A 230,686-nucleotide genomic window follows, 5' to 3' on the forward strand; every position below is an offset into this window, starting at 1 on the left:
CCAGCGCCACCACCGACGAGAAGCTGACCCAACTGGGCACCGCGGTGGGAACCTGGAAATACATGGCGCCTGAACGGTTTTCCAACGACGAAGTCACCTACCGCGCCGACATCTATGCTTTGGCGTGCGTGCTGCACGAGTGCTTGACCGGGAGCCCGCCCTATCGCGCCGACAGCGCCAGCATGCTGGTCACCGCGCACATGATGGATCCCATCCCGCAGCCCAGCACCGTTCGCGCCGGCATCCCCAAGGCCTTCGACACGGTGATCGCGCGCGGCATGGCCAAACAGCCCGGGGACCGTTACGCCAGCGCGGGAGATCTGGCGCTGGCCGCCCACGAAGCGCTGAGTAACCCCGATCAGGATCACGCCGCCGACATCCTGCGCCGCAGCCAGGAAGCAACCCTGCCCGGCCCTCCCGACCCCGCCGCTCCCCCGACCATGCCGGCCACCGCGGCCGCTCCTCCCGCCCGGCCCGGCCCGGCGGCCACCCCGCCGCGGCCGGCGCCCACGCCGCAACAACCGCCCTACTACCCGGCCGCCGCAGCTCCGGCTGCCGGCTCGCCCCCTTCAGGCCCCTCGGCGGTCGCCGGGCCGCCCCGCGGCGTGGGGCCGTCCGGACCCGCGGGACCGTCCGGGCCGATACCCCGGCCCCCGGCGGCCGGCCAGCCCGGCTGGCAGCAGGCGAGCGGCCCCATCCCCGCGAGTCAGCCCACCCCCAGCCCGCCGTACTACCAGGGAGCCGGTTGGGGCGGAGCACCGCCGCCCGGCCAACCCGCCGGCCCATCGACCTGGAATCAGGGCCCGCAGGGTCCGGGACCGCGCGGCCGCAACCCATGGCCGATCGTGGCCGCCGTGGCCATCGTGCTGGTTCTCATCGTCGGTGGAATTGGTGTCTGGATGATCACCCAACCGCCCAAGCCCTCGCCGCCGCCCAAACCGATAGCCGAGGACCGGCTGAGTTCTCTGCTGCTGAGCCCCGCCGAAGTCAACTCCGTGATGGGGGCATCCAATATCCAACCAGGTAAACCCATCACCTCGATGGATGCGTCACCGGTGACGCTGTCGCTGCCGGAATGCCAAGGCGCCCTGTATACCAGCCAAGACCCGGTCTACTCGGGCACCGGATACACGGCTATCAGTGGCCTGGTGGCCTCGGAACCCGGCGACAACAACGACCACTGGGTCAACCAGGCCGTGGTGTCGTTTCCCTCGGCCGCCAAAGCCAGCTCGTTTGTGGAGACCACGGCGGGCAAGTGGAAGAACTGCGCCGGTAAGACGGTGACGGTGACGAACAAGTCCAAAACCTACCGATGGACGTTCGCCCAGGTTGTTGGTAGCCCGCCGCGGATCACCATGCTCGAAACCCAGGAAGGCGCCGAAGGCTGGGAGTGCCAGCGCGCGATGAGCGTGGCCAACAACGTGATCGTCGACATCAACTCGTGCGGCTACCACATCACCGACCAGGGCGGTGCACTCGCCGACAAGATCGTCGACAAGATCCACAAGGAAACCAAGTACTGAGCTTGGGGCGGTCAGCCCTGCAGATCAGGCCCCTGCGCGCGCAGATCATCGACCGCTGACATCGCGGTCCGCAGCTTGTCCAGCCACTGCTCGGTGTGCTCACCGACCAGCTTGACCGACCACGCGAGAGCATCGGCGCGGGACCGGGCGACGCCGGCGTCGACAAGTGTGTCCAACACCTGGCGTTCCGGCTGCTTCAGGCGCGTCATCACCGGAACCGCGATGTGGGTGAACAGGATTCGCTCCGTGCCGGCGTCGGAGACAACGTCGACGCCCCAGGACACCTTGCGCGCGTAGCGCTCCTGTGCCTCGTCGGCGATATTCATCCGTTCGGCCCGGGTCTCTTCGCGGAATCGCGAGGCTCGCCCTTCTGAATGTGCCTTGCCCTGCTCCGATCCGGAATCCTCGGGTGCCCCCAACGTGCCGATCACGGTGATCTCCTCCCGGTCGACAACGACGGCGGGGGCGCCCTCGAACCAGTCCTCCGGAAGCCGTCCAGCAAACCAATCGGCGGCATCGCTGGCGTCAGGTTGCTGGGCTTGCTGCCAGCCGCCGGAGCGCCCGTGCCGGCGCCCGTGCATGTGATGATGTGCTTTCATGATTACATGATTACATAGTTACAACTAAAAGCAATCGTTGTTCGCCGGCGGCGAACCGCCCAACGGCCCACGACCGCCTCGCAAATGTTGCAGCCAACAGCACAAAAACCGTTGCTATCAGCGGTTCATGGTTGTATTTTTGTTAGCGAAGCAGGCCCGGAACAGACCGAACTCAAGTGCCGGAGGATGGGGTGGAATCCGGCCGCGTAAGCGCCGCGTAAGACGGACCAAACGCCCCCGGGAGTCGCTCCGGGCCTGCCCATATGACGTCGAGTCAACCTCAGCCCACCGCTAACGGCCCTCTGTTGCGGTGTCGGCCGCAAGGTCCGCAAGGTTTCGCCGGACCCGGAACAGCTTGGTTTCGTTCTTGATTCCCTTCAGCCGCCGCGGCCCGGCAAATGACCACTCGAATCCAGCACCGGCGGCCGTGTCACGAACGGCGTCACACACCGAATCCGCGGCCAGCACCGTGCCGGGTCTCGCGACCCCGGTGATCCGGCTCGCCGCGTTCACCGGGCTGCCGAACCAGTCGCCGGCCCGGCTCACCGCCCGACCACACGCAACCCCGGCCCGCAGCCGAGGGAAGGCATCGTCGGTGTCGACGACCTCGACCAGATTCAGCACCGTGTCCAACAGCGGCGCCGGATCCGGACAGACCAGCATCACGGCGTCGCCGATCGTCTTGATGAACCGCACCGGCGGGGCGGTCAGTTCCCGAGCCAGATCGGCCAGCCGGCCGGCGAGCTGGCCCAACTCCTCGGCCGATACCACCTCACCCAGCTTGGTGAAGCCGACCAGGTCGGCGAAAGCGACGCTGACCTCACGTGCACCTGGCAACGGCTTGCCGGCCGCCCGCTCACCGGCGTTGACGGCTTCGGTCTCCATCATGTGCCGCAGCTGCATGAACAGCATCTCCTGGATCATCGGCCCCAGCAATGGCGCGATCTGACTCACCAGCGCCTTCGACCCCTTCGCGATGTCCAGTTCGGTGGCTCCCGGGTGCATGATCGCCTCCAACGCCGTGTAGCGCATGACTTCGGCCGCGCGGGAGAGGCCCTCGGCGAGCACGCGCACCACGAGCACGATCTGATCTGGGTTCAGCCCCAACTCAATGAACCTCTGCGTGTATGCGGCGGCTTCACCGTCTGCGCGCATGTAGACGACGGCGTCCGGGTCATCCACTCTGGCCAAGCCGACCGCACGCTGTACGCGCTGCAGCAGATCCAGGTCGATGCCATAGGTTTCGCTGATCTCGCGGGTGGACACGTAGGTGCCGTCATCGCCAATGACGTGGCGAGTGGCCAGCAGCAGCGGCGGGTTGGTCGTGCGGATCTCAGCTGCGGTGATGCCCTGGCTGAACAGCCAGTCGATCAGCTCGGCACGTTCCGCGCGGGCGGCGCCCTCAAGTCCTTCGAGTAGATCGTCGGTGTTCTCGCCGGCCGGCTCGGGTGCCCGGTCCACGCTGTCCTCCACGACGTCAACGTATAACGCCGCGACGCCACTGGACGCGCTAATGCCCGCCCCGCGGCGCGACACCGCCCCCCGGGCCGGCCGGCGGCGGTAGCATCCGATCATGCCGTTGTCCCCCGGCACCGTTTTTGCCGGATACACCATCGTGGGATTGCTCGGCTCCGGCGCAATGGGCGAGGTATACCTGGCGCAACACCCCCGATTGCCCCGCCGTGATGCGCTAAAGGTGCTACCCCCCGACGTATCCGCGGACACCGCGTTCCGCGAGCGATTCCAGCGCGAAGCGGATCTGGCCGCCACCCTGTTGCACCCTCACATCGTCGGAGTACACGGCCACGGCGAGTTCAACGGCCAGCTGTGGATCTCGATGGATTACATCGAGGGAACGGACGCCACCGCGCTGATCCGCAGCCAGTATCCGGCCGGCATGCCCGTCGCCGAGGTGGTCGCCGTCGTGACCGCCGTAGCCGAAGCACTCGATTACGCCCACCAGCAAGGCTTGCTGCACCGCGATGTCAAACCCGCCAACATCTTGCTCACCGAGCCGGACAACGCCGGGGATAGGCGGATCTTGCTAGCGGGCTTCAGGATCGCCGGCCAGCTTGGCGACACCAGCGCAATCACCGCACCAAACGTGACGGTAGACATGACCGCATACTGTGCGCCAGAACAGTTGGGGAGAGCTGACATCGACGGCCGTGCCGACCAGTATGCGTTGGCCGCCACAGCATTTCACCTTCTCACGGGGGCTCCTCCGTATCAGCATGCCGATTCGGCCGCGGTGATCAGCCAGCATCTGAGCGCACCGCTACCGACGTTGAGCGATCGGCGCCCCGAGCTCGCGCCATTGGATCCAGTGTTCGCCTCCGCCCTGGCCAAACATCCCAACGAACGCTATTGGCGATGCCGCGACTTCGCGCAAGCGCTATCTCGAGTCGCATCACCCCAGGGCGCGGCCGCGGCGGTTTCGCCGTTGGATCCCACCTTGCCCGCCGCCATCTCCGTGCCTCCCGAATACGCCGCCGCCACCCAAGCCGCCCCCGCACCGATGCCGTGGTACCCGACGGCACCGGCGCGGCCACGGCGCCAAGTCAGCACGATTGTGGTCCCTGTGGTTCTGGCCCTGCTGCTGGTATCTGCCGTCGCGTTCGCCGTCACCCAGGTGTTACGGCCGGACCCGCGGCAGACAACCGCGGCCCCGGCCGAGGCGCCCCAGTGGCAGCCCTACGTCGACCATGCCAAACAGTTCGCGATCTCCTTAACGAGCGTCAACCCGCAGACCATCGATGCCGACATCCAACGCATCCTGGACGGGTCGACCGGAGCATTTCACAGTGATTTTGCCGACAAGAGCGCCCAATTCAAGCAGTCAATAGTGGACGCGGGCTCGGCGACCCAAGGCAAGGCCACCGGCGCAGGCCTGGAGTCCATCAGCGGCACCACCGCCCACGTAGTTGTCTCGGTGACCTCGAACATCACCAAAAGTACCGGCGTACAACAAGAGCCACGGCAGTGGAGGTTGCGAATCCAGATCGAGAAGATCGACGACGCCTATCTGGCGTCGCGGGTGGAGTTCGTCACGTGACCCAGCATGGAGCACCGCGGGCCGCCTGGTGGGTGGTCGTCCTCGCGCTCACCGCCGCGACGATGATGGCCGCAGCACTGGGCGGCTGGCAGATGCTGGCCAAGAACCGGCAGTTGCCGCCCGTCGCCGGCCCAGCACTGGTCGCCGACCAACCCGCGGCCCGAGAAGCCGTCCTGAAGGTCGCCAAAACCAATGTGGCCAAGATCCTGACGTACACACCTCAGAACGTGGAAGAGGTCGCGAGCGCCGCCGAACGGCTGTTGACCGGCGAATTCCTGTCCTATTACCGGCAATTCACCGGCCAGACAGTGGTCCCCACGGCCCGGCGCGAGGGCATCAGCACCACTGCCACCGTGAGCGGCGCCGGAGTCGAGTCCCTGACCAGCCAGCGGGCCTCGATCTTGGCGTTCGTCGACCAATCCACCACCACTCGGGACCAACCGTCGCCGAAAAGGGCTACCAGCTCCGTTCGGGTCGGCCTGACCAAGGTGGAGGGCACCTGGCTGATCGACTCGTTCAAACCGACCTAACCGCACCCCGCTGTCACGACACCGGAGGTCGCCGACCAGCCCACGGTCGGGCGGCTTCGATCTGCGCGGACAACGACAGCAGTGTCGCCTCGTCGTAGGGCTTGCCCACCAGCTGTATCGAGATCGGCATGCCGTCGTCGTCGAAGTCCCACGGGACGACGGCGGCGGGCTGGCCGGTCAGATTCCAGACCTGCAGATACGGAACCCGCTGCGCTACCAGAAGCAGCGTCGACACCGCGCCCCGGCGCTGGTAGGCGCCGATTCGGGACGGACCGTTGGCAGTGCCGGGAGTGATGACGACGTCGACGTCGTCGAAAATCGACTGGATCCGTTTGTTCAGCGCGGCCTCGGCGGCTCGCAGGGCCGCCATCCGGCGGTCCGAGAAGAACGAACCCATCCGCGCGATGGCACGGGTGCGCGCTTCGAGACGATGCGGGTGGGCCAGCGCGTCCGCGTCGTCGCTGATACCGCGAAGGTAGCGGGGCAGGTAATTGGCGTAGAGGGCGGCCGGATAGTCGGGGTCGCGGTTGATCACCTCATGGCCCAGCTCACGCAACAACCCACCGGCCCGATACACGGCCGCCACCTCGGCCTGGCCGACCCGGACCGGAAGCGGCGTAGGAATCTTTGCGCTCAGGGCAATTCGCAGTCGGCCGGGCTCGCGCTGAGCAGCGTCGGCAAACTCGGCGTCGGGACCCGGCACCGTTGTCGTCGCGTCCAGCAGCAGCGCAGCGTCGAGCACCGAACGCGCTATCGGCCCGTTCACGCTCAATCCGTACCAGGCACCGTCGTGGGGCTCTAGCGAGATCCGATCCCGCTGGGTCTTCAAACCGAACACACCACACCAGGTCGACGGGATGCGGATTGATCCGCCGCCATCGGATCCGAAGGCCACCGGCGCCAGGCCCGCGGCGACCGCGGCGGCGCTGCCCCCGCTGCTTCCCCCAGGTGTGCGAGCGGGGTTCCACGGATTGCGGGTGGCCCCGAAGGTCAGCGACTCGGTGTAGGGCATCATCATCAGCTCGGGCACATTGGTCTTGCCGATGATGACCGCACCCGCTGCCCGCAACCGCCGCACCATTTCCGCGTCGGAGCCCGCCGGCGCGCCATGCCCACCGCTGCCGTAGGTCGTCACCTCACCGGCGACGTCGACGTCGTCTTTGACCGCGATCGGAACACCGAGCAGCGGAAGCCTTTCCCCGGCGTCGAGGCGCTGTTGGGCGACCTCGGCCTCCTCGCGCGCGGCGTCGTAGCGCACCACCCGATAGGCCCGCAGCTCGCTGTCGAGGCGTTCGATCCGTTCCAGGTAGACCTCGAGCAGCATGGGCGCGGTGACTTCACCGTCAGCGAGCATTCGGGCCTGGGCGGCCGCTCCAGCGAAGGCAAGATCGGACGGGTCCACTGCCGCAGCGTATCCCGCTGCACCAACCGGCGAATCGGCCATCCCCGACCGGCTCGGCGGGGCCAGCCCCGGCCCCCGCCACCGGAGCAGTACCGTGGCGACATGTCCTGCGTGTTCTGCGCGATCGCTGCCGGCGAAGCTCCGGCCATCCGGATCTACGAAGACGACAACTATCTGGCCATCCTGGACATTCGGCCGTTCACCCGCGGACACACCCTGGTGCTGCCCAAGAAACACACCGTGGATCTGACCGACACTCCGCCGGAAACCCTGGCTCAGATGGCCACCATCGGACAGCGGATCGCAAAGGCGGCCCGGGCCACCGAGCTGGCCGATGCAACCAATATCGGCATCAATGACGGCAGTGCGGCGTTCCAGACGGTGTTCCACATCCATCTGCACGTGCTACCGCGGCGCGACGGGGACAAGCTATCGGTCGCCAAGGGCCTACTGTTGCGCCGCGACAACGATCGGGAAGCCACCGGCCGAATCCTGCGCGACGCGCTGGCCCGCATCGAGGCCAGTCAGTAAGACTGGCCTCATGAGCAATCTCACGCCGTTCGAGCAATACGTGGGCATCCCCATCCTGCGTCTGCACGACACGATCTACCGCAAGACCAACGGCCGAATCGGCCATCGCATCCCGGGTGTGCCGCCCAGCCTGCTGCTGCACACCGTCGGCGCCAAGACCGGCCAGGCGCGCACCACGTCGCTGACGTATGCGCGTGACGGCGACTCGTATTTGATCGTCGCCTCCAACGGCGGTGACGAGCGCTATCCGGGCTGGTACCACAACCTGCGTAAGCGTCCCGATTGTGAAATCAACGTCGGCCCGAAACGAATCGCGGTGACCGCGCGGCGGGTCACCCCCGACGATGCGGACTACCAGCGGATGTGGCAGCTGGTCAACAAGAACAACGCCAACCGCTATGACAGCTACCAGCGGCGGACGTCACGGCCCATCCCCATCTTCGCGTTGACACCGGCGGCGTAGGGCTGCGGCTAGAACAGTTCCTTGGCCAGTAGCTCGCACGTCGCCACCCGCGCCGGTGCGGTGGCCGGGTCGGTGCCGCGATGCGCGGAGGCAACGGGGTGGACCATGACCTCATCAACACCGAACCGCTGCCCCAGAGCGCGCACCTGCTCGGCGGCCTCCTCGGGTGAGCCGACGACGGCCCGTTCGAGTCCGCTGTCCACGATGCGTTGCTGCTCGGGGGTCAACCTGGCGTCCTGGGCTTCTTCGACGAGCTGCACGGCCCCGAGCGGCTGGCCGGTGCGCAGCCGCGCCATCATGTGCAGATTGGGCATCATCAATGCGGTCGCTTCCTCGCGGGTATCGGCCACCGCGGCATTGACGGTCAGGAACGTCACCGGCCGGGCGGCCAGCGCACTGGGGACGAAGCGGGATCGGTACAGCTCGAGCGCCTCTTCGGTGCCCTTGCCGGAGAAGTGATGCGCGAACACGTAGGGCAGCCCCTTTGCCGCGGCCAGCCGCGCCGAATACATCGATGATCCCAATAACCACAGTCGCGGCTGGGTGAGCGCCGCCGGTGTGGCCTTGAGGATGTAGTCACCGGATTGCAGCGGTACGCGCACGCCCCGCGCACTCATCAGTGCGACCACATCGTCGAGGTAGTCGGGAAAACTCTCGATGTCGCGTTCCTGTTGCGCCGGTGAGCGGCCGCCTCGCAGAGCGTAGGACGTGACCGGGTCCGACCCGGGTGCGCGGCCGATGCCCAGATCGATACGACCGGGGGCGGCCGCCTCCAGCAGAGCGAACTGCTCGGCCACCGCCAGCGGCGCGTGGTTGGGCAGCATCACCCCGCCCGATCCCAGGCGCAGGTGCGTGGTCCGCGCGGCCAGGTAGGCGATCAGGACCGGCGGGCTGGTAGCGCCCACCGATGCCATGTTGTGGTGCTCAGCAACCCAGTAGCGCGTGAAGCCGAGGCGCTCGGCAGTCTGTGCCAGCGACACGGTGGCCGCCAGCGCATCCCGGGTCGACTGATCGGTGCGCACCGGGACGAGATCGAGAACGGAAAGACGCACGCTGCCCACAACGCCTACGGCAGCCCGAACCTTCCCACTGATCCGATCAGCCCTGCCGGTAGTCCTCGAGCTCCAACGAGTTGACGATGCGTTCGAACGCTTCCTCGGGTATCGGCTCTCCGCCGGGGATGTTGTCGGTGACCAGCCATTGATTGCGCTCGACGAAGCCGCTGAATTCGGCATGGTAGTTCGCGAAACCGCGCTGGTAGTCGTTTCCGGCGGCGGCCAGCTCACCGGCCAGGATGTAGGCGCCCAACACGGCGACACTGGTCCCTTGGCCCGACAGCGGCGAGCAGCAATAGGCGGCGTCGCCGACGAGCGCCACCCTGCCCTTCGACCAGCTATCCATGACGATCTGGGCCATTTCATCGAAGTAGAAGTCCGGTGCGCTGCGCATGTAGTGGAGCAGCTGCGCACGTACCCAGCCGTCCTCGATCATCCGCCGTTCCAACTCTGCGAATTGAGCCTCGGTATCGCGGTAGTCGATCTGCAGCTCGGTGTCCATGAAGCCCAGCGCCGCGCGAGCCTCGGAGTTGTCGCGGGCGCTGTAGACCCCGGCCATGGTGTTGTCGCCGTAGTGCCACTTCTGCCAGTAGTCCAATTCCAGGAAGTTGGGCACGGTGAAGATCGCCGCGTAGGTGCCCAGCCGCTTGATGAACTGCTCCTCCGGGCCGAAAACCTTGCGGCGCACATTCGAATGCAGACCGTCGGCTCCGATCAGGAAGTCGAAGGTGCGGGTACCGGACCGGACGAAGGTCACCTCGACGGCCGCGCCGTCATCCTGCAATGTGGCAATGCTGTCGTCGAAGATGAACTCGGTCGTCGATTGGATTGTGCCGTAGAGCAATTCGATGAGATCGTCCCGCAGCAGCTCGATGTTGGGGCTGTCGATGGGACCGCCGGTGGGGGTCGACTCGGTATCCTGGGAGAGCTCGTTTCCGTCCCGGTCGACCACCGAAGCTCCCCGGATGCCGGTCTTTCGCTCCCGGGCGGCGTCCAATATCCCCATCCGATCCAGCACAGTCAGCGCCGGGCCTCGGACGTCAATCGCTTGGCCGCCGGGCCGCAGCCCAGGGTGGCGCTCCACGATCGTGACCGAATAGCCTTGTTGTTCAAGCCAATATGCCGTCGTCAAGCCAGCCACGCTGGCTCCGGAAATCAGAACTTTTTGCACCCCGACCACTTTCTACCCAATCCCGCCAAGTTTCTTGGCATCGCGGAACACGTCATCGAGCATCGCCGGAGTCAACCTACCCGTGAACATGTTCTGTTGGCTCGGGTGGTAGCACCCGAGCAACTGCACACCCGACCCCAGCTCAGCCACGACACCGTGGCCGAAGCGGGGTCTGGGAGCACCCAGCGACCCAGGCAATCCCAGCGCGATCTTCCACGCAAATCCGCCCAGCGCAACGATCACGCGGACGTCGTCGGACACCAGCCGCCATTCGGCGTCGAGCCAGGGCGCGCAGGTCATTCGTTCGGCCGGCGTCGGGGCATTGGCCGGGGGTGCGCAGCGCACCGGTGCGACGATGCGGATCCGTTCGGCCCGCAAGCCGTCGGCGGCGTCGACGCTGGTCGGTTGGCTGACCAGGCCGGCGCGGTGCAACGCCGCGTACAGCTGGTCACCGGACCGGTCACCGGTGAACATCCGCCCGGTCCGGTTGGCGCCGTGAGCGGCAGGCGCCAGGCCCACGATCAACAGCCATGGCCGCTCCGATCCCCAGCCCGGCACCGGGCGTCCCCAATACGGTTGGTCGGCGAAGGCGCGCCGTTTGGCCACCGCGACCTCTTCACGCCAGGTCACCAGTCGTGGGCAGGCCCGGCACACACTTATCGCAGCGTCGAGTTCGGCGATCGAGCCCGCCCGGCCGGCCAGTTCGGCGACACGCGCCGCCTCGGCCGCGACCGGGGTCTGCGATGACGCCGGATCCCCCGGCCAGCCGGTGCCGGGACGAACCGGCGACCCGAACGGCTGGCCCGTCCTCGGATGGGTAAGCACACGATCATCCTGCATGGCGCCATCGGTCGCCGCGATAATTCGGTGGCTCCGATGGTGGATCGCCGCTAGATTCAGCCGCGATATCCATGAGAAACAGCAGCCGAGGCCCGGCATTCCTGATCCTTTTCGCCACCTTGGCGGCCTGCGCCGGCAATGGCATTTCGATAGTCGCGTTCCCGTGGCTGGTGCTCGAGCGCGAAGGCAGCGCGGGGCAGGCGTCCATCGTGGCCGGAGCGATCACCCTGCCGCTGCTGTTCTCCACGTTGGTCGCCGGCACCGCCGTCGATTACTTCGGACGCCGGCCGGTATCCATGGTTTCCGACGCCCTGTCCGGGTCGGCCGTGGCCATCGTTCCGTTGATCGCGTGGGCGTTTGGCGACGACGCGGTCAGCGTCGCGGTGCTGGCAGCGCTGGGCGCCTGCTCGGCCACCTTCGATCCGGCCGGGATCACCGCCCGGCAGTCGATGCTGCCCGAGGCCGCCGCCCGTGCGGGGTGGTCGCTGGATCGAATCAACAGCAGCTACGAGGCGATCCTCAACCTCGCGTTTGTCGTGGGCCCCGGGATCGGCGGCCTGATGATCGCCACCGTCGGCGGGATTACCACGATGTGGATCACCGCCGGGGCATTCGGGTTGTCCCTCCTCGCCATTGGCGCGTTGCGGCTCGAGGGAGCGGGCAGACCGCACCACGAGACACGACCCGACGGGCTGGTTTCCGGCGTCACGCAGGGACTGCGTTTTGTGTGGAACCTGCGGGTGTTGCGGGCGCTGGCGTTGATCGACCTCACCGTGACGGCGCTGTATCTGCCGATGGAAAGCGTGCTGTTCCCGACGTACTTCAGCGACCGCCAACAGCCCGCGCAGCTGGGTTCGGTCCTGGTGGCGCTGTCGCTGGGCAGCCTGGTCGGCGCGCTGGGCTACGGGATGCTGTCGAACTACGTGTCGCGGCGCACGATCATGCTGACCGCGGTGCTGACCCTGGGTGCCGCGACAACCGGCATCGCGCTGCTGCCCCCGTTACCGGTCATCCTGGTGTTGTGCGCACTGATCGGCGTGGTCTATGGCCCCATCCAACCGATCTACAACTACGTGATGCAGACCCGGGCGCCGCACTATCTCCGTGGCCGGGTGGTCGGCGTGATGACGTCGCTGGCTTATGCCGCCGGCCCGTTGGGCTTGCTGCTGGCGGGTCCGGTGGCGGACGCGGCCGGGCTGAAGGTGGCTTTCTTCGCCTTGGCACTGCCCATCGCCATCACCGGGCTGATGTGTATCCGACTGCCGTCGCTGCGCGAATTGGATCACGCGCCCACCCAGGACATCAGCGAGACATCGCTGCTGTAGCCGCGCTCGCTGACCCCGCGGGCCGCAGGCCCCGTAGGATCGGGCCGTGAGTGCCTCGTGAATGCGGATGTGCTGGCCAGCCTGATCGCCGGCTTGCCCGACGGCATGGTGGTCACCGATCCCAACGTCACCGAGGGCTACCGACAGGACCGTGCCCTTGACCCGTCGGCGGGCAAGCCGCTGGCCGTGGTCCGGCCACGATGCACCGAAGAAGTGCAGACCATCCTGCGGTGGGCCGGCGCGAACCGCGTTGCCGTGGTGACCCGCGGAGCCGGTTCCGGATTGTCGGGCGGGGCCACCGCCCTGGACGGCGGAATCGTGCTGTCCACCGAGAAGATGCGCGATATCACGATCGACCCGGTCACCCGCATCGCGGTCTGTCAGCCCGGCCTGTTCAACGCCGAGGTGAAGAAGGCCGCCGCCGAACACGGACTGTGGTATCCGCCGGATCCGTCGTCGTTCGAAATCTGCAGCATCGGGGGCAACATCGCCACCAATGCGGGCGGATTGTGCTGTGTGAAGTACGGCGTCACCACTGACTACGTGCTGGGCATGCAGGTCGTGCTCGCCGATGGCACCGCGGTGCGGTTGGGCGGTCCGCGGCTCAAGGATGTCGCCGGGCTGAGCCTGACAAAACTGTTCGTCGGCAGCGAGGGCACCCTGGGCGTCATCACGGAGGTGACGCTGCGCCTGCTTCCCGCGCAAAACGCGGCCGCCGTCGTGGTGGCCAGCTTCGCGTCGGTGGAATCCGCGGTGGACGCGGTGCTCGGTGTTTCCGCGCGGATTCGTCCCTCGATGCTCGAATTCATGGATTCGGTGGCGATCAACGCGGTGGAGGACACGCTGCGCATGGACCTGGATCGCGGTGCCGCGGCGATGCTGGTGGCCAGCTCCGACGAGCGCGGACAGGCCGGCCGCGACGATGCCGAACTGATGGCCGCGGTATTTGCCGAACATGGTGCAACAGAAGTGTTTTCCACCACCGACCCCGACGAGGGTGAGGCGTTCGTCGCGGCCCGCCGCTTCTGCATCCCGGCGGTAGAGGCCAAGGGATCCCTGTTGCTCGAAGATGTCGGCGTGCCGCTACCCAATCTGGGCAAGCTGGTCACCGGAATCGCCCGGATCGCGCAGGAGCGCGACCTGATGATCTCGGTGATCGCGCATGCGGGTGACGGCAATACGCACCCCTTGCTCGTCTACGACCCCTCCGACGCCGCCATGGCCGAGCGCGCACAGCTCGCCTACGGCGAAATCATGGATCTTGCCGTAGGCCTGGGCGGAACGATCACGGGCGAACACGGCGTGGGCCGGTTGAAGCGGCCGTGGCTGGAAGGCTATCTCGGGCCCGATGTGATGGACCTCAACCGCCGCATCAAACAGGCGTTGGACCCCCTGGACATCCTCAACCCCGGTAGCGGGATCTAGATCTCTGCGTTCTCCGCTCGGCGCTCGACGCGGTGCGGGCGCTCGACACGGGTGCGGCATCGAGTGTGCCGTCACGGCCTTGAGTGTGCGCTCAGGTCGGGAATCTCGGGCAGGTTGCGCCCGGACTGCACGGTGGAAGCCAAGGATGCACACCGGCTATGCGCAGGTGTTGACATCTATACAACTCTGTCGTACCAATAAGACATGTCAGTGGATGTGTCTCACCGCGCGCCTGTTGCGTTCCAGTTGGCCACCGCCGCAACCTGGCCGGATCCCTGGCCGATGTACCGGGCGCTGCGAGACCAGGATCCGGTGCACCACGTCATCCCGACCCACCAGCCCGACCAGGACTACTACGTGCTGTCGCGCCACGCCGACGTGTGGGCAGCGGCCCGCGACCACCAGACCTTCTCCTCGGCGCAGGGCTTGACCGTCAACTATGGCGATCTGGAAATGATTGGGCTGCAAGATAACCCGCCCATGGTCATGCAGGATCCACCAGCCCATACCGAGTTCCGGAAGTTGGTGTCACGCGGTTTCACCCCGCGCCAGGTCGAAGCGGTGGAGCCCAAGGTGCGCGATTTCGTCGTCGAGCGAATCGAGCGGCTGCGCGCCCAGGGGGGCGGCGACATCGTCACCGACCTGTTCAAGCCCTTGCCGTCGATGGTGGTCGCACACTATCTCGGGGTACCCGAACAGGACCGGGCACAGTTCGATGGGTGGACCCAGGCCATCGTCGCGGCCAACACCGCCGAGGGCGGCATCGCGGGCGCGTTGGCCACGGTCGGCGATGCGGTCGGGTCGATGATGGCCTACTTCACCTCGCTGATCGAGCGCCGCCGCGCCAAACCCGAGGACGACACGATTTCTCACCTGGTTGCCGCCGGAGTCGGCGCGGACGGCGACATCGCGGGCACGCTGTCGATCCTGGCGTTCACATTCACCATGGTCACCGGCGGCAATGACACCGTTACCGGAATGCTCGGCGGCTCCATGCCCCTGCTCCACCGGCGACCCGACCAACGCCGGCTTCTGACCGACAATCCAGAGCTCATCACCGATGCGGTCGAGGAACTGCTGCGGCTCACCTCGCCGGTGCAGGGCCTGGCCCGCACCGTCACCCACGACGTGACGATCGGGAATGTCACCATCCCCGCCGGTCGCCGAGCGCTGCTGCTCTACGGTTCGGCCAACCGGGATGAGCGCCAATACGGTCCTGATGCCGGCGAACTCGATGTACGGCGCTGCCCGCGCAACATCCTGACGTTCAGCCATGGCGCGCACCACTGCCTGGGCGCGGCCGCGGCCCGGATGCAGTCCCGGGTCGCGCTGACCGAACTATTGGCGCGCTGCCCGGACTTCGAGGTCGACGAGTCACGCATCGTGTGGTCCGGCGGCAGCTACGTCCGGCGCCCGCTGTCGCTGCCGTTTGAAGTGAGGTCTTGATGGGCCGAACCGACTGGCTGGCAGCGCACCGCAGCGAGGTCGCCGCCGACCGGATACTCGACGCCGCCGAGCGGCTCTATACCGAGCACGACCCGGCTTCGATCGGGATGAACGAAATCGCCAGGGCGGCAGGCTGTTCCCGGGCCACCCTGTATCGATACTTCGAGAGTCGTGAGGCGCTCAGAACCGCCTACGTGCACCGCGAGACGCTCCGGCTGGGGCACGAGATCATGCAGCAGATCGGCGACATCGATGATCCACGCGATCAGCTGATCACCAGCATCACCGCCACCTTGCGAATGGTCCGCCAGCGGCCGGCCCTGGCGGCGTGGTTCGCCTCCACCCGACCACCGATCGGCGGTGAGTTGGCCGGACAATCCGAGGTGATCGCGGGACTGGCCGCCGCATTCCTGCAGTCTTTGGGCCCCGAAGCCCCCGCCGCGGTGGAGCGCCGGGCTCGTTGGACCGTGCGGGTGATCGTCTCGCTGTTGATGTTCCCCGGCCAGGACGAAGCCGACGAGCGGGCGATGCTCGAGGAATTCGTCGCTCCGGTTGTAACACCGTTTCCCACCCGCCGCTAGGCCACAAACGCCCATGATCTGGGCATGCCCCCGGTGGCCGGCGTACGCCTGGGCCGTCCCGACGAGGGAATCGGGGACCGAGTTGTCCATCGGGTGACAGTCGGCCAAGTCTCTTGGGCGAGAACAGAGCCGCGCCGCCAGTGGCTGATCGGACTGATCCGCGAAGTGCACGTCGCCTTCCGTGGCACGTGTCGGTCCTGATGACCCAGGCTGGCATCTGCGGCCTGCCTGACCCGGTGCGCCTCAACGGCTGCAGGGATTGGCCACCGCCGATGATCTGGTCAACCGCAAGTTCCACCGGCTTCGGCCAAATGAGTTGTGGGTTAACGACATCACCCAACCCTGCACCTGAGAAGGAGGGCTGTCCTGCTGCGCAGTCCTCAACGCCTTCAGCTGCAACGAAACTCGACCTGTGGGATGGCTGGGAAGTGCCTGATAGCGGCGCTGGGCCGCTGGGAGTGAGGTTATCTTGCCGAAACGCCTGGGGGCGATGAGAACTTGATGGGAGACGGGCGATGGCGTATTTGACGGTATTCCCTGACATGTTGACGGGCGCGGCAGGTGATTTGGTCGATATCGGCTCACAACTGGCGGCGGCGAACACCGCGGCTATTGGCCCTACCACCACGGTGCTGGCTGCTGGTGCTGACGAGGTGTCAGCGGCGATCGCGGCGGTGTTTTCTGGTCATGGGCAGGCCTATCAGGTGCTGAGCGCCCAGGTCGCGGCGTTTCATCAGCGGTTCGTAGAGGCGTTGAACGCTGGAGCGCAGTCCTACGTCGGAGCCGAAGCGGCCAATGCCACGCCACTGCAGACCCTGGAGCAAGACGCACTGGGCATCATCAATGCACCGACTCAGGCTCTGGTGGGCCGCCCGCTCATTGGAAACGGCGCCAATGGCACCGCGGCGAACCCCAACGGCGGTGACGGTGGCCTGTTATATGGCAACGGCGGCAACGGGTTCACGCAGACCGGGAACAACAATGTCGCTGGCGGCAATGGCGGTAATGCCGGGCTGATCGGCAACGGCGGAGCCGGCGGTGGCGGCGGGACGGCCTTCGCTGGCGGCAATGGCGGTCACGGTGGCCTGCTGTACGGCAACGGCGGGGCCGGTGGGATCGGCGGGGACGGGACCGGCAACGGTTTCGGCAGTCTTAGTGGCGGCGGTAACGGCGGCAGTGGCGGCGGCGCTGGACTGTGGGGCGTCGGTGGCGCCGGTGGCAATGGCGGCGCCGGTGGAAGCCCCACAGTCCCCGGGCACGCCGGCGGCAACGGCGGCAACGGCGGCATCGGCGGCGCAGGCGGTGTGTTCGGCAACGGCGGAGCCGGCGGCAACGGCGGTATCGGAGGTACCGGAGGTACCGGAGGTACCGGCGGCAACGGCGGTATCGGCGGCAACGGCGCTGCTGGAGGCGAGGGAGGGTTGTGGGGGGACGGCGGCGTCGGCGGGAATGGTGCGATCGGCGGTAACAGTGGTGGCGGGTTCGGTGTCATGAACGACGGTGGCTCTGGCGGCCATGGCGGCGACGCCCGCCTGTTCGGGAACGGGGGCAACGGCGGGGCAGGCGCGGTCGGGGGTGCCGGCGGCAACGGCGCCGATGGCGGCATCGGCGGTCAGTTCTTTGGCAACGGCGGTGATGGTGGGGCCGGAGGCATTGGCACTGCGGGACTAGCCGGGTCCGGGGGTACGGGTGGCAACGCCGTGGGTCTGGTGGGCAACGGTGGGACCGGAGGGGCCGGAGGCCTTGGTCCCATCGGTGGGGCCGGCGGCAACGGCGGCGGCGGTGGCGTAATTGGCAACGGCGGCAACGGCGGTGCGGGTGGCGCGGCGAGCGCCACTGTGGGAACACCCGCGCCAGGCGTCGGCGGGAATGGCGGTGCAGCAGGGCTTTTCGGAGATGGCGGTAACGGCGGGGCCGGGGCTCCTGGCTTGTCTGGGCTCGGCGGAGCCGGCGGCAGGGGCGGATACCTGATTGGAAGCGGGGGTAACGGCGGTGCCGGTGCCGGTGGCGGGGATGGCGGCTACTTGTCCGGAAATGGCGGCAACGGCGGCGACGGCGTCATTGTTGGAAATGGATCAGCTGGCGGCGCGGGCGGCAACGCACTCGGGTTGTTTGGCCACGGTGGCGCAGGTGGAGCCGGTGGCCATGACGTCACCACCCAGGCGGGTTTGACCGGCGGGAATGGCGGAGTCGGCGGCAAGTTGATCGGGGACGGTGGTCTCGGCGGCGACGGCGGCATTGGTCTGGCCGGTACCGGAGGCAACGGCGGCAACGGTGGTGATGCTGTTGGTGTCATCGGCAACGGTGGGGTGGGCGGGGCCGGCGGAGTCGGTGCTTTCGGCAGCGGTGGCACTGGCGGCAACGGCGGCGCAGGCGGTGCAGTCGGTAACGGCGGTGCTGGTGGCGACGCCGGTAGCAGCGGTAACTTGAGTCCGGCTGGCGGCGGTAAGGGCGGCAACGCAAAACTGGTGGGCAACGGCGGTGATGGCGGAGCTGGCGTCTTTGGCGGGCTCGGCGGCGACGGCGGCACGGGTGGTCAGCTTTTCGGCAATATGGGCTTGAACGGACCCGCGTAGCCTGACAAGACACACCTACGGTCGTTCGTTGGCCGTTGCCCGTCCTTGTCGCATCAGCAGCGCTGGCGCTTGTTGGTCCGCCCGTTTTCCCGAGCTACCAGCCAGAGTTCAATGATCGTGATCATCTGCCTGCGGCCACACCGGTCGACGAAAGCTACGAAGCCGCCGCACGCCACTTCTCACCGAACCGGCTCAATCCCGACATTCTGACGGCCGCAACGATCCGCACCAACACCAGATCACGAAACATGCTGTCGCCCTTGGCTACTGACTCGAATTCCAGAGGCCGATCGCCCTCCCCCACCATGCGCTCGTCTGCGACGACGGGATCTGCAACGCGCCTGCCCCCAGAATGACCGGACACAGTCACCGGCACGGAACAGCCTGTCAACATATTTCGTCCAAATCGCTGACGAACTCACCTAGCGGCGATATCTTGTGACTGATCGGCCACCGTCAGGCGGCCGTCAGAAGTGCAATGTCGTCACGGAGGTGCAAGACGACATGTCAGCGGTATACCGGAAGCCGTTCCCGCTCAGCGCATCTCACATTGCATCTGCGCCCGGGAGCCGGATAGCCGACGATCAGGCAGCCGGAAAATGCGGCCACTCAATTGGGTCCGTACGGTAAGGATTAGCGATGACCTATCCCATGTTTCCTCCGGAAATCAATTCGGCGCTCATCGAGGCCGGCCCGGGATCGGCGCCAATGCTGGGAGCGGCGGCGGCGTGGTGCGGGTTAGCCAGCGAGTTGCGCGCGGCGGCGGAGTCCTTTGCATCGATCACGTCAGACCTGGCCAGCGGGGCATGGCAAGGCCCCGCTGCGACCGCGATGACACAGGCTGCCGCACCGTATGCCGCGTGGCTTTGCACCGCGGCCGCCCAGTCCGAGAGCGCTGCCAGTCAGGCGGGCGCGGTGGCGACGGCATTCGAGGCGGCCCGTACCGCCATAGTGTCCCCGGTCATCATCAACGCCAATCGCGCGCTAACCGCCCTGCTGGCCAATACGAACTTCTTCGGTTTGAACTTTCCCGCGATCGCGGCCGCCGAAGGTCTTTATGAGGAGATGTGGGCCCAGGATGTCGCGGTGATGAGCGGCTACCACGCCACCGTGTCGGAGATATGGTCACAGCTGTCGCAGTGGCCCCCGCTTCAGCAACTGCTGCGCCTGCTGCCCGGTTGCAAAGCGCCGTCTTCGTCGGGCGGTTCCCCGTCGCCGACACCGAACCCCAACCCTGATCCATCACCCACACCTGACCCGACGCCGACACCGACACCTGACCCGACCCCGACACCGACACCTGACCCGACACCGGCACCCACGCCCGAGCCGACCCCAGCGCCCGCACCCGAGCCCGCGCCTGAACCGACACCGGTCGAACCGGCGCCGGTGACGGTGCTACCCACGATGTAGTCGGCAGTGCTTGACGTTGCGCCCGTGATCCGCTGACCCACCAGACCCGCCACTTGATTTCGGGTGAGCTGGCCCGCCGTCGCGATGGGTCTACTCGGACCTGACCCGGGTAAAGCGGTGTAGCACCCAGGCCAGCGGGATCGTGATGACCATGGTGGCGATGAACAGGTTCAGCATGGAGCCGGTGTACACCCGGTACCGGACCACGTAGACCATCGCGAATTCCATCGTCACCAGGTGGACCAGGAAGATCTCATAGGAGATTTCACCGAGCCAGACCATCGGCCGGCTGGCAAGCAGTTGGGAATACCAGCCCTGATCCCCCAGGGCCAATGGCGCTACGGCCAGCGTGGCGATCACGGTATAGAAGCAGGCTTTGACCACGGCTTCGGTCAGCGCCGAGGGCGACGTGGTGGGGGCACCCGCGATCGGCGTGGCGACGATGAAATAGCAGATGGTGGCCAATGGTAGCGCCGCGAGTGCATAGCATTGCACCTTCATCGCCTGTAGGACCGTCAGCAACATGCCGCCCAAGAACCAGGCGAGATAGCTGGGCAACCACAGGCGAGCTCCGTCGGGAAACAACGAAACGGTGTGTATCAGCACCAGCCAGCCCGGGGTGATGGTGGCCATCGCGAGCAACGCACCGACCACCAACTTCGGCTGCCAGCGGCGTCGGCTGATCACCACCAGCAGCAGGTAGGCCAGGAACGGGAGCAATACGTAGAAGGAGGCCTCCACCGCCAGGCTCCACATTTGGGTCAATCCCTGATGCAGGTATGAACCCAGGTACCCGTCGGTGTAGATCTGGGTCAGCGTGAGGTTGCGCACCAACCCCATCCAGCTGTGTCCGGGGTTCGGTCCGGCGATGCGGTAGTGGTAGATCACGTAGGCGATCAGCACGACGACCACATAGGCAGGCATGATGCGGCGCACCCGGTGTGCCGTGTAGCGGCGCAATGAAGGCGGAGGAGCGCCGGTGACCGCGGAGTGCACCCACGGGCGGAACAGCAGGAAGCCGGATAGCACGAAGAAGATCGGCACGCCGATCTCCATCCGGGCCGACACCAGGCCCCAGTAGCCATGGGTGTACTTGCCGGTGGTGTAGGCCGCGTGGGTGGCGACCACCAGCAGTGCGGCGACCGCACGGATTCCGGTCAGCGACGCAACCCGATCCACGTGCGAGATCTGCTCAAGTCCGCCTTGGGCGTCGGTGGCTTCGGGCAGGGTCATCCGAGGCGTTTCCGCCGAGGTTTGCCACCATCGTTGCGGCGCGCCTTGTACGCCTTATCGGCGGGGCGGTCGGGGCGAAGGTTGATCAACACACCCGAAATCCTGGTTTGTTCGAGCTTTTTCAGTGTTTCGCGGGGCAGTTTGACCGGCAGCTCCACCAGCGAGAAATCCGGCCCGATAGTGATGTGGCCGAAGTCGCTGCGGTGCAATCCGCCCTCGTTGGCGATGGCGCCGACGATCGCGCCCGGACCGATTTTGTGCCGTTTGCCAACCGAGATGCGATACGTGCTGAAGGCGCCGCCGCTTCTGCGCCTCTCCGGACGTTCCTTGCGCTCATTGCGGGGATGGCGCTCGCGCTGATCTGGTGGCGGATCGGGCGCCAGCAGGAATTCCTCGCCGTCGCGCGACTGCAATGCCAGCGCCGCAGCGATGTCAGCCATCGGGACGTTGTGCTCGCGCTCGTAGTCCTCGACCAGCCTGCGGAACAACTCGATGCCCGTATTGCTCAGCGCATGGGTGATGGAATCGGCGAACTTCGCCACCCGCTGGGCGTTGACGTCTTCCACGGTGGGCAACTCGGCCTCGGTCAGTGTTTGCCGAGTGGCCTTTTCGATCAGTTTGAGCAGGTGTCGCTCCCGCGGGGAGACAAACAACAATGCCGCACCCGAACGCCCGGCCCGACCGGTGCGCCCAATTCGGTGCACGTAGGACTCGGTGTCGTGCGGGATGTCGTAGTTGAGCACATGCGATATCCGCTCGACGTCCAGCCCGCGCGCGGCCACGTCGGTGGCGACCAGGATGTCGATGCCGCCGTCGCGCAGCGCCGTGATGGTTCGCTCGCGCTGTCCCTGCGGAATATCGCCGTTGATGGCCGCCGCGGAAAACCCTCGTGCCCGCAGCTTCTCGGCAACCTCCTCGGTGGCCTGTTTGGTGCGGACAAACACGATCATCGCCTCAAACGGCTCGACCTCGAGCACCCGGGTAAGCGCATCCATCTTGCGCGGACCGGCCACCTGGATGTACCGCTGCGAAATATTTTCGGCGGTAGCGGTTTTCGCTTCGGATTTGACTTCCAGCGGATCGTGCAGATATCTAGTGGTGATTTTTCGGATTGCCGGCGGCATGGTCGCCGAGAACAATGCGACCTGCTTGTATTCCGGGGTTTCGGACAGGATGCGTTCAACGTCTTCGGCGAAGCCCATGGTGAGCATCTCGTCTGCCTCGTCGAGCACCAAGTAGTCCACCCGGGACAGATCAAGCGTTCGTCGTTCCAGGTGGTCGATGACCCGCCCGGGTGTCCCCACCACAACCTGCGCGCCGCGCCGCAGACCGGCCAGTTGTATGGCATACGACGATCCGCCATAAACCGGAAGCACGTTGAGGCGCGATAGATGGGCGCCGTACCGACTAAACGCCTCAGCCACCTGAAGGGCCAGCTCGCGGGTGGGGGCCAGCACGAGCGCCTGGGTTGCGGTGCTGGTGGTGTCGATTTTGGACAGAATCGGGATCGCGAACGCCGCCGTCTTGCCGGTGCCGGTCTGCGCCAGCCCCACCACGTCGGAACCCGCCATCAGCGCGGGGATGGTAGCGGCCTGAATCCCCGTCGGGGACTCGTAACCGACGTCGGCGATTGCTCGCATGACCGACGGATGAATCTGTAGGTCGGCGAAGGTGGCAGGGGGTACCGCAGGCAGGTTTTCGGGGTTGGCCATCAAGACATGGAGTTTAGTGGGGATCGCAAGCCCGGCGACGCCGGGCGCCGCGGGTCGCCACCAACAATTCCCGTGGGGATCGCAAGCCCGGCGACGCCGGGCGCCGCGGGTCGCCACCAACAATTCCCGTGGGGATCGCAAGCCCGGCGACGCCGGGCGCCGCGGGTCGCCACCAGAAGAGGGTGATCGCGCGGCCACGCCTGCCACACCTGAGGGCCCCGCGACGGTACGGTGCGCGGTGTGAAGTCGCTCCCGTGCCCAGTCGCGCCGCTTACCGGCGCGCTCGCATTGGTTGCCGCGACACTGACCGGTTGCGGCTCGGGAGACTCGATCGTCGCCAAGACCCCAGAAGCCAGAACCACCACCTCAGCCGTCAATTCCAACGAACCGAATGCGGCCGACCCACCCCCGGCGGCCGCCGAGCCCCCGAGCAGCCCCGCGCCGGCCGACCCCTGCGCCGTCAACCTCGCCTCGCCCACCATCGCAAAGGTTGTTTCCGAATTACCCCGCGATCCGCGCAGTGAGCAGCCCTGGAATCCCGAACCGCTGGCGGGCAACTACAACGAGTGTGCCCAGCTGTCGGCGGTAGTCATCAGGGCCAACACCAACGGCGATAATCCGACCACCAGAGCGGTGCTGTTCCACCAGGGCAAATTCATCCCGCAGGGCGTGCCCGATACCTACGGGTTCAACGGGATTGACACCTCGCAGTGCACCGGTGACACGGTTGCGTTGACGTACGCCACCGGCATCAGCGGGTTGGGCAGCGTCGTGAAGTTCCGATGGAATGGCAACGGCGTCGAGCTGATCAGCAATAAGACCGGGTAACCAAACCGGCCGCACCCCTGAGCGCTAAGCCGCCGAGGCCGATGCAGATCGGTCTCGACCGGCCCTCATTAGAGTGGCTGCTGTGTTCGTCGCCGACGACGTCGTCTTCTACAGCGCCTCGGATCTTGCTGCCGCCGCGCGGTGCGAATTCGCGTTCCTGCGCCATTTTGACTCGAAATTGGGCCGGGGTCCCGCCATCTCCGCCGAGGACGATCTGCTGGCGCGCACCACCGAGCTCGGGAATGAACATGAAAGACGCACACTCGACCGGCTGCGCGACCAGTTCGGTGAGATCGCGGTCATCGGCCATCCGGCATACACCCTGGCTGGGCTGACAGCCGCCGCTGAGGCCACCCAACGCGCCATCGCCGACCGCGCGCCCGTGGTGTATCAAGCCGCGATGTTCGACGGCCGCTTCGTCGGGTTTGCCGATTTCCTGATTCGCGACCGCGAACGCTATCGGATCACCGACACCAAGCTGGCGCGCTCACCCAAGGTCACCGCGCTGATGCAGCTGGGGGCCTACGCCGATGCCCTGACCGGCGCGGGTGTACCGGTGGCCCCGGAGGCCGACCTGGAACTTGGGGACGGCACGGTGGTGCATTTCCGGGTCAGCGATCTGATCCCGGTCTACCGGGCCCAGCGTGCCGAGCTGCAGCGGCTGCTCGACGAGCACTACGCCGCGGACACCGCGGTGTGCTGGGACGACCACGGTGTGCGGGCATGTTTCCGCTGTGAGCTCTGCATCAAGGAGCTGCGTCGTCGCGATGATCTGCTGCTGGTCGCGGGGATGCGGGTCAGCCAGCGAGAAAAGCTGCTGGACGCCGGCATCACCACAATCGGCGGGCTGGCAAGCCACACCGGTGCGGTGCCCGAACTCTCAGCGAACGCCCTAGCCAAACTTGCCGCGCAAGCCAAAGTGCAAGTGCGGCAACGCAATACCGGTACACCGCAGTATGAGATCAGCGACCCGCAGCCGTTGGCGCTGCTACCCGAACCAAATCCTGGCGATCTGTTCTTCGACTTTGAGGGCGATCCGCTGTGGACGGCGGACGGCCACGAGTGGGGCCTGGAGTACCTGTTCGGGGTGTTGCAAGCGGGAAAGAAGGGAGCCTTCCGCCCACTGTGGGCGCATGATCGCAGGGACGAACGCAAGGCGCTCACCGACTTTCTGGCTTTGGTGGCCAAACGTCGCAAGCGTCACCCCAACATGCACATCTATCACTACGCGCCGTATGAGAAGACGGCGCTGCTTCGGCTTGCCGGCCGCTACGGAGTCGGCGAGGACGCCATCGATGATCTGCTCCGAAACGGAGTGTTGGTTGACCTATACCCTGTGGTGCGCAAGTGCTTTCGGGTTGGCGCAGAGTCGGTCAGTTTGAAGGCGCTCGAGCCGCTGTACATGGGGGCACAGCTACGTTCCGGCGAGGTCACCACCGCCACTGACTCGATCACTTCCTACGCCCGCTACAGCCAACTGCGTGCCGACGGGCGGTTGGATGAGGCCGCGACCGTGCTCAAGGAGATCGAAGACTACAACCACTATGACTGCCGCTCCACCCGCGAATTGCGGGACTGGCTGCTGATCCGCGCTTGGGAGGCCGGAGTCACACCGATCGGGGTGCAACCCGTTCCTAGGCGGGACGCGATCGAAGACCACGACGAACTGGCGGCAACGTTGTCGGATTTCGCCGGCGACGCAGCGGCCGGCAACCGCACCGCCGAACAGACGGCGGTCGCACTGCTGGCTGCCGCCCGCGGCTATCACCGCCGGGAAGACAAGCCGTTCTGGTGGTCTCACTTCGACCGGCTGAACTATCCCATCGACGAATGGTCGGACAGCACAGACGTTTTCATTGTCGATCACGCCTCGGTCACCGTCACATGGCATACGCCTGCGCGAGCTCGCAAACCACAGCGACGAGTCCGATTGACCGGAGAGCTCGCACGTGGAGATCTCAAGACCAGCGTGTTTGCGCTCTACCAACCCCCGGCTCCGCCCAGCATGACCGCCGACCCCGACCTGCGAGCCGCAGGCCACGCCGAGATTGTGGAACTCGACGATCCGAGTCTGCCCACCGACGTGGTCATCCTTGAACGGACCGGCGCAGACGGCGCGACCTTTCAGCAGCTGCCGTTCGCACTGACCCCCGGGCCACCGGTACCGACCAGGGCGTTGCGCGATTCCATCGAAGCCACCGCCGCGGCCGCGGCCGCTGAGTTACCGCGGCTCCCCCGCACCGCGTTGATCGACGTGCTGCTGCGATGTCCGCCGCGCACCCGCAGCGCGGCGCCACTACCGCGTAGCGGCGATACGGTCGCCGACATCACCGCCGCGGTGCTGGACCTGGATTCGTCCTACCTGGCGGTGCACGGGCCGCCGGGCACCGGCAAAACCCACACCGCCGCGCGGGTGATCGGGCGACTGGTGCAAGAACATTGCTGGCGCGTGGGCGTGGTCGCGCAATCGCACGCCACCGTGGAAAACCTGCTGGACTGCGTGATTGATGCCGGGCTCGACCCGGCACGAATAGCCAAGAAGCGTTACGACCACGGCGCACCCCGCTGGCAGGAGATCGACGGCAACCACTACGCGGCCTTCATCGCCGACCACCCAGGATGCGTCGTCGGCGGTACGTCCTGGGATTTTGCCAACGGCAATCGGGTGCCTCCGGGCAGTCTGGATCTGCTGGTGGTGGATGAAGCCGGCCAGTTCTGCTTGGCCAATACCGTCGCCGTGGCACCGGCGGCGGCGAACTTGTTGCTGCTGGGAGACCCGCAGCAGCTACCGCAGGTCAGTCAGGGTAAACATCCCGAACCCGTCGATGTCTCAGCACTGGAATGGCTGGTTGACGGCCAGCGCACACTACCCGAGGAGCGGGGATACTTCCTGGATCGCTCGTTCCGCATGCATCCCGCGGTCTGCCATGCCGTCTCGATGCTGTCCTACGCGGGCAAGCTGCATTCCCACACCGAGCGCACCACCGCGCGTCGGCTCAGCGCAAGCCCGCCCGGCGTCCACGTGCTTGCCGTCGAGCACCAGGGCAATTCGATCGAGAGCGCCGAGGAAGCCGAGGCGATCCTGGCCCAGATCCAGCGCCTACTCGGCTCGCCCTGGACCGACGAACACGGCACCCGCCCCCTGGCCACCCGCGACCTGCTGGTGCTGGCACCGTACAACGCCCAGGTGGCCCTGATCCGGCAGCGACTGCTGTCCGCCGGCCTGAATGGGGTTCGGGTCGGCACCGTCGACAAGTTCCAGGGCGCGCAGGCCCCCGTCGTGTTCGTCTCGATGACGGCCTCATCTGTGGACGACGTTCCCCGCGGAATCTCGTTTCTGCTCAACAGGAATCGCCTCAACGTCGCCATCAGTCGGGCGCAGTATGCCGCGGTGATCGTGCGCTCCGAGCTGCTGACCCGGTATCTGCCCGGCACACCGGCCGGCCTGGTGGATTTGGGCGCATTTCTGGCGCTGACCGAACCGGGCTGAGAACGCGCTCAGGGCGACGAGTGCCCGGACCCGGCGGCGTCGTCCTGGTCGGGGGCCGGCAAGAAGTCGGCGACCGGACGAAATCGGCGCCTGCCATCGACCCGGGCGCCATTGTGTTCGATCGGGGCAGCGTGACCGTCGGCGGCATCGTCGCGCCACTTTTCGAACCTGGCCGAGTGTGGTTGTTGCCCGCGGCCGGCCACCGCTGGCCCATTCCCGCTCACCCCGCTGAGGGGACGTCGGATTTCGGTGTGCCGGTGTGTCCCGACGGCAGGCTCCGGCCGCAGGACGAACTCGACATAGTCGTCATAGTCGTCTTGCTCGCCAAAGTCGTCTTGCTCGCCAAAGTCGCCATAGTCGCCATAGCCGTAGTCGCCGCGGTCGACATGGTCGTCATCGACGTGGCTGGCCCGATCGTGCGCGCGCACCAGCGCCGTGCGCGAGCGGACCAGGAACAGGGCGGCAATGATGCCGAACACGGCGATGAATGCGGGCAGCAGCATCGATTGCGACATCGCCGCCGAGAACGGCGTGCGCACCACCTCAGGCAGTTGCAGCCCACCGTCGCCGCCGCTGAATCCGCGGTCTGCGTCGAACCCCGGCGGCATCTCGGCGGTGATCCGCCACGTCATGAACGCAGCCATGCTGGCGCTGCCCAGTACCGCCCCGAGCTGGCGGGTGGCGTTGTAGACACCCGAGCCCGCACCGGCCAGATGCGCCGGCAGATTGCGAGTCGCGGTGGCGGCCAACGGAGACCAGACGAACGCCATCCCGGCACCCATCGCGGCAAACGGCAGCACCAGCCGCCAGACTGGCGTTTCGGGCGCCATTTCGATCGAAAGCCAGGTCATCGAGATCGCCAGCGCGGAGAAACCGAATCCCAGCACGGGCAGCGGATGCGACCGATCCACCAGCATTCCGACCACCGGTGCGAGCACACCGCTGGCGAGCGCCACCGGAGCTATCAGCACCGCCGCCCGAGCCGGCGACAGCCCACACACCGACTGCGCATAAAACGTCAGCGGCAACATCGGCGCCGTCGTCGCGAATGCGGTGATCCCTACCCCGATGTTGCACAGGCTGAACTCCCAGTCCCGAAAGATCGCCAGCGAGATCAACGGCGCCCGATGGTTGAGCGCCTGCCAGTAGACGAACATCGCCATGAACCCCACACCGGCGACCAGCACCGCCCAGATCCACGGCGCCCAGTCCGCGGCCTGACCTTCCTGAAGCCCGAAAACCAGCAAGAACATGCCCGCCCCGGACAACCCGACTCCGATCAGATCGAAGCGCTGCGCGTGCACGGGCAGATCCGGGACCAGCAAATAGGCCACCACCAGGCCGGCCAGGCCGATGGGGATGTTGACGAAGAAAATCCACTCCCAGCCCAGACCGCTGACCAGGACCCCACCAATCAGCGGTCCGACCAGGCTGGCGACGCCGGCCGCGGCTCCCCACAGGCTCAGGGCGGCGCCGCGGCGGGTTGCCGGGAAGATGCGGGTGATGGTCGACAAGGTCTGCGGCGTCAGCAGCCCGGCACCGATGCCTTGCACCGTCCGAGCGGCGATCAGCATGGCGGCGGTGCCGGCCAGGCCACACCACATCGATGCGGCGGTGAACACCGACAAGCCGATCAGGTAGAGGTTCTTGGGACCGAACCGGTCGCCGAGCCGGCCCGCCACCAGCAACACCACCGCATAACCCAGCAGGTAGGAGCTGGTCACCCAGACGACGTCGGCATAGCCGATATGCAGCTCAGCCATGATGGTCGGGTTGGCGATCGAGACGATGGTCGAGTCCAACATGATCATGAAGAAGCCGATCATCATCGCCGACAGCGCGTTCCACGGGTTCCCCGAGTAGCCGTTGTCGAGCACTCGACTGGTCACCGCGGTCATGTACGCACCTCGTTTCGGCTCCTGACGGTTGGTCTGAGGTCGCCCAGGAGTCCAGCGTGCATTATTCCGGGTGCGCCAAGGGGCCGTTCGGTCACCCAGGGGCCGCCGAATCATTGCCGCGGGCGACTCTTGCCCGGTCCGTTACTTCAGTCGGTCTGCAATTCGCGCGCCGGGCGCTAGCCTGAAGGGAAGTCGTTCTCTAGAGAGGCAACATGAGCGCCCGACGAACAAGACAGTCCGAGCCGGCCGCGCAGCCGACCGGGATCATGGGCCGGCCCAAAGCGTCAACGCGGGCATTGGCGCAGGTCATCGAGCGGAGTTCGCACATACAGAGCCCGGCGGCGGAGGCATATGTGGCCCGACTGCGTCGCGCCCATCCGGCGGCCAGCCCGGCCGAGATTGTCAGCAAGATCGAGAAGCGGTTCCTGGCTGTGGTCACCGCCAGTGGAGCCGCCGTGGGCGCGGCAGCGACGTTGCCCGGGATCGGGACCCTGGCCGCGTTGTCTGCGGCCGCCGGAGAGACGGCGGTATTCCTCGAGGCCACCGCGCTGTTGGTACTCGCGCTGGCGTCGGTCTACGACATTCCGCTCGATCACCGGGAACGGCGGCGCGCGCTGGTCTTGGCGGTGCTGGTCGGCGACAACAGCAAGAATGCGGTGGCCGAGGTGATCGGGTCCGGCCGCACGAGCGGGGTCTGGGTATCGGAATCGATGGCCTCGCTGCCGCTGCCGGCCATATCGAAGTTGAACACGCGAATGTTCAAGTACTTCGTCAAGCGTTTCGCGCTCAAGCGTGGCGTGCTGTTGTTCGGCAAACTGCTGCCCGCCGGCATCGGGGCGATCATCGGCGCGATCGGCAATCGCTTGGTCGGCAGGAAGCTGGTCCGCAATGCCCGCTCGGCGTTCGGCGCCCCGCCGGCACGCTGGCCGGTGACCCTGCATGTACTGCCCAACGTTCGTGATGCCAGCTAGCGCTGCTTGACTGGTCTCTCTGGCGAATCGTCAGCAAAGCGTTAGCCTTTATGGGGCGAGACGTTCCGAACCGCCGGGGATGTGAAGCGCCCCGCCAATCCGGGGCTGGAAGAAGTCGCAGGCGTCGCGCGTTGGCGCTTGCAGGACGTTTAGAACAAGGAATTGAGGCGAACAGCGGCCGTGGCCAACATAAGTTCACCATTCGGACAAAACGAATGGCTGGTCGAGGAGATGTACCGCAAGTTCCGCGACGACCCTTCGTCGGTCGATCCAAGCTGGCACGAGTTCCTGGTTGACTACAACCCCGAGTCGACTCAGGAAGCGACGGAACCCACCGTGGAAAAGCCCGCCGTAGCCCCGGCGAAGCCCGCCGCCGCTCCGGCGAAGCCCGCGCCCGCACCGGCGCCCGCCAAACCCGCCGCCGGCCCGCCCGCGGCGGGTAACGGCTCGCCCGCCGCGGCACCCAGCGCCAAGCCAGCCGCGGCTCCAGCAAAGGCTCCCGCGCCGCCACCCGCCGAGGGCGACGAGATGCAGGTGCTGCGCGGCGCCGCCGCGGCGGTGGTGAAGAACATGTCCGCATCGCTGGACGTGCCGACCGCAACCAGCGTCCGCGCGGTGCCGGCCAAACTGTTGATTGACAACCGGATCGTCATCAACAACCAGCTCAAGCGCAATCGCGGCGGCAAGATCTCGTTCACGCACCTGCTGGGCTACGCCCTGGTGCAGGCGGTCAAAAAGTTCCCCAACATGAACCGGCATTACCTCGATGTCGACGGCAAGCCAAACGCGGTCACGCCGGCGCACACCAATCTGGGCCTGGCTATCGACCTGCAGGGCAAAGACGGCAAACGCGCGTTGGTGGTGGCCGGGATCAAGCGGTGCGAGACCATGCGGTTCGCGCAGTTCGTCACCGCCTACGAGGACATCGTGCGCCGGGCCCGCGACGGCAAACTGACCGCCGAAGACTTTTCCGGCGTGACGATTTCGCTGACCAACCCCGGAACCATCGGCACCGTGCATTCGGTGCCGCGGCTGATGGCCGGTCAGGGCGCCATCATCGGTGTCGGCGCCATGGAATACCCGGCCGAGTTCCAAGGGGCCAGCGAGGAGCGCATCGCCGAACTCGGTATCGGCAAGCTGATCACTTTGACCTCGACGTATGACCACCGCATCATCCAGGGTGCGGAATCCGGCGACTTCTTGCGCACCATCCACCAGATGCTGCTCGCCGACGAGTTCTGGGACGAGATCTTCCGCGAGTTGAGCATTCCCTACTTGCCGGTGCGCTGGCGCCCCGACAACCCGGACTCGATCGTCGACAAGAACGCCCGGATCATCGAGCTGATTGCCGCCTACCGCAACCGCGGTCACCTGATGGCCGACATCGATCCGCTTCGCCTGGACAAGACTCGCTTCCGCAGTCACCCCGACCTGGACGTGTGCACCCACGGGCTGACGCTGTGGGATCTGGACCGATCGTTCAAGGTCGGCGGCTGCTTTGCCGGACCGCAGAACATGAAGCTGCGCGACGTGTTGTCGATCCTGCGCGACGCCTACTGCCGTCATGTCGGCGTCGAGTACACACACATCCTCGAACCCGAACAGCAGCAGTGGCTGCAGCAGCGCGTCGAGGCCAAGCATGTCAAACCGACTGTGGCCCAACAGAAATACGTGCTGAGCAAGCTGAACGCCGCCGAGGCTTTCGAAACGTTCCTGCAGACCAAGTACGTGGGCCAGAAGCGTTTCTCACTCGAGGGCGCCGAGAGTGTCATCCCGATGATGGACGCCGCGATCGACCAGTGCGCCGAGTACGGCCTGGACGAAGTGGTCATCGGCATGCCGCACCGCGGCCGGCTCAACGTGCTGGCCAACATCGTCGGCAAGCCGTACTCGCAGATTTTCAGCGAGTTCGAGGGCAATCTGAACCCGTCGCAGGCGCACGGCTCCGGCGATGTGAAGTATCACCTCGGTGCCACTGGCGTCTATCTACAGATGTTCGGAGACAACGACATTCAGGTGTCGTTGACCGCCAACCCGTCACACCTGGAAGCCGTGGACCCGGTGCTCGAGGGTCTGGTCCGGGCCAAGCAGGACCTGCTCGAACATGGCGAGACCGACACCGAGAATCAACGCGCTTTCTCGGTGGTGCCGATGATGCTGCACGGCGACGCCGCCTTCGCCGGACAGGGAGTGGTCGCCGAGACACTGAACCTGGCGAATCTGCCTGGTTACCGTGTTGGCGGCACCATCCACATCATCGTCAACAACCAGATCGGCTTCACCACCGCGCCCGAGTACTCGCGGTCCACCGAATATTGCACCGACGTCGCCAAGACAATCGGGGCACCGATCTTCCACGTCAACGGCGATGACCCCGAGGCATGCGTGTGGGTGGCCCGGCTGGCGGTGGACTTCCGGCAGCGGTTCAACAAAGACGTCATCATCGACATGCTGTGCTACCGCCGGCGCGGACACAACGAGGGCGATGACCCGTCGATGACCAACCCGCGGATGTACGACGTCGTCGACACCAAACGCGGGGTCCGCAAGAGCTACACCGAAGCCCTGATCGGCCGTGGCGACATCTCGATCAAGGAAGCCGAGGACGCCCTGCGCGACTACCAGGGCCAGCTGGAGCAGGTGTTCAACGAGGTCCGCGAGCTCGAGAAGCACGGTGCCCAACCCAGCGAATCCGTCGAATCCGACCAGATGATTCCGGCGGGGCTGGCGACCGCGGTGGACAAATCGCTACTGGCCCGCATCGGCGACGCGTTCCTGGCCGTGCCGGACGGGTTCACTACCCATCCACGGGTCCAGCCGGTGCTGGAAAAGCGCCGGGAGATGGCCTACGAAGGCAAGATCGACTGGGCCTTCGCCGAATTGCTGGCGCTTGGTTCGCTGGTTGCCGAAGGCAAGCTGGTGCGGTTCTCCGGGCAGGACACCCGGCGCGGCACCTTCTCGCAGCGTCATTCGGTGATCATCGACCGCCACACCCGCGAGGAATTCACCCCCCTGCAGCTGCTGACCACGAACAAGGACGGCAGCCCGACCGGCGGCAAGTTCCTGGTCTATGACTCACCGCTGTCGGAGTACGCGGCGGTGGGCTTCGAGTACGGCTACACGGTGGGCAACCCCGACGCCGTCGTGCTGTGGGAAGCGCAGTTCGGCGACTTCGTCAACGGCGCGCAATCGATCATCGACGAGTTCATCAGCTCCGGCGAGGCCAAGTGGGGCCAGCTGTCCAACGTGGTGCTGCTGCTACCGCACGGGCACGAGGGGCAAGGCCCCGACCACACCTCCGGGCGCATCGAACGCTTCCTGCAGTTGTGGGCGGAGGGCTCGATGACCATCGCGATGCCGTCGACTCCGTCGAACTACTTCCACCTGCTGCGCAGGCATGCTCTCGACGGGATTCAGCGCCCGCTGATCGTCTTCACGCCCAAGTCGATGCTGCGCAACAAGGCCGCGGTCAGTGACATCAAGGACTTCACCGAGATCAAGTTCCGCTCGGTGCTCGAGGAACCCACCTACGAGGACGGCGTCGGCGACCGCAACTTGGTGAACCGGATCCTGCTGACCAGCGGCAAGATCTACTACGAGATGGTGGCCCGCAAGGCCAAGGACAAGCGTGAGGACGTGGCGATCGTGCGGGTCGAGCAACTCGCTCCACTGCCCAGGCGCCGGCTGCGCGAAACGCTGGACCGCTACCCCAACGCCAAGGAGTTCTTCTGGGTGCAGGAGGAGCCGGCCAACCAGGGGGCGTGGCCACGGTTCGGCCTGGAGCTGCCCGAGCTGCTGCCCGAAAAGCTGAGCGGCGTCAAGCGCATTTCCCGCCGGGCCATGTCGGCACCGTCATCAGGTTCGTCGAAGGTGCACGCCGTCGAACAGCAGGAGATCCTGGACACCGCGTTCGGCTGAGGACATGCCGCCCGCGACCTGCCCACCATGGGCTGGACGTGCTCCCGGCGTCAGGAGTCCGGCTAAGGGCCGGCTCCTGTTCTCACCCCTACTAACGAGGACCGCCGGTACCGGTTAACCTCGATCACAAGTGGGCTGACGCGAGGAAGGGTGTTCATGGAGGGCTTCGCCGGGAAAGTCGCCGTCGTTACCGGGGCGGGATCGGGTATCGGGCGGGCGCTCGCGATCGAGTTGGCCCGGTCCGGTGCCAAGCTAGCGATCAGCGACGTCGACACCGAAGGATTGGCGCAGACCGAGAAGCTGGTGACGGCGCTCGGCGCTGAGGTCAAGACCGATCGACTCGACGTGACCGAGCGTGAGGCATTCTTGGCCTACGCGGACGCGGTCAACGAGCACTTCGGCAAGGTCAACCAGATCTACAACAACGCCGGCATCGGCCACACCGGCGATGTCGAGGTCTGCGCGTTCAAGGACATCGATCGGGTGATGGACGTCGACTTCGGCGGCGTGCTCAACGGCACCAAGGCGTTCCTGCCCTATCTGATCGCCTCAGGAGACGGCCACGTCATCAACGTTTCGAGCGTGTTCGGGTTGTTCTCAGTTTCTGGACAGGCCGCCTACAACGCGGCCAAGTTCGCGGTGCGCGGCTTCACCGAGGCACTGCGCCAGGAGATGATCCTGGCCGGCCATCCGGTCGGGGTCACCACCGTGCACCCGGGCGGCATCAAGACAGCGATCGCCCGCAACGCCACCGCCGCCGAGGGACTGGATTCCGACGAACTGGCCAAGATGTTCGACAAGCGGGTGGCCCGCACCAGTCCGGAACGAGCCGCCAAGATAATCCTGGGGGCGGTCCGCAAGAACAAGGCCCGCGTGCTGGTCGGCCCGGACGCCAAAGCCCTGGACATCGTGGTGCGTCTGACCGGTTCTGGATATCAGCGGCTGTTCATGCCGGTGCTGGGCCGGCTGGTGCCGGCCTCGCACCGCTGAGGTCTGCGGGCCCCGCACTTAGGACGGCGAAACCGCTCAACGCCCCAGCGGATGCTCGCCCAGCCAACCGTCGGCCACCGCCTGCGGGTCCGCACCCCCGGCAACCTGGCGGCGCATGTCCACCAGCGCCGCGGTGTCCAGCACACCGCCCACCTCGTTGACCGCCAGCAGCTGACGTTCGTTGAGCGCGTTGCGCCGATACAGCGGCACCACGTTCTCGGCCCGGATCAGCGCGGGCTTGCCGTCGGCCAGCATGACCAGGCCGGCGGGAACAGCGGGGTTGGCGGTGCTGGTCCATGCGGCGGTCAGCCGTCCGTCGCGCAGCCGGGCGAACATCGCGGCACCGTCGGGAAATTCACCCGCCGCGGGCAGCCGGCACGGGCCCACCATCGCCGGGGTGGCGCCGCCGCCGACCTTCCCGACCACCAGCCCGTCGCAGTGGCGCGCCAGCACGGACAGTTCGCTGCCCCCCCACCTGTCGGCGGTGGCTTGGGTGATCATCAGTGCGGGTTTGTCTTCGGCGGCGGTGGCGTAGTCACCAGCGGTAATGCCTTCCGGCAGCGCCGAGACCATGGCCCGGTAGACCTCTTTGTCAGAAAGCGCCGTGGCGCTTGGCTGTAGCGCCCGCAAGACCTCACCGGTGAAGGCGGGGACCACGGTAAAGTCACCGGAGTCCAATTTCGCCATCGGGTCGGCGGCGGTTGCGGCCCGCGCCGGGAATCCGTATGACCGCAGGGCCGCGACGTAGATGTCGGCCAGCAGCGTCGACTCGGAGTCGGCCGTGGCTCCGACCACCAGCTCCGCAGCGCCGCGACGGTCGCCACCCCCACAACCGGCGACCACAAGCGCCGCCGTCAGCAGCAGCGCGGCCAGCCTGCCGATTTTCACACCCGGGCGCCTCAGACGTCGGAAGCGATCGCCACTGCGGCGGCGACGGCTTCCCCGACCCGGGGATCCAGCGGACTCGGAACGATCTTGTCGAGCGCGAGATCGTCACTGACAACCGAGAAGATCGCCTCGGCGGCGGCAACCATCATCCGTTGGGTGATCCGGCGCGCACCGGCATCGAGCGCGCCACGAAACACCCCGGGGAACGCCAGGACGTTGTTGATCTGGTTGGGGTAGTCGCTGCGGCCGGTAGCCACCACCGCCGCATACTTGGCGGCAATATCGGGATGTATCTCCGGGTCCGGGTTAGACAGCGCGAACACGATGCCGCCGGGAGCCATCGTGGCAATCAGTTCTTCGGGAATCAGGCCCCCCGACACCCCGAGGAACACATCGGCCCCGTCGAGCGCTTCGGCCATACCGCCGCTGAGGCCACGGGGGTTGCTGCGCCGGGCCAGGTCGAGTTTCACGCTGTTCATGTCGCCGCGCGAGGTGTGCAGAATGCCGCGCGAGTCGAGCACGGTGATGTCGAAAACCCCCATGGCAAGCAGCAGGTTGGTACACGCGACGCCGGCGGCTCCGGCGCCGGAAACCACCGCCCGCAGCGAGGTCATGTCGCGGCCAAGCAGCTTGCTGGCACCCATCAGCGCGGCCAGCACGACGATCGCAGTGCCGTGCTGGTCATCGTGCATGACGGGGCAATCCAGCGCCTCGATGACCCGGCGTTCGATCTCGAAGCAGCGCGGTGCGGAGATGTCCTCGAGGTTGACCGCGCCGAAAGTGGGCCGCAACCGCACCAGGGTTTCAACGATCTCGTCGGGATCCTTGGTGTCCAGCACGATCGGGATCGCGTTCAAGCCACCGTAGGCCTGGAACAGCGCGGCCTTACCTTCCATTACCGGCAGCGCTGCGGCCGGCCCGATGTCGCCGAGACCCAGGACCGCGCTGCCGTCGCTCACGACGGCAATCAGCCGGTTGGCCCAGGTGTAGCGGGCGGCCAGAGCCGGATCGGCGGCGATCGCCCGACTGACCTGCGCCACCCCCGGGGTGTAGGCGATCGACAATGCGCGCTGGGTGTCCAGCGGCGCCTTGAGCGCTACCGAAAGCTTGCCGTCTACGTGGGCCCGGAAGATCTCGTCGTTGTCGATGACAACCTGCGGGCTCAGTGAGGTTGGGCTACTCAGGGCTTTCGCTGGTTTCAGCGCTGAAGTCGCGGTATCTGGCACCGCCCTAGGGTACTGGCCGCATAGGCGAAACTATCCACTGGCCACGTTATGCCTGATCAGAGATCGATAGTCGGGAGAGCCGGCGCGCGGGGCCGAAACGGCAACACCGGCCACGTCGGGTGATGCCTACCCCGTCATGGCCGGTGCTGCGCGTTGAACTAGATCAGGCCGAGCTCGGTGACCGCCTTGCGCTCGTCGGCCAGTTCAGCGGTCGTCTTGTCGATGCGGCCGCGGGAGAATTCGTCGATCTCCAGGCCCTTGACGATGCTCCAGTTGCCGTCCTTGGTGGTGACCGGGAACGAGGAGATCAGGCCCTCGGGCACACCGTAGGAACCGTCGGAGAGGACAGCCATCGAGACCCAGTCGTCGGCGGGGGTGCCGAGCAACCAGGAACGGGCTGCGTCGACGGTCGCCGACGCGGCCGAAGCGGCCGAGGACGCGCCGCGCGCGTCGATGATCGCCGCACCACGCTTGGCGACGGTCGGGATGAAGTACTCCTCGATCCACGCCTGGTCATTGACCACCTCGGCCGCGTTCTTGCCCTTGACTTCGGCGTGGAAAAGGTCGGGGTACTGGGTGGCCGAGTGGTTGCCCCAGATGGTCATCTTCTTGATGTCGGTGACCGCGACACCGGTCTTGGCAGCCAGCTGCGAGATCGCGCGGTTGTGGTCCAGGCGGGTCAGCGCCGAGAACCGCTCCCGGGGGATGTCGGGGGCGTTGGTCATCGCGATCAGGGCGTTGGTGTTGGCCGGGTTACCGGTCACTCCCACGCGGATGTCGTCCGCGGCGACCTCATTGAGCGCCTTACCCTGAGCGGTGAAGATCGCGCCGTTGGCCTCGAGCAGGTCGCTGCGCTCCATGCCCGGACCGCGCGGACGCGCACCGACGAGCAGGGCCAGATTCGCACCGTCGAAAATCTTGTTCGCGTCCGAGCCGATCTCCACGCCGGACAGCAGCGGGAACGCACAGTCGTCAAGCTCCATCACGACGCCCTCGAGCGCCTTGAGCGCCGGCTCGATCTCGAGCAGGCGGAGCTCGATCGGACGATCCGGGCCCAGCAGCGAGCCGCTGGCCAGGCGGAACAACAGGCTGTAGCCGATCTGGCCGGCGGCACCGGTGACGGCAACCTTGAGGGGACTTGCGCTCACGTCGGGGTACTCCTTATGGAGAAGTCTGCATATTGGGGTTTGGGTTTCGGGTCGAAACTAGCGCACCCGCACCGACCCGAAGTATCCAGACCCATGCCGATACCTCCGGTCCCACGTTGACGTGCCGAAACGGCGTAGCATGGAGCACCGCCCGGTCAAACCTGCACTGCGATCGGAGGTGACATGTTCCAGGGATTTGACGCGCTGCCCGAATCGCTTAGGACCGTCGCACGACCTCGACCACAACAGACTGATGCCGAGCCCGCGCCGCGGGCCCAGACATTGGTCGACTGTGGCGTCTACGTCGAAGGTCGGCGAATACCCGGCAAGTATGAGTACGCCGATGCCTTGAACGAGGTGCGCGAGATCGAACTGGCGGGCCAGGACGCATTCGTCTGGATTGGGCTGCACGAGCCCGACGAGAAACAGATGCAAGACGTGGCCGATGTTTTCGGTTTGCACCCGCTGGCGGTCGAGGACGCCGTGCACGCCCACCAGCGGCCCAAGCTGGAACGCTATGACGAGACGCTGTTCCTGGTCTTGAAGACCGTGAACTACGTTCCGCACGAATCGGTGGTGCTGGCCCGCGAGATCGTCGAGACCGGCGAAATCATGATCTTCGTCGGGAAGGATTTTGTGATCACCGTGCGCCACGGTGAACACGGCGGCCTGTCGGAAGTGCGCAAACGAATGGACGCTGACCCAGAACATCTGAAGCTGGGGCCTTTCGTGGTGATGCACGCCATCGCCGACTACGTCGTCGACCACTACTTGTCGGTCACGTCTTTGATGGAAACCGACATCGACAGCATCGAGGTAGTGGCCTTCCAGCCGGGCCGCAAACTCGACGTAGAACCGATCTACCTACTAAAACGCGAAGTGGTGGAACTGCGCCGGTGCGTGCACCCGCTGTCGGTCGCCTTCGGGCGCATGCAGACCGACAACAAAGATCTGATCTCCAAAGAGGTCCGGCGGTATCTGCGCGACGTCGCCGACCACCAGACCGAGGCCGCCGAGCAAGTTTCCAGCTACGACGAGATGCTCAACTCGCTGGTGCAGGCCGCACTGGCGCGGGTCGGCATGCAGCAGAACATGGACATGCGCAAGATCTCGGCCTACGCGGGCATTATCGCGGTACCCACCATGATCGCCGGCATCTACGGGATGAACTTCCATTTCATGCCCGAGCTGGATGCATGGTGGGGCTACCCCGCGGTGATCGGCACCATGGCCATCATCTGTCTGATCCTCTACCGCAGCTTCCGGCACCGAAACTGGCTGTGAACGCTCAGTTGACCGACGAGTGAGCCACCGGCAGCTCAGCCGAATGCGGCGATGACCCGTGCGGCCGATGCCATAGTCGTTTGCGTTCGAGGATCGGCAGCACGCCCTCACCGAACCAGTAGGCCTCTTCCAGATGCGGATATCCGGACAAGATGAAGTGGCTGATTCCGAGCCGGGCGTACTCGATGATGCGTTCGGCGACCTCTTGGTGCGAGCCGACCAGGGCCGTCCCGGCTCCCCCACGCACCAATCCCACACCGGCCCACAGGTTGGGCGCGATCTCGAGTTGATCGAGGACGCCCCCATGTAGCTCGGCCATCCGTCGCTGTCCCTCGGACTCACTGCGCGCCAGATTGGCCTGCATCCGTTCGATGTCGGCGGGATCGATTCCGGCCAGCAGCCGGTCTGCCACTCGCCACGCCTCTTCGGCGGTATCTCGGGTGATCACATGGATGCGCAGTCCGTACGACAGCGCCCGACCATGGTCGGCGGCCAGACCCCGGATCCAATCGATCTTCTTGCCTACCGCGATGAGGGGCTCACCCCAGGTGAGATAGGTGTCGGCGTAGCGGGCCGCCACTGCCCCGGCGCTTTCCGACGAGCCGCCGAAGAACACGGGCGGCGGCGGGTCGGGCAGGCGTCCCAACTCAGCCTGGTGCACGTGGATGTGCTCGCCTTCGAAGGTAACCGGTTGACCGGAAGCCCAGAGTTGGCGAACCACGTGCAGGAACTCCCCGGTGCGGCGGTAGCGCTGTTGCTTGTCCAGGAAGTCGCCGTAAGCGCGCTGCTCGTGTGCCTCCCCGCCGGTGACGACATTGAGCAGCAGCCGTCCCCCCGACTGTTGCTGAAAGGTCGTGGCCATCTGCGCGGCCAAGGTCGGGCTGACCAGTCCGGGCCGCAGTGCTACCAGGAATTTCAACGTTTCGGTGGTCCCAACCAGCATCGCCGTGGTCAACCAGGCGTCCTCGCACCACAATCTGGCCGGCGTCAGGACCGCCTCGAAACCGTTGCTCTCCGCCGCGGCCGCAATCTGATTCAAATACCGCAGGGTCGCAGGCCGATTGCCCGACATCGGCAGACCGTGCCCGCCGGCGACCAGCCCGCGTGAATCGCCGTAGGTGGGCAGGAACCAATGAAATGACAGTGCCATGTACCTAGTTCTCCTAACTTCGATCGACCCATGCTGGCTTAGCCAGCCGGCGTCGTCACGATTTCAAATCTGTACGGATGCAATCCGAATGGGCGTCAGCGATGCCGCCGGCACGGGATATTCGGCACGGTTTGGCCGACCCGGCGCATCGGGTTGTCTGAGATGCCAAGCCCTGCGGCCGGTAACGCCGGCGCCGCGCCCGCGCCGACATCAGGGTGGATCACTTCGTCTGGCACGCCGGTTACCCGCATCTTTGCGCACAGGCAGGCATCGGCACGCCCGGTTGGAACGCCCGCGCCGCGACGGTCGCGTTCCTGGCGACCGCAACCCGGCGCCGGCGACGGACCTCGTAGGTGGCCAGAATGAGCACCAGGGTTACCCCGCTCATCAGGAACTGTGACCGGGTGGCCGACAGCGCCGCCATCGCCAGGATCACGCTGGCCATCAGGGCGATGGTGGCGTAACTCAACCACGGGAAAAGCCACATCTTCAGCCGCAACCCACCGGGGTCTTCACGTTCGGCGCGGCGGCGCAGGATCACCTGCGAGATCGCGATGATCAGGTAGACGAAAAGCGCTACCGCACCGTAGGAGTTGACCAAGAACTCGAATACCACATCGCCCCAGACGTAGGTCGCAACGACCGACGCATAGCCGACGGTGGTACCCAAGATGATCGCTCGCCGCGGCACGCCGCTGCGGGAAAGCTTGGTGAAAAACCGTGGTCCGTCACCGTGGATGGTCAGGGCGAACGCCATCCGCGAAGTGGTGTACAACGCCGAATTCAGGCAGGACAGGACCGCAGTCAGAACGATCGCGTTCATGACCGTGGTAACCCCGGGAATGCCGATGACCGCGAGCGCGGACGCATACGGGCTCACCCCAACGCTTTTGGTGTTCCACGGCACCACGGCGACTACGACCAATATGGACCCGACATAGAAGGCGATGATGCGCGCGACGATCGATTTCATCGCCCGCGAAACCGCGCGCTCCGGCTCGGCGGACTCCGCGGCGGCCACCGTGACGATCTCGGCACCGGTATAAAACGCGACGCACGGCACCACGGCGGCCAGCACCGCGCCCCAACCCAGTGGCGCGAAACCACCGAAGTCGACCAGCTTGCCCAATCCCGGTGTGGCAGAGGGCCATAATCCCATGGTCCATAACGAACCCAGACCCAGAAAGACAACTACCGCGATCACCTTGATGGACGAGAACCAATATTCGAATTCGCCAAAAGACCTGGCCGACACCAGATTCGTTGCGGTCAACGCCAACAGCAAGCCAAGGCTGAGCACCCATAGCGGAATCTGCGGCACCCACAGTTGCAGGATGCGCCCACCCGCGACGGTTTCCACCGCGACCACCACAACGAAGAAGTACCAATACATCCAGCCGGTCACGAAGCCCCCGCGCGGGCCTAACGCCTGGCGCGCATAGACGTAGAAGGACCCGACCACAGGCTGAGACGCCGCCATCTCGGCCAGCATCCGCATGATCAACATCGTGATCAGACCGGCGATGAGGAAGGAGATGACCGCCGCGGGTCCGGTGCCGGCAATCACCACCCCGCTTCCGACGAACAAGCCCGCTCCGATGACCCCACCCAGTGCTATCAAGCTCAGATGACGCTGGCGCAGGCCCTTGCCCAACGCGATCTCGTGCTCGGTATCCGCACCTGCCATGTTGCCTCCATCGGATCCCCTGCGCACGGAACGAATCCGCGCGGCCAGGTTTTGAGGAAAGCTGTCAAGATTGGCCGGGCTAGACAACCCATCGGCTCAGGTCGCGCGAAACTCCGCCACCGCCGGACCTGCCGGCCAGGCGCCCGGGTGCCGGCGTTTTGGCAGTTCAGCGCGGGTCAGGGCCCGTTGACCCGCGTCGGGCATCGCCCACCCCGCGGCAGCGTCCTGTGGCGGATCTAACTGCTGATCAGCGCCGAATTCCGGGTCCGCGCCCGGCAGGGTCAGCCAGGTTGGACGGCCTTGCGGTGCGGGTCCAGCACATCCACCCCATCGTTGCGCCACGCCTGGCGCATGGCCTCAGCGCCCTTGAGCCGCACCCAGGCCGCCTCGGTCGCGGTGATGGGCGTCGCGCAGAGAAACTGCACCGGGTCGCGCGGTTGCTGCTGCGGCAGATCCGGGATGTCGCTGCGGCCCAGCAAGACCGCGGTGAAAGCGACCCGCTCCGATGCGCGTGCCCACAACGGGGTGCCGAGATCGATCAACGCGTCCGCGACCAGCACCACGCCGTCGACCGCGGGGGTCGCAGCCAGTATCGCGATGCTGCGTGCCAGACCGCTGGCCGGCTCCGGATTGCGCAGGCTCAGCACAACTTCGGCGCGTGGTCCACGGTGAGGATCGGCGACCAGCTGGGTCGGATCGTTCATCGGGTGACGCGAACACCCTAGCGACACATAGTGGACCAATCCGCTCGCCGCGGAGCGGAACCGAAGTACCTCGACCGGATCAGCGCCCAGAAACGTCACACTCGCCGTGTCGGGCTCGGACTCGAAGTAGCCGTGCAGGTGAGTGCGCACCTGGTCCAGAATCTGGGTCACTGGACCGCCGCGATCGGGTTGGTCAGGTTGGCACCCGTGTCGGCATCGAAAACGGTGAGCCTGGTGGTGTCGAATGCCAACTCGATCGGCCTCCCCAAGGTCGCCCTGGACTCGGCAGAAACCCGTGCCACGAAACGATTTTCGATCACTTCCGACCCCCCCTCCAGGCCTGCCAGCTCGTCGAGCTGAGCCGAGTGCACATCACAACCCGCGGTCGAAAAGTACACGTACTTGTCCGAGCCCAGTGACTCCACCAAGTCCGTGCTGACCTCGAAAGTCAGCGCCCGAATACGTTGGTAGGCATCGATCAATGCGGCGTCTTGGATCTGCTCGGGCCGGATCCCGACGATGATGTTCGCGGGTCGAGGATGCTGGGCAATCACTTGCTGGACTTGCGGATCCAACGTCACCTCGCCAAATGGCAGGGTCAGCCCCGTCGGCGTCAGAACCGCTGGGAAGAAATTCATGGCCGGTGAGCCGATGAACCCGGCTACGAACAGATTGGCCGGCCGTTCGTACAGCTCTTGGGGAGTGCCGATCTGTTGTGCCGCGCCGGCGTGCATGACCACAACCCGATCGCCCAATGTCATGGCCTCGGTCTGATCATGGGTGACATAGACCGTGGTGGTGCCCAGCCGCTTCTGCAGCCGGGCGATCTCCCCACGCATCTGGACCCGCAACTTAGCATCCAGGTTCGACAGCGGTTCGTCCATCAGGAACGCCTTGGGATGGCGCACGATTGCCCTGCCCATGGCGACGCGCTGGCGCTGGCCGCCGGACAGCTGCGACGGTTTGCGATCGAGAAAGCTGGTCAGATCGAGGATCTTGGCCGTCTCTTCCACCTTCTGCGCAATCGCCGCCTTCTTCATCTTGGCCAGCGTGAGGGGAAAGGCGATGTTTTGTCGCACCGTCATATGCGGATACAGCGCATAAGACTGAAAAACCATGGCGATGTCGCGGTCCTTGGGCGCCTTCTCGTTGACCCGCTCGCCGCCGATCCGCAGTTCCCCCGAAGAGATATCCTCAAGGCCGGCAATCATGTTCAGCGTCGTGGTCTTACCGCAGCCGGAAGGTCCCACCAGGATCAGGAATTCTCCATCGGAGATGGTGATGTTGAGGTCTCTTACCGCCGTGTGGCCGTCGGGGTAGCTCTTGTTGACGTGCTCGAGCACTATCTCGGCCATTGCGCTACCCCTTCACAGCGCCAGAGGTCAACCCGGCGACAATCCGTCGTTGGAAGATCAGTACGAAGACGATAATCGGCACCGTGATCACCATCGCGCCCGCCGCGATCGATCCGGTCGGTTCCTCGAATTGAGAGCTACCGGCGAAATTGGCGATCGCAACCGGTGCGGTGATCGATGCTTTGGTCGCGGTCAGCGACAGCGCCAGCAGCAGATCGTTCCAGGCGAAGATGAACACCAGAATCGCGGCCGTCACCAGCCCGGGCGCGGCCAGCGGCACAATCACCTTACGAAACGCCTGATACGGTGTCGCCCCGTCCATTTGCGCCGCCTTCTCCAGGTCCCATGGAATCTCCCGGAAGAACGCCGACAGCGTGTAGATGGCCAGCGGCAGTGCGAAAGTGATGTAGGGCAGGATCAGTCCGGGCCAGGTGTCAAACAGCCCGATCCGGCGTTCGATGTTGAACAACGGGGTCACCAGCGAGATCGCCGGAAACATGGTGATCAGCAGTGTGACCCCGACGAGCAGTCGTTTGCCCGGAAAATCGAGCCGCGCGACGGCATAGGCCGCCATGGCACCGAGCAGCACCGCTATCACGGTGGTGGTCAATCCGATCCCGATCGAGTTGATCAGCGCCGAGCTGAACAGGTCTCCGCCGAAGACGCCGCGATAGTTGTCGAGGGTGACCGACGACGGAATCAGTCTGCCGTCCTTGACCGTTGATGTCGGCTTGAGCGACAGGCTCAAGATCCACAGCACCGGGAGCAGGGCGTAGACCACGACCATGGTGTCGATGACCACCCAGAACGTTCGCCGCCCGCTACCCGTCGTCACGGTCGCAGTCTCAGCGCGCATCGGTGACACCACCTGGCGCAGAATGGAATTGATGGGCGCCGAACAGCGTGATGAAGACAACCGCAATGAGAGTGACACAACCGAAGATCAACACGCTGATCGCCGAGCCGAGGCCCACATTGAATCCCTTGAACAGGTTGTCGTAGCCTAGAATCGATACCGACGCGGTGTCGTTGTCGCCCCCGGTCAGCACGTAGATGTTGTCGAAAATCCGGAAAGCGTCCAGGGTGCGGAACAACAGCGCCACCAGCACAGCCGGTTTGATGAGCGGCAGAATGATCTTGGTCAGTCGTCGCCAGGCGCCCGCACCGTCGACCTGCGCCGCCTGCAAAAGGTCTTCGGGAACCATGGCCAACCCGGCCAGAAGCAGCAGCGACATGAACGGCGTGGTCTTCCATACCTCGGCGATCACGACGATGCCCAGCGACGGAATCTGCTGGGTCAGTGGCGCACTCCCCTGCGGCAGCAAGTTCGCCAGATAGCCGGTGCCCGGCGTCCACGCGTAGTACCAGCTGTATGACGCGACCACCGTGACGATTCCGTAGGGAACCAGCACCGCCGTACGCACCAATCCTTTGGCCACCAGGCTGCGGTGCATCACCAGCGCCAGAGCCAGGCCCAGCACGAATTCGCACGCCACCGAGACCACCGTGATGGCGGCGGTCACCGCAAGAGCCGTCCACCAATAGCGGTCGACCAAGATGGTCTGGTAATTGCCCAAGCCGATGAACCGGGTTTCGTTCGGGGTGGCCAAGTTGTTGCGCTGCAGACTCAGCCACATCGCGTAGCCGATGGGATAGCCGATCACCAGCAGCATCAATATCGTCGCGGGCGCCACCAGGGCGAACGCCAGGCGCCGTTCCGCACGGCGTCCCCCGGAGCGCATCAAGGCGGTCACGGAAGCAGGCCCTTGCCGTCAATCGCCTGCTGGACCTGCGCGGCGAGCTTGTCGGCCGTCCGTTCCGGGTCGATCTCGGTGACCGGACTCAGTTCCGCCGACAACCGCAGCGACACGGCCTGATAGACCGGCGTCGCGGGCCGCACTGCGGCCTCGGTGAGCTGCTGACGAATGATCCGGTACATCGGATACTTCGCCTGAAACTGTGGATCGGCGTACAAAGACGTCCGCACCGCCGGCAGACCGCCTTCGATGGCGAGACGTTTCTGGCTCTGCGGGTCACGCAAGCACCTGACGGCCTCGAACGCCTCCGCTTTGTGGCGACTCGTGCTGGCCACCGCCAGGTTCAGCCCGCCGATGGTCACCCTGGCCGGCCGTCCCGGTAATACCGCGGGATAGGGCGCAAAGCCAAACACCTTCTGGCTGGCCAGATATGCGATGCGGAACTGCTCGTCGGTAGGCACAAACGTCCCGACGTCGTTGATGCTGCCGGCCAGTTCGGGAAGCCGGTCAAGCGGCAGGAATGGCACGCCCCCCTTCACCGCGTTCTCGAGCATCGAGGCGAACACATAGGGCCAGTTGAGCTCCAGGGCCGCCTTACCCTGTTCGAAAGCCAACCGGGCCGTTCCCGCCTCGGCGCGCGTGATGGACGGGTCGGCTCCGGGCGCCGTCGCCACCGATTTGAGGACCCGCAGGGCCGCAACGGTCGCGGCGCGATGCGCGGGGGTATCGGTCAGGGTGACCCGGGTGCCGTCGTCGGAAAGCACTTGGCCACCAACGCTGCTCAGCACGGTGTTGAACCAGACCATCAAACCCTCGCCCTGGTTGGCCTGCACCGCGATCCAGGTTGGCTGACCGGCCGCACGCAGCCGACCCGCTTCCGCCACCACCGCGTTCCAGGTCTCCGGCGGTTGAGCAACCAAATCTGCTCTATACCAAAGTAATTGGGTGTTGGTGGTGACCGGAGCCGCGTATAGCCGATGCTTCCAGGTGGCGGTCTTCAATGGCCCCGGCAAGGTATCGATCGTCGCGTCCGTCTCGGCGAGTCCCGCCGGGTCCTCCGACAGCGGCAGCGCCCACCCCGCTTCGGCGAACTCGGCGGTCCACATCACGTCCAAGCCCATCACGTCGAGGGTGCGGTCGTTTCCGGCCAGCCGCCGAGCGAGTTGCAGCCGCTGCTCATCGGGAGACCTGGGCAAGCCGACGTACGCGATGGTGTACCTGCCGGCGGCTCGTTCGCTACAGCGCTGCGCGACCGCGGCGAACGTGGTCGCATCGGCGGACGGCGTGTAGAAGCCGATCACCAGGCCACTGTTGCCGGACCGGCAGGCAGGCAGCGCCAACAGCGCCGATGCGATGGTCAGCGCCGCCAACACGGCCGTGCCCGGCGGCCACACCCGCCCGCGATGGCTGCGAGGTTGACCTGCGCGCATCCGGCGGGTGTCAGATTGCCAGGCGCGCCAGCAGATCTCGCGCCTTCTCAGCATTCTGCGGATCGCAGAGCACGTCATAGCGGCCGGCCACCAATTGCATGGTGGAGCTGAAGTCTCTGGTCCCGCGCGCCATTGCGTACGGAACCGCTGAGGTAATCAGGCCGAAGAACACCCCGGCAACCAAGCCGGTGACCAGAGCACCCCATGGGTTGGGACTGAAGAAACCGAGTACCAGGCCGATGAACAGACCCAGCCACGCTCCGCTGAGCACCCCACCGCCGAGCACCTTGGGCCAAGTCAGCCGACCGGTGACCCGCTCCACCTGCATGAGATCGACGCCGACGATCGTCACTTGGTGGACCGGGAAGTCCTGTTCAGACAGATAGTCGACCGCGCGTTGCGCCTCGGCATAGGTGGGATAGGACCCCACCGGCCAGCCCTTTGGCGGGGTGGGCAATCCAGGCACACCGCGCCGGCCCGCAGCGCCGGCGGGCGACGTTGAGCCGGGAACCTGTCCGGGCTGGAAGGGGCTAGTCATCGGTCCTCATTGGTCCTCATTGGTTCTTGTCGGTCCTTATCGGTCCGTATTAGTCCTCATTTTTGTATGCCTTGGCCATCGTTTCATCTTCGGGATGTCCGTGCACGCATCGCATGACCCCGAGCAACCGGTAAACCGCCTGGACCTGGCCCATCATGCCTGGATAGGGCCCCGGGCCGGCGGCGCGGGAGGTCGCTTGACGGACACAACCCACGGCGTACAGATAGGTTAGGTTGTCACCATGACAGCACCCGGCGGCTCCTTCGACGAGGGTGCCCACGACGGCGCTGCCTCACCCCCACCCGGTGAGCAGCCTTCCGAACAACCCTTTTCCCCACCGCCCGACGCCCCCTGGGCTGCCCCGGAAGCGGCATCACCAGCCGACGACTACCCAGCGCCGTCCTATCCGCCGCCCGCCTACCCGCCGGAGCCGGTCGGACCGGGCGGATATCCACCCGACTACGCGACCGGGTACCCACCCCCGCCCGGCTACCCACCGCCCGGGTACCCGCCCTACGGCGCGGCCGCGGGCGAGTACGGGGGCACGCCGTACCCTCCGCCCCCGCCGCCCCCCGCGCCCATGGCGGCACCTTACGGCGCGCCGCCACCTAACTACCCGCCGCCGTCCTACCCCGGCGGGTACTACCCGCCACCGGATCCGATGGCGGGTTATGGACCGGCGCTGCCCGGCATGAACACCATGGCGATCGTCGCGCTGGTGTCGTCGTTGGTCGGTGTGTTCTGCTGCATCGGCTCGGTCGTGGCGATCGTGGTCGGCACCATCGCAATCAACCAGATCAAGCAAACCCGCGAAGATGGCTACGGCCTGGCGGTGGCCGGCATCGTGATCGCGGTCGCGACGCTGTTGATCTACCTGGTAGTCGGAATCTTCAGCATTCCCTCTCACTAGCGGTTCATCGGCGCGATAGCGGTCAACTAGCGACACGTTCGCGGCAATCGGCAACCCGGCTCGGCACCCCGCCGAGGGGGGCTGCCTACGCTTTCCACCATGGGATCGGTCAACAGGGTGTACGTGGCACGGCTTTCACGAATGATGGTGCTGGGGCCATTCGGGGAAACCTTCGGGCGGGTCCGCGACGTCGTGATCAGCATCAGCATCGTGCGCCAGCAACCGCGAGTGCTGGGGTTGGTCGTCGATTTGGCCACCCGTCGCAGCATCTTCATACCGATGCTGCGGGTTGCCGCAATTGAGCCGAACGCGGTGACACTGAGCACCGCGAGCGTGTCGCTGCGCCACTTCGAGCAGCGGCCGGGCGAAGTGCTGGCGATTGGCCAGGTGCTTGACACGCCGGTGCGGGTGAACGACCCCGACCTGCCGGAGCTGGCCAACGCCGACATCGTGATCACCGACCTGGGGATCGAGCAAACCCGAACACGCGACTGGATGGTCACCAGAGTCGCCGTCCGCAGCCCGCGACGGCTGGGACGCCGCGGGCCGCTACACGTCGTCGACTGGCAAAACGTGCGCGGGCTGACTCCATCGGCCCTAGCGATGCCCGATCAGGACGTTGCTCAGCTGCTCGACCAGTTCGAGGGGCGGCGGGCGGTCGACGTCGCCGACGCCATCCGCGGGCTCCCGTCGAAGCGCCGCTACGAGGTGTTCAAGGCTCTCGACGACGAGCGGTTGGCCGACATCCTGCAGGAGCTGCCCGAGCTGGATCAGGCCGAGGTGCTCTCCCAGCTGGGTACCGAGCGCGCCGCGGATGTGCTCGAGGAGATGGATCCCGACGACGCCGCGGACCTGCTCGGTGTGCTGAATCCAACCGATGCCGAGGTCTTGCTGACTCGGATGGACCCCGACGACTCCGACTCGGTGCGCCGCCTGCTGCAGCACTCTCCCGACACCGCGGGTGGGCTGATGACCTCGAATCCGGTGGTGCTGACCCCAGACACCTCGGTTGCCGAGGCGCTGGCCCGGGTGCGTGATCCGGACCTGACCCCAGCGTTGTCATCCATGGTTTTCGTGGCGCGCCCGCCCACGGCGACGCCCACCGGCCACTATGTGGGCTACGTGCATCTGCAGCGACTACTTCGCGAACCACCGGCCGAGTTGGTCGGCGGAATCGTGGATACCGACCTACTGACCCTGACACCAGAGACCCCCTTGGCCGCCGTGACCCGCTACTTCGCCGCCTACAACCTGGTGTGCGGGCCTGTGGTCGACGACCAGAACCACCTGTTGGGAGCCGTCACCGTCGACGACCTGCTCGACCACTTGCTGCCCCATGACTGGCGGGTGGACGTCCAGCAGCTCGACCCCGCCGGCAGACCTGCCAGATCCGGAGGAGCCTTGTGAGCAAGACCCCAGCGGCACGACGGCTGTACACCCCTCGGACATCACGCGCCTTTGCACCGCGACTGGATCCCGAGGCGGTCGGGCGAACGACCGAGTCCATCGCACGCTTCTTCGGTACCGGGCGCTACCTGCTGGTGCAGACGCTGATCGTGGTGATCTGGATATCGCTGAACCTGTTCGCGGTCAAGCTGCGCTGGGATCCGTACCCTTTCATCCTGCTGAATCTGGCTTTCTCCACTCAGGCCTCCTATGCGGCACCGCTGATTCTGCTGGCCCAGAACCGGCAGGAGAACCGCGACCGTGTCCTGCTCGACGGTGATCGCCGCCGCGCCGCGCAGACCAAGGCCGACACCGAGTATCTGGCCCGCGAGCTGGCCGCCTTGCGCCTGGCCATCGGCGCGGTACCGACTCGGGACTATCTGCGCCACGAGCTGGACAGTCTGCGCGACCTGGTCGCGGAACTGCAGTCGGACCAACCCGATGCGGAAACCGACGGGACCGAGCGGCGGGCCAAGAAATCCCACTGAGATCCGAGTACCCCATTGCGCCACTCGCGTCACAGGAGTTATGTATGGTGATCTAGTTCACGAAGTTATCGATATGTAAGTTTCCCGACGCCATACATAAACATCGAGGACGGTCGAGGTGCGCATAGGGGGCCGCTGGGTTGCTCACCCGGCCGTCGCATCGGTGCGGCAACGAGCACTCCGTGCGAAAACGCCGGTATTCGGCATCGCCATGATCACCCCATTGGTATTCGCGGGCGCGGTCGGCGCCACGGCTCCCGCGTCATACGGGAAGACACCGGCCGTTCGGGCTGCCATCACGCCGGTGGCGGCGGTGGCACCGTCGCCCGCCATCGACCTGTCCGGCCCGAGCATCGTCGCCGTCGAGCGCCCTCCGACCAACTTCCACATCGCTGCGGGCACCACCGCGGCCCCACCGCCGGCGAGAGTCGTGAATGCCCCCGGAGCCCTGGGCATTCCCATCATGGCGCTGACCGCCTATCGCAATGCCGAGCAGAAAATGGCCACCGCCGCTCCGGCCTGTGGCATCAGCTGGAACCTGCTGGCCGGCATCGGCCGCATCGAATCGATGCACGCCAACGGCGGGGCCGTTGACGAACGCGGCACCGCGGTGAACCCGATCTATGGGCCCGCCCTGGATGGCACCCTGCCCGGCAACGAAGTGATCATCCAAAGCAAGGTCGGCAACCGGGTCACCTACGCCCGGGCAATGGGCCCAATGCAGTTCCTGCCCGGCACCTGGGCGCGCTACGCCTCCGACGGCGACAGCGACGGGGTGCCCGACCCACAAAACATCTTCGACTCCACGCTGGCCGCCGCCCGGTACCTGTGCAGCGGCGGGCTGAACCTACGGGATCCAGGTCAGGTCATGGCCGCGATCTTGCGGTACAACAACTCGATGCCCTACGCACAAAACGTGCTGGGCTGGGCCGCGGCGTACGCCACCGGCGTGCTGCCCGTCGACCTGCCGCCGATTACCGGGCCGCCCCCACCGATTGGCGACGCTCACCTGGAGCATCCGGAAGGCCTCGGCCCGAATTTGCCGTTGAACGCCAACGGCTTGGGGCCCGCCGACCCGCTCTCCCACATGCCGTTGATCGACTTTGCCCCGCCGCAGATGCCGGCGCCTCCCCCGCCGATGTTCCCGTGGATGCAGCCCACGCCGCAGCCGTTGGCGCCACAGCCCGGGTGCACCCTGATCTGCGTCACCAACCCGCCCGAGGCGGTCCCGCCACCCGCTCCGATGCCGTTCGGACTCATGCCGCCACCGCCTGCCCCCGCCGCGCCGCCACCGCCAGATCCACTGGCTCCACTGGGCGCTCCCCCGGTCGGCGGTCCGCCGGCGGCTCCCGCACCCGCACCGGCTGGCCCGCCGGTACCCGGTGGTCCGGCACCGGCCGGCCCGGCACCTGCACCCGCTGGCCCGGCACCGGCACCCGGCGCACCGGCGCCGGCTGGGCCTGCCCCCACCCCCACACCCAGCGGGCCGGCTCCCGGCGAACCGGTACTCACCCCGGTCCACTGACCACTTGGCTGGCCGCAGGGCCGTAGCCGCAGCCGCATAGACTCGGCAGTGATGTCCGGAACCCCAGATAACGCCGCCGATCAGTCCTCGACAACCCAAGCCATCCGGGCCGCACTGGCCAAGGTGGTTGATCCCGAGCTGCGCCGCCCCATCACCGAACTCGGAATGGTCAAGAGCGTCGAGGTCGCCCCCGACGGCGCGGTGCACGTCGAGATCTACCTCACCACCGGTGCGTGTCCGAAAAAGACCGAAATCAGCGAGCGCGTCACCCAAGCGGTGGCCGACGTGCCCGGTACCGGGGACGTGCGGGTCAGTCTGGATGTGATGAGCGACGAGCAGCGCACCGAGTTGCGCAAGCTGCTACGCGGGGACGCGCGCGAACCGGTCATCCCGTTCGCCCAACCCAGCTCATTGACGCGGGTATATGCGGTCGCCTCGGGCAAGGGCGGCGTGGGGAAGTCCACCGTCACCGTCAACCTGGCGGCCGCAATGGCCGCCCGCGGCCTGTCGGTGGGCGTCCTCGATGCCGATATCCACGGCCACTCCATTCCGCGGATGATGGGCACCACCGACCGGCCCACCCAGGTCGAGTCGATGATCCTGCCGCCCATCGCCCATGAGGTGCGGGTGATCTCGATCGCCCAGTTCACCCAGGAAAACACACCGGTGGTGTGGCGGGGACCGATGCTGCACCGGGCCCTGCAGCAGTTTCTGGCCGACGTGTACTGGGGCGACCTGGATGTGCTGCTGCTCGATCTGCCGCCCGGTACGGGCGATATCGCCATTTCGGTGGCTCAGCTGATCCCCAATGCTGAGATCCTGGTCATCACGACGCCGCAGCTGGCCGCTGCCGAGGTGGCCGAACGCGCCGGCAGCATCGCGCTACAAACCCGCCAGCGGATTGTCGGCGTGGTGGAGAACATGTCTGGGCTGACGCTGCCCGATGGCACCACGATGCACGTATTCGGTGAGGGCGGTGGCCGGCAAGTGGCAGAAAGGCTGACCCGCGCGGTCGGCGCCGACGTGCCGCTGCTCGGACAGATCCCGCTGGACCCGGCACTGGTGGACGCCGGGGATTCGGGAATGCCGATGGTGCTGCGCGCACCCGACTCCGCGGTGGGCAAGGAGCTGCTCAGCATCGCCGACAGCCTGGCCTCGCGACGCCGTGGGCTGACCGGTATGTCGCTGGGATTGGACCCGAAGCGGCGCTGAGCGCTCGCTTACGGTCTAGGTTGCGTCGGAATCAAACGGCGGGCGAACCGGCTCATCCGGCGCCTCCTGGGCGGATGCCACCGCATCCACGGCCGGAGTTGCAGACGCCGCCTTGTCGAAGTTCCCGGTGAAGATCGAGTCGTCGCCGTCGAGCAGGTGTTTGGTCAGCGCCGCACGCGGCGTCATCCCCCGCAGCTTCTGTAACTCGCCGAGCTGCCCGCGCAGATCATCGAACTCAGGCCCCATGTCGTCGCGGAGTTGGCTGGTGACCCCGCTGAGATAGTCACGCGCCTGACGCAACGCGCCCGAACTCCAGCGGATGGCGCCCGGGAGCCGTTCCGGCCCAAGCACGACCAGCCCGACCACGACGAGCACGAGCATTTCCCCCCAGCCGATGTTGGCGAACACTAGCTGGAATCGGGGTCGGGTTTGACGGTCAGCGTGACATGGCGACCATCGCGGACGACCTCCACCGGGGCGTCTTGCCCGATGGTCAGCTGACGCACGGCGACGACGAATTCATCGGAGTCGGCAACACTGCGGTTGCCGATCTTTACGATCACGTCGTTTTCCAGGATTCCGGCCTTCTGCGCGGGGCTTCCGGCCTTTACGTTGGCCACCTGCGCACCCGAGGCAATCGCGTTGCTCACCGAGCGCGTCGTGATCCCGATCGTCGGGTGCACGATCTTCCCGTCTTTGATCAGGGTTTCGGCGACGAACTTCATCTCATTGACCGGGATTGCGAAACCCAGCCCGCTGGCACTGTCCGACAGCGACTTGCCGGCGGTATTGATGCCGATCACCTGGGAGTCCATGTCGATCAGCGGACCGCCGGAGTTGCCGTGGTTGATCGAGGCATCGGTCTGGATGGCGTCGATGACCGTGTCGGTGTCGGAGCCCTCCCCCGACAGCGGGACCGGGCGATGCAGCGCACTGACAATGCCTTCGGTCACCGTGCTGCGCAAGCCCAGCGGCGCACCGACCGCCAGCACCTCATCGCCAACCCGGACCTTGTCGGAATTGCCGAGGCGGGCCACGGTCAGATTGTCGACGTTGTCGACCTTGAGTACCGCCAGGTCGGTCTTGGGGTCGCGGCCCACCAGGCTGGCCGGCACCTCCTTGCCGTCGTTGAACACCACGGTCGTCTTGAACTGGCTGGGGTTGTTGGCGGCCTCGGAGATCACGTGGTTGTTGGTGACGATGTAGCCACGCCCATCGACGATGACACCGGAACCCTGCATGCCCTCCTGGTCGCTCTTGGTCTCGATGGTTACCACCGAGTCGGCGACCGCGGCCGCCACCTTGGTGAACCGGCCCGCCGGCTCTTGGGCGTTGCCGTTGGTGGACAAGGTCACCTTCGACGTTGTGAACGCCTCGACGACTTCGGCCGTCTTGCGGCCGATGACACCGCCGAGCGCCCCGATCACCAGCGCGATCACGGCCAGCACAATCAGCGCCAGGTAGGAAACCTGGCCGCCGAACAACACGTCACGAACGCCGAGCTTGCCGGTTCGGCCCAGCGCGCCCTGCGGTAACGGCGCGGCTACCGCGGGGGTACCCAATGCTGCCGCAGCACCCGGATCGCGCCATGGGTCATCAGCCTCGTCCGCCTGGCCGCCGTCTTTCTCGGCATCCAAGGCGCCGGCGTCGATGGGGTGGCGCTGCAGCGAGTCGGCACCGCCGACGGGACGGCTGAAGGCCTCCTCCAATACCGGGTCCGCCGGTTGATCGTGGGGCTCGTACTCGGACTGGTCGCGATACCGCTGCGGGCGCACCCGCTCGGCCACAAACGATCCCTGGACCCCCGATGGACGCCCGAACGTTTGCCGCGCCGCGGAATCGACTGGTGGCCGGGAGATGGGACGGGGCGCCAGGCGGGGGCCGCCGTCTTGGCCACTGTTGTTGCCTTGGTCGGAGGTCACGTGATCCTCTTCTACATCCTCAATTGAGCGTTCGAGACGGGAGTCAACACGAGCCGTCCTATTGGCACGGCGTTGTCGGTGTCCACCCTAGTATCCATGGATCCCGGCTAGTCGGCATGAACCCGCACGCAGCAACTCCCGGGCCGTGCGTATCGGCGCGCAGCTGCCAAGCTAGCGCCGCTTCCGCTGATCACGGGCCTGGCGCTCGGCGAACGAGTCGGCGAGCCCGGTGGTGTCCTCGGGGGCGCCCTCCGACGGATGATGCGGAATCTCCGACAGCATTCCCAGCAGCGCGGTTGGGATGCGGATGGGATGGGAGTCACGCAGCGCCGCCCGCGCCCGGGTGTGGTCCTCTACCTCGGCCGCGCATTGCGGACACATCGACAAATGATGCGCGGCCCGCAGGTGTGCGTTCATCCGCAGCTCACCGTCGACAAACGCCGCAATCGCCTCGATGGACAGGTGCTCGGTAGAGCGGAAGCGACGAGGCGCACCTACCGGCGCATCGCTTTGAGAAGCGAACTGAGCAGGAAGCCAAGAGAACGCGCGCCGAAACACATGCCCCCGGTCGGCCATGACCAGCTCCTTCCCGCCATCGATATGTCGAATGTAGCGCGGTCCGGTGCCTGATAACCATTATCGGCCAGTAGAACCCCAGGATTTGGGATCAGTTGGCAACCATGCGGAAGCCAAACCGATGGTTCGACGCACGTTCGACGAGCTATCGGGCGGTACCGACAGGCCTCGGGCTCAGTTCGCTGTGTTCGGGATGCGCGGCGAGGTAGTCACGCAACGCCTGCCGTCCGCGGTGAATCCGGCTACGCACGGTGCCCAGCTTCACGCCCAGGGTGGCGCCGATTTCCTCGTAGGACAGACCTTCGATGTCACACAGGACGACCGCGGCGCGGAACTCCGGCGGCAGTGAATCGAGCGCCGCCTGCAAGTCGGGTCCCAGCCGTGAGTCGTGGTAGATCTGCTCGGGGTTGGGGTCGTCGGCAGGCACCCGGTCGTAGTCCTCGGGCAACGCTTCCATCCGGATGCGCGACCGGCGGCGGACCATGTCGAGAAAGAGGTTGGTAGTGATGCGGTGCAACCAGCCCTCGAAGGTGCCCGGCTGGTAGTTCTGGACGGACCGGAACACCCTGATGAACGTTTCCTGAGTGAGATCCTCAGCGTCCTGTTGATTGCCCGACAGGCGATAGGCCAGCCGGTACACCCGGTCGGCGTGCTGGCGCACCAACTCATCCCACGACGGCATCGCAGCCTTGTCACCGGTCGCATCGAATACCGCGGTGCCCAGCAACCCATCAGAGGTTTCGGCCCACTCGTCGTCGCGGACCAGTTGGGGGTGAGACATGGTCGTGGTGCTCAAGGTGGTGATGGTGTGTTCCTCCGGCTTTTCCCTGCCATCAGACATCGGCAGTTCGTCACCGGCGGCAACGCGCAGTTGCCATTCTGTATTCCCGAGCCCGCGTCCTCCACGTTCCATGCCGTTACCGTCGCGTACCGGCGTATGGGCGGCATATGAGCAAACTGAGGTTTAGCTGAGAAACCAATTCGTTACCTGCGTTATCCTGCAGTTATACACTCGTTATGAAGCTCGATTGCATCGTCAGCCTTGGGCGTGTCGGCTTGCGCGATGTCGCGACGCCACTCCTGGCAACGGGCGCGCCTGCCCGACTGCGTCGCCAATCCGACATACGCTGCGGGCATGCATGGCACCGATAGCAGCTCAGACGCCCCAGGCCAGCCGGCCCCGAGTCGAGCCGAATTGCTGTCTGCCCACGCTGAGGGATCGATCTCAGAAGACACGATCCTCAAGACCGCCCGGGACCGGGCTGTCGACATCGGCGTTGGGGCGGTAACACCCGCGGTCGGCGCGCTCTTGAGCATGCTGGCCAAGCTCAGTGGCGGCAAGGCGGTGGCGGAAGTAGGCACCGGCGCCGGTGTCAGCGGCTTGTGGTTGCTATCCGGCATGAGCGATGACGGGGTGTTGACCACGATCGACATCGAGCCCGAGCATCTGCGGGTCGCCAAGCAGGCGTTCACCGAAGCCGGTATCGGACCCTCGCGCACCCGGCTCATCAGTGGCCGCGCTCAAGAGGTGCTGACGCGACTCGCCGATGACTCTTATGACCTGGTGTTCGTTGACGCCGACCCGATCGATCAGCCCGACTATGTGGTCGAGGGTGTGCGGTTGCTGCGCTCCGGCGGGGTGATCGTGGTGCATCGGGCCGCTCTTGGCGGCCGGGCCGGCGATCCGGCCGCGCGCGACGCCGAGGTGACCGCGGTACGGGAGGCGGCACGCCTGATCGCCGAGGATGAACGGCTCACCCCGGCGCTGGTGCCGCTGGGTGACGGTGTGCTGGCCGCGGTCCGCGACTAGTTGAGGCGGGCTTGCGGTTCTCGCCGTGAGCGCGGCGATCGACGGTCGCACCGACTAGGACGTCACGAGCGGCCGAAGAAGCCCGACTGGTAGTCGCCCGCGTTGAATCCGCCCGAGTTGTAGTGGCCCGAATTGCCGAAGCCCGAGCTATTGCTGCCCTGGTTGCCCACGCCCGTGTTGTGGTCGCCCGAGTTGAAAAGACCGGTGTTGTAGTAGCCGGTGCTGGCCAAGCCCACGACGTGGTCCCCGGAGCTCAGCCAGCCGACGTGTAGGCCGCCGTCGCCGTAGTTGAAGAAGCCGGTGTCGGTGCCACCGGCGCTGGAATTGAAGAAGCCCACGTTGTATCCACCGCCGCCTGAGTTTCCGACACCGGAGCTGTACCCCCCGGCCGACGAGTTGATCAGGCCCGAGTTGTAGCTACCGGAGTTGAAGAAGCCGGAGTTTCCGGTTCCGGAGTTACCGAAGCCGGAATTACCGCTGTGGGTGCCTGTGCCGCCCACACCCGTGTTGACGTTGCCCGTGTTCCACAGACCGGTATTACTGTCGCCCGCATTGAAAAGTCCGGTGTTGGCGTAGCCGGCATTGAAGAAGCCAGTGTTGCCGGCCTGTCCGATGGTTCCGGCCCCAGTCACCGGGTTTGCGTCGTTGCCACCGACGTTGAAAGCGCCCGTGTTGCCGATACCCGCGTTGGCCCAACCCACGTTGGCGAAGCCCGCGTTGAACATGCCTACGTTGTGGTTGCCCGCGTTGAAAAAGCCGATGTCATGACCGAAGAGCGCGGAGGTGCCGCCGCCGGAGTTGAAGCCGCCCAGATTGCCGTTCCCCGAGTTCGCCAAGCCGAGGTTGGCGTTGCCCGCATTGAATAGGCCGTCGTTGACACTGCCCGCGTTCCACCAGCCGGTATTGGTGCTGCCGGTGTTGCCGATGCCGGTGTTGAGGCTGCCCGAGTTCACTGCGCCCCAGTTGGTGCTGCCCGTGTTGGCAAGGCCCCAGTTGTCAGAGCCCGAGTTGAAAAAGCCACTGTTACCGGCGCCCGAATTGAACAAGCCAGTGTTGCCGGCGCCGGAGTTCCAGCCCCCGAAACCGATTTGGTTGTCCCCGGTCAGCCCGATACCGATATTGCCGTCGCCCGTGTTCGCCAGGCCGATGTTGCCGTTGCCGGTGTTGCCGAGACCGATGTTGAAGCTGCCGTCGTTCCCGAACCCGAGATTCCAGCCGGCACCGTTGGCGTTGAACCCGCCGATACCGATCTGATTGTCGCCGGAAAGCCCGATACCGATGTTGTTGTTGCCGACGTTGCCGAGGCCAATGTTGTTGATACCGATGTTGCCAATGCCCCAGTTATGGCTGCCGATGTTGGCGGCACCCACGTTGGACGCAGACGGGTTCCCGGCCACGGCGGTGACCAGATTCCCGTTACCGAAGCCGATGTTGCCGCTGCCGAAGTTGCCCAGACCGATGTTGAACTGTCCGATGTTGCCGGCACCCACGTTGTAGGAGGACGCCCCTGGGTAGGACGAGCCGGGGACGCCCAGAGCCGCATTTCCGTTACCGGCGCCCACGTTTGAGTTGCCGTAGTTGCCGAAACCGATGTTGCCGATGCCCCCACTGGTGGAGCTGGGACCGCTGTTGCCGCCACCGAAGTTGTAGCTGCCGAAGTTGCCGCTACCGACGTTGAAGTTCCCGATGTTGCCGATGCCGAGATTGACACCCGACAGACCCGGCAGGTTTTGCAGCGCTGTTTGCCACGGCGCCAGCGCTGCCGCTGAGGCCGAAACCCCCGCGTGGTAGCCGGACATCGCAGCCACGTCCTGCGCCCACATCTGCTCGTACTGGGCTTCGACCGCCGCGATCGCCGGCGCATTGAAGCCGAACAGATTCGAGCGCACCAGCGACACGAACTGAGATCGGTTTTGTCCCACCGCGACTGGATGAATCATCGCCGCCCAGGCGGCCTCGAATGTCGACGCCACGGTCTTGGCCTGACCAGCCGCGGACTGGGCGCGGGCCGCCGCCACCGATAGCCAAGCCGAATACGGGGCCGCGGCGGCGGTCATCGCAGCTGCCGCCGGCCCCTGCCAGGATCCGCCGACGAGCCCCGATGTCACCGACCCAAAAGAGTCGGCGGCCGAACTCAGTTCCGCCGCCAGCCCATCCCAGGCGGCCGCGGCCTGCAGCATCGGGCCGGATCCCGCCCCGGCAAAGATTCGCGCCGAGTTGATCTCCGGCGGCAATATCGAAAAGTTCACCGCTCCCCCGAACTTCGTAGACCGGCCTTCGCCGATATTGGCGATATCAAGATCGGTAACGCGAGTTACCGTACCCCGCTCGGGGCGAGCTTTGGCCGCGTTTGATCAAAGTTCACCAGCCGCATTCGGGCTATTGCGACGCCGGCGATTTCCACCAGGTAGCCAGTCCTTGACGACGCCCTGAACGTACGTTTAGTGTGTTGAACATGCGTTCAGTCGACTTGACTGCGGCGGCGCGCATCAGGGATGCGGCGATCGAGCAGTTCGGTCAGCACGGCTTCGGTGTCAGCCTTCGCGCCATCGCCGAAGGCGCGGGAGTGAGCGCGGCGCTGGTCATCCACCACTTCGGCTCCAAGGAGGGCCTGCGCAAGGCCTGTGACAACTACGTCGCCGAAGAGATCCGCAGCGAGAAGTTGACGGCGATGCAGTCCAACGACCCGGCCACCTGGCTCGGCCAACTTGCCCAAGTCGAGTCATACGCACCGCTGATGGCCTACCTGGTACGCAGCATGCAGTCCGGCGGCGAGCTGGCCATGATGCTGTGGCAGCAGATGATCGACAACGCCGAGGAATACCTTGCGGAGGGTGTTCGAGCCGGCACCATCAAAGCCAGCCGCGACCCGAAAGCCAGGGCGAAGTTTCTGGCCATCACCGGGGCTGGGGGGTTTCTGCTGTATCTGCAAATGCACCAGACGCCAACCGATTTGCGTGCGGTATTGCGTGACTACGCGCGGGACATGCTGCTGCCATCGCTCGAGATCTATACCGAAGGCCTGATGGCCGACAGCACCATGTACGACGCCTTCCTCGCGCAGGACAACCAAGGAGAGTCTCATGGCCACTGACATCGGCTCGACACCCATCGAGATCCGGGGTCTAACCAAGAACTTCGGGTCGGTGCGCGCACTCGATGAACTGGACTTGACGGTGCGCGAGGGAGAGGTTCACGGCTTCTTGGGCCCGAACGGCGCCGGGAAGTCGACGACAATCCGCATCCTGCTGGGCCTGGTGAAGGCGGATAGCGGAAGTGTGCGCCTGTTGGGCGGCAATCCGTGGACCGACGCAGTCGAGCTGCATCGCCAGATCGCCTACGTGCCCGGTGATGTCACACTGTGGCCGTCGCTGACCGGCGGCGAGATCATTGATCTGCTCGCCCGGATGCGCGGAGGTATCGATCAAGATCGTCGTGCGGCGTTGATCGAGCGCTTCGGCCTGGACCCGCACAAGAAGTCCCGAACGTACTCGAAGGGCAACCGGCAGAAGGTTTCGCTGATCTCCGCCTTTTCCTCACGGGCCCGGCTGCTGCTGTTGGACGAACCCTCCAGCGGCTTGGACCCATTGATGGAAAACGTGTTTCAGCAGTGCGTCGACGAAGCGCGCGGCAGGGGGGTGACGGTGCTGCTGTCCAGCCACATCCTGGCCGAAACCGAGGCGCTGTGTGAGCGGATAACCATCATCCGGGCCGGAAGAACCGTGGAGAGCGGTTCGCTGGCCTCCATGCGCCACCTCAGCCGCACCTCGATCAAGGCTGAAATGATCGGCGATCCAGGAGATCTCACCAGGATCCAAGGAGTCGAAGACGTCACCGTCGACGGCAACACGCTGCATGTCCAGGTCGACAGCGAGAGCCTGGGCGAGCTGGTGCGGGTACTGGGCGAAGCCGGCGTACGCAGTCTCGTCAGCCAGCCACCGACTCTGGAAGAGCTGTTTCTGCGTCACTACAGCGTTGGCCCCGATGGCGAGGCCCAACACCGCAGCGGCACCGGAGTCGCAGCGCGATGAGCACCACGGTCCTGGATCGGCCAAGCCGGCCCGCACACCGCGGACCGCAACGCGCATCGGGGCTCGCCGGGACGCTCCGGCTATTGCGCCTGTACCTGCGCCGCGACCGAGTTGGGTTGCCGCTGTGGGTGATGCTGCTGTCGGTGCCGCTGGCCACGGTCTACGTCGGCAGTATTCAAGCGGTCTACCCCGACCAGGCGGCCCGCGCCGTCGCCGCGGCCGCCATCATGGCCAGCCCCGCCCAGCGCGCGCTCTACGGCCCCGTCTACAACGACAGCCTCGGTGCCGTCGGGGTCTGGAAAGCCGGGATGTTCCACACCCTCATCGCGGTGGCCGTCATCCTCACGATGATTCGTCACACCCGAGCCGACGAAGAAACCGGCCGTGCCGAACTGGTCGAGTCCACCGCGGTGGGCCGGTATGCGAATCTCACTGCCGCACTGCTGCTGTCGTTCGGCGCGTCGATCGCCACCGGTGCGATCGGCGCGGCGGGCCTACTCACCACCGACGTGCCCGCGGCCGGGTCACTGGCGTTCGGTGCCGCCCTGGCCGCCTCCGGGCTGGTCTTCACCTCCGTTGCCGCGGTTTGCGCACAGCTGTCGCCAAGTGCCCGGTCCTGCCGCAGTGCCGCGTTCGCCGTGCTGGGCACCGCATTCACCTTGCGGGCGATCGGTGATGCCGGTTCCGGCGCGCTGTCCTGGTTCTCCCCGCTGGGGTGGTCCCTGCTGGTCAGACCCTATGCAGGTGAGCGGTGGTGGGTGTTGCTGTTGCCCTTGGCGACAACGGCGGCGCTGACCGTGCTGGCCTATCGGCTGCGCGCCGGCCGCGACGTCGGCGCCGGGCTCATCGCCGAGCGCGCCGGCGCCGGAGCCGCCGCGCCCATGCTGAGCAACACGTTCGGGCTGGCCTGGCGGCTCGACCGCGGCGCACTGCTGCTGTGGACCATCGGGCTGTGCCTGTACGGCCTGGTGATGGGCAGCGTGGTGCACGGTATCGGCGATCAACTGGGCGACAACACCGCGGTGCGTGAGATCGTCACCCGGATGGGTGGCACCGCTGCGCTCGAGGAAGCCTTCGTCACGCTGGCCTTCACCCTCGTCGGCATGGTTGCCGCCGCATTTGCCATTTCGCTGACCCTGCGCTTGCATCAGGAAGAGACCGGCCAGCGCGCCGAGCCGCTGCTGGCCGGATCGGTTTCCCGGACTCGTTGGCTATCAAGCCATCTGGTGATGGCACTGGCCGGGTCGGCCGTGGCCACCGTGCTCTCCGGTTTGGTCGCCGGAATCGCCTATGGCATCGCGGCCGGGGATGTCGGAGCCAAACTAGCGACCGTTGTCGGCGCCGCTGCGGTACAGCTTCCCGCCGTGTGGCTGCTGGCGGCGGTAGCCGTTGGGCTATTCGGTCTGGCTCCACGATTCACGCCGGTCGTGTGGGGCGTGCTGATCGGATTCGTCGCACTGTACCTACTTGGTTCACTCGCGGGATTTCCACAGTGGCTGCTCGACCTGGAGCCGTTCGCCCACGTTCCACGAATCGGCAGTGATTTCACCGCCGTACCGCTGCTGTGGCTGCTGGCCATCGATATCACGCTGATCTTGCTGGGCGCCCTGGCTTTGCGGCGGCGCGATCTACGTTGCTGAACTAACGGCCGACCTGACTGGGAGCAAGATGAAAACCGTTGTTCGAGTGGCGCTGTCATCAATCGTCGGCCTGGTCGCGTTCGGCCTCATCGTGTTCATCCCGGCCGGCACATTCGACTATTGGCAGGCCTGGGTCTTCATGGCAGTCTTCGCCGTCGCGACGTTGGTACCCAGCATCTACCTGGGACGAACGAATCCCGCTGCGCTGCAACGACGTATGCACGCCGGACCTCGAGCGGAAAGTCGAGGTATCCAAAAGGTCATCATCACGGCGGCATTTGTTGCGCTGTTCGCGATGGTGGCGCTCAGCGCGCTCGACCATCGATTCGGCTGGTCGTCGGTCCCGACGGCGGTGTGCCTGATCGGCGACCTGCTGATCGCGACCGGGCTAGGGATCGCGATTCTGGTGGTCATCCAGAACGGCTATGCGGCGGCGACCATCACCGTCGAATCCGATCAAAAGGTGGTATCCACCGGCCTCTACAGCCTGGTGCGACACCCAATGTATGTCGGGAATGTGATCCTGATGCTGGGCATACCCCTGGCACTGGGTTCCTACTGGGGTCTGGTGATTGTCCCGCCGAGCGTGCTGGTTCTGGCCTTTCGCATCCTCGACGAGGAGAGCGCACTGGTTGACCAACTGGACGGGTATCGCGACTACATGCAACAGGTGCGGTATCGATTACTGCCGCGGGTGTGGTAGCGAACTGGGATCAGCGCCAGGAAAGCCGCTTGCCTGCCGACAGCGCCTAACGGGCACACCCCTCCCCCAGCACACAACGACGTTGACGAAGCACCCACCCACACCCGGCGCAGCGGATATGAGTCTGGCGGAATCACCAGACCACCGTTGCGGGTCGCGCTACGTTGTTGCTCGTAGCTGGTCCGTTGCGGACCGTTCGGTGGAGGTCAGCGATGTCGTACCTGGTGGCGGTGCCCGAGATGTTGGCCTCGGCGGCGTTGGATCTAGACAACATCGGTTCGACGATCACCGCGGCCAATGCGGCGGCAGCGGCGCCGACCACTGCGGTGCTGGCGGCCGGGGCCGACGAGATATCCGCGGCGGTCGCGGCGCTATTCACCGGGCACGCACAGGCCTACCAATGGCTGGGTGCCCAGGCCGGGGCTTTTCATTCCCAGTTCATCCAGGCCTTGACCGGATCGGGAAGCGCGTACGCGGGCGCCGAAGCGGCCAACGCCTCGCCATTGCAGACCGCGGCACAGGAGCTGCTCGCGGTGATCAATACGCCCACCCAGACGTTGTTAGGGCGCCCGCTGATCGGCAACGGCGCTGACGGGGCCCCCGGACAAGCCGGCGGGGATGGCGGGCTGCTCTTCGGCAACGGCGGCAACGGCGGCACCAGCACCACCGCCGGCGTCGCCGGCGGCGCCGGCGGGGCGGCAGGGTTGATCGGCAACGGCGGTGCCGGCGGTGGCGGCGGGGCCGGCGCCCTCGGCGGCAATGGCGGGGCCGGCGGCTGGCTCTTCGGCCAAGGTGGCGCCGGTGGCAATGGCGGCACCGCGACTCTGGCCGGAGGAGCCGGCGGGGCCGGCGGCGTCGGTGGCAGTGCGGGCCTCTGGGGAACCGGCGGGGCTGGCGGCAACGGCGGCTTTGGTGCGCTCAACCTGGCCGGCGACGGCGGGGCCGGCGCGGGTGGCGGTGACGGCGGTCGCGGTGGATGGCTGTATGGCAACGGCGGGGCCGGCGGAACCGGCGGAACCGGCGGGATCGGATTACAAGGTGCCAGCGGCGGCGACGGAGGGGCCGGCGGCGGCACCGGGCTATGGGGTACCGGCGGCGCCGGCGGCAACGGCGGCACCGGCGGCATCGGTCTGGATGGCGTTGCCGGCCACATCGGCGGTGGCAACGCCGGCAACGCAGGCAATGGCGGCACCGGCGGCAGCGGCGGGCTGCTGATCGGCAACGGCGGCGATGGTGGCCACGGCGGCACCGGCGGCGGCGGCGGTCGCGGCATCAACGGCGGCGACGGCGGCCACGGAGGCGATGGCGGCACCGGCGGCGCCGCCGGTAGCGCAGGGCTGCTGTCCGGAGACGGCGGTACCGGAGGACACGGCGGCGCCGGCTTCGGCGGGGGCAATGGCAGCGACAGCCCCCAAGGCGGCCAGGGCGGCAATGCCGGTGTCGCAGGTAATGGCGGCGCCGGGGGCAGTGCGGCGATGCTCTTTGGCAACGGAGGGGCTGGTGGCAACGGTGGCTCCGGCGGCGGCGGCGGCCACGGCGGCAACTCCACCGCTTCTGTGCCCGGCGGCATTGGCGGCGATGCCGGTGCCGGCGGCACCGGAGGTTCCGCCGGGAAGTCCGGGCTGTTGTTCGGCGCCGGCGGGGCCGGCGGGCAGGGTGGCAGTGGCGGCACCGGCGGAGACGGCGGTAACAACATCATCGGCGCCAACGTCGGCGGAGACGGCGGTGCGGGGGGCGCCGGCGGCCTGGGCGGCAACGGCACCGACGGTGGCTGGCTGTCCGGCAACGGCGGCGACGGCGGCGCAGGCGGGCAAGGCGGCGAAGGAGGGCACGGTGGTAGCCCCGGCGGGTTCGACGGCAAGTCAGGAGTCGGCGGCGACGGGGGCGACGGCGGCAACGCCCAAATCATCGGCAACGGTGGCAACGGTGGCAACGGTGGCAACGGCGGCAACGGCAGTACCGACGGCGAAGGCGGGCAAGGCGGCGCAGCAGGGCTGTTGTTCGGCCAACCCGGTTCTATGGGGACCTAGCCACCAGTTCCCTCGGCGAGCAGACACAAAATCGCCCATTTTCGCCCCGGCCAATGCGATGTTGTGTCTGCTCGCGGTGGTGAGCCGCCGGGCAGCGGGAACTTTGCCGGCACGCCGGAAGCCTGGGAATCGATGAAGTCCGCGTGAACCAGCGGCGGGTGGGACCAGGTCGGGATACGTTGTTTTCACCGTTTTCACCGTTTTCACCGAAGGTTCGACCACGACCCAGGGGGGCCGGTCAGCAATGTCGTTTTTGGTAACCGCGCCAGAGATTTTGGCGGCGGCAGCAACAGACTTGGACGGTATCGGCGCAGCGATCGGCGCGGCCAACGCCGCGGCTGCGGCTCCCACTACCGCGGTACTGGCCGCCGGCGCCGACGAGATATCCGCCGCGATGGCGTCGCTGTTCACCGCTCATGCGCAGGCCTATCAGGGTCTCAGCGTTCAGGTGGGGGCGTTTCATACCCAGTTCGTACAAGCGTTGACCGGCGCGGGGGGCGCCTACGCGGCCGCCGAGGCGGCGAACGTCTCGCCGTTGCAGGCGGCGGCGCAAGACATGCTGACGGCGATCCGTGCCCCCGCCCAGGCGTTGCTGGGGCGCCCGCTGATCGGCAACGGTGCCGACGGGGCCCCCGGACAAGCCGGCGGGGATGGCGGATTGCTCTACGGCAACGGCGGTAACGGCGGCACCAGCACCACCGCGGGCGTGGCCGGCGGCGCCGGCGGGTCCGCGGGACTGATCGGCAACGGCGGAGCCGGTGGCGGCGGCGGGGCCGGTGCCGTCGGCGGCAACGGCGGGGCCGGCGGGTGGCTCTTCGGCAATGGCGGGGCCGGTGGAGCCGGCGGCGCGACACCGGGCATCGGTGGGGGCGGTGGGGCAGGCGGGGCCGGTGGGATCGGCGGGGCCGCCGGATTGTTCGGCAACGGCGGGGCAGGCGGTGTCGGCGGCGACGGAGGACTCAACTACTACGGCGACGGAGGTGTGGCCGGGGCCGGCGGCAACGGAGGCCGCGGCGGGTGGCTGCACGGCGACGGCGGTGACGGTGGCGCCGGGGGTGACGGCGGACGGGGCCTGCCCGGCGGTGACGGAGGAAGCGGTGGCGCCGGGGGCGGCACCGGGCTATGGGGCTCCGGAGGCGCCGGCGGACAGGGCGGTACGGGCGGCACCGGCCTCAACGGCAACGCCCCCTTCGCCGACGGCCAGCATCCGGTGATTCTTGACGGCGGCCACGGCGGCACCGGTGGCAACGGCGGCGCCGCCGGCAACGGCGGGTTGCTGTTCGGCAACGGCGGCAACGGCGGGCTGGGCGGCATGGGCGGCGGCGGCGGCAACGGCCTCCCCTCGACAGGAGTCGGCGGAGATGGCGGCGACGGCGGCAACGGCGGCACCGCCGGCAATGGGGGCTGGCTGATTGGCAACGGCGGGACCGGAGGCCAGGGCGGAGCCGGTTTCGCCGGCGGGACGGGAGCCGACAATGTCTCGGCCGGAAGACCCGGCGGGGCCGGCGGCGCCGGCGGCATCGGTGCCGGTGGCGGCAACGCCGGGCTCATCGGCACTGGCGGCAGCGGCGGCAATGGCGGCATGGGCGGCCACGGTGGCGACAGCGGCTACGGCGACCAAACGGGCGGCCAAGGCGGAAATGGCGGCATGGGCGGAGCTGGCGGCGCCGCCGGCAACAGCGGTCTACTGCTTGGCAGCGGCAGCCGCGGCGGCGACGGCGGCACCGGCGGCAACGGCGGCGAAGGCCGCGGCGGATTCTCGGTGCCCCAGCACGGTGTCGGCGGGCAGGGCGGCACCGGCGGCAACGGCAGCGACGGCGGCTGGCTTTACGGAGACGGCGGGGCCGGCGGTGCTGGCGGCAACGGCGGTTTCGGTGGATCAGGCGTTCAGAACGGCGCCGGCGGCGACGCCGGCAGCGGTGGCGACTCCCGGTTGATCGGCGATGGCGGCGCCGCCGGCGCCGGCGGAACCGGCGCACCCCCCGGTGCCGACGGACACAGCGGCGCCGATGGGTTGTTGTCCGCGGCGCTGGGGGCCTGAGCCAGCAGATCCGCGTCGCGAGCAGACGCAAAATCGCCCTGTTGAGTTCGAAAAGGCGCGATTTTGTGTCTGCTCGCGCGGGAAAGGTGACCTAGATCCAGACGCCCTTGCCCACGGCCACCACGCCGCCGGCGCTGATCGCGAACCTTTCCCGGTCCTTGTCCAAGTCCACGCCGACCATCTCGCCGGGCCCGACGACGACGTTCTTGTCCAGGATTGCGTGCCGCACCACCGCGCCGCGGCCAACCCGCGCGCCCGGCATGATCACACTGCCCTCCACGATCGCGCCGTCCTCGACCACGACGTTGGACGACAACACCGAATTGCGTACCGAGGCGGCCGAAATGATGCTGCCCGCACCCACCACCGACTCCTGCGCAGAGCCGCCGTTGACGAACTTCGCGGGCGCCAGGTTCTCCGACTCACCGCGGATCGGCCAGCGCTTGTTGTACAGGTTGAACACCGGATGCACCGACACCAGGTCCATATGCGCGTCGTAGAAAGCGTCCAGGGTCCCGACGTCACGCCAATATGCCCGGTCGCGGTCGGTAGCGCCCGGTACTTCGTTGTTGGAAAAGTCGTAGACCGCCGCCATCCCGTCGGCGACCAGTCTCGGGATGATGTCCCCACCCATGTCGTGGTCGGAATGGTCGTCGTCGGCGTCGGCCCGAATCGCATCGATCAGCACCTTGGTAGTGAAGACATAATTGCCCATCGAGACGAACGTGCTGGTGGGGTCGTCGGGTGTGCCGGGCGGCTCCAGCGGCTTCTCCACGAAATCGCGGATGGTCCCCGCATCGTCAGCGTCGATACAGCCGAACGCGCTCGCATCAGCACGCGGCACCCGGATACCGGCCACCGTGACCCCGGCCCCGCTGTCGATGTGAAACCGAACCATCTGTTCGGGATCCATCCGGTAAACGTGATCGGCCCCGAAAACCACTATGTAGTCCGGATCTTCGTCGTAGATGAGATTGAGTGACTGGTAGATCGCGTCGGCGGAGCCGGTGTACCAGCGCGGACCGAGTCGCTGCTGGGCCGGAACCGGGGTGATGTATTCACCGGCCAAACCCGACAACCGCCAGTTCTGCGATATGTGCCGGTCCAGCGAGTGCGACTTGTATTGGGTGAGAACACAGATCCGCAAATACCGAGCATTGACCAGGTTGGAGAGCACGAAATCGATCAGTCGGTAGGCGCCGCCGAAGGGAACCGCGGGCTTGGCGCGGTCGGCAGTCAGCGGATAAAGCCGCTTGCCCTCACCGCCGGCCAAGACGATGCCAAGCACGTGTGGTGCTTCCCTCATGGCCTCAAACCTAACGGCACCCGCGAAGCGCTGCCAGCGGATCCCCGGCCTGTGCCCGTTCTGTCCGGCTGTCCGTCAGGCCAATTGACCACTTCGACGGGTCTGAATCCAGCCGATTAGGCGCATTTTGTCGCTCTTTCCCGCAAAGCCGCCGACCGCGGGTCGGCCCGAGGTGCGAGCGGTGCGGCCACCGCACTACGGTGCCGGGTATGCGGGTGGCGATGTTGACTCGGGAGTACCCACCGGAGGTCTATGGCGGAGCTGGGGTACATGTCACCGAGCTGGTGGCTCGATTACAGCGCCTGTGCACCGTCGACGTGCATTGCATGGGCGCACCCCGCCCCGACGCATCGGCCCATCAGCCCGATCCGCGGCTGGCGAACGCCAACCCGGCACTGGCCACATTGTCCGCGGATCTGGTGATGGCCAATGCCGCCGACGCAGCCAGCGTGGTGCACTCACATACCTGGTACACCGGTCTGGCAGGGCATCTGGCCGCCCTGCTCTACGGCATTCCGCACGTCTTGACCGCCCACTCGCTCGAACCGATGCGGCCCTGGAAAACCGAGCAGCTCGGCGGTGGCTATCAGATCTCGTCCTGGGTGGAAAAGACCGCCGTCCTGGCCGCCGACGCGGTAATCGCGGTCAGCTCCGGAATGCGTGATGACGTCCTGCGCCTGTACCCCGGGCTGGATCCAGGGATGGTGCATGTCGTCCGCAACGGCATCGACACCGAAGTGTGGTTTCCGGCCGGACCGGTTGGTACCGCTTCGGTGCTCGCCGAACTCGGGGTCGACCCGAACCGCCCCATTGTGGCGTTCGTCGGGCGGATCACCCGGCAAAAGGGCGTACCGCACTTGCTGGCAGCGGCACACCAGTTCAGCCCGGACGTCCAGTTGGTGCTGTGCGCGGGTGCTCCCGACACCCCGGAAATCGCCAATGAAGTGCAGTCCGCGGTGGCTCAACTGGCCAGCACTCGTAGCGGGGTGTTCTGGATCCGCGACATCCTGCCCGTGCAGAAGCTTCGCGAAATACTTTCGGCAGCAACAGTTTTTGTTTGCGCATCGATATACGAGCCATTGGGCATCGTGAACCTCGAAGCAATGGCCTGCGCGACCGCGGTGGTGGCCTCCGATGTCGGCGGCATCCCCGAGGTGGTCGCCGACGGAATCACCGGCTCGCTGGTGCATTACGCGGCCGACGACCCCGCCGGTTATCAATCCAGGCTGGCACAGGCGGTAAATGCACTGGTCGCGGACCCAGCCAAAGCCGAACGCTACGGCCAAGCCGGACGGCAGCGTTGTATCGAGGAATTCTCCTGGACACAGATTGCCGAGCAGACGCTGGATATCTATCGAAAAGTGTGCCGATAGGGCACACTTTTCGCGATCTGAGCTAGCTCGTCACACCCTTGAGCTCGTCACCCAGCGCCGCGGCTTCATCGGGTGTCAGCTCGACGACCAACCGGCCACCTCCCTCAAGTGGTACCCGCATCACGATGCCGCGCCCCTCTTTTGTTGCCTCCAGAGGACCGTCGCCGGTCCGGGGCTTCATCGCCGCCATCGAGTGCTCCCTCCAGATTCGAGCTGGCCTGCCGTGGCAGACCTGGCCGGCGCCGAGCATGCCCCATGAATGGATTTCCAGCCATACCCGACATTGAACTGCCAAATCACCCCCCCATTGTTCCCTATCCAGGTCACAAGGTGCACAAGACCCGACTTGTGGCGTCACCGGACTATCGGCGGGACCCAGCAACCACGGAGGTGATCGTCGACCATTCCGGTCGCCTGCATCAGTGCATATGCGGTGGTGGGGCCCACAAACCGGAACCCGCGGCGTTTCAACTCGCGCGCCATCGCTTTCGATTCGGCAGTGGCCGAGGGTATTTCAGCCAGTGTCGCGGGCCGCGGCCGCGCCGGGGGCGCGAACGACCACAACAGCTCCGACAGGTCTTGCTCCGATCCGAGGCCGATCACGGCGCGCGCGTTGGAAATGGTGGCCTCAATTTTTGCCCGGTTGCGCACAATCCCCTCGTCAGCAAGCAGCCGCTGCACGTCGGCGTCGGTGTAGCCGGCCACCTTCTCAATGTCGAATCCGCAGAACGCCCGCCGGAAATTCTCCCGCTTGCGCAAGATGATCAACCACGACAGGCCGCTCTGGAAGGCCTCCAGGCTCATCCGTTCAAACAGCGCGACCTGTCCATATAGCGGGCGTCCCCACTCCTGGTCGTGATAGTCGCGATAGGTCTGCGCGTCGGGTCCCGGACGAATCTCGGCCCAGTCACAGCGCCGCAGGCCATCGTTCACGTGGAATCGGCTCCATTCGAAACCGCGGGTTGGCTACCCGGCGCGTCGCTGTCTTCGGGCCCGGCCGGACTTTCGCTGGTCGACGAGGCGTGCACCGCGGCGAGCTGCCCGCGTAATTCCTCCAGCTCACGCCCCAATCGATCCAGCACCCAGTCGACCTCGCTGGTCTTGTAGCCGCGCAGCACCTGGGTGAACTTGACCGCGTCGACGTCGGCGCGAGTAACGCCATAGGCGGGCAGCACGGTCGAGGTCGTCGCCCTGGGCAGCGGCGGCAACTGCTCACCACGCCCGAACAGCAGGCTTGCCACGCCGAACAACACGACCGCCACCAAGACAAGTACCACCAGGTACAGCAACACCAACGCCACGCCGTCGATCTTGCCCTACCGGACCGACAGGTCAGCGTAGGCCGGGGCTCACCGAGGGCGAAGCACACTCATGGGGGGCCGGTCGGCCAGCGACACCGGCGAGGTGCATTCGGTGTAGCCGTCGCCCTCCGCGAAGAACTGGGTCAACCCGACCCCAGAATCGGGGATCCCGCACCGGGACAGCAGCGTGGCGATGACCTGGCGACTCATCACACCCAGCTCGGCCAGGGGCCGGTTACGGTGCGCCCGCACACCCAGGTTGACCTGCGCGATCGCGTCCAGCCCCAGCCGGTCGAAGGTGTCGACCAACAGGCCGATTTCCACCCCGTATCCCGGAGCGAAGGGCAGCGACGTCAACAGCTCGCGGCTGGCCGCATACTCACCGCTCAGCGGCTGCAATACACAGCCCAGCTCGGGTCGCAGCGCCGCCAACAGGGGCCGCGCCACCAGTTCGGTGACGCGCCCGCCGCCGGTAGCGCCCGCGGCGCCGCTAGCGTCACCGACACTGAGCGGGCGTCGGTAGAAGCTCTTGACCAGGTGGATCCCCTCGCCGGTGAGCAGCGGGCCGACCAGCCACGGCACGAACATCGGGTTGGGGTTGACCAGATCCGAGTCGATGAATACCACGATGTCGCCGCTGGTGGCCGCCAACGAGCGCCACAGCGCCTCGCCCTTGCCGGGCTGGGGCGGCACCTCCGGCAACGCCTGTTCGCGGCTCACCACTCGAGCCCCGGCGGCAATCGCTCGGATCTCGGTGTCGTCGGTAGAGCCGGAATCGAGCACGATCAGTTCGTCGACCAGGCCATCCACCAGCGGTGAGATGCTGTCGATCACCGATTGGATGGTTTCTTCCTCATCGAGAGCCGGCAGCACCACCGAGATCGAGCGCCCGGCCTTGGCCTCGACCAATTCGTCGATCTTCCAGCGCGGACGGTTCCAGCTGCGGTCGCATAACCAGGTGTCCCCCGGCCGGGCCGGGATGAGGACTCCCTCACTGGTGAGGTCCCCGGTGACCAGATCCGATGCGGTCATGCGAGTCCCCTCACCGTGCGTGTCGGCGGGCGGGTCCCCTGGATCGACGCCACCATTTCCAGGACCCGGCGGGTCGCTGCGACCTCATGCACCCGAAACATGCGCGCACCGGCGGCCGCCGCCAATGCGGTGGCCGCCAGCGTTCCCTCGAGCCGTTCGGTCAGATCCACGCCCAGAGTCTCTCCGACAAAGTCCTTGTTGCTCAAAGCCATGAGTACCGGCCACCCGGTCTTAACAAGATCGGCCACGTGCCGCAACAGCAGCAACCCGTGCCAGGTGTTCTTGCCGAAATCGTGAGCCGGGTCGATCAACACGCGGTCGCGGGCAACTCCGGCCGCAACCGCCCGCTCGGCGGCCGCTGTGACCTCGCGAATCACGTCGTCCACCACGCCGCGGGTAGTCGTACCGTAACTCACCCGGAAGGGACGCGTGCGTGGTCGCGCTCCCCCGGTGTGCGCGCATACCAGGCCCGCACCGAATTCGGCGGCCACCTCCACTATCGCGGGGTCCACCCCGGCCCAGGTGTCGTTGATCAGGTCCGCACCTGCCGCACATGCCCGCCGGGCCACCTCCGAGCGCCAGGTGTCGACGCTGATCACCTGCTCGGGGTAGGCGTCACGGAGCCACTCGACAAACGGCACCAACCGAGCGATCTCGGTGTCGGGGTCGACGTCCTGGCCGGGCCCGGCCTTGACACCTCCGACGTCGATGACGTCGGCGCCTTCGGCGACCGCTCGATGTACCGCGTCGCGAGCGGCCGCGTCAGAAAAGGTCGCGCCCTTGTCATAGAACGAGTCCGGGGTGCGGTTCACGATCGCCATGATCAGCGGGCGGTCCCCTGCCACCGGGCGGCCACACAGCGTTGCCTGCACGCCTACATAGTGCCTGGTGCACGAAGAGCCATCGAGCCTGCGTCCACGGCTAGCCGCGGTCTGGCCCGGCCTCGGCGCGCCGAATCACGCTAGCCCTGGGGCCGCTTACCTGCCGCTACCTCGTCGGGATACGCGTCGTAATAGGGCACATAGCCCTCGCTGCGGCCGGCCAATACGTACAGCGGGTCATCGACGTCGGCGCCGTAGGCCTGCTCGCGCAGCTCAACCTTGCGGCTCTTGAACGTCGTGGTGTGCGCCATCGCCTGCACCAGCCGCACGAACAGCGGCAGTGCGTAGGCGGGCAGCTGATCGTAGACGGCGCGGGCCAGGGACTGACCGTCGAACTCGGCGCCGTCGCGTAGCTTGACCGCAGCCATCCCGGCGCGACCTCCGGTGTTGGGCACCTCAACCCCGTAGACCGTGCACTCCTCGACGGAGGGGTCAGACGCCAGCGCCGCCTCCACCTGAGTGGTGGCCACGTTCTCGCCCTTCCAACGGAAGGTGTCACCCAGCCGGTCGACAAACGCCGCGTGCCCCATCCCCTGCGGGCTCATCACGTCACCGGTGTTGAACCAGCAGTCTCCCTTCCGGAAGGCATCACGGACCAGCTTTTTCTCACTGGCGGCCGGGTCGGTGTAGCCGTCGAACGGCTGCAGCCTGTTGACCCGGCTCAGTAACAGTCCCGGTTCACCGGCAGGCACCCGACGGACCCGACCGGACTCGTCGCGCAGCGGGGCGCCGGTGTCCGGGTCGTAGGCCACGTAGGCCAGCGGCATCGGCGAGATCCCGGTGCTTTTGGGCACGTTGAAGATGTTGATGAAGGCCGAGTTGCCCTCGCTGGCGGCATAGAACTCGCACACCCGGTCAATGTCGAACCGTTTGGTGAACTCACCCCAGATCTCGGGCCGCAACCCGTTGCCGGCGATCACCCGCACCTTGTGCTTGCGATCGGTCGGTTTGGTCGGCTGGTTGAGTAGGTAGCGGCAGACCTCGCCGATGTAGATGAAGGCGGTGGCGTTGCTGGCGATCACCTCGTCCCAGAAGCGCGACGCCGAGAACGACTTGCCCAGCGCCAACGTCGCCCCGGAATTGATCACCGAGGACACCGCCACCGTGAGTGCGTTGTTGTGATACAGCGGCAGACAGCTGTAAAGCGTGTCGGAGCTCTTCAGCCGTAGTCCCAGCCCACCGAAGACCGCCAGGGCCCGAAGCCACCGGTGGTGGGTCATCACACTGGCTTTGGGGAATCCGGTGGTGCCCGACGTGAAGATGTAAAACGCCGTGTCCTGAGCCTGCACGGCCGACGCCGACGCCGGGTTGTTGGCCGGGGCGGTCGCGGCGAAGCGCTCCAGGTCTTCGATGGTGACCACCTCACCGGCCGCGCCACCGCTTTCGCTGACGGCGCTGACCAGATCGGACTCCGCCACCAGCACCTTGGCATCGAGCAGTCCCAGACTGTGCGCCAGCACCTCGCCGCGCTGGTGGTAGTTGAGCATGCCGGCGATGGCGCCACACTTGACGACAGCCAGCATCGCCACCACCGTGTTGGGCGAGTTGCGCAGCATGATTCCCACGACGTCGCCGGGGCCGACGCCACGCGCGGCCAGCACCGCCGCATAGCGGTTGGCGGTCGCGTTGGCTTCGCCGTAGGTCATCTGCTGATCGCCGAACTTCAAGAAAACCCGGTCCCCGAAGCGAGCGGCCCGGTCCTGGAACACGGTGCCGATCGACGCCTTGGACTTGGGCCGGGGCAACAGGCCGGTCACCACCCCCCGCATGATCGACGGCGCGTCGATCAGTAGACCGGGCACCCGCGCAGCGACGTCGGTGAGCTTGACTCGCGTGCGGACATGACTTTGGCGATCGGACAACCTGATCCCTCGATTCGTTCTCAGAGTTCGGCGGCCAGCCTAATCGGGAGCGAATGGTCGTCAATAGGCCTCAGCCGGGTGCGCACGCCTGCAACGCGTCATCGAGGTTATCCACCACTATCAACCGCTCCATCGCTGTCCGCGAGACGTAGCCGGTATCGGCCAATTCGGACAGCCAGGCGCGCAGCCCATCGAAGTGGCCCCAGGGATCCAGCACGACGATGCTCTTGTCGTGCATGCCCAGGTATCCCTCGGTCCACACGTCCAACAGCTCGTCGAGGGTCCCGACGCCGCCCGGCAGGGTGATGAACGCGTTTGCGCGGTCCTCCATGACCTGCTTGCGCTCCCACATCGTTTCGGTGACGACCAACTCGTCGGCGTCATGGTCAGCCAACTCGCGATGCACCAGCATCTTGGGAATCACTCCGACCGTCCAGCCGCCGTGCGCCCGCGCCGCCGACGAGACCGCCCCCATCGCCGAAACGTGGCCCCCGCCCCACACCAACGTCCAGCCCCGGGCGGCGATCGCCGCACCGACGGCGGCGGCGAGCTCCAACAACTCAGGATGTGTCGGCGCGGCTGCACAGTACACCGCCACTGTCCAACGGCCGGGTTCGTCGCTTTTCGCGGTCACATACCGAAACGTAGACCAGCGCCCCCCACCCCGGACAACTTTGGGCCCTATCGCCACGCGCACCCTTGACGCCATAAACTCCGGGCAATGCCAATTCGATGGAACGTCCCCCAACACGCGGCAGCCTTGGAGCAGTTGGACGTTGCGTTGAGCGACCTGGCGCGCCCCGGCGCTGTCATCCTCGGACCTGACGGCGTCGGAAAATCCACCCTGGCGCGATTGGCCGCCGAGCACTTCGCCCAACGCCACCGGGCCACCGTCATCCGCTGGGTCACCGGAACCCCGACCGAACGCACGGTCCCGTTCGGCGCCTTCAGCCACTTGGTGGAGATCGCCGAGCTGGGCAAGCCGGCCGCGTTGTTGCGAGCGGCCCGAGCGTCGTTGGGCCGCAAGGTGCGCCAGGGCGAGCTCCTTCTCATCGTCGACGATGCCCACGATCTGGACATCCTGTCGGCCACGCTGGTGTACCAGCTGGCGCTGGCCGGCGCGGCCCGGATGATCGTCACCGCCCGCGCCGAGGCCGCGCCCGAAGCCATCGCGGCCCTGTGGACCGACAACCTGCTGGATCGGATCGATGTCGCACCGCCGGACGGCAAGACCAAGCAATCCGAGCCCGCCGACGTCGACGAGTTCATCGCCGAGCTGCCCGCGCCGGCCCGAGCGGTGCTCGACTATCTCACCGTCGAGGAGCCGTTGTCGCTGGCCGATCTCACCGTGCTGGCCGGAGAGGGGGCGGTGCAGCAGGCAGTGGAGTTGGGCGCGGCGGAAACCCGCGTGCGCGGAGAACCCGACGAGCCTGCGGTGGTCTACACGGCACATCCTTTGTTCGCCAAACGAGCTCGCGTCGCTTTGGGCGACGACGGTGCGCGACAACGCCGCACCGAATTGGTGACCCTGCTGTCTCAGCACCCCAACGAGCACCTCAGCGATCGGCTCCGGCTGGCGTCGCTGGCTTTGGACACCGACGCTTTGCAGCCGGTGGATGACGTCGTCGAGTCCGCCGAGCAGGCCTTACGGCTCGGCGATCTGACACTGGCCGAGCGGTTGGCCCAGGCCGCGCTGGATCGTTCGGGGGGACTTCAGGCCCGACTGGTGCTGGGCCAGGCGCTGGCCTGGCGTGGCCGCGGCCGAGAGGCCGGCCAGGTACTCACCGCCGTGGATCCCGGCCAGCTGAGCGAGGCGGAGCTGATGGCCTGGGCGGTGCCGCAGGCGGCGAATCAGTTCTGGATGCTCGGCGAGCCGGAGCGGGCCACCGCCTTCCTGCAGACCACGCGCAACCGAGTCACCGATCTGACCGCGCGCACCACCCTCGATGCGTTGACGGCAACCTTTGCCATGAACTCCGGAAACGTGCCGCGGGCCATCACGCTGGCCACCGAGGTGCTCGCCGAACCTTCGGCCGACGACACAGCGATCGCTTGGGCGGCCAGCGCCGCCGCATTGGCCTCGGCCCGGATGGGCCGCTTCGCCGACGTCCCGCAGCTGGCGCAACGAGCTTCGGAGGCCGAACATCCCGGTTTACTGCGGTTCACCGTGGGACTGGCCCAGATCACCACACTGCTGATGGCGGGCGAGGTGGCCCAGGCGCAGGAGCTGGCCCAGCGATTCACCGACTTCGCCGAGCTGCAACAACCGGGCCGCGCCATCGGCGAGGTGTTGCTCGCGCACGTGCTGATCGTCAAGGGGGAATTCGGCGCTGCGGCTGCGATGCTCGAGCCCGCCGCGGCCGAACTCGAACGCACCGGCTATTCCTGGGGCCCGCTGTCGCTGATGTTGTTGGCGACGGCCATCGCGCAGCAAGGCAACATCGCCGAGACAGCGAAAGCGTTGCGGCGAGCTGAAACTCGGCACGGAACGAAGTCTGCGTTGTTTGCCCCCGAGCTGAGCCTGGCCCGCGCCTGGGCCAAGGCGACCGTCCGGGACCAAGCCGGCGCCCTGTTCGATACTCGCGAGGCGGCAAGGGCAGCTGAGCGGGGCAAGCAGTCGGCGGTGGCGTTGTGCGTGTGGCATGACGCGGTCCGGCTTGGCGACACTCGCGCGCTAGCTCCGGTAACCAGGCTGGCCGCCGAGATCGATTGCAAGGTAGGCAATATCGTTGTTCGGCATGCCCGCGCGCTGGCCGACAACGACGCTGGGGCGCTGGCGTCGGTGGCCGATGAGTTGGCCGCGATCGGCATGCACGCCGCGGCGGCCGACGCCGCCGCGCAGGCCGAGCGTGCCGGCGGCCGATAGCGGCACGGTGGACGCGGCTTCGATGGGCTAGGTGCTCAGGTAGCGGCGCAACGTGTCCGCCACAGTGGTGATCGTGGCGACCGGCACTCGCTCGTCGCGGCAATGCGCCAGATTGGGGTCCCCGGGGCCGTAATTGACCGCGGGGATGCCCAGAGCCGCGAAGCGGGACACATCCGTCCAGCCGTATTTCGCTCGGACCTGCCCACCGGCAGCCTCAACCAGTGCTTTGGCGGCGGGTTGCGCCAGACCCGGCAGCGCGCCCGCCGCCGCGTCGGTCTGCTCGATCTGCACGTCGAGCCCGTCGAATACCTCACGCACGTGCTGCAGGGCGGCCGGAACCGACCGGTCGGGCGCAAAGCGATAGTTGACCGTTACCGAAGCCGCGTCCGGAATCACGTTGCCAGCCACGCCACCGTCCACGCGTACCGCCGACAAACCCTCTCGGTATGTGCAACCGTCGATGTCGACGCTGCGCGCCGGGTAGCGCGCCAACCGGTCCAGCACGGCACTGAGCTTGTGGATTGCGTTGTCCCCCAACCAAGAACGCGCCGAGTGCGCGCGGGTCCCGGTCGCGCTGATGACCACTCGTAACGTGCCCTGACAACCGGCTTCTATGTAGCCCGACGTGGGCTCTCCCAGGATGGCGACATCGGCGGACAGCCACTCCGGGAGCTCCCGCTCGATGCGCCCCAAACCGTTTGCCGCCGCCTCGATTTCTTCACAGTCGTAGAACACCAGCGTCAGGTCGTGCACCGGTTCGGCCACCGTGGCCGCCAGATGCAGAAACACCGCGTCACCGGACTTCATATCGGCCGCGCCACAGCCGTGCAGCTGCCCGTCGGCGCGACGGCTGGGCAAGTTGTCGGCCACCGGCACGGTGTCCAAATGTCCGGCCAGCAGCACCCGCGAGGGCCGGTTCAGCCGGGTCCGGGCAAGCACCGCGTTGCCGTTGCGGATGATCTCGAAGCCCGATGTCTGCGCGCGCAACGCCGCCTCTACCTCATCGGCGATGCGCGCCTCACCCCGAGATTCGCTGGGGATGTCGATCAGTGCAGCGGTCAGGTCGATCGGGTCCCCGCGCAAGTCCAGCACACACCAAGCCTAGTGGGTCCGCCGTCGCGCCGAGCAGACGCAGAGTCGCACGCGGCGGCCGCGCCGGCGTGCGACTCTGCGTCTGCTCGCGGGCGTCAGCGCATCTAGTAGCGTGTCGAGGCGTGACTGGAGCAGCAGGCATCGGACTGGCAACCCTGGCTTCCGACGGATCGGTCCTGGACACCTGGTTTCCCGCGCCGGAGTTGACCGAGTCAGGTACCAGCGCGACATCACGCCTGGCGTTGTCCGACATTCCCGCGGAGCTGGCCGCATTGGTAGGCCGCGACGACGATCGCGGCACCGAGGTGGTGGCGGTCCGGACCGTCATCGGCTCGCTAGACGATGTCGCCGCCGACGCGTACGACGCCTACCTTCGCCTGCACCTGTTGTCGCATCGTCTGGTGGCGCCGCACGGGCTGAACGCCGGCGGCTTGTTCGGCGTATTGACCAATGTCGTGTGGACTAATCGCGGACCATGCGCAATCGAAGGTTTCGAGGCAGTGCGGGCACGGTTGCGCCGCCACGGAGCGGTGACGGTCTACGGTGTCGACAAATTTCCCCGGATGGTCGACTACGTGATGCCCAGCGGCGTGCGCATCGCCGATGCCGACCGGGTGCGACTGGGCGCCCACCTGGCGCCGGGCACCACCGTGATGCATGAGGGTTTCGTCAACTACAACGCCGGAACCCTGGGCGCTTCCATGGTCGAGGGCCGAATCTCCGCGGGCGTGGTGGTCGGCGACGGCTCCGACATCGGCGGTGGGGCCTCGATCATGGGCACGCTCTCCGGTGGGGGGACCCAAATCATTTCCATGGGCAAGCGCTGCCTGCTCGGCGCCAACGCCGGGCTGGGCATCTCCCTGGGCGACGACTGCGTGGTGGAAGCCGGCTTGTACGTCACGGCCGGCACCAAGGTCACCACACCCGATGGCATCACCGTCAGGGCACGCGAACTGTCCGGCAGCAGCAACCTGCTGTTCCGCCGCAACTCGGTGACGGGCGCGGTCGAGGTGGTGGCCCGCGACGGTCAGGGCATCACACTCAACGAGGATCTGCACGCCAATTAGTGGGGCCGCATGGGCCGGTAGGCGCATGCCGTTGCGGTGCGCGGTTGCGCACCATCACCACAGGTCCGGCTCGCGATAGAGGTTGGCGGGATCGAATTCCACCGCCCCGCGGGCAGCTTCACCGACGGCGTCGAGGATCAGGTGCAACTGCTCGACTCCGTCGGCACCGACGCGCTGTTGGATCGCCCGGTCGAGTGCGGCAGCCGCACGCTGACGCGCGGCCAAGTACTCCATCGCCTTTGGCGTCAGCTCCACGACCTTCTCGCGCTGGTCCGTCGGCGACGGGGCGGTCTGCACGTAGCCGCGATCGCGCAGCTCGGCGACGAGCTTGCTGGCCGCCTGGCGGCTGACGCCGAACTGCCTGCCCATCTGCGATATCGTCATAGGTCCTGGCAGCGCATAGAGGGCGAACACATAGTTCATGGAGAAGCGCCGCCGCTCGAAACCCGCGGCCTCCATGTCGGTGTCAACCCGATGAACGTAGCTCCACCACGCAATCCGCAGCGCCTGGCCGAGCGGTGTTTGCGGCGACCGGTAGCCATTTCTGTCAGCCATGGTTGACAATCTAGCCGATTGGCTCTAGTCTTCAAATTGTCAACCATAGATGACAGTTAGGTGGTGAGGATTCCACAACCTGGCATGCAACGACCGGCTCTCCCGGCCACCCATGTCAACAAGCCCGAGTTCTTCAGCGTCGACAGCGCGAGCTTTGTTGGGGAAGCCCCTGCCACCCAGAAAGGAAAGTGAAATGTCAAAGATTCGCACCTTGTCGGCAGGTGTTCTGTGTGCAGTTGGCTTAGCGCTGGCGGGAGCCGTGGTGGCACCCGCAGTGGCGTTCGCGGACCCGGGCCCAGGCCCCGCTCCGCACCCGGGCCCAGCGGCCCCCGTCCACCCGGGGCCGGCCGCCGCGCCCCATCCAGGTCCGGGCGCCCCGGGAGACCCGATGCATCCGGAACCGGGAGTTCCGATGCATCCCGTCCCTCCCCCCACTCACCCGATCTACCACTACGGCGATGACATGACCCACCCGGTCTGGTCTGCCACGCACCCGGTCTGGGCGCTGGCCCCCTAATTGCCGCCTGCTCGGCATCGATGTTCTGCCCCGGTCACTGCTAGCCCCAGTGGCCGGGGCAGAACCTTTTGCCGCGACTGGCGGAGACGTTGGCGGGCTTGCTAATCAGCGTCAATTCCGATTCCGGACACCTCCCCCGCCGGTGAAATGACCCCGTACGGCATCATGACATTCCAACCTCCACTCGAACTGGCGCAGACCGACCATCATGGGGCGCTCGGATCCACCGAACTGCTTACCCTGCAGGCGAATTCATTGAAGTGGAGACCGGCGCCCGGCGGGCCCGCGATCCCGTGCTCCGCGCCAAGGTCCGGGTTGTGTTTAGCAACGGCCAGCACCCGCCGCGCCGCCGGGACGGGCGCGGCAACTAGGCGGCGGTCAGTGGGGCGCCGGCGGTCTCGGGGAGCAGATAGGTGCACAGCAGGCTGGCGGCCACCAGCGCGGTCATCATCAGGCCGACCGCGGAGCTGCCATAGCTGGCCAGCAGGGTACCGGCGATCAATGGCGGCGCGGCGCCCCCAACGATGCCCGCCACGTTGAGCGCCAGGGCCGTGCCGGTGTAGCGGTAGCGGGTAGCGAACAGTTCCGGGATAAGCGAGGCTGCAGGCCCAAATCCACTGGCGGCCGCGGCATACAGCCCCAGCAGCGCCACCGTGAACCCGACGGTATCGCCAGAGCCGATCAGCGGCATTACCAGCGGCGACCAGAATAGGCCCACTGCCCAGCCGACCAGCATGACGCGCCGGCGCCCGAAGCGATCGCACAGAATGGCCGACAGTGCGACAAAACCGATGCAGACCAGCCCGCCCAGCACACCGATCAGCAAGACGAGGTTTCGCGAATACCCCAGGTGCAGTTGCGCGTAGGAAGGCAGGAAGGTGCTGGCCAGATACAGGCACCCGAAGGCCGCCAGCATGGCGCCCGCGGCCAGCACTATCTCACGGCGTTGCCGGCACAACACCGCCGCCAGCGGTGCCCGCGCGGCGGCGGTTGATTCCTGATCATCGGCCTGCGCCATCGCAAGAGCGAATACCGGGGTCTCGTTGATCTCCAAGCGGACGTACAAGGCGAAGGCAATCAGTAGCGCGCTCAACAGAAAAGGGACACGCCAGCCCCACTGCAGAAACGCCGAACTGCTCTCTCCGATGGTGTAGTTCACCCCGAGAAAGGTCAGACCGCTCACCACAAGCGCAACACCGCCACCGAGCACAGTGAACATGCCGTAGTACCCGCGCTTGTGCGCTGGCGCGGACTCGATACTCAGCAGCGCCGAACCAGCCCATTCGCCGCCGACGGCAAAACCCTGGAGCAACCGTAAGGCGACCAGGATCAGCGGGGCGGACACCCCGATGGTTGCCGTGCTGGGCACCACCCCCACCGTCACCGTCGATAGGGCCATGATCAAAAGGGTGGCAACGAGAGTCTTCTTACGCCCCAGCCGGTCCCCAAAATGCCCGAAGACGGCCGCGCCGAGCGGCCGGGACAGAAACGCCGTGGCAAAAGTCCCCATCGATGCGATAGTCGCCAGAGCTGGACTGAGACCGGGGTAGAAGACCGCCGGAAAGACCAGCGCCGCAGCCGTGCCGTAAATGCAGAAGTCGTAGTACTCGACTGTTGAACCGACGACACAGGCGAGGGCGACCCGACTCATGGGTGTTGCTCCCGAGCTGGGGTCGCCGGTCCCGCCACCGGCCGTCGCGAGGCCAGCTGCATCCACAGTTGAGTACACAGCGACGACGATATGCCGCGACTAGGAGCTTAATCCGTTCTCACGCCGTGAGTTTGCTGCCAACATGCTGGACGGTATGCGCCCGCGCCACCAGCTCGCGCCGCAACTCGTCACGCATCCCGACCCGAAATACCCTACCCCCCTTGTTAATTAGCTGCGCTCACCAAGATTCGAATCCCGGTCGATCAGCGGGTGTGCTCGCACCCGATTCCGCGCCCGGGCGTCCGCCAACCGGCGGCTCGAGCCGCACCAAGCGCCACCCGCAAACTTCCCGACCCTCCGGAATTCCGTTGCCCCCTAGCCTGTTACGACTCGAATCCAAATGACGCGGGCGGGTCCGCCACCACACCGTCGGCGACACCCGACGCCGCATGATTCGCCGACCGACCAACCAACCTGTCAATCACAGTTGACAATGATGGAAAACGGTCTTACTCTCAGATTGTCAACCAGATATGACATTCATCGGGTTGGCGGTGACCTCAACACGGCGATGCAGCCATTGGGCCCGAGTTCTTCGGTGTCGACAACACGGGCTCCGTTGAGCCAAACACCCCAGCCCGGAAAGGAGTTGGAAATGTTGAGAATTCGCACCCTGTCGGCGGGTGTCCTGTGCGCCCTGGGCCTCTCTTTTGCAGGGGTACTGGTGGGACCGGCCATCGCCTCCGCTGCCCCCGGGAACCTGGGGCCGATACACCCCGGCGGAGGACAAATCCACCCCGGCGCGGGTCTCGTGCACCCGGGCGAGGGCCCGCTGCGTCCCGGCGAAGGCCCGCTGCGCCCGGGCGAAGGCCCGCTACGCCCTGGCGAAGGCCCGTGGCGACTGGGTGAAGGCCCCTGGCGCGAAGGCGAAGGACCCTGGCGCGAAGGCGAAGGCCAGTGGCGCGAGTTGTCGCCGCAGAACCACCCGATCTACCACTACGGCAATGACGTGACCCACCCCGTTTGGTCTGCCGCCCACCCGGTCTGGGCGCTTGCCCCCTAGTCCTTTGATCTAACTGGCACACGGCCCCCGACCATCGCTTAATGGCCGGGGGCAGACCCCGTTGGCCGGCCGGGTGACCATCCCGACGTAGGCCGCCGAGCCGGCAGGGCCGCAATGTTCGCCCGCAGCCGGCACATCACGAACCTGCCATCGGCACTATCCCGCGGCTGGAGGGCGTGGCATCACATAGGCCTTGGGCGTGACTCGCAGCACACCGCTAACGCCGTTGCCCCCGTTGCCGGCCAGCTGCCCAAATGGCATGCCGGGCAGCGGGGCCCCGTGAGCGCCCTCAACAGCACCGGTTACCGGCGAGATCGGCAACGCCCGGGCCGCCGGGACAACCGACTGGTTTGCTTCGGCCCATGCCTGCGGCACCTTCAGTCCGCCAACCGACAGCGCCTGGCCTGCGCCGCCCTGTGGCGCCCAACCCCCGATCCCCGCGGGACCTCCCCCGCCAACCATCGACACCGCGTTCCTAGCCGCGTGTTCGACCGCGGTTTCGGCAGCCTTGCTAGCCGAAGGAATGAAACCCTTGACGCTATCGCCCATGGTCTTGAAGATCGATGCGCCTGAGTTCGCCATCGACAAGTGGGTGTTTTCCATCCCCACGATGGTGCTGAGGTTCGACAAGGAAAAGCTCGAAGTAACGCTTTGAAGCAGCGACTTCGGTGCGGTCGCGGTCGACGCCCCTTGCGGAGCAGGCGCGGCGAGCTGTTGCAGGGCTTGGGGAACGTTGGACATCAGCTGGCCAGCCGCGGCGGAATCGATGGCCTGACCGACGGCGGCGGTCTGGTTGACGAGCCCACCAGCGTTGGCGACTTCCGGAGCCTCTTCAAACGGCGTCAGCGTCTCGGCTACCATCGCGGCCGAACCCGCGTAGCCATACATCGCGGCGGCGTCCTGGGCCCACATCTCGCCGTACTCAGCCTCGGTAGTCGCGATCGCCGGGGTGTTCTGGCCGAAGATATTGGTTGCAATCAGCGTGACCAATTGAAGGCGGTTTTCGAGGATCAACGCCGGGGGCACCGTGGCCGCGAACGCGGACTCGTAGGCCACCGCCGCTCCCCTGGCCTGGTTGGCCGCGAGTTCGGCCTGCGTGGCGGTGGCACCGAGCCACGCGACATATGGCGCGGCGGCGGCCCCCATCAAACTTGCCGACGCGCCCACCCACTGCCCGAACGCCAGCCCCCAGATCACCGATTGGCAGGAGGACGCGGCGCTGTACAGATCGACGGCCACGCTGTCCCACGCCTCAGCGGCGACCAGGATCGAGCCCGAACCCGCACCGGCGTACATCTTGGCGGAATTGATCTCCGGTGGTAGCGAACCGAAATCCATCAATGTCTGTCCCTCTCCTCGAATGTCGTCAGGTCAGGTCTATTGAGATGCCACGGCGTTGGCGGTTTCGGTGCTCACGTACGAGGCGGCACTGGTCGCCAACGTGGCCGCGAAATGCTCGTGAATCGCGGCCGCCTTCGCGCTCACCATCTGGTACATCGCCGCATGCGTCGCAAACTGCGTCGCAAGCAGTGCGGAAACCTCATCGGCGGCCGGCGGCAACACCCCGGTCATTGGAGCGGCGGCGGCGGCATTCCCGGCGCTCAATGCCGCTCCGATAGACCCCAGGGTGCCTGCCGCTGCAGCCAACGCTTCGGGTCGAGCCGTAACAGAAGACACGTGCATACCTCCTCGTGGAGCCGGGTGGTGGCCCGGCGGTACGGGTTATCGCTGAGCCGGCGTTGGCTCCCGTCCTCCGCCACTGGATGGGGGTTGGCGGCAACGAACTGACGACAATGCTTGCCAACTTGCGGCGCCCGGAATAGGTACATTCCCCCCGAACAGTGCGGACCGAAGGTGCACAATGCACCCGCCCGTCGGGCCGGAGGTGAATTGTTCTCAATTCACCGTTGCGCGCGGTGCAAATTGCACACAGCTATCGAGTGGAAGGTCACACCAGGGGTTGGGCCGGCGCAACGAGGTTGCGCACCACGCAGGGGTCTATCAGATCGACGAACAAGAATTCGGGGGTGTACCGGGCTGCCCCGTTGGCCACTAGCCCGCGGCGACGGCGGGGTCTACCAGCGCTCGCCAGGCGCCGCGATTGCAGCAACAGCCCAACCAGCAAAAGGAATTACGTCCCAGACGCCTAACTCAAACGCACCAACCCGACCAGGTTTCTATTTGTTCACCAATTGTTTCCATATCATTCACGTGGCAGTCGCTGAAGCTCATGGGTCCGTCCCCCGACCTAAAGCCGACCGGGGTGGCGACCCGCCCCGGCCAGTGAGACAGCTAACATCGAACCCTCTGCTGTGACCGCGCCCTCACCGACCTGAGCGCGCTTGGGACGCAACGCGTTAATTCCACTCGAACACTCGAGGACATGCACTGCGCCCCACCGCCGCCGTGACTAGGATCGGCACGTGCCCTGGCAACGACCCTCGTCCCGGATACGCGAACTTATCCGGGAGGGAGCCCGCAGGGCACTCAACGCCGGACCGGAATGGATCGAAGAACTGGACCGGGAAACGGTATCGGCCAACCCGACCATCGCCAACGATCCGGTGCTGGCAAAGGTGGTCAAACGAGCCAACCGCGCCAATCTGGTGCACTGGGCGGCGGCCAACGTGCGTCATCCCGGCGCACCGGTGCCGGCCAATCTCGGCGGGGAGCCGTTGCGTATGGCCCGCGATCTAGTGCGTCGCGGGCTGGAGACCCTGACGCTGGACATATATCGGATCGGCCAATACATCGCCTGGCGGCTCTGGATCAACATCGCTTTCGATCTCACTTCCGATCCGCAGGAACTGCGCGAGCTGCTCGACGTTTCCGCCAAGTCCGTCAATGAGTTCATCGAGGCCACGCTGGCCGGCATCGCCGCACAAGTGCAACTAGAACACGACGAGCTGACCCGCGGTAACCATGCCGACCGCCTGGAAGTGGTGGGTCACCTGCTAGAAGGCGCCCCAATCAGCCGCGAGCGCGCCGAGACACGGTTGGGCTACTCCCTTATTCGAGCCCACACCGCCGCCATCATCTGGAGCGACGACTTCGACGGCGACCACAGCAATCTGGATAGAGCTGCCGACGCGTTTTGTCACGCCGTGGGATCGTCGCAAGATCTGACCGTGGTCGCCAACGCGGCTACCCGTTGGGTGTGGTTGGCCGAGGCCACCAACCTCGACATCGATACGATCGAGCAGGCGGTGGACAACGCATCGGATGCCCGAATTGCCATCGGCACCAAGGCAAGTGGAATCGAGGGCTTTCGGCGCAGCCACCTCGAGGCGCTCACCACACAACGCACCCTGGCGCGACTGAAATCCGACCAACGGGTGGCCTTTTTCTCGGACGTCCAGATCGTCGCCCTGATCACCCAAAATCCGCAAGCCGCTGACGAATTCATCACGAGCACGCTCGGTGAACTGGAATCGGCGGCTCCCGAACTTCAGGCCACGTTGCTGATGTTCATCAACGAGCAATGCAACGCTTCCCGCGCCGCAAAGCGCCTCTACACCCACCGCAACACGCTATTGCGCAGAATTGAAGCCGCACAACGACTCTTGCCGCGACCGCTGGCCCATACCTCCGTCCACGTCGCTGTCGCTCTGGAAGCACTGCAGTGGCGTGGCGACAACATCGCCAAGCTCCCCACCCCCACCAGCCAAGACGACGAAGTGTCGGCCTAGGCTCAGCCCTCTGCCAACAGCTGCTTCTTGAGCACCTTGCCCAGCGCGTTGCGCGGCAACGACTCCACAATCCGCACCTCGCGTGGCCGTTTGTGGACCGAAAGCTGTTGCGCGACAAAATCGATCAATACGTCGGGATCGATGCGGTCCGAACCCACGATGTAGGCCACGATGCGCTGGCCCAAATCCTCGTCAGGCAATCCGACGACAGCTGCCTCTTGAACCTCCGGATGCCCCAGTAGCACCGTCTCGATCTCCCCGGCGCCGATACGGTAGCCACCAGACTTGATCAAATCAACCGACTCACGGCCGACGATGCGATGCATGCCACCGTCGTCAACGACCGCAACGTCGCCGGTGCGATACCAGCCGTCGGCATCGAATGCCTCAGCCGTGGCCTCCGGCCGATTCAGGTAGCCATCGAACAGTGTCGAGCCCCGAACCTGCAGCTTTCCAACGGTTTCCCCGTCATGCGGGACCGGTTTGCCGTGATCATCGACCAGCCGGGTCTGCACTCCGGCCAGCGGCAGGCCCACCCAGCCCGCGCGGCGCTCGCCGTCAGCCCGGGTAGACAGGGTGATCAGCGATTCCGAAGACCCATAGCGCTCGATAGGGCGGTGCCCGGCGAGGTGCACCAGCTGATCGAACACCGGGACAGGTAAGGCCGCGCTGCCAGAAACCAATAGCCGAGCCGGCCGCAGCGCCTCGGCGGCCGCCCGGTCCGCAGCCACCCGTGACCACACCGTGGGCACCCCGAAATACAGGGTTCCGCCTGCTTGCGCATATCCCGCCGCCGTCGGCTTTCCGGTGTGCACGAAGCGATTTCCAACTCGCAGCGATCCCAGCAAGCCGAGTACCAGACCGTGCACATGGTAGAGCGGCAAGCCATGCACCAAGACGTCTTCTGCATTCCATTGCCAGGCCTGGGCCAGCGCGTCCAAGTCGGCTGCAATCGCCCGCCGGCTCAGCTGCACGCCCTTGGGCAGCCCCGTGGTGCCCGAGGTGTAGATCACCATCGCAACCGAATCCGGCGGCGGCTCGGGGTAGCGGTGCCATGATCGTGCGTGCAGACGCACCGGTATCTGCGGCAGTCCGTCGGGCTCCGCGTCCTGGGCGGGCGCCGGGCCCAGCCAGGCCACGGCGCCGGAGTCGGTCAGCATGTGGCGGCGTTCGGCCACACCGACATCGGCCGGCACCGGGACCACGGGCACCCCGGCGATCAAGCATCCGGTGACCGCCAGCACCGTCGATACGGTGGGCGTTGCCAGTACGGCAACCCGATGCGCGCCAGCGATACGCTCCGCCACCGCCGTTGCGGCACCAAGCAGATCGCTGCGGCTGAGGTCGACGCCGTCGATACGAACCGCGTCGGCGATGTCGTCAGCCGATACGGCGGCGGGGTTCAGTGAGGCCAGCAGCACGTCAGCGAGGCTACCCGTGGCACCGGCCGCGGTCTCAACGCAGGCTAGCTCGCGGCGTGCAGAGTATGTGGTCGGGGAAACAGCGGCCGCAACACCGTCGGGGGCCGGAACGGGGCCCAGGTATCCACCGGCTGGGCCAACCGATCCGCGATGGCCCAGACCGCGGCCGGGTGATGACCGTAGCCGATGTGGCTGCTCAGCACGGCGATGTTTTCCGCGCGTTCCGACGGCGTGTCGAGGCAGGTCTGCCAGGCGACCATGCCGTCGTAGCGCGAATAGATCGCGGTGCTGGGCACCGGAAGCGGTTCGGCTTCGGCCGGCAACGGCAACTCGTGTCGCTCGGCGTGCAGGCGCTGGAAGATCCTGAAGTGCCGCGCGGCCCGAGATTGGGATTCGTCTTGCATCCGGAACGGGCTGCCAAGGGTGATCACCTGACGTACCGCCTCGGGGTGACGCCGCGCCAGGTTGCGCGCGAAGATCCCGCCCAGACTCCAACCGACCAGGCTGACGGGTGTGTTGTAACGGGTGTGCAGCGCCTCCAGGCGCGCGCTCATCCCGTCCACAACCTTGCTGGTTGGGCCGATGTTGAGGCCCAGCCGCCAGCCATACGCCCGGTAACCGAGGCGGCCCAGCAGCCACCGCAGTGTCCAGGTGGAGCCGTCACCGGCCAACAAGCCGGGCAACACCAAGACCGGGTGCCCGTCACCGACCGGCAACGCCTTCTGCAGTGGGAACAGCGAAACCAGCTGCCCGTACTCGGCCACCGCGCGGGGTATGTCGCTGAGATAGAGCCCCATTTTCGGGGCACCCGCGGAGACAACGTGGGGGGCGGCAGTGGGGAATTCCACAGCCTCAGCAGCCACAGACATCGATCAAGCCTCCTCATCCCAAATCTTCATTAGCGTAGCCAGGATTTCCTCGCCGCGCCCCAGCCCGGCGAGGTGACTTTCACCCGGTAAGTGGAACAGCTCTGCATTGGGCAGTCGCGAAACGACGTGCTCACCATGGGAGAACGGGATGATGTGATCGTGGTCACCGTGCCACCAACGGACCGGTACCGACACGTCCTCGAGCCGGAATCCCCAGTCGCGGGCGAAAACGATCACGTCGTTGAACGGTGCGGCCAGCTGTTTGCGGCTTCCGTTGAGCAGATCGTCAAGAAACATGGCCTTGAACTCCGGCCGGGCGAGTAGATGCCGGTCCGCTTGTGGCGACATCAGCCCATAGACATCCAGGGCCGGGGAAGCCACCGGGCGAGCCATCCGGATCAGCACGCTGGCGCTCAGCCGTAGCGGGCTCCCGCCGACTCTCAGTAGCGGCGCCACTCGTCGACCCAGGTCCATCAGGCCGCCACTGATCGCATCCGGTCCGCGGGTCGGCGCCACCCCGCCGAGCACCCCCGCTGCCACTACCCGGTCCGGCAGACCGGCAGCACAGGCCAGGGTGTAGGGGCCGCCCCCGGACAAGCCGACGACCGCCATTTTGTCGATCCCCAGCGTGTCGGCGATGGTCCGCAGGTCGTCGGCAAAGGCCGAGACGGTCCCGTACTGGTGGGGTGTGGACGAGCCGATGCCGGGACGATCGACGCCGATCAGGCGCACGTCGTGGTGTTCGGCGTAGACCCGCGCCTCGGTCGGTATCTGCCGGCGGGCGCCCGGAGTGCCGTGGAACCAGAACACCGCACGCCCTTGCGGCGCTCCGAACTCGGCAAATCCGATCTGACGGTCTTCGCCGACGGCGATGTTTCCCTCGAGCTTGGGTCGGGCGATAGCGACGGCCATGCCCAGCAGCATCGCATGCGATGACGCGCCGATGCACCTTTTTGGTAGGGGATGCAACGATTCGACAACGAATGCCTATCAAGCGCGCTGACGCTGAGCACCGAGCCCCCTTGTCCGAGCGTCACGCCAGCGTGGCGGTCGTTTCCCACGGCCACGCTGGCGTGACGCTGGCCGCCGCAGGTCAGCCAGGCATGCCGATGGCCTTGGGCTCCATGTACTGGTGCAGCCCGGCAATTCCGCCGCCCTCCCGCCCCAGGCCGCTCTGCTTGAAGCCGCCGAACGGCGCGTCACCAGGACCGAAGCCGTTGACCGCGATCTGGCCGGTCCGGATCCGGCGGGCGACCCTGACGGCGCGGTCAGCGTCGCCACCCCACACGGCGCCAGACAGGCCGTACTGCGAATTGTTGGCGATCGCCACGGCGTCGTCGTCGTCGCGGTAGCGCAGCACGCTCAACACCGGCCCGAAGACTTCGTTTTGGGCGATGTGGGCGTCTGGTGTGACGCCGGTAAGGATCGTCGGCTCGTAGTAGAAACCTGCCTCCGGCGTGGCCGGTCGCCTGCCACCGGCCGCCAGCGTGGCCCCATCCCGCAGCGCGCGGGCTACGTGGTCCTCGACCCGGCTGCGCTGAGCGGCGCTGATCAGCGGCCCCATCTGCACATCCGGATCGGCGGGATCACCCACCCGGACCGCACGGGCCAGCGCGACGAGCCGGTCAACGATCTCATCGTGCATCGCCTCGGGTAGCAGCAGCCGACTGTGCAAGATGCAGGCCTGCCCGGCATGCAACAAGCAGGATTCGAACAACATTCGCGCCAGGAGTTCGTCACTGCACTCAGCGTCGTCTAGGACAATGCTGGCCGACTTCCCGCCACACTCGAGCAAGACGCGTTTCATCGTGCCGGCCGCCGCGGCCATCACCTCGCGACCGACCGCCGAACTCCCGGTGAAACTGACCATGTCGATACGCGGGTCGACGGCCAGCACCTTGCTGGCCTCGATGCCGCCGGGCGTGACGACGTTGACCACCCCGGGTGGGATATCGGTGTGCTCGTGGATGATTCGGGCCAGCGCCAGGCCCGCGAGCGGCGTGAGCGGGGACGGTTTGAGCACGACGGTATTGCCGCCGGCCAGCGCCCGGCTCAATTTCATGACGTTGAGGCTGTGCGGGAAGTTCCAAGGCGTCAGGATCGACACGACACCGAGCGGCTCATGGCACAGCACCGCGGCGCCGGACGCTGACTGAATGGACTGATCGCCAAGTGTGCCCGCAAGATGACCCGCACGCCGGGCCGCGCTGGCCGAAGCGTCGATCTGCAACCGCCGCTCGTTGGCCGTGCAGCCCCATTCGACCTGAGACAGCGCAAAATACGCGTCGGCGTAGTCCTGCAGCGCGGCGCCCAACTGGGCAAGGCAATGGCCGCGCTCCTGGTGGGACATGGCCGGCCACGGGCCCGCGTCGAATGCGCGACGCGCGGCATCAACCGCATCGCCTACCTGGCTGACGCTCGCATCGGGTGCGGTCGCGATGACCATCCCCGTCGACGGTGACACGTCGTCGTAGCGGCCGTTTTCCGGTTCGACGCAACGCCCGTCGATATAAAGCTGATACGTATCGACCAGGGATTCCGGAAGTGCCCGCTCAGCCATCTGATTCCTAACCCGTAGGCGTCGGTCATATACGCACTTGGTGTACACCGCGGGCGTTCAGGCGTCAATGACCTCCCAGGATGAATCGCCACCAAATTCGATGATTTACAGATGCATTGACACGCCGCCGGGCCCGGGAGTAGACACGACTCGGCAGACATATTGCGCAGATGTGTCCGATCAGCGGCGATCAGGGAGGTGCCGGGTGGCGTGGGTACGGCGACCCGCCCGATGACCAGACGCCGTTCTGACGCGTCAACAAGTCAGGAGGACAACCGGGTGACTGACTCCGAAACCGAGTTTCTCTCCAAACTGCGCTCACTCGTCGGACAGCCGACAGGTGGAACGGGACGGCCCTCAGTGGCACCGGATCCGGTGAACCAGCCGATGATTCGGCACTGGGCGCATGCGCTCGACGACATGAATCCCGTCTACCTCGATCCGGAGTTCGCGGCCGCATCCAGGTTTGGCGGCATCGTTTCACCGCCGGTCATGTTGCAGACGTGGACAATGCCGGCACCGAAGCTGGAAGGGATTCGGGAGCGCGGCGGCGCCCCCGTTGAGATCAAGACCAACCCAACCGCGTTCCTCGACGAGGCCGGCTACACCAGTACGGTGGCGGTGAACTCGGAGTTCGAGATCGAGCGCTACCCACGCCTGGGCGACCTGATCAGCGCGACGACGGTGTATGAGGACGTCTCCGAGGAGAAGAAGACCGCACTGGGAACCGGCTTCTTCCTCACCTGGGTCACCACCTATGTCGACCAGCACGGGGAGGTGCTCGGGCGGCAGCGGTTCCGGGTGCTGCGATTCAGGCCTCAACGCTGATGGCCTCCCGACTGGCGCCGGCAATCAGCCCGGACACCGAGTTCTTCTGGCACGGGCTGCGCGAGCACAAACTGCTTATCCAACGCTGCGCCGAATGCGGGGAACTACGTCACCCGCCACGCCCCATGTGCCCCAAATGCCGCTGTCTGCACTGGGATACCGTCGAGTCTGGGGGCCGCGGCACCGTCTACAGCTTCGTGATGCCCCACCAACCGAGGTTTCCGTTCTTCGATTACCCCTACATCGTCGTGCTGGTCGAACTCGATGAGGGCGTCCGGCTGGTTTCGAACCTGTGTGGCATCGATCCGGCTGACGTCACGGTCGGGATGGCGGTCGAGGTGTTCTACCAAGACTTCGATGGGCCAGACGGAAGCTTTGTGCTGCATCAATTCCGGCCCGTCGCCCTTGACTCGGAGGCAGTTCGATGACCACTACCACCGGCCGCTACCAGACCCTTGGATGGAACGACATCGCCGTCGGCGACGCGGTGACTGCGTTGGAGATCCCGATCACCACAACGGTGATCGTCGCGGGGGCAATCGCGTCACGGGATTTCATGCCGGTACATCACGACCGCGACTACGCCAACAAGCAAGGCTCGCCGAATCTGTTCATGAACATCCTGACCACCAACGGGCTTTGCGTGCGTTTCCTCACCGACTGGGCCGGACCAGAAGCGATGGTCAAGAAACTGTCGATTCGCCTTGGCGTGCCCTGCTTTCCGGATGACCCGCTGCACTTCACCGGCAGCGTAACCGGCAAGTCGGCCGGTAAAGACGGGGAAAACTTCGTTGAAGTCACTTTCCAGGGCGCCAACAGCCTTGGCAATCACGTTTCCGGAACCGCGGTGCTCAGCCTCCTCGATGAGGCCCAGCCGTGACTGCCCCGCTGGCCGGTGCCGCCGCGATCGTGGGAATTGGCCAGACCGAGTTCTCCAAGGAGTCCGGGCGCAGCGAGTTGCAGCTGGCGTGCGAGGCGGTCAGCGCAGCCCTTGACGATGCCGGGGTGACACCCGGCGAGGTCGACGGCATGGTCACGTTCACGATGGACGCCAGCGACGAGATCGATGTCGCACGCAATGTGGGTATCGGTGACCTCAACTTCTTCAGCCGGGTACCGCACGGCGGCGGCGCCGCGGCCGGGACCGTGGCACACGCCGCGATGGCGGTGGCCACCGGGGTCGCCGAGGTGGTGGTGTGTTATCGCGCCTTCAACGAACGTTCCGGCATGCGGTTCGGGGGTAGCGGGCGCACCAGCACCGAAACCCCGCTCTTCATGGCCCATTACGCGCCCTTTGGACTGCTGACTCCCGCAGCATGGGTCGCGCTGCACGCACAGCGCTACATGTCGACTTATGGAGTCACCAACGAGGACTTCGGCCGGATCGCCGTCGTCGACCGTGCCCATGCGGCACGCAACCCCGACGCCTGGTTCTACCAGCGCCCGATCACGCTGGCCGACCATCAGAATTCACGCTGGATCATCGAACCCGTACTGCGCCTGCTGGACTGCTGCCAGGAAAGCGATGGCGGCGTCGCTCTGGTCGTGACGAGTACCGAGCGGGCGCGGGATCTGCGCCAGCCGGCGGCGGTCATCACCGCGGCCGCCCAGGGGGCGGCCGCCGAGGGCGAGATGATGACTAGCTACTACCGCGAGGACATCACCGGACTACCGGAGATGGGGGTGGTGGCCAAGCGTCTGTGGCGCGATTCGGGCCTCAAGCCTGCCGACATTCAAACCGCGTTCATCTACGACCATTTCACCCCGTTCGTATTCACCCAGCTCGAGGAACTCGGCTTCTGCGGACGCGGTGAGGCCAAGGAGTTCGCCACAGTGGAGAACCTGTCGCTGGGTGGGTTGCTGCCGATCAATACCAACGGCGGCCTGCTCGGCGAGGCCTACATCCATGGCATGAACGGCATAACCGAGGCGGTGCGTCAGGTGCGTGGCACTTCGTACAACCAGGTCGACCACGTCGAACACGTACTGGTCACCTCGGGAACCGGGGTACCGACCAGTGGACTGATTCTTGCCCCCGCCGGATGAGCTCGTGATGCCCCAGTCCGCCGCCCTGCCTCAGGCAACCGACACCCGCGAACTCATCATCGGGTCGGCGTATGTGTGCTTTCGCCGGCAGGGCTTTCAGAAGACCACGATTGTCGACATCGCCAGACTGGCGAACGTGTCTCGAAGCACCATCTACGAGTACTTCCGCGACAAGGCCGCCATCATGGAAGGCTGCGCCGAACGCGCTTCCGAACAGTTCTATCGCGAAATGTCCAAAGCGATGGACCGAGGTGGATCGCTGCAGGAAAAGCTCTGCCAAGCCGCCGTATTCGTGACTCAGTCCCGGCAGGCGATCGCTTCGGCCAAGTACTTCGACGAGGACGCGATCGGCCTGTTGCTGACCAAGGATTCCGCCGTGCTGCTGCGCGAATGCATCGACTTTTTCGCCCCTTACCTCGCCGCGGCCAAGCTCACCGGCGAGGTCCGTAAGGACCTCGACGTCCAAGCGGCCGCCGAATGGTTCGCGCGCATTTTGTTCTCGCTGTTCAGCACGCCATCACCGATACGCGACATGGATGACGCCCAGGCCGTCACCGAGTTCGTCCGCGCGCACGTGGTCGACGGATTCTCCGATAGCCGTTGGCGACCGGCCCGCGGCGTTTCGAAAGTACACTGACGGCTGCGAATACCCTCAGCTCGAGGTCATTGCACCAGTGCGCGCAGAAAGAAGCCGAGATTCGCCGGGCGTTCGGCCAGCCTGCGCATGAAGTAGCCGTACCACTGGGTACCAAACGGCACGTACACGCGCACCTGGCTACCGACGCCGACCAGTCGCCACTGTTCCTCGTCACGAATGCCGTACAACATTTGGTATTCGAAATCGTTTGCGCTGCGCCCTGACTCGTGGGCCATACCGGCAACAGTGGCAATGATCTCCGGGTCGTGCGACGCAACCATGGGATACCCGGAACCTGCCATCAGGACCTGCAGGCACCTCAGATAGGAGTCGGTGACCTCGACCCGGTCGCGGTATGCCACCGATTCGGGTTCGTCATAAGCGCCCTTGCACAAGCGGACCCGGGCCCCCACCGACGCGAGCTCCTGACAGTCGTCGAGCGTGCGCCTCAGGTAGGCCTGAACAACGGTACCCAGCCAAGCAAAGTCGACACGTAGGTCGCCGGCGATGGACAACGTCGACTCGGTGGTCGTGTGGTCTTCGGCATCCACGGTGACCCAGACACCGACCTGCTCGGCCCGCTCGCAGATGGTGCGGGCGTTGTCCAACGCGATCTTCTGCCCGTCGCGTTCCAGGGCCTGCCCCAGGGCCGAAAGCTTGACCGACACCTCCAACGGCCGCACTCCATCGCGCCCGGCATCGTTGCGCCGCCCCATCACGTCGAGCAAGTTCAGGTAGGCCCGAACCGTCTCGGCCGCGTCATCGACATCGGTGACGTTCTCGCCGAGATAGTCGATGCTGACGCAGCGTCCCGAATCACGCAGCGCACCAACAACATCAAGGACACTGTCGACGGTCTCACCGGGCACAAAACGGCGCACCACTCGACGGGTTACCGACGAGTGTTCCAGGGTGCGCCGCAACCGGTCGGCCCGGCTGGCCGCGAGCATGGCGGGGCGGACCGTGTGGACGAATAGGCGGGTCATCAGTCCGACTCCATGTGCGGGTAGGTGTGGTCGGTCGCCGGGACGAATGTCTCTTTGATGGTGCGTGTCGACGTCCAGCGCAACAGATTCTGAGGCGATCCAGCCTTGTCGTTGGTGCCCGAGCCGCGCGAGCCACCGAAGGGCTGGCGGCCAACGACCGCACCGGTCGGCTTGTCGTTGATGTAGAAGTTTCCTGCCGCGAACCTCAGCCGGTTCTGAGCGGTCAGCACGGCATTGCGGTCGTCGGCGATGACGGCGCCGGTCAGCGCATAGCGGGAGCCGGTGTCGATGACATCGAGGATCCGTTCGTACTGGTCGTCGGGGTATACGTGCAGCGACAGCACCGGTCCGAAGTACTCGGTCGCAAAGGACTCATCGGTCGGATCGTCGGATAGCAGCACGGTCGGTCGCACGAAATATCCGACGCTGTCGTCATATTCGCCCCCCACGGCGATGGTGACGCCGGCTGCGCCCTTCGCTCGTTCGATTGCGTCGACGTTCTTGATGAAGGCGCGGCGATCGATGAGTGCGCCACCAAAGTTGGACAGGTCGGTGATGTCGCCGTATTTCAGCCCGGCGGCGGTGTCCAGGAAAGTGTCGCCCATCTGTTGCCAGACCGAGTGTGGGATGAATGCTCGCGATGCCGCCGAGCATTTCTGCCCCTGGTACTCGAAGGCACCCCGGATCAGCGCCGTAGCCACCACCTCCGGGCGCGCGGAGGAATGAGCAACCACAAAGTCCTTGCCGCCGGTCTCGCCGACCAACCGGGGGTAGCTCTGGTAGGAAGCGATGTTGGCGCCGACCTGTTGCCACAGGTGTTGGAAGGTCGCCGTCGACCCGGTGAAGTGGATGCCGGCCAGCCGCGGATCGGTCAGCGCGACATCCGAAACCGCCAGTCCGTCACCGGTGACCAGGTTGATCACCCCGGGCGGCAATCCGGCGGCCTCGAGCGCCTGCATGGTCAGATAGGCCGCCAAGGTCTGGGTAACCGACGGCTTCCACACCACGGTGTTGCCCATCAGTGCCGGTGCGGTCGGCAAGTTCGCGGCGATCGCGGTGAAATTGAACGGCGTGATCGCGTAGACGAAGCCTTCCAGTGGGCGGTGATCGGTGCGGTTCCACTCCCCCTTGGCGCTGACCGGTTGCTGGTCCAGGATCTGGCGAGCAAAAGCTACGTTGAAGCGCCAGAAGTCGACCAACTCGCACGGTGCGTCGATTTCGGCCTGGTATGCCGACTTCGACTGGCCGAGCATCGTTGCCGCCGCGATCTTTTCCCGCCATGGCCCGGCCAGCAGGTCGGCCGCCCGCAGGAAAACCCCGGCGCGCTCGTCGAACGGCATGGCGGCCCAGCCGTTCTTGGCGGCCATGGCGGCCTCTATTGCCGCCGTGGCGTCAGCGTGGACGGCGTTGGTCAAGGTGCCCAGCCGTTCGGCGTGCCGGTGTGGCTGCACGACGTCGATACGTTCGCCGTCGCCCATCCGGTGTTTACCGCCGATCACGTGCGGCAGGTCGATCGGCTGTTGCGCCAAAGCGATCAACTCGCTTTTTAGGCGAGACCGTTCGGGTGAGTGCGGCGCATAGCTGTGGACCGGCTCGTTGGCGGGGATCGGCACCTGGGTAATCGCGTCCATGCCTGCCAGCATCCCCGCCGGCAGGCTCGAATCGATTAGCCGATCGGACAAGATTAGCGATCAGCACTAGTACTATCGGACAACATGGGAGTGGCTGGCGTCGGCTTGGGCCAACTGCTGCTCGCCCTGGATGCGACGCTGGTCAGCCTGGTGGAAGCCCCGCGTGGCCTAGACCTTCCGGTGGCCTCGGCAGCCTTGGTCGATTCCGACGATGTGCGGCTGGGTCTGGCGGCGGCTGCTGGCTCGGCCGACATCTTTTTCCTGCTCGGTGTCACCGACCACGAAGCGTTGCGGTGGATCGACGGGCAGGCCGGGACCCCGGTGGCGATATTCGTCAAGCAACCGTCGGACGCGGTGGTGGCCAAGGCCGTCCGCTCCGGGGCAGCGGTGGTGGCGGTGGAGCCCCAGGCCCGCTGGGAGCGGCTGTACCGTCTGGTCAACCACGTACTCGAGCACCACGGGGACCGGACCACCGATGACTCGGGCACTGATTTGTTCGGCCTGGCCCAGTCGCTGGCCGACCGTATCCACGGCATGGTCAGCATCGAGGACGCCCAGTCACACGTACTCGCCTATTCGGCTTCCAGCGACGAGGCCGACGAGCTGCGCAGGCTCTCCATCCTGGGCCGTGCGGGTCCACCCGAGCATCTCAAGTGGATCGGCCAGTGGGGCATCTTCGATGCGCTTCGCTCCGGCAGCGAGGTGGTGCGGGTGGCCGAGCGCCCCGAACTAGGACTGCGTCCGCGATTGGCCATCGGTATTCATCAGTCACCGGTCGCCGCACGGCGCCCACCGGTGTTCGCCGGATCCATCTGGGTTCAACAAGGCTCCCAGCCGCTGGCCGAGGACGCCGAAGAAGTGCTGCGCGGCGCGGCGGTTCTAGGCGCCCGCATCATGACACGCCTGGCATCGCGCCCATCCACGCACGCCCGGCGAGTGCAGCAGCTACTGGGCCTAGCCGATCCTGACCCCACCGCGGCACCCGCGGACGTCACCGCCATCGCGCGCGAACTCGGTCTATCCGCTGACGGAAACGCCGCCCTGATCGGCTTCGACACCATCGAAGCCGACGACAAGCAGTCCCGTCTCGCCGATGTACTAGCGCTGAGCGCAAGCGCATTTCGGCGTGACGCCCAAGTCGGCACCAATGAATCGCGCATCTACGTCGTGCTGCCGCAGACCGCGACCGCGCGTTCACTGACCTCCTGGGTTCGCGGCACCATCAGCGCGCTGCGCAGCGAGCTGGGGGTGGAGTTGCGGGCAACCATCGCCGCACCGGTTGCGGGCCTGGATGGACTTGCCTCGGCGCGTATCGAAGTGGATCGCGTGCTGGACAGCGCCGAGCGCCACCCCATTTCGATCGGTCGGGTGACCTCACTGGCCGAAGCACGCACCACCGTGCTGCTTGACGAGATCGTCACCCTGGTCGGCAACGATGCACGGCTGATAGATCCCCGGATACCCGACCTGCGTGCCAAGGATCCGGTGCTGGCCGACACGTTGCGTGTCTATCTGGACAGCTTCGGCGATATCGGCCTAGCCGCGCAGTCACTGCAGGTACATCCCAACACCGTTCGCTACCGCATTCGGCGCGTCGAGAAGCTGTTGTCAACCTCCTTCGCCGATCCCGATGTACGGCTGGTCTTTTCGCTGGGCTTACGGGCCACCGACCGCTTCAGTTAGCCAACCGCGGTTGCATACAAGAGTAATCTTCAGCGTGAACCCAATTTTCGCCCTTGCCGCGAATTTGCCACGCGTTAGTCTTCCTTCGTGGCAGATAGCCCGTCGTCGTATCTGGTTCTAGCCTCCCAGCGCAGCGGCAGCACGCTGTTGGTCGAATCATTGCGCGCCACCGGCGTCGCCGGCGAGCCTCAGGAGTTCTTTCAGTATCTGCCCACCACCAGCCAGCCTCCACAGCCGCGCGAGTGGTTCGCCGGCGTCGAGGACGACTCGATCCTGCGCCTGCTCGATCCGCTGGACGAAGGTAAGCCGGATCTGGCACCGCCCGAAATCTGGCGTGACTACGTCCGCACCGTAGGGCGAACACCCAACGGGGTCTGGGGCGGCAAACTGATGTGGAATCAGACTCCCCTGCTGCTGAACCGGGCAAGGCAGCTCCCGAATCGATCGGGCGACGGGCTGTCGGCCGCGATCCGCGACGTGATCGGCGAGAACCCCCTCCTGGTTTATGTCTACCGTCCCGATGTGGTGTCGCAGGCAGTGTCGTTCTGGCGCGCGGTACAGACCGGAGTCTGGCGAGGCCACCCCGACCCGGCACGCGACGCTCGTGCCAGCTATCACGCCGGCGCGATCGCCCATGTGGTGAGCATGCTCCGCGCGCAGGAACAGGGTTGGCGAAGCTGGTTCGCCGAAGAGGGCATTGCACCGATGGAGATCTCCTACCCGGTGCTGTGGCGCAATCTAACCCTGCTGGTCGGCGACATCCTGGAAGCGTTGGGGCTCGACGCACGGCTGGCGCCCACCGCACCACTGGTTCGACAAGCCAACGAACGTTCCGACGAGTGGGTGGACCGCTATCGCGCAGATGCCGACAGAGCGGGCCTACCCACGTAGCCCCCCGGCATCAACCTTCAGCGGCCACCTCGACCCCTGAGCACGTCCGCAATTGATTAAGTACGGCAACATATTTCACCCACACAATGGCGGGCGCTACCACCCCGACGCGGAGTTGCGGCACGACGCGGCCATCGTCGATCGCACCGTAGCCGCGCCATGTCCCGAAAGCCACACCCACAGTCTGGACATACCGATGAAGTCAGCTGGAAGTCTGCTGTGCATCCCCCCGGTCGAGTTGTCGAAGCACCACAGCTCGGTTTAACTGTCAACCTATAGCTTCAAGGAAGTTATAAAGGTGCGCCGGGGCGATTGCGGCGCATAACGGCGGTGGGGCTCGCCATAACCGCCCGTCGCGAAAGCGATGGCCAACGGTCCCTGCGGAACAGTCAATACGTGGCTGCCAATTGTGCAGCCACCTGTGACGCGGGGAAGGGGGCCTTGTGACCGTAGGTTTTTCACACTTGACGACGGTCGGCACCGCGTTGCACTTGCGCCGGCCCCCTCGCACAACTTCGGCTCGCACGACTTCGGCGAGCAGCCCGACTGCGACAAACTCGGCCGGGAAGTTTATTACCGTCAAGCCACTCATGCAACTCCCATGCGGGACAACGGCTGCCCACGTGCGCCTTCCCCGGGTTCCCGTCGCTGAGACCGACGCCAACCCGCTGGACGCTCGATTGCCTTTCGGCGCGGCACAACCCAAGGCAAGCACCCCGGCATCGCCGATCGCCGTCCACCACCAACCCGAAAGGTTCGCAGCCTATGGCGCGCTCGCGCATCACTGACTGGCATCCAGAAGACACGGTGGCCTGGGCAAACGGGAACTATGCGATTGCCCGCCGGAACCTGACCTGGTTAGTCCTCAATGCGCACATCGCCTTTTCGGTTTGGTACCTCTGGTCGGTGATGGTGCTGTTCATGCCGCAGTCCATCTACGGTTTCACCACCGGCGACAAGCTACTGCTGGACGCCACCGCATCATTGGTCGGAGCGCTGGTGCGCATCCCATATGCGATGGCGGCCAACTGGTTTGGTGGAAGCACCTGGACCACAATCTCCGCACTTGTGCTGTTGATCCCCACCCTCGGAACCATCGTGCTGCTGGCCCACCCGGGCCTGCCGCTGTGGCCCTACCTCGTGTGCGCCGCGTTCACCGGTTTAGGGGGCGGTAACTATTCGGGTTCACTGGCCAAGGTCGACGGCCTCTTTCCGCAACGACTCAAGGGCTTTGTGCTCGGCTTGACCGGCGGCATGGCCAACCTCGGATCTGCCGCCGTCCAGATGGTCGGACTCGTTGTCCTGGCCACCGCGGGCCACGCGGCTCCCTATTGGGTATGCGCAATCTATTTGGTGCTGCTGACCATTGGCGGCATCGGTGCGGCATTGTTCATGGACGACGTGGTAGCCCACCGCACCGGTCTGTCGTTGAACAACCTGCGGTCCATTCTCACCGTGCCCGACTCGTGGACGATCTCGCTGCTCTACATGTGCGCGTCGGGCTCGTTCCTCGGCTTCGCGTTCGCGTTCGGCCAGGTGCTGCAGCACAACTTCGCGGCAGCCGGGGAAACCCAGGCTCATGCGTCACTGCACGCCGCCCAAATCGCGTTCATCGGCCCCCTGTTGGGCTCACTGGCAAGGATCATCGGCGGCAAGCTCAGCGATCGCTTCGGCGGTGGTCACGTCACTCTCACCGTCTTCTCTGCGGCGATCCTGGCCGGCGGATTCTTGGTCGGCGTCAGCATCTACGCCGACGCGGCGGCGGAGCGCGGCGATCCGATGACCGGCTTCATGATGGCCGGATACATCGTGGGCTTTATCGCGCTGTTCATCGTCTGCGGAGCGGGCAAGGGCGCGGTGTACAAGCTGATTCCGTCGGTGTTCGAGGAACGCAGCCGCGGGCTGAGCCTGAACGCTGCCCAACGCCACCACTGGGCACGAGTCCGGTCCGGAGCCCTGATTGGGTTCGCCGGTTCCTTCGGCGCGTTGGGCGGGGTCGGGATCAACATGGCACTGCGGCAGTCCTACGTCAGCACCGGCACGGAAACGCCCGCATTCTGGATCTTCTTCGCGTGTTATATCGGCGCGGCCATCCTGACCTGGGTGCGCTACGTGCGGCCGACGGAAACCGCCGCCGGTGCGGCGGGCCGGCCCGCTCCACTTCCGGCATCCGCACCCCAGCCGTCGGCAGAGTCGGCCGCCGAACCAACCGCGGCGGAGTCGATCACGACCTGAACTAGATCGTGGGGTGGCATATCCGATGCCGCCAAGCCGAGGAGGGGAATAACCACACAATGGGAGGCATAGTGTACGAAGCAGTCAGTACGACGTTGGCCGATAAACATCTTGAGCAGGTCACCGCCATCGCGGTCGAGGCCGGAAAGCTGACTCTCAAGTATCGCCAGAATCCGGAGGTTACCGAGAAAGGCGATCACGGTGACGACACCTCACCGGTCACCGAAGCCGACTTGGCAGCGAACTCGTACATCACCAACCATCTCGCGGCGCTCGACCCGGACATACCGATAATCTCCGAGGAAACCAAGTCGGCGGACTATGAAACCCGACAACATTGGCATCGCTTTTGGCTGGTGGATCCGCTGGACGGCACCAAAGAATTCATCAAGGGCAGCGATGAGTTCACCGTCAACATCGCCCTGGTCGAGAACCAGGAACCCATTCTCGGGGCAATCTACGTTCCAGCGAAGCAACTTCTGTACTACGCGGCCAAAGGCCACGGCAGCTGGAGAGTGAAGGATAACGGGACCCCGGTACAGATATTCTCGTCGGTTCCCGACCTCAGCAACGGGCTGACCATCGTGGAGAGTAGGTCACACCCATCGGCGGCGCTGGAAAACTACCTCAAGGATTTTCCCATCAGAAAGCGGATATCCGCAGGTAGTTCACTCAAATTCTGCGTTGTCGCCGAAGGCATTGCCGACATATATCCACGGCTGAATCCCACGATGGAGTGGGACGTGGCGGCGGGCGACTGCATATACCGTAATTCCACGCATTCGGGCCAACGTACATCCTCGTTGACGTACAACAAGCCCACGTTGAAAAATGACAGCTTCGTCATCGGCCTCAAGTGAGTTTCACAGCATCAGGCTGGCACGACAAATATCATCTGGATCGAGCTGGCGGAAATAGCTATTTGGCGACGCGACCACACCGATAGAACACGCCGAACCTAAGCAACAACAGCAAGCATCCAACCAGAATACAGCGAATCACAAGGTTTCCCGACAATAATTAAAATCACGTTGAGCAAAACTGATCGGGAGGGATAGTTGACAACCTCGCAGGACCGCCAGTCGGCACCGCATGCAACCAGCGGTGGCAGAACAGTCCTGTTCAGCAGGGTTGACATAGTCGGTGCGTCGACAGCCTTGGGAGCGAGGTGGTCGTCAACCAGGTCGGCAATTAATCCGACCGGAGTTTGCGCTTCGATTGGCCAGGAGGCGGCGATTGAGGTGCGCCAGAAAACGTTAGTTGAACCTCTCAAAGTGCATCAGCCTTGGCACCTGGGCGCATGCGCACGAAAGCTGATTCATCGACAGGGGGAGACTGTTAAATGAATTCGAACATCACCTGGCACAGCCACTCTGTTACACGCGTTGAACGCGAGAGACTGAACGGACACCGAGGCTGTGTCATCTGGTTTACCGGTCTCAGCGCCAGCGGCAAGAGCACCATTGCAAATCTGGTTGACCAAAAGCTTTGCGAGCGAGAAGTCCGCACATACCTGCTCGATGGAGACAATGTTCGATACGGGCTCAACGCCAGTCCCGACACCCTTCAACAGCGCCATGGCAGAGAATTCGCATCCCGCTTTGGACTGGGATTCTCAGCGGAGGACAGAGAAGAGAACATCCGACGCATCGGCGCGGTGGCCAAATTATTCTCTGAGGCCGGCGTGGTGGCGCTGACGGCCTTCATCAGTCCCTATCGTCGCGATCGAGATGGGGTTCGCGCGACCCTGGCCGACGGCGACTTCCTGGAAATCTTCATCGACACGCCCATCGAGATATGCGAACAACGCGACCCCAAAGGGCTCTACAAGAAAGTGCGGGCCGGAGAGATCAAGGGCTTCACCGGAATTGACGATCCTTATGAGGCTCCGGTGGCACCGGAGTTGAGGCTCGAGGGTGGGATGAAAGACGCCGAGACGCTGGCGGATGAAGTGATTTCTTACCTGGAAAAGGTGGGTGTCATTCCGGCGCTGGCGCGGTGCGGAACCGCTCGGGAAGGGAGTGTCGAGGTTCAGCAGGTTTCCTAGACCGGTTTGAGTTCTTGAACGTTCGTTCGCGCGAGATCGATTTTCTCGTCAGCGACATACAGAAAGGCAATTTCGCTGTGATGAAGCAACTACTCGCTCCGACCAGAGTCCTCAGAGACTATCTGTCCAACTCATTGGTGTGGGAGGACTTCCTCGCCCAGGGCGGGTTCGTCGAGGGAGACATCGTTGTTGCCGATCCGTTCAAGGCCGGCACCACCTGGACTCAGCGGATCTTGCAGCAGATCCTGCACAACGGCGAGGAGAAGGAGACCGGACTCTCCGACAGCTCCCCTTGGCTGGATTCCAGTTGGGGTGACCACGCCGAAATGCTGCGGGTACTCAAGCAGCAGCGCGAGACCGGGATGCGCCGCGTCATGAAATCGCACCTGCCCGCCGATGCTCTTCCGATCGCGCCCGAGGCACGGTACGTGTTCGTCGGCAGAAACGGTAAAGACCTGGGCATCAGCTTCCACAACTACCTCTACAACTTCTCCGAACAGACGATGTCGGCGATCAACCGGGTGCACGCGCAGTGGTCGGAGAACTCGGCGCCGCTGGTGATTCCCTCGGACATGCGCACGTTCTTCGACTTGTGGCTCGACAACGACGGGTATGACTGCTGCGACCTGCTCGACATCATGAAGTCATGGTGGGACCTGCGGGATGAGCCCAATGTGCTACTGGTCCACTACCAGGATCTGAAGAAAGATCTGCCGGGCCAGATAGCGCGGATCGCCTCGTTCCTATCTATCGATCCCGCGTCGCTGCGGATGGACGCGATCGTTGAACACAGCTCGTTCGACTACATGAGTGGTCGGGCAGAAAAGATGGCTCCGTTTGGGGGCGAACACATGTCGAGCGCCAAGGCCTTCTTCCACAAAGGCCCCAAGCGCGATCACCGGACCGAATTGACCCCCGAGCAGATCGAGCGCTTCGACCGAATTGCGCTGGAAAAGCTCGGCTCCGAATGTGCCCACTGGTTGGAAACGGGTGAGACACCCTAACCGGTCGGGCTGGTACCGCAACGGGGGCGGCCGCGGGACCTCGCACCGAAGCGAGGTCCCGCGGGTTCCAATCGCAATCCCGACGGCGCTGACTGAGCGCAGGCTGACCACCCGTGACCACCTGGCAATGGAAGCCACGGCCGTGATGTACGTGGTGGCGGTGGCGACGACGGCGCAGTTCAGCGGCTCACGATGGTTCCTGTTCCCGGCGCTCGCCGCGATCTCGGATGACGTTTTGACTCGACCGTGGGGGAAGTGGGCGAGCCAGCCGGGGCGGCTGGTAGTTACGCCCACTCTGGGGGCGGCCATCGGCACACTGATTACGAAACAGTTCGCCTATCACGTTTTGAGCGTCCTACTCATCGTGACCGCATGTTTGGGCTTGTTGGCCATCCTCAGATCAAACATCGGGCCCGCCATAGCCGCCGGAATGCTACCGCTGGTGCTGGGCATCACCAGCTGGCTCTACCCGGTCGCGGTAATGATCGGCCTGGTTGGGGTCGTCGTACTTCTGGTGCCCTGGCACCGGCATTATCAACGCAAATATCCCGACCAAGTCGAGGTCGCAACCAGCGATATCGACGACCGCCTCGAGGCGCCGCCGGTCGGGAATAGATGGATCCTGCCGCTATATCTGTTCCTGGCGACGCTGGCCTGCTATGCCACGGTGTCGGGCCTGCGGCTGCTACTTGTGCCGCCACTTGTCGTCATCGCATACGAGATGTTCGCCAACCCCGATTCGTGCCCCTGGGCACAGAAGCCCTTCACCCTTCCGCTGGCTTGCCTTCTTACCGCTACGGCGGGATGGCTCGCCGTCACCGCATTCGGGGCCAGCGGCATCGCGGCGGGGCTGAGCATGGCCACCGGGATCGCAGTCCTTCGTCTGCTGCAGATCCACATGCCGCCCGCGCTGGCGATCGGACTACTCCCCCTGGTGATCAGTTCCGCCGGAATCAAATACCCCATCTGCGTGGCCATCGGCGCCACAGCCCTGACGTTCGTTTTTCTGCTCTATAGACGGTGGATCGCCAGGCCGGGCTGCGCCACCGAAAGTATTTCGATGAGATGAGGAGTCCAACGTGTCGAATACTCAATTGACTGACGTTATTTTCATCCTGTTGCTGCTCGTCGGTTTTGCGCAACTGTTGGGCTACCTATTCGTCAAGATGCGACAACCCAAGGTAGTGGGAGAGATTCTGGCCGGCGTCGTGCTGGGGCCGGCACTGCTGGGACGCCTGCCATTCATGGAGCACATCGTCGACGCCGTCAAACACAGCGGCAACATCTTGACCTTTGTCTACTGGCTTGGCCTGCTGTTGCTGATGTTTCTGTCCGGCGCCGAGATGCAGCAGCTGTTCACCCGGGGTGAACGACGCACCGTGGGCTGGCTCATCATCGTCGGTACCGGCACCCCGTTCCTGCTCGGACTGATTGTCGGTCCCCATCTGGTGGGCCCGAGTCTGGCTGGCCCACATGGCAATCGACTGTCACTGATCATCATTCTCGCGGTTGGTGTCGCCGTCACCTCGGTGCCGGTGGTATCAAAGATCTTCGCCGACCTCAACATTCTGGACACACGATTCGCGCGACTGGTCCTTGGCGTCGCCGTGCTAGAAGACATCGTCTTGTGGCTGGCGCTTGCCATCGCCACCGCAATCGCGACAAAGACAACGCTGAATGCGTGGCAGATGTCGTTGCATCTGGCGGTGACGGTGGCCTACTTCGCCGTCGGTCTCACGATTCTTCCCGTCGTGATGAAGCGCATCAACAAGGCCCGCTGGAACGCCTTCGCGCAGCAGTCACCTACGGGCTATGCGATCGCGGTGCTGCTGGCGTACTGTGCCGTCGCCGGTGCACTAGACGTCAACCTCGTATTCGCAGCGTTCCTTGCGGGTTTCGCGGTTGTGCATCGCAAGCGCAGGATCTTTGAGGACGCTCTCGAGGCGATTGGCAAAGTATCTTTTGCCTTCTTCATTCCCGTCTACTTTGCCATCGTCGGCCTCAAGCTCGACCTCATCCGCGGCGTCTCGCTGCCCATGATCGCGATCTTCGTTCTGGGCACCTGCACAATCAAGGTGATGTCGGTGTCGCTCGCCGGACGATTCGCGGGCTTCCGAGGTCTGGACCTCATCAACCTTGCGGTCACCACCAACGCCCGCGGTGGCCCCGGCATCGTCCTGGCAAGCGTGGCCTTCGACGCCGGCATCATCAGCCCGAAGTTCTACACCACGTTGGTGGTCGCAGCGGTGCTGACCTCGCAGTTCGCCGGCGCCTGGCTTGACTACGTGCTGCGCAAGGGTTGGCCGCTGCTGGCATCTGACAATACAAAACAAGCGGCGCAGGCCGCCGGTGCGGATGTCTCGGCCGGCGTGATGGTGGCGTCTGGACAGGACTCTGATGTTGCTGAGCAGCCCCAGGAACCGGTTGCGGATCCCGCTCCCCAGCGGAATACGCGATGAGCAGCTAGGAGTCCCCCGAGCATCGCCGCAAGACGAACAAAGTGCTGTGAAACGACGATAGTAATAAATTCGATTTCAGAAAGAGGCAGCAAGATGGATTATTTAGGCCATAACGGACACCCACTCGTCGACAGGGTGGAAAGGGAAAACGTGGCCGGCCGGATTGAGGGATTGGTGCGCATCCCGATATCGAAGGCGACCGCCCACGAGGTGATCAGCATCTCGTACGGTTTCTTCACGCCACTATCGGGATTCATGGGTCGCCGAGAGGTCGACGAAACCCTTGACAACATGCAGCTTCCCGACGGAACGCTATGGAGCATACCGATAGTCTTCGACCTTTCCGCGGCAGACATCGACAGCTATGGCCTCAAAGAAGGTGGAAGCGCGGTTCTCGAGTACCTCGGCGCCCCCATGGCAATTTTCGACATCACCGAGATATACGAATACGACCTCGATCAGATGGCCGAAAAGACCTACGGCACCACGGATCTGAGACATCCCGGCGTCAAGAAGACGAAAGCGTATAAGGATCGGTTCATCGGGGGCGGAATCACGCTAATCAACGAACCGGTTTTCAACGCGCCATTCAGCAACTTCTGGCTGACCCCACGGCAGCATCGCGACGCGTTGCGAAAGAAGGGCTGGAAGAATGTCGTCGCGCATCAGACCAGGAATGTCCCACACACGGGCCACGAAGCCCTGATGAAGCAAGCCTGGTTTGCCGCCAACGAGGACCAGTCCGTCGACACGCTAAAGACCGGCATCCTGGTCAACGCCATCATCGGACAAAAGAGGGTTGGCGACTACATCGACGAAGCGATCCTGCTGACGCAAGATGCGTTGCGGACCAATGGATACTTTCGCGAAAACGTGCACATGGTGTCCTTCACGCTCTGGGACATGCGCTATGCCGGCCCCCGAGAGGCCATCTTCCACGCGATTCTCAGGACGAATCTCGGGTGCACACATCACATGTTCGGCCGCGACCACGCCGGTGTCGGCGACTTCTACGACCCCTATGATGCACAGAATTTGCTCAAGCAACACCGGGACGAGCTATCGATCAAACCGGTATTCCTCCGGGAAAACTGGTACTGCCCGGAATGCATGGAAGTCACCAACTCCGCCCTGTGCGGCCATGATTCGAAGGCGCAGAGTTTCAGCGGCAGCGTCATTCGAAGCATCCTGACCGACGAAGTCAAACCGACGCAGCGAGTGATGCGCCACGAAGTGTTCGAAGTGGTAATGGACTGTGCGGCCAAGCATGGACAAGGTTCGCCCTTTGTCAGCGAAAGCTATCTGAACGACAGAATGCCGGTCTTCGAGCTGGAACAATTGGAGGAATTCGACGCATGAACAAAACCGCTGGAGCCATCAAGATCAATGTGTGGATCAACGACGAGCGGCTAGCAGCCCTAGAGCAGGCGGGGATGGCGCAATTGGCCGAGGAAGCATTTGCCGGCATGAAACTCCTGGCGATCTCCACCACGGAAGAGCAAAAAGATCTCATCCTGCAGCGGTATGGGTCGGCCAAGTACGACTCTGCGACCACCCGCTCTATCGAGTTGCTGCCAAAGCAGGCCAAGGACAAGTTGCTGAACCTGTCGATCACCATGCGGTCGACGGGTTCTGACGTCACGGGGCGCTTCCTCGAGGAGGCATAGCCTCCCACGGCCCCGTCGCCGGGTAACGCCGCGGCCCCGCCTCCATCTGGGGGCGGGGCCGCGGCCGTTACCGACGATCAGCGGACCAGACCCGCTGAATCAAGCGGTCTTGCAAACGAGTGGCCACCACATCATTGATCCAAACCGGTTCGGATGCGGGCTTTTACGTGACGGGAACCTCAGCCGCGGCCGGCAGTGGCGCAGCGGCTGGCAACAACACCCCGCGCGGACGCGCATACCGAACCCAGGTCAGTGCTGCGGCGGCGATGTAGCACAGCAAGAAGATCCAGAACGCGGGTGTCTCCGTGCCCGTACTCACGTAGGACTGGCGCAACACCAGGTTGATCGCCATTGCCCCCAGCGCCCCGAGGGAGCCGGCGAATCCGATCAGCGCACCCGACATCACGCGCTCCCAGTGGCGGCGTTGAGCCCCGTCGAGGTTCAGCGAACGACTGCGCTCCCGAAACACCGAGGGGATCAACTTGAAGACCGACCCCTTGCCGACGCCGCAGAAGATGAACAGCGCGATGAAGCCACAGATGTAGCCGATCATTGTGGTGCCCGTCACCTGGCCGTTGGGGCCACGGGTGAGATCGTCGTGGGTGCTGACCGCGACCAGGAATCCGCCGGCCACGATCATCGCCGCCAACGCCGCGAAGGTGACACGACCACCTCCTACCCGGTCCCCCAGTCTGCCGCCGAAGATGCGCGACAACGACCCGAGCAGCGGCCCGATGAACGCGATCTCTGCGGCATGCAGCGAGGCTTGCGCATGGGATTCTCCCGCGGCAGCGAAGTTGTGCTGAAGCACCTGGCCGAAAGCGAACGCGAAACCCAAGAACGAACCCGAACAGCACAAATAGAGCAGCGCGATGCCCCATGAATCGGGCACCTTGAGTACCGAGCGGACGTGGGCTACCTCGATGACGTGGGTCAGATTGTCCATGAACAGCGCCGCACCCAGTCCGGCGATGGCAAGCAGTACCAGGTAGACCGCACACACCAGATACGGAGCTTCGTGCCCGGCGGTGGCCAAGACCACAAGGCCCACCGCCTGAATAGCCGCCGACCCCAGGTTGGACAAGCCACCGGTAAGCCCCAAGGCGAACCCCTTCAGACGCTGAGGGTAGAACGCTTCAGCGTGCGATAGCGAGGCGGCATAGTTGCCACCCCCCAGGCCGGTAAGCGCCGCACACACCAGATACGGCCACAACGGCAGACCCGGGTTGGCCAGTAGCACGACCGCCCCGATGGTGGGGATGAGCAGCACGGCTGACGAGAACACAGCCCAGCTGCGGCCACCGAATCTCGTGGTTGCCATCGCATAGGGAATACGCACCAGCGCTCCGACCAACGTGGCTGTGGCGCCCAGCAGCAGCTTGTCCCCGGTCGAGAAACCGTAGACCGACTGCGGCATGAACAGCATCATGACCGACCACAGATACCAGATCGAGAAGCCCACATGTGCGGTCACGTTGGCCCAGATGAGATTTCGCCTAGCGATGACACTATTGCCGGCATTCCAGGCCGATACGTCCTCAGGATCCCAATCTGCGATGCGATGGGTAGGCGCCATGCGGTAGTTACCTTTCACAGACGACGTCGGGTGAATCATCGAATCACTACTAGTTGCCCGGGAGTCCAACGCAGGGCGTATCGGGGCGTCGGCTTCTTCATCGAAAACCGCTGGAGTTGTCGCCATTTCGCTACCACACCCGGATTGCCCGCACACAGCGCGTGGAGATGTACCGACACGAGGGCTGTTCTTGGGCCGCCGGATGCCGCTTCGGGCGCGTCCAAGCATACCGGGCCGTCGCCGCGGGGAGTCCCGCCGATGTTCCGGCCGCGCCCGAGGCCGGCCTAAACAACCCGTCAGTACATGTTGACGAAAACTGTACGAGCACTTGCCATCCTCCGCGTCACATGTGGCCCGCATGTTTGGCAAGCCGAATATTGATCTGTTCCGCAGGGACCGTTGGCCGTCGATAATCGACGCGCGGTTATGGCGAGCCCCACCGCCATCTTGGGTCGAAAAAGATTGCTAGCTGGTCCAACTAGTCAAACCGAATTCGGGGCGCTCAACAACTCGATACGGCGCATGCACAGGAGATTTCCAGCAGACTGGATCGGTACATCCAGCGACCGTATGCACCCGCTCACACCCTGATTCTCCGAAAGGCCGCCGGGACAATTCATGGCCAGATATTATTGACCTCGCCGCCCAAGTTCCGTTCTCCTGCACGAGTCCGGATTCCAACGTCGGCGTGCCAGACTCCGGGGCCAGAAGCACGACACAAGCCCACGACGTAGCGCGAGAAGATGTCCAAGATCGCCTAGACGTAGGTGGTAGCTCCACTTCGCTGAGCCAAGTAGCTCCGTATGTCACACGACCACAACGCAATCGGGGCTCCGGCCGGCAAATCCCGAAATAACTGGCCGGGCGGGCGGCTTGAGCGCGGCGCTCCTCGGCTGGGGCCAGGTCGGCGAACCAGGGGTTGGCATCGCCATTAGGGCAGGACCAGCCGTTGGTTTAGCTGGGGCGCCAGGTGGTGGGCAGCATCGGCAGTTGTGGGTCTCCGCCGTGATGGCTGGGTTCGAGAACCGCTATCCCGCCAGGGGATTGAAGAGACTCCGCATCGGAGGTTCCCGCGAAGCCCAGTGTCCGCACCTGGTGTTCACCGAATATCGCCGCAGCTACCGGGCTTGGCGATGGGGCAGCTGGCGCCGATGTCAGCAGGGTTTCGGCCGTGGTGCCCGACGGTCGATTGTCCGTCGGCTCCATCGCAGAAGACGGATTTGCCGACGAGGCTGTGGCGGTATGTGCAGCGACGGGGGTGGCACTCGCTGTTGCCAGTCCCGCGTTGGCGGGCCCGGTGGGCAAAGTTGCTGGCTGCGCGTACAAGCTTGGCAGCAATGGGAGGTTTTGGGCGATATCAATATCGAACGCAGCCGATAAGCCGCGCTCAGTGCTGGTCAACGCCACAGCCGCAGCGATCCCCGCCGCAAGAACCACCGTCGAAATCGGGGGCGTTAACACCGCGAACAAGGGAGAGAGCAGCACGGCAAGCGTGATTGACAGCGCTACCAGCCAAAACAGTATTTGAGCCAAAATGGGAAAGGCTATGAGAATGTCCAAGACAAGCGCAACCGGAAGCAGAAAGATTGCACCCACGGCCAGCAGGGCAAGCACCAGTGCCGGCAGAAATTGTCCCGCCAGAAGGAGGGCCAGAAGTTCGCCAGGAACTCCCAGGAGCAGCAGAATGCCTTCCCAGAACAGCGAAAGTATGCCGGGTTGGCCGGTCGCCGCGAGAGCGCTGGTTGTGCCGATCTGGGTGTTGAGTATGGGCGGGGCTGGTGTGGTGTGGGGCATCGAGGCCAGTGTCGTGCCCGAGACGACTTGATAGGCGCTCATGGTGGTGGCCGCTTGGATCCACATCCGTGCGTAGTCGGCTTCGTTGAGCGTGATGGGGATGGTGTTGAGCCCAAAGAAATTGGTCGCGACTAGCGCCGTGTGGGTGGTGTGGTTGACGGCTAGCTCCGCCAGTGTCGGCATCGTTGCCAGCGCGCTGGTGTAGGCCCCGGCCGCCACCTCGTGCTCGGCCGCCGTCGCCGCGTAGTCGGCGCTGGTGGTGGTCAACCACGCCAAGTAGGGCACATGCGCGTCGACATAGCTCTGCGCGCTCGGCCCCTCCCACGCGGCGGCCGCTCCACCCAGCAAGGTGGTGAGTTCCTCTGCTACCGAGGCGTGTTCAGCAGAAAGTGCCGTCCATGCCGTCGCGGCCTCATGCAGTGGGCCGGGGCCCGGGCCCGCGCTCAACAACGCCGAATGTACTTCCGGCGGCGAAGCCATCCAAACAGACGCTGTCATCAAAGCCCTCCAGGAACTACTCGTCGTCACATCTCTACGCCCAGCGCAGAAACAGTGATTCGGTCCAGCAACGCTGGCGCGACCACTTGCTCAAGCGATACGCGTCCGCCTCCGCATCTACACCGGCTGGTGCTGAAATGGTCGTCGTCGTCGCGCCCTAACCGATCCGCCGGTGCCACCGGCGACATCATTCCCATCGCGTCCAGCCTTGACCAGCGCCATCAATTCCTCTGCTTTGCACCGCTATTCATGTGCAGTTCGACACCACGCCAGGACCATCGGCGATAGCAATCACCCGCGAAAGCACCTCTCACGCCTGCACCGATCAGCGTTGGCCCAAGGGCTTCACGACACCGCCCGGCGTGGACGTTACCTAAGCCATCCGGAGCCGGCGCAAGCCTTCCTGGGCAAACGCCATTCACTCATAGATTTTTCATAACGCCTGTATCACCCACGTACGAGTGACCATGGCCCAAAAGGGCCGGGCGAGTCCCCGTTACCGAGTCCAGCCCATTTTTGAGTCGGCCGGATGTAGACCATCCCGGTCTTATTCGCACAGACGCGTTGTCAGGCTTGGGAAACCAACTCCGGTCCGTTGTACCGAGGACACCCCGGCCCGCTTGCATCCAGAGACGACCTCGAACTACCGGCCCGATATCGCCGATTGAGCCGTAGCAGTGGCTAACGGTAGGTAGAACACGCCGGCCGTTGCTGCGACCGACGCCGCCTAAGGTGGTATGACCACCTCCTACCCGGTCCCCCAGTCTGTCGCCGAAGATGCGCGACAAACGACCCGAGCAGCGGCCCGATGAACGCCATCTCTGCGGCATGCAGCGAGGCTTGCGCATGGGATTCTCCCGCGGCAGCGAAGTTGTGCCCAAGCACCTGGCCGAAAGCGAACGCGAAACCCAAGAACGAACCCGAACAGCACAAATAGAGCAGCGCGATGCCCACGAATCGGGCACCTTGAGTACCGAGCGGACGTGGGCTACCTCGATGACGTGGGTCAGATTGTCCATGAACAGCGCCGCACCCAGTCCGGCGATGGCAAGTAGTACCAGCTAAACCGCACACACCAGATACGGAGCTTCGTGCCCGACCGCTCACGCCCGGACTCCAACGCCGCCGTGCCAGACTCCGGGGCCCGAAGCGCCGGCGGCCTGACTGGGCGAACTGGTGCAATCTGCTGGAAATCTCCTGTGCATAGCAATCTTCGAGTTGTCGGGCGCCACGAGTTCGGTTTGACTGATTAACAGACGGTGAAATCGCGTTGAGTAAAAATCGACGCGCAATGGCGGTGGGGCTCGCCATAACTGCGGTCATCGACGGCCAACGGTCCCTGCGGAACAGTTCGGTTTCCGGCTGCGCAATTGCGCGGCCGGACGTGACGCGGAGGATGCCAAATGACCGTTGAGTTTTCGTCGACATGCATCGAGACAGCTGGGTCCACGCCGCCCGCATTGTCGAGATGTCACGCCATCGAGTCGGCCGGTAAAGCGCGCTGATCGCGTATTCGTCTGATGCGTGGTGAAACTCGCTGCATTCAGAACACGAAAACCACTGACGCGGCGATCGAGCACCCGGATCGCAGGGGCATTCGGTCCCGGTCTCCAAGAGCCGGCCAGTAAAGGGGGCAAACTAATGCTGGATTACGGGGCCCTGCCGCCAGAAATCAACTCAGCCAGGATGTATTCGGGGCCGGGTTCGACACCCTTGATGGCGGCCGCCGCGGCATGGGATGTGCTGGCCAATGGCCTGGATTCCGTTTCCCGCGGATACGCGTCGGTGATCACCCGATTGCACGGCGAAAGCTGGTCTGGCGGTGCCGCTGTTGCGATGACCAACGCGGTCACCCCCTACGTGTCGTGGGTGACCGCCGCAGGTGTCCAGGCCGAGGAAACCGCCGCTAGGGCTCGTACGGCGGCCGCCGCTTACGAATCCGCTTTCGCGGCGACGGTGCCACCAACACTTGTCACGGCCAACCGCGCCGAATTGGCCGTGCTGATTCTCACCAACCTCTTCGGTCAGAACAGCGCCAGGATCGCCGAAACCGAAGCGGCCTACCAGGAAATGTGGGCTCAAGATGCCGCCGCCATGTACGGCTACGCTTCATCGTCCTCGGCAGCGACCATGCTGACGCAATTCACCCAGCCGCCGACTTCGACCGTGCCCGCCGGCCAAACCGCCCAGGCCGAAGCGGTGGACCAGGCCGCCGGCGCTTCAGCCCCCGGAAACGTGCAGGCGGTGCTGTCCCAGCTGATGTCGGGCGTGCCCCAACAATTGCAGAGCCTCGCCCAAGCCGGATCTTCAAGTTCAGCCGCATCCTCAGCGTCCACCCCCGTGCTCAGCGCCTTCAGCGCCTTCAACACCCTCACCGGCCCCGCTAGTTTGGCCTCGAACTTCAGCCGAACCAGCACCTCGGCACTGAGCGGCTACAGCGGCATCTACCGGTCGGCTATCCAGGCGAGTCACGATGCCGCCAAGGCGGCTACCTCGGCAGTCAGTACCGAGGCGGCACGGGCAGGCTGGAGCGGCTCCGGTGGTCCGGTGCTGGCGAGCGCGGGCACCTCAACAACGTTGGGCAAATTGTCGGTTCCGCAGAGTTGGGCGGCGACAAACCCGGCGGCCTCGGCCATTGCCGACCCGCACTGGCTCTCGGACGCCGAACTCGACAGCGGCCCATCGTGGCAGGAGATCCCGGCGACGAACATGTGGAATGGCGTGCCGCCCGCGGGCGCCGGCGCGACAGCATCGGTGCTGCGCCCGACGGTAAACAACATGCTGCGGGTCGGGGCGCGCCAATTCAAGATGCCTCGTCCTTCCCTAGGCGGCTAGCCCCCGGCCCCTGAGCTCTAAGCGATCGCCGCGACCGCGGCCCGCGGATTCGGCCGGCCGACCGTTGAGAAAGGAACGCCGATGTCGGATTTCGGGGCGCTACCGCCCGAGATCAACTCGGCCAGGATGTATTCCGGTCCGGGATCCGGACCGTTGCTGGCGGCCGCATCCGCCTGGGACGCAGTCGCCGCTCAACTGGAGCTCTACGCGTCCGGCACTTCTTCGGTACTGGCCGAACTACTGGGCCAGACTTGGTCCGGTGCAACAGCATTGATGGTAGCGGCCGCGGTGATGCCGCACGTGGCGTGGGCAACGACGATGGCCGCACAGGCCGAGCAAACCGCCAGTCAGGCTCGCGGGGCCGCGGCGGCGTTCGAAATGGCCTTCACCGCTACCGTTCCCCCGCCGATAGTCGCCGCCAACCGAATTCAGTTGGCGACACTGATCGCAACCAATTTTTTCGGGCAGAACACGCCGGCCATCGCTGCGACAGAGGCCGCCTACGCCGAAATGTGGGCCCAAGACGCCGCCGCCATGTACGGGTACGCCGCATCCTGTTCGGCCGCAACCATATTGACACCATTTGGCCGGCCGCCGCGGATCACGTCCGACAGCGGACAGTCCGGCCAGGCGACCGCGGTAGCCCAGGCCTCAGATCTCGTCCCGGGGCAAGGACGGGCAGCGCTGATCTCCGCTGTGCCGCAACAATTGCAGGCCCTGGCGTCCGGGTACTCCGCGAATGCGACCAACACAACCAGCGCGACAGCAGCGAGTCCGACGTCTGTTTCATCGGTCGTGTCCCCATTGGCATCTGCACCGCTCACGGCACTCGACAACGTCAACACTCTGACCGGCCCTGCGAACCTCGCCGCCGCCTTCAGCCGTACCACTACCTCGGCGATGAGCGCCGGCACCGGGCTGTACCGAACGGACCTGCAGACCGGCCCCACCGGGGTACGGCCGGGCACAGCTGGACTCCGACCGGTGGGCGCGGCCAATCTTGGCGGCACCGTGTTGGCAAAATTCGGCGAAGCGGTGCCGGTCGGCAAATTGTCGGTTCCGCAGAGCTGGGCAACGGCTAGTCCGATCGCTGACCCGACAAATACGCCACTGGCCCGGCCGGAAATCAACCCCCAAGCTGCGACAATGACGGCCGATAATCCGGGGGCAAATATCTTGGGTGCCGCGCCAACGGCAGGCTCGCAAAGTCGAATGGGCAGCGTGGTGCTGCGCAACGGGCGCCGCGCATTCAGGATGCCCCGTCCCGCCTTCGGCGGTTAGCGGCCGAGATCTGCTGCCCTCGCGGGAGCACCACACCCGCTGGACACTGGCCGACCGCCCGAAAGTAGTTTCTAAGCATAATGATTCGGCAGTCCACATGGTTCGCGGGCACTGTCAATCGGCCGCCTTTTGGGTGCCAGCGCTGGCCGAACGGACCAGCGGCAACCACCGGGCACCGGCGCACATCCGGGACGTGACGATCATCCTGAACCCTAAGTTGAGCAGCTATGAATACAATGAATGAATTGACAACATTCAACGAAAAAATCATCATGTGGCGAATTAATTAGATTGAAAAACTTTGGTCATATGAATTTTCCGTTAATGGCAGTGCGGACGTCTTGATTGTGGATAAGCTGCAGCAGTCCGGGCCATCAAGACACTCGGGGGCTGGCTCGAACAGACAAACGTTTGCGGAGGTGTTGGATGTCTTTCGTATTCGCAGTGCCAGAAACTATGGCGGCGGTGACCTCGGAATTGGCGACCATTGGGTCAAACCTCGAGATGGCCAACGCGGCGGCGGCCCTGCCCACGACCGGCCTGCTGGCAGCCGGCGCCGACGAAGTGTCGGCCGCCATCGCGGCGCTGTTCGACGAGCATGCCCTGGGGTATCAGACAATCAGCGCGCAGGCTTCGGCCTTCCATGCCCGGTTCATGTCGGCGCTCAACACCGGGGCCGGGGCGTATGCGGCCGCCGAGGCCGCCAATTCATCTCCATTGCAGGCCCTACAAGACCTGACACTCAACGCGATCAATGCGCCCGCGCAGTCGCTGTTCGGCCGGCCGCTGATCGGTGACGGCGCCAACGCCACGACGCCGGGCGGTAACGGTGGCGCCGGCGGAATCCTGTGGGGTAACGGCGGGGCCGGCGCGACCGGGGCCGCCGGGCAGACCGGCGGCAATGGCGGCGCCGCCGGGTTCATCGGCAACGGTGGGGCCGGTGGGGCCGGCGGCGCGGGTGCCACCGGCGGCGTCGGCGGATCCGGCGGGATGCTGTTCGGCAATGGTGGTGCGGGCGGAAACGGCGGGACCGCGATGGTGGTCGGCGGCACCGGCGGCAACGGCGGGGCGGGCGGCAGCGCCGGACTGTTCGGCGCCGGTGGCGCCGGCGGGCAGGGCGGACAGGGTGCACAAGGTCCCGACGCCGTCAATCCCGGCCCGGTATCCCCGACCGGTCAGGCAACCTCGGGCACGGGCGGCGAGGTAGGAGAAAACGGCGGTCCGGGTGATTCAAGCACCGTGACCGGGGTAGAGGGCGGCGACGGTGGCTCCGGCGGCCAGGGCAGCCCCGGTACATCGACGGCATCGGGAGGTACCGGCGGCGACGGTGGCCTAGCCGGAGACGGCGGCCCCGGCGCGCCCGGCGGCACCGGTGGCGGTGGCGGCAATGGCGGCGCCGGTGCCAACAACTTTTCGGGCGGGTCCGCAACATCGGGGGGCGCCGGCGGTGACGGCAACAACGGTGGCGCCGGCGGCGACGGCGCGGCCGGCGGCAACGGCGGCAACGGCGGCAACGGCGGTAGCGGCGGCACCACCACGTCCAAGATCTCCAACGCCGGCTCGGGCGCCGACGGCGGCGACGGCGGCGACGGCGGCACCGGCGGCACCGGTGCGGTGGGCGGTACCGGCGGCAACGGCGGCAAAGGCGGCGACAGCGGTAGTGGTGGCTTCTTCACTCCCAGCCCCGGCACTGGCGGTGCCGGCGGCGACGGTGGCCATGGCGGTTCCGGCAGCAACGGGCAAGCGGGCGGTAGCGGTGGCCAGGGCGGAGCCGGCGGGAACGGCGGACTGCTGGCCGGCGATGGCGGCGCCGGCGGCGCCGGCGGCCTGGGCGGCCAAGGCGGAGCGGCCGCAGCTGGTGCCAATGGCGGCGTAGCGGGCAACGGAGGCAACGGCGGCCACGGCCCATTTGGGGAAAAGATTCCCGCGGGAGGTAGCGGCGGCGATGGCGGCACCGGGGGCATCGGCGGTGACGGCGGGCTGGGTGGCGACGGTGGCGCCGGCGGACAGGGCGGTGCGGGCGGCCGCGCCGGTCTGCTGGCCGGTCTTGGCGGCGCCGGCGGCGACGGCGGCCTCGGTGGGACCGGCGGGGTGGGCGGCGACGGCGCACAAGGCGGCCTCGGCGGCAACGGCGGCGTGCGCAACAGCGACAACCTGTCCTACGACGGCATTATTGGCAACGGCGGAACCGGCGGCAACGGCGGAGTCGGCGGCCACGGTGGCGATGGCGGCGCCGGCGGCGAGGGCGGTTCGGGCAGCCTGCTAGGCGCCGCCGGTAGCGCTGGCAGCAACGCCGCCGGGGGCTCCGGCGGAACTGGTGGCCTGCGCGGGCAGGGGGGTGACCCCGGATCGACCGGGCGTGCGGGCACCGGAAGTGCGGGCGCCGACGGCATGAACGGGACCGACGGGGACCCCGGCGATCCCGGCGGCATGGCCTGATACCTGCCGAGCGCGCACCCCGCATAGTGGTTGATCAGGGTGCCGATGCCCGCAGTCGCGGGCTCGGGACCGCTGGCCGCCCGAACCAGGCAGTAAGCGCATCGAAGAGTCCACGGTCGGTGAGGTCATCTCCTACCCAGGCGACATACCCGTCGGGTCGAATCAACACCGCATCCGGAGAAGCGATCGCGCCTAGTACCGGAAGCTCCCAAACACCAGCATATTTCGCGTCAATCGGCAGGACTCGATGCTGCCATCCCGCGATGTCGAAGCGGCCGGGCTCAGCGAGGTTGAGCAGCACCGGCCGGGCCGCATGCAGGTAGGTGAAGACCCGCCGCGGGCCATCGGAGGTAGCCAGGTCCAGATCGGGCATGCGGCGACCGAGTAGCGGGTGTCCCCCACCAAGGTCATAACGAATGTCTAGCCCGGACATCATCGCGGCAAACCTTTTTCGCGGCTCCTCCATCATGAGGAGCTCGGAAATGGTGTCGCTCAACGCTTTTTTGCGGTCGTCCAAACGACGCAGCGCGACTTGGGCCATCGTGGTGCGTAGCACGCGAGCGGCGATCGGATGGCGTTCGGCATGGTAGGTGTCGAGAAGGCTTTCCGGCGACCTGCGATTGACCACTTGGGCCAGCTTCCATCCCAAATTCACCGCATCCTGGACGCCCGTGTTGAGGCCCTGCCCGCCGACTGGATCATGCACGTGTGCGGCATCGCCGGCGATCAGAACGCGTCCCTGTCGGTACATCGCGGCCTGCCGCGTCAAATCGGTGAATCTGGAAATCCAAGTGGGACTGTGAATCCCGTAGTCGGTGCCGTACACGGCGGTGAGCGCCGCGCTGAGATCGCCCAGGCTGGGTTCCCCGCCGGCTTCGAGCTGCCGCTCGGTCACCACCACCCGTAGCGGACCACCGTCCGGCAACCTGGTGAAGCCGTGGACGCCGAGGGCGTCGTGGCGGACCTGGCCGAGGTTCGGGCCCGATTCAGACCCGACCGCCACCTCGACTTCGGCGATCAGCGAGCTCGTTGTCGGATCCCAGCCAGGGAAGTCGATACCAACCGCCCTGCGGACCAGGCTACGTCCTCCGTCGCACCCCACGACGTAGTCCGCACGCAATGGCGGGCCATCAGACAGCGTGAGGTCGACTCCGTTGTCGTCCTGGGTGATATCAGTAACTTCACATCCGCGATAGATCCGAACCCGCAGCTCGGCAACCCATTCGGCGAGGATCCGCTCAATGCGGTTTTGCCACAACGCCAGGCCATAGTTGTGTCGGGTGGGAAAGTCGCTGATGTCCAACGGGATTGCGGCGAATCGGGCGACCTGCGTGGCAGTACCTTGCGCGAGGAACCGGTCGGCGATGCCGCGCTGATCAAGAACCTCGATGGTGCGTGAATGCAGGCCGCCGGCACGCGAGCCAACCAGATCCTGGCTGACCCGTCGCTCGACGACGGCAACGTCAACCCCTACCAACGCCAACTCACCTGCCAACATCAGCCCTGTCGGTCCTGCACCGACAACCACCACCGCATGGTCAGCCATCGGTTCGAGCCCGTTTCGCGATCGATCCGGCGACGACGGCTTTGGCATTTCGCAACCCCCAATTCCCACAGATCCCGTTCTTGGCCAGCGATTTTGCGCCCCACCCCCGGTCTTGCCGCAAGCCCCCCAGTGCCCTATAAATTGAGAGTGGGAGGCAACTAGGGCTTGCCACTTTCCCTTGCCGTCAGTCGCGTCCAGCGGGTCATCGGGTAGCGGTGCCAACAATTGGGCGGGCCCGGGAGCGTCTCCACGGCCGGCGGCCGCCACGATGCGTGCCGATTGCCAGTGACCCGCACACACCGCTGGCTAGGGTGGGCTCTCGTGGAGCCGCGCCAGGATCTTGAATCGAGGAGCTTCGCCGGTACCTGGCGGGTCTATCAGCAGCAAGCGTTGGACGCGTTTGACGCTGACGTCGCCGGCGGGGACAACCGGTGCTATCTGGTCCTGCCGCCAGGTGCCGGGAAGACAATGATCGGACTGGAAGCGGCGCGCCGGCTGGGCCGGCGCACCCTGGTGTTGGTGCCCAACACGGCGGTACAGGCACAGTGGGCCGCCACCTGGGATGGACGTTTTCCCTCGACGGACCCGTCCACGGCCAGGTGTGGAACCGAGCGCGACCTGGCGTCGGCGATGAACGTGCTGACCTACCAGTCCCTTGCGGTCATCGACGACGAAACGGATTCGGCCGTCCGGCGAGAAGTGCTGCGCAGCCGTGACCAGCAGGCCCTGTTGGAGCTGTTGCACCCGAATGGCAGGGCGTTGATCGAGCGGGCGGCAACGTTGGGCCCTTGGACGCTGGTGCTCGACGAATGCCATCACCTGCTGGCCACTTGGGGTGCGCTTGTCGCCGCGCTCGGGTCGGTCCTGGGCCCGCAAACCGCACTGATCGGGCTCACCGCAACCCCGGTAACAGAACTCACCGCCTGGCAGCACACCTTGCATGACGAGTTGTTCGGCACCGCAGACTTCGCGGTTCCAACACCCGCTCTGGTCAAGGAGGGCGACCTCGCGCCCTATCAGGAGCTGATCTATCTCACCGAACCGACGCCGGAGGAACAGGCCTGGGTGGCAACCCATCGGGCTCGCTTCGCCGAGCTCATGCTGGCACTCATCGACCAACAGGTGGGCAGCATGTCGCTGGCCTCCTGGCTGCGTACCCGGATCGTGGACAGATCAACACGTGACGGCAATCAGATCGCCTGGTCGACGTTCGAACGCGCCGAGCCCGATCTCGCCCGCAGCGGTCTGCGCTTCGCCTACGACGGTCTGATTCCCTTGCCCGACGGTGCCCGCCTGCGCGAACAACACCGGGTTCCCCCCGATGCCCAAGATTGGGTCAATGTCTTGACCGACTTCAGCGTCGGGCACCTGCAGCAAAGCGACGATCCACGCGACGCGCAGGCACTTGCCGCGATCAAGCGGGTGCTACCCGGCTTGGGCTACCGGCTGACCAGTCGCGGCGTACGAGTGGCCACCTCCCCGGTAGATCGGGTGTGCGCACTGTCGGAGTCGAAGATCGCCGCCACCACACACATCCTCGACACCGAAGACGCCGTCCTGGGATCGGGACTGCGGGCGCTGGTGTTGTGCGACTTCGAATCGATGTCAGGCACCCTCCCGACGTCGCTGAAGGGTGCGCCGCTGAGCAACCAGTCGGGTTCGGCCCAGCTGGTCACCGCCATGCTCGCGGCGTCCGACAGCCGGCGGAACAGCTCCCTCAACGCGCTTTTGGTGACCGGCCAAACCTTCGCCTGCCCGGCCGCGATCGCAACACAGCTGGTCGACTTCTGCGCCGAGCGCGGCCTGCTCGTGACCGCCGAGCCACTCGACACCCAACCCGCCCTGCGGATGCTGCGCGGTGGCGGCACCTTCACTCCCCGAACCTGGGTGGCGCTGGCTACCGAATACTTCCTGGCCGGACATTCCCGCGTCATGGTCGGCACCCGCGCACTGCTCGGAGAGGGATGGGATTGCGCGGCGGTCAACGTCAACATCGACCTGACGAGTGCAACCACCCAAGCTGCGATCACGCAGATGCGGGGCCGGGCAATTCGCAAGGACCCCAACGACGCTCAGAAAGTCGCCAACAACTGGTCGGTCTGCTGCTTCACCACCGAACATCCGCGGGGGGACGCCGACTACCTGAGGCTGGTCCGCAAGCACGACGGGTACTACGCGGCCAGCCCACAGGGGCTCATCGAATCCGGGGTAACGCATTGCGACCCGGCGCTGTCCCCATACGGTCCTCCCGCCGCCGATGCCCAGGCCATCACCGCGCGCGCCCTGCAACGCGCCACCCAACGGGCCGAAGCGAGGACCTGGTGGCGGATCGGCGAGCCCTATGAAGGTGTCGATGTCGCGACCATCCGAGTAAGAGCCGCGCACCCGTTTGGCGTCGCCGCACCCCGCATCGCGGCCTCGGCATTGACCCCGCCGGTACCGGGTCACCCCAGTCCGGCGCGGTTTGCCAGGGGTGCGCTTGCCGGCGTCTCGGCCATCGGTGCCAGTGCCGGCGCCGCCGTCACCGCGGTCAACTTCGGTCCGCTGGCGGGGGCCACCACCGCGGGCGGCATCATCGCAGCGGGCGCCGCACTGTTGGCGACGGCCGCCGCCGCCGAAAGTCGCCGCCTCGCCCACGCACCCAACGCTCTCGAGCAACTCGCCGCCGCCGTCGCGGATGGGCTCTACGCGGCAGGCGGCGCCGAAAGGGGGGCCGAAGCACTGCGGATCACTACGGATCAGGACGGATGGATCCGGTGCGAGCTGGGCGATGTGCCCACCGAGCAGTCTCGCCGGTTTGCCGAAGCCCTCGACGAGCTGCTCGCGCCGCTGACCGAACCGCGCTACCTGATCGGGCGCAAGATCCTCACACCGCCGGTCGGACGTTTCGCCCGGGGAATCTTCGCCGCCCGCGCCGCCATGGGGCTTCCGCTGCCCGGGGCGATCGCCTGGCACGCGGTACCGAGGTGGTTTGCCCGACGCAAAGATCGCAGGCAAAGCCTGGCCCAGTCGTGGCGACGTCACATCGGCCCGCCCCGACAGCTGCCGGCGGATTCACCGGAGGGCCAGGCGATTCTCGATCTGTTCCGCGGCGACAACCCGCTGTCGGTGACCACGCAGCTGCGCACGACCTGGCGGTGAGCCGGCGCCGTTGTCAGGTCTTGTCAGATCGAGCGCGTCCGATCACCGTGATTACGGGTGCGGTCACGGCTCGCCCAGCCGCCGTACCGCGGCGGCGATCCGCTCCTTGGTGGCGGTCAACGCCACCCGCACATGTTGGGCCCCCGCCGGACCGTAGAACTCACCGGGGGCCACCAGAATGCCGCGCTCGGCCAGCCAGGCAACCGTGTCCCGGCATCCTTCGCCGCGTGTCGCCCAGAGGTACAGGCCAGCCTCGGAATGGTCGACGCTGAACCCCGCGGAGGTCAACGCCGGCAGCAGCACCGCACGTCGTTGCGCATATCGCTCCCGCTGCTGCTTTTCGTGATCGTCATCGTCCAGGGCTGCGACCATGGCGGCCTGCACCGGCGTCGGCACCATCATCCCGGCATGTCTGCGCACCGCCAACAGCTCGGCGATCAGTTCCGGATCCCCGGCGACAAAACCCGCGCGGTACCCGGCCAACGACGAACTCTTCGACAGCGAGTGCACTGCCAGCAACCCGGTGTGATCGCCACCGCACACCGCCGGATGCAGCACCGACAGCGGCTGGGCATCCCAGGCCAAGCCCAGATAGCACTCGTCAGAGGCCACGATGACGCCCCGTCCGCGCGCCCACTCGACTACCTTCTGCAGGTGCTCCATGCCCAGCACACGGCCGGTGGGGTTGCTCGGAGAGTTCAAATACAGCAGGGCCGGCGATTGCGGGCCCAACTGAGTCAACGAGTCAGCCCGCTGCACCCGCGCGCCCGCCAGCCGCGCACCCACCTCATAGGTCGGGTACGCCAGCTCCGGAACCACCACCGCATCCGCGGACCCCAGACCCAGCAGTGTCGGCAACCAGGCGATGAACTCCTTGGTGCCGATCACCGGCAGGACCGCCGACTCGGCCAGCTCGGTGATGCCGTACCGGCGAGCCAAGGCGGCCACTGCGGATTCCCTCAGGCCAGCGGTGCCCGCGGTGGCGGGATAGCCCGGCGAGAAGGCGGCGGCCGTCAGCGCTTCTTGGACCAGCGGCGCGACGGGATCCACCGGGGTACCGACGGAGAGATCGACGATGCCGTCCGGATGCGCCCCGGCCCGCGCTTTCGCCTCGGCCAACGTGTCCCAGGGGAATTCCGGTAGTGACGCTGAAACGCGCAAGCTGCGGCTCCGGGGATCTAGTGGCCCGCTCAGTCTTCTTCGCCCTGCGGCGGCAGATCCTTGACCACCTGGGGGTCGTTCTCGGTCATACCGACCTTGGCGGCGCCGCCGGGAGAGCCAAGTTCTGCGAAGAAATCTGCGTTGATCTGCGTGTACTGGCTCCACTGCTCAGGCACATCGTCTTCGTAGTAGATCGCTTCGACGGGACAGACCGGTTCGCAGGCTCCACAGTCGACGCATTCGTCGGGGTGGATGTAGAGCATCCGGGCACCTTCATAGATGCAGTCGACCGGGCATTCTTCGATGCATGCCTTGTCCTTGATGTCGACGCAAGGTTCGGCGATCGTGTACGTCACGGACGTCTCCTCAACGTGTCCTTTGAGTACTGCTTGATGTGGGCTGTTACTCGCCTGGACCCGGGCTTCTTCCGAGCCACGGTTAGGCCGAGCGTTCGGTTACTGATACTAGACGTTGCATATACAACACAACTAATTGGCACGCTCGTCGGGGTCCGCCGCCTATATGCACCTAGTTGCATAGCGCCCCGGGGTGCGATCTATGCTGCGCGGGTGGCACTACCACACGCGATATTGGTATCGCTGTCCGAACAGGCCGGCTCGGGCTATGAACTGGCCCACCGATTCGATCGCTCCATCGGACACTTCTGGACCGCCACCCACCAGCAGATCTATCGCACATTGCGGTTGATGGAGAGCAACGGCTGGGTGCATGCCAAGCCCGTGGTCCAGCACGGCCGACCCGATAAGAAGGTCTATTCGGTATCCGACAATGGTCGCCAGGAGTTGGCCCGCTGGATCGCTGAGCCACCCAGCCCGACCCGTCCTGGCCGCGCGAGCGCGCTGACCGACAGCAGCACTCGCGACATCGCGGTCAAGCTGCGCGGTGCCGTATATGGCGATAGGGAAACGCTGCGCAGCCAAGTCGCCGCGCTGCGCGCCGAACGTGTCCAGGCGCTAGACACCTACCGCGGAATCGAAAAGCACAGCTTTCCGGATCCGTCGGCACTCAGTGGCGCCGCGTTGCATCAGTACGTCGTGCTGCGCGGCGGAATCCGGGCCGAAGAAAGTGCCATCGAATGGCTCGGCGAGGTAGCTCAAGCACTCGAGGAGAAATGATGACCAGTCCCTACCCAAATCTGTTGTCTCCGTTGGATCTCGGGTTCACCACACTGCGTAACCGCGTGGTCATGGGTTCGATGCACACTGGATTGGAGGACCGGTCCAAGGACACCGACCGACTCGCCGAGTACTTCGCCGAGCGGGCCCGCGGTGGCGTCGGAATGCTGATCACCGGCGGGTACGCACCCAATCGCACCGGTTGGCTCTACCCGTTCGCCTCCGAACTGGTGACGCCGGCCGAGGCCCGGCGGCACCGGCGCATCACCGGTGCGGTGCACGACGCGGACGCCAAGATCCTGCTCCAGGTCCTGCACGCGGGACGCTATGCGTATCACCCCCTTTCGGTCAGCGCTTCCTCGATCAAGGCCCCGATCAATCCGTTTCGGCCGCGCAAACTGACCTCGCGCGGCGTGGAAGCCACCATCGCGGACTTCGCGCGATGCGCACAGCTGGCCCAAGAAGCGGGCTACGACGGGGTCGAAATCATGGGCAGCGAAGGGTATCTGCTCAACCAGTTTCTGGCACCCCGAACCAACAAGCGCACCGACTCGTGGGGCGGGACACCGGCCAAGCGCCGCCGATTCCCCGTCGAGATCGTCCGGCGCACCCGCGCCGCGGTCGGCCCCGACTTCATCATCTGCTACCGGATGTCGATGGCCGACTATGTCGAGGGCGGCCAGAGCTGGGACGAAATCGTGGCGTTGGCAACCGAACTGGAATCAGCCGGTGCCACGATCATCAACTCCGGTTTCGGGTGGCACGAGGCGCGAATTCCAACGATCGTCACCTCGGTGCCCAGCGGCGCGTTCGTCGACATCAGCAATGCGGTAGCCGAGCAGGTCAGCATCCCGGTGATGACATCCAACCGGATCAACATGCCTCAGGCCGCCGAGCAGATCCTGGCCGACACCGACGTGGCGCTGATATCGATGGCCAGACCGATGCTGAGCGACCCGGAATGGGTGCTCAAAGCGCAGTCCGGCCGGGTCGACGAGATCAACACCTGCATCGCGTGCAATCAGGCCTGCCTTGATCATGTCTTCGTCAAGAAGAAGGTGTCCTGTCTGCTCAACCCCCGAGCCGGACACGAAACGCTGTTGACGCTGTCCCCCACCCAACGTGCCCGCACCGTGGCCGTCGTCGGGGCCGGCCCCGCCGGCCTGGCGGCGGCGGTCGCCACCGCCCAGCGGGGCCACCGGGTGACATTGTTTGAGGCCAACGACTTCATCGGCGGCCAGTTCGACCTGGCCCGTCGCATTCCGGGTAAGGAGGAATTCAACGAAACCATTCGGTATTTCTCCACGATGTTGGCCAAGCACGGCGTCGACGTACGGCTGGCTACCCGGGCCACGGCCGACGAGCTGACCGGCTACGACGAGGTGGTGCTGGCCACCGGCGTGGCACCCCGGATACCGGCCATCCCCGGCATTGCGCACGCCAAGGTATTGACCTACACCGAGGCGATCACCGGCGCCAAGCCGGTCGGGCCGAGCGTGGCTGTCGTCGGCGCGGGCGGCATCGGGTTTGACGTCACCGAACTCCTGATCACCGAATCGTCGCCCACCCTGAACCTCAAGGAATGGAAGGCTGAGTGGGGCGTTGTCGATCCACAGGAGGCCCGCGGCGCCCTGACCACTGCGCTGCCGACTCCGGCAGCCCGTGAGGTGTATCTGCTGCAGCGCACCAAGGGGCCACAGGGAAAGCGCCTGGGCAAGACCAGCGGCTGGGTGCACCGCGCTTCGGTCAAGGCAAAAGGGGTTCACCAGCTCTCCGGGGTGAACTACGAGCGGATCAGCGACGACGGCCTGCACATCAGTTTTGGCCCGGACCGGCAGCGGCCGCAGCTGCTCGCGGTGGACAGCGTGGTGATTTGCGCGGGCCAGGAACCGGTGCGCGACCTGGAGACCGACCTGCGCAGCGACGGCGTTGACCCACACATCATCGGCGGTGCGGCACTGGCCGCGGAGTTGGACGCCAAACGCGCCATCAAACAGGGCACCGAGCTTGCCGCCCGCCTGTGATGGCTACCCGGCTACCCCATTTCGCCTACGGTGAAACTGCCCCAACCACGGCTCTGAACTGCGGATAGTTATAGCCGGAGAGAGTCCTCCGATACAAAGTTTGATAGGAGCAAACCCGCGGGGCCTGCTAGTCTTGATTCAAAGGCGGCAACCGCTGGGCAGATGTCGTCGCCGCGTTGGCGGTGCAATAGCTGGGGAAGGTGTCCACAAAATGAGGCTGTCGTTAACGGGACTGGGTGTCGCCGCTGGTGCTTTCGCGTTGTCGTTGAGCGTCGGCGCGGGGGTCGCATCCGCAAGCCCACTGGATACGGTCATCAACACAACCTGCAACTACGGCCAGGTGATGGCGGCGCTGAACGCCACCGACCCTGGGGCCGCCGCGCAGTTCAACGCCTCGCCGGTGGCGCAGGGTTGGCTGCATTCGTTCCTGGCGTCGCCGCCGCCGCGGCGCGCGCAGATGGCCGCGCAGCTGCAGGCCATGCCTGGGGCGTCGCAGTACGTCGGGCTGGTCGAGTCAGTCGCCTCGTCCTGCAACAACTACTGAGCGGAATAGGCGCCTCCCACGTTTCGGGGGCCGCACACCACGTCACCTAGCGCTCGCGAGGGCTTCCGCGTTTATCGCTGACGTCTGAGCGCTAGGTGTCGCGCTGTTTTTGGGCAGCCGTAGCCGTTCTCATCGCGCCGTCGCCGCTGCGACCTCTCGTCAGCGTGATTGCGGATCTCATCCGGTGCCTGCGCAGTGCCGGGGTCGGGTCAGTCCAAAGCGGCCTGCTCGGCGGCGGCATCCTCCGCGAACTCATCGAAGATCTCGCTGAAATCCCACGCCTGTTGGCTCACTCCGCTGCTGGTATTCGACAGCTGCCCCACCGCTCCCGGGAAATCGCGATTTGCCGACCACATGGATAGCCCGCCGAGGTTGTTCTCATCGGCGAAAGCAGCCAGCTTTTCGGCGTCGGCGAGGGTAAAGACCTCGCTCGGATCGTCGTTGACGCCGATCATGGGTGTCACCTTGATCATCGCCCACGCGTCCTCGCTGGACATCGACGGATACAGCGTCATCAACTGGCCGTGGACGCTCTCGGCGGCTTGAATTGCGTAGTCACCCATCCTGCCCTCGTACTGCAGGCTGGGGTCGAAGTAGTCCATGGTCATGATGTTCACGCGGCCAACATCCACGCCATTGTCGATGGCGATCTGCAGTGCTTGCACCCCGTTGGAGGTCAGACCCGTCGGCATCACGGGAAGGGTGTAGGAAACCTGGACCGGGGTCCCGGCAGCGGCCTGCTCCGCCTGCAGCATGGCGATCGCCTGGGCCTGGTTGGTCAGTGCTGGAACGTTATACAACGCCGCACCCTCAATGTCGAAGTCCAACTTATAGATTCCGTAGGTGTCGGTGACCAATTGGTAGTCCGACGCTAGCGCGGTCGCGTTGGGAGCCGAAACAGCGAGCGGCTGGTTGGCTGCGCCACCGAAGGAGATGGTTGGGTCGATACCGTTTTGCTGCATCTCGGCCATCGCGGAGGTAATCCACGGGTCGTCCAGCGAATAGAAAGTGCCCCAGGACGGATTGCCATCGGCACCGGTGACGATGAAGCCCAGTGTGACGTCATCGATTCCCGCGTTGGCTGCACTCGCATAGTCGAACTTCGGCCAAAGTGTCATATCGACGTATGGAGAAAACTCACCTACCGGGGCACCTCCGCTGCTAGTACCGGTGCCGCCGGTGCCGGTACCACCGGTGCCGGTACCACCGGTGCCGGTGCCACCACCGGTACTGGTGCCACCACCGGTACTGGTGCCGCCGCCGCTGGCAGGTTGTCCGTTAACCAGAACATTCGTCGGTTCGGAATAGGCGCCAGTGTGCATCGCTTGGAAGCCCACCACGACCGAACCACCTGGCTCGATCGTTTGCGTCCAGGACTCCGGGGTCAGGGCGTAGTGCGTGCCAGTCTGCGTGAGCTGCCCGCTCCACACGCTGGTAATGGATTCGTTTGCAGGCAAATCGAATTCGACCTGCCAGTCAGTCAGCGCGGTATCCCCGGAATTGCTGATCGTGTAGTTCGCAACGAACCCGTTGTCCCACTGCGATGTCACCGTGTACGTTGCGGCAACCTTTCCGTCGCCGACCGTGCCGCCGGTACCACTTCCACCAGTGTCACCACCATCGCCAGTGCCGGTGCCGTCACCGGTGCCGCCCGTGTCACCGGTACCGCCCGTGTCACCGGTGCCGCCCGTGTCACCGGTACCGCCCGTGCCACCGGTACCACCCGTGCCACCGGTACCACCCGTGTCACCGGTACCGCCCGTGTCACCGGTTCCGCCCGTGTCACCGGTTCCGGTTCCGGTTCCCCCGGTATCACCAGTACCGCTCCCCGTACCACCCGTATCACCGGTACCGCCGCTCCCGCTGCCAGTACCGCCGGTGCCAGTGCCACCGCCGTCGCCGGAACCACCGCCGCCAACGGATACTCCGTTGACGATGAGATTCGTAGGCTCCGAGTAAGACCCAGTCTGCGCACCCTGGAAGCCAACGGTGACCGACCCGCCCGGCTCGATCGTCTGTGTCCAAGACTCAGGCGTCACCGTGTAGTGCGTGCCAGTCTGGACGAGCTGCCCATTCCACACATTGGTAATGGATTCGTCTGCAGGCAAATCGAATTCGATCTGCCAGTCGCTCGCCGCAGTATCCGCCGAGTTCGTGATCGTATAGCGCCCGATGAAGCCGCTGTCCCATTGCGATGTCAGCGAGTACGCCGCCGCCACGCCGCCGTCTCCGGTGGAGGCGCTACTGACTGTGGCGGTGGTAGCGGCTGCGCTACTCAGCGCGGCAACGCCACCACTTCCACCAAGTTCGCCACCGCCGGTCGCGGCAGCGGTCGTCGCACCGCTGGCGCCACCACTGCCGGCAGCGCCACCGCCACTGATTGCCCCGCCGTTGCCGGTTCCTCCGCTCATCACAGCGCTGGCGGCCGTGGTGTTGGTCGCACCAGCAGCGATGGAATTCGGGCTCACCGCCCCACCACTGGCGGCGGCCTGCCCGCTACTTGCGCCCTCGGCCGCCTGACCAGCGTTGCCGCCGCCACCGCTTTGCGCAGCCGAATCACCCTGCGCGCCACCACCACCCATCAGTGATCGAAGGACGCCAGATATCGAGGAGATGTTGGCCGCTTCGGCATGCTCATAGGATGCCGCACTCGCCGCCAAGGTCTGCAGGAAGCGCTCGTGAAACGCCCCCGCTTGAGCGGTCGCCGTTTGATACTCCTGGGCAAACCCGCCGAACCAAGATGCGACGGCTCCCGAAACCTCGTCGGCAGCCATTGCGGCTACCTTCTCCGTCCAACTCACCGCCGAATTGGCCGCATTCACCGCCGAGCCAACGGCCTCCAAATTCGTTGCTGCCCTGATAAATAACTCGGGGGTTACGATCAAAAAAGACATAATCCGTCCTTGCCGATCGGTGTGCCACGACCCAGCTAGGTATTGAGAAGTGTTGAAGCGTCTATTGTTAACATCGACATTCTCAGCCGACAAGGCCCGGCGCACTTTTGTCGGTTATTCGACAAACTCGGCACATTGCCCGGGTTTACCAACACGACAACCGCCCGCGAGTGCCCCGACTCCGCGCTGCCCTAACAGCCACCCCGGCAAGCATCGCGCCAATCGGGGCAGACACTCAAACTTCCTGCACGGCAATGCCATCTACCTGCGGACGCCCACCGCAGTCCAGTCGATCAGTTCCGATGAGGGAGATGAGCGCCGTTCCTGAGTGCGGTGCGCGAGAATACACATCGGCGACAAATGACACCGCACGCAATTGAGCCTTCTTCCGCCGAGCTCGTGATTGCCCAACCGCGATGCCCGCTACGCGCGTTCGGCGCAGCGGCGTGCAACTGTCCGACGATATCCGCGGACAACTCTAATAGCTTGCGCGGCAGTATAACTCCACAGCAGTCGGCGCGGCGCCCATTAACGTAATCTCCGGAGGAAACCACCGGGTGCCGGCGACTCGCTAGGCGGCCAACGAAGCGTACGTTGTGGTGCGCTGGCGCGCCGGCCGACCGATCCCCGCGGCGATAGCCGCAAGTTCGGCAGCGGTCTTTGCCGATCCGTGTTCGGAACCGGCCATCCGCGAGATCGTCTCCTCCATCAGCGTCCCGCCCAAGTCGTTGGCGCCGCCGCTCAGCATCACTCGAGTGCGCTCGACACCAAGTTTGACCCAGCTGGTCTGGATGTGGGGAATGCGGCCGTGCAGCATGATCCGCGCCAGGGCATGCACCGCGCGGTTGTCGCGATGAGTGGGGCCCGGCCTGGCCGCGCCAGCCAGGTACAACGGCGAGTTCTGATGCACGAACGGCAACGGCACGAATTCCGTGAACCCGCCGGTGCGGTCTTGGATATCGCGCAGCACATTGAGGTGGGCAATCCAGTGCCGCGGGCTGTCGACGTGGCCGTACATCATGGTCGATGATGACCGCAGGCCCACCTCGTGCGCGGTGCTCACGATCTCGATCCACAGCGACGTCGGCAACTTGCCCTTGGTGAGCACCCAACGCACCTCGTCGTCCAGAATCTCGGCGGCGGTGCCTGGGATGGTGCCCAGACCGGCCTCACGCAGAGCGGTCAGCCACTCGCGGATGCTCAGCCCGCTCTTGGTCACACCGTTGGCGATCTCCATCGGAGAGAACGCGTGCACGTGCATCGAGGGCACCCGAGCCTTGACCGCACGCACCAGGTCGGCGTAGCCGGTAACCGGAAGTTCGGGATCGATGCCCCCCTGCATGCACACCTCGGTCGCTCCGGCCACGTGGGCTTCCCAGGCGCGATCGGCGACCTCGTCCGCCGACAGTGAGTAGGCGTCGGCGTCGCCCTTGCGCTGCGCGAACGCGCAGAATCGGCAGCCGGTGTAACAAACGTTGGTGAAGTTGATGTTGCGGTTGACCACAAAGGTCACGTCGTCACCGACCGCATCGCGTCGCAACGAATCTGCAAGCGCCGCAACAGCTTCCAAGGCGGGTCCGTCAGCGGTGGCCAGCGCAAGATATTCCTCGTCGGAACAGCCCGCGGGAGAACGCTCGGCGGAACGCAGAGCGGCCAGGACATCGGTGTCGATGCGTTCGGGACCACGGGCCGCCAGCTCGTGCACGTGTGAACGGACCGCATCCCAGTCACCGAAAGCGCTGTCGAGGTCGCTGCGCGCCTCGGTGCAGCGTCCCTCTGTGTCGATCGCCGCATTGAGATCCACCCGACCTGACGACGCGACATCGTCAGGCTCCTGCCACGGCAGACCCACCGGGTTGACCTCACGTGCAAAACCAGTCGCCGGATCAGCCAGCGCCACAACATGTCTGCGCACCCGCGGGTCGATCCAGGCGCCCCCCGCCTGCACGTACTTGGGTTGCGCGGTCAACCGCTGCACCAGTTCGTAGCCCGCTCCCGAAGTCACGGCGGCCAGGTCGTCCAATGCGGGCCACGGCCGCTCCGGGTTGACGTGGTCGGGCGTCAGCGGCGACACGCCACCCCAGTCGTCGACACCGGCACCGATCAGCGCCGCACATTCATCTTGGGAAACCAGATTCGGTGGCGCCTGAATGCGCATTCCCGGGCCGAGCACCAGCCGGGCGACCGCGACCGTCGCCAGGTAGTCCTCGATTCCGGCGTCGGGAACCGCTGCCATTGCGGTGTGTTCCTTGGCCCGGAAGTTTTGCACGATCACTTCCTGGACGTGGCCAAACTCTTTGTGCAACTTACGAATCGCATGCAGCGTGTCAGCCCGCTCGGCCAGCGTCTCACCGATGCCGACCAGCAGACCGGTGGTAAACGGTATGGAAAGCCGACCGGCGTCGGTCAGAGTGCGCAACCGCACCGCCGGGTCTTTGTCCGGGCTGCCATAGTGCGCGAGGCCTTTGGTTTCGAACAGCCGCCGCGACGTCGTCTCCAGCATCATGCCCATCGACGGCGCCACCGGTTTGAGCAGCGACATCTCCGACCAGCTCATCACCCCCGGATTCAAGTGCGGCAAGAGCCCAGTCTCTTCGAGCACCCGGATCGCCATGGCCCGCACATAGGCCAGCGTGGTGTCATAGCCGCGCTCGCTCAGCCACTCCTTCGCCTCTGGCCAACGTTGCTCGGGACGATCCCCAAGGGTGAACAGGGCCTCTTTGCAGCCAAGTTGGGCCCCCCGCCGTGCGATATCGAGGATCTCGTCGGGCTCCAGATACATTCCGGCGCCTTGGGCCCGCAGCTTGCCCGGGACGGTGACGAACGTGCAGTAGTGGCAGTTGTCACGGCATAGATGGGTGACCGGGATGAATACCTTGCGCGAATAGGTGATCGGCAGACCACCGCCCGTACCGCGGCGTCCGGCCGATTCCAGACCAGCGTCACGCACTCGGGCCGCGCTGGCACACAGCTCAGCCAGCTGGTCGCCGCGCGCCGACATCGCGACGGCGGCCTCGTCGATGTTGAGCGCAACACCGTCTCGCGCGCGCCGTAGTACCCGCCGCAGCGCCGATGCACTGGGCTTGGGCGGAACGACGGGGCTGGGCAGGGCGGTGGGCTCCTGGCGCGAGGTCAGCGGCACGTTGGTGTAACTTCCCCACGCCCCGATTTCATCCGTGCGTCCACAATTCGAGCCTTGGCGGGTGCCATATGCGCAACAGTAGCGGCAGGGCCGGGCCGGCACTCGACGGACCAGCACGCGCCATGTGTTTGGTGAGTCCGGGGCGAACCGCCGCCGATCGCGATACGCTAGCAGCCAAGTAGGTACAGCAGGGGGTGTTACGCCATGTCGTATGTGGCCGCCGTGCCGGAGGCGCTGACGGCAGCCGCTTCGGATGTAGCCGGTATTGGTACAACCATCAGCTCGGCCAACGCCGCAGCGTCGGCTCCGACGACCGGAGTGCTCGCAGCCGCCGGCGACCAGGTATCAGCCCAGGTCGCGGCTCTGTTCTCGTCACATGGCGAGATCTATCAGCGGCTCAGTTCGCAGCTCTCGACCTTTCACGATCAATTCGCCGCGGCGTTGAACACCAGCGCCAACTCCTATGCATCCGCCGAGGCCAACGCCGCCAAGACCCTGCTGAGTGCGGTGAACAGCCCCGCCGAGAAGCTGCTCGGGCAGCCGCTGATGGGCCAGGGCGGCATCGTGGCCAACGCGGTGAGCCAGGTCCAGAGTGTTTTCGCGGGCGCCGGCTCCAACGCGCTGGGCGCCAACGCCAGCATGTTGGCGCTGGCGCCGACGGGCGGCGCCGCCACCGCGGCGGCCTCGGGCTCGCTGCTGGGACCGATCGCCAGCGCCGCCGCCGCGCCGGCAGCAATCCTTCCCGTGTCGGTGGCCACCGCCATCCAGAACTTCTACCTCGCCGTCGAGCCGTGGGTGCAGTACGGCTTCAACCTCGCCTCGTGGGCGGTGGGGTGGGTGCCATGGATCGGCATCCTGGCGCCTCAGATCAATTTCTTCTACTACCTTTTTGAGCCGATAGTGCAAAGCGGCCTGTTCAATACGCTCGACTGGCTAGACGGCACCATCACGTTCAGTCAGGGGCTGAGCAACTTCTGGTCGGCGACCACGGCGTCGGTCAACCAATTCATCCAAACCGAGATCAACTGGATACGGAACTTCTTCCCGCCGTTCCCGCCGCTGCCGTTCTGAGCAGCTGAGCACCGCCCCGGTCCGCGCGGCTAGGCACCGTTGGGCCGGTCGCGGACTTGGCGCCGCCAGAGCACCCATCCCGGCGGCAGAGCCCCCAGCACGATCAGGATCAGCGCGCCGTAGGCCATCACTCCACGCCCACCGAGCACCACGTCGTCGCCGGGCCCACCGAAGCTCAGCACCGCCACGGTCGCCAGCCATGTCCATAACGGCAGCGCCGCCACCCGATGGGATGTGGTCCATCGCTCGGCCGCCCAAACCAGCGCGGCGTTGACCAGTCCGCTGATCAGTGCACTGATCGGAAAGGGCACCGAACCCAAGTAGGTCGGCAGCAGCAGAGCCCCCATCAATGCAGACAGGACGCCGTCCACGGCCAACAACGTCAGCACTACGGCACGTATCGCGGGATCGATTGCGCCGGCCTCTTCACTCGAGACGACGCGCGATTGGGTTGCGGTCAGGTCGGGACGCTATCGATCTGGGACAGGATCGAACCGATGACCCACTGCAGACTGTCCAGCCTGTCCTGCCAATGCTGCAAGTTGGGGTCCAGGTCGGGGTCCATACGGGTTTCCTTCCATGGCTGCCTGATTGGCAGCCTACGTGCCGAACCCGGTGAAGCCCAGACCAGCAAGCAGATCTGTTTCCCAGCCACGCTCGTCGCGGGCCCCCGCCCTACCAGCGACAAGCAGGTAGTGCTCATCGGCCAGAATCGGCAACGCCATGTTGTTGGACAGCGCACACGCGCGTCCGGACGGGCCGACGGTGACCTGGGTCGCGTGCGCCGCAAGCGCGGCGATTTTGGCTGCCCGCGCGTCCGAATCGCCGGTCACGACGGCGTCGATGCGTTCGTCCGGGTAGATAAAGGGGATGTCTTCGGGCGGTAGCACCCACTCCGGTAGTAGATCGTCGGGCGTCAGCGCCTGCCGGCCCGCCAGGAACGCGCTCAGCCCCAAGATCGTCCAGTAGAACTTCGGCACCACCCAGGGGTCACCCGGGTAGTCGCAGTCGCCCACCGAGCCCGCCGCGGCCACCGCGGCAGTGGTAACGACGTGTGCCTGGACGTGGTCAGGGTGGCCATAGCCGCCGTCGGGGTCATAAGTCACCACGACGTGCGGGCGCAGCTCCCGAATGATCGCGACGAGCGCCCCGACCGCCTCCCGGTCGTCGGCGTCGACGAATCTGCGCCGACCCCGCTGCTCGGTGCCAGCCATGCCCGAGTCCCGCCAGCGGCCCGCACCACCAAGGTAGATGGGCGCATCGACCCCCAGCCGCTGCAATGCCGCGGTGAGTTCACCGATGCGGTAGCCGCCGAGTTGGTCGGCGTGATCGACCGCAAGTTGGGCCCATCGGTCGCCGATAACCTCACCCTCTTCACCTAGGGTGCAGGTGACGACGTGGACCTGCGCCCCGCGCGCGGCGTAATGGGCGATCGTCGCGCCGTTGCTGAGGCTCTCATCGTCGGGGTGTGCATGGACGAACAGCAGACGCGGTGTCTCAGGCATGGATTCCTTCCCTACCTTCCCTACCCGCCACACGCACGGCCGCGGCCCATCCCGGCCACGCGACCCGTCCAGAAATCGGTGGGCTGCTTGTAATATTTGCAGTGACAAGCGTTAACAACGCAATTGCGTTCGATTCCGAGAAATAAGAGACGCTAACGGCTACTATTGAATGATGGCGCAGCTGTCCGAACCCATGCTAACCCCCTACCGGAGCCGGCGACGCGGCGAGGTGCTCGAACGGGCCTTGTATTCGGCCACCCTGGCCGAGCTCATCGCAGTCGGCTACGGCAAGCTGACCATGGAGGGCATCGCGGCGCGCGCCCAGACCGGCAAGGCCGCGCTGTATCGGCGTTGGGCGAGCAAACATGACCTGGTCCAGGCCGCGCTGCAATATGCCGTGCCGCCACCCCCGGAACCGCGCCCCGGGCGGTCAGCTCGAGAGAACCTGCTGACCGTCTTCACCGCACACCGCGATGTCCTCGCCGGCAAGACCGAGTTCCCGGGCCTGGTGGCCATCGGCCAGCTGATACACGAGCCCGAACTGCGTGCCATCTTCGCCAACTCCGTGGTCCATCCCCGACTCAAGATCATCGATTCGGTTCTGCGGGCCGCCATCCGCGAAGGTGACCTGGATCCCGACACCGTTACCCCGTTTACCGCACGCATCGGGCCCGCGTTGATGAACCAGCACTTCATCCTCACCGGGACGCCGCCGAATCGGCGTGAATTGGCACTCATCGTCGACACGGTCATCCCCCCCAAGCGCCCCGCGCCGTCGGACAGCTGAACGAACGCACACAACCGCGGCGTTGTACCTATGCGCCAGTGATCAAGCCGACCAAGTCGGCGCCCATCACCAAGCTCTGGTCGAAGGCGCCCACCAGACCGCCGATCTCGCCGCTATTGAAGACCTGAGCGGAACTGCCGAGCAGCAGGCTAGAGGTGAAGTTTGCCGGGACCTGCGCACCAACGAGGGTGTTTGCGGCCTGCTCGCCCGTTCCGATGAGCAGGTTGGCGACATTGAAGCCGCGGTTGAGCGCACCATTGAGGGCGCTATCGGTACCGAAGACACGCTGCTCCCACGCCACTTCGTTGGCGACCAGGGCGTGGTTGAAGCTGAGCTGATTGTTCACCATTGCGGTGTTGAAGCCAATCTGAGCCGCTTCCAGCTGCTCCATGAAATCACCTACCGGACTTGCTGACAGCGCCTGTGCAGCGGCCGGGAACACACTTGACGCCGACGGCAGCAGCGACCCACTGCCCGCGAAGATGCCAACCAAGTCGGTGGGAACCATCAGGCTCTGATCGAAGGCGCCGAGCAGGCCGCCGATCTGGCCGTCGTTGAACACCTGAGCCGAACTGCCCAGCAGCAGACTCGAGGTGAAGTTCGTTGGCACCGGAGCACCCAGGAGGGTGTTGATGGTTTGCTCGCCGGTTCCCAACAACAGATTGCCCGCGTTGAAGCCCCGGTTGAGTGCCCCATTGAGAGCACTGTCGGTACCAAAGATTAGTTTCTCGAACGCGACCTCGTTGGCCACCAGCGCACGGTTGAATACGAGCTCGTTGTTGACCAGGAACGTGTTGAAGTTGATCTGCAGCTGCTCGAGTTGTTCCAAGGGGCTCGAGGACGCCGCGGCTGCAGCCACTACCCGCAGTGGCGAGGCATTGGCCGATTCCGCGCCGGCATAGGCTTGCGCACCCGCGTTCAAGGTTCGGACGAACTGATCATGAAACTCCGAAAGCTGCGCGCTGGGCCGTTGATAGGCCTGGCCATGCGCATCGAACAACGCGGCGATTGCGGTCGACACTTCGTCGGCGGCCGCCGGTAACACGCTCGTCGTCGCCACCGCCGCCGTTGTGCCGGCCGCGTTGATCGTCGAACCAATGCCCGCCAAATCTGTTGCAGCCGAGGCCAGTACTTACGGAGCGGTTGTCAAGAGCGACATCGTGCATCACCACCGGTTCAAGCGCACGACCACTGAGCGCACAGCCCGGTCGTGCGGCTAGTGCGAATGCACAGAGCCTAGCCCCGCTCCGGTGCAGACATGCCGGGTTTTCACCAATTGATCCAGAAATATTCAAATCTGACGCACATCAACGCTGGTGCCGCGTTAGTGCCGCCACGATCGCGCCCCTAGCGATAGCTACTCAGGAATTTCACCACCGACCTCGGTCCCTACCTCAACACCACCCGAGGCGGAGCCGGTCAGCTGACCGATCAGCTCCGGCAGGCGGCCGTCGAGTGTCGCCTGGATTGGAACACCGAAGACGCTCAGGAAGGCCCCATCCATCAGAAATTTCTGCTCCACCGCACCGAGCAAGCCACCGGTCGTCACGCCACCGAAGGCATCGGCCGAACCACTGGCCAGCAGGCTGCCGGTAAAGTCCGCGGGCACCGGGACGCCCAAGAGCGCGTCGACGGTCTGCTGTCCCGCACCCAGAGTGAAGTTGACCATGTTGAAGGCGTGGTTCACCGCACCATTGAGGGCACTGTCGGTGCCGAAAATCGCCTGCTGCAAAGCCATCTCATTGGTGACCAGTGATCCGTTGAAGGCCAGTTGACCGCTGAGCACATCAGCATTGAAAGCCGCTTGGGCTTGGCCGAACTGGCTCAACCACGACGCATCGACCAGTGCTGGGCCTCCCAAAGCCGCGTTGAGCAACAGCAACTGGTGCGCCACACCAGGCAGGCCACCGGTCGGTATGTCGCCCTCGAGCGAGCCGCCGACGAGCAGGCTGCCGGTAAAGCTGGCCGGCGTCGGGGCACCCAGCACGGCATTGACGGCTTGCTCTCCCGTACCCACCAGTAGGTTCACCGCGTTGAACCCGTGGTTGACCGCGCCGTTGAGCGCCGCATCGGTGCCGAACAAGGCCTGTTGCAGCGCAACCTCATTGGCAACCAAGGACTGGTTGAACGCGAGCTGGACGTCGACAAGACCGGCCAATACCCCGTTTTGGGCTTGACCCAGTTGCGCGAGCACCGCACCGGGCAGGCCCGACACGGTGTCCACCAGTACCGGGAACCCGGAGAAGTCACCGGTCAATCCCGCCGCGACGGCGGCATTGAACTGAGCGCCTACAGCGGACAGCTCACCACCCAAGTTGCCCAGCACGTCAACACCACCCATGAACCCGGTGAGTCCGGTGCCGAAACCACCCGCCAGCGACTCACCGGTCTGGATCAGCGCGGCAAGCCCCGGTAACCCACCACCCAGGCCGCCCGACAACATCCCACTCACCTGGGTGCCCAACGTGCCAAGCGCAGCGTTGAAGCCGCCGGCCAGCGACTCACCGGTCTGGATCAGCGCAGCGAGCCCGGGCACTGCCGTACCCAAACTCCCGGACAGAGCCGCGCCCAATTGAGCGCCCAAACCCGAAAGGGCAGTGCCAAAGCCGCCCATCAGCACCGCCCCGGCTTGCACCAGGCCGGACAAGTCTGGAAGCTCACCGCCGACGGCGCCCGACAGGACACCGGCCACCTGAGAACCCAGCCCACTGACGGCGTCGTTGATGCTGCCGGCCAGCACCTGCCCCGTCTGCACCAGCCCGGAAACGCTGGGCAATCCTGCGCTCAAGTCGCCCGACAGCCCAGCGCCGAGCTGGGCACCCAGGCTCGACAGATCCGGGAGCCCAGCACTGAGGCTCCCGCTCAGAGCGGCGCTCAGTTGGGTTCCCATGCCCGAAAGCGCAGCGTTGAAGCTGCCGGCCAACGACTGGCCGGTCTGCACCACTCCAGAAAGGCCGGCACCGATCTGAGCACCGGGCACCTGTCCACCGAGCAGCAAGCTGGTGCTCAGACTCGCCGGAATCTGGGCCCCCACAAGGGTGTTCACGAATTGTTGGCCCGTCCCCACCACCAAGTTGGTGGCGTTGAAGCCGCCGTAGATCACCCCTCCGACCAAGCTGTTGGCGCCGCCAACCGCCTCAATCACGGCCGCCTCGTTGGCGACCAGCGCCTGGTTGAACGCGAGTTCGCCGCTGACCAGGTTGGCGGTGAAGCCAGCCTGCACCCGGCCAACCTGTTCAAAGAGCCCGCCCGGCCCGGCCGCGAGCACCGCTTGCGCATTGGCGACTTCGCTGCTCGCATAGGCGTCCGCGCCGGCACTGAGCACTCGGACAAACTCATCGTGAAACAGCGCCGCCCGGGCGCTGAGCTCCTGATAAGCCTGGCCGTGTGCACCGAACAAGGCCGCGATGCCCGCCGACACCTCATCGAGACCTGCCGGGATCACACCGGTGGTAGCCAACGCTGCGGCGCTGCCGGCCGTGTTTATCGTCGAGCCAATACTTGCCAAATCGGTTGCTGCCGCACTCAAATACTGCGGTTCCGCAAATACAAAAGACATTTCGGGCCTCCCCACCACGGCTTCAATGGCTTCGCTAGCTTGATTGCTGGCCATCCCCGGCCCGATCAGGGCAGCCCTGAGCGGAGCGTATCGCGATGTGGGCGGCGACTGCGCGGTTTCTGCACAATCCGTTGATGATTGGCCCAATAGAGCGCGGAACGAAAGCGAAAATGGCCATTTCCCATAGCTTTACGGGAGCAACGGCGGAAGCTAGGGGCCGGTCTTCACCCACTGGCCGGCGTCACCGACGATGCCGACCGGCACCGAGCCAGACAAGCTGACATTCCGAACGCTGGGGCCGACCGCAACGATGGTGGTGTCCTGCAAGATCGGCAGCACGGTCCACATGTTCCACAGCCGCGGCTCGACCGCGGTGATCACGTCGTTGATGTTCTTGGTGCCGTTGAGTGCGGAATCGATGTTCGACTGGATGCTGGGGTCGCAAATGCCGGTGAGGTTCGACGGCGCCCGAAACAGTGCGTTCGGGCCGGGTGGCTCGCTGGGCGCGGGCGGCACCGGTGTGACGGCGCTGGGCACCGCAGACGGCATCGAACCCGTGGTTGCTGCGGGTGTGTTCGCCGGTATCGTCGGCTCCCAGACCTCCGTGGTCTGCAACGCCGGGCAGCCATAACGCGACGCCAGCAATGTCGCGAGGTTTCCGCCGGCCTGGTGCCAGCCCACGATCGCGTCGACCCGGTTGTCGTTGAGGGCGTCGCCGTAGAGCGTGACCGGGTCCAACGCCAGTACGGAGGCGGCGATCCCCACGTTGCGCAACTGGTCGGCCGCCGTGTTGGCGACCGCCACGGACGTCGGGTCGTTGGCAGCCACCCCGATGACCAGCGTCAGCTGTCTGCCGTCCTTGCTGATGCCGCCGCGGATGACTTCCGGCGGCCCCGTGCTGACCGGCGTGGTGGTGGAGCCCGGCCCCGGCGGCGCCGGCGAAACCGAGGTGTTGCTCTCGATCTGGTAGCCGGCTCCTTCAAGAAGCGCCAATGCTGCGGAGGTACTCAGCGCCGGCGGTGCGGTCGGTACATAGCCCGGGTCACTCGGTGAACGGATCTGGGCCTGGTCCAAGGTGACGGTGTTGTCGCTGCCAGCCCCCACAGCGGCGAGCAGGTCAACATCGAGCAAACCCAAAATCGCCTTGCGCACCTGCGCTTCGGCCAGCTTGGGCTGATTTGCCCGGAGCGTGAGCTGCATGACCCGCGGGGTCACGATCCGGGCGGTCCGCACGTCGGGAATGGCCGACAACTGGGCGAACGCGGCCGACCCACCGTGAACTTGGGCCACCTGCGTGTCCCCGTTGCGCACCGAGTCGGCCAGCGCCGCAGGCGCCCCGGCACGGCGAAACAGGATCAGGGAAGGTTTGGCCGGAGGCCCCCAATAGCGGTCGTTACGGGCGATCAAGATCTCGTCGCGCTGCGGGTCGATGTTTTCCACCCGGAACTGCCCGCCCGTGACGGGCAAGGTGCGCGCCAGCCCCGCGGCGAAACCGCCCGGAACGTCCTTGACGATGTGCGCTGGCAGCAGGTTGTCAAACAGCTCTCGCCAGGCCGGGTAGGGCTGCGCGAAGGTGACGACGGCCTGCTTGCCCCCCTCCAGTGATTGGACGGCGGTGATCAGGTCGTAGCCGGCCGGATCAACGACACCAGGCTGGCTGACCATCTGCCGCCACAAGTACCAGAAGTCGTCGGCAGCGATCGGCGCGTTGTCAGTCCATTGCGCTTCCGGACGGATCTTGTAGGTGACCGTGAAGGGCGATTGGCCGGTCACCTCCGCGGACACCAGCAAGGTGGGATCCATATCCCAGCGCGAGCCGGTCGGCGAGTTCGGATCCGGCACCGGCCGGAACGCACTGGGCAGCACCAGCGCGCTGATCGCCGCGTTCACCGGCGACAGATCGGACAGCAGGTGCGGGTTGAACCCCGCGCCGATCGAGTCGATGCCCATGATGATCTGGGTCGGATGCGGCGGCGGCGGTGGGGTGTTGTGGGTCGTGTCGGTGCTCTGCGGCGCCGGAGGCGGACTCACCGTACAACCAGACAGCGCCACACCTAGCGCTGTGATCAGCACGCCGACCGTCAGGCAAACGCGGCGTACTGGGCTGAACACACCCACCAGGGTATCGAGGCGGTCCTCGCGCGTGATGCAGCTGCGAAAAACCGAACCGGATTTCGCACTGGCGTCACGCTCGCGTTCGCGGGGCGCCCCCAAGCTAACCTCGGGCCTTGGCCCGGGACCGGCTGCGAGCCCGCGAGGTGGCGTCCAGCTCGACCTTGCGAACCCGGATGGCCTCCGGTGTCACCTCGACGCATTCGTCGGGCGCGCAGAACTCCATGGCCCGCTCCAGGTCGAGCTCGAGCGGCTTGGCCAGCGTCTCTATCACGTCCGCGGTCGATGACCGCATGTTGGTCAGCTTCTTCTCGCGGGTGACGTTGATGTCGAGGTCCTCGGCCCGCGGGTTGATGCCGACGACCATGCCCTCGTAGGTGTCCTCGCCGGGCTCGACGAAGAACTGACCTCGATCGGCAAGCTGGAGCAGCGCGAAGGGGGTGATGACCCCGGAGCGATCCGACACCAGCGACCCGGTGTGCCGGGCCCGGATCTCCCCCGCCCACGGCCGGTAACCGTCGAACACGGCGTTGGCGATGCCGGTCCCCCGCGTCAGGGTGAGGAAGTCGGTGCGAAAGCCGATCAGCCCGCGGCTGGGCACGATGAAGTCCATCCGGACCCAACCGGCGGCATGATTCGTCATCTCTTCCATGCGGCCCTTGCGCCCGGCCATCAGCTGGGTGATGGCTCCGACGAATTCGTCCGGACAGTCGATGGTCATCGCCTCGAAGGGCTCGTGCAGCTTGCCGTCGATCGTCTTGGTGACCACCTGCGGCTTGCCTACCGTGAGTTCGAAGCCCTCCCGGCGCATCGTCTCGACCAGCACGGCCAATGCAAGTTCACCGCGCCCCTGCACTTCCCAGGCATCCGGGCGCCCGACGTCGACGACCCGGATCGAGACGTTACCGATCAGTTCGGTGTCCAGGCGACCTCGGACCATGCGGGCCGTCAGCTTGTGCCCGGAGACCTTCCCGGCCAGCGGCGAGGTATTGGTGCCGACCGTCACCGAGATCGCCGGTTCGTCGACGGTGATGCGCGGCAGGGCATGCGCATGGTCCGGGTCGGCCAGCGTGTCACCGATCATGATCTCCGGCAACCCCGCCACAGCGACGATGTCCCCGGCGACCGCCTCGTCGGTGGTGCTGCGCTCGACACCCTCGGTGGCCAGCAATTCGGTGATCTTGGCGCTCGTGATCACGGGCACCCCGTCCACCTCGCGTAGCCAAGCCACCTGCTGGCCCTTGCGCAGCTTGCCGTTGTAGATGCGGACCAGGGCGAGCCGGCCGAGGAAGGCCGACGCGTCCAGGTTGGTGACGAGGGCCTGCAGCGGAGCCTCGGGGTCGCCTTGCGGCGGCGGAACGTGCTCGAGCAGGACGTCGAACAACGGATCCAGGTTGGTGCCCTCGGGCGCCTGACCATCGGCCGGCTCGACGGTGCTCGCGATGCCCGCGCGCCCCGATGCGTACAGCGTCGGCAGCCCCAGCGCATGCTCAGCCGCCGCGGCAGCCTCGTCATCGAGATCGGACGCGACATCGAGCAGCAGGTCGTGGCTGGCCTCGACCACCTCTTTGATGCGGGCATCAGGCCGGTCGGTCTTGTTGACCACCAGGATCACCGGCAGATGCGCGCTCAGCGCCTTGCGCAGCACGAACCGGGTCTGTGGCAGCGGGCCCTCGGACGCGTCGACCAGCAGCAGCACCCCGTCCACCATGGACAACCCGCGCTCGACCTCGCCGCCGAAGTCGGCGTGGCCCGGGGTGTCGATGACGTTGATCACCGTCACCGTTCCATCCGGGTGGTGTCGGTGCACGGCGGTGTTCTTGGCCAGGATGGTGATGCCCTTTTCCCTTTCCAGGTCACCGCTGTCCATGACGCGTTCCTGGACTTCACCGCGTTCGGTGAGGGCACCGGATTGCCGCAACATCGCGTCAACCAGGGTGGTTTTGCCGTGGTCGACGTGAGCGACGATGGCGACATTGCGGAATAGCACGTCGGTGATTGTGGCAGCGCAGGCAGCGGAAGGCGAACTGGGCCGGTGAGTCGACCCGTCGACCGAGCCCCCGGTTCGGGCTGTCGCGCTCGGCGTGTCGCCCCCGGTGAGCCCCGGGAATCGGCCAAAAAGGGCCTACCACCCGCGTCGTAGCGCCACCGAACCACTTCGCGCGGCCACATCGGGCATCGACCGGCTACGGGTCACAGCGTGAGCAACACCATCCCGATCAGGGCGTGGCAGGCGGCCGGTCAACCCGTCGGCGGGGCTGGCCGCAGCGCCCGGTCCAGGTCGGCAAGCCAGCACCGATCGGCCGGTACCCAGTCGACATCGTCTAGTTGATCGGCCGTCACCCAGCGCAGCGCACGGTGATCGCGCGCGCATGGGTGCCCGCGCAGCAACCGCACCCGGTATGCCCGCAATACGGTCTTTTCATCCAGCACAACGTCGGCCCCCAACCGCTCGCCGACCGCGACATCGTCGACGCCGAGTCCGAGTTCTTCGACCAGCTCGCGAGCCAGCGCGGCAGGCTCGGTCTCGCCGCCAGCAACCTTTCCGCCGGGAAGCTCCCATCGACCGGCCAGCTCCGGCGGCCGGACCCGCTGCGCCACCAATACGGTGGCGCCGCAGATGATGGCTCCGGCAACGACGATCTGATTCGGCTGATTCGGCATCGCCAGTGACGGTATCTCGCCGAGTCGACCCGGCAGCGCCACATCCCAGATCCGGCGGACTGCGATCCGACCGAAGCCGTGTTGCCCCAACACCCCCAGCCCTGCGCCACCGCAGCCTTGACTGCGCGCCAAGCCGGCTTCGGGCAAGCGAAACATGATGGCGCGCAACGACGAACTGCCACACCGATCCCGATGCCGCAGAACCCGGATGGGCTAGGCAACACCCATGAACCCACGGCGTACCGTTGGCCACATGGCTGTGTTAACGGATGAGCAAGTAGACGCCGAACTGCCCGGCCTCAACGGCTGGCAACGGGCCGATGGAGCGCTGCGCCGATCCATCAAGTTTGCATCTTTTCTCGATGGGATCGATGCCGTGCGCCGGGTAGCCGAGCACGCGGAAAGCAAGGACCATCACCCGGACATCGACATCCGTTGGCGGACGGTTACTTTCGCACTCGTTACGCACTCGGCGGGCGGCATCACGCAAAACGACATCGACATGGCCCGCGACATCAACGGCATCGTCGGCGACTGACCAGCGCCTCGCCGCGCGACCGGGACTAGCGCGCCCGCTGACGCGTCGTCGCAATCCAGCCGAGGGTCGCCAGCGTTGCCGCCACATAGACCAGTCCGGCCCACGCCAGGTACCAGGGTCGGCCGATCTGCCAGATGGTCGGCTGGGCGAAACTCAGCAACCACGGCACGCCGATGACGGTGAGCGCCAGCCAACCCCAACCCAGGATCCGCGCGCCGAGGCGATCGCGCAGCGGGCCGCTGAGAAGCCAGATCATCAACGGCACCAACCACACCCAATGGTGGGTCCACGAGATCGGCGAGAGCAGCAAACCAAAGAGTTCGACCACCAGTAGCTTGCCCAGGTGATCGGCGGGCTCGAGCGCTCGCCAGGCCAGGACCGCCAGCACCGCCGTGACAGCGATGGCGGCCAACACCAGCGGGCCAAAGCCCGCGTCATGGCCGAGGATTCGCGAGATTGCGCCGCGCCAGGACTGATTGAACGACGTCGCAATGGGCCCGACCCGGTGCGCGTCGCCCAGCAGATCGGTGAAGTAGTAGCGAGCCTGATCACCCACGATCAGCAACGACACACCGACGGAGACAAGGAACACGACCGCCGAACACACCGCGGCACGCCAGCGCCGGACGCCGGCCAGATAGACGGCGGTGATCGCCGGCGTCAGTTTGATGCCCGCCGCCACGCCAACCAACAGGCCCGATAACCACCATCGCGTGGTGTAAACCGCCCACAGCGCCGCAAGCATCAGCAGGACGTTGATCTGCCCGTAGTCGAAGGTGCTGCGCAGCGGCTCGATCCAGATGGCGACCGCCGTCCCCACCATCGCGGCGCGGTGACCGCGCTCGGCCGGCACGCCGATCAGACGCTGGCTGATCCGGACCGCGCCGTACAACGCGGCGATGGTCGCGAGCTGCCACAGGAATGCGACCAGCCCGAAAGGCAGCAGGTGCAGCGGGTAAAAGACGACCGCCGCAAACGGCGGATACGTGAAGGGCAGCGGAAAGTCCGGCGTCTGATCTGCGTAAACGTAGCTGTACAGGCTGCCCGGGTGGTCAAGGGCCGCCGCTCCGCCGACGTAGACATGCAGATCGACAAAGTTCGCTCCGTTGGACGCCAGGTAGGTCCAGGCGAGTCGCGCAGCGACGCTGAACACCAGCAGCAACGGCGCGCCACGGCGCCCCCAGACCTTCGGCGATACCGCCTTGTGCCGAGTGGTGCTTGCCGCCGGGGCGGCCGAGGTCGTGTCGATGCGACCGACTCTAGTGCCGACCCAATTCCCCAGGTGACCGGTCACCGCTATCGCTCGTATCCATAACGATCAAATAAATGCCACACGTGTCACTTGAGTCACATCCGTACCGCGATAGCTTCGGCAACCGGGACCTGTCACTACCAACCATCACCCGGGACCTGTCACTAATAACCAGGGAGAGTCATGCCAACCATCTGGACGTACGTACGCGCCGCCGCCGTCTTGGTCGGTTCGTCCGCTGCACTACTGACGGGCGGAATCGCCCATGCAGACCCGGCGCCGGCGCCGGCTCCTGCTCCCAACATCCCGCAGCAGCTGATCAGCTCGGCCGCTAATGCGCCCCAAATCCTGCAGAACCTGGCGACGGCCCTGGGCACCACGCCGTTGCTCGGCGCCCCGCAGGCTCCGCAGCCGGTGCCCGCAGCACCCGGCCTCGGCTCGGTGCTGCCCGGGCTGGCCCCGGCCGCCCCGGCGACCGCCCCGGCGGTCACCCCGGCGATTCCCGGCGTGAACACCCCGATTCCGGGGATTACCGCGCCGGCCGCGCCGGTTGCGCCGTCCCCCGCGACGGCGGTAACGCCGTCCATCCCCGGGGTGAACGCCCCGATCCCGGGGCTCACCGCACCGGCACCCGCCGCTCCGGCGGCACCAGCGGCCGCACTTCCGGGGTTGGCGTCGGCAATTCCCGGTCTGGCTCAGGCCGCTCTGCCGGGGCTGACCGGGGGCGCCATTCCGGGACTCCCGGCCCCCGGCGCTGCGCCGGCCGCACCTGCAAACCAGCCCCAGACGTTGCTCGCGGCCCTGCCCTGAGCGTCTCGTCCGACGGCTAAAACCATCATCTAGGACCGGGAGAAATTACGTGGCAAGCACTTGGAGTCTGTCCAAAGGTTTGGCCGCCGTCGTCGTCACCTCGGCTGCCGCGTTCGGGCTTTGCCCGGGCGCGGCAGCCGACCCGGCGGCGCCGCAGCCCAACCCCAACCCACAGCTACCGGGTCTGCCGGCGTTGGCTCAACTGAGTCCGATAATCCAGCAAGCGGCCGGCAATCCCGAGCAGGCGACGCAGTTGCTGATGGCAGCTGCGCAGGCATTTGCGCACAACCCGGCGGCGCCGACCGAATCCCGCAACGTCGCGTCTTCGGTCAACCAGTTCGTCCAGGAGCCGGTGAACCCGGCCCCCGGATCACCTCCGCTAGGCGTGCCGGCTCCGGCCGCCGCCCCGGTTGAGGTCGCCCCGCCGGCCAGTGCCCCGGTGCCGCATGTGCCGGCCCCGGGCGCCGAGCCTGGGACACTCGCACATCTGCCCGCGGGTATCGATCCCGCGCATGCAGCGGGTCCAGCACCGGTAGCGGCGCCGGCCGGCGCACCGCCCGCGTCCGCGCCGGCACCGGCGGCGGCAGCTCCCGCGTCGGCGCCTGGCACCGCGCCAGCACCCGCGGCGGCACCGGGACCAGCACCCGCGGCACCCGCACCAGCACCGGCCGCGGCCGCACCAGCGCCGGCACCTGCCCCCGCCGCACCGCCGGCCGCACCCGTGGCCGCACCCGTGGCCGCACCTGCGCCCGTTCCGGCTCCTGCCCCCGCCGCCGCTCCCGCACCCGAAGCGGCCGCACCCGCGCCGGCACCGGCCGCGGCACCGGGCTTTGGCCCTGACGCCCCGCCCACGCAGGACTTCATGTACCCCTCGATCGGCACGAACTGCCTGGCGGACGGCAGCAACATCATCGCCACCGCCCTCTCGGTTGCGGGCCCGGCCACCATCCCGACGCCCGGCCCCGGGCCCGGCCAGACCGCCTATGTGTTCACCGCGGTCGGCACCCCCGGCCCCGCCGAGGTGCAGCGGCTGCCGTTGAACGTCACCTGGGTGAACCTGACCACCGGCAAATCCGGAAGCGTGACGCTCAAGCCGCGCTCCGACATCAATCCGGAGGGGCCCACAACGTTGACCGGGATTGCCGACACCGGTTCGGGCAGCATCATGTCGACGATCTTCGGGCAGGTCACCACCAAAGAACGGCAATGCCAGTTCATGCCCACCATCGGCTCAACGGTGGTGCCCTAGCACCACCGTTGAGTCGGCCGAGACGCGAGCCTCAGTACGCCATGAACAGGATCGCGTCTCGGTCGTATTCGAGACCCGGGTGAACGCTGGCGAGGTGGGCCTGCGTGAGCTCGACCAACTCGTCCTCGTCCTTTCCGACGATGGCTTCGCCGCACGGACACGTTATGTGTGTCTTCACGTTGTCGCCCTTCCCTCCTACTACCTACTGCTTTGCCGCCTTGGCCGCTGCCTTCATCTGTTTCTTGTGCGATCGCACCTGACCAAGCGAACGGGCGTCGACAACGTCGGCCACCGACATGTGGGTGCCGGGCTGGCCGTAGTCACCGGCCGCCGCCTGCCAGCCCTCGGGCGTCACGCCGTACTGCTTGCCCAGTAACGCCAGAAAGATCCGCGCCTTTTGTTCACCGAACCCGGGTAGCCCCTTGAGCCTGCCCAGCAATTCTTTGCCATCGGGCTCACCGGCGGTCCATATCGCGGCCGCATCCCCGCCGTAGCGGTCCACCACGATCTGGGCCAGCGTCTGGACGCGTTTGGCCATCGATCCCGGAAAGCGATGTATTGCAGGCTTTTCCGAACACAATGCGGCGAACTTGTCCGGGTCGTAGTCGGCGATGTCGCCGGCATCCAGACCACCCATCCGATCGGCGATCTTCTTGGGGCCGGCAAAGGCCGTTTCCATCGGAACCTGCTGGTCGAGCAGCATCCCCACTAGCAGTGCGAATGGATTCGATTCCAGCAGCGCGTCGGCGGCCGGATCTTGGACAAGCTGCAGCTTCGGCACCCGGCCAGTCTACGACTGGGCCGCGGCGAGGCGCCCAAGTCCGGCATCTGGCGCCAATTTGCCGGGGCTGCGGCTATCCGCTCTTGCGCCGAAATTCCCGGCGGTTCTCCACGGGCCCATGCACCCGTGGCTTCTTGCCACCGCCGTCTTTGTGGTCGGTCGCCCCCGAGGACTTCGCCATCTTGCGTTCGAGGGCTTCCCGGAACTTGCGCTTGTTGTCGTCGTCCGGGGCGGAGCTTTCCGGGGACTTCGATGCAGCCATACCGGCAGCTTATCCCGGCCGGCTACCGCTTACCTGGGGGCAGGCCATATACGTGCGAGATGGGTAGCGTCAGCAGCACCCGCCGATCGGTGACCATCGCTTCGCGGTACTCGTCCCAATCCGGATGCTCCCCAGCGATGTTGCGGTACAAGGCAATTAGCGCCTCAACAGTTTCGTCATCGGGGGCCGCGGCGGGAGGCGTCAGCTCTGCGGTGCCTTCCGCGACCGCGTAGGACCACCCGTCATCGGCGTCCACCAGGATCGAGGCACGTGGGTCGCGACGCAGGTTACGGGTCTTGGCCCGCGGCTCGGTGATCGATACCTGCACCACCAATTTGCGGGCGTCGAAGTAGTACTGCACGTTGGACAGCTGCGGACGTCCGTCATGTTTGATGGTGGCCAGCACTCCGATGGAGTTACCGCTGATTACAGCCAACAGCTTGTCGTCGAAGACCTGGCGTCCCATGCCCGAAAGCCTACGTTGCCGTGCGCGGTTCCCTAACGGCCTGGTGCAATCGAATCATGACCCAATTCGCGGCCTTCCTGCGCGGCGTCAACGTCGGGGGCGTCAACCTGAAAATGGCCGAGGTGACCGCCGCCCTGACCGATGCCGGATTTACCAATGTGCGCACCATCCTGGCCAGCGGCAATGTGCTATTGGAGGCACCCGGTGATGCCACGACGGTGCGGCAGAGCGCGGAGAGCACGCTGCGCAACAAGTTCGGCTACGACGCCTGGGTGCTTGTCTACGACATCGAGACGGTACACACCATCAACGAGGCGTATCCGTTCGAACGAGAAGTCGACGGGTTGCAGTCCTACGTGACGTTCGTGTCCGACGACTCGGTGCTTGATGAACTGGCCGCGCTGACCGCCGGCGCCAACGAGAAGATCCACCGCGGCGATGGCGTCATCTACTGGCAGGTGCCCAAGGGAGCCACGCTGGACAGCACCATCGGCCGCACCATGGGCAAGAAGCGCTACAAGGCCTCGACCACCACCCGCAACCTGCGCACGCTGGACAAGGTCTTGCGGTAGGTAGGTTTGCTCCAATGACCCCCGCCGACGAATTCGCCCAACAAAAGGTCGCCCTCACCGGCGTCTCGGAGACCGCCCTGCTGACGCTCAACGCCAGGGCCGCAGAGGCGCGCCGCCGTGACCCGATCATCGAGGATCCGATGGCAGTCAGGCTGGTCGACTCCATCGACTTTGACTTCGCGAAATTCGGCCCTACCCGCCAAGACATCGCACTGCGGGCCCTGGCCTTCGATACTCGAGCGCTGGCCTACCTGAATAAGCACCCCTCGGCCACCGTGGTGGCGCTGGCCGAGGGCCTGCAGACCAGTTTCTGGCGTTTGGATTCAGCCCTTCCCGGCAAGAAATTCCGTTGGCTGACAGTCGATTTGCCGCCGATCATCGACATCCGAAAGCGGTTGCTACCCAATTCACCACGGGTATCGGTGTGCGCGCAGTCCGCGTTGGACTACGGCTGGATGGACTCCGTCGACACCTCCGGTGGGGTGTTCATCACCGCCGAGGGACTGCTGATGTATCTGGAGCCGGATCAGGCGCTGGATCTGATCGCCCAGTGCGCCAAGAGATTTCCCGGCGCTCAGATGCTCTTTGATCTGCCGCCGCGCTGGTTCTCCTTGTTCACCCGCCTGGGCATGCGAACCTCGATCCGCTACAAGATCCCGCCAATGCCGTTCAGCCTGTCCGTGGCTCAAGCCGCGGACCTGGTGAACACGATTCCAGGCATTCGGGCGGTCCGGGACGTGCAGCTGCCTGCTGGGCGCGGCCTGATGTTCAACGCCGCGCTGTCGACGGTCTACCGGCTGCCGGCCCTGGACTCGTTGCGCCCGTGCCTGACTCTGCTGGAGTTCGGCTAGCGAACGCCGTTAGTCGTCGGGCACGGCGGTGAGGTAGCGAATCGCATCGGACTTGGTCAGCCCCAGCGCGCGGGCCACTTCCACGTATTCCTTGGCCGCGGCCGCCATCGCCGCGTCGGTCGGGTCGAACCGAGAGATGAAGGTGCCGAAGCGGCCCCGTGTTTCGACAATTGCGGCCGACTCGAGCTCTCGATACGCGCGGGCCACCGTGTTGGCGGCAACACCAAGCTGCCCGGCCAGATCGCGCACCGTCGGGAGGCGGGTGCCGGGCGGCAGCGCGCCCGCTCGCACACCGTCGATAACCTGGGTTCTGAGTTGATCGAATAGCGGTTTGCCCGCCTTCACGTCGACCCGTAGCCAATCCCGAAGCTCCACAATCCCAGTATCACCCAGTATTGCCCAGTATCCGGTCAAGCACGGCTATCTTTGTGGGATGCGAGTGACGGTGCTCAGCGGCGCGGGCATCTCCGCGGAAAGCGGAGTACCGACGTTCCGTGACGACAAGAACGGGTTGTGGGCCCGCTTCGACCCGTACGAGCTGTCCAGCACACAGGGCTGGGAACGCAACCCCGAGCGGGTGTGGGGCTGGTATCTGTGGCGGCACTATCTGGTGGCCGACGTCGCACCCAACCCCGGCCACCAAGCGATCGCCGAGTGGCAAGATCACGCCGAAGTCAGCGTTGTCACGCAAAATGTCGACGATCTGCATGAACGCGCCGGCAGCACACCGGTACACCACCTGCACGGCAGTCTTTTTGAATTCCGTTGCGCCCGTTGCAATAAGCCTTACACGGACTCGTTGCCCCAGATGCCTGAGCCCGCACTGGAAGTCGAACCGCCGGTCTGCGGCTGCGGCGGACTGATCCGCCCCGACATCGTGTGGTTCGGCGAGCCGCTGCCGGAGGGGCCGTGGCACTGCGCCGTCGAGGCAACCGAGGCTGCCGATGTGATGGTGGTGGTGGGCACGTCTGCGATCGTCTACCCCGCGGCCGGTCTACCGGAGTTGGCTTTGGCGCGCGGCAAGATCGTGATCGAGGTCAACCCAGAGCCCACGCCGCTGTCGCGAAGCGCGACGCTTTGTGTGCGCGAGTCGGCGAGTCAAGCGTTGCCCGGACTGCTGCAGCGGCTGCCCGCGCTGCTGCGCGATTGAGCTACACCCGCAGCGCGGTCGGTTCACAAATTCACGCCATAGCCGCCCAATCGGCCTGTTGAGCCAATGCGCCCTCACACATGGCAAGGCGCAGTCACGGCACCCGATCAGGGACGGCGGGCCCGGCCCAACACCAACTCGGCCACCGGGACCGGCGCCCACGTCGGCAATGTCCACTCCCGTCGCGTGCTCTCCACGTCGAATCCGGCAGCCTTGATCACGCGCTCGGTGTCACGATGCGTGTGGCAGTTTCCGGCAATCCGGGGCCAGAAGGTCGCGTCGACAAATTGCTGCAGCCGCCCACGGGCGCCGGCACTGGCAATGTGTTCGAGGTAGCGCAACTCCCCGCCCGGGCGCAGCAGCGAACGCAGGTGCTGCAACACCCCGAGCTGGTCGGTGACCGAGCACAGCACCAGCGAGCAAACCACCGCGTCAAACGGGTCCTGATCGCTGAACTGCTCGGCCGTATCAGCGGTCACGGTAACCGGAATAGGCGCATCTTCGCCGGCCGCGCGGGCCCTAAGCGCCAGGTGGGGCTCCGGCTCCACGGCAACCACCTCGGTCACCGTCTGCGGGTAGAACGCAAAGTTTGTCCCCATACCGGCGCCGATTTCGAGGACCCGCCCAGATAGGCCGGCCAGATTCTCTCGGCGTAACGCACGCACCGGCTCGGCCTCGTGGGCAACGATGAACGGCCAAATCCGGGCGAAAAATGGGTGATCTATGTTCTTGGCGAGCGATGTCATACGCGTGACTCCTCCGACGGGCGATGCTGCACGACCCAATCCATGAGGTCGCGAGACGTGGCCTGCGGGCCGACTAGACCCGCCACCATGTGGCCACACAGGACTGCGCCCAGCACGCGGTCGGCAAAGGCCGCGACATCGCCGAACGGCAGGTGTGGCTTGGCAATCAACAGGGCCGCCACCCCGTGCGCGGCCGTCCACAATTCCAGCGCGATGGTGGTGGGGTCGTCGGCGCGGTAGATGCCTTCGTCCATCATCGCCTGCACCGAGGCGCACATATGCCGGAAAGCCGAGCTGTCCAGGGCGCTATCCACGTTGCTGCCCGAGCGCCACTCACCCATGGTGGCCAACCGATACAACTCCGGGGTCTGCAGAGCGAACCGCACATAGGCCAGGCCCTGGGCTCGCAGCACCTCCACCACGCAGGTGTGGCCCATCGCCGCCCGCTCCATTTCCTCATCGAGTCGTGCCAGATAGCGGGCGCACACCGCATCCAACAGCGCATCTTTGTCTTGAAAATGCAGATAAATGGACGGCGGTGTGACCCCGACCCGCTCGGCTACAGACCGGATCGACACGGCCCTGGCCTGGCGTGTCTGCAGCAATAACTCGGTGGCCGCATCCAGGATCTCGTGGCGCAGCAGGTCACCTGATCCACGCGGCGCACGTGCACGTCGCAAGCGTCCCATCGACACGCTATCCACGACCACTCAGCGCCGCCGGGATGGTCGGCCGGTCGCGGCGGTCCGCCGCCTCGGTGGCGGCGGCGTCAGCATCCCCAACCGCGCCGGTCTCGCTGATACCGAATCGCTGGTGCAGCCACACCAGGGGTTTGGGAGCCCACCAATTCCACCTGCCCATCACATGCATGAACGCGGGCACCAGAACCATCCGGACCAGCGTCGCGTCGGCAGCCACGGCGAGCGTCAGTCCCAAGCCGAACATTCGCATGAAGGACACGTGCGCGGCGATCAGCGCGGCGAACGACATCGACATGACCAACGCGGCCGCGGTGATCACCCGCCCGGTGCGTGCCAATCCAAGCGCCACACTCTCGTCGTTGGCGGCGTGGGCTTGGGCCGGGCTCGGGGTCGCCGGACGTGCGGCCCCCGAAGCCAGCCAGTACTCCCGAATTCGCGCGACCAGGAACACCTCGTAGTCCATGGACAGCCCGAACGCGATGCAGAACAACAACACGGGCATGTTGGCCACCAGGGTCCCGCTCGGGGTCGTGCCCAGTGCCCCCAGATGACCGTCTTGGAAGATCCAGACCAGCGCACCGAACGCCGCGGTCAGCGAGAGCACGTTGCAGATCAGCGCCTTGGCGGGCAGCACGACACTGCCGGTGAGCAGGAATAGCAGGACAAAGGTGATGGCGGCCATCAGACCAAGCACCAGCGGCAGTCGTTCGGTCACCGCGTCCACGCTGTCCCGGTTGACCTGCGCCACACCGGCCATCTCGACGGTCCGGCCGGCCGGGCCGGTCACCTGGTGCAACCGTTTGAGCTGGATGTCTGAGGCGTGGGAAAACAGCGGCGCGGTGCTGTCCACGGTCAGAAAGGCACTGCCATCGGAAAATCCGGTAGCACCCGCCGGCGGCCCCACCCGACTTCCGTTGACGAACGTCCCGCTGGGGGCGGTCACAGATGCCACGTCGGGCACCCGCGACAGGTCGGCGGCGTAGCCGTCCAGGTCGGCTGGGACCAGACCGCGCACGTCAGGCACGACCACCGGAACGGCCATCGCGAGATCGTGTGCGAAGTTGGTGCGCAACTCGTCACCGACCTGATGCGAGGACGCCGTGGCAGGCAGCACCCGATCATCCGGGAAGCCCCACTTCACCGAGAAGAACGGAAGTCCCAATATCACCAGCACCGCAACAACAGCCAAGCCGACCGGAAGCGCCCGGCGCATCACGAATTTGGTCGACCGATACCAGAACAGTTGATCTACCGGCTTGTGCTGGGGTTCCGGACGGCCCAACATCCGGCGCGCCAGCCGGCGCACATTCAAGGCATCCAGCCGCGGCCCCAGCAACACGATCGCGGCCGGTGTCACCACGATCGATGCCGTCGCGACAAAGGCCACCGTGGCCACGCCGGCGTAGGCGAACGATTTCAAGAAGTACATGGGAAAAGCCACGGTCGCCGACATCGACAGCGCGACGGTGACCGCCGAGAACAACACCGTGCGGCCGGAAGTCGCCATGGTCCGGACCAGAGCTTCCTCGCGTGAGCTGCCCTCGGCGAGCTCGTCACGATAGCGACTGATGATCAGCAGCGTGTAGTCGATGGCCAACGCCAACCCCAGCGCCGTGCTGAGGTTGAGGGCAAAGATCGAGACGTCCGTCGTGAACGTCACCAGCCTCAAGACCGACATCGAACCGACGACGGCCAGCGCACCCAGCGCCATCGGCAACGCGGCCGCCAGCAGCCCGCCGAATACCCAGACCAGCACCAGGAAGCTGAGCGGAATCGCGATCAACTCCATGACCAGCAGGTCGTCCTGATTCTGCTTGTTGATCTGCGCGTACTCCATCGCCGAACCACCGGCGCGGACGGTGACGCCGTCGCGATCGTGAACGATCTCGTCGGCGAGGGTCTGCGCATTTTTCTGCGCGTTGCTTTCGCCGCCTTTGATGTTGACCACAATCAGTCCGGACTTGCCGTCCTTGCTCACCAAGTCGGGAGCACTCTTGGGATCAGCCGACGGCCCCGTCCACGGCGAGGACACGTTGAATACCAGTCGGGAGTGGTTCAACTCGGCGGCAATGTCGGTGCCCACCGCATGCGCCCGCTCCGTGCCGACGCCGCCGGGAGCGGTAACCAGAATCAGCATTTGCTGACCGCTCTGGCCGAACTTGTCGGCGAGCACCTTGATGGCGCGAGCCGACTCGGCATTGGGATCCTGGAAACCGCCGGGAGACAGACTGTTGGCGACTGGGATGCCGAAGACCGCTGCTGCGATAAAAACCAGCAGCGCCACCCCGATGATTCGACGCGGCGCTGCTACGGCAAGTCGAGCGATCCCCTGCAACATCGTGCGTCCCCTCCACCGCGAGTGCAGCCGTCCCGGGCGGCCGCACCATATCCGCGGTAACTTATCAGCGATAACTTAAGGGCGTCAAACAACACCTGCCGTAGTCACGAGGCCCGACGCCCCGACGGTTCACCGCGCTGCAGACAAACCGAGATGCGGACAAACCGCGATACGCCCGGCGGCGCCACCAGTAGCGACACATTTACTTCCCGATACTTCTCGACCGCTGGCCAGGCCCCCGAGTTACGGCATACCGTCGGGCCCGCCCAAAGCGGCTGGCGAGCACTTCGGCATCGGCACCCTACCCACCGGTAAGAATTGCCACGATTTTCCGAATCGTGACTCAATGATTCCTTAATGGCGACTTCTACGCTCAGTGTCATGTGGATCGACGACTCGAGTGCCGATGTCATCAAGGCCGACTTCGAGGCTCTCTACCACGGCGACATGCTGGTGGAGGGCGAGACCTCGGAGCAGGTTGAAGAGTGGCACCCCCTCCCTACGGCGAGCTGAGCACACCATGGGCATGCTTGCACGGTTACTAATTGCCGAACCAGCCGTCAGTCGTTGGTTCCGTCGATAACCAATTCGCGTCTATTGATGAAAGCCCCCCGCCTGTGCGGGGGGCTTTCATCGTTATTAACGGCCCTTAGCGCGGCGCCATCCGGATCGCGCCATCCAAACGAATGACCTCCCCGTTGAGCATCGGGTTTTCAATGATGTGCACAGCCAGCGCCCCGTATTCGTCGGGGTTTCCCAGCCGGGACGGGTGCGGCACCTGCTTACCCAGCGACGCCCTGGCCTCCTCGGGCAAAGACGCCAGCAGCGGGGTATCGAACAGTCCGGGCGCAATGGTCATCACCCGGATGCGGTGACTGGCCAGATCGCGGGCGATCGGCAGGGTCATACCAACCACGCCGCCCTTGGACGCCGAATACGCAGCCTGGCCGATCTGGCCATCGAATGCAGCCACCGAGGCGGTGTTGATGATGACGCCGCGCTCTTCCGCATTGGGGCCGACGGGTTCGGTTTTGGCGATTCGCTCGGCGGCCAGCCGCAGCACGTTAAAACTCCCGACCAGGTTGATGTCCACAATCTTGCGGAACGCCGCCAACGGGAAGACGCCGTCGCGGCTCAGCACGCGTATCGCGTTACCGGTCCCGGCGCAATTGACGACGATGCGCAGCGTGCCCATCGTTTCGGCCAGATCCAGCGCACTGGCGACGGCGGCCTCGTCGGTCACATCCGCCGCCGCGAACCGTGCCCGGTCGCCCAAATCAGCAACCACGTCTTCACCCCGGATGTCGAGCACCACAACCTGAGCCCCGGCGTCCAGCAGCCGCTTGGTGGTCGCCAGGCCCAGCCCCGACGCGCCCCCGGTGACGACGGCAACGGCGTCCCTGATCTCCATGCGAATCCTTCCTCGATTTCTCCGCTCAAAATCAACCAACCTACTGGTTGGTTGGGACTATACCCAGTCGCTCAAGACGGCTTCGACGTCCGTCAGCGGTGCGGCCGGTGGGCGCGGCCGGCTCGGCACGGTGCGTGAGAACCGCGGCGCCGGCATCGGCTGCGGCCCGCCGTCATCGCCTTCGTAGAAGGTGTTCCGCTCGGCGATATGCGGTTCGGTGTGCACCTCGCCGAACGACAGCACCGGGGTCACGCAGGCGTCCGAATCGGCGAACACCTTGGCCCAATGATCGCGGTCGTACCTGCCGAACGCCTCGGTCAGCACCGCCCGCAGTTCCGGCCAGCGGGCGACGTCGTTTTGCGGGGGCAGGTTCGCCGCATCCAAACCCAGCCCGGCCAGCATCGCCGCGTAGAACTGCGGCTCGATGGAGCCGACGGCGACATAGCCGCCGTCGGCGCATTCATAGGTGTCGTAGTAGGGCGCACCGCCGTCGAGCATGTTGGTGCCCCGCACGTCGCTCCATATGCCGATCCCCCGCATCGCCCACATCATCTGCACCAGCACGCTGGACCCATCGACCATCGCGGCGTCGATCACCTGGCCCTTGCCCGAGTTGTGCCGCTCCCACAGTGCCGCCAAGATGCCGACCAGCAAGAACATCGAACCGCCCCCGAAGTCGCCGACCAGGTTCAGGGGTGGCACCGGCCGCTCGCCGACCCGGCCGATCGCGTGCAGGATGCCGTTGAGCGAGATGTAGTTGATGTCGTGACCGGCTTGTTGGCTGCGCGGACCGGCTTGACCCCAACCCGTCATCCGGGCATAGATCAGCCGGTCATTCACCTTGGCGCAGTCTTGCGGGCCGAGGCCCAGCCGCTCGGTGACCCCGGGCCGGTAGCCCTCGATCAAGACATCGGCCTTGGCGACGAGCTTCAAGACAAGTTCGCGCCCCTGGTCGGACTTCAGGTCGGCGGTCACGATCCGTCGGTTGCGCAGCATGGCGTCCTTCACGCCGCCCCCGCGCCCCCCGGCAGAGGACGATGGCCGGTCGATGCGCACCACGTCGGCGCCGAGATCCCCGAGAATCATCGCGGCGTGTGGGCCCGGTCCGATCCCAGCCAGTTCAACGACCCGCAATCCGTTCAGCGGTCCCGACATGATGTACCGACCTTTCGTCCACTCTGACGATCTCGCCCGGGCCGAACACCCGACAAATGGCATCTTCGCAGGCCGCGGAAATCCACCCCGCCCGGCCCACCTCGCCCGCCAACGCCGTCTCGGCCACGCCCCCGTTGACCTAGGGTGAGGCCCATGCCGGATACCGGGATCGAAACCCTGGCGCCAGTCGCCGGCCTCGAGGTCAAGCTGCGCGGCGGGGTGCTGTCGGTGACGATCGACCGTCCCGAAAGCCTGAATTCGTTGACACCTGAGGTGATGGCCGGGATCGCTGACGCGATGGAGGCCGCGGCTACCGATTCGCGAGTGCGAGTGGTGCGCCTGGGTGGAACGGGTCGCGGGTTCAGCTCCGGGGCCGGGATGAGCGCCCAGGATATGGGCCGCAAGACCAGCACTTCCAGCCTCACCGAGATCAACCGGGCGGTGCGGGCAATCACGGCGTTGCCGCATCCAGTTGTCGCCGTGGTCCACGGACCCGCCGCCGGGGTCGGTGTCTCACTAGCCCTGGCGTGCGATCTGGTGCTGGCCTCCGAGAGCGCCGATTTTCTGCTCGCGTTCACCAAGATCGGATTGATGCCCGACGGCGGAGCCTCGGCATTGATCGCCGCTGCGATCGGCCGGATTCGGGCGATGCGGATGGCCCTGCTGCCCGAGCGGTTGCCGGCCACCGAGGCGCTGTCCTACGGCCTGGTCAGCGCGGTCTATCCCGTCGCGGACTTCCAAAACGAAGTGGATGCGGTGATCTCGAGATTGCTGTCCGGCCCGGCGGTAGCGTTTGCCAAGACCAAGGACTCCATCAACGCGGCCACACTCACCGAGTTGGATCGCACCCTCGATCGCGAATTCCAGGGCCAGTCGGCGCTGCTGCGATCACCCGACTTCGCCGAGGGCGCCCGCGCATTCCAGCAGCGCCGCACCCCAACCTTCACCGACTCCTGATCCGTTGAGCTGAATCGGCAATCCTCAGCAACACCGGATCCGAATAAGACATGGGGACAGAATGGAGATCCGATGTCGGCTGGACAGGTGAACTGCCTGGTAACCGGGGCGACCGGCTACATAGGCGCCCGGCTGGTTCCGCGACTGCTCGACGAGGGCCACCGGGTGCGAGCGTTGGCCCGCGATCCGGGCAAGTTGGCGGACGTTCCGTGGCGGGACCGGGCAGAGGTGGTGCGCGGCGATCTGGGCGACACCGACTCGCTGGAGGCGGCCTTCGCCGGGATGGACGTTGTCTACTATCTGGTCCATTCGATGGGCTCGGCAAAGCATTTCGCCGACGAGGAAGCCCGCGCTGCCCACAACGTGGTACTCGCCGCGCGGCGCAGCGGAGTGCGCCGGGTGGTGTACCTGAGCGGGCTACATCCAGAGCAGAGCAAGCTTTCGCCGCACCTTCAATCACGCAAGGCCGTTGGCGATGCGCTGATTGGTTCCGGCATCGAGACAATCGTGCTGCAAGCCGGGGTGGTGGTCGGATCCGGATCGGCATCCTTCGAAATGATCCGGCACCTCACCGACCGGTTGCCGGTGATGACCACACCCAAGTGGGTGCACAACCGGATTCAGCCGATCGCCATTCGTGACGTGCTGCACTACCTGGTCGCCGCGGCCACGGCCACGGTGCCCGACACCGCCAGGGCCCGAACGTGGGACGTCGGCGGCCCCGACGTGCTCGAGTACGGCGACATGATGCGGGTGTACGCGGAGGTCGCCGGGCTGCATCGGCGCTACCTGATCGTGCTGCCGTTTCTGACGCCGACGATCGCCAGCTTGTGGGTTGGCACGGTGACCCCCATTCCTCCGGGCCTGGCCCGGCCGCTGATCGAATCGCTCGAATGTGACGCGGTGAAGCGCAACTCCGACATCGACACCATCATCGCGCCACCGGCGGGGGGCCTGACCAATTACCGTCGTGCGGTCGAATTGGCACTGAATCGTGCCGCGCACGGGCTTCCCGACGCCACATGGGCCTCCCTGCAGTCGGAACCGGCCGAGCCACTGCCCAGCGACCCGCGGTGGGCCGGCGAAATCGTTTACACCGACGTCCGCGACGCGACGACAACTGCTGCGCCCGAAGATGTTTGGAAAGCGACCGAGCGCGCCATCAATAGCCGGAGGTGGTACTCGCTGGCGCTCGCACCACGGCGTCGGCACCGCGCACCGCGGTGGCGGGTCGCGCAGCGCACGCCAACCACACTGCGACTGGGCGCGAGCACCCGCGTGCCCGGGCCAACGTGGTTGGAGGTGACGCTCACACCGCGAGGCACCGCCGGCAGCACCTACCACCAGCGGGCGATCTTCTTTCCCCGCGGGATTCCCGGCCGGCTGTCCTGGCTGGTGCTGCGCCACCTCTACGCCGCCGCGCTGCGCGCACTGGCACGCGACATCACCGCCGCCGACCGATAACGGGGTCAGACCCCAAACAACGGTGGCAGCGCGAGCACCATGATGAGTCCCCAGACCAGGTGGGTGAGGATCGGTGCCAGCACTCCGCCGGTAGAGCGCCGTTCCCACGCACACACACCGCCGAGGATGACAGCGGCAAAGCCGAGCATCAGGTTGGCGCTGGCCATGATGGCCCCGATGTACACGACGGTCGAAACGGCCACCGGATAGAACCGACCCAACGCGGTGTAGAGCGCGCCGCGAAAAAACATCTCTTCGGCGATCCCGTTGATCAGGGTGATCACCACGACCAGGAACAACGATCCCTGGCTGGCAAACTGCAGCACGCGGACTATCAGCTCGGCGGCGGCCGGAATCTTACGGACAACCAAGGCACCCAACACAAAGATGCCGCCCAGCAGCAGACCGATGGTGGTCCCGGTGATCACCGGGCGCTGGTTGCGACCGCGCCAGCGAATGCCACCCAGATGCAGGGGGCCGGAGGCCAGCGCGCCCAGCGCCCATACCGCGGCCAGAGTCAGCGTCAGCCAGTAGAAGGTCGACTCCCCCGGCTGGCGCCTCATCGACAGTCCCATCACCACCGCGCCGATCACCAGGACGACACCGACGACGATGCGGCGCCGTAGCACCACCGAAGGCGCCTCATGGTGTGGCACGGCCACATTCGTGATGGCGCGGCGAATGTCGTCGATGGCGCTGAATTGGGGCGCTGTTGATTGGCTCATGCGAACAGAACTTTCGGAGTCAGGGCGATCAGGATGTCGAGGCTGCTTCGTAGCGCACCGGCCAGTGGACCCGGGACGATGTTCACCCATCGCAGAGAGGGACGCGCGATGGGCGGCGTCATCGCCTCGGCGATCCGGCGAATTCGCAGCGCGTCACCGCCGGCCCACGCCGGATCGGTGGCTGCGAGTTGGTGGGGATCTGTCAGGGCGTCGACGGGCAACGGGGGCCCGTTCGCGTGGCCGGCCAGCGCCAACGTAATGGCATCTTCGATACTCAGTAGTCCTCCTGGTGGCTCGGGGACCTTGTCTTGCAGGCCGACCCCGGATGCCCGCATCGGGTGATCCAGCGATTCCACCAGGTCTGCGACCAGACCATGCGGGACCGGCAGGGTGACCGCCGTGATCCGGGACGCTACCGCGGTATCGAGCCTGCCGACCGGCAATGCGGCATGCCATCTGCCGCGGATGCGCGCATACGTCTTGAGTAGCTCGCGGTACGACGTGGTGTCGGGGCCGCAGATGTCGTAGGCACCGGCAGGAACCTGGTCGACGTCGGCGGCGGCCACCAGATAGTGCAGAACGTCTCGGATGGAGATCGGATCGATCGGGTTGTACATCCAGTCCGGCATCGGCAGGACGGGGAATCGATCCCCGACGTAGCGCAGCATCTCAAACGACGTGGAGCCGGCTCCGATGATCATTGCCGCGCCCAGCCACACCAGTTCCGCGCCATCGTCGACGGCCAGTGCCTCGGCGACCTCGGCCCGGCTGGACAGGTGTTGGGATAGCGCTTCACATTCGGGGACGAATCCGCCCAGGTAAACGATGCGCCGCACCCCGGTGTCACGGGCAGCGACGGCCAGGTTGGCGGCGGCGGTTTTGTCCCGGTCGCGAAAATCCGGTTGGCCTATGCCGTGGACCAGGTAGTAGACCACGTCGATCTGACCCGCGGCATTCATCGCGGCTTGCGCCGAGGCCCGGTCCGTCGCGTCGAGGATTACTGGGGTGACGTCGTCGAACCAAGCTAAGCGACTGAGGCGCGCCATGTTTCGGGTGGCCGCCAACACTTCATGGTCGTCGGCCAGCAGCGCGGTAACCAAGCGGGATCCCACATAGCCGGTGGCGCCGGTCACCAGAATCCGCATGGTTTCGACACTAGACCCGAGACGGTGGGGCCGCGGGGAAGCCGGGCCATCCGGCAGGAGCCGGTCTGAACCGATCCGGAAGCGACACCGTGACTGACCACATGAACACATTCACCGGGGGTAGATCATCGTGCTTCAACTTGCACCGGCCAGCGGGCACGCAGACCTCGAAGACAGATCCGCATGTGGCGGGGGTGGCCGTGAAGTTCCCGCCGAACCGCTACCACCAGGCCGAGGCGATCGGGGCGCTCACCGAGTTCGCCGGTCCGGAGTTTCGCCGGTTCGCGCTCAGCAGCGGGGTTGAAGCCCGCCACACCGCATTGCCGCTGGAACGCTATGCCGAGCTCAACGGTTTTACCGAGGCCAACGACGCCTTCGTCGACGTCGCTCTCGACTTGGGCGAGCAGGCCCTGCGGGCGGCGCTGGACGAAGCAAAGGTCAGGCCCTCCGAAGTCGATGTCATTTTCTCCACCACCGTCACTGGTCTTGCCGTACCCACCCTGGAGGCGCGACTGGCTCACCGAGTGGGGTTGCGCGAAGACGTCAAACGCATCCCGTTGTTCGGTCTGGGCTGTGTGGCCGGGGCCGCCGGGGTGGCCCGCATGCATGACTACCTGCGCGGATTCCCCGATCAGGTGGGCGCTCTGCTCGCGGTGGAACTCTGTTCATTGACGATTCAGCGCCACGACAACTCGGTGGCAAATCTGGTTGCCTCCAGCCTGTTCGGCGACGCCGCCGCGGCCGTGGTCACCAAGGGGGCGCACCGAGTTCCCGGGGCCGGTGCGGCGTCAAACGGATATGCCGGCCCTCGAGTGCTGGCCACCCGCAGCCGGATCTACCCCAACACCGAGAACGTCATGGGCTGGAAGATCGGCACCAGCGGCTTTCAAATCGTTTTGTCGGTCGACGTCGCCACTGTCACCGAGAAGTACCTGGGCGAGGACGTCCGCAGTTTCCTGGCCGACCACGGGTTGACCCCCGAGGATGTGACGACGTGGGTCTGCCATCCTGGCGGGCCCCGCGTGATCGAGGCCGTTGAGACCGTACTGGGGCTACCCGAGGATGCCCTCGCTCACACACGAAACTCGCTACGCAACAACGGAAATCTTTCTTCGGTGTCCATTTTGGATGTATTGCGGGCCAACCTGGCCGACCCGCCGCCGCCCGGTTCGATCGGACTGATGATCGCGATGGGCCCCGCGTTCTGTTCTGAACTAGTGTTGCTGACGTGGTAAGTCCGTATTACCTGCTGATTCTGGCGATCGTCGTCGAACGCGTGGCCGAGCTGGTGATAGCCCAGCGCAATGCGCGGTGGTCTTTCGCGCGGGGCGGCAAGGAGTTTGGCCAACCGCACTACGTGGTGATGGTTGTCTTGCACTCGCTGCTGCTGGTGGGCTGCGTCATCGAACCCTGGGCCCTGCATCGGCCGTTCATCCCATGGCTCGGCTGGCCGATGGTGGCCGTGCTGGTGCTCAGCCAGGGTCTGCGCTGGTGGTGTGTGACGTCGCTGGGGCGACGCTGGAACACCCGGGTGATCGTGCTGCCCGACGAACCGCTGGTGCAAAAAGGGCCCTACCGGTTCCTGCGCCACCCGAACTATGTTGCAGTGGTGGCCGAAGGGTTTGCCCTGCCGCTGGTGCACACCGCGTGGGTGACCGCGCTGAGCTTCACCGTGGCCAACGCCATCTTGCTGACCGTGCGGTTGCGGGTGGAGAACTCCGTGCTGGGCTACTCATGACGACCTACGACACCGACGTGCTGGTCGTCGGCGGTGGCCCCGGCGGACTCGCCACCGCATTGAACGCACGAAAACGGGGGCTCTCGGTCATCGTCGCAGACCCGCGGGAGAGCCCGATCGACAAGGCGTGCGGCGAGGGACTGATGCCGGGTGGTCTAGCGGAGCTGAAGTCCCTCGATGTGGACCCGGCCGGCGTCCCGTTCCAGGGCATCGCGTACGTAAGCCAGCAGCGCCGGGCCGAGGCGCGGTTTCGCACCGGGCCGGGCCGGGGCGTGCGCCGCACCACATTGCACGCAACGCTGGCGGCCCGCGCCAAAGAGCAAGATGCGGAATGGATCAGAACGCGGGTAACCGATGTCGTCCAAGACGCGCACGGCGTGACCGCTGCGGGTGTGCGCGCCAAATGGTTGGTGGCAGCCGACGGCCTGCATTCCGCGGTACGACGCGCGGTCGGAATAACGGCGACGGCCGGTACTCCACGCCGCTACGGCGTGCGCCGGCACTACCGCGTGCCGGCTTGGTCGGAGTTCGTCGAAGTGCACTGGTCCCCGTGGGGCGAGGCGTACGTCACCCCGGTAGAACCGGATCTGGTCGGGGTGGCGATCCTGTCCCGTCAGCGACCTGAAATCGATTGGTTCCCATGGCTTGCGCAGCAGCTGCGGGGCGCCAGTCCCGGGGCCGCGCGGGGCTGCGGCCCGCTGCGACAAGTGGTCTCGCGCCGCGTCGCCGGACGCGTGCTGCTGGTCGGCGATGCGGCCGGTTACGAAGACGCGCTGACCGGTGAGGGTATCAGCCTGGCTGTCAAGCAAGCGGCCGCCGCGGTGCGTGCCATCGCCGATAACGACCCGGCGTCGTATGAGGCTGCGTGGCATCGGGTTACGCGCAGTTACCGCTGGCTCACGCGCGGGCTGGTGTTGGCCAGTGCGCCACGCCCGGCGCGCCGTGCCATCGTGCCGGCATGCGCACTGTTACCCCCGGTGTTCCGGTATGGGGTAAACATCCTGGCAAGCTGACGGCCCAGCCGGGCGGGTGTCAGGCCGGCGCTGTGCACCCCGGCCACCGGTCATTCCGGCGCCAGGAAACCATCGTTGCCCGCCCGAATCCAGATCGGGCCGATCTCCTCGGCAGCTCACTGTCAGCCGTCCGCGCCGGGGGTGCCGTTATTGCCATCGGCGCCGGCGGCCCCATTACCTAATTCGCCATATCCGCCCGCGCCGCCGGAGGCAGCCCCACCGCCGGCGCCTCCGGGCCCGCCAGGCTGACCGTTCCCGCCGTCGCCACCGTCGCCACCGTCGCCCCCGGCACCGCCGTCACCTCCTTTTCCAGGCGAAAGAGGCACACTGCAATCGCCGCCGAGCCCACCCGCGCCGCCATCGCCACCAATCCCGCCGCTCCCGCCGAGACCGCTGGTGCCGGTACCGCCGACCCCTCCGAAACCACCGACACCGCCGGCGCCGCCGGCACCACCGAAGTTGGCCGACTGGATGCTGCGGGTCAGATTCTGCGCACCTGCGCCGCCCCCACCGGCAGCCCCTCCGCTACCACCGTCGCCGCCGATCTGCCCGTTGCCACCAATACCGCCGTTGCCGCCGACGCCACCTACGCCTCCGGCACCGCCGACGGATCTCGATGTGTTGGGAGAATCGCTCACGCCTCCGGCGCCACCGGTGCCGCCGCCACCGCCACTACCGGCGGCACCGCCCGTGCCCAATGCAGCAAAGCCGCCATTGCCGCCAACTCCGCCAGCACCGCCAGCACCGCCAGCACCGCCAGCACCATTGGTTCCAGTGAAACCGGTGGAGCCGATGCCGCCGGCTCCGCCGATGCCACCGTCGCCACCGACGCCACCCACGCCACCCACGGAGCGGGCGACGCCACCCAAGCCGCCGGCACCGCCGACCCCGCCGTCGCCGGCCGACGCGGGAGTAGACGACGTACCGCGCATTACGCCAAGGCCAGCATTGCCGCCGGTCCCGCCATTGCCGCCGTCACCTCCAGCCCCGCCGGCCACCGCACCGATGGCGCCACTGCCGCCCGCTCCGCCGCTGCCCCCCAAGCCGCCGTTACCGGCCGCGGCGCCAACAAGCGCAAAGCCGTTTCCTCCGGCACCAGCATTTCCGCCATTCCCACCAATGCCACCGGAACCGGCGATGCCGCTAGAACCTTCACCGTCGCCGGCGAAGCCACCGGCCCCACCTGCCCCACCACGCCCACCATTCCCGCCGTGCCCGCCGTGATATATCACGTTGCCATTGGCGCCATTGCCGGCATCACCAGCGTTCCCGCCGATACCGCCGTTGCCACCGTTACCGTTGACGCCCCCGGCCGAGGCGGAACCACCGTTGCCGCCGATCCCACCGACGCCCCCGTGACCGCCGCTGCCGCCGAAGAGACCGTCCGAACCAGTTGTTCCGTAGCCGCCGCGGCCGCCAGCACCACCGTCGCCCCCGTTGCCGCCAACACCCGCAGCGCCGTAGTCGCCCCCTTCGCCCGCACCGGCGGCTCCCCCAAAGCCAGCCCTGCCACCGGAACCCCCTTGCCCCCCTGCGCCACCGGGGCGACCGCTGCCGTCGATCCCACCGCCGGGGGCGCCATTGGCCCCGTCCCCGCCTCTGCCACCGACGCCACCGACACCACCATTACCGCCGGCACCGCCGTCACCGGCCACACCACCGTTGGCGGCCCCGCCCTGCCCGCCAGTACCGCCCGCGCCGCCAGCCCACCCGGAGCCTCCTGCCCCGCCGCCGTCGGGGCCGGCTACACCCGCGTCACCGGCGCCGCCATTACCACCTACACCGCCGGTGCCGCCGACACCGGCGGCGCCCACGGCACCACCACCATCCTGGCCGGCCGCACCTCCAGCGCCGGCGGCACCACCGCTACCGCCAGCACCTCCGGCACCCCCGACCCGCTGATAGCGCACCGCGCTACCCCCGTCGCCACCTGGACCGCCGAGTCCTCCGTTGCCGCCTTGGCCGCCAGCGCCGGCGCTGCCGCCGGTGACGCCGGCACCGCCCGCACCGCCCGCACCGCCTGCACCGCCGCCACCGCCAACAGCGCCATCACCACCGGCGACACCAGCGGCGCCCCTGAGTCCGTTGCCACCGCTACCGCCGTCACCGCCAAGACCACCGACCCCACCGGCACCGGCCGCGGTGGCCCCGGCACCGACCGCCCCGCCAGCCCCGGCAGCCCCGCCCTGGCCACCGACACCACCCGCACCACCGGCAGCCACGCCCAAACCACCGTTGCCACCACTACCACCGACACCACCGCTACCGCCAGCACCGCCACCGACACCACCCGCACCACCGGCACCTCCGAAGCCGCCACCGCCGCCGGCCCCGCCCACCTCGCCGGGATTACCACCAACATCCCCACCAGCACCGGCCGCACCACCGCTACCGCCCTGGCCGCCCGCACCACCGATCCCGGCGAGGCCCCCACCTCCACCGATACCGCCCGCACCGCCATCACCACCACGCCCACCGGCCGCCGCGTAGCTATCGATCCCCCTGCCACCAGCACCGCCGGCACCACCAGACCCGGCCGCACCGCCCACACCGCCGCCGCCTACGCCGCCACCGGCACTCCCGCCATCCCCGCCCCGGCCGCCGCCACCACCGGCACCAGCCACGGTCGTGCTCGAACCACCAGCGCCACCGCGACCGCCCAAACCACCGGCACCGCCATCACCGTTGGTGCCGCCCAGGCCCCCCGAATCGCCCCCGGCGCCCCCGACACCACCAGCACCACCGACCTGACCTGCCAACCCGGATCCCCAACCAGCACTACTGCCCACACCCCCAGCACCGCCGGCACCACCGGTCCCGCCGTCACCACCGGCACCCAGGCCACCAGCACCGGATCCAGCCCCACCTCCGGCTCCGCCGGCGCCACCAGCGCCACCGGCCCCGCCGGGCCTCGACGCCAACCCACTATCAGCACCCACACCGCCAACACCACCGGCACCGCCAGCACCGCCGGCACCGTTGATCCCACCAACGCCAGCCGCGCCCCCGATCCCGCCGGCACCGCCGGCACCGCCGTCATAGCCGAACAAGCCCGGCCCATCAGCCGCACCGCCCGCACCGCCAGCACCGCCAACGCCACCCGCGCCACCAACTCCGGCATTGCCTACGCCGCCGCCGCTACCACCGGCACCGGTTACGCCCCCAGCCCCGGCATCGCCTCCGGCGCCACCCACACCACCTCGACCACCGTCGGTGCGATCCCCACCAGCGCCGGCGCCACCAGCACCACCGGTCCCGCCGTCGCCACCGGCACCACCAACACCGTTGACACCCCCCACGCCCGAAGCGCCCCCAGCACCACCAGCGCCACCAGCACCCCCAGCAAAACCAACGCCCCCGGGATCGCCCGGGGTGCTCGCAGCCACACCGGTATCCCCGGCCCCGCCATTACCCCCGGCGCCACCGGTACCACCGGTACCCGCCGCACCAACCACGCCTCCACTGCCGGCGCCGGCGGCACCTCCGACTCCGGCCGCACCACCGGCACCACCATCACCACCCGCGCCACCGGCAAGCTGATGGCCCACACCGCCAGCCCCATCACCACCAGCACCACCACGCCCACCGGTGCCACCAACACCACCATCACCAGCTGTGCCATCCAACCCGGCCGCACCACCTTGGCCGCCTGCACCACCAGCACCCCCGACAGCGCCGGCCGTACCCGGGCGCCCTCCGACCCCGTGCCCGTTGCTGCCTTGAGCTCCAATGCCCCCGGTTCCGCCTTGCCCACCGGTGCCGCCGGTACCGCCGGCGCCAGCCAGTCCCTGGGCCCCGGCCTCACCGCCAGCCCCGGCTGCTCCTCCGGCGCCACCTTTGCCACCTTGGCCGCCGGGGTCACCCGACTGGTACCCGTCGCCGCCGGTCCCGCCGATACCCCCGGAGCCGCCGCTACCGCCATGACCTCCCACCCCGCCTGGGCCGTCGCCGGCCGTGCCACCCTGGCCGCCCGCGCCGCCCGCACCGCCAGCCCCGCCTACGAGGGCGACTGCGCTGGCGCCGCCGGCGCCGCCGGCGCCTCCGTTACCACCGCTACCGCCGGCTCCGGCAAGCCCGCCGACGGCGGCCCCACCCTGGCCACCTTGACCGCCGTCACCACCAACACCGCCGGCGTAACCAAGGTTTGAGCCCAATTCACGACCCGAGGCGCCACCAGCACCGCCATCGCCGCCGCTACCGCCACTACCGGCACTACCGGCGGCGCCGCCTGAACCGGCCCCCGCGCCACCGGCTGAACCGGCCGCGCCACCGGCCCCGCCGATCCCGCCGGCACCGCCAGTGCTGTAGGTGTCGCCGTTACCGCCGCCGCCGCCGGTTCCACCGGCGCCACCGATTCCGCCATCGCCGCCGGTTCCGGCTTTTCCACCCCCAATGCCCCCGCCGCCGCTGCCACCGGCTCCGGCCGCACCCCCGACCCCGCCATCACCGCCAGCACCACCACCGACAACACCTGCACCTGCAGCCCCTTCGGCACCCACACCACCGGCGCCACCATCACCACCGGCGCCGCCAACACCGGCAGTGCCACCCGCGCCAGCCCCGCCCCCAACGCCGCCAGCACCGCCGGCGCCACCGGCCCACCCGGTGCCCCCGGCACCGCCCGGGGCGCTCGCAGCCGCACCCGCGTCCCCGGCACCACCATCCCCACCTACACCACCGCTGCCGCCGGCCCCCGCGGACCCGGCCGTGCCACCACCACCGACACCGGCCGCACCACCGGCTCCCGCCGCGCCACCGACACCCCCATCACCGCCAGCACCACCGGCAAGCTCATGCCCCACACCACTAGCCCCATCACCACCGCCACCACCACGCCCGCCGACGCCACCCGCACCGCCATCACCAGCAGTACCCCCAGCTGCGGCCGCACCCCCGGCGCCGCCGTCACCGCCCGCACCGCCGGCCCAGCCGGTGCCCCCGGCACCGCCCGGGGCGCTCGCAGCCGCACCCGCGTCCCCGGCACCACCATCACCACCTACACCACCGCTGCCGCCGGCCCCCGCGGACCCGGCCGTGCCGCCACCACCTTGGCCGGCCGCACCACCGGCTCCCGCCGCGCCACCGACACCCCCATCACCGCCAGCACCACCGGCAAGCTCATGCCCCACACCACTAGCCCCATCACCACCGCCACCACCACGCCCGCCGACGCCACCCGCACCGCCATCACCAGCAACGCCACCCGCGCCAGCCCCGCCCCCGGCGCCGCCGTCACCGCCCGCACCGCCAGCCCACCCGGTGCCCCCGGCACCGCCCGGGGCGCTCGCAGCCGCACCCGCGTCCCCGGCACCACCATCCCCACCTACACCACCGCTGCCGCCGGCCCCCGCGGACCCGGCCGTGCCACCACCACCGACACCGGCCGCACCACCGGCTCCCGCCGCGCCACCGACACCCCCATCACCGCCAGCACCACCGGCAAGCTCATGCCCCACACCACTAGCCCCATCACCACCGCCACCACCACGCCCGCCGACGCCACCCGCACCGCCATCACCAGCAACGCCACCCGCGCCAGCCCCGCCCCCGGCGCCGCCGTCACCGCCCGCACCGCCAGCCCAGCCAGTAGCCCCGGCCCCGCCCGGGGCGCTCGCAGCCGCACCCGCGTCCCCGGCACCACCATCCCCACCTACACCACCGCTGCCGCCGGCCCCCGCGGACCCGGCCGTGCCGCCACTACCTTGGCCGGCCGCACCACCGGCGCCGGCCGCGCCACCGACACCCCCATCACCGCCAGCACCACCGGCAAGCTCATGCCCCACACCACTAGCCCCATCACCACCGCCACCACCACGCCCGCCGACGCCACCCGCACCGCCATCACCGGCAGTGCCACCCGCGCCAGCCCCGCCCCCGGCACCACCGTCACCGCCCGCACCGCCAGCCCAGCCGGTGCCCCCGGCCCCGCCCGGGGCGCTCGCAGCCGCACCCGCGTCCCCGGCACCACCATCCCCACCTACACCACCGCTGCCGCCGGCCCCCGCGGACCCGGCCGTGCCACCACCACCGACACCAGCCGCACCACCGGCTCCCGCCGCGCCACCGACACCCCCATCACCGCCAGCACCACCGGCAAGCTCATGCCCCACACCACTAGCCCCATCACCACCGCCACCACCACGCCCGCCGACGCCACCAACACCACCATCACCAGCAGTACCCCCAGCTGCGGCCGCACCCCCAACGCCGCCAGCACCGCCCGCACCGCCAGCCCAGCCAGTGCCCCCGGCACCGCCCGGGGCGCTCGCAGCCGCACCCGCGTCCCCGGCACCACCATCCCCACCTACACCACCGCTGCCGCCGGCCCCCGCGGACCCGGCCGTGCCACCACCACCTTGGCCGGCCGCACCACCGGCTCCCGCCGCGCCACCGACACCCCCATCACCGCCAGCACCACCGGCAAGCTCATGCCCCACACCACTAGCCCCATCACCACCGCCACCACCACGCCCGCCGACGCCACCAACACCACCATCACCAGCAACGCCACCCGCGCCAGCCCCGCCCCCGGCGCCGCCGTCACCGCCCGCACCGCCAGCCCAGCCAGTGCCCCCGGCACCGCCCGGGGCGCTCGCAGCCGCACCCGCGTCCCCGGCACCACCATCACCCCCGGAACCGCCAGCACCGCCGGCCCCCGCGGACCCGGCCGTGCCACCACCACCGACACCGGCCGCACCACCGGCTCCCGCCGCGCCACCGACACCCCCATCACCGCCAGCACCACCGGCAAGCTCATGCCCCACACCACTAGCCCCATCACCACCGCCACCACCACGCCCGCCGACGCCACCAACACCGCCATCACCAGCACTACCCCCAGCTGCGGCCGCACCCCCAACGCCGCCAGCACCGCCCGCACCGCCAGCCCAGCCAGTGCCCCCGGCACCGCCCGGGGCGCTCGCAGCCGCACCCGCGTCCCCGGCACCACCATCCCCACCTACACCACCGCTGCCGCCGGCCCCCGCGGACCCGGCCGTGCCACCACCACCTTGGCCGGCCGCACCACCGGCTCCGGCCGCGCCACCGACACCCCCATCACCGCCGGCACCACCGGCAAGCTCATGCCCCACACCACTAGCCCCATCACCACCGCCACCACCACGCCCGCCGACGCCACCCGCACCGCCATCACCAGCAACGCCACCCGCGCCAGCCCCGCCCCCGGCGCCGCCGTCACCGCCCGCACCGCCAGCCCACCCGGTGCCCCCGACACCGCCCGGGGCGCTCGCAGCCGCACCCGCGTCCCCGGCACCACCATCACCCCCGGAACCGCCAGCACCGCCGGCCCCCGCGGACCCGGCCGTGCCACCACCACCTTGGCCGGCCGCACCACCGGCGCCGGCCGCGCCACCGACACCCCCATCACCGCCGGCACCACCGGCAAGCTCATGCCCCACACCACTAGCCCCATCACCACCGCCACCACCACGCCCGCCGACGCCACCCACACCGCCATCACCAGCACTACCCCCAGCTGCGGCCGCACCCCCGGCGCCGCCGTCACCGCCCGCACCGCCAGCCCACCCGGTGCCCCCGGCCCCGCCCGGGGCGCTCGCAGCCGCACCCGCGTCCCCGGCACCACCATCCCCACCTACACCACCGCTGCCGCCGGCCCCCGCGGACCCGGCCGTGCCACCACCACCGACACCGGCCGCACCACCGGCTCCCGCCGCGCCACCGACACCCCCATCACCGCCAGCACCACCGGCAAGCTCATGCCCCACACCACTAGCCCCATCACCACCGCCACCACCACGCCCGCCGACGCCACCCACACCACCATCACCAGCAGTACCCCCAGCTGCGGCCGCACCCCCGGCGCCGCCAGCACCGCCCGCACCGCCAGCCCAGCCAGTGCCCCCGGCACCGCCCGGGGCGCTCGCAGCCGCACCCGCGTCCCCGGCACCACCATCACCCCCGGAACCGCCAGCACCGCCGGCCCCCGCGGACCCGGCCGTGCCACCACCACCGACACCGGCCGCACCACCGGCTCCCGCCGCGCCACCGACACCCCCATCACCGCCAGCACCACCGGCAAGCTCATGCCCCACACCACTAGCCCCATCACCACCGCCACCACCACGCCCGCCGACGCCACCCACACCACCATCACCAGCACTACCCCCAGCTGCGGCCGCACCCCCGGCGCCGCCGTCACCGCCCGCACCGCCAGCCCAGCCAGTGCCCCCGGCCCCGCCCGGGGCGCTCGCAGCCGCACCCGCGTCCCCGGCACCACCATCACCCCCGGAACCGCCAGCACCGCCGGCCCCCGCGGACCCGGCCGTGCCACCACCACCGACACCGGCCGCACCACCGGCTCCCGCCGCGCCACCGACACCCCCATCACCGCCAGCACCACCGGCAAGCTCATGCCCCACACCACTAGCCCCATCACCACCGCCACCACCAACGCCACCAACACCTCCAACACCACCATCACCGGCGGTACCCAGCCAGCCAGCGCCACCACCAGAGCCTCCGGCGCCGCCAGCCCCACCAGATCCACCGACACCGCCGACACCACCGGGAACAACCGCATCCCCACCGCTAGTACCCGCGCCGCCCACACCACCGGCGCCTCCTGCGCCACCCTCCCCAAACAAGCCACCGCCACCACCGGAGCCACCAGCACCACCGTCACCGCCAGCAAAGCCACCCGGCAAACCAGCAAAACCCGCCCCACCATCGCCACCAATTCCACCCGCACCGATCAACCACCCACCATTGCCACCGGACCCGCCCGTCCCACCGCCAGCACCACCGGCACCGCCCGCACCACCACCGCCAAACACACCCGTACCACCACCAACACCCCCAACACCCCCAACAACACCCACACCACCGGAACCACCAACACCCCCGGACCCACCATCTCCGAACACCCAGCCACCACGACCTCCCACACCACCAGCCCCACCCGCAACGCCAACATCGCCAGCGCCACCAGCGCCACCGGAACCACCACCGCCAAACAACCCCGCGCTACCTCCGGCACCGCCGATAGCACCCACTCCACCAGCACCGCCAGCGCCACCCACACCGGCCAACCACCCACCGCTACCTCCCACACCACCCGCACCACCCGCACCACCACGGCCACCAGCGCCACCAGCACCGATCAGACCCGCCGAGCCGCCCGCACCACCCACAGCACCGGGGTTAGTACTCACCCCACCCGCGCCACCATTGCCCCACAACAACCCACCAGCCCCACCCGACTGCCCCACCCCACCCACAGTGCCCCCGTCGGCACCATCACCAATCAGCGGTCGCCCCAACAACATCTGCGTAGGAGCGTTGACCATCCCCCAGACATCGCGCTGCAAACCCTGCAACGACAGCACACCTGAGGACTCAGCCCACCCATAGGAATCTGCCCCCGCACCCAACAGCGCCGCGACCCGAGCGTGAAATCCCGCCGCCTCAACAGCGATCCGCTGATAGTCACGCCCGTACATGCCGAACAACTCCGCGATCGCCGCCGACACCTCGTCACCACCAGCAGCCAGTAACTCGGTAGTGGCCGCCGCCGCAGCAGTGTTCGCCGCACCCACCGCCAACCCGATACCGGCCACATCGGCCGCAGCCGCACTCACCAACTCCGGACTCACCCACACAAACGACACCTCACAACCGCCTTCCCCAAGCGACAGAGACCCAGCAAGGCGCATCCAACAACCGCGACCTCAATGCATTCACAACAAAACCGCGCGATCACCCGCCACAGGGCGCAGGGACCCGCAGACGGCTAGCGGACCGCCAACCGCCCACCCACCGACAAAGTCCGAGCCGAAACACCAGACAGGACAACCGGTCTGGCGTCACACAGATCGCACACATCGAGGTGCCGAACGCACCAGAACATCAAACCGGGGCCGCTTCACCTGTAGAAGTCACACCGCCAGGGCTGAGACGAAATCCCGATCAAGCCATGGCGGTGCGCCCGGGCAAACGGGGCGCCGCGTCTAGCCCACCCCGTAGAGATTCACTCGACACACGGACCCAAAGCGGCCCAGCCAAACCCGTCCGGCCGCATCCGATGTCGTCGCGCGCTTCAGCGCGCCTTCCAGACCGGCTCCCGCTTCTGCGCAAACGCCAGCGGCCCCTCTTTGGCGTCTTCGGATCGAATCAGGGATCGCATCTCGCGCATAGTGCGTTCCCAACCCCGTTCTTCATCGGCGACAACTCCGTCGTCGACCCCGTAGGCGATGCGCTTGCTCGCCCGCACCGACAGCGGCGCGTTCACGGTGACCCGGGCGGCCAATGCCAGGGCCGCATCCAGCACCGCCCCCTGCTTGACGACCTGGTTGATCAGGCCCCACTCATAGGCGTCGGATGCCGTGATCGGCTCGCCGGTCAACAACATCTCCATCGCCACCTTGCGGGGCAGCTGGTTCACGATCCGAAAGACTCCCCCGGCGGCCGCGATCAACCCACGTTTGACCTCGGGCAGTCCGAACTTGGCGCGTTCGTCGGCCAGCACCAGGTCGCTGGCAAGCGCCAGCTCGGTGCCGCCGCCTAGGGCGGTGCCGTTGACTGCCGCGATGGTGGGCTTGTCGATGAAATGATGGACGTAGCCCGCGAAACCCCACTCGTTGTGGTCGGGGTGGTAGATGTTCTCCCGCCGCGAGATGGCCAACAAGTCAGCTCCGGCACAAAACGACTTATCGCCGGCGCCGGTGATCACCACGGCGCGGACCTCGGGGTCATTTTGCGCCGATTCCAGCGCATCTCCGACCGCGACGCTGACCGCCCCGTTGATGGCGTTACGGGCTTCGGGCCGGTTGATCGTTACGACCATGACATTGCCGCGGTGTTCGACCAGCCCGGCGGGCTGGTCGTCACCGGCGTCTGTCACAAGAGCTCCAAGACAGTGGCGTTGGCTTGACCACCACCCTCGCACATCGTCTGTAAGCCATAGCGAATTCCGTTGTCCCGCATGTGGTACAGCAGCGTGGTCATCAGCCGAGCACCCGATCCTCCCAGCGGGTGACCCAACGCAATCGCACCCCCGTTGGGGTTGAGCCGGTTCTCGTCGGCGCCGATGTCACGCAGCCAGGCCAGCGGAACCGGAGCGAATGCCTCGTTGACCTCGTATGCCCCGATGTCGCCAATACTGAGCCCGGATCGCTTGAGCACCTTCTGGGTTGCCGGGATCGGCGCGGTCAGCATGATCACCGGGTCGGCCCCCGCAAGTACCGCGGTGTGCACCTTGGCAATCGGCCTCATCCCCAGCGACTTAGCCTTTTCGGCGGACATGAACAAGAGTGCCGCCGAACCATCGGAAATCTGCGACGAGTTACCGGCATGGATCACGCCGTCTTCCTTGAACGCCGGCTTCAGCGCTGCCATCTTTTCCATCGGCGTTCCGCGCCGGATACCTTCATCCTTGAGTACGGGGTTGCCATCCTGGTCCTTGATGCCGACGATCTGATCATCGAATGCCCCGGAATCTTGTGCGGCAGCTGCTTTTTCGTGCGACATCAAGGAGAACTCGTCGAGCATGGTTCGGCTCAATCCCCACTGCTCGGCAATCATCTCGGCACCAAGGCCCTGGTTAGGGATGCGGCCGTCATAGCGTTCCAGGAAGGTCTGCGAATACGGCCGCCCACCATTGGCCAGCGAAGAACCCATAGGGGTTCGCGACATCGACTCCACCCCGCCGGCGACGACGACGTCATAGTGCCCGGCCACCACGCCGGCCGCGGCGAAGTGCACCGACTGCTGACTCGAACCGCACTGGCGGTCGACCGTCACGCCCGGGACCGTTTCGGGCCAGCCGGCCGTCAGCAGCGAGGTGCGGGCGATATCGAGCGCCTGCTCGCCAGCTTGCATGACGCAGCCCCAGATGACGTCATCCACGATCTCCGGGTCGATGCCGGCCTTGTCAGCCAGTCCGTTGAGAACCTGCGCAGATAGATCCGCGGGGTGTACGCCGGATAGCGCGCCATTGCGCTTGCCGACCGGTGAGCGCACCGCTTCTACGATGACGGCTTCAGCCATGATGATGTCTCCTTTGACATTTTCCGTACGTCAGGCACTTCAGGAACACATTGATCTTCAATCTATTGAAGCCCAGGCGGGTGGACGGCGCCCGACCGGGGTAGTTCAGCCGGCGCACCGCGACGGCACCGAACTCCCTTGCACCACGTAATCGGGCGAGCAGCCCCTTGGGCAATTGGTCTCGGACGTGCGCGTCGAGTCGCGCAAAATCTCACAGGCTTCGCCCGCGGCGACACAAAGATAGGCGCTTTGGCGAAAACGCAAATGTCGTCCCGCAATTGTCATAGTGTCTTGTCTGCCAACGCGCATAAGGTGTGACGGGATTGGCCCGATGTCGTATGCGGGCGAGACTGCAGTTTCTGCGGCCGCACCCGCAATGGCCGCCAGCCGCAACCTAATCCGGCTATGGGAGGTCGCGGTGCGCTTGGCAGACAGGGGACGGGCGATTGAGATGCGCGCGAGGCAGCTTGCGGGGTTTGTGATTTCGCGAACATAGCGGCCGTCTCCGAGTGTGCGGCCAGCGGAGAAGGGAAGACCTGATGAACTTCATGATGTTGCCTCCGGAGGTCAACTCGGCGCTGATGTTCACCGGCGCCGGATCAGCCCCAACGCTGGCGGCCGCCACGGCCTGGGACGGACTGGCCGCCGAGCTGGGCGAGGCAGCTGAGGCGTTTTCGTCGGTCACCTCGGGGTTAGCGAGCGGATCCTGGCAGGGGCCCGCTGCCGCCGCGATGGCGGCAGCGGCCGCACCGTATGCCGGTTGGCTGAGCGCGGCAGCAACTCAGGCGCTGGGCGCTGCCACGCAGGCCAAGGCGGCCGCGGCGGTATTTGAGTCGGCGCAAGCGGCCACCGTGCACCCGGAGTTGGTGCTGGCCAACCGCAATCAGCTGGTGTCGCTGGTGCTCTCCAACCTGTTTGGCCAGAACGCGCCGGCGATCGCCGCCACCGAATCTACCTATGAAGAGCTATGGGCCCAGGACGTGGCAGCGATGGTGGGCTACCACGGCGGTGCGTCGGCCGTGGCCGCGCAACTGGCACCGTGGCAGCAGGCAATACAGGCCCTACCGGGCCGGGTCGCCGCAATGGCCACAACTGGACCGGCCGCGTCAGCGGCAGCTGCACTCGCGTCCGGCCCGGCCGCGGCGCTGGGCATTGGCAACAACGGCAGCGGGAACTTCTTGAGCATCGGCAATATCGGCAACAACAACTTTGGCAGCGGAAACACTGGCTCAGCCAACCTGGGCGGCGGGAATATCGGCAACGGGAACCTGGGCAGCGGCAACACCGGCAACGTAAATCTGGGTAACGGAAACAACGGTTTCTTCAATTTCGGTAACGGGAACTTGGGCGATACCAACTTCGGTTCGGGAAACTCAGGAAATCTCAACCTCGGTAGCGGCAACCGCTTCGGCAGTGGAAACATCGGTTTCGGGAACCGCTTCGGCGATGGGAACTTCGGTAGCGGCAACGCCGGCAGCTACAACTTCGGCACCGGGAACAACGGTTCCTTCAATATCGGCAGCGGCAACAACGGTGACTCCAACATCGGCTTCGGCAACTTCGGCACCAACAACCTGGGCTTCGGCAACAACGGCAGCAACAACATCGGGTTTGGGCTCAGCGGCAGCAATCAGATCGGCATCGGCGGCCTGAACGCCGGCATAGGCAACATGGGCTTCGGGAACGCGGGCGACAACAACGTCGGCTTCTTCAACTCGGGCAGCAACAACATCGGCTTCTTCAACTCAGGCGACGGCAACTTCGGCTTCGCAAACGCGGGTTCCACCAACACCGGATTCTGGAACTCCGGCGGCACCAATACGGGCTTCGGGAACGGGGGCAGCCTCAACTTCGGCTTCGGCAATGGTGGCGTGGAAAACATGGGGCACGGCAACGCAGGTAGCTTCAACATGGGCTTTGGGAACGGTGGAGGCGGCAACACGGGCTTCTACAACTCGGGCACCTACAACACGGGCTTCTCCAACGCGGGTGAGACCAATACGGGCTGGGAAAACTCGGGCAACGTCAACACGGGTGGCTACAACTCGGGCGGCTTGAACACCGGCATCGGCAGTCCCGACACACAAGCCGGACCGAACTCCGGCTTTGGCCACTCCGGAAGCGGCAACTCCGGCTTCTTCAACTCTGGCGACGGCAACTCCGGCTTCCAGAACAGCAACACCGGCGTCTCTGCGAACGGCCACTCTGGAGTGCGCAATTCCGGTGACGCTACCAACGTCGGGTTCAGCAACTCAGGCAGCAATAACACAGGAATATTCAATACCGGGACCTTCAACACGGGGATAGCCAACTCGGGCAGCGACAGCTCGGGCCTACTGATTTCCGGCACCAACAGCTCGGGCGCGCTGAACTCTGGAGACGATCAGTCCGGTTTCAACAACTAGCCATCGTCACTTCGCCCTAAATCAGATTCCAATTCTAGTATTTGCCACCGAGGGATTCGCCCGCCTAATCGGCTCCGCACCGGGTGCGTCGGACTTAGGCGCGAAGATGTCATTACCCCTGCTCAGACTGCGTGCGGGATTTCCGCACGCCCCATCGAAGGCCTCGAACATAAAGCTAGAATAGAACTCTAGTTTATTAGTTTATCGAAACTAGAATTACTTTCCATTAATTGCACCCCTTGCTTAAACAGTAAGAAATCGGCGAAAACCAATAATCGCGACGGACTTCGTATTACGTTGCCAATACCGCGTGGCTTACACACGGGGCTACGAGCACAGCGCTATTGACAGAAGGCACGCCAGATAGCCGCATTCCGGGCTGCGGACGGTTGGGGAGACGCAGGGCCGGCCGCTGCTGGTTCCCTTTGCCGACGTCGGCCTAGATCAACACAGAAGGGGTGTCGTGATGAACTTTATGATGTTGCCGCCCGAGATCAATTCGGCACGAATATTCGCCGGTGCTGGGGTCGGCCCAACGCTGGCCGCGGCGGCGGCGTGGGACGGGCTGGCCGCCGACCTGGCTTCAGCAGCCCAGTCATTCTCCGCTATCACCATGGGACTCGTGGGCGAGGCGTGGCAGGGCGCAGCGGCGACGGCGATGGCCGCTGCGGCCAGACCTTATGCGAGCTGGCTGGGCACCGCAGCGGCGCGCGCCGCGGTGACGGCCGCCCAGGCTAACGCGGCCGCTGCCGTCTTTGAAGCGGCGCAAGCGGCGACGGCGCATCCCGAGCTAGTGGCGGCCAACCGCAATCAGTTGGTGTCGCTGGTCGTGTCAAACCTGTTCGGCCAGAACGCCCCTGCCATCGCCTCGACCGAGGCCGCATACGATCAGCTGTGGGCCCAGGACGTGGCAGCGATGGCGGGCTATCACAGTGGAGCCTCAGCGGTGGCCGCGCAGCTGGCACCGTGGCAGCAGGCGTTGCGCACCCTGCAGAACCGGGTGGCCGGGGCAACGACGGCACTGCCTTCGTCCGGGCCCGCGGCCGCCGCGGCGCTGCCCGGCGCGGCCGCGGTTGGGTTCCCGGTTCTGCACATCGGCAACATCGGTTTCGCGAACCTAAGTGTCGGCAACATCGGCGACTACAACCTGGGCAGCGGCAACACCGGATCGTTCAACCTGGGCAGCGGAAATATCGGCGACGCCAGCCTGGGCAGCGGAAATGCGGGCAACGCAAACCTGGGCAGCGGGAACCAGGGCTTCTTCAACCTCGGCAGCGGAAACACCGGCAACATCAACTTCGGCAGCGGAAACCGCTTGGGCAGCCTTAACTTTGGCCTCGGCAATGCGGTGGGCGACGCGAACTTCGGCTGGGGCAACGCCGGTAGTTCAAACCTGGGCCTCGGAAACTTCGGATCCCTCAACTGGGGTAGCGGGAACAACGGCAGCACGAACTTCGGCAGCGGCAACACTGGCTCACTGAATCTGGGCAGCGGAAACGCGGGCGACTCCAATGTGGGCTTCGGCAACTTCGGTAGTAACAACTTTGGATTCGGCAATAACGGGAACAACAACATCGGCATCGGCCTCAACGGCGATGATCTGATCGGCATCGGAGCACTCAACTCGGGTGCCGGGAACCTCGGTTTTGGAAACTCCGGCACCAACAACATTGGCTTCTTCAACTCCGGCGACAACAACATCGGATTTTTCAACTCCGGAAGCGGAAATTTCGGGTTCGAGAACGCTGGCGATATCAATACCGGCTTCTGGAACGGGCGCGATACCAACACCGGTTTCGGGAACTCCGGCCTGAGCAACTTTGGTTTCGGCAATTCTGGCGTCAACAACGTGGGCGCGGGAAACGGCGGCTCTTCGAATGTGGGCCTCGGGAACGCAGGCCTGCTCAATACGGGAAGTTTCAATTCGGGCAACTTCAATACTGGCGATTTCAATTCCGGCAGCGTGAATACCGGGTACTTTAACTCGAGCGGCCACAACACCGGGCTGGGCAACTCGGGTTTCACCAATACGGGTTTCTTCAACTCTGGTGACCTCAATACAGGAATGGGAAGTCCGGAGGACCAGTCCGTGGCGAACTCGGGATTCCGGAATGCCGGTTCCGGAAATTCGGGCTTCAATAATACCGGCAGCTTCAGTTCCGGGTTCTTCAACAGCACCAACAGCAATTCCGGATTCCTGAACGCGGGCGGGACCGTTAACTCCGGTATCAACAATTCAGGCAATACCAACGCGGGCATCGGCAACTTGGGCGACGACAACTTCGGTCTGTTCAACAACGGGACATTCAACACCGGAGCGGGGAACTCCAGCGGCGGCGCCGTGTTCCCCTACACCTCGGGACTGTTCAACTCCGGCAACGGCAGCTCGGGTGTATTCAACGCCGGCGACGAGCAGTCCGGCTTCTTCGGCACCTCTGGTCTTGTGCGCACCGGCACGGACGGCCTGGCCGCCGCGACGACGTCAGGGTTGCCCGCATTAGACCTACCGGCTCCCAACTTGGGCATCGGCAATGCCGGCGTGGGCAACCTCGGTTTGGGCAACATCGGCGATTACAACCTGGGCAGTGGCAACACCGGCGACGCCAACTTCGGATTCGGCAATATCGGACAGGCCAACCTGGGCAGCGGCAACGCCGGAAACACGAACCTGGGCAGCGGAAACATCGGCTCCACCAACTTCGGTAGCGGCAACATCGGAGCACTCAACCTGGGCAGCGGAAACCACGGTGACGCAAACCTCGGGTTCGGAAACTTCGGGGACGGCAACATCGGCAGCGGGAACCACGGTGCCGGCAACTTCGGCAGCGGAAACACCGGAAGCAGAAACCTGGGCAGCGGAAACGCCGGCTCCACCAACTTCGGTAGCGGCAACCACGGCAACTCAAATGTCGGGTTGGGCAATTTCGGCAACAACAATCTTGGCCTGGGCAACAACGGCAGCAACAACATCGGCTTCGGGCTCACCGGCGACAACCTGGTCGGCATCGGCGCGCTGAACTCGGGTGCCGGAAACCTCGGTTTCGGCAATACCGGTGACAACAACATCGGGTTGTTCAACTCGGGCGACAACAATGTGGGCTTCTTCAACTCCGGCGACGGCAACTTCGGCCTGGCGAACTCCGGTGACACCAACACCGGTTTGTGGAACGCCGGATCCACGAATACCGGCTTTGGCAATGCCGGCAGCGCCGACTTCGGCTTTGGCAACGCCGGCGACCGCAACATGGGCTTCGGAAACGCGGGCGCGGCAAACATGGGCGCCGGAAACTCCGGCTCCTACAACGCCGGCAGCTTCAACTCAGGCACCCTGAACACCGGCGACTTCAACGGGGGCGACCACAACACCGGGTGGGGCAACTCCGGCAACACCAACACCGGCGGGATCAACTCGGGCGACCTCAACACGGGGTTCGGCAGCTCGGCCGACCAGGCCGTCACAAACTCCGGTTTCGGAAACAACGGAAGCGGCAATTCAGGATTCAACAACACCGGCGACACGAACTCCGGTTTCCACAACGCCAACACGAGCGCGCTGTTCAGCGGTCACTCGGGTCTGCTCAACGCTGGCGGCAGCCAAAGCGTGGGAATCAACAACACCGGCAGCTTCAACACCGGCCTGTTCAACACCGGTTTCCGGACCGCGGGCATCGCCAACTCGGCCACAAACGGCCTCCTTACCGCGACTTCGGGCGTGGCCAACTCGGGCAACAACAGCTCCGGAGGATTCAATGCCAACCCCGACCAATCGGGGTTCTTCAACTAGCCCCCGGGCCGCACGCCGCCGCTACGCCACGGCAACCCTGCGATGGTGCGGGATCTCCCGCGGGTCAGGGAAGCGGATGTGGTGTCCCGAACAGGATCGTGTCGAGTGCGTACGAGATGACTATTAACTGGAATCCGCCGGCAAGTGTGATCAGTCCCGTGCTGGCGGCGATCGGATTGCCGATCGCGTTGATCAGTCCCTCTATGGGCTGGCCGTTGATTGCCTGGATCACTCCGTCCAGGAACAGGTTGAGGTTGTAGCTGGGCAGAGTGAATACAAGCTCACTGGCGATATCCGTGGTCGGCAGCAATGTCGCGTAGGCCGTCGAGAGCGTCTTGACGAAGCCACCCGAGATCGAGCTATTCGCCGCCTGCACCGCCAAGATGAAGTCCTCGATTGATGAGGCCGGAGATGTCGAAGGCGGCAACGCCGGCGTACCTGCCCATGGCGGATTCGCCGTCAATGTGTGCGCTATGTCCGATAGCGGAATGCTGGGCGGCCCCTGGGCTTGGAGCGCAGCGCCCGAGTTGACGATTCCCTGCTGCGTCCCCGCGGCTAGGTGCTCGGCCACCGTGAGCGGGCTGACCGGCGGGAACAAGCCAAACGGTGTGGGCACATTAGCCGGCCCGGTGTCGTAGCCGTAGGCCGGGTCGCCATAACCCAAGTTCACCAGCACCCTCAGATTTGGCTCCAGCAGTTCAGCCAGCGGGTCGCCCACGTAGGGGATGAAGCGCAGCGGCGCCAGCAACGGCAGGTGCTCAGTTGGAATCATGTAGTACGTGCTCTGGGTTGGGCCCTCGGTGGGCAACTGAACGGCTGAGTCGAGCTGCGCCTGCGTGAGATGCTGATAGTCAGCGTGCACGAACGGGATACCCATAACTGCGTTGATGTCGGCAAGCAAGTTGATCGGGTAGCGCGGGAAGTCGGCGAAGCCGTCGTATTCGAGCGTGTAACTGACGGTCGGAAAAGCATTGTCTGGAGTCGCACCGTAGAACGTGAAACCCAAGCTCGGCAACGTGAGGTCGGGGAACCGAGCAAGCACGCCGCCGTTGGGATTCATTGGGTTGCCGAGCAATACGAAATTGACTTGTGAACTCGTGACGCCTTCGGCCAAGAGCTTCGGCATCACGAGCGAGGAGAGCACCGCGCTTTGGGAGTAGCCCAAAACAGCGACGGAACTCCCGGCGGGCAGGGCAGCGAGCTGCTGCAGGATAGCGTCGTTGAGTATCGTTGCACCCCGGGCCAGCGATATGTCCAGGGTCAAATCCTTGATGCCAGTAAATGGGTATAGCCCGTTGGGGGTGGATACGCCTTGCGGGGCGGTCGCAGAGGGGAAATTCGGCTCGACGTACTTGGTGTAGACGTCGCTGATGTAGCTTGCCGAAGGTGTCGGCACACCACTTTCACTCAGGATCAACGCGGCCTCAACGGGTTTCAGAGGAGCCCCTGCCAGCAACGCTGTCGCTGATGCCGCCACACTTTCCGGTCCGCTGAGCACCGGCGCGAACAGGTTCGCGACTGGTTCGGTGAGCCCCGCAAGCGCCTTCACGGCCGCCGCCTCGGCGCGCACATAGGAGTCGCTGGCCGCGAACAACGTCTGCGCAAACGCATCGTGAAAAGCCGCCGCTTGCCGGCTGACCGCCTGGTACCCCTGGGCGTAGTTGTCGAACAGCGTCGCTATGGCCTCAGATACCTCATCGGCGGCCGCCGCAGCCAGGCCGGTTGTTGGCCCTGCCACGGCCAGATCAGCTTGATCGATCGCTAGACCGATTTCAGCCACTTCCGTAGCCGTTGCGGTCATCGCCTGTGGGCTCACGAGCAGATCGGTCACTGCCAATCCTTCCTTAGCGCTGGAACTGGGCATAGCACGCTGGCCACGGTCACAAGCTGAGCAGCGCTGGGGATCTCAACTTCTTCCGGCGCCGCCAGGCCACGAACACCCGCCCCGCATGCAGGTCCGCATACGTGGTTACGTCCTTGGCCAAAATCCTTGAATCGCAGTCGAACATCGATATTCAAGCGTTCTCGTTGTGGGCACTGATCCGTCTTCCGCCGGTGTCCCTACCTGGCCGATGTCAGGGTTTGGTTATCGTTCTCGCGTCGACAACCAGACCGACCCGATCGACGTCCATCGCCGTCAGTCGGTTCGTCCTTTCCCTGGTCATGGCGGGGCACCGTGCATCGATTAAACAGCCAAGCCCTCTATGAATTCTCAACACTGCTTGAATTGGCCTGATGCCGCGGCTATTGCCACGGGACCGCTACCCGGTGGTCTGAAGAACTTGCGGCCTATGCGATGCCCTAGGACGGATCGAACACGACCCGCATCTCGAGCCGGGCCAGGTGCATGCCGAGGCAGACGTGGACCCCATGCCCGAAGCCGATATGCGCCCTCACCGGGCGCAAGATGTCGAAGCGATCCGGATCGGAGTAACGGTCCTCTTGCCGGTTGGCGGCGCCCAACATCGGCATCACCGAGGATCCGGCGGGGATGGGCACCCGGCTGATGGTCAGCAGCGGCGACTCCCAGCGCACCGCCTCCTCGATCGCCTGCGGCACCAGTGACCGATCGGCGCGAACCGCGTCGAGTTGATCCGCATTGCTCAGCAAGCCGTAGAGCAGGTTGCCCAATGAGCGGTAGGTGGTTTCGACGCCGGCCGGAAGTAGCAGTCGCAGAACGAAAAGATCTCCTCATCGGAGAGTTTCTCCCCGTCGATCTGCGCTTGTGCCAGCTCGCTGATCAGATCGTCGCGGGGCTGTTGGCGCCGTGCGGTCAGAATCGGAGCGAAGTAGTCCTGCAGCGCCGCCGCTGCTGCGCGCCCCCGCTGCGGGTTGACGGTGAAGCTCAGCAGCGAGATCGACCAACGCTGAAATTGTGGATAGTCCTCGCGCGGCAGCCCGAGCAGCCCTGCGATGATCTGGGTGGGATAGGGAAAGGTGAATTCCTTCACCAAATCGGCACGGCCGCGGGCGACGAGCCGGTCGATCAGGCTATTGCCCACCCGGCCGACCAGCTCGTCCTCCCAGCGCGCCAATGCTTTCTGCGAGAACGCTTTTGCCATCAAAGCCCTATGCCGACCGTGCTCGGGCTCGTCCATCCCGAGCATGACATGGCTGCCCAGCACGTCACCGAAAGCGTCGATGATGATGGCCGAGGAGAACGTCTCGTTGTCACGCAACAGCTGAGCGACGTCCTCATGGCGGTAGACGATGAAAACCGGCTTGGACTGCTCGTGCGGCATGGCCGAGAAGTCGATGCGTTGCACTGGTTCCTCGCGCCGCAGCCGGGCCAACTCGGTGCAGGGGTCCCGGACGTCACCAGAGACCACATCGTCGAAGGCCCCGAAGTCTTCAAGATCATCGAACAGCTGAAAAACGCGACTCCCTTATCCGGCCGGATAACCCACCGATTTGATCTGGGTGTACTGGTCGAACCCCGCGACACCGTTCTGTCGTCCCACCCCGCTGTCCTTGTATCCGCCGAACGGTGTGTCAGCCCCGTAGGGAGCACCGCCGTTGACGCCTATGAAGCCGGCCCGCAGCCGCCGGGCCACCGCCAGGGAGTGTTCCAACGAACCCGACATCACGTTGCCGGCCAACCCGTACACGCTGTCATTGGCGATCCGGATCGCGTCTTCTTCGGTGTCGAATGGGATCACCGAAAGCACCGGGCCGAAGATCTCTTCCTGGGCGATGGTCATGGAGTTATCGACGTCAACGAAAAGCGTTGGCCGCACATAGAATCCCCGGTCGAAACCGGTCGGCGCATCCGGCCCGCCAACCAGGCACGTGGCGCCCTCTTCGACACCCTTGTTGATGTAGCCGAGCACGCGCTTGCGTTGTTTGGCCGAGATCACCGGACCACACAGGGTCGCGGGGTCCTGGGGATCGCCCGGCATGACGTTGTCGTAGATGCTCTTGAGGATCGCCACCCCTTCGTCGTAGCGCGATCGCGGCAACAGCATCCGGGTCGGGTTGGCGCAGCCCTGCCCAGCATGCATGCAGGGGGCGATGCCGATTGCGCACGCCAGCCCGAATTCGGCGTCTTCCAAGACGATGGTGGCCGACTTACCCCCCAGCTCCAAGAACAGCCGCTTCATGGTGGCCGCACCTTTTTCCATGATGTGTTTGCCGACAGCGGTCGAGCCGGTGAACGAGATCATGTCGACCTTGGGCGAAAGGGTGAGCTCCTCCCCCACCAAGTGGTCCGAGGCGGTGACCACGTTGACGACCCCCGGTGGAATGTCCGTCTTTTCCGCGATCAGCCGGCCCAGGAGGGTCGCGTTGAACGGGGTGTCCGGCGCCGGTTTGAGCACCACGGTGTTGCCAGTGCCCAGCGCCTGGCCGAGCTTGTTAATGGTGACTTCGAACGGGAAATTCCACGGCACGATCGCACCCACCACACCGACGGGCTCCCGCCAGACTTTGCGGGTGGTCAGTTGACCGGTGATGCTGACCAGCACGTCGCCCAGGTCGGTCTCCCACGGGTATTCGTCGATCAGCTTGGCGGGATAGCGCAGCGCGTCGGCTAGCGGCGCATCCAACTGGGGCCCGAAGGTGATCGCGCGAGGCGCCCCGGCCTCGAGAATGAGTTCTTCACGTAGCTCTTCCCGTTCGGCCTCGATGGCCTGCTGGAGTTGCTCGAGACAGCGCTTGCGCAACGCATGGTTGGTTGACCAGTCGGTCTCATCGAACGCCCGTCGGGCCGCGTCGACGGCGCGGCGCATGTCGGCTTTCGACGCGTCGGCGACTTCCCCTAGCGGCTCCTCGGTGGCCGGGTTGATATTGGTGAAGGTGCCGGCCTGGCCGTCGACGAGCTTGCCGTCGATCATCATCTTGGACTCGAACCGAACCTCGACAGCCTCGGTGGTGTCAGCCATGTTTGTCGCTCTCTGTAGATGGGACGCTCCGCAGAGCACCGGGCGGCGGGATGCCCATCACCAGTCGGGCCACCCTATGGGAAGCCTTACCGGAAAGCAGCCGGTTGGCAACCACCAGCATGCGGGCATCCTGGCCCACCGCGTGGCGGGTGAACGGCGCCCGGTCTTCGACGGCTCTGGCCAGATGTCGCGCGAACCGATCTGGCTCGGCCGCGAACCGCATCGCGAAGCGGCCCCGGCGCTCGATCGCGGCATGATGAGCCGCGTAGGGTCCGGCGAAGTCGCGGTGGTCCGACGTCCCGGCGTCGGTGATGATGTCGGTGTTGAAGGTTCCGGTCACCAGGACTGTGACGCCCAAACCGAAGGGCGCCACCTCGCCGGCCAACGATTCTGCCCAGCGTTCCAGTGCCCCTTTGGCCGCAGAGTAGGCCGCAATCTCCGGCATCCCCCGCACGCCGGCCTGACTCGAGATCATGACGATCCGTCCGCGGCCTGCGGTACGCATCGCGGGTAACAAGGCCTTGGTCAACTGCACTGGCCCCAGCACATGGGTAGCGAACATCCGCTCCCACAGCTCGATCGGTGTCTCCTCGACCGTGCCCGCCGCGGAGATGCCCGCATTGTGCACCAGCACCCGGGGAGCCCCGACGGCCTCTTCGATCACCTTGGCCGCCGCCGCTACCGACGCGGCGTCGGTCAGGTCCAACTGGACCGGTATCAGTCGCGAATCATCGACCACCCCAGCGACCTTGGCACGCAATTGGGCCATGCCCGACTCCGGTGCACGCATAGCCGCCAGCACCCGCCAACCCTGCCGATACATCTGCGCCACCGATGCCAGGCCGAGCCCGCGAGAGGCGCCCGTAATCACGATGGCCTTGGGCTCACCCATGCGCCGGCCCGCAGCGTCCACCGTCGCCCGGTGCCACCACCTCGGGGCGCCCGTGTGGCTGGGCACTCATCCAGGTGGACCAGACGCCAACCGAATACGGTCCCGGTTGACCGTTACGTTCGTAAAATCCCTGCGGGTCATAGACTTTGGCTTCGGGTAGGGGGGATCCGCGATTGGGTCGTGGCCGCGCGCGACGGCCAGCGCGTCGCTCGGCGATTCACTGCGTGCGGCGATATCCCCGTCGATCAGGTTTCGCATGGACGGGGGTAGCCAGCCCTCATTCGCGGCGAGTGCCCGGTTCGCATCTATTGCCAGATAGCGCTTGGCCAACGCGGGGCGCCGCCCCAGTACCCGCAGCACACCCGGTTCCAGACTGCCCGCGGCGAGCATTGCCGCTTGCACAACCAGCGACTCGAGCTGATTACGTTCCGGCAGCTCGGTGTCGACGAAAATCGCGCGGCCATTCGTCCAGGCCAGCGCTCCGCTGGCCGCCGCGCAAACACGCAGCCGACCGGCGATGGCCGAGGCCAGCGAGCTCCAGCGCGCCAGCCGATCCGAGCTCGGTTGGTCGTCGGTTAAGCGGTCGGTCATCGTCGTTACGCCCGGCGTTCTTGTTGACCAAATATCTGTTCCAACTTAGGGTCCGGCTCCCGGCGCGGTCAATGGGCCGGGCAGCAACAGCCGAGCTACTGTCGCCCGGACCTGCAAGGCCGTGACTTCGAGCCGACCGGCGCGCTATCCGATTCCCGTCCTGGGCACCACGCTGGGCCGGGACTGTATTGGGTTCGGGCTGGCACCGCCTCGGCCCAGCATTCCACCGGGCATCCCGCCACCGGCACCCGCACCCGCACCCATCGGCATCGGCATCATCGGCATTCCGGCGGGTCGTCCCGCCGCGGCCATCTCAGCCTCGTTGGCGACACCGGCCGGGCCCAACCCCGCCATCGCCGAGCTAGCCATCCGAGAGGGCATCGATCCCTCCCAGGTCGGCGGAACCGATACCGCGCCGACCATCCGCGCTTTGCCCAACCCGGCCGAAATCGATGAACCCAGCCCCGCCCCGCCCATCGCCTTCACTCCGCTGACCGGTGCGTCCACCAACTTCGCTGCGCTCGCGGGGATTCCGGCGGCGGTTGCGCCGGCCACCCCGGCGGTCGACCCGCGCAGCGAACTACTCATCAGGTTCATCAGCGGTGACATCGCCATGCTGAACGGGTACATCAGCATCGACGCATTCTGCAGTGGCAATGACTGCAGCGTCGTCAGCGCCGCCGGGACGGCCGCCATGACGCTTTGCACCGGTGTGGCGAGCGCCGAGGAGGCGGATGTGACCATCCCGAACGCCTGCGTTCCGATCTGGGATGCCAATCCCGCCAGGTCCACGGGCGGCAGACTGAACGGCACCAGGGCGGCCGCCACCGACGACGCCCCACCGTGATAACCCACCATGGCTGCGACATCCTGGGCCCACATCTCCAAGTAGTCGAATTCGTTGGCCGCAATCGCGGGTGTGTTCTGGCCCAGAATATTGGTTGCCACCAACGACACCAACGACATCCGGTTGGCGGTGACGGCAGCCGGGTGCACGGTCGCCGACAGTGCGGCTTCAAACGCCGTCGCCGCCGTCCGAGCCTGATTGGCCGCCGACTCGGCCTGGCCCGCCGCTGCGCTCAGCCAGCCCACATACGGTGCCGCGGCGGCCGCCATCGACACCGACGCCGGACCAGACCAAGACCCACTGGACAGCCCCGAGACGACCGAATCAAATGATGACGCCGACGCATACAGATCCTGCGCCAACCCTTCCCAGGCCGACGCCGCGGCGAACAGCGGCCCCGAGCCCGCGCCGGAGAATATCCGAGTCGAATTTATCTCTGGCGGTAACCAAGCAAAGTCCAACATCATCACACCCCAAACCGTTCAGCCGCCCCAACGACCCGGACAACTCGCCTGTCGACAACCTCCGCAACTGCATTTGACCCCTTAGGCAACAGTCGCCATTCGGCGACAATTGCCAATACGGCCAGATGCTAGGACGGGGTCGGCGCCGGCGTCCGGGCTTTCACATGGGACCCTGCTGTCAATAGCCTGCCAAGCCGCTGTCAGCTCGGCCGGGACCCTCTCACCGGGCGTGCGCCGGCTACGCCGCGCCAGCGCAGTCAGCAAGATCAAACCACGGGCCGGGCCGCCCCTGGCGCAAGTCGCTGCAAGCCGATCGCGCGGCCAACCGGCAGTTCGACAGGACCGGGCAGCCGGCCCGCACCGGCACGCTCGTGACCACTGTCCGAGCACCCAGTCTGCTAGATTTAACAAAAATTTGGTTGGCAGGAGGGACGAAGGCATATGTTTGCTAGGTCGCAATTCTGCCGACCCATACACCGGTAGCCTATGGCGAAGGTCAATGCAGCGGCGAAGAGCCGGTGGATGGCTGATCACCGAGATCAGGCCGGGACGGACGACTCCGGGACGCGCCGGACCGAGATTCTCCAGACCGCGGCGGCGTTGATAGCCTCGTCGGGTTTGCGGACGTCGCTGCAGGAAATCGCTGACGCCGCAGGCATTCTGCCGGGCAGCCTCTATCACCATTTCGAGTCCAAAGAGGCGATCCTGATCGAACTGATCCGCCGCTATCAGGACGACTTACATCAGATCGGGCAAAGCTGGCAAGCGAAGCTGGACCAACCCGATTCGCGAACCGTGGCCGAGAAGATCACCCAACTGGGAGCCGCGATCGCCAACTGTGCGGTAGCGCATCGGGCCGCGCTTCAGATGTCGTTCTACGAGGGCCCCAGCGCGGATCCTGAACTGATGAAGCTGACGTCGCAACGTCCGCTAGCGATACAAGAAGCCATGCTGCAAACGCTGCGCGCCGGGCGGTGGAGCGGCTACATCAGGACCGAAATCGACCTCCCCACGTTGGCCGACCGGATCTGTCAAACAATGCTGCAAGTAGGTCTGGACGTGATGCGTCGCAACGCATCCGCCGACCAGGTCTCCGGGTTGATGTGCCGAACCATCCTGCAAGGCTTGGCAAGCCACGCACCAATCGACGTGGATCTGGACGGTTCCAATGCGCTGTCCGCAGCAAACGACGTGATCGCAACATGGATCGACGACAAGGACGCCAATCCCAGTGACAAGGCCGCCCACGTTCGGGCGGTGGCACGAATGGAGTTCGGGCGCAAGGGTTACGAAGTCACCACGATCAGAGACATCGCATCTGCGTCCGGACTTGGCACCGGGACTGTGTACCGGGTGATCGGATCCAAAGACAAGCTGCTGGCGTCAATCATGCGTTCGTTCGGACAGAAGGTCGAAGCGGGCTGGGTCGCCGTGCTGCGCTCGAACGCGACGCCGATCGAGAAGCTGGACGCGCTTAGCTGGGTGAATATCAATGCGCTGGACCAGTTTTCCGACGAGTTCCGGATTCAGCTCGCGTGGATGAGACAGTCGCCACCGGATACTCCCAACCCGGGGTGGCTCTACGCCGCGCGGCTGCGACAGATGAAATCGCTTCTGTCCGAAGGTCTGCGGTCCGCAGAAATACAGATCGAACCGCCGTCCATCACGATGCTGGCCCGATGCGTCATCGGTTTGCAGTGGATACCGGAGAACATCTTGCACTTCGTCGGCACCCGTGCGGCGCTCATTCACGCCCGTGACACGGTGTTGCGTGGCGTCGCCGTGCGCGGCCAGTAGCGGCACCGCTTTCTCCGGCGCGATTGAACCAACTGCGCTATTGAACCAAATATATGTTCCCCTTAGAGTGAGGCGGGTAACCGGGGCCGGGGAAAGGGACCTTGATGACAGTTGTGGATCGGTTGCGGTACGACGGCAAACGAGCGCTGATCGTCGGCGGCGCCACCGGGATGGGCGCCGCGGCCGCCAAGTCAGCGGCCGAACTCGGCGCCGAAGTCATCGTGATGGACTACGCGCCGGTGGGTTATGACGCCGCCCAGACGCTGAGCGTTGATCTGCGCGACCCGGCATCCATCGACTCCGCTGTCGGGCGGCTGGGCGGGCCGGTCCATGCGGTGTTCTCCGCGGCCGGTGTCGCAGACGGACCAGACCTGATGAAGATCAATTTCATCGGCCACCGCCATCTGATCGACCGCCTGCTGGCCAATGACCAGCTCCCTTCGGGATCGGCGGTCTGTTTCGTCTCGTCGGTCGCGGGCATGGGCTGGGAGAACGACCTGCCGCGGCTGACCGAGTTCCTGGCCACTCCTGACTATGGAGCGGCCCAGGACTGGGTATCGGCGCATGAAGCCGAGGGCATCATTCACTACGGCTTCAGCAAGAAGACCATCAATGCCTACGTGGCGACCAGGGCCTATCCCCTGCTGAAAAGGGGGATCCGCATCAACGCCATCTGCCCAGGCCCCACCGATACCCCGTTGGCCCAAGCCAATGCCGACTTGTGGCTTACCTTCGCGCAGGACTACCGCGACGAGACCGGCTCCAAAGTGCACACCCCGGAGCAGATGGGCGACGTGATGGTGTTCCTCAACAGCGCGGCCGCCTTCGGGATCAGCGGGATCACGCTATTGGTGGACTACGGGCACACCATGTCGTCACTGACCGGCGCCTACCCGCCAGGCAAGCCCATCATCGACCTCATCATGGGCCGCGTCCCGATGCCCTAGCGGTAGCGTCGCTGCTATGACGCGTGTTGTTGTCTTCGGTGGCCACGGCAAGGTCGCTCTGCTGCTGGGGCACATCCTGGCCGACCGGGGCGACCAGGTGAGCTCGGTCTTCCGCAACCCCGACCACCGCGATGACATCGCCGCAACGGGCGCCACACCGGTGCAAGCCGATATCGAAGGGCTAGATACCGCCGCGCTGGCCGGACTGCTGACCGGGCACGATGCGGTGGTGTTCTCCGCCGGCGCGGGTGGCGGCAATCCAGCGCGCACCTATGCCGTCGACCGCGACGCCGCCATCAGAGTCATCGATGCCGCGACGCGGGCGGGTGTGCAGCGGTTCGTGATGGTCTCCTATTTCGGCGCCGGCCCTAATCATGGCGTATCGGTTGATGATTCGTTCTTCCCGTATGCGCAGGCGAAGGCGGCCGCGGACGCCCATTTGCGTGCCAGCAAACTGGACTGGACCGTGCTGGGGCCGAGCCGGCTCACCATGGAACCGGCGACCGGGCGGATCTCAATTGGCACGGGCAAGAGCGGCAAAGCCACGGTGTCGCGCGCCGATGTCGCGCGGGTGATCGCCGCCACGCTCAACGATGACTCAACCATCGGCCGGACCATCGACTTCAACAACGGCGATGTGCCCATCGCCACGGCATTGGCAGACTAACCGGCCAGTACGCGACCGCGGGGCGGCAGAGTAACCTGGACCACGCAGCTGGTCTGCCGTCATCGCCCCACGCGGTGTCGGCATCGAGCGAGGCATCAACGATGCGTCGTAAGAGGGAATCCGGTGAGAATCCGGAACTGTCCCGCAGCGGTATGCAGGAACGACCGCCGTCATGAACTAAACAAGCACTGGTCCTTCACGACTGGGAAGCGACGGCCACTAGGAGCACCACCGGGTGCGCGCCTGCGAGTCCGAAGACCTGCCAGTTGTGCCGGGCGCGCCGCGCCCGGCGGCTCATCGCCTCGTGGAATGGGCGTTCGGCCGAAGCGGTTGTGCTCGTGCGGTCAAGGCATGGCGCAATCGGGTCGGTTGTGCGTCCGAGGGCGGTGATCACCCCGTCAATTGAAGGACGCGCTGTGACTCAGCTAGTAAGCCATCAACCATTTTTCGCAACCATTACCGGCTCTCCCCGTATTGGTCCGCGCCGCGAACTCAAGCGCGCAACCGAGGGCTATTGGGCGGGACGCACCAACCGAGCAGAGTTGGAATCCGTCGCCGCCACCCTGCGTCGCGACACCTGGACCGACCTGGCCGCGGCCGGTCTGGACTCGGTTCCGGTGAACACCTTCTCCTATTACGACCAGATGCTTGACACCGCAGTTCTGTTGGGCGCCTTGCCCACCCGAGTAGCCGGGATCTGCGACGACCTGGACCGCTACTTCGCCGCGGCGCGGGGCAATGCTGAGGTCGCGCCCTTGGAGATGACCAAGTGGTTCGACACCAACTACCACTACCTGGTCCCCGAGATCGGGCCGGACACCCGGTTTGGGCTGCATCCCGACAAGGTGCTCGCCGAATTGAAAGAGGCGCAGGAGCTCGGCATCCCGGCACGGCCCGTGGTCATCGGCCCGGTCACCTTCCTGCTGCTCAGCAAGGCCGTCGACGGCGCATCCGCGCCGATAGGGCGGCTCGAGGAGCTGATGCCGATCTATTCGGAGCTATTGTCACTGCTCGCCGATAGCGGTGCCCAATGGGTACAGCTGGATGAACCGGCGCTGGTGACCGACATCTGCCCCGACGCGCCCGCGCTTGCCGAACGGATGTACACCGCGCTGGGGTCACTGGCCAACCGGCCGGCCATCCATGTCGCTACCTACTTCGGCGACCCGGGCGCCGCGCTGGGGGCGCTGGCCCGTACCCCCATCGAGGCGATCGGCGTCGACCTGGTTGCCGGTGCGCACACCGCGATCGCGTCCATCGTCGCGGCTCCTGAGCTGGCCGACAAAACGCTGGTGGCCGGCATCGTCGACGGTCGCAACATCTGGCGCACCGACTTGCAGGCGGCGTTGAGCCGGCTGGCGACCCTGCTTGGTTCGGCAGCCAGCATCGCGGTGTCCACGTCGTGTTCGACCCTGCATGTGCCGTACTCGTTGCAGCCCGAGACCGACCTGGACGCCAGCCTGCGCAGCTGGCTGGCATTTGGCGCGGAGAAGGTGGCCGAGGTCGCGGTTCTGGCCCGCGCTCTGCGCGAGGGGCGCGAGGCGGTCGCCGCTGAGATCGCGGCGTCCAACGAAGCGGTGGCCTCCCGCAAGAAGGATCCACGGCTGCACAACGGGCAGGTGCGGGCCCGCATCCATGCCATCCTCGCCTCGGGTGTGCATCGGGGCGATGCCGCCGCACGCCGACTCAGCCAGGAGGCACGGCTACAGCTGCCGCCGCTACCCACCACGACGATCGGCTCCTATCCGCAGACCACGGCGATCCGAACCGCCCGTGCGGCACTGCGCGCCGACGAGATCGACGAGGCGGAGTACGCGCGCCGGATGGAGAAAGAGATCGCCGACGTCATCGCCCTACAGGAAAAGCTGGGACTCGACGTGCTGGTACACGGTGAGCCGGAACGAAACGACATGGTGCAGTACTTCGCCGAGCAGTTGGACGGCTTCTTCGCCACTCAGAATGGCTGGGTCCAGTCCTACGGCAGCCGCTGCGTACGTCCGCCGATTCTCTACGGTGACGTAGCGCGCTCCCATCCGATGACGGTCGACTGGATCAGCTACGCGCAGTCGCTGACCGCCAAGCCGGTCAAGGGCATGCTGACCGGCCCGGTCACCATCCTGGCGTGGTCTTTCGTGCGTGACGATCAGGCGCTGCCCGATACCGCCAATCAGGTGGCGCTGGCCATTCGTGATGAGACCGTGGATCTGCAGTCGGCCGGCATCGCGGTGATCCAGGTCGACGAGCCGGCGCTGCGCGAATTGCTGCCACTGCGGCGCAGCGAGCAGGATGTGTACTTGCGTTGGGCGGTAGCCGCTTTCCGCTTGGCGACGTCCGGAGTTGCCGACTCGACCCAGATCCACACTCACCTGTGCTACTCGGAATTTGGTGAGGTGATCGGGGCCATCGCGGACCTTGATGCCGACGTCACCTCCATCGAGGCGGCACGCTCCCACATGGAGGTGCTCGACGATCTGAATGCGATCGGTTTTGCCAACAGTGTGGGCCCCGGCGTCTACGACATTCACTCACCACGAGTGCCCAGCGCCGAGGAGATGGCGGATTCGCTACGTGCCGCTTTGAAAGCCGTTCCAGCTGGGCGGCTCTGGGCCAATCCCGACTGCGGGCTCAAGACCCGCAACGTTGATGAGGTGACGGCGTCCCTGCAGAACATGGTCGCCGCCGCACAGAAAGTACGACCCGAGGCGTAGGGCCTGTCGGGTGTGACGCCACTGCGAGTTTCGCGATGAAATCTCGCAGTGGCGTCACGCTCGACGCTCGACGGCCTTACTCCGACTGCACCTGGACTGGTACGTCGTCGGCCCAGGGCTGCCGCGTCACCATGTCCGAAACCCGCACCCATCCCCGCTCGAATTCGCCGGTGGCCGCATCCACCAGGCGGTAGGCCTGAGTCTGCTTGTGGATGGGTTGCGCGTCGAGCAGCACGATACGCACCTCCCCCGGCTCGAAGTTGCAGCGCTGCTGCATCGCGGCGATGAGTTGCTCGTTATGCATGTGTCCGTCGCCGAAATTCCAGCCGACGGCGGTGCTGCAGATCCGCTCCCCGTCGGTGATGACATAGTCGTCTTCGTCCTGGCCGGCCATTGCCCGGTGGGCCAGGGTGAACAGCGCCCTGCCGTGAGTGTTCATGGCGCGGAACGCATATCCGAGATACATCGGGATCTGCGCCCGGTCCTTGCCGTAGAAGCGCTCCAGCTGAGCCTGCGGCATGCTGGCGATTGCGACGATCCCCCGCTTGATCTTGGCGTCAGCCGAGGGTTTGATGCACCACAACGTGGTGTCCCAGTTGCCGGCGTAATAGCGCATCCCGGGCAGAAACGAGATCTTGCGCGGGAACAAGTTGCCCAAGATGACAATTCCTGCCACCACGGCAAACAGAATCGCCACCGGCACAGGGTTTTTCACATCGGTTAGGCCGAGGTCAGCATGGCCGACGAACAGCGCCAACACGCCGAAGATCATGAATACGTTCCACTCCAGCGGTACCCCCATCGGAATCGCCGTCAGAATTCCCAGGTGAAAGCAGACCATCGCGATCGCCGCGGCGGTGGTCGGCCAGCCGCCGTGCGACAGAAACAACGCCACGGGAACGAACATTTCGATGAAAGTGCTGAGGTGCGCGAGCATGCGTGACAGCAATCCGGGCCGCAGATCGTCGGGAAACTTTGCAAAGAACATCCGCTTGATGAAGCGCGGCCGGAACAAGGGGTTGTTGGACATCATCGTCGAGATGACGAATGGGAAGTGCCGGTTGAGCTTGGAGGTCGCCGCACCCATCCAGATCACCAGGAACACCAGCTTGGCGGCCACGATCATGTCTATCCCGCCGAGCAGAAAGGTGACCGTCAGCGTCCCGTAGACCTCACCGCGGGCGGCCAGGAAGATCACCTTGTCGCGCAGCCCCACCATCGCCAGGAGCAGCAGGATCATCACGATCTCCCACATCGGCAGCAGCCCCACCTTGCTGCCCAGCTCCGGCATCGGGCCGGAGCCATCGGTGAACAGCGCCGTCACCAACATGATCAACAACAGCGCATAGAGCGCGACATCCACCGGCTTGCGTTTGGTCCCCGCGGTCCACGGGACGCGCTCGGGCCAGGGTGGCAGCCGGATGGTGCCGAATCGTAGCCAGTACAAGCTCGAGCCCATGGGCGGGAAGAACCGATTGTTCAGCGGGCCGAACCCGCAGCCCAGCCCGACGACCTCGAACAGCATCGTGTAGAGCACTATCTTCTGGAACACGATCGGCTCGGTGTACCACGACTTGACGTCGGTGAATCCTTCGATTCCTTTGGTGCTGAACACGATCAGCCAGCCCACCAGGATGTAGAGCAGGATCTTGCCGACGTAGAACAGGTGCATCACGACCGGAGTGCCAAAGCCGACCTCGGCCCAATGGCGGGCCATCGGGCGGATCTTTTCACTGCGGGTGCCCTTGCCCCATTCGACAATGTCGACCTGCGGCAGCACGGGCTTGAGAAATCCCATGGTTTCACACACTAGAACGTGTTCTAGTGTTTCGCCGCGCAGCCACGGCAAGCCGGGTTTGCGCCCGTCGGCTATCCGGCCTGCCGAGCCGGCGGCCGGTAAAAGATCAGCAACTGGCCGAAGGCCCCGGCCAGCCCAAGCCCAAGCGATGCCACCAAACCCGGCCAGCCATTGAGCCAGTTGTTCCCGAATATCACCCAGTCCAGACTCAGTTTTCCAGCACCGATCGTGGCCACCGCGACGGCGCTGAGGGCGAGCACCAGGTTGTACTCCCAGCCCTCTTTGACGATGAAAAATCCGTTGGGTCGGTGCACGGTCCAGGCCGCGACGAACATCAGCGAGACAAAGCCCGCCGCCGGGATCGGAGTGAGCAGGCCGGCCGCAAGTCCCAAGCCCGCGGATACCTCGGTGATCGCGGCCACCGTGGCGTGAAACTTTCCGGGCTTCATGCCGATGCTTTCAAACCATCGTGCCGTGCCCGGAATCCGGCCGCCGCCGAAGAACTTGTTGAATCCGTGCGCGGCCATTGTGAGGCCCAGCACCAGCCGAAGGATCAGTAATCCGACATCGTAGGGAGCCATGAGTGCAAACCTAGATCATTCGGCGCATCCCACAACAGCAGCGCCGAGCCGCGGACGCTAGTGAACCGTGTGGAAACATAGCGAGCGTTCTGGGAGTTTGCCGAAGACCACAAGGGGGTGCACCACGACTCGTTTCTCACGAGCCGGGGGCATCCCGTTCACCGGCCCCGCCGTGGTGTTACTGGACGGCCGCGCACATCAGCCTCGGGAGGTCCTGGGCAACAAGGGCCACGGTATCGACTCAATGCGCCGGAACAATCTGCCGGTGCCGCCTGCCTTCTGCATCACCAGCGAAGTGGGCGTGCGCTACCTGGCGGATCCAGCACCAACACTGGACGCGATCTGGGACGACGTCGTGAACCGGATCAGATGGCTGGAGGCCGAGACGGGACGCACCTTCGGCAGCGGGCCGCATCCGCTGCTGGTCAGTGTGCGCTCGGGAGCCAACCAGTCGATGCCCGGCATGATGGACACAATTTTGGACCTGGGCATGAACGACACCGTCGAGCAGGCCCTGGCCTCCCCCGGCACCGGCGACTTCGCGCGCGACACCAGGCGCCGGTTCACCCGCATGTATCGGCGAATCGTGGCGGGAAGTGATCCCCCCGACGACCCCTACGAGCAGCTACGTGCTGGCATCGGCGCCGTGTTCGCCTCCTGGAACTCTCCGCGCGCCATCGCCTACCGCAACCACTACAGTCTCAACGACCAGGGCGGCACCGCTGTCGTGGTTCAGGCGATGGTGTTCGGCAACCGCAGCGCCGATTCCGGCGCCGGGGTGCTGTCGTCGCGCAATCCGATCACCGGCGCCAGCGAACCGTTCGGCGAATGGCTACCCGGCGGTCAGGGTGATGACGTCGTCTCGGGTCTGCTCGAGGTAGAACCGATCGCCGCCCTGCGCGACCGACTGCCGAAGATCTACCTCGAATTGTTGGATGCCGCGCGCAGCCTGGAACGGCTCGCGGCCGAGGTGCAAGAAGTCGAGTTCACCGTCGAAAGCGGAAAGCTGTGGCTGCTGCAGACGCGATCCGCCGAGCGGTCCGCGCAGGCCGCGGTGCGATTGGCGCTGCAACTGCGCGGTGCCGGCCTGATCGACGATGCCGAGACGCTGCGCAGAATCACCCCCACCCACGTGGAGACCCTCTTGCTGCCCACGCTGCAGCCGGAAGAGCGTTTGGCCGCATCGCTTTTGGCAAAGGGCCTGCCGGCGTGCCCGGGAGTGGCCGCGGGCCTGGCCTACACCGACGTGGACGAGGCGCTGGACGCCGCCGACCGGGGCGAGCAGGTGATCCTGGTGCGTGACCACACCAGGCCCGAAGACGTCTCGGGAATGCTTGCCGCGCAGGGCATCGTCACCGAGATCGGTGGCGCTGCCAGCCACGCTGCGGTGGTCAGCCGTGAGCTCGGCCGGGTGGCGGTGGTCGGTTGTGGTGACGGGGTTGCGGCCTCGTTGGCCGGCAAGCGGATTACCGTCGACGGCTACACGGGCGAAGTGCGCGAGGGCATTTTGGCGCCGTCCGCGTGGTCGGAGGACGACACACCCGAGCTACGCGATCTAACGACGATCGCGCTGAAGATCAGCCCGCTGCGCGCGCATGCGAGCGGCGACTACCCCAAGCTAGACGATCCTTCCGAGGCTGGGGTGCTGACCGCGATGGCCGCCGGCTACACCGATGTCGTCTCGGCCGCACCGCTGATCACCATGTTGAACGCGCTACGTGTGCAGGACGGTCTATGACGGAATTGGCGATACTGCAAGCAATCAGGTTGAAGGGGCGGGTGAGCCCGCCCGACCTTGCCGAGACGGTGAGCCTGGACCTGGCCGAAGTCGCGGACACGGTCGCGCGGCTGACCGCGGCAAACCTGTTGGTCGGCGACACCACATTGCGCATCAGCCCCGAGGGCCGGGTCCGGCTCAGCGAATTGCTGACCGAGGAACGCAACGCGGCGGACGCGACCACACTGGCCAACGTCTACGACGACTTTCGTTCCGTGAACGCCGCTTTCAAGGCTCTGGTGACAGAGTGGCAGCTTCGAGGCGGCAAACCGAACAGCCATGACGACGCCGACTATGACGCCGCAATCCTGGCCCAGCTTGATGATGTGCACCAGCGGGTGGAGCCGATCATTGCGACCGCGGCGACACAGCTGCCGCGGCTGCATGCTTACTCGAGAAAGTTGAGTGCGGCGCTGGGCAGGGTCAAGGCCGGCGAGACCGCCTGGTTGACCCGCCCGCTCATCGACTCCTACCACACGGTGTGGTTCGAATTGCACGAAGAACTAATCCTGGCCGTCGGGCTGACCCGCGAGCAGGCGGCTAGATCCGGTGACGCCCAGTAGATTTCGCTACAAAGCCTGGGCGAGGAGTTCCAGGTAGGAGTCGATGTCGGCCACCGCTGACTGTGCCGCGTGGACACTGACCGCAATGGTGTCGCCGATGCCGTGCACGCCATGGGTCAGCCCCATCACCGGTGACAGCGCCGGATACCCGGCCGTGAGCACCACCGGAGCTTCCCCGAAGCTCAGATCGGCGGCGCCGCGGTGCACGCTGGACACCACCGTGTTTCCGGCCACCTGATCCGGCCGCATGTCCGCATCGAATTGGCTTACCCCCCAGCGCAACAATGCGGCGGGGACCCTCGCAAAGGCGAGATCGGACGCGCTGGCTGCCGGATGCTGCATGCGACGACGGGCGTTGGCCAGATCGGCGGCGATTCGATGCATCCGCTCGCCGCGTTCGAGCTGCGGATACAACCCGACAGCGATGTTGCCGAAGTGGTTGTTTGCTTGCCGCAGTCCCGGTTTGGCCATCGGGACTTCGGCGCCCAACTGTTCGGCGTTCCCGTCGAGTAGCCGTGACAGTGCGGCCGAAACCGCGGCCAGCACCGCGACCGTGACCGTCGGACCGCAGATCTGGGAGCGATGTCGCACCAAGGTGCGCAGCTCGCGGGCGCCCTCGGGCCTGGCGTTGGTGCTGCGCAGCGGCCGCGATCCGGCGCCAGGTGCCAACAATCCGGCTTCGGTGTCACGTACCAGACGGCGGTGCGTACACACCGCATCGGCGGCCACCCTGGGCAGAAAGCCCCGCCGCCGGGGCGCCGCCGAGGGGATGGGAGCGCGGCGCCCAAACAGCCGGGCCGCCAATGCCGAGGCGCGCACGCCGTCGCCGAGCGCGTGGGCGACCTGCACGACGACAACGGTGCCCGGCGTCTGGACGCCCGGAATCCCGCTAACGGGGGCAAATACATGTGCCCGCCACGACATCAGCCGAATATCCAGCTGGTCGCGGGCCAGCCCGACCACCGCCGCGAGGCAGCCGTGCCAGCTGTCATCGTCAAGGTGGTGCCGGACCACCTGTTCGGACCCGACGTCGGTGGCTAGCCACCGCGGATAGGTCAACACAGCGCCGTCGTGGACGCGCATCCGCAGCTCCGGACACGCGCGGGCCCGGCGGACGAGCTGATCGATGGCGCACTCTGGTTCGGCCGGTCGACCGTCGAATGCATACAACAGGAATTGATCGTTGGGCATTTTCGCCGACATCCAATAGAACTGCGCATCGACGGCCGCCATCGGGTGCGCCGCCACCGGTTCAGCCCGGCGGGGCAATGAACGGCAGGATCAGCTTGGCCACCGCTTCGGGCTGTTCGAGCTGCAGGAAGTGACCGGCTTGTTCGACGACCGCCACCTCACTGCCCGACGGCAGCACCCTTTCCGTCCAGTGCGTGAAAGCCACTGCGGCACAGCCATCGTCACGACCGTGTAGGTAGAGCACCGGCAATTGAGGCGCCTCGGTCCACCAACGGTTCAACTCCGCGTAGCGGGCCGGGGGCCGGGTGTTGCGAATGGTTGCCCGGTAGGGACCCAACGCCGCGCGCCACCCCTCTGCCGTCCCGATGGCAGCGTCGACGTGGCGCAGATCCTCCTCGGCATAGTAGGTGGGTGACCATCGTCGCCACAGCAGCCGGGGCACCCACGAGGCCGACCGCTCGGGCAACCAGGGCAGCTGGAAGTAGAGGATGTACCAGCTCCGTAAGAGCTGGTGGGGCAGCTCGCGGGCCAGACGGCCGCGGTCGGGCACCCGGCCCAGCGGGCGAAACGCGGCCGCCGGTGGCACCGACATGATGACGGCCCGGGAAAACGGGCTGTCGGGCATTGCCGCCAAGCCGGCCACGGCGATGGCGCCCCAGTCGTGGCCGATCAGCACGTCACCCTCGGTAGCGCCAGCAGCGGATCGCACCCGCAGTGCGTCATCCATCAGCGCACCAACGTGATAGCTCCCGTCGGCGGGAATCGCCGACGGCGCATAGCCCCGCATGAACGGTGCAACGACCCGCCACCCCGAGTCGACCAGAATCGGGGCGAGCTTGCGCCAACCGTAGGCCGTGTCGGGAAAGCCGTGCAGGCACAACGCCATCGGCGCCTCGGGGCGACCCCAGGTCAAGGCTTTCAGATCACCGTTGGGCCCGGGCACATCAATCCAGCGCGGCTCAGGCATCACGGGCCTTGTCGTGGTCATCCGCGGCGCCGGCACAACCTTCGACAGCTGGCTCGATGGGCCCGCTGACCCACCGAGCGGCATCGTCTTGCATGTTGACTCCTGTTCGCCACGTGCAACCCGTATGCACCAACGTAACTGGCGCCGAATGAGGACAACACCACCGATCGGAGACACCGCCGTCGTCTCCCGACACGGTCGCTGAGCCTACGCACTTGCTCGACGCGACGGCGAGATCGCGGCCCGCAGGCGGATCCAAGTCGATGGTGTTCGCCACGTTACCCCAGGGGACGGCGCGAACCGGATGCATGTCCGTGACCGCCCAAAGGCACGCCTGGCCGCTCCGATACCGGGTCTGGCCGGGGTGGCGCTGCGCGACGCGCCGGCCGCGATACAGCCAGATTGTCTGGTACCTATCCGGGGGCCGTTTGGGGCCGAACTCGCTGGGCATGCGCATTCGAGCCCACACTGAGCCCGCCAACATCTACAACCGCCGGGCTGACATGCGATGAATTTCTTCGCACGACGATGATCCAGCGGCTAATTTCTAGATATGTCGACCGACTCGCACGGGCGCCGCTGGGCCAAAACAGACGCCACCCAGCGCCGGATCCTCGACGCAGCGACCGAGGTGTTCGCCACCAGAGGCTTCAATGCGGCCACCATGGCCGAAGTGGTGGCTAGCTCCGGGGCCAGTATCGGCAGCATCTATCACCACTTCGGCGGTAAGACCGAACTGTTTCTGGCGATCTTCGAGCAGATGGCCAGCGCCGTCGAAGGCAAGATCGAGGAAGCGCTTCAGCAAGCCGGCGACGAAACCGACCGGCGTCGCATCTTCGAACTGGGTGTACGGGCTTACCTCGATGGGCTCTGGGAGCACCGGCGGGTAGCCAGATTGCTCGCCTCCGGAGATCGACCGACCGACTTCGGAATCACTCGTCGCGATCGCATGACGTCTGCTTTTCGCAGCTGGATGGCGGTGCTAGAACTCGACTCGTCGCTGCATGGACAATTCCTCAGCCGCGCTCTGCTGGCGATCATGGAGGAATCGTCACTGATGGTTGCGGCATGCGAGGAGCCCGAACAAGTCAAACCGGTCATCGACGCCACGATCGAATGGATTGGCCGACTCACCGAGTGAGCTCACCCCGCGGCGTTCACCGCCTCTTCCAGCTCGGCGACCACAATTTTGTGCATGCCGAGCATCGCGGTGGTTGCGGCTGCCGCCCGCGCCGGGTCCGGATCGCTCAGCAGCTCATACAGCCGGTCGGGAACGATCTGCCAGCTCAGGCCGAACCGGTCCTTGCACCAACCGCACTGCGATTGCGCACCGCCCTGGGTTAACCGATCCCAGTAGTAGTCGACCTCATCTTGGTCTTTGCAGTTGACCGTGAACGAGACCGCCTCGGTGAACGGGAACTGTGGACCGCCGTTGATTCCAATGAACCGGACCCCGTCTAGGACGAAGGTTCCCGATATCACCGTGCCGGGTTCACCCGGGCCCGCCTCGGTATGCCGGTTGAATCCCTCGATCTGCGAGTTCGGGAACACCGACGTGTAGAACTGTGCGGCTTCCGCCAGATTGTGGTCGAACCACAGCGAGGGCGTGATAGCTGGCATTGGCGGCTCCTGGTCGTTGGGATCTCGTCATTTCAATAGACCCCGGCTGGGCGGCAAACTCATCGCGACCGCGCTATCGGCCCCGCAACAGCGGGTGCTTAAAGCAGCTAGGTAACGTCAGAACGCGTGAGCGCCATGAGCAACAACCCCCGAACGGTCGAGTTTTCCGGTACTGAGGGGATTACCCTGGTCGCCGACGAATGGAACCGCGACACCGCCGCGTCCGGTCGCCCCACCATCCTGATGTTGCACGGTGGCGGCCAAAACCGGTTTTCCTGGAAGAACACCGGCCAGATTCTGGCCGATACGGGCCTCCACGTGATCGCGCTCGACACCCGCGGACACGGCGACAGCGACCGGGCGCCGGACGCGGACTACGCGATCGAAACCTTGACCTCTGACATCCTGCACGTCCTCGACGCCATCGGACGCCCGGTCGTGCTGATCGGCGCCAGCATGGGCGGGCTGACCGGCATCCTCGTCGCGGACCGCGCCGGCCCCGACCGGGTGACCGGGTTGGTGCTGGTCGACGTGGTGCCGAAATACGAAAAGGACGGCAGCGCCCGCATCCGCGACTTCATGTTCACCAACCTCCACGGGTTCGCCACGCTCGAGGAGGCCGCTGACGCCGTCGCCACCTATCTGCCGCATCGGACCAAGCCGCGCAGCCCCGAAGGGCTGAAGAAGAACCTGCGCCTGCGCGACGGCCGCTGGTACTGGCACTGGGATCCGGCGATGATGACCGCACCTGGGGACGACCCGGAGTTGCGCACCGAAAACTTCGAGCGCGCCGCGATGAACCTGACGATCCCGATCTTGCTGATTCGCGGGAAGCTCTCCGATGTGGTCAGCTCCGAGGGCGTCCAGGATTTTCTGGACAAAGTGCCGCACGCCGAATTCGTCGAGCTGTCCAACGCCGGCCACACCGCGGCCGGCGATGACAACGACGCCTTCACCGAAGTCGTGGTCGACTTCGTCAAGCGGAGGGCCGCGACCGGCTAGTTGACCGGCTTTTCCGCGTGGCCACCGAACTGCTTGCGCATCGCCGATAGCGCCTTGTTGGCGAAATCATCGAGGTCACGCGAGGCAAAGCGCGACTGCAGCGCGGTGGTGAGGACCGGTGTGGGCACACCTTCGTCGATCGCCGCGATGGAAGTCCACCGCCCCTCGCCAGAGTCGGAAACCCGTCCCGAGAACTCTTGCAGCTCAGGAGATTCGTGTAGCGCGATCGCGGTCAGATCCAGCAGCCAGGAGCCGATCACGCTCCCCCGGCGCCACACCTCGGCCACCTCGGGAATGTCGATGTCGTACTGGTAGTACTCCGGGTTGGCCAGCGGCGCGGTTTCGGCGTCACCCTGCTGCACCCGGGAGCCGACATCGGCATTGCGCAGGATGTTGAGGCCCTCCGCCAACGACGCCATCATCCCGTACTCAATTCCGTTGTGCACCATCTTGACGAAGTGCCCGGCGCCCGTCGGCCCGCAATGCAGGTAACCCTTTTCCGCCTCCGCGACCTCACCATCGCGGCCCGGCGTTCGGGGTGCCGCCTGCACCCCAGGTGCGACGGTGGCCAAGATCGGCTCGGCATGCGCAAACGCGTCCGGCTCCCCGCCGACCATCAGACAGTATCCGCGGTCAAGACCCCACACACCGCCGCTGGTACCACAATCCAGCATGTGAATACCTTTGCCAGATAACAGCTTCGCGTGCTTGATGTCGTCGCGGTAGTAGGTGTTGCCACCGTCGATCACGATGTCTCCCGCGTCGAGTGTGGTGGCCAGCTCCTCGATGACGCCGGTGGTGATGGTCCCGGCGGGCACCATCACCCAGATGACCCGCGGGGCCGAAAGCTTGTCACGCAACTCGCTCAGCGAGGACACCCCGGTGGTGTTGTCCTCCCCCGCCATCGCCTTTACGGCGTCGGGGTTGTGGTCGTACACCACGCACTCGTGTCCGCCTTTGACCAGTCGGCGCACGATGTTCGCACCCATCCGGCCCAGCCCAATCATCCCTAGCTGCATATCTGTTCGTCTCCTTACTGTCGTGCCTCGGCACTGCGGGGTAGCCACGGCTGTTGCCAATTGCGGTGGCCACGCAGCAGCGTCTGTGCTGCCTCGGGCCCCCAGGAGCCGCGATCGTACGGGTGGATTTCCCCCGGGTCGTCAAGAACCGGTTGCACGATCCGCCACGTCTGCTCGATAGCGTCCTCGCGAGCGAAAAGCTGGCGATCGCCGATCAATCCGGCATACAGCAGTCGTTCATAGGGCCGGATCGGTTCACCGAGGTCTTCGGCGAACGAGGAGTCCAGGTGAACGCCCTGCCACGAGTCGCCGGTTTGCGCGGATATCTGCAGGCGCATGCCCGGATCTGGGTCGATGCGCAGCACAATCTGGTTCGGCTCGGCCGGCCTGCGGTTGGGCAGGAAAGCCAACCCGGGAACATGGTGCAGGAACATCCGCACCTCAGTCACCCGCTCTGGCAGAGCTTTTCCGGCCCGCAAGAAGACCGGCACCCCGGCCCAGCGCCAGTTGTCGATCTCGGTCCTGAGTGCGACATAGGTCTCGGTCTGCGAGTCCTTGGCCACCCCCGGGACATCGCCGTAACCCTGGTACTGGCCCCGCACGTAGTGCGCCGTCTGCAGCGCCGGCATGGCACGGAACACCTCGGCCTTCTTGTCGTTGAGGTCGTCGGCACCCGGACCCACCGGAGGCTCCATCGCCACCAGCGCCAGCACCTGCAGCAGGTGATTTTGCACGACGTCTCGCAGGGCGCCCACCGCGTCATAGAACTTGCCACGGTCCTCGACGCCGAAGTTCTCGGCCATGGTGACGTGAATCTCGGAAACGCTCTTGCGATCCCACAATTCGGCCAGGCCGCGATTGGCGAAGCGCAAATACTGCAACTCCACGACGGGTTGCTTGCCCAAGAAGTGATCGACGCGCAGGATCTGATCTTCGTTGAGCACGGCACGTAGCCGGGAGTTGAGTTCCCGCGCGGAGTCCAGGTCATGGCCAAATGGCTTCTCCACCGCAACGCGCGCGCCGCGCAGCAAGTCTGCCCTGGCAAGATTCTCGACGATTGGGGCGAACAGCGCGGGCGGCATCTCCAGGTAGTACAAGGCGTGGCGGTCATGACCGATCTGCTTGGCCAGCGCCGTGTACAGGGCGGGGTCGGTAACGTCACCGGGCAGATAGGACCACCGACTGGCGAATCGCTCGAATACCGCTTCGTCGAACGGCTCACTGGACCCTCGAATGACCTCCCGCGCCCGATCGACCAACTGCTCTACCGACATGTCGTCACTGGCGACGCCCACGATCGGGCAATCCAGCAGTCCCCTGCGTTCCAGCCTGTACAACGCGCGAAAAGTCATCTTGCGAGCCAGATCGCCGGTAATTCCAAAGATCACCAATAGATCTGAGGCCTGACCTCCGCCGTTGGCCAATCCCCCACCTCCAGGACGTCATCTGGGCTAAAGCCGCTGGTCGGCTTACTTGAGATCTGCTTCCCCGCGGGGGCTGAACTCAACCCTAGACATTGCCCGATAGCCCGACAAGGCAGGCTTGGGCCGGCCCTGCAAGGATGGGCGGGTGTCAGGCATGACCGATGCACTGCACATCACGGTCTACGTGCTGGCCGGCATCGCCGCCCTGGAAGCCGCCGCCCTGATCGCGCTATGGCGATTGCTGGCCCGCGCTCGTCAGGAAAACGATGAGTTGCGCCAGCGCGCCGACTCCCGCAACTGGCTGCTGACCGGGGGGCGCGAGGCCGTCAAGACGGTTTGGCAGACCGCGAACCTGATGCGCAAAGAGGGCTTTGGCGCCGCGGTTCGCAGCTCGATCGAGGACCTCGCGGACTGGGCCGAGGTGGAACGGCCGGACCTGGCGCGAGTCACCCCCGACGGCCGGGTGGTGATTCTGTTCTCCGACATCGAAGAGTCCACGGCCCTCAATGAGCGGATCGGGGATCGTGCGTGGGTGAAGCTGATTGGCGCGCACGACAAGATGGTTCACGAGTTCGTGCACCGCCACGGCGGACACGTGGTCAAGAGTCAAGGCGACGGATTCATGATCGCCTTCGCTCGTGCCGAACAGGCGGTGCGATGCGGTTCGGATATCCAGCGCGCGCTAAGTCGAGAGGCAAAAAGGAAACCGCGCAACGGCATTCGGGTACGGATCGGCATCCATATGGGCCGCTCGGTGCGCCGCGGCGATGATCTGTTCGGCCGCAATGTAGCGATGGCGGCCCGGGTTGCGGGTCAGGCCGTCGGCGGCCAGATCCTGGTGAGTGAACCGGTTCGCGACGCGGTCCGCGACTGCGGAGACATCCGTGTGGACGACGGCCGCGACGTCGAGCTCAAGGGATTTTCCGGCAGCTATCGGTTGTTCGGCGTCGAAACCGACCCCGAGTGCGAGCCGGACTAGTCGCCCTGCGTCTCAGACTCGTCCAACCGCTGATGCAACCGAGCCCGGACCTCATCGGCCGAGTAGGAACGGCGTTTCCGTTGGTCGCGTACCACCAACGCGCCACCGGCGACGACGCCGGCGACACCGGCCAGTCCAAGCCACTTCCACACGCTGCGCATGACGACAGGCTATCTCTGCCTATGGTGCTGGGGTGGAATCAAACAGCCTGACCTTGGACCAAGCGCTCAATGAGACCCGCACTGGCGACCTCTGGCTGTTCCGCGGCCGCTCCCGCCCCGACCGCGCCATCCAGACCTTGACCAATAGTCCGGTGAACCACGTCGGCATGACGGTGGCCATCGATGACTTGCCGCCGCTGATCTGGCACGCCGAGCTGGGCGACAAGCTGGTCGACATGTGGACGGGCACCCACCACCGCGGCGTACAGCTCAACGATGCGCGCGACGCGGTCCGGCAATGGACCGAGCGCTACCACCAGCGCTGCTGGCTGCGGCAGCTGACCCCGTACGCCAGTCGCGAACAAGAGAACCAACTGTTGCGAGTCATCGCACGCATGGACGGCACTCCGTTTCCCGCCACCGCACGCCTCACCGGGCGTTGGCTACGCGGCCGGCTTCCCACCGCCTACGACTGGACCAGAGGACTGCCGTGGGTGGACAAGAAGATCCGCGAGTCCACCCAGCGACGCAAGGAACGCCAAAAGGTCGGCCTGGAAGCGGCGTACTGCGCGGAGACGGTGGCAATCACCTATGAGGAAATGGGTTTGATGGCCACCGAAAAGTACTCGAACTGGTTTGACCCGGGCTCCTTCTGGAGTGGCGATACGCTTCCACTCACCCCGGGCTATCGATTGGGTAGCGAAATCGCGGTCACCGTCGGTCAGGCCGACTAGCCGACCGAACGGCGGCAATCGCCTCGGCCCGGCCACCGGCTACAGACTCCGGGGCCGGGAGACACCATCGGAATAAACGGTTTTCGGGGCCTACGACTCGTCGACCGACATCTCCCCCATGGCCGACCACCCGGTCGCGTCGAGCGTCTGACTGATGATCTTGGGCGTAGCCGCGAGGGCCTGGGGCAACTCCTGCATCGCCCGCTTGAAGTGATCGCTGTTGACGTGGACACTTCCGGCATCACCGTCGCGAAAGGCCTCGACCAAGACGTACTCGGCCGGGTTATCCAGACTGCGCGACCACTCGAACCAGAGGTTGCCGTCCTCGGCGCGCGTGGCCGCGGTGAATGACGCGACGAACTCCGGCCAGCGCTCGCTCCACTCGGGTTTGGTTTCGAACTTGACGACGATGAAGATCATTTGCGGTCCCCGCCCCTCTCGCTGACTTGATCATCGACCTCGGAGAGCAGGGTCAGGATACCCAGCACGCGTGGGTCAGGCGATCTCCACCCGGGTGTGCACCGGAGTTGCGTTACGCGTCAGATCGAGCACCGGGCAGTGCGCGTCGACCGCCGCCTGCAGTTGGCGGTAGCGCTCCGCCGGTTCCGGCCCGGTCACCGTGATCACCACCCGCACCTGCTGGAATCCGGAGCGAACGTCGTCGGCGAATCCGAAGAAGCCCTGCACGTCGAGATCGCCCTCTGCGGTCGCGGAGATGTCATCGACCGAGATTCCCAGCTTCGCTGCCCAGAAACGCCATGTCACGATCTGACACGAAAGCAGCGAGGCCAAGTAGTACTCGACGGGGTTCGGAGCCTTGCCATCCCCACCGAGCAGCGCCGGCTCATCGACCTCGACCCGGTAGCGGCCGAGGCTGACCGTGCTGGCAACAGCGTCATGCCCGGTGGCCGAAGCCTGGAACACCACGCGCGCCTGGGCCGGATCCGTGGTTACCGCGCGCCGATTTGCCGCGACGATGCCGCTCAGGTGATTCGTCGACTCGGTAGTTGTCAAGGCAAAGCTCCTTCCATCGGGAGAAATGGTACGGAGCGCCGTCCTGCAGAATCGACCTTCTAGCTCAGCGTGAACCGAATGCGAATCGCATCCGTGTACACCACGGCATACCGACTGCAATGGCGACCGGGAACGTTCCGGATGAATAGTCCAGCGTAGATTTGACGCTCAAATAGTTATTGCAGCCACACCCGAACCGAATTGTGATCCAGCACACAATGCATGGTCCGGGGTGGCTGCAAGGTATCAATGCACCCGGGAATGTGATCCAGGTCGCAGCGTCTTTTGTTGGCCGACTTACTTACCGCAAATTGTTATGTATTCGAAATTTCGAGATCGTCGACGGGCCCCGGATCTTCGGGCGGCGGCGGTAATTCATCCGGATTCACGACATCCTCAACCGCAGGAGGGTCCTCGGGCGCGGGCAGGTCAACGTCAACCATGTCCTCATCCATCGGGAGATACATGTGGTGAGTGAATTGTGCCTGGTAGGCGCCCCCACCACCGACCCGGACGCCACCCCCTTCACCGCTGGACACCGAGGTGCCGTCAGGCAATGTCACCGCGGTATGGCGACCATTCCAACCGATTACCAAAGCATTGGGGGCGGTGCCATGTTGGAACCCGCGAGCAGCGAGCGCGGCCTCCTCATTACCCGTATTAAATCGATCTCCGAAAACGGGCCTATCCGTTGCTGCATTAGATACCCAGGAAGCCAAACCCGAGCAGTCGGTCCCGGCGGGCGAATCGCCGCCGACAATATACGGCGTACCGGAAACCTGATTGATAAGCGTCAACAGCGTTGCGAGAGCAATCATGAGGACGGACGCTACCGACAATATCCATAGGAAATCAAAATTTGTGGCACTTATCACGATTAATCGAATAACGCTCTGACCTGCATATACAGCGTCCAGGTCACGCAATAATCTACATATTGAAACAGAAGTGACTACTGAGTAATCAGCAAACAATCAGCAATCGCTCGAACCACTTTGATGAGGTGGTTGACCTGCGAAAATGCCGACCGGCGAGATTGCGTCCGATTAGCGGCGCAACTGTGCATTTGCGGATCGGAGACCGATCGGAGACCACCCGCGGTCGAATTGGGCCGCATCAGAGGCTGATCAGCCGTGTTTCCCGGGCCAACGCGTGGCCTGGCTCACACGAACGCCTGGTGGTTGCGGTGTGCTCGCCAAAATGCAGGCGGGCGGCGCCCCGGTGACCGGGGCAGCCTCAGATCGGTCACTTATCGGCCGGTTGGCACCGACGCCGGGTAGTCGCCGGTGTGACGTCGGGCAGGGCCCGAGTGGCCTCCGATTCGGCGCTGACCGCGGCCGGCCCCATCGCCACGGTGGGTTTGTCAAGCAAGCCGGCCAGCAGCGGTGTGCGCGCCGACAAGCCGCCTGCGCCGGGCAGCGAATCCGCCCGCATCAGTCCCGCCCCGGCACTGGGACCCGAGCCACCGGCCAACGGATGGTGGGACAGCGGACTGGCCCCCAACAAACCGATCTGCGTGCCCTCGCCCTGGTCCAGTCCCGAGCCAGTGCCGCCGGGATGGCCAAACAGCGACGTTACCTGCGCCGGCTGCGGTATCGAGCGGCCCATACCCGAGGTCTGGGTCAGCGTTTGCCGGATCGCTTCTTTGGCGGGCAGGGCCACGTTGCGGGCAATCGTGGCGACCCGATCCGCCCGTTGGCCAGGCCCCAGACACCAAGATTGGTCTTGATCGGGTCGGGCTCGCCGAAACGCGTGTTGACGGCCGTTTGCGCCTGGTAAGCATCCATTGCCGCGGCGGCCTGATTCCACATCCGGGTGAAATAGTCCGTTTCACTGAGCGCTATCAGCGCCGTACTCATACCCAGAAAGTTGGTAGCCGTAACGACCGCGGCCGTGATGTGGTTCATCGCGATCTCGGGCAGCGGTGGGGTGGTCGCCAGCGCGTCGGCGTGCGCGGCGGCTTGCGCCAACGCCTGCGTGGCACGCGCCTTCGCCCGCGCTGAGGCTGTGGCCAACCAACTCACCATTGGCACGGCCGCGGCAATCGCTCGGTCGCCGCTTTCCCCGCTGCACACCTCACCCGCGGATTTCAGCCGTGCCGACACCTCGATGGCCTGCGCGTCCAGGGCCGCTGCCCAGTCCTTCCACCCCGTGGCGACTGCCAGCATCGACGTTGACCCCGCCCCGGCCATCAACCGCGCGGTGTTTAGTTCCGGTGGCATCGCGTGCCACAGCATGATGACCCCCGCCTTCCTGATGCGTCTTGAACGGACGGGCCACACCGCACTGGCCGGCAGCGCCGTCGTGCACGTTGCGGCCCGCGCCGCCGGCGCCGGGACCGGCTTGCCGCATCAACACATGGCGGCGCTGCGCGGCACTGCCATTCATTTCAGAAGCCGTCAGCAGATGGCGGGCCAGAATAGTTATAGATGAGCCACCCATATTAGACAAGATCGTTTGCATATCAGTTTATTCCAGAAGGCGATTCTGCTTTATCCTGGAAACCGGTTCTGATTTATTTTCAGAAGACCGTTCTGCTTTATCTTGGAAGCCAGTTCTGAAATAGAGTTTGCAAAATTTTGTGCAAGAAGCAATGAAATTGTCGACTATGATTGCCAAAGCACGAAGGAGGAAGATTCGGTTTATGTCTCAGCCGCGTATGTTGACGGTGAATCGGAACGAGATTTTGGCTAGGGCCGATGAGCTCGACACCCCGATAGCCAACCCGCCAAGCGATCCCGTCAAGGCCGCATGTGGCCTCGAGACGGCGGTCACCGGGGCCAAGCAGATCAAGTTGTCCGCCGACAATCTGCGGACCCGCCTTGCGGTGGGCGCTCAGGAGCGACACCGCATCGCGGAGTTCATGAGGAGCGCGGCCAAGGCCTACGAAGACGTTGACGAGCAGGCCGCGGTCGCCTTGCGCAACGGCGGCAACGGTTCCGTGTCGCCCGCAGCACTCGCCGCGAACCCAGCCGCAGATCCACCGGCCCTGGCCGATACCGAGACGGTGTCATCAACACTGCTACCCGACTTCATCGATCTCAAGGCGGCCGCAAACAAAATCCACAACAAAGGCGACCAAGGCAAATCGCTGCTGCACTTTGCGGACGAATGGACCAAGTACGCCCAAACGATTCGGGACTCCTTTTCCAGGTTCCGGGAATTCGAAGACTGGGACGGCGACGCGGCCGAGACCGTTCAGGACGCACTCCTTCAGCACTGGGACTGGCTGAGCGGCATGGCGGAATTGAGTATCAAAATAGCTAAGCAGGCCTCAGATCTCGCGCAGGTGCAGCACTCCGCCGTACAAAAACACCCCACGCTGCACGATGTCGTCGTCCTTGAAAGAGAAATCTGCGTCGCGTACGACGCGACCAAGTACGACATCACTGGTACCGCGTTGGCGACTCTGTTGATTCTCAAGTCGAAATACACAAAGAAGCACGAGACGTCGGCAGAGGTGCTTTCCGACTACTCCGAGAAATCAACCATCGACCCACTGCATCCGACCACCCCGCCGCACGCCCCCACCCCAACCGACCCGCAACCCCACGGCGATATCCCGGTAATCCCTGGCGGTGGGCTGCCGAGCACCCCCACGATGCCCACGATGCCGACCCTGCCGACGATGCCCTTCACCGGGTCACCGGGCGGCGACGATATGGGGACCGCGGCCGATGCGCTACGCCGCGCATCCAGGGTGGCCCCCGGCACGGGGGTCAAGCCGGCGTCGACCGGCGGAGGCGTTGGCGGCGGTGCGCTGGCACCACCGCCCGCCAACGGAATCGATGCCAGATCCGTACCGACCGGCGCGGCGGGCAGTGCGGGAAGCCTGGGCCGGGGGAACGTGCCCCGCGGCCCCCTGATGGGCGGCGGCATGCCGATGGGCGCACCCGGTCAAGGTCAAGGAAACGCCAAAACCAAGTCCTCGCAACAAGAACAGGAAGTGCTTTACGCCGAGAACCGAGCCTGGACCGAGGGACTCATCGGAATCAGCCCGCTCGAAGACAGCAAGGAGCAGTGACCATGAAATTGGACCCCACGGCGGCCCGGGCGCTGACCTTGATGTCGCAGTTTCAATCCACCCTGCAGGGGCGGTTCCACCACATGAACAACGGGGTTTTCAAAGCCTCCGACGAGACCAAGTCCGTGCAGGTGACGCTCAATGGCTACCAGTGGCTCACCGGCATCCGCATCGAAAACGGTCTGCTGAAAGAGGTGGGCGCGCAGGGGGTCGCTGAGCGGGTCAACGAGGCGCTGCAGAACGCGCAGCGAGCGGTGAGCGTCTTTGACGAACAGTCGGGCCAAACGCTTGTCGACACACTCGCCACCATTTCCGCTGCGATCAGCCAACCGCCGGCCTGACCGGCAATACCCCCGAAGCGGCCACCGGCCCACAACAACGCCCCTACCCGTCGAACCGAGAGGAATAGCTCAACCCATGAACGAAATCCTGACCCTGCAGCCCGATGTCATCAGCAGACTGTCGCAAGGGCACGACGCTACGGTCACCGGTCTGCAGGCCGCGACGGCGGCGCCCGCCGGGATCAGCGCGAATGTTGCCACCACCCACGGCACGTTCACGTCGGAGTTCAACAATGCGCTCAGCGAATTCGAAGCCGTCCGCGCCCGCGCCGGTCAGGCTCTGCAAGGGGTCGCAACCGGACTTTCCAAGAACCTGAACAAGGCACTCACCGCGTACGTCAACACCGACCGAGCCGGCGCCGAGATCCTCGACCAACAGGTTGATCGCTGATCATGCCCGGTCGGCTCGCTGCGGATGGCACGGGCCCCACGCTGCCAGCTGGCGCCCAGTGAGGGGCTCCAAACAGCTTTCACCACGCCCGCCATGCACCTCAGAAAGGCACCTCTCCATGGTCCAGCCCAGATCAGATGCCCACAGCAATCTGGACGCCCTGAAATTCTCGCGCACCGCCGACAACAAGGAATCGGCAATTGACGCGTTGCGCGCTTTCGCGCCGACTCAACCCGAGGAAGCCGATGTTGATTTGAGGGCCCTCCATAAGCGGGCAAAGGACGACAAAGCAGAGGAATGCGACCTGTTCACGGTGACCAATCCGCAGGGAACCGTGTCGGTGTCGGCCGTGTTGGGCGGCAAAATCCGCCGGGTCGAACTGTCGGAGGAAGTCACCACCATGGCTGAACCGAACCTTGCCGCAGAGATATATGTGATTGCCGACCTGGCCCGGCAGAAAGCGCGGGCAGCTCAGCACACCCTCATGGTGCAAAGCATGAAAGACATCGAGAGCGAAGAACACCGCGCCAAGCTGCGCGAATTCCTCGGAACCATGTTGAACCTACCGACGCCAGAGCAGGCCGCCGCAGCACAGAAAGAGGTTTTCGCCACCCGATACGGTCGCGAATCCGCCCGAAAATCTCGCGGCAATGGCCTAGACGGCGTTCCGGTATTCGCGAGGAGAGTAAGCGATGTGCATCGCGAAGCCGACTGGTGAACATGTCGGGCTGATGCTCGACCCGGGTGGGTGGCCGGAGGCCGATGAGGACATCTTTTATGTCCGGGCCCAGCAGTACAGCCAGACATTGCGCCAAATCACCCATGTCTTGGACACGTGTCGGCAGCAGCGGCTCCACGTCTTCGAAGGCGGTGTCTGGTCGGGGGGTGCCGCTGATGCCGCCAACGGCGCGCTGGGCGCAAACATTGATCAACTGATGACGGTGCAGGATCATCTCGCGACGGTGATTGTCTGGCATCGGTACGTAGCCGATTTGATTGGGCAAGCCAAGTCGGAAATCGGTAACCATGTCGATGCCGCTCAACGAGAAATCAACATCGTGGAGCGGGATCAGACCCTCGACGCCGAACAGAAGACCGCCGCGATCGATTCGCTGATCAGTGTGGCGCATGCGGCCAATGTCGGCGTCGTTTCCAGCACCGCTGAGCAGGTGCTGGAGTTCAAGCATTGGAAGGCGCCGAAGAACGCCCTCGACCAGCTGCTGGATCAGAAGACGCCACCACCACTGCCGGACACACCGCCAGTGAGTGCGCTCCCGGAGACACCGCCGCTGGGCGCCCCGGCACCGACGGAACCGCCGCTGGCCACCCCCGGTATCGGGGCGAACCCGGCACCGGAAGGGGCTGCGAGTCCGGTCCGGCCGGTCGCGCCGGTCAGACCCGGTACTGCGGAACCGCCTACTTTGGGGGCGGTACCGATCGCGGCGTCACCGATCCCCGCAGCCACCCCGCGTCCGGCTCCGAGCCGGCAAGCCGTACCGGCAGCTGCGCTCAGACCTGCGACGTCGACCGATCAGACGCCCGTCACGGGTGGGCTTACCGATCAGCCGGCGCAGGCAGATCCGTCACAGTCCGGCGATCAATCGGGGGTGGGTGTTGCGCCCGCCGCAATGACCGGCATGGCGCCCGCGCGGGTGGCCGGCGCAGCACCGAGCGGGGCCGGATTCGGCGCGACCGCGGATTCGGGCAGCGCAGGCCCGGCCACGGGGTGGGGCGCGCGGTCACGAGTTCCGGCTGGAACACCCCGGTTGGGCGGGTCGGTCCGGGGGCGCGCAGCGGCCCCCCGAGCGTCCGCGTATGGCGCGTCAGCCGCAGGGTCGTGGGCGACCGATCACACCAATGGCACCGATCAGCGCGAGTCAAACGATGCGCCCATGGCGGGACCGATGGTCCCGGTTGCGGCGGCCCGGGCGGCGCGCGATGCCGTGGCCGCAGGCTTCACCACCCGCGGTAAGGACCGGGATGATGCGCTGCGCTTGGCGCGCCGGATCGCGGCGGCACTCAACGCGCCCGGCGGCGGCGCCGACCACGATTTCGGGTTCTTCTGGATCACCGCGGTGACCGTCGACGGCCAGATCGCGGTAGCCAACAGCTATGGGCTGGCCTTTATCCCGGACCGGGTCGAACTGCCCGACGTCGTGCAGATGGCCAGCGCCGATCACGCCATCCCCGCCGGCGAGCGGGCGCGCTGTGCTACCTATCCGCTGCTGGCCGTGCAGGCCTGGGCAACCCACCATGACACCACGCTGCGCGCGGTGATCGGCACCGCGGAGCAGCTGGCCGACTGCGATCCCGGGGTCGCCAAAATCATCCTGGAGCCCGACGACATCCCGGAGAGCGGCAAAATGACCGGCCGGTCCCGGCTGGAGGTGGTCAATCCTGCCGCCGCGGCTCGGCTGTCCGACACCAAAGATCCGAGTTTGATCAAGCTGTTGCCGCCAGCCCCGGTTGCCGCGGATGTCCCGGCAGATCAGGACGGGATGTTGTGGTTCGAGGTGATGGCACCCATGGCCAGCAGCGCCGCTGGCCGCGAGGCCGCACATCTGAGGGCCTTTCAGGCCTATGCCGCGCACGCGCAGGAACTCGCCCTGCACCTGGCACACTGCGCGGCCGATCCCGACACCGCGCGTGCCGCCATCGCCGACTGGCTGTACTGGCAACACGTCGCCGGGCTGCTCGGCAGCGCCCTGTGCAACGCGGCGTGAGACCGACCGCGAAGCTCAGAGCACCGTGACGTCGGGACCTGCCGACTGATTGTCGGCGGTCGTGCCGGTTCCGCCCTCGATCGGGGCACCACCCAGAGTCTGGGAGCCGGGTGCCGCGCCAGCGCCGTCCGCCCCGGCCTTGGCGTCGCGCTCGTCGTCGGCGTCATCGTTTTTCGTGTCGTCGACCAGCAACCCGTGTTGCGCCGGTGCGGCACCGCCGGCCTGTGATGCCGTCGAGACGATTTGTTGCGTACTTTGACCGATGGATTGCGCCATCGGAGACGCGTACTGCGCTACGAAAGCGGCTTGCGACCCCAGTTGAGCGAGTTGCGGGCCGGCCTCGGCGACCTGTGCGGCCACCTCGGAAATCTGTGGTGACAGCTGATCGATCAGCGTCTGCACGCCCTGCCGTGCGCGGTCCGCCCACTGCCAAGCAGACGTGGCCATCGACTGAACGAACTGACCTGCCTGATCTGTGACCGTGCTGCCGGTCAGAATTGGGGCCGAGCCGCGGAATTGATGCTGGCTCAGACTTTCGCCGAGCGACTCATCGACCTTCGTGTAAATGTCGGCCGCGGTGGCCATGCTCGACGCAGTATTTGCCATGTCAGCTTTTGCGCTGGGCAGTAAGTCGGTCACCGATGATTCGATGTTGGGCATCGCCGTATTGATCGCGACCGATAGCGCATCCGTTCCAGCCGCGATAATCGGCGCCGGCGGCGTCGGAAAAACGAGGCCGCGCAGTCTTGTCCCCGCAGCACCTAAGCCAGCCGGATCGACGGCCAGTGGTTCAGCCATTGCCGAATCCCTTCTGTACGTTCGCTACCGAGCGAATTCCGTCCAATGCGACGGCGCGCCAATCACGCCGATATTCACGACCGGGTGTGACCACTCACGGCGCAAACCGAACGGCGCTCTGATCGCAGAAATCAAAATCGAATGACTCGGTCGATATCATCGATGTCCGCGATCATAGTAGCAGGAATAATTGAATCGACACCGCACCGAACAATTTCAGAATCCCATTTCATAATTGCCGTACCCCGACAAATATGCGACGCTGCGCCCGCCAAGAAAAAGCATGATCGCGGCTGCCTTTGGGCAAATCCCCGGTTGCGTCCGGTCACAGTGCGGTGCAGAAAATCGCGTCGACCGGCCCGCACCCGAACAGTCATCCGAGCGCGCCTGTCCTGCCACGAGCACACCGACCGGCGCCGGATTCCTAACCTCGGATCTTCGGACCGAATCCGCGCTAGCGCCCTGCTGCCTTACCGCCGGAGCTGGTCTGGAAACGGAACTCGACCACGTCGCCATCGGCCATGACGTAGTCCTTGCCCTCCATCCGGACCTTGCCGGCGGCTTTGGCCGCGGCCATCGACCCGGCGGCCAACAGGTCGTCGAAGGAAACGATCTCCGCCTTGATAAAGCCCTTTTCAAAGTCGGTATGGATCACCCCGGCCGCCTTGGGCGCGGTGTCGCCGCGGTGGATGGTCCAGGCCCTGGCCTCCTTGGGCCCCACCGTCAGGTAGGTCTGCAGGTTGAGGGTGTGGAAGCCGGCGCGGGCCAGCGCGTCCAGGCCACGCTCGGTTTGTCCGATCGACTCCAGCAGTTCGGCGGCTGATTCCTCGTCGAGCTCGACCAGCTCCGCCTCGATCGCCGCGTCCAGGAAGACGGCGTCCGCCGGCGCGACCAGTTCACGCAGCTGGGCGACCCGCGCGGCATCAGTGAGCACCGACTCGTCGGCGTTGAACACGTACAGGAACGGCTTGGTGGTCAGCAGGTTCAGTTCACGCAGCAAGGAAGTGTCCATGCCGGCGGCGAACAGTGTCTTGCCACTGTCGAGCACCTCCTGGGCCGCCAGCGCCGCTTCGTGGACGGGCTTGCGCTCCTTGTTGTTGCGAGCTTCCTTCTCCAGCCTGGGCACGGCACGTTCGAGGGTTTGCATGTCGGCCAGGATCAGCTCGGTCTCGACGACTTCGATATCGGACCGGGGATCGACCCGGCCGGACACGTGGGTCACGTCGTCGTCGTGGAACACCCGCACCACCTGGCAGATCGCGTCGCACTCGCGAATGTGCGCCAGGAACTTGTTGCCCAGTCCAGCGCCCTCCGACGCTCCCTTGACCAGTCCGGCGATGTCGACGAAGGTCACCGGTGCCGCGACGATACGTTCCGATCCGAAAAGCTCCGCCAACTTGTCAAGTCGCGGGTCCGGCAGCGAAACGACCCCCTCGTTGGGCTCGATGGTGGCGAACGGATAGTTGGCTGCCAACACGTCGTTGCGTGTCAGCGCGTTGAAGAGTGTCGACTTGCCCACATTTGGCAGGCCCACGATTCCCAGGCTCAAGCTCACAGGGAGCCAAGTCTAAGGTGCCGCGATCTAGGCTTATGGGCGCCCATCCCCGTAGCGGATGCCGGGGGCACGCCCGCGACTACTGTCCAGGTATTTACGGGCCTTTGGGCGCATTGCCGGTACGGTCTAGATGTGTCAGCGGACCGGGCGAGAACAGCGGTGCCACCAAGCCACCGCTCAATCGTTCCCAATATTCCAGGTGCTCCGTGGTGGGGCGCAGTTCTCATCGCCGTCAGCACGACGGCACTCGGGTACGCGTTCGACGCCGGCCACAAGGATCTGACACACGTTTTCGCCGGCTTCTACATCGTGGGCTGCATCGCCGCGGTGCTGGCGGTCCGCCAATCGGGCGTATTCACCGCGGTCATCCAGCCGCCGTTAATCCTCTTCATCACGGTGCCCGGTGCCTACTGGTTGTTCCACTCCGCCAAGATCGGCAAGTTCAAGGACCTCCTGATCAATTGCGGCTATCCGCTGATCGAACGTTTCCCATTGATGCTGGGCACCGCCGGTACGGTGCTGCTGATCGGCTTGATCAGGTGGTACATCGGGATGGCGCAACGAACGAGCGCGCTGGCCACCGGTGACGACGGCGAGCCCACCACCGCCACACGAACGCCGATTTTGCACAGCCTCGCCGAAAAATTGAGTGCCCTGCTGGGCGGTGACCCCGACGACGTGGCCGATGCGGCCCCGCCAGCACCCGAAGCGGGCAGACGGTCGTCGAGAAGCGGCCGCAGCTCCACCCCGGGCAATCGGTCCACCACCCGGCGCACCGACCGCACCCGTTCGCGACGCACCCGCCCACCGGTAGAAGATCAGCCGGACCCGGGTGCCGAACGTCCGCGGCGCCGCCGTCCGACACCCCCTCCCGACAACGACGCGGCCGAACCGCCCCGGCGGGCGCGTCGCCGGCCCCGCCCACCGGGTGACTCGGACTTGCGCGCCACGCCGCCGCGCCAGCCGCGGCGTGATCCGCACACGCGGCGCAACCCGTACGAGTCCTACGAGCGGCCCGCGCCCCGCACAAGTCGCTTCGATCCCTACAGCGGATACGAGCCACCCGAGGCCCCGGAGTCCTTCGATCGGTATGAACGCCGGGCCGGCCGCTACGAGCCCTATGAGCCGTTTGAACCCTTCGAGCCCCCACGCCGGCGCGGCAGCACCGGCGGGCCCAACAACGCCAACCCGAAACACCACCCGATCTCGCAGGTCCGCTACCGCGGGGCGGCGCCCCGCGACGAGGGCCGCGATCAATACCGCGACGAGCCTCGCCCGGATCGCCGGAGTCGTCCCCGCGCACCGCGCCGGCCCCAGGCCGAATCCTGGGAGTACGACGTCTGACGCCGTAACGCGGCGGAATCGCTAGCGCGCCGGCCGGATTTCCCGGGGCAGGGCGAATACCAATGTCTCGTTGGCCGTGGTCACCGGCTGCACCATGTCGTAACCGCTCTCGGCCAGCCGTTCCAGCACACCACGTACCAGCACCTCGGGGACTGAAGCCCCCGACGTCACGCCGACCGTGGTGACACCTTGCAGCCACGACTGATCGATGTCGTCGGCCCAGTCCACCAGGTAGGCGGCTTGGGCGCCCGCACCCAACGCCACCTCGACCAGCCGTACCGAGTTCGACGAATTGCGCGAGCCGACGACCAGCACGAGGTCGCATTCGGGTGCCATCGCCTTGACCGCGACCTGGCGGTTCTGGGTCGCATAGCAGATGTCGTCGCTGGGCGGATCCTGCAGCTTGGGGAAGCGTTGGCGCAGTCGCGCGACAATCTCCATGGTCTCGTCCACTGACAACGTGGTTTGCGAGAGCCAGACCACCTTGTCCTCGTCGCGGATCGTCACCCGCTCGGCGCCGTCGAGCCCGTCGACGAGCTGTACGTGTTCGGGAGCCTCCCCGGCAGTTCCGACGACCTCCTCATGGCCCTCATGACCAATCAGCAGGATGTCGTAGTCGTTACGGGCGAACCGCCTGGCCTCGTTGTGCACCTTGGTGACCAGCGGGCAGGTGGCGTCGATGGTCTGCAGGTTGCGTTCGGCGGCTGCCGCGTAGACCGTCGGGGCGACGCCGTGGGCAGAGAACACCACGATGGCTCCCTCGGGAACCTGATCGGTCTCCTCGACGAATACCGCACCCGCCTTGGCCAGGGTGTCCACCACGTGGCGGTTGTGCACGATCTCGTGACGCACGTAGACGGGCGGACCGTGCTTTTCCAGCGCTCGCTCGACCGTCTCCACGGCGCGATCCACGCCCGCACAGTAACCTCGCGGCTCGGCCAATAGCACCCGTCTACGGGTCGGGACGTGCGCTACCGAACTCGAGGCACCGGGAATTCCCATGTCGATAGTCGGCACCATGCCATTCAGGGTACTTTCTGCCGCCACGGCTAGGCCATTCCCGACCATTTGCGCTCGTCCCACCGCGGCTAGCTTGGACTTCGCCGCCGCTTGAGGCAGTCTTGGACCCATGGCAACTGCACCGTATGGGGTTCGGCTAATTGTCGGCGCGGCAACAGTCGCCGTCGAGGAGACCATGAAGCTGCCGCGGACCATCCTGATGTACCCGATGACATTGGCCAGCCAGGCGGCGCACCTGGTGATGCTGTTTCAACAGAACCTGGCCGAGTTGGTCATCAAGGGCGATTCCACCCTGGAGTCACTGTTTCCGCCGAAGGACGAACAGGCCGCGTGGGCGACCTTCGACGAGGACTTGCCGGATGATGCAAACGCCTTGGAAGGGTCCGCCACGGCATTGGCCGACAGCATGGACGCCGATCGTCGCACCGAGGGACGGTTCGCGTTGTATTCGGTGTCGGACCCCGCCGAATCCCGGGAAACCAGCCCGCCGGTCCGCAAGGCCCCGGCCAGGCAGCCGAAGTCGGCCGCCAAGCCGAGCACCGAGATACCTGCAGTCGCCGGCAAACTCGACTATGCGTCATTGACCCTGGCCCAGCTTCGGGCCCGGCTTGCGTCGCTCAGTGTCGAGGATCTGGAGGCCCTGCTGGCCTATGAGCAGGCCACCAAGGCTCGTGCCCCGTTCCAGACGCTGCTCGCCAACAGGATCACCCGCGCGACCGCCAAGTGAGCCCAGCCGCAGCATCGAATTCGGCCGAGAACCCGTTCCCGGTACGCGCGGTGGCCATCCGGGTCGCCGGCTGGATCGACAGGTTGGGAACGGTCTGGGTTGAGGGGCAACTAGCCCAGATCACGATACGACCCAACTCCAAGACGGTGTTCATGGTGCTGCGCGATCCCGCGGCGGACATGTCGCTGACCGTCACATG

General features: G+C 65.9%; 186 protein-coding genes, 4 pseudogenes and 1 riboswitch (2 of these 191 only partly in view). Of the genes and pseudogenes, 93 read left to right on the forward strand and 97 right to left on the reverse strand.

The window, feature by feature from the left end; translation table 11 throughout:
* On the forward strand, positions 1-1,523 hold the 3' portion of the coding sequence (locus tag CCUG20998_RS20710; RefSeq protein WP_038580417.1) for a serine/threonine-protein kinase PknH/PknJ. It extends 481 nt beyond the left edge of the window; 1,523 of the gene's 2,004 nt are visible here — the last part of the coding sequence; its start codon lies off the left edge, out of view; the stop codon is at positions 1,521-1,523.
* 11 nt (positions 1,524-1,534) lie between these two features.
* Here the strand turns inward: CCUG20998_RS20710 and CCUG20998_RS20715 are convergent, their stop codons facing one another.
* Both CCUG20998_RS20715 and CCUG20998_RS20720 read right to left on the reverse strand, forming a co-directional pair.
* The gene (locus tag CCUG20998_RS20715; RefSeq protein WP_036456192.1) at positions 1,535-2,122 is read right to left on the reverse strand and encodes a hypothetical protein; all 588 of its coding nucleotides are present in this window, start codon (positions 2,120-2,122) and stop codon (positions 1,535-1,537) included.
* Between the two features lie 291 nt (positions 2,123-2,413).
* Entirely contained in the window at positions 2,414-3,583 is a 1,170-nt protein-coding gene (locus CCUG20998_RS20720) for an adenylate/guanylate cyclase domain-containing protein (RefSeq protein WP_020729972.1), read from the reverse strand.
* A gap of 112 nt (positions 3,584-3,695) precedes the next feature.
* On the opposite strand from CCUG20998_RS20720, the gene CCUG20998_RS20725 reads away from it, so the two are divergent.
* Both CCUG20998_RS20725 and CCUG20998_RS20730 read left to right on the forward strand, forming a co-directional pair.
* Positions 3,696-5,177: a serine/threonine-protein kinase gene (locus CCUG20998_RS20725; RefSeq protein ID WP_020729971.1), complete on the forward strand. Its 1,482-nt coding sequence runs from the start codon at positions 3,696-3,698 to the stop codon at positions 5,175-5,177.
* A complete protein-coding gene (locus CCUG20998_RS20730; RefSeq protein WP_020729970.1) occupies positions 5,174-5,707 on the forward strand; it encodes a hypothetical protein in 534 nt (177 codons plus the stop codon). The genes CCUG20998_RS20725 and CCUG20998_RS20730 overlap by 4 nt, the downstream gene beginning before the upstream one ends.
* Positions 5,708-5,720: 13 nt before the next feature.
* Here the strand turns inward: CCUG20998_RS20730 and CCUG20998_RS20735 are convergent, their stop codons facing one another.
* A complete protein-coding gene (locus CCUG20998_RS20735; RefSeq protein WP_020729969.1) occupies positions 5,721-7,109 on the reverse strand; it encodes an amidase in 1,389 nt (462 codons plus the stop codon).
* Between the two features lie 102 nt (positions 7,110-7,211).
* Here CCUG20998_RS20735 and CCUG20998_RS20740 point away from each other — a divergent pair, with 102 nt between their 5' ends.
* Complete coding sequence (locus CCUG20998_RS20740) at positions 7,212-7,640, forward strand: HIT family protein (protein WP_036456190.1); 429 nt, start codon at positions 7,212-7,214, stop codon at positions 7,638-7,640.
* A gap of 10 nt (positions 7,641-7,650) precedes the next feature.
* Complete coding sequence (locus tag CCUG20998_RS20745; RefSeq protein WP_012395751.1) at positions 7,651-8,103, forward strand: nitroreductase family deazaflavin-dependent oxidoreductase; 453 nt, start codon at positions 7,651-7,653, stop codon at positions 8,101-8,103.
* A gap of 8 nt (positions 8,104-8,111) precedes the next feature.
* Here the strand turns inward: CCUG20998_RS20745 and CCUG20998_RS20750 are convergent, their stop codons facing one another.
* From CCUG20998_RS20750 to CCUG20998_RS20760, 3 genes are read right to left on the reverse strand one after another with little or no spacing between them, the layout of a single operon-like run.
* Positions 8,112-9,155, reverse strand: a complete 1,044-nt coding sequence (locus CCUG20998_RS20750) for an LLM class flavin-dependent oxidoreductase (protein WP_020729967.1) — start codon at positions 9,153-9,155, stop codon at positions 8,112-8,114.
* 46 nt (positions 9,156-9,201) lie between these two features.
* Entirely contained in the window at positions 9,202-10,329 is a 1,128-nt protein-coding gene (locus CCUG20998_RS20755; RefSeq protein ID WP_020729966.1) for an FAD-binding protein, read from the reverse strand.
* A gap of 12 nt (positions 10,330-10,341) precedes the next feature.
* The gene (locus tag CCUG20998_RS20760) at positions 10,342-11,169 is read right to left on the reverse strand and encodes a uracil-DNA glycosylase (protein WP_036456188.1); all 828 of its coding nucleotides are present in this window, start codon (positions 11,167-11,169) and stop codon (positions 10,342-10,344) included.
* 71 nt (positions 11,170-11,240) lie between these two features.
* Here CCUG20998_RS20760 and tap point away from each other — a divergent pair, with 71 nt between their 5' ends.
* The 7 genes and pseudogenes from tap to CCUG20998_RS20795 all read left to right on the forward strand — a co-directional run bounded on the left by tap (position 11,241) and on the right by CCUG20998_RS20795 (position 19,935).
* Complete coding sequence (tap, locus tag CCUG20998_RS20765; RefSeq protein WP_012395755.1) at positions 11,241-12,494, forward strand: multidrug efflux MFS transporter Tap; 1,254 nt, start codon at positions 11,241-11,243, stop codon at positions 12,492-12,494.
* 57 nt (positions 12,495-12,551) lie between these two features.
* A complete protein-coding gene (locus CCUG20998_RS20770; RefSeq protein ID WP_020729964.1) occupies positions 12,552-13,919 on the forward strand; it encodes an FAD-binding oxidoreductase in 1,368 nt (455 codons plus the stop codon).
* Between the two features lie 204 nt (positions 13,920-14,123).
* On the forward strand, positions 14,124-15,365 hold the full coding sequence (locus CCUG20998_RS20775; protein ID WP_036456186.1) for a cytochrome P450: 1,242 nt from the start codon (positions 14,124-14,126) through the stop codon (positions 15,363-15,365).
* Positions 15,365-15,946, forward strand: coding sequence for a TetR/AcrR family transcriptional regulator (locus tag CCUG20998_RS20780; RefSeq protein ID WP_020729962.1), 582 nt, complete (start codon positions 15,365-15,367; stop codon positions 15,944-15,946). The genes CCUG20998_RS20775 and CCUG20998_RS20780 overlap by 1 nt, the downstream gene beginning before the upstream one ends.
* Before the next feature lie 123 nt (positions 15,947-16,069).
* A pseudogene (locus CCUG20998_RS20785) lies at positions 16,070-16,367 on the forward strand (IS3-like element ISAar24 family transposase); the annotation flags it as partial.
* Positions 16,368-16,461: 94 nt separating this feature from the next.
* Positions 16,462-18,522 carry a PE family protein gene (locus CCUG20998_RS20790; protein ID WP_020729961.1) on the forward strand — a complete coding sequence of 687 codons (2,061 nt, stop codon included), beginning with the start codon at positions 16,462-16,464 and terminating at the stop codon, positions 18,520-18,522.
* Between the two features lie 639 nt (positions 18,523-19,161).
* Entirely contained in the window at positions 19,162-19,935 is a 774-nt protein-coding gene (locus CCUG20998_RS20795; protein ID WP_012395760.1) for a PPE family protein, read from the forward strand.
* Positions 19,936-20,025: 90 nt separating this feature from the next.
* On the opposite strand, the gene CCUG20998_RS20800 is transcribed toward CCUG20998_RS20795, so the two are convergent.
* Together CCUG20998_RS20800 and CCUG20998_RS20805 are read right to left on the reverse strand one after the other, a co-directional pair.
* The gene (locus CCUG20998_RS20800) at positions 20,026-21,168 is read right to left on the reverse strand and encodes an acyltransferase family protein (RefSeq protein WP_020729960.1); all 1,143 of its coding nucleotides are present in this window, start codon (positions 21,166-21,168) and stop codon (positions 20,026-20,028) included.
* The gene (locus tag CCUG20998_RS20805; protein ID WP_036456184.1) at positions 21,165-22,880 is read right to left on the reverse strand and encodes a DEAD/DEAH box helicase; all 1,716 of its coding nucleotides are present in this window, start codon (positions 22,878-22,880) and stop codon (positions 21,165-21,167) included. Before CCUG20998_RS20805 ends, CCUG20998_RS20800 begins: the two co-directional genes overlap by 4 nt.
* Positions 22,881-23,111: 231 nt before the next feature.
* On the opposite strand from CCUG20998_RS20805, the gene CCUG20998_RS20810 reads away from it, so the two are divergent.
* Positions 23,112-23,708: an LppP/LprE family lipoprotein gene (locus CCUG20998_RS20810; RefSeq protein ID WP_012395763.1), complete on the forward strand. Its 597-nt coding sequence runs from the start codon at positions 23,112-23,114 to the stop codon at positions 23,706-23,708.
* Positions 23,709-23,790: 82 nt separating this feature from the next.
* On the forward strand, positions 23,791-27,198 hold the full coding sequence (locus CCUG20998_RS20815) for a TM0106 family RecB-like putative nuclease (RefSeq protein ID WP_020729958.1): 3,408 nt from the start codon (positions 23,791-23,793) through the stop codon (positions 27,196-27,198).
* 8 nt (positions 27,199-27,206) lie between these two features.
* On the opposite strand, the gene CCUG20998_RS20820 is transcribed toward CCUG20998_RS20815, so the two are convergent.
* Complete coding sequence (locus CCUG20998_RS20820; RefSeq protein ID WP_020729957.1) at positions 27,207-29,096, reverse strand: MFS transporter; 1,890 nt, start codon at positions 29,094-29,096, stop codon at positions 27,207-27,209.
* A 212-nt stretch (positions 29,097-29,308) separates the two neighbouring features.
* Here CCUG20998_RS20820 and CCUG20998_RS20825 point away from each other — a divergent pair, with 212 nt between their 5' ends.
* From CCUG20998_RS20825 to CCUG20998_RS20835, 3 genes are all read left to right on the forward strand, one after another.
* Complete coding sequence (locus CCUG20998_RS20825; RefSeq protein ID WP_012395766.1) at positions 29,309-30,067, forward strand: hypothetical protein; 759 nt, start codon at positions 29,309-29,311, stop codon at positions 30,065-30,067.
* Between the two features lie 180 nt (positions 30,068-30,247).
* Positions 30,248-33,985, forward strand: coding sequence for a multifunctional oxoglutarate decarboxylase/oxoglutarate dehydrogenase thiamine pyrophosphate-binding subunit/dihydrolipoyllysine-residue succinyltransferase subunit (locus tag CCUG20998_RS20830; protein ID WP_020729956.1), 3,738 nt, complete (start codon positions 30,248-30,250; stop codon positions 33,983-33,985).
* Positions 33,986-34,141: 156 nt separating this feature from the next.
* Positions 34,142-34,975 (forward strand): SDR family NAD(P)-dependent oxidoreductase, encoded by an 834-nt coding sequence (locus CCUG20998_RS20835; protein ID WP_012395768.1) that lies wholly within the window; start codon positions 34,142-34,144, stop codon positions 34,973-34,975.
* Positions 34,976-35,011: 36 nt separating this feature from the next.
* Here the strand turns inward: CCUG20998_RS20835 and CCUG20998_RS20840 are convergent, their stop codons facing one another.
* The 3 genes from CCUG20998_RS20840 to CCUG20998_RS20850 all read right to left on the reverse strand — a co-directional run bounded on the left by CCUG20998_RS20840 (position 35,012) and on the right by CCUG20998_RS20850 (position 38,237).
* The gene (locus CCUG20998_RS20840; RefSeq protein WP_020729954.1) at positions 35,012-35,863 is read right to left on the reverse strand and encodes a glycine betaine ABC transporter substrate-binding protein; all 852 of its coding nucleotides are present in this window, start codon (positions 35,861-35,863) and stop codon (positions 35,012-35,014) included.
* A gap of 11 nt (positions 35,864-35,874) precedes the next feature.
* Complete coding sequence (locus tag CCUG20998_RS20845; protein WP_099052722.1) at positions 35,875-37,047, reverse strand: NAD(P)-dependent malic enzyme; 1,173 nt, start codon at positions 37,045-37,047, stop codon at positions 35,875-35,877.
* A 200-nt stretch (positions 37,048-37,247) separates the two neighbouring features.
* Positions 37,248-38,237 (reverse strand): malate dehydrogenase, encoded by a 990-nt coding sequence (locus CCUG20998_RS20850; protein ID WP_012395771.1) that lies wholly within the window; start codon positions 38,235-38,237, stop codon positions 37,248-37,250.
* Positions 38,238-38,420: 183 nt separating this feature from the next.
* Between CCUG20998_RS20850 and corA the strand changes: the two genes are divergently transcribed.
* The gene (gene corA, locus CCUG20998_RS20855) at positions 38,421-39,521 is read left to right on the forward strand and encodes a magnesium/cobalt transporter CorA (RefSeq protein ID WP_020729952.1); all 1,101 of its coding nucleotides are present in this window, start codon (positions 38,421-38,423) and stop codon (positions 39,519-39,521) included.
* A gap of 4 nt (positions 39,522-39,525) precedes the next feature.
* Here the strand turns inward: corA and CCUG20998_RS20860 are convergent, their stop codons facing one another.
* The 8 genes from CCUG20998_RS20860 to CCUG20998_RS20895 form a co-directional block, all read right to left on the reverse strand.
* Positions 39,526-40,671, reverse strand: a complete 1,146-nt coding sequence (locus CCUG20998_RS20860) for an LLM class flavin-dependent oxidoreductase (protein WP_116269139.1) — start codon at positions 40,669-40,671, stop codon at positions 39,526-39,528.
* A 241-nt stretch (positions 40,672-40,912) separates the two neighbouring features.
* Positions 40,913-42,358, reverse strand: coding sequence for an amino acid permease (locus CCUG20998_RS20865; protein ID WP_020729949.1), 1,446 nt, complete (start codon positions 42,356-42,358; stop codon positions 40,913-40,915).
* 281 nt (positions 42,359-42,639) lie between these two features.
* Complete coding sequence (locus tag CCUG20998_RS20870; protein ID WP_020729948.1) at positions 42,640-43,233, reverse strand: suppressor of fused domain protein; 594 nt, start codon at positions 43,231-43,233, stop codon at positions 42,640-42,642.
* Positions 43,230-44,417 (reverse strand): ABC transporter ATP-binding protein, encoded by a 1,188-nt coding sequence (locus CCUG20998_RS20875; protein ID WP_038580434.1) that lies wholly within the window; start codon positions 44,415-44,417, stop codon positions 43,230-43,232. Before CCUG20998_RS20875 ends, CCUG20998_RS20870 begins: the two co-directional genes overlap by 4 nt.
* 4 nt (positions 44,418-44,421) lie before the next feature.
* Positions 44,422-45,273 (reverse strand): carbohydrate ABC transporter permease, encoded by an 852-nt coding sequence (locus tag CCUG20998_RS20880; RefSeq protein WP_020729945.1) that lies wholly within the window; start codon positions 45,271-45,273, stop codon positions 44,422-44,424.
* Positions 45,263-46,159, reverse strand: coding sequence for a carbohydrate ABC transporter permease (locus CCUG20998_RS20885; protein ID WP_050674698.1), 897 nt, complete (start codon positions 46,157-46,159; stop codon positions 45,263-45,265). Before CCUG20998_RS20885 ends, CCUG20998_RS20880 begins: the two co-directional genes overlap by 11 nt.
* An 8-nt stretch (positions 46,160-46,167) precedes the next feature.
* On the reverse strand, positions 46,168-47,604 hold the full coding sequence (locus CCUG20998_RS20890; RefSeq protein WP_020729943.1) for an extracellular solute-binding protein: 1,437 nt from the start codon (positions 47,602-47,604) through the stop codon (positions 46,168-46,170).
* A gap of 10 nt (positions 47,605-47,614) precedes the next feature.
* Positions 47,615-48,142, reverse strand: a complete 528-nt coding sequence (locus CCUG20998_RS20895) for a YflT domain-containing protein (protein WP_012395780.1) — start codon at positions 48,140-48,142, stop codon at positions 47,615-47,617.
* Between the two features lie 241 nt (positions 48,143-48,383).
* Here CCUG20998_RS20895 and CCUG20998_RS20905 point away from each other — a divergent pair, with 241 nt between their 5' ends.
* The 5 genes from CCUG20998_RS20905 (at position 48,384) to CCUG20998_RS20925 (ending at position 53,723) form a co-directional block, all read left to right on the forward strand.
* Positions 48,384-49,052: a DUF4190 domain-containing protein gene (locus CCUG20998_RS20905; protein WP_012395781.1), complete on the forward strand. Its 669-nt coding sequence runs from the start codon at positions 48,384-48,386 to the stop codon at positions 49,050-49,052.
* A 99-nt stretch (positions 49,053-49,151) separates the two neighbouring features.
* Positions 49,152-50,459: a magnesium transporter MgtE N-terminal domain-containing protein gene (locus CCUG20998_RS20910; protein WP_012395782.1), complete on the forward strand. Its 1,308-nt coding sequence runs from the start codon at positions 49,152-49,154 to the stop codon at positions 50,457-50,459.
* Complete coding sequence (locus CCUG20998_RS20915) at positions 50,456-50,986, forward strand: DUF1003 domain-containing protein (protein WP_020729940.1); 531 nt, start codon at positions 50,456-50,458, stop codon at positions 50,984-50,986. Before CCUG20998_RS20910 ends, CCUG20998_RS20915 begins: the two co-directional genes overlap by 4 nt.
* A 118-nt stretch (positions 50,987-51,104) precedes the next feature.
* Positions 51,105-52,511 carry a lytic transglycosylase domain-containing protein gene (locus tag CCUG20998_RS20920; protein WP_038580441.1) on the forward strand — a complete coding sequence of 469 codons (1,407 nt, stop codon included), beginning with the start codon at positions 51,105-51,107 and terminating at the stop codon, positions 52,509-52,511.
* Between the two features lie 51 nt (positions 52,512-52,562).
* Complete coding sequence (locus CCUG20998_RS20925) at positions 52,563-53,723, forward strand: Mrp/NBP35 family ATP-binding protein (RefSeq protein ID WP_012395785.1); 1,161 nt, start codon at positions 52,563-52,565, stop codon at positions 53,721-53,723.
* A gap of 15 nt (positions 53,724-53,738) precedes the next feature.
* Here CCUG20998_RS20925 and tatB read toward each other — a convergent pair whose 3' ends face one another.
* The 4 genes from tatB to sigE all read right to left on the reverse strand — a co-directional run bounded on the left by tatB (position 53,739) and on the right by sigE (position 57,134).
* Positions 53,739-54,131: a Sec-independent protein translocase protein TatB gene (gene tatB, locus CCUG20998_RS20930; RefSeq protein ID WP_011742078.1), complete on the reverse strand. Its 393-nt coding sequence runs from the start codon at positions 54,129-54,131 to the stop codon at positions 53,739-53,741.
* Positions 54,131-55,645, reverse strand: a complete 1,515-nt coding sequence (gene htrA / locus CCUG20998_RS20935) for a serine protease HtrA (protein WP_012395787.1) — start codon at positions 55,643-55,645, stop codon at positions 54,131-54,133. The genes tatB and htrA overlap by 1 nt, the downstream gene beginning before the upstream one ends.
* 171 nt (positions 55,646-55,816) lie before the next feature.
* Positions 55,817-56,221 (reverse strand): anti-sigma E factor RseA, encoded by a 405-nt coding sequence (gene rseA / locus CCUG20998_RS20940; protein ID WP_011742080.1) that lies wholly within the window; start codon positions 56,219-56,221, stop codon positions 55,817-55,819.
* Between the two features lie 145 nt (positions 56,222-56,366).
* The gene (sigE, locus tag CCUG20998_RS20945) at positions 56,367-57,134 is read right to left on the reverse strand and encodes an RNA polymerase sigma factor SigE (protein ID WP_020729939.1); all 768 of its coding nucleotides are present in this window, start codon (positions 57,132-57,134) and stop codon (positions 56,367-56,369) included.
* A gap of 222 nt (positions 57,135-57,356) precedes the next feature.
* Between sigE and CCUG20998_RS20950 the strand changes: the two genes are divergently transcribed.
* Positions 57,357-58,031 carry an O-methyltransferase gene (locus tag CCUG20998_RS20950; RefSeq protein ID WP_036456512.1) on the forward strand — a complete coding sequence of 225 codons (675 nt, stop codon included), beginning with the start codon at positions 57,357-57,359 and terminating at the stop codon, positions 58,029-58,031.
* 62 nt (positions 58,032-58,093) lie between these two features.
* Here CCUG20998_RS20950 and CCUG20998_RS20955 read toward each other — a convergent pair whose 3' ends face one another.
* The gene (locus CCUG20998_RS20955) at positions 58,094-60,280 is read right to left on the reverse strand and encodes a PPE family protein (RefSeq protein WP_020729937.1); all 2,187 of its coding nucleotides are present in this window, start codon (positions 60,278-60,280) and stop codon (positions 58,094-58,096) included.
* A gap of 206 nt (positions 60,281-60,486) precedes the next feature.
* Between CCUG20998_RS20955 and CCUG20998_RS20960 the strand changes: the two genes are divergently transcribed.
* From CCUG20998_RS20960 to CCUG20998_RS20985, 6 genes are all read left to right on the forward strand, one after another.
* Complete coding sequence (locus CCUG20998_RS20960) at positions 60,487-61,125, forward strand: TetR/AcrR family transcriptional regulator (protein WP_036456181.1); 639 nt, start codon at positions 60,487-60,489, stop codon at positions 61,123-61,125.
* Entirely contained in the window at positions 61,115-62,062 is a 948-nt protein-coding gene (locus tag CCUG20998_RS20965; protein WP_020729935.1) for an ABC transporter ATP-binding protein, read from the forward strand. Before CCUG20998_RS20960 ends, CCUG20998_RS20965 begins: the two co-directional genes overlap by 11 nt.
* Positions 62,059-63,702, forward strand: a complete 1,644-nt coding sequence (locus tag CCUG20998_RS20970; RefSeq protein ID WP_020729934.1) for an ABC transporter permease — start codon at positions 62,059-62,061, stop codon at positions 63,700-63,702. The genes CCUG20998_RS20965 and CCUG20998_RS20970 overlap by 4 nt, the downstream gene beginning before the upstream one ends.
* Positions 63,703-63,730: 28 nt before the next feature.
* Positions 63,731-64,405, forward strand: a complete 675-nt coding sequence (locus CCUG20998_RS20975) for a methyltransferase family protein (RefSeq protein WP_020729933.1) — start codon at positions 63,731-63,733, stop codon at positions 64,403-64,405.
* Positions 64,406-64,617: 212 nt separating this feature from the next.
* Positions 64,618-66,435, forward strand: coding sequence for a PE family protein (locus CCUG20998_RS20980; RefSeq protein ID WP_050674604.1), 1,818 nt, complete (start codon positions 64,618-64,620; stop codon positions 66,433-66,435).
* Positions 66,436-66,679: 244 nt separating this feature from the next.
* Positions 66,680-68,476, forward strand: coding sequence for a PE family protein (locus CCUG20998_RS20985; protein ID WP_038580452.1), 1,797 nt, complete (start codon positions 66,680-66,682; stop codon positions 68,474-68,476).
* Between the two features lie 91 nt (positions 68,477-68,567).
* On the opposite strand, the gene glgC is transcribed toward CCUG20998_RS20985, so the two are convergent.
* Entirely contained in the window at positions 68,568-69,782 is a 1,215-nt protein-coding gene (gene glgC / locus CCUG20998_RS20990) for a glucose-1-phosphate adenylyltransferase (RefSeq protein WP_012395797.1), read from the reverse strand.
* 209 nt (positions 69,783-69,991) lie between these two features.
* Here glgC and glgA point away from each other — a divergent pair, with 209 nt between their 5' ends.
* Positions 69,992-71,155 carry a glycogen synthase gene (gene glgA, locus CCUG20998_RS20995; RefSeq protein WP_020729930.1) on the forward strand — a complete coding sequence of 388 codons (1,164 nt, stop codon included), beginning with the start codon at positions 69,992-69,994 and terminating at the stop codon, positions 71,153-71,155.
* 22 nt (positions 71,156-71,177) lie between these two features.
* Here the strand turns inward: glgA and CCUG20998_RS21000 are convergent, their stop codons facing one another.
* The 7 genes from CCUG20998_RS21000 to CCUG20998_RS21030 all read right to left on the reverse strand — a co-directional run bounded on the left by CCUG20998_RS21000 (position 71,178) and on the right by CCUG20998_RS21030 (position 76,865).
* Positions 71,178-71,345, reverse strand: coding sequence for a DUF3117 domain-containing protein (locus CCUG20998_RS21000; protein WP_003406247.1), 168 nt, complete (start codon positions 71,343-71,345; stop codon positions 71,178-71,180).
* Positions 71,346-71,509: 164 nt separating this feature from the next.
* Complete coding sequence (locus CCUG20998_RS21005) at positions 71,510-72,088, reverse strand: DNA-3-methyladenine glycosylase I (RefSeq protein WP_011739206.1); 579 nt, start codon at positions 72,086-72,088, stop codon at positions 71,510-71,512.
* Entirely contained in the window at positions 72,085-72,456 is a 372-nt protein-coding gene (locus CCUG20998_RS21010; RefSeq protein ID WP_020729929.1) for a DivIVA domain-containing protein, read from the reverse strand. Before CCUG20998_RS21010 ends, CCUG20998_RS21005 begins: the two co-directional genes overlap by 4 nt.
* 48 nt (positions 72,457-72,504) lie before the next feature.
* Complete coding sequence (locus tag CCUG20998_RS21015) at positions 72,505-73,488, reverse strand: glucosyl-3-phosphoglycerate synthase (RefSeq protein WP_012395800.1); 984 nt, start codon at positions 73,486-73,488, stop codon at positions 72,505-72,507.
* Positions 73,485-74,309 (reverse strand): dihydropteroate synthase, encoded by an 825-nt coding sequence (gene folP / locus CCUG20998_RS21020; protein WP_231389773.1) that lies wholly within the window; start codon positions 74,307-74,309, stop codon positions 73,485-73,487. Before folP ends, CCUG20998_RS21015 begins: the two co-directional genes overlap by 4 nt.
* A gap of 140 nt (positions 74,310-74,449) precedes the next feature.
* On the reverse strand, positions 74,450-76,231 hold the full coding sequence (gene fadD6 / locus CCUG20998_RS21025; RefSeq protein WP_038580455.1) for a long-chain-acyl-CoA synthetase FadD6: 1,782 nt from the start codon (positions 76,229-76,231) through the stop codon (positions 74,450-74,452).
* Positions 76,232-76,301: 70 nt separating this feature from the next.
* A complete protein-coding gene (locus tag CCUG20998_RS21030) occupies positions 76,302-76,865 on the reverse strand; it encodes a TIGR00730 family Rossman fold protein (protein WP_011739201.1) in 564 nt (187 codons plus the stop codon).
* Positions 76,866-76,952: 87 nt separating this feature from the next.
* Here CCUG20998_RS21030 and CCUG20998_RS21035 point away from each other — a divergent pair, with 87 nt between their 5' ends.
* Positions 76,953-79,097, forward strand: a complete 2,145-nt coding sequence (locus CCUG20998_RS21035; RefSeq protein ID WP_020729926.1) for an ATPase — start codon at positions 76,953-76,955, stop codon at positions 79,095-79,097.
* 27 nt (positions 79,098-79,124) lie between these two features.
* On the opposite strand, the gene dapE is transcribed toward CCUG20998_RS21035, so the two are convergent.
* Complete coding sequence (dapE, locus tag CCUG20998_RS21040) at positions 79,125-80,189, reverse strand: succinyl-diaminopimelate desuccinylase (protein ID WP_020729925.1); 1,065 nt, start codon at positions 80,187-80,189, stop codon at positions 79,125-79,127.
* A 122-nt stretch (positions 80,190-80,311) separates the two neighbouring features.
* Between dapE and dapD the strand changes: the two genes are divergently transcribed.
* Complete coding sequence (gene dapD / locus CCUG20998_RS21045) at positions 80,312-81,256, forward strand: 2,3,4,5-tetrahydropyridine-2,6-dicarboxylate N-succinyltransferase (protein ID WP_020729924.1); 945 nt, start codon at positions 80,312-80,314, stop codon at positions 81,254-81,256.
* 54 nt (positions 81,257-81,310) lie between these two features.
* Here dapD and CCUG20998_RS21050 read toward each other — a convergent pair whose 3' ends face one another.
* Complete coding sequence (locus CCUG20998_RS21050; protein WP_020729923.1) at positions 81,311-81,811, reverse strand: MarR family winged helix-turn-helix transcriptional regulator; 501 nt, start codon at positions 81,809-81,811, stop codon at positions 81,311-81,313.
* An 884-nt stretch (positions 81,812-82,695) separates the two neighbouring features.
* Entirely contained in the window at positions 82,696-83,979 is a 1,284-nt protein-coding gene (locus CCUG20998_RS21055) for an MFS transporter (protein ID WP_020729922.1), read from the reverse strand.
* Between the two features lie 655 nt (positions 83,980-84,634).
* Here CCUG20998_RS21055 and CCUG20998_RS28705 point away from each other — a divergent pair.
* Positions 84,635-85,042: a hypothetical protein gene (locus CCUG20998_RS28705; protein WP_231389742.1), complete on the forward strand. Its 408-nt coding sequence runs from the start codon at positions 84,635-84,637 to the stop codon at positions 85,040-85,042.
* A gap of 156 nt (positions 85,043-85,198) precedes the next feature.
* Here the strand turns inward: CCUG20998_RS28705 and CCUG20998_RS21065 are convergent, their stop codons facing one another.
* Positions 85,199-86,380 carry a PPE family protein gene (locus tag CCUG20998_RS21065; protein ID WP_036456177.1) on the reverse strand — a complete coding sequence of 394 codons (1,182 nt, stop codon included), beginning with the start codon at positions 86,378-86,380 and terminating at the stop codon, positions 85,199-85,201.
* A 39-nt stretch (positions 86,381-86,419) separates the two neighbouring features.
* On the reverse strand, positions 86,420-86,719 hold the full coding sequence (locus CCUG20998_RS21070) for a PE family protein (RefSeq protein ID WP_020729919.1): 300 nt from the start codon (positions 86,717-86,719) through the stop codon (positions 86,420-86,422).
* Positions 86,720-87,465: 746 nt separating this feature from the next.
* Between CCUG20998_RS21070 and CCUG20998_RS21075 the strand changes: the two genes are divergently transcribed.
* A complete protein-coding gene (locus CCUG20998_RS21075) occupies positions 87,466-88,731 on the forward strand; it encodes an Rv1453 family transcriptional regulator (protein ID WP_020729917.1) in 1,266 nt (421 codons plus the stop codon).
* A 2-nt stretch (positions 88,732-88,733) separates the two neighbouring features.
* On the opposite strand, the gene CCUG20998_RS21080 is transcribed toward CCUG20998_RS21075, so the two are convergent.
* From CCUG20998_RS21080 to CCUG20998_RS21095, 4 genes are all read right to left on the reverse strand, one after another.
* A complete protein-coding gene (locus CCUG20998_RS21080; protein ID WP_020729916.1) occupies positions 88,734-90,152 on the reverse strand; it encodes an acyl-CoA synthetase in 1,419 nt (472 codons plus the stop codon).
* 44 nt (positions 90,153-90,196) lie between these two features.
* Complete coding sequence (locus CCUG20998_RS21085) at positions 90,197-90,949, reverse strand: esterase/lipase family protein (RefSeq protein ID WP_020729915.1); 753 nt, start codon at positions 90,947-90,949, stop codon at positions 90,197-90,199.
* Between the two features lie 75 nt (positions 90,950-91,024).
* Complete coding sequence (locus CCUG20998_RS21090; protein WP_012395814.1) at positions 91,025-91,933, reverse strand: alpha/beta fold hydrolase; 909 nt, start codon at positions 91,931-91,933, stop codon at positions 91,025-91,027.
* 181 nt (positions 91,934-92,114) lie between these two features.
* Positions 92,115-93,581, reverse strand: a complete 1,467-nt coding sequence (locus tag CCUG20998_RS21095) for an aldehyde dehydrogenase family protein (protein WP_020729914.1) — start codon at positions 93,579-93,581, stop codon at positions 92,115-92,117.
* A gap of 279 nt (positions 93,582-93,860) precedes the next feature.
* Here CCUG20998_RS21095 and CCUG20998_RS21100 point away from each other — a divergent pair, with 279 nt between their 5' ends.
* From CCUG20998_RS21100 to CCUG20998_RS21120, 5 genes are read left to right on the forward strand one after another with little or no spacing between them, the layout of a single operon-like run.
* Positions 93,861-94,409, forward strand: a complete 549-nt coding sequence (locus tag CCUG20998_RS21100; RefSeq protein ID WP_036456175.1) for an FAS1-like dehydratase domain-containing protein — start codon at positions 93,861-93,863, stop codon at positions 94,407-94,409.
* Positions 94,409-94,837: a Zn-ribbon domain-containing OB-fold protein gene (locus tag CCUG20998_RS21105; protein ID WP_020729912.1), complete on the forward strand. Its 429-nt coding sequence runs from the start codon at positions 94,409-94,411 to the stop codon at positions 94,835-94,837. The genes CCUG20998_RS21100 and CCUG20998_RS21105 overlap by 1 nt, the downstream gene beginning before the upstream one ends.
* Entirely contained in the window at positions 94,834-95,289 is a 456-nt protein-coding gene (locus CCUG20998_RS21110; protein ID WP_020729911.1) for a MaoC family dehydratase, read from the forward strand. The genes CCUG20998_RS21105 and CCUG20998_RS21110 overlap by 4 nt, the downstream gene beginning before the upstream one ends.
* Positions 95,286-96,455: a lipid-transfer protein gene (locus CCUG20998_RS21115; RefSeq protein WP_012395819.1), complete on the forward strand. Its 1,170-nt coding sequence runs from the start codon at positions 95,286-95,288 to the stop codon at positions 96,453-96,455. The genes CCUG20998_RS21110 and CCUG20998_RS21115 overlap by 4 nt, the downstream gene beginning before the upstream one ends.
* Positions 96,456-96,462: 7 nt before the next feature.
* Complete coding sequence (locus tag CCUG20998_RS21120; protein ID WP_020729910.1) at positions 96,463-97,092, forward strand: TetR/AcrR family transcriptional regulator; 630 nt, start codon at positions 96,463-96,465, stop codon at positions 97,090-97,092.
* Positions 97,093-97,118: 26 nt separating this feature from the next.
* Here the strand turns inward: CCUG20998_RS21120 and CCUG20998_RS21125 are convergent, their stop codons facing one another.
* On the reverse strand, positions 97,119-98,078 hold the full coding sequence (locus CCUG20998_RS21125) for a proline dehydrogenase family protein (protein WP_020729909.1): 960 nt from the start codon (positions 98,076-98,078) through the stop codon (positions 97,119-97,121).
* On the reverse strand, positions 98,078-99,709 hold the full coding sequence (gene pruA, locus CCUG20998_RS21130) for an L-glutamate gamma-semialdehyde dehydrogenase (RefSeq protein ID WP_012395822.1): 1,632 nt from the start codon (positions 99,707-99,709) through the stop codon (positions 98,078-98,080). Before pruA ends, CCUG20998_RS21125 begins: the two co-directional genes overlap by 1 nt.
* 84 nt (positions 99,710-99,793) lie before the next feature.
* Here pruA and CCUG20998_RS21135 point away from each other — a divergent pair, with 84 nt between their 5' ends.
* The 10 genes from CCUG20998_RS21135 (at position 99,794) to CCUG20998_RS21185 (ending at position 111,695) form a co-directional block, all read left to right on the forward strand.
* Entirely contained in the window at positions 99,794-101,392 is a 1,599-nt protein-coding gene (locus CCUG20998_RS21135) for a PucR family transcriptional regulator (RefSeq protein ID WP_103653964.1), read from the forward strand.
* Positions 101,393-101,479: 87 nt separating this feature from the next.
* On the forward strand, positions 101,480-102,283 hold the full coding sequence (gene stf0, locus CCUG20998_RS21140; RefSeq protein WP_036456173.1) for a trehalose 2-sulfotransferase: 804 nt from the start codon (positions 101,480-101,482) through the stop codon (positions 102,281-102,283).
* A 765-nt stretch (positions 102,284-103,048) separates the two neighbouring features.
* Positions 103,049-104,518: an MFS transporter gene (locus tag CCUG20998_RS21150; RefSeq protein WP_020729903.1), complete on the forward strand. Its 1,470-nt coding sequence runs from the start codon at positions 103,049-103,051 to the stop codon at positions 104,516-104,518.
* Positions 104,519-104,589: 71 nt separating this feature from the next.
* On the forward strand, positions 104,590-105,378 hold the full coding sequence (cysQ, locus tag CCUG20998_RS21155; protein ID WP_020729902.1) for a 3'(2'),5'-bisphosphate nucleotidase CysQ: 789 nt from the start codon (positions 104,590-104,592) through the stop codon (positions 105,376-105,378).
* 482 nt (positions 105,379-105,860) lie between these two features.
* A complete protein-coding gene (gene cysC / locus CCUG20998_RS21160) occupies positions 105,861-106,565 on the forward strand; it encodes an adenylyl-sulfate kinase (protein ID WP_020729901.1) in 705 nt (234 codons plus the stop codon).
* 80 nt (positions 106,566-106,645) lie between these two features.
* Positions 106,646-107,569 carry a sulfotransferase domain-containing protein gene (locus CCUG20998_RS21165; RefSeq protein ID WP_231389741.1) on the forward strand — a complete coding sequence of 308 codons (924 nt, stop codon included), beginning with the start codon at positions 106,646-106,648 and terminating at the stop codon, positions 107,567-107,569.
* 127 nt (positions 107,570-107,696) lie between these two features.
* Positions 107,697-108,638, forward strand: coding sequence for an HPP family protein (locus tag CCUG20998_RS21170; RefSeq protein WP_231389740.1), 942 nt, complete (start codon positions 107,697-107,699; stop codon positions 108,636-108,638).
* A 25-nt stretch (positions 108,639-108,663) separates the two neighbouring features.
* Positions 108,664-110,028, forward strand: a complete 1,365-nt coding sequence (locus CCUG20998_RS21175) for a cation:proton antiporter (RefSeq protein WP_231389739.1) — start codon at positions 108,664-108,666, stop codon at positions 110,026-110,028.
* A 93-nt stretch (positions 110,029-110,121) separates the two neighbouring features.
* The gene (gene sat / locus CCUG20998_RS21180) at positions 110,122-111,387 is read left to right on the forward strand and encodes a sulfate adenylyltransferase (RefSeq protein ID WP_036456171.1); all 1,266 of its coding nucleotides are present in this window, start codon (positions 110,122-110,124) and stop codon (positions 111,385-111,387) included.
* On the forward strand, positions 111,384-111,695 hold the full coding sequence (locus CCUG20998_RS21185; RefSeq protein WP_012395834.1) for a DUF6955 family protein: 312 nt from the start codon (positions 111,384-111,386) through the stop codon (positions 111,693-111,695). Before sat ends, CCUG20998_RS21185 begins: the two co-directional genes overlap by 4 nt.
* Before the next feature lie 163 nt (positions 111,696-111,858).
* On the opposite strand, the gene CCUG20998_RS21190 is transcribed toward CCUG20998_RS21185, so the two are convergent.
* The 3 genes and pseudogenes from CCUG20998_RS21190 to CCUG20998_RS28710 form a co-directional block, all read right to left on the reverse strand.
* The gene (locus CCUG20998_RS21190) at positions 111,859-113,271 is read right to left on the reverse strand and encodes an MFS transporter (protein WP_036456502.1); all 1,413 of its coding nucleotides are present in this window, start codon (positions 113,269-113,271) and stop codon (positions 111,859-111,861) included.
* A gap of 954 nt (positions 113,272-114,225) precedes the next feature.
* Positions 114,226-115,563 carry a PPE domain-containing protein gene (locus CCUG20998_RS21195; protein WP_020729896.1) on the reverse strand — a complete coding sequence of 446 codons (1,338 nt, stop codon included), beginning with the start codon at positions 115,561-115,563 and terminating at the stop codon, positions 114,226-114,228.
* 728 nt (positions 115,564-116,291) lie between these two features.
* A pseudogene (locus tag CCUG20998_RS28710) lies at positions 116,292-116,660 on the reverse strand (MFS transporter); the annotation flags it as partial.
* A 544-nt stretch (positions 116,661-117,204) separates the two neighbouring features.
* Here CCUG20998_RS28710 and CCUG20998_RS21205 point away from each other — a divergent pair.
* The 3 genes from CCUG20998_RS21205 to CCUG20998_RS21215 all read left to right on the forward strand — a co-directional run bounded on the left by CCUG20998_RS21205 (position 117,205) and on the right by CCUG20998_RS21215 (position 122,118).
* The gene (locus CCUG20998_RS21205) at positions 117,205-118,398 is read left to right on the forward strand and encodes a PPE family protein (protein WP_020729892.1); all 1,194 of its coding nucleotides are present in this window, start codon (positions 117,205-117,207) and stop codon (positions 118,396-118,398) included.
* 81 nt (positions 118,399-118,479) lie between these two features.
* Positions 118,480-119,679 (forward strand): PPE family protein, encoded by a 1,200-nt coding sequence (locus CCUG20998_RS21210; RefSeq protein WP_020729891.1) that lies wholly within the window; start codon positions 118,480-118,482, stop codon positions 119,677-119,679.
* Positions 119,680-120,105: 426 nt separating this feature from the next.
* The gene (locus CCUG20998_RS21215) at positions 120,106-122,118 is read left to right on the forward strand and encodes a PE family protein (protein ID WP_103653965.1); all 2,013 of its coding nucleotides are present in this window, start codon (positions 120,106-120,108) and stop codon (positions 122,116-122,118) included.
* A gap of 34 nt (positions 122,119-122,152) precedes the next feature.
* Here CCUG20998_RS21215 and CCUG20998_RS21220 read toward each other — a convergent pair whose 3' ends face one another.
* On the reverse strand, positions 122,153-123,664 hold the full coding sequence (locus tag CCUG20998_RS21220; RefSeq protein ID WP_443987000.1) for an FAD-dependent monooxygenase: 1,512 nt from the start codon (positions 123,662-123,664) through the stop codon (positions 122,153-122,155).
* Between the two features lie 321 nt (positions 123,665-123,985).
* Here CCUG20998_RS21220 and CCUG20998_RS21225 point away from each other — a divergent pair, with 321 nt between their 5' ends.
* A complete protein-coding gene (locus tag CCUG20998_RS21225) occupies positions 123,986-126,805 on the forward strand; it encodes a DEAD/DEAH box helicase family protein (protein ID WP_020729886.1) in 2,820 nt (939 codons plus the stop codon).
* A gap of 63 nt (positions 126,806-126,868) precedes the next feature.
* On the opposite strand, the gene dapC is transcribed toward CCUG20998_RS21225, so the two are convergent.
* The gene (dapC, locus tag CCUG20998_RS21230) at positions 126,869-127,966 is read right to left on the reverse strand and encodes a succinyldiaminopimelate transaminase (RefSeq protein WP_012395843.1); all 1,098 of its coding nucleotides are present in this window, start codon (positions 127,964-127,966) and stop codon (positions 126,869-126,871) included.
* Between the two features lie 29 nt (positions 127,967-127,995).
* A complete protein-coding gene (gene fdxA / locus CCUG20998_RS21235; RefSeq protein WP_012395844.1) occupies positions 127,996-128,322 on the reverse strand; it encodes a ferredoxin in 327 nt (108 codons plus the stop codon).
* 213 nt (positions 128,323-128,535) lie between these two features.
* On the opposite strand from fdxA, the gene CCUG20998_RS21240 reads away from it, so the two are divergent.
* From CCUG20998_RS21240 to CCUG20998_RS21250, 3 genes are all read left to right on the forward strand, one after another.
* Complete coding sequence (locus tag CCUG20998_RS21240) at positions 128,536-129,102, forward strand: PadR family transcriptional regulator (protein WP_020729884.1); 567 nt, start codon at positions 128,536-128,538, stop codon at positions 129,100-129,102.
* On the forward strand, positions 129,102-131,126 hold the full coding sequence (locus CCUG20998_RS21245; protein ID WP_020729883.1) for an NADPH-dependent 2,4-dienoyl-CoA reductase: 2,025 nt from the start codon (positions 129,102-129,104) through the stop codon (positions 131,124-131,126). The genes CCUG20998_RS21240 and CCUG20998_RS21245 overlap by 1 nt, the downstream gene beginning before the upstream one ends.
* Positions 131,127-131,337: 211 nt before the next feature.
* Positions 131,338-131,670 (forward strand): hemophore-related protein, encoded by a 333-nt coding sequence (locus CCUG20998_RS21250; RefSeq protein WP_012395847.1) that lies wholly within the window; start codon positions 131,338-131,340, stop codon positions 131,668-131,670.
* A 209-nt stretch (positions 131,671-131,879) separates the two neighbouring features.
* Here the strand turns inward: CCUG20998_RS21250 and CCUG20998_RS21255 are convergent, their stop codons facing one another.
* Together CCUG20998_RS21255 and CCUG20998_RS21260 are read right to left on the reverse strand one after the other, a co-directional pair.
* Positions 131,880-134,564: a cellulose binding domain-containing protein gene (locus CCUG20998_RS21255; protein WP_051173382.1), complete on the reverse strand. Its 2,685-nt coding sequence runs from the start codon at positions 134,562-134,564 to the stop codon at positions 131,880-131,882.
* A gap of 571 nt (positions 134,565-135,135) precedes the next feature.
* Positions 135,136-137,706, reverse strand: coding sequence for a bifunctional FO biosynthesis protein CofGH (locus tag CCUG20998_RS21260; protein WP_012395849.1), 2,571 nt, complete (start codon positions 137,704-137,706; stop codon positions 135,136-135,138).
* A 204-nt stretch (positions 137,707-137,910) separates the two neighbouring features.
* Here CCUG20998_RS21260 and CCUG20998_RS21265 point away from each other — a divergent pair, with 204 nt between their 5' ends.
* Positions 137,911-138,777, forward strand: coding sequence for a PE family protein (locus CCUG20998_RS21265; RefSeq protein WP_020726290.1), 867 nt, complete (start codon positions 137,911-137,913; stop codon positions 138,775-138,777).
* Positions 138,778-138,806: 29 nt separating this feature from the next.
* Here CCUG20998_RS21265 and CCUG20998_RS21270 read toward each other — a convergent pair whose 3' ends face one another.
* Together CCUG20998_RS21270 and mshB are read right to left on the reverse strand one after the other, a co-directional pair.
* Positions 138,807-139,238: a hypothetical protein gene (locus CCUG20998_RS21270; RefSeq protein WP_036426345.1), complete on the reverse strand. Its 432-nt coding sequence runs from the start codon at positions 139,236-139,238 to the stop codon at positions 138,807-138,809.
* A 138-nt stretch (positions 139,239-139,376) separates the two neighbouring features.
* Positions 139,377-140,282, reverse strand: coding sequence for an N-acetyl-1-D-myo-inositol-2-amino-2-deoxy-alpha-D-glucopyranoside deacetylase (gene mshB / locus CCUG20998_RS21275; protein WP_012395852.1), 906 nt, complete (start codon positions 140,280-140,282; stop codon positions 139,377-139,379).
* 172 nt (positions 140,283-140,454) lie between these two features.
* Here mshB and CCUG20998_RS21280 point away from each other — a divergent pair, with 172 nt between their 5' ends.
* On the forward strand, positions 140,455-141,069 hold the full coding sequence (locus tag CCUG20998_RS21280) for a TetR/AcrR family transcriptional regulator (protein WP_036456167.1): 615 nt from the start codon (positions 140,455-140,457) through the stop codon (positions 141,067-141,069).
* 28 nt (positions 141,070-141,097) lie between these two features.
* Here the strand turns inward: CCUG20998_RS21280 and CCUG20998_RS29100 are convergent, their stop codons facing one another.
* From CCUG20998_RS29100 to CCUG20998_RS21305, 5 genes are all read right to left on the reverse strand, one after another.
* Positions 141,098-142,198, reverse strand: a complete 1,101-nt coding sequence (locus tag CCUG20998_RS29100; RefSeq protein WP_275540250.1) for a PE family protein — start codon at positions 142,196-142,198, stop codon at positions 141,098-141,100.
* A 228-nt stretch (positions 142,199-142,426) separates the two neighbouring features.
* On the reverse strand, positions 142,427-144,628 hold the full coding sequence (locus CCUG20998_RS29105) for a PE family protein (protein ID WP_020729878.1): 2,202 nt from the start codon (positions 144,626-144,628) through the stop codon (positions 142,427-142,429).
* Positions 144,629-144,838: 210 nt separating this feature from the next.
* On the reverse strand, positions 144,839-146,746 hold the full coding sequence (locus CCUG20998_RS21295; protein ID WP_081651080.1) for an ABC transporter family substrate-binding protein: 1,908 nt from the start codon (positions 146,744-146,746) through the stop codon (positions 144,839-144,841).
* Between the two features lie 97 nt (positions 146,747-146,843).
* A complete protein-coding gene (gene typA, locus CCUG20998_RS21300; protein ID WP_020729876.1) occupies positions 146,844-148,730 on the reverse strand; it encodes a translational GTPase TypA in 1,887 nt (628 codons plus the stop codon).
* A gap of 251 nt (positions 148,731-148,981) precedes the next feature.
* Positions 148,982-149,404 (reverse strand): (deoxy)nucleoside triphosphate pyrophosphohydrolase, encoded by a 423-nt coding sequence (locus tag CCUG20998_RS21305; protein WP_050674699.1) that lies wholly within the window; start codon positions 149,402-149,404, stop codon positions 148,982-148,984.
* Positions 149,405-149,657: 253 nt separating this feature from the next.
* Here CCUG20998_RS21305 and CCUG20998_RS21310 point away from each other — a divergent pair, with 253 nt between their 5' ends.
* On the forward strand, positions 149,658-149,942 hold the full coding sequence (locus CCUG20998_RS21310; protein WP_036456165.1) for a 4a-hydroxytetrahydrobiopterin dehydratase: 285 nt from the start codon (positions 149,658-149,660) through the stop codon (positions 149,940-149,942).
* Between the two features lie 25 nt (positions 149,943-149,967).
* On the opposite strand, the gene CCUG20998_RS21315 is transcribed toward CCUG20998_RS21310, so the two are convergent.
* On the reverse strand, positions 149,968-151,236 hold the full coding sequence (locus CCUG20998_RS21315; protein ID WP_020729872.1) for a mannosyltransferase: 1,269 nt from the start codon (positions 151,234-151,236) through the stop codon (positions 149,968-149,970).
* 141 nt (positions 151,237-151,377) lie between these two features.
* Between CCUG20998_RS21315 and CCUG20998_RS21320 the strand changes: the two genes are divergently transcribed.
* Together CCUG20998_RS21320 and CCUG20998_RS21325 are read left to right on the forward strand one after the other, a co-directional pair.
* Positions 151,378-152,004 carry a hypothetical protein gene (locus CCUG20998_RS21320; RefSeq protein ID WP_015356842.1) on the forward strand — a complete coding sequence of 209 codons (627 nt, stop codon included), beginning with the start codon at positions 151,378-151,380 and terminating at the stop codon, positions 152,002-152,004.
* Positions 151,964-153,253, forward strand: a complete 1,290-nt coding sequence (locus CCUG20998_RS21325; protein WP_406682461.1) for an Rv1157c family protein — start codon at positions 151,964-151,966, stop codon at positions 153,251-153,253. Before CCUG20998_RS21320 ends, CCUG20998_RS21325 begins: the two co-directional genes overlap by 41 nt.
* Positions 153,254-153,284: 31 nt before the next feature.
* Here CCUG20998_RS21325 and CCUG20998_RS21330 read toward each other — a convergent pair whose 3' ends face one another.
* The 4 genes from CCUG20998_RS21330 to CCUG20998_RS21345 all read right to left on the reverse strand — a co-directional run bounded on the left by CCUG20998_RS21330 (position 153,285) and on the right by CCUG20998_RS21345 (position 154,762).
* Positions 153,285-153,431 carry a hypothetical protein gene (locus tag CCUG20998_RS21330; RefSeq protein ID WP_003875447.1) on the reverse strand — a complete coding sequence of 49 codons (147 nt, stop codon included), beginning with the start codon at positions 153,429-153,431 and terminating at the stop codon, positions 153,285-153,287.
* A 24-nt stretch (positions 153,432-153,455) separates the two neighbouring features.
* Positions 153,456-154,034 (reverse strand): HhH-GPD-type base excision DNA repair protein, encoded by a 579-nt coding sequence (locus CCUG20998_RS21335; protein WP_012395862.1) that lies wholly within the window; start codon positions 154,032-154,034, stop codon positions 153,456-153,458.
* Between the two features lie 73 nt (positions 154,035-154,107).
* A complete protein-coding gene (locus CCUG20998_RS21340) occupies positions 154,108-154,296 on the reverse strand; it encodes a DUF5302 domain-containing protein (protein WP_011739232.1) in 189 nt (62 codons plus the stop codon).
* Positions 154,297-154,318: 22 nt separating this feature from the next.
* A complete protein-coding gene (locus CCUG20998_RS21345; protein WP_012395863.1) occupies positions 154,319-154,762 on the reverse strand; it encodes a PPOX class F420-dependent oxidoreductase in 444 nt (147 codons plus the stop codon).
* Positions 154,763-154,818: 56 nt separating this feature from the next.
* Here CCUG20998_RS21345 and CCUG20998_RS21350 point away from each other — a divergent pair, with 56 nt between their 5' ends.
* Both CCUG20998_RS21350 and CCUG20998_RS21355 read left to right on the forward strand, forming a co-directional pair.
* Positions 154,819-155,334, forward strand: coding sequence for a DUF1697 domain-containing protein (locus CCUG20998_RS21350; protein WP_020729871.1), 516 nt, complete (start codon positions 154,819-154,821; stop codon positions 155,332-155,334).
* Between the two features lie 14 nt (positions 155,335-155,348).
* Positions 155,349-156,185 carry a class I SAM-dependent methyltransferase gene (locus CCUG20998_RS21355; RefSeq protein WP_012395865.1) on the forward strand — a complete coding sequence of 279 codons (837 nt, stop codon included), beginning with the start codon at positions 155,349-155,351 and terminating at the stop codon, positions 156,183-156,185.
* Positions 156,186-156,194: 9 nt separating this feature from the next.
* Here the strand turns inward: CCUG20998_RS21355 and CCUG20998_RS21360 are convergent, their stop codons facing one another.
* Positions 156,195-156,560, reverse strand: coding sequence for an Rv1152 family transcriptional regulator (locus CCUG20998_RS21360; protein WP_012395866.1), 366 nt, complete (start codon positions 156,558-156,560; stop codon positions 156,195-156,197).
* A gap of 58 nt (positions 156,561-156,618) precedes the next feature.
* On the opposite strand from CCUG20998_RS21360, the gene CCUG20998_RS21365 reads away from it, so the two are divergent.
* A complete protein-coding gene (locus tag CCUG20998_RS21365) occupies positions 156,619-157,335 on the forward strand; it encodes an NAD-dependent deacylase (RefSeq protein WP_020729870.1) in 717 nt (238 codons plus the stop codon).
* Positions 157,336-157,442: 107 nt separating this feature from the next.
* Here the strand turns inward: CCUG20998_RS21365 and CCUG20998_RS21370 are convergent, their stop codons facing one another.
* Genes CCUG20998_RS21370 through CCUG20998_RS21380 form a run of 3 tightly spaced genes read right to left on the reverse strand, consistent with a single transcriptional unit; the run spans position 157,443 to position 161,120 of the window.
* A complete protein-coding gene (locus CCUG20998_RS21370; RefSeq protein ID WP_011739227.1) occupies positions 157,443-158,081 on the reverse strand; it encodes a class I SAM-dependent methyltransferase in 639 nt (212 codons plus the stop codon).
* A complete protein-coding gene (locus CCUG20998_RS21375; protein WP_020726301.1) occupies positions 158,078-158,770 on the reverse strand; it encodes a TetR/AcrR family transcriptional regulator in 693 nt (230 codons plus the stop codon). The genes CCUG20998_RS21370 and CCUG20998_RS21375 overlap by 4 nt, the downstream gene beginning before the upstream one ends.
* A 7-nt stretch (positions 158,771-158,777) precedes the next feature.
* Positions 158,778-161,120 (reverse strand): MMPL family transporter, encoded by a 2,343-nt coding sequence (locus CCUG20998_RS21380; protein ID WP_020729869.1) that lies wholly within the window; start codon positions 161,118-161,120, stop codon positions 158,778-158,780.
* A gap of 381 nt (positions 161,121-161,501) precedes the next feature.
* Between CCUG20998_RS21380 and CCUG20998_RS29025 the strand changes: the two genes are divergently transcribed.
* Positions 161,502-161,633: a hypothetical protein gene (locus CCUG20998_RS29025; protein WP_020726302.1), complete on the forward strand. Its 132-nt coding sequence runs from the start codon at positions 161,502-161,504 to the stop codon at positions 161,631-161,633.
* A gap of 136 nt (positions 161,634-161,769) precedes the next feature.
* Here the strand turns inward: CCUG20998_RS29025 and CCUG20998_RS21395 are convergent, their stop codons facing one another.
* On the reverse strand, positions 161,770-162,531 hold the full coding sequence (locus tag CCUG20998_RS21395) for a 3-hydroxyacyl-CoA dehydrogenase (RefSeq protein ID WP_020726303.1): 762 nt from the start codon (positions 162,529-162,531) through the stop codon (positions 161,770-161,772).
* A gap of 57 nt (positions 162,532-162,588) precedes the next feature.
* Positions 162,589-163,686, reverse strand: coding sequence for a CaiB/BaiF CoA transferase family protein (locus CCUG20998_RS21400; protein WP_020729868.1), 1,098 nt, complete (start codon positions 163,684-163,686; stop codon positions 162,589-162,591).
* A 153-nt stretch (positions 163,687-163,839) separates the two neighbouring features.
* Between CCUG20998_RS21400 and CCUG20998_RS21405 the strand changes: the two genes are divergently transcribed.
* Complete coding sequence (locus tag CCUG20998_RS21405; RefSeq protein WP_020729866.1) at positions 163,840-164,643, forward strand: enoyl-CoA hydratase; 804 nt, start codon at positions 163,840-163,842, stop codon at positions 164,641-164,643.
* A 72-nt stretch (positions 164,644-164,715) separates the two neighbouring features.
* Entirely contained in the window at positions 164,716-166,107 is a 1,392-nt protein-coding gene (locus CCUG20998_RS21410) for an NAD(P)H-binding protein (protein ID WP_020729865.1), read from the forward strand.
* A 5-nt stretch (positions 166,108-166,112) separates the two neighbouring features.
* On the opposite strand, the gene CCUG20998_RS21415 is transcribed toward CCUG20998_RS21410, so the two are convergent.
* Entirely contained in the window at positions 166,113-166,832 is a 720-nt protein-coding gene (locus CCUG20998_RS21415; protein WP_012395874.1) for a CPBP family intramembrane glutamic endopeptidase, read from the reverse strand.
* Positions 166,829-167,977 carry an NAD(P)H-binding protein gene (locus CCUG20998_RS21420; RefSeq protein WP_020729864.1) on the reverse strand — a complete coding sequence of 383 codons (1,149 nt, stop codon included), beginning with the start codon at positions 167,975-167,977 and terminating at the stop codon, positions 166,829-166,831. Before CCUG20998_RS21420 ends, CCUG20998_RS21415 begins: the two co-directional genes overlap by 4 nt.
* A 65-nt stretch (positions 167,978-168,042) precedes the next feature.
* On the opposite strand from CCUG20998_RS21420, the gene CCUG20998_RS21425 reads away from it, so the two are divergent.
* Genes CCUG20998_RS21425 through CCUG20998_RS21435 form a run of 3 tightly spaced genes read left to right on the forward strand, consistent with a single transcriptional unit; the run spans position 168,043 to position 170,728 of the window.
* Positions 168,043-169,212, forward strand: a complete 1,170-nt coding sequence (locus CCUG20998_RS21425; RefSeq protein WP_166436238.1) for a type III polyketide synthase — start codon at positions 168,043-168,045, stop codon at positions 169,210-169,212.
* On the forward strand, positions 169,206-169,715 hold the full coding sequence (locus CCUG20998_RS21430; protein WP_020729862.1) for an isoprenylcysteine carboxyl methyltransferase family protein: 510 nt from the start codon (positions 169,206-169,208) through the stop codon (positions 169,713-169,715). Before CCUG20998_RS21425 ends, CCUG20998_RS21430 begins: the two co-directional genes overlap by 7 nt.
* Entirely contained in the window at positions 169,712-170,728 is a 1,017-nt protein-coding gene (locus tag CCUG20998_RS21435; RefSeq protein ID WP_012395878.1) for an NAD(P)/FAD-dependent oxidoreductase, read from the forward strand. Before CCUG20998_RS21430 ends, CCUG20998_RS21435 begins: the two co-directional genes overlap by 4 nt.
* A gap of 122 nt (positions 170,729-170,850) precedes the next feature.
* Here the strand turns inward: CCUG20998_RS21435 and CCUG20998_RS21440 are convergent, their stop codons facing one another.
* From CCUG20998_RS21440 to CCUG20998_RS21450, 3 genes are all read right to left on the reverse strand, one after another.
* Positions 170,851-180,375: a PE domain-containing protein gene (locus tag CCUG20998_RS21440; protein WP_116269164.1), complete on the reverse strand. Its 9,525-nt coding sequence runs from the start codon at positions 180,373-180,375 to the stop codon at positions 170,851-170,853.
* Between the two features lie 428 nt (positions 180,376-180,803).
* Positions 180,804-181,607 carry a crotonase/enoyl-CoA hydratase family protein gene (locus CCUG20998_RS21445; protein WP_020729858.1) on the reverse strand — a complete coding sequence of 268 codons (804 nt, stop codon included), beginning with the start codon at positions 181,605-181,607 and terminating at the stop codon, positions 180,804-180,806.
* Positions 181,604-182,752 (reverse strand): thiolase family protein, encoded by a 1,149-nt coding sequence (locus CCUG20998_RS21450; RefSeq protein WP_020729857.1) that lies wholly within the window; start codon positions 182,750-182,752, stop codon positions 181,604-181,606. The genes CCUG20998_RS21445 and CCUG20998_RS21450 overlap by 4 nt, the downstream gene beginning before the upstream one ends.
* 539 nt (positions 182,753-183,291) lie before the next feature.
* On the opposite strand from CCUG20998_RS21450, the gene CCUG20998_RS21455 reads away from it, so the two are divergent.
* Both CCUG20998_RS21455 and CCUG20998_RS21460 read left to right on the forward strand, forming a co-directional pair.
* A complete protein-coding gene (locus CCUG20998_RS21455; protein ID WP_020729856.1) occupies positions 183,292-185,157 on the forward strand; it encodes a PPE family protein in 1,866 nt (621 codons plus the stop codon).
* A 466-nt stretch (positions 185,158-185,623) separates the two neighbouring features.
* Positions 185,624-188,941 (forward strand): PPE family protein, encoded by a 3,318-nt coding sequence (locus tag CCUG20998_RS21460; RefSeq protein ID WP_172607208.1) that lies wholly within the window; start codon positions 185,624-185,626, stop codon positions 188,939-188,941.
* A 64-nt stretch (positions 188,942-189,005) separates the two neighbouring features.
* Here CCUG20998_RS21460 and CCUG20998_RS21465 read toward each other — a convergent pair whose 3' ends face one another.
* The 6 genes and pseudogenes from CCUG20998_RS21465 to CCUG20998_RS21490 all read right to left on the reverse strand — a co-directional run bounded on the left by CCUG20998_RS21465 (position 189,006) and on the right by CCUG20998_RS21490 (position 196,618).
* Complete coding sequence (locus tag CCUG20998_RS21465) at positions 189,006-190,772, reverse strand: PE family protein (protein WP_020729854.1); 1,767 nt, start codon at positions 190,770-190,772, stop codon at positions 189,006-189,008.
* Between the two features lie 479 nt (positions 190,773-191,251).
* A pseudogene (locus CCUG20998_RS21470) lies at positions 191,252-192,309 on the reverse strand (cytochrome P450); the annotation flags it as partial.
* An 18-nt stretch (positions 192,310-192,327) separates the two neighbouring features.
* On the reverse strand, positions 192,328-193,776 hold the full coding sequence (locus CCUG20998_RS21475) for an aldehyde dehydrogenase family protein (protein ID WP_036456493.1): 1,449 nt from the start codon (positions 193,774-193,776) through the stop codon (positions 192,328-192,330).
* A gap of 37 nt (positions 193,777-193,813) precedes the next feature.
* Positions 193,814-194,713, reverse strand: coding sequence for an SDR family oxidoreductase (locus tag CCUG20998_RS21480; protein WP_036456162.1), 900 nt, complete (start codon positions 194,711-194,713; stop codon positions 193,814-193,816).
* A pseudogene (locus CCUG20998_RS21485) lies at positions 194,706-194,876 on the reverse strand (spirocyclase AveC family protein); the annotation flags it as partial. The pseudogene CCUG20998_RS21485 and the gene CCUG20998_RS21480, both read right to left, overlap by 8 nt.
* A 572-nt stretch (positions 194,877-195,448) precedes the next feature.
* Positions 195,449-196,618, reverse strand: a complete 1,170-nt coding sequence (locus tag CCUG20998_RS21490; protein ID WP_036456160.1) for a PPE family protein — start codon at positions 196,616-196,618, stop codon at positions 195,449-195,451.
* A gap of 519 nt (positions 196,619-197,137) precedes the next feature.
* On the opposite strand from CCUG20998_RS21490, the gene CCUG20998_RS21495 reads away from it, so the two are divergent.
* The 4 genes from CCUG20998_RS21495 (at position 197,138) to metE (ending at position 202,734) form a co-directional block, all read left to right on the forward strand.
* Entirely contained in the window at positions 197,138-198,412 is a 1,275-nt protein-coding gene (locus CCUG20998_RS21495; protein ID WP_036456491.1) for a TetR/AcrR family transcriptional regulator, read from the forward strand.
* A gap of 104 nt (positions 198,413-198,516) precedes the next feature.
* Positions 198,517-199,359 (forward strand): SDR family oxidoreductase, encoded by an 843-nt coding sequence (locus tag CCUG20998_RS21500; protein WP_036456158.1) that lies wholly within the window; start codon positions 198,517-198,519, stop codon positions 199,357-199,359.
* 16 nt (positions 199,360-199,375) lie between these two features.
* Entirely contained in the window at positions 199,376-200,026 is a 651-nt protein-coding gene (locus tag CCUG20998_RS21505; RefSeq protein WP_020729844.1) for an SDR family oxidoreductase, read from the forward strand.
* Positions 200,027-200,081: 55 nt separating this feature from the next.
* Positions 200,082-200,307, forward strand: a riboswitch (cobalamin riboswitch).
* 135 nt (positions 200,308-200,442) lie between these two features.
* Positions 200,443-202,734 carry a 5-methyltetrahydropteroyltriglutamate--homocysteine S-methyltransferase gene (gene metE / locus CCUG20998_RS21510; protein ID WP_020729843.1) on the forward strand — a complete coding sequence of 764 codons (2,292 nt, stop codon included), beginning with the start codon at positions 200,443-200,445 and terminating at the stop codon, positions 202,732-202,734.
* 76 nt (positions 202,735-202,810) lie between these two features.
* On the opposite strand, the gene CCUG20998_RS21515 is transcribed toward metE, so the two are convergent.
* A complete protein-coding gene (locus CCUG20998_RS21515; RefSeq protein ID WP_020729842.1) occupies positions 202,811-204,532 on the reverse strand; it encodes a DUF3556 domain-containing protein in 1,722 nt (573 codons plus the stop codon).
* Between the two features lie 71 nt (positions 204,533-204,603).
* Positions 204,604-205,113, reverse strand: coding sequence for a DoxX family protein (locus CCUG20998_RS21520; protein WP_012395894.1), 510 nt, complete (start codon positions 205,111-205,113; stop codon positions 204,604-204,606).
* A 172-nt stretch (positions 205,114-205,285) separates the two neighbouring features.
* Here CCUG20998_RS21520 and CCUG20998_RS21525 point away from each other — a divergent pair, with 172 nt between their 5' ends.
* Both CCUG20998_RS21525 and CCUG20998_RS21530 read left to right on the forward strand, forming a co-directional pair.
* Positions 205,286-206,851: a pyruvate, phosphate dikinase gene (locus tag CCUG20998_RS21525; protein ID WP_036456154.1), complete on the forward strand. Its 1,566-nt coding sequence runs from the start codon at positions 205,286-205,288 to the stop codon at positions 206,849-206,851.
* Positions 206,848-207,453, forward strand: coding sequence for a hypothetical protein (locus CCUG20998_RS21530; protein WP_036456152.1), 606 nt, complete (start codon positions 206,848-206,850; stop codon positions 207,451-207,453). The genes CCUG20998_RS21525 and CCUG20998_RS21530 overlap by 4 nt, the downstream gene beginning before the upstream one ends.
* A gap of 6 nt (positions 207,454-207,459) precedes the next feature.
* Here the strand turns inward: CCUG20998_RS21530 and CCUG20998_RS21535 are convergent, their stop codons facing one another.
* Both CCUG20998_RS21535 and CCUG20998_RS21540 read right to left on the reverse strand, forming a co-directional pair.
* Positions 207,460-208,701 (reverse strand): WS/DGAT domain-containing protein, encoded by a 1,242-nt coding sequence (locus CCUG20998_RS21535; protein WP_036456151.1) that lies wholly within the window; start codon positions 208,699-208,701, stop codon positions 207,460-207,462.
* 4 nt (positions 208,702-208,705) lie between these two features.
* Complete coding sequence (locus CCUG20998_RS21540) at positions 208,706-209,611, reverse strand: alpha/beta fold hydrolase (protein ID WP_020729838.1); 906 nt, start codon at positions 209,609-209,611, stop codon at positions 208,706-208,708.
* Between the two features lie 553 nt (positions 209,612-210,164).
* Between CCUG20998_RS21540 and CCUG20998_RS21545 the strand changes: the two genes are divergently transcribed.
* The gene (locus tag CCUG20998_RS21545; RefSeq protein WP_012395899.1) at positions 210,165-210,752 is read left to right on the forward strand and encodes a TetR/AcrR family transcriptional regulator; all 588 of its coding nucleotides are present in this window, start codon (positions 210,165-210,167) and stop codon (positions 210,750-210,752) included.
* Between the two features lie 2 nt (positions 210,753-210,754).
* Here the strand turns inward: CCUG20998_RS21545 and CCUG20998_RS21550 are convergent, their stop codons facing one another.
* Positions 210,755-211,231, reverse strand: coding sequence for a VOC family protein (locus tag CCUG20998_RS21550; protein WP_020729836.1), 477 nt, complete (start codon positions 211,229-211,231; stop codon positions 210,755-210,757).
* 135 nt (positions 211,232-211,366) lie between these two features.
* On the opposite strand from CCUG20998_RS21550, the gene CCUG20998_RS21555 reads away from it, so the two are divergent.
* Positions 211,367-212,233 (forward strand): alpha/beta fold hydrolase, encoded by an 867-nt coding sequence (locus CCUG20998_RS21555; RefSeq protein WP_373145515.1) that lies wholly within the window; start codon positions 211,367-211,369, stop codon positions 212,231-212,233.
* On the opposite strand, the gene gnd is transcribed toward CCUG20998_RS21555, so the two are convergent.
* Together gnd and CCUG20998_RS21565 are read right to left on the reverse strand one after the other, a co-directional pair.
* On the reverse strand, positions 212,230-213,252 hold the full coding sequence (gnd, locus tag CCUG20998_RS21560; protein ID WP_020729834.1) for a phosphogluconate dehydrogenase (NAD(+)-dependent, decarboxylating): 1,023 nt from the start codon (positions 213,250-213,252) through the stop codon (positions 212,230-212,232). The genes CCUG20998_RS21555 and gnd overlap by 4 nt on opposite strands.
* 14 nt (positions 213,253-213,266) lie before the next feature.
* The gene (locus CCUG20998_RS21565) at positions 213,267-214,676 is read right to left on the reverse strand and encodes a glucose-6-phosphate dehydrogenase (RefSeq protein WP_020729833.1); all 1,410 of its coding nucleotides are present in this window, start codon (positions 214,674-214,676) and stop codon (positions 213,267-213,269) included.
* A 145-nt stretch (positions 214,677-214,821) separates the two neighbouring features.
* On the opposite strand from CCUG20998_RS21565, the gene CCUG20998_RS21570 reads away from it, so the two are divergent.
* Entirely contained in the window at positions 214,822-215,655 is an 834-nt protein-coding gene (locus CCUG20998_RS21570) for an adenylate/guanylate cyclase domain-containing protein (RefSeq protein WP_036456489.1), read from the forward strand.
* Here CCUG20998_RS21570 and CCUG20998_RS28015 read toward each other — a convergent pair.
* Complete coding sequence (locus CCUG20998_RS28015; RefSeq protein WP_015356883.1) at positions 215,652-215,816, reverse strand: hypothetical protein; 165 nt, start codon at positions 215,814-215,816, stop codon at positions 215,652-215,654. The genes CCUG20998_RS21570 and CCUG20998_RS28015 overlap by 4 nt on opposite strands.
* Positions 215,817-215,848: 32 nt before the next feature.
* Between CCUG20998_RS28015 and CCUG20998_RS21575 the strand changes: the two genes are divergently transcribed.
* Positions 215,849-216,550, forward strand: a complete 702-nt coding sequence (locus CCUG20998_RS21575; RefSeq protein ID WP_012395906.1) for a guanylate cyclase — start codon at positions 215,849-215,851, stop codon at positions 216,548-216,550.
* A 90-nt stretch (positions 216,551-216,640) separates the two neighbouring features.
* Here CCUG20998_RS21575 and CCUG20998_RS21580 read toward each other — a convergent pair whose 3' ends face one another.
* The 5 genes from CCUG20998_RS21580 to CCUG20998_RS21595 form a co-directional block, all read right to left on the reverse strand.
* Positions 216,641-216,970 carry a putative quinol monooxygenase gene (locus CCUG20998_RS21580; RefSeq protein WP_012395907.1) on the reverse strand — a complete coding sequence of 110 codons (330 nt, stop codon included), beginning with the start codon at positions 216,968-216,970 and terminating at the stop codon, positions 216,641-216,643.
* A 75-nt stretch (positions 216,971-217,045) separates the two neighbouring features.
* Positions 217,046-217,564: an OsmC family protein gene (locus tag CCUG20998_RS21585; protein ID WP_020729831.1), complete on the reverse strand. Its 519-nt coding sequence runs from the start codon at positions 217,562-217,564 to the stop codon at positions 217,046-217,048.
* Positions 217,565-217,878: 314 nt separating this feature from the next.
* Complete coding sequence (locus CCUG20998_RS21590; protein WP_036456147.1) at positions 217,879-218,439, reverse strand: glycoside hydrolase; 561 nt, start codon at positions 218,437-218,439, stop codon at positions 217,879-217,881.
* A 370-nt stretch (positions 218,440-218,809) separates the two neighbouring features.
* A complete protein-coding gene (locus CCUG20998_RS29360) occupies positions 218,810-219,226 on the reverse strand; it encodes a hypothetical protein (RefSeq protein WP_275540242.1) in 417 nt (138 codons plus the stop codon).
* Positions 219,187-219,801 carry a PPE family protein gene (locus CCUG20998_RS21595; RefSeq protein WP_275540243.1) on the reverse strand — a complete coding sequence of 205 codons (615 nt, stop codon included), beginning with the start codon at positions 219,799-219,801 and terminating at the stop codon, positions 219,187-219,189. Before CCUG20998_RS21595 ends, CCUG20998_RS29360 begins: the two co-directional genes overlap by 40 nt.
* Between CCUG20998_RS21595 and CCUG20998_RS21600 the strand changes: the two genes are divergently transcribed.
* The 6 genes from CCUG20998_RS21600 to CCUG20998_RS21625 all read left to right on the forward strand — a co-directional run bounded on the left by CCUG20998_RS21600 (position 219,800) and on the right by CCUG20998_RS21625 (position 225,043).
* Entirely contained in the window at positions 219,800-219,997 is a 198-nt protein-coding gene (locus tag CCUG20998_RS21600; RefSeq protein ID WP_020729827.1) for a hypothetical protein, read from the forward strand. The genes CCUG20998_RS21595 and CCUG20998_RS21600 overlap by 2 nt on opposite strands.
* A 211-nt stretch (positions 219,998-220,208) precedes the next feature.
* Positions 220,209-221,588, forward strand: coding sequence for an EspB family ESX-1 secretion system-associated protein (gene espB, locus CCUG20998_RS21605; protein WP_036456143.1), 1,380 nt, complete (start codon positions 220,209-220,211; stop codon positions 221,586-221,588).
* A gap of 2 nt (positions 221,589-221,590) precedes the next feature.
* A complete protein-coding gene (locus CCUG20998_RS21610) occupies positions 221,591-221,929 on the forward strand; it encodes a YbaB/EbfC family nucleoid-associated protein (RefSeq protein ID WP_012395912.1) in 339 nt (112 codons plus the stop codon).
* Positions 221,930-222,005: 76 nt separating this feature from the next.
* Positions 222,006-222,320, forward strand: coding sequence for an ESX-1 secretion-associated protein (locus CCUG20998_RS21615; RefSeq protein ID WP_012395913.1), 315 nt, complete (start codon positions 222,006-222,008; stop codon positions 222,318-222,320).
* A 118-nt stretch (positions 222,321-222,438) separates the two neighbouring features.
* The gene (locus CCUG20998_RS21620; RefSeq protein ID WP_020729824.1) at positions 222,439-223,038 is read left to right on the forward strand and encodes a hypothetical protein; all 600 of its coding nucleotides are present in this window, start codon (positions 222,439-222,441) and stop codon (positions 223,036-223,038) included.
* Positions 223,013-225,043, forward strand: a complete 2,031-nt coding sequence (locus tag CCUG20998_RS21625; RefSeq protein ID WP_172607210.1) for a secretion protein EspK — start codon at positions 223,013-223,015, stop codon at positions 225,041-225,043. The genes CCUG20998_RS21620 and CCUG20998_RS21625 overlap by 26 nt, the downstream gene beginning before the upstream one ends.
* A gap of 15 nt (positions 225,044-225,058) precedes the next feature.
* Here CCUG20998_RS21625 and CCUG20998_RS28725 read toward each other — a convergent pair whose 3' ends face one another.
* A complete protein-coding gene (locus CCUG20998_RS28725) occupies positions 225,059-225,490 on the reverse strand; it encodes a hypothetical protein (protein ID WP_231389737.1) in 432 nt (143 codons plus the stop codon).
* Between the two features lie 118 nt (positions 225,491-225,608).
* On the opposite strand from CCUG20998_RS28725, the gene CCUG20998_RS28730 reads away from it, so the two are divergent.
* Positions 225,609-225,986: a hypothetical protein gene (locus CCUG20998_RS28730; RefSeq protein ID WP_231389736.1), complete on the forward strand. Its 378-nt coding sequence runs from the start codon at positions 225,609-225,611 to the stop codon at positions 225,984-225,986.
* Positions 225,987-226,295: 309 nt separating this feature from the next.
* On the opposite strand, the gene ychF is transcribed toward CCUG20998_RS28730, so the two are convergent.
* On the reverse strand, positions 226,296-227,396 hold the full coding sequence (gene ychF / locus CCUG20998_RS21635) for a redox-regulated ATPase YchF (RefSeq protein ID WP_036456141.1): 1,101 nt from the start codon (positions 227,394-227,396) through the stop codon (positions 226,296-226,298).
* Between the two features lie 132 nt (positions 227,397-227,528).
* Between ychF and CCUG20998_RS21640 the strand changes: the two genes are divergently transcribed.
* Complete coding sequence (locus CCUG20998_RS21640; RefSeq protein WP_050674608.1) at positions 227,529-228,740, forward strand: DUF6542 domain-containing protein; 1,212 nt, start codon at positions 227,529-227,531, stop codon at positions 228,738-228,740.
* Positions 228,741-228,761: 21 nt separating this feature from the next.
* On the opposite strand, the gene CCUG20998_RS21645 is transcribed toward CCUG20998_RS21640, so the two are convergent.
* On the reverse strand, positions 228,762-229,760 hold the full coding sequence (locus CCUG20998_RS21645; protein WP_036456486.1) for a 4-hydroxy-3-methylbut-2-enyl diphosphate reductase: 999 nt from the start codon (positions 229,758-229,760) through the stop codon (positions 228,762-228,764).
* 109 nt (positions 229,761-229,869) lie between these two features.
* On the opposite strand from CCUG20998_RS21645, the gene CCUG20998_RS21650 reads away from it, so the two are divergent.
* Positions 229,870-230,487: a lipid droplet-associated protein gene (locus CCUG20998_RS21650; protein WP_020729818.1), complete on the forward strand. Its 618-nt coding sequence runs from the start codon at positions 229,870-229,872 to the stop codon at positions 230,485-230,487.
* A protein-coding gene (gene xseA, locus CCUG20998_RS21655; RefSeq protein WP_020729817.1) for an exodeoxyribonuclease VII large subunit crosses the window boundary here: on the forward strand, positions 230,484-230,686 show its beginning. 1,045 nt of this gene lie beyond the right edge of the window; the window shows 203 of its 1,248 coding nt (coding positions 1-203); the start codon lies at positions 230,484-230,486; the stop codon falls past the right edge of the window. Before CCUG20998_RS21650 ends, xseA begins: the two co-directional genes overlap by 4 nt.

It is taken from the genome of Mycobacterium marinum (assembly GCF_003391395.1).
Lineage (GTDB): Bacteria > Actinomycetota > Actinomycetes > Mycobacteriales > Mycobacteriaceae > Mycobacterium > Mycobacterium marinum.

Bases quoted from the DNA above. Each gene is read 5' to 3' on its own strand.
- CCUG20998_RS21420 (WP_020729864.1), bottom strand. From the start codon at position 167,977: ATGCGGATTCTGGTGACCGGCGCCACCGGCTATGTGGGATCCCGCTTG.
- folP (WP_231389773.1), bottom strand. From the start codon at position 74,309: ATGGCGATCGTGAACCGCACCCCGGACTCGTTCTATGACAAGGGCGCG.
- CCUG20998_RS21090 (WP_012395814.1), bottom strand. From the start codon at position 91,933: ATGGCCGTCGCTATCGCCCGACCCAAGCTCGAGGGAAACATCGCCGTC.
- CCUG20998_RS21490 (WP_036456160.1), bottom strand. From the start codon at position 196,618: ATGATGTTGGACTTTGCTTGGTTACCGCCAGAGATAAATTCGACTCGG.
- CCUG20998_RS21375 (WP_020726301.1), bottom strand. From the start codon at position 158,770: ATGGGACGCTTGCGACGTGCACGTGCGCCGCGTGGATCAGGTGACCTG.
- CCUG20998_RS21105 (WP_020729912.1), top strand. From the start codon at position 94,409: ATGGCCTCCCGACTGGCGCCGGCAATCAGCCCGGACACCGAGTTCTTC.
- sigE (WP_020729939.1), bottom strand. From the start codon at position 57,134: ATGGAACGTGGAGGACGCGGGCTCGGGAATACAGAATGGCAACTGCGC.
- CCUG20998_RS21555 (WP_373145515.1), top strand. From the start codon at position 211,367: ATGAGCAACAACCCCCGAACGGTCGAGTTTTCCGGTACTGAGGGGATT.
- CCUG20998_RS20775 (WP_036456186.1), top strand. From the start codon at position 14,124: ATGTCAGTGGATGTGTCTCACCGCGCGCCTGTTGCGTTCCAGTTGGCC.
- CCUG20998_RS20885 (WP_050674698.1), bottom strand. From the start codon at position 46,159: ATGCGCTCCGGGGGACGCCGTGCGGAACGGCGCCTGGCGTTCGCCCTG.
- CCUG20998_RS20780 (WP_020729962.1), top strand. From the start codon at position 15,365: ATGGGCCGAACCGACTGGCTGGCAGCGCACCGCAGCGAGGTCGCCGCC.
- CCUG20998_RS21135 (WP_103653964.1), top strand. From the start codon at position 99,794: ATGGGAGTGGCTGGCGTCGGCTTGGGCCAACTGCTGCTCGCCCTGGAT.
- sat (WP_036456171.1), top strand. From the start codon at position 110,122: ATGGATTATTTAGGCCATAACGGACACCCACTCGTCGACAGGGTGGAA.
- CCUG20998_RS20790 (WP_020729961.1), top strand. From the start codon at position 16,462: ATGGCGTATTTGACGGTATTCCCTGACATGTTGACGGGCGCGGCAGGT.
- CCUG20998_RS20960 (WP_036456181.1), top strand. From the start codon at position 60,487: ATGCGTTCAGTCGACTTGACTGCGGCGGCGCGCATCAGGGATGCGGCG.
- CCUG20998_RS21215 (WP_103653965.1), top strand. From the start codon at position 120,106: ATGTCTTTCGTATTCGCAGTGCCAGAAACTATGGCGGCGGTGACCTCG.
- CCUG20998_RS29025 (WP_020726302.1), top strand. From the start codon at position 161,502: ATGTGGATCGACGACTCGAGTGCCGATGTCATCAAGGCCGACTTCGAG.
- CCUG20998_RS20740 (WP_036456190.1), top strand. From the start codon at position 7,212: ATGTCCTGCGTGTTCTGCGCGATCGCTGCCGGCGAAGCTCCGGCCATC.
- CCUG20998_RS21460 (WP_172607208.1), top strand. From the start codon at position 185,624: ATGAACTTTATGATGTTGCCGCCCGAGATCAATTCGGCACGAATATTC.
- CCUG20998_RS21245 (WP_020729883.1), top strand. From the start codon at position 129,102: ATGACCAGTCCCTACCCAAATCTGTTGTCTCCGTTGGATCTCGGGTTC.
- CCUG20998_RS21015 (WP_012395800.1), bottom strand. From the start codon at position 73,488: ATGACCGCATCGGATCTGGTCACCGGGGACCTCACCAGTGAGGGAGTC.
- CCUG20998_RS20800 (WP_020729960.1), bottom strand. From the start codon at position 21,168: ATGACCCTGCCCGAAGCCACCGACGCCCAAGGCGGACTTGAGCAGATC.
- CCUG20998_RS20745 (WP_012395751.1), top strand. From the start codon at position 7,651: ATGAGCAATCTCACGCCGTTCGAGCAATACGTGGGCATCCCCATCCTG.
- CCUG20998_RS21195 (WP_020729896.1), bottom strand. From the start codon at position 115,563: ATGACAGCGTCTGTTTGGATGGCTTCGCCGCCGGAAGTACATTCGGCG.
- CCUG20998_RS21320 (WP_015356842.1), top strand. From the start codon at position 151,378: ATGCCAACCATCTGGACGTACGTACGCGCCGCCGCCGTCTTGGTCGGT.
- CCUG20998_RS21150 (WP_020729903.1), top strand. From the start codon at position 103,049: ATGGCGCGCTCGCGCATCACTGACTGGCATCCAGAAGACACGGTGGCC.
- CCUG20998_RS21085 (WP_020729915.1), bottom strand. From the start codon at position 90,949: ATGGGGCTCTATCTCAGCGACATACCCCGCGCGGTGGCCGAGTACGGG.
- CCUG20998_RS21125 (WP_020729909.1), bottom strand. From the start codon at position 98,078: ATGACCCGCCTATTCGTCCACACGGTCCGCCCCGCCATGCTCGCGGCC.
- CCUG20998_RS21625 (WP_172607210.1), top strand. From the start codon at position 223,013: ATGTGCATCGCGAAGCCGACTGGTGAACATGTCGGGCTGATGCTCGAC.
- CCUG20998_RS20715 (WP_036456192.1), bottom strand. From the start codon at position 2,122: ATGAAAGCACATCATCACATGCACGGGCGCCGGCACGGGCGCTCCGGC.
- CCUG20998_RS21515 (WP_020729842.1), bottom strand. From the start codon at position 204,532: ATGGGATTTCTCAAGCCCGTGCTGCCGCAGGTCGACATTGTCGAATGG.
- CCUG20998_RS21505 (WP_020729844.1), top strand. From the start codon at position 199,376: ATGACGCGTGTTGTTGTCTTCGGTGGCCACGGCAAGGTCGCTCTGCTG.
- CCUG20998_RS21170 (WP_231389740.1), top strand. From the start codon at position 107,697: ATGGAAGCCACGGCCGTGATGTACGTGGTGGCGGTGGCGACGACGGCG.
- corA (WP_020729952.1), top strand. From the start codon at position 38,421: ATGTTCCAGGGATTTGACGCGCTGCCCGAATCGCTTAGGACCGTCGCA.
- CCUG20998_RS21210 (WP_020729891.1), top strand. From the start codon at position 118,480: ATGTCGGATTTCGGGGCGCTACCGCCCGAGATCAACTCGGCCAGGATG.
- CCUG20998_RS21410 (WP_020729865.1), top strand. From the start codon at position 164,716: ATGTCGGCTGGACAGGTGAACTGCCTGGTAACCGGGGCGACCGGCTAC.
- CCUG20998_RS21480 (WP_036456162.1), bottom strand. From the start codon at position 194,713: ATGGGTGAGCCCAAGGCCATCGTGATTACGGGCGCCTCTCGCGGGCTC.
- CCUG20998_RS28705 (WP_231389742.1), top strand. From the start codon at position 84,635: ATGTTGAGAATTCGCACCCTGTCGGCGGGTGTCCTGTGCGCCCTGGGC.
- CCUG20998_RS21095 (WP_020729914.1), bottom strand. From the start codon at position 93,581: ATGGCTGAGCGGGCACTTCCGGAATCCCTGGTCGATACGTATCAGCTT.
- CCUG20998_RS21405 (WP_020729866.1), top strand. From the start codon at position 163,840: ATGCCGGATACCGGGATCGAAACCCTGGCGCCAGTCGCCGGCCTCGAG.
- tap (WP_012395755.1), top strand. From the start codon at position 11,241: ATGAGAAACAGCAGCCGAGGCCCGGCATTCCTGATCCTTTTCGCCACC.
- CCUG20998_RS21595 (WP_275540243.1), bottom strand. From the start codon at position 219,801: ATGCTGTGGCACGCGATGCCACCGGAACTAAACACCGCGCGGTTGATG.
- glgA (WP_020729930.1), top strand. From the start codon at position 69,992: ATGCGGGTGGCGATGTTGACTCGGGAGTACCCACCGGAGGTCTATGGC.
- CCUG20998_RS28730 (WP_231389736.1), top strand. From the start codon at position 225,609: ATGTCGGCCGCGGTGGCCATGCTCGACGCAGTATTTGCCATGTCAGCT.
- CCUG20998_RS21110 (WP_020729911.1), top strand. From the start codon at position 94,834: ATGACCACTACCACCGGCCGCTACCAGACCCTTGGATGGAACGACATC.
- CCUG20998_RS21055 (WP_020729922.1), bottom strand. From the start codon at position 83,979: ATGAGTCGGGTCGCCCTCGCCTGTGTCGTCGGTTCAACAGTCGAGTAC.
- CCUG20998_RS21165 (WP_231389741.1), top strand. From the start codon at position 106,646: ATGAAGCAACTACTCGCTCCGACCAGAGTCCTCAGAGACTATCTGTCC.
- CCUG20998_RS21185 (WP_012395834.1), top strand. From the start codon at position 111,384: ATGAACAAAACCGCTGGAGCCATCAAGATCAATGTGTGGATCAACGAC.
- CCUG20998_RS21355 (WP_012395865.1), top strand. From the start codon at position 155,349: ATGACCCCCGCCGACGAATTCGCCCAACAAAAGGTCGCCCTCACCGGC.
- CCUG20998_RS21500 (WP_036456158.1), top strand. From the start codon at position 198,517: ATGACAGTTGTGGATCGGTTGCGGTACGACGGCAAACGAGCGCTGATC.
- CCUG20998_RS21610 (WP_012395912.1), top strand. From the start codon at position 221,591: ATGAAATTGGACCCCACGGCGGCCCGGGCGCTGACCTTGATGTCGCAG.
- CCUG20998_RS20725 (WP_020729971.1), top strand. From the start codon at position 3,696: ATGCCGTTGTCCCCCGGCACCGTTTTTGCCGGATACACCATCGTGGGA.
- CCUG20998_RS21550 (WP_020729836.1), bottom strand. From the start codon at position 211,231: ATGCCAGCTATCACGCCCTCGCTGTGGTTCGACCACAATCTGGCGGAA.
- CCUG20998_RS20805 (WP_036456184.1), bottom strand. From the start codon at position 22,880: ATGGCCAACCCCGAAAACCTGCCTGCGGTACCCCCTGCCACCTTCGCC.
- CCUG20998_RS21120 (WP_020729910.1), top strand. From the start codon at position 96,463: ATGCCCCAGTCCGCCGCCCTGCCTCAGGCAACCGACACCCGCGAACTC.
- CCUG20998_RS21340 (WP_011739232.1), bottom strand. From the start codon at position 154,296: ATGGCTGCATCGAAGTCCCCGGAAAGCTCCGCCCCGGACGACGACAAC.
- CCUG20998_RS20985 (WP_038580452.1), top strand. From the start codon at position 66,680: ATGTCGTTTTTGGTAACCGCGCCAGAGATTTTGGCGGCGGCAGCAACA.
- CCUG20998_RS20820 (WP_020729957.1), bottom strand. From the start codon at position 29,096: ATGACCGCGGTGACCAGTCGAGTGCTCGACAACGGCTACTCGGGGAAC.
- CCUG20998_RS21220 (WP_443987000.1), bottom strand. From the start codon at position 123,664: ATGGCTGACCATGCGGTGGTGGTTGTCGGTGCAGGACCGACAGGGCTG.
- CCUG20998_RS21475 (WP_036456493.1), bottom strand. From the start codon at position 193,776: ATGATGATCGACGGCAAGCTCGTCGACGGCCAGGCCGGCACCTTCACC.
- CCUG20998_RS20965 (WP_020729935.1), top strand. From the start codon at position 61,115: ATGGCCACTGACATCGGCTCGACACCCATCGAGATCCGGGGTCTAACC.
- CCUG20998_RS21190 (WP_036456502.1), bottom strand. From the start codon at position 113,271: ATGGCGCCTACCCATCGCATCGCAGATTGGGATCCTGAGGACGTATCG.
- CCUG20998_RS21365 (WP_020729870.1), top strand. From the start codon at position 156,619: ATGCGAGTGACGGTGCTCAGCGGCGCGGGCATCTCCGCGGAAAGCGGA.
- CCUG20998_RS21620 (WP_020729824.1), top strand. From the start codon at position 222,439: ATGGTCCAGCCCAGATCAGATGCCCACAGCAATCTGGACGCCCTGAAA.
- CCUG20998_RS21455 (WP_020729856.1), top strand. From the start codon at position 183,292: ATGAACTTCATGATGTTGCCTCCGGAGGTCAACTCGGCGCTGATGTTC.
- CCUG20998_RS21645 (WP_036456486.1), bottom strand. From the start codon at position 229,760: ATGGTGCCGACTATCGACATGGGAATTCCCGGTGCCTCGAGTTCGGTA.
- CCUG20998_RS21540 (WP_020729838.1), bottom strand. From the start codon at position 209,611: ATGCCTGAGCCGCGCTGGATTGATGTGCCCGGGCCCAACGGTGATCTG.
- CCUG20998_RS20875 (WP_038580434.1), bottom strand. From the start codon at position 44,417: ATGGCCGAGATAGTGCTCGAGCACGTCAACAAGAGCTACCCCGACGGC.
- CCUG20998_RS21280 (WP_036456167.1), top strand. From the start codon at position 140,455: ATGGCGCAGCTGTCCGAACCCATGCTAACCCCCTACCGGAGCCGGCGA.
- CCUG20998_RS20835 (WP_012395768.1), top strand. From the start codon at position 34,142: ATGGAGGGCTTCGCCGGGAAAGTCGCCGTCGTTACCGGGGCGGGATCG.
- CCUG20998_RS20895 (WP_012395780.1), bottom strand. From the start codon at position 48,142: ATGACTAGCCCCTTCCAGCCCGGACAGGTTCCCGGCTCAACGTCGCCC.
- CCUG20998_RS20760 (WP_036456188.1), bottom strand. From the start codon at position 11,169: ATGCAGGATGATCGTGTGCTTACCCATCCGAGGACGGGCCAGCCGTTC.
- CCUG20998_RS20980 (WP_050674604.1), top strand. From the start codon at position 64,618: ATGTCGTACCTGGTGGCGGTGCCCGAGATGTTGGCCTCGGCGGCGTTG.
- CCUG20998_RS21580 (WP_012395907.1), bottom strand. From the start codon at position 216,970: ATGATCTTCATCGTCGTCAAGTTCGAAACCAAACCCGAGTGGAGCGAG.
- CCUG20998_RS21305 (WP_050674699.1), bottom strand. From the start codon at position 149,404: ATGCCGAATCAGCCGAATCAGATCGTCGTTGCCGGAGCCATCATCTGC.
- CCUG20998_RS21370 (WP_011739227.1), bottom strand. From the start codon at position 158,081: ATGACATCGCTCGCCAAGAACATAGATCACCCATTTTTCGCCCGGATT.
- CCUG20998_RS20880 (WP_020729945.1), bottom strand. From the start codon at position 45,273: ATGCGCGCTGAGACTGCGACCGTGACGACGGGTAGCGGGCGGCGAACG.
- CCUG20998_RS20860 (WP_116269139.1), bottom strand. From the start codon at position 40,671: ATGGCACTGTCATTTCATTGGTTCCTGCCCACCTACGGCGATTCACGC.
- CCUG20998_RS21395 (WP_020726303.1), bottom strand. From the start codon at position 162,531: ATGGAGATCAGGGACGCCGTTGCCGTCGTCACCGGGGGCGCGTCGGGG.
- CCUG20998_RS21310 (WP_036456165.1), top strand. From the start codon at position 149,658: ATGGCTGTGTTAACGGATGAGCAAGTAGACGCCGAACTGCCCGGCCTC.
- CCUG20998_RS21380 (WP_020729869.1), bottom strand. From the start codon at position 161,120: ATGTTGCAGGGGATCGCTCGACTTGCCGTAGCAGCGCCGCGTCGAATC.
- CCUG20998_RS21345 (WP_012395863.1), bottom strand. From the start codon at position 154,762: ATGGGACGCCAGGTCTTCGACGACAAGCTGTTGGCTGTAATCAGCGGT.
- CCUG20998_RS20975 (WP_020729933.1), top strand. From the start codon at position 63,731: ATGAAAACCGTTGTTCGAGTGGCGCTGTCATCAATCGTCGGCCTGGTC.
- CCUG20998_RS21050 (WP_020729923.1), bottom strand. From the start codon at position 81,811: ATGGCTGACAGAAATGGCTACCGGTCGCCGCAAACACCGCTCGGCCAG.
- rseA (WP_011742080.1), bottom strand. From the start codon at position 56,221: ATGGCCGACCGGGGGCATGTGTTTCGGCGCGCGTTCTCTTGGCTTCCT.
- CCUG20998_RS28015 (WP_015356883.1), bottom strand. From the start codon at position 215,816: ATGCGCAGCGTGTGGAAGTGGCTTGGACTGGCCGGTGTCGCCGGCGTC.
- CCUG20998_RS21415 (WP_012395874.1), bottom strand. From the start codon at position 166,832: ATGAGCCAATCAACAGCGCCCCAATTCAGCGCCATCGACGACATTCGC.
- CCUG20998_RS21205 (WP_020729892.1), top strand. From the start codon at position 117,205: ATGCTGGATTACGGGGCCCTGCCGCCAGAAATCAACTCAGCCAGGATG.
- CCUG20998_RS21650 (WP_020729818.1), top strand. From the start codon at position 229,870: ATGGCAACTGCACCGTATGGGGTTCGGCTAATTGTCGGCGCGGCAACA.
- CCUG20998_RS20905 (WP_012395781.1), top strand. From the start codon at position 48,384: ATGACAGCACCCGGCGGCTCCTTCGACGAGGGTGCCCACGACGGCGCT.
- espB (WP_036456143.1), top strand. From the start codon at position 220,209: ATGTCTCAGCCGCGTATGTTGACGGTGAATCGGAACGAGATTTTGGCT.
- CCUG20998_RS21520 (WP_012395894.1), bottom strand. From the start codon at position 205,113: ATGGCTCCCTACGATGTCGGATTACTGATCCTTCGGCTGGTGCTGGGC.
- CCUG20998_RS21530 (WP_036456152.1), top strand. From the start codon at position 206,848: ATGACGGAATTGGCGATACTGCAAGCAATCAGGTTGAAGGGGCGGGTG.
- pruA (WP_012395822.1), bottom strand. From the start codon at position 99,709: ATGGACGCGATTACCCAGGTGCCGATCCCCGCCAACGAGCCGGTCCAC.
- cysC (WP_020729901.1), top strand. From the start codon at position 105,861: ATGAATTCGAACATCACCTGGCACAGCCACTCTGTTACACGCGTTGAA.
- CCUG20998_RS20970 (WP_020729934.1), top strand. From the start codon at position 62,059: ATGAGCACCACGGTCCTGGATCGGCCAAGCCGGCCCGCACACCGCGGA.
- CCUG20998_RS21615 (WP_012395913.1), top strand. From the start codon at position 222,006: ATGAACGAAATCCTGACCCTGCAGCCCGATGTCATCAGCAGACTGTCG.
- CCUG20998_RS21495 (WP_036456491.1), top strand. From the start codon at position 197,138: ATGGCTGATCACCGAGATCAGGCCGGGACGGACGACTCCGGGACGCGC.
- CCUG20998_RS20795 (WP_012395760.1), top strand. From the start codon at position 19,162: ATGACCTATCCCATGTTTCCTCCGGAAATCAATTCGGCGCTCATCGAG.
- CCUG20998_RS21350 (WP_020729871.1), top strand. From the start codon at position 154,819: ATGACCCAATTCGCGGCCTTCCTGCGCGGCGTCAACGTCGGGGGCGTC.
- CCUG20998_RS29105 (WP_020729878.1), bottom strand. From the start codon at position 144,628: ATGTCTTTTGTATTTGCGGAACCGCAGTATTTGAGTGCGGCAGCAACC.
- CCUG20998_RS21265 (WP_020726290.1), top strand. From the start codon at position 137,911: ATGTCGTATGTGGCCGCCGTGCCGGAGGCGCTGACGGCAGCCGCTTCG.
- CCUG20998_RS20825 (WP_012395766.1), top strand. From the start codon at position 29,309: ATGAGCGCCCGACGAACAAGACAGTCCGAGCCGGCCGCGCAGCCGACC.
- CCUG20998_RS20910 (WP_012395782.1), top strand. From the start codon at position 49,152: ATGGGATCGGTCAACAGGGTGTACGTGGCACGGCTTTCACGAATGATG.
- CCUG20998_RS21450 (WP_020729857.1), bottom strand. From the start codon at position 182,752: ATGGCTGAAGCCGTCATCGTAGAAGCGGTGCGCTCACCGGTCGGCAAG.
- mshB (WP_012395852.1), bottom strand. From the start codon at position 140,282: ATGCCTGAGACACCGCGTCTGCTGTTCGTCCATGCACACCCCGACGAT.
- CCUG20998_RS20890 (WP_020729943.1), bottom strand. From the start codon at position 47,604: ATGCGCGCAGGTCAACCTCGCAGCCATCGCGGGCGGGTGTGGCCGCCG.
- CCUG20998_RS20865 (WP_020729949.1), bottom strand. From the start codon at position 42,358: ATGGCAGGTGCGGATACCGAGCACGAGATCGCGTTGGGCAAGGGCCTG.
- CCUG20998_RS21255 (WP_051173382.1), bottom strand. From the start codon at position 134,564: ATGTCTTTTTTGATCGTAACCCCCGAGTTATTTATCAGGGCAGCAACG.
- gnd (WP_020729834.1), bottom strand. From the start codon at position 213,252: ATGCAGCTAGGGATGATTGGGCTGGGCCGGATGGGTGCGAACATCGTG.
- CCUG20998_RS21545 (WP_012395899.1), top strand. From the start codon at position 210,165: ATGTCGACCGACTCGCACGGGCGCCGCTGGGCCAAAACAGACGCCACC.
- CCUG20998_RS21000 (WP_003406247.1), bottom strand. From the start codon at position 71,345: ATGGCGGCGATGAAGCCCCGGACCGGCGACGGTCCTCTGGAGGCAACA.
- CCUG20998_RS21400 (WP_020729868.1), bottom strand. From the start codon at position 163,686: ATGTCGGGACCGCTGAACGGATTGCGGGTCGTTGAACTGGCTGGGATC.
- glgC (WP_012395797.1), bottom strand. From the start codon at position 69,782: ATGAGGGAAGCACCACACGTGCTTGGCATCGTCTTGGCCGGCGGTGAG.
- CCUG20998_RS21435 (WP_012395878.1), top strand. From the start codon at position 169,712: ATGACGACCTACGACACCGACGTGCTGGTCGTCGGCGGTGGCCCCGGC.
- CCUG20998_RS21065 (WP_036456177.1), bottom strand. From the start codon at position 86,380: ATGGATTTCGGTTCGCTACCACCGGAGATCAATTCCGCCAAGATGTAC.
- CCUG20998_RS20925 (WP_012395785.1), top strand. From the start codon at position 52,563: ATGTCCGGAACCCCAGATAACGCCGCCGATCAGTCCTCGACAACCCAA.
- CCUG20998_RS21035 (WP_020729926.1), top strand. From the start codon at position 76,953: ATGCCAATTCGATGGAACGTCCCCCAACACGCGGCAGCCTTGGAGCAG.
- CCUG20998_RS20950 (WP_036456512.1), top strand. From the start codon at position 57,357: ATGCATGGCACCGATAGCAGCTCAGACGCCCCAGGCCAGCCGGCCCCG.
- CCUG20998_RS21600 (WP_020729827.1), top strand. From the start codon at position 219,800: ATGATGACCCCCGCCTTCCTGATGCGTCTTGAACGGACGGGCCACACC.
- CCUG20998_RS21250 (WP_012395847.1), top strand. From the start codon at position 131,338: ATGAGGCTGTCGTTAACGGGACTGGGTGTCGCCGCTGGTGCTTTCGCG.
- CCUG20998_RS28725 (WP_231389737.1), bottom strand. From the start codon at position 225,490: ATGGCCACGTCTGCTTGGCAGTGGGCGGACCGCGCACGGCAGGGCGTG.